Source organism: Embleya sp. NPDC059237 (assembly GCF_042754105.1).
Taxonomy (GTDB): Bacteria; Actinomycetota; Actinomycetes; order Streptomycetales; family Streptomycetaceae; genus Embleya.
Genome location: NZ_JBHZAE010000001.1, coordinates 520,536 through 749,304 on the forward strand (window position 1 = coordinate 520,536; position 228,769 = coordinate 749,304).

General features: G+C 70.7%; 215 protein-coding genes and 1 pseudogene (2 of these 216 only partly in view). 128 read left to right on the forward strand and 88 right to left on the reverse strand.

What is annotated here, in order from left to right:
• Positions 1-152: the 3' end of a hypothetical protein gene (locus tag ACFXKZ_RS02280; protein ID WP_379995444.1), read on the forward strand. Its footprint begins 553 nt before the window's first position; only the last 152 of its 705 coding nucleotides appear in the window; the start codon falls outside the window, past its left edge; it ends in the stop codon at positions 150-152.
• A gap of 276 nt (positions 153-428) precedes the next feature.
• Here the strand turns inward: ACFXKZ_RS02280 and ACFXKZ_RS02285 are convergent, their stop codons facing one another.
• Positions 429-848, reverse strand: a complete 420-nt coding sequence (locus ACFXKZ_RS02285) for a hypothetical protein (protein WP_379995446.1) — start codon at positions 846-848, stop codon at positions 429-431.
• Positions 849-1,034: 186 nt separating this feature from the next.
• The gene (locus ACFXKZ_RS02290; protein ID WP_379995448.1) at positions 1,035-1,490 is read right to left on the reverse strand and encodes a hypothetical protein; all 456 of its coding nucleotides are present in this window, start codon (positions 1,488-1,490) and stop codon (positions 1,035-1,037) included.
• A 288-nt stretch (positions 1,491-1,778) separates the two neighbouring features.
• Here ACFXKZ_RS02290 and ACFXKZ_RS02295 point away from each other — a divergent pair, with 288 nt between their 5' ends.
• From ACFXKZ_RS02295 to ACFXKZ_RS02305, 3 genes are all read left to right on the forward strand, one after another.
• Positions 1,779-2,429 carry a hypothetical protein gene (locus ACFXKZ_RS02295; protein WP_379995450.1) on the forward strand — a complete coding sequence of 217 codons (651 nt, stop codon included), beginning with the start codon at positions 1,779-1,781 and terminating at the stop codon, positions 2,427-2,429.
• Between the two features lie 130 nt (positions 2,430-2,559).
• Positions 2,560-2,979: a head decoration protein gene (locus tag ACFXKZ_RS02300; protein WP_379995452.1), complete on the forward strand. Its 420-nt coding sequence runs from the start codon at positions 2,560-2,562 to the stop codon at positions 2,977-2,979.
• A gap of 13 nt (positions 2,980-2,992) precedes the next feature.
• On the forward strand, positions 2,993-4,045 hold the full coding sequence (locus ACFXKZ_RS02305; protein WP_379995454.1) for a major capsid protein: 1,053 nt from the start codon (positions 2,993-2,995) through the stop codon (positions 4,043-4,045).
• Between the two features lie 26 nt (positions 4,046-4,071).
• Here ACFXKZ_RS02305 and ACFXKZ_RS02310 read toward each other — a convergent pair whose 3' ends face one another.
• Positions 4,072-4,206 (reverse strand): hypothetical protein, encoded by a 135-nt coding sequence (locus tag ACFXKZ_RS02310; RefSeq protein ID WP_379995456.1) that lies wholly within the window; start codon positions 4,204-4,206, stop codon positions 4,072-4,074.
• Between the two features lie 213 nt (positions 4,207-4,419).
• Here ACFXKZ_RS02310 and ACFXKZ_RS02315 point away from each other — a divergent pair, with 213 nt between their 5' ends.
• Together ACFXKZ_RS02315 and ACFXKZ_RS02320 are read left to right on the forward strand one after the other, a co-directional pair.
• On the forward strand, positions 4,420-4,740 hold the full coding sequence (locus ACFXKZ_RS02315; protein WP_379995458.1) for a hypothetical protein: 321 nt from the start codon (positions 4,420-4,422) through the stop codon (positions 4,738-4,740).
• Positions 4,737-6,281 carry a hypothetical protein gene (locus ACFXKZ_RS02320; protein WP_379995460.1) on the forward strand — a complete coding sequence of 515 codons (1,545 nt, stop codon included), beginning with the start codon at positions 4,737-4,739 and terminating at the stop codon, positions 6,279-6,281. Before ACFXKZ_RS02315 ends, ACFXKZ_RS02320 begins: the two co-directional genes overlap by 4 nt.
• Positions 6,282-6,620: 339 nt before the next feature.
• On the opposite strand, the gene ACFXKZ_RS02325 is transcribed toward ACFXKZ_RS02320, so the two are convergent.
• From ACFXKZ_RS02325 to ACFXKZ_RS02355, 7 genes are all read right to left on the reverse strand, one after another.
• The gene (locus tag ACFXKZ_RS02325) at positions 6,621-7,424 is read right to left on the reverse strand and encodes an SAM-dependent methyltransferase (protein WP_379995462.1); all 804 of its coding nucleotides are present in this window, start codon (positions 7,422-7,424) and stop codon (positions 6,621-6,623) included.
• Positions 7,421-8,359, reverse strand: coding sequence for an endonuclease/exonuclease/phosphatase family protein (locus ACFXKZ_RS02330; RefSeq protein ID WP_379995464.1), 939 nt, complete (start codon positions 8,357-8,359; stop codon positions 7,421-7,423). The genes ACFXKZ_RS02325 and ACFXKZ_RS02330 overlap by 4 nt, the downstream gene beginning before the upstream one ends.
• A 113-nt stretch (positions 8,360-8,472) precedes the next feature.
• On the reverse strand, positions 8,473-9,363 hold the full coding sequence (locus ACFXKZ_RS02335) for a formyltransferase family protein (protein ID WP_379995466.1): 891 nt from the start codon (positions 9,361-9,363) through the stop codon (positions 8,473-8,475).
• Between the two features lie 223 nt (positions 9,364-9,586).
• A complete protein-coding gene (locus tag ACFXKZ_RS02340; protein ID WP_379995468.1) occupies positions 9,587-10,270 on the reverse strand; it encodes a hypothetical protein in 684 nt (227 codons plus the stop codon).
• Positions 10,267-11,226: a hypothetical protein gene (locus ACFXKZ_RS02345; protein ID WP_379995470.1), complete on the reverse strand. Its 960-nt coding sequence runs from the start codon at positions 11,224-11,226 to the stop codon at positions 10,267-10,269. Before ACFXKZ_RS02345 ends, ACFXKZ_RS02340 begins: the two co-directional genes overlap by 4 nt.
• A gap of 55 nt (positions 11,227-11,281) precedes the next feature.
• Positions 11,282-12,115, reverse strand: coding sequence for an SAM-dependent methyltransferase (locus ACFXKZ_RS02350; RefSeq protein WP_379995472.1), 834 nt, complete (start codon positions 12,113-12,115; stop codon positions 11,282-11,284).
• Between the two features lie 817 nt (positions 12,116-12,932).
• Positions 12,933-13,205, reverse strand: coding sequence for a hypothetical protein (locus tag ACFXKZ_RS02355; protein WP_379995474.1), 273 nt, complete (start codon positions 13,203-13,205; stop codon positions 12,933-12,935).
• Positions 13,206-13,587: 382 nt separating this feature from the next.
• On the opposite strand from ACFXKZ_RS02355, the gene ACFXKZ_RS02360 reads away from it, so the two are divergent.
• From ACFXKZ_RS02360 to ACFXKZ_RS02375, 4 genes are all read left to right on the forward strand, one after another.
• A complete protein-coding gene (locus tag ACFXKZ_RS02360; RefSeq protein ID WP_379995476.1) occupies positions 13,588-13,764 on the forward strand; it encodes a hypothetical protein in 177 nt (58 codons plus the stop codon).
• Between the two features lie 331 nt (positions 13,765-14,095).
• Entirely contained in the window at positions 14,096-14,962 is an 867-nt protein-coding gene (locus ACFXKZ_RS02365) for a helix-turn-helix domain-containing protein (RefSeq protein WP_379995478.1), read from the forward strand.
• Positions 14,959-15,186: a DUF397 domain-containing protein gene (locus ACFXKZ_RS02370; RefSeq protein WP_379995480.1), complete on the forward strand. Its 228-nt coding sequence runs from the start codon at positions 14,959-14,961 to the stop codon at positions 15,184-15,186. Before ACFXKZ_RS02365 ends, ACFXKZ_RS02370 begins: the two co-directional genes overlap by 4 nt.
• Positions 15,183-15,404 carry a DUF397 domain-containing protein gene (locus ACFXKZ_RS02375; RefSeq protein ID WP_379995482.1) on the forward strand — a complete coding sequence of 74 codons (222 nt, stop codon included), beginning with the start codon at positions 15,183-15,185 and terminating at the stop codon, positions 15,402-15,404. Before ACFXKZ_RS02370 ends, ACFXKZ_RS02375 begins: the two co-directional genes overlap by 4 nt.
• A gap of 295 nt (positions 15,405-15,699) precedes the next feature.
• Here the strand turns inward: ACFXKZ_RS02375 and ACFXKZ_RS02380 are convergent, their stop codons facing one another.
• Positions 15,700-16,275 carry a hypothetical protein gene (locus tag ACFXKZ_RS02380; RefSeq protein WP_379995484.1) on the reverse strand — a complete coding sequence of 192 codons (576 nt, stop codon included), beginning with the start codon at positions 16,273-16,275 and terminating at the stop codon, positions 15,700-15,702.
• A gap of 1,046 nt (positions 16,276-17,321) precedes the next feature.
• Between ACFXKZ_RS02380 and ACFXKZ_RS02385 the strand changes: the two genes are divergently transcribed.
• Together ACFXKZ_RS02385 and fxsT are read left to right on the forward strand one after the other, a co-directional pair.
• A complete protein-coding gene (locus ACFXKZ_RS02385) occupies positions 17,322-17,693 on the forward strand; it encodes a hypothetical protein (protein WP_379995486.1) in 372 nt (123 codons plus the stop codon).
• Between the two features lie 110 nt (positions 17,694-17,803).
• The gene (gene fxsT, locus ACFXKZ_RS02390; RefSeq protein ID WP_379995488.1) at positions 17,804-19,936 is read left to right on the forward strand and encodes an FxSxx-COOH system tetratricopeptide repeat protein; all 2,133 of its coding nucleotides are present in this window, start codon (positions 17,804-17,806) and stop codon (positions 19,934-19,936) included.
• A gap of 364 nt (positions 19,937-20,300) precedes the next feature.
• On the opposite strand, the gene ACFXKZ_RS02395 is transcribed toward fxsT, so the two are convergent.
• Positions 20,301-20,507 carry a hypothetical protein gene (locus tag ACFXKZ_RS02395; protein WP_379995490.1) on the reverse strand — a complete coding sequence of 69 codons (207 nt, stop codon included), beginning with the start codon at positions 20,505-20,507 and terminating at the stop codon, positions 20,301-20,303.
• Positions 20,508-20,631: 124 nt separating this feature from the next.
• On the opposite strand from ACFXKZ_RS02395, the gene ACFXKZ_RS02400 reads away from it, so the two are divergent.
• On the forward strand, positions 20,632-23,652 hold the full coding sequence (locus ACFXKZ_RS02400; protein ID WP_379995492.1) for a hypothetical protein: 3,021 nt from the start codon (positions 20,632-20,634) through the stop codon (positions 23,650-23,652).
• A gap of 170 nt (positions 23,653-23,822) precedes the next feature.
• Here ACFXKZ_RS02400 and ACFXKZ_RS02405 read toward each other — a convergent pair whose 3' ends face one another.
• Entirely contained in the window at positions 23,823-24,062 is a 240-nt protein-coding gene (locus ACFXKZ_RS02405; RefSeq protein WP_379995494.1) for a hypothetical protein, read from the reverse strand.
• A gap of 112 nt (positions 24,063-24,174) precedes the next feature.
• Positions 24,175-24,525 (reverse strand): hypothetical protein, encoded by a 351-nt coding sequence (locus ACFXKZ_RS02410; protein ID WP_379995496.1) that lies wholly within the window; start codon positions 24,523-24,525, stop codon positions 24,175-24,177.
• A gap of 1,321 nt (positions 24,526-25,846) precedes the next feature.
• On the opposite strand from ACFXKZ_RS02410, the gene ACFXKZ_RS02415 reads away from it, so the two are divergent.
• The 13 genes from ACFXKZ_RS02415 (at position 25,847) to ACFXKZ_RS02475 (ending at position 39,149) form a co-directional block, all read left to right on the forward strand.
• Positions 25,847-26,233, forward strand: a complete 387-nt coding sequence (locus ACFXKZ_RS02415) for a hypothetical protein (RefSeq protein WP_379995498.1) — start codon at positions 25,847-25,849, stop codon at positions 26,231-26,233.
• Complete coding sequence (locus tag ACFXKZ_RS02420) at positions 26,223-26,639, forward strand: DUF6093 family protein (protein ID WP_379995500.1); 417 nt, start codon at positions 26,223-26,225, stop codon at positions 26,637-26,639. The genes ACFXKZ_RS02415 and ACFXKZ_RS02420 overlap by 11 nt, the downstream gene beginning before the upstream one ends.
• Complete coding sequence (locus ACFXKZ_RS02425; protein ID WP_379995502.1) at positions 26,609-27,070, forward strand: hypothetical protein; 462 nt, start codon at positions 26,609-26,611, stop codon at positions 27,068-27,070. The genes ACFXKZ_RS02420 and ACFXKZ_RS02425 overlap by 31 nt, the downstream gene beginning before the upstream one ends.
• Positions 27,067-27,330, forward strand: coding sequence for a hypothetical protein (locus tag ACFXKZ_RS02430; protein ID WP_379995504.1), 264 nt, complete (start codon positions 27,067-27,069; stop codon positions 27,328-27,330). Before ACFXKZ_RS02425 ends, ACFXKZ_RS02430 begins: the two co-directional genes overlap by 4 nt.
• Positions 27,327-27,764, forward strand: a complete 438-nt coding sequence (locus ACFXKZ_RS02435) for a hypothetical protein (RefSeq protein ID WP_379995506.1) — start codon at positions 27,327-27,329, stop codon at positions 27,762-27,764. Before ACFXKZ_RS02430 ends, ACFXKZ_RS02435 begins: the two co-directional genes overlap by 4 nt.
• Positions 27,765-28,040: 276 nt before the next feature.
• Positions 28,041-28,535, forward strand: coding sequence for a hypothetical protein (locus tag ACFXKZ_RS02440; RefSeq protein ID WP_379995508.1), 495 nt, complete (start codon positions 28,041-28,043; stop codon positions 28,533-28,535).
• 51 nt (positions 28,536-28,586) lie between these two features.
• On the forward strand, positions 28,587-29,207 hold the full coding sequence (locus ACFXKZ_RS02445; RefSeq protein ID WP_379995510.1) for a hypothetical protein: 621 nt from the start codon (positions 28,587-28,589) through the stop codon (positions 29,205-29,207).
• Between the two features lie 68 nt (positions 29,208-29,275).
• The gene (locus ACFXKZ_RS02450; protein WP_379995512.1) at positions 29,276-29,527 is read left to right on the forward strand and encodes a hypothetical protein; all 252 of its coding nucleotides are present in this window, start codon (positions 29,276-29,278) and stop codon (positions 29,525-29,527) included.
• Between the two features lie 14 nt (positions 29,528-29,541).
• Positions 29,542-34,110 carry a phage tail tape measure protein gene (locus tag ACFXKZ_RS02455; protein WP_379995514.1) on the forward strand — a complete coding sequence of 1,523 codons (4,569 nt, stop codon included), beginning with the start codon at positions 29,542-29,544 and terminating at the stop codon, positions 34,108-34,110.
• Between the two features lie 4 nt (positions 34,111-34,114).
• Positions 34,115-35,011, forward strand: coding sequence for a hypothetical protein (locus tag ACFXKZ_RS02460; protein ID WP_379995516.1), 897 nt, complete (start codon positions 34,115-34,117; stop codon positions 35,009-35,011).
• 42 nt (positions 35,012-35,053) lie between these two features.
• Positions 35,054-36,037, forward strand: a complete 984-nt coding sequence (locus ACFXKZ_RS02465; protein WP_379995518.1) for a hypothetical protein — start codon at positions 35,054-35,056, stop codon at positions 36,035-36,037.
• On the forward strand, positions 36,034-37,122 hold the full coding sequence (locus ACFXKZ_RS02470) for a hypothetical protein (protein ID WP_379995520.1): 1,089 nt from the start codon (positions 36,034-36,036) through the stop codon (positions 37,120-37,122). The genes ACFXKZ_RS02465 and ACFXKZ_RS02470 overlap by 4 nt, the downstream gene beginning before the upstream one ends.
• A gap of 2 nt (positions 37,123-37,124) precedes the next feature.
• Positions 37,125-39,149: a hypothetical protein gene (locus tag ACFXKZ_RS02475; protein WP_379995522.1), complete on the forward strand. Its 2,025-nt coding sequence runs from the start codon at positions 37,125-37,127 to the stop codon at positions 39,147-39,149.
• 8 nt (positions 39,150-39,157) lie between these two features.
• Here ACFXKZ_RS02475 and ACFXKZ_RS02480 read toward each other — a convergent pair whose 3' ends face one another.
• On the reverse strand, positions 39,158-39,616 hold the full coding sequence (locus ACFXKZ_RS02480; protein WP_379995524.1) for a hypothetical protein: 459 nt from the start codon (positions 39,614-39,616) through the stop codon (positions 39,158-39,160).
• A 261-nt stretch (positions 39,617-39,877) separates the two neighbouring features.
• Between ACFXKZ_RS02480 and ACFXKZ_RS02485 the strand changes: the two genes are divergently transcribed.
• Positions 39,878-40,555, forward strand: a complete 678-nt coding sequence (locus tag ACFXKZ_RS02485) for a hypothetical protein (protein ID WP_379995526.1) — start codon at positions 39,878-39,880, stop codon at positions 40,553-40,555.
• A 199-nt stretch (positions 40,556-40,754) separates the two neighbouring features.
• Here the strand turns inward: ACFXKZ_RS02485 and ACFXKZ_RS02490 are convergent, their stop codons facing one another.
• Genes ACFXKZ_RS02490 through ACFXKZ_RS02505 form a run of 4 tightly spaced genes read right to left on the reverse strand, consistent with a single transcriptional unit; the run spans position 40,755 to position 42,160 of the window.
• A complete protein-coding gene (locus ACFXKZ_RS02490; protein ID WP_379995528.1) occupies positions 40,755-41,090 on the reverse strand; it encodes a YnfA family protein in 336 nt (111 codons plus the stop codon).
• Positions 41,087-41,401, reverse strand: a complete 315-nt coding sequence (locus ACFXKZ_RS02495; protein WP_379995531.1) for a hypothetical protein — start codon at positions 41,399-41,401, stop codon at positions 41,087-41,089. The genes ACFXKZ_RS02490 and ACFXKZ_RS02495 overlap by 4 nt, the downstream gene beginning before the upstream one ends.
• A complete protein-coding gene (locus ACFXKZ_RS02500) occupies positions 41,382-41,846 on the reverse strand; it encodes a MerR family transcriptional regulator (RefSeq protein WP_379995533.1) in 465 nt (154 codons plus the stop codon). The genes ACFXKZ_RS02495 and ACFXKZ_RS02500 overlap by 20 nt, the downstream gene beginning before the upstream one ends.
• Complete coding sequence (locus ACFXKZ_RS02505) at positions 41,843-42,160, reverse strand: hypothetical protein (protein WP_379995535.1); 318 nt, start codon at positions 42,158-42,160, stop codon at positions 41,843-41,845. Before ACFXKZ_RS02505 ends, ACFXKZ_RS02500 begins: the two co-directional genes overlap by 4 nt.
• 220 nt (positions 42,161-42,380) lie before the next feature.
• Between ACFXKZ_RS02505 and ACFXKZ_RS02510 the strand changes: the two genes are divergently transcribed.
• Positions 42,381-42,737, forward strand: a complete 357-nt coding sequence (locus ACFXKZ_RS02510; RefSeq protein ID WP_379995538.1) for a hypothetical protein — start codon at positions 42,381-42,383, stop codon at positions 42,735-42,737.
• Between the two features lie 1,266 nt (positions 42,738-44,003).
• Here the strand turns inward: ACFXKZ_RS02510 and ACFXKZ_RS02515 are convergent.
• From ACFXKZ_RS02515 to queC, 15 genes are all read right to left on the reverse strand, one after another.
• Positions 44,004-44,819: a DUF3825 domain-containing protein gene (locus tag ACFXKZ_RS02515; RefSeq protein WP_379995540.1), complete on the reverse strand. Its 816-nt coding sequence runs from the start codon at positions 44,817-44,819 to the stop codon at positions 44,004-44,006.
• 104 nt (positions 44,820-44,923) lie between these two features.
• Positions 44,924-45,964, reverse strand: coding sequence for a Gfo/Idh/MocA family protein (locus tag ACFXKZ_RS02520; protein WP_379995542.1), 1,041 nt, complete (start codon positions 45,962-45,964; stop codon positions 44,924-44,926).
• Positions 45,961-47,082 carry an aminotransferase class V-fold PLP-dependent enzyme gene (locus tag ACFXKZ_RS02525; protein WP_379995545.1) on the reverse strand — a complete coding sequence of 374 codons (1,122 nt, stop codon included), beginning with the start codon at positions 47,080-47,082 and terminating at the stop codon, positions 45,961-45,963. The genes ACFXKZ_RS02520 and ACFXKZ_RS02525 overlap by 4 nt, the downstream gene beginning before the upstream one ends.
• Positions 47,083-47,138: 56 nt before the next feature.
• Entirely contained in the window at positions 47,139-47,750 is a 612-nt protein-coding gene (locus ACFXKZ_RS02530) for a PIG-L deacetylase family protein (RefSeq protein WP_379995547.1), read from the reverse strand.
• Positions 47,744-48,610, reverse strand: coding sequence for a 5'-3' exonuclease H3TH domain-containing protein (locus tag ACFXKZ_RS02535; RefSeq protein WP_379995550.1), 867 nt, complete (start codon positions 48,608-48,610; stop codon positions 47,744-47,746). Before ACFXKZ_RS02535 ends, ACFXKZ_RS02530 begins: the two co-directional genes overlap by 7 nt.
• Complete coding sequence (locus ACFXKZ_RS02540) at positions 48,610-49,728, reverse strand: glycosyltransferase family 4 protein (protein ID WP_379995551.1); 1,119 nt, start codon at positions 49,726-49,728, stop codon at positions 48,610-48,612. Before ACFXKZ_RS02540 ends, ACFXKZ_RS02535 begins: the two co-directional genes overlap by 1 nt.
• Positions 49,725-50,276: a phosphoribosyltransferase gene (locus ACFXKZ_RS02545; protein WP_379995553.1), complete on the reverse strand. Its 552-nt coding sequence runs from the start codon at positions 50,274-50,276 to the stop codon at positions 49,725-49,727. Before ACFXKZ_RS02545 ends, ACFXKZ_RS02540 begins: the two co-directional genes overlap by 4 nt.
• Positions 50,273-51,214: a radical SAM protein gene (locus ACFXKZ_RS02550; protein ID WP_379995555.1), complete on the reverse strand. Its 942-nt coding sequence runs from the start codon at positions 51,212-51,214 to the stop codon at positions 50,273-50,275. Before ACFXKZ_RS02550 ends, ACFXKZ_RS02545 begins: the two co-directional genes overlap by 4 nt.
• Complete coding sequence (locus tag ACFXKZ_RS02555; RefSeq protein ID WP_379995558.1) at positions 51,211-52,236, reverse strand: glycosyltransferase family 2 protein; 1,026 nt, start codon at positions 52,234-52,236, stop codon at positions 51,211-51,213. Before ACFXKZ_RS02555 ends, ACFXKZ_RS02550 begins: the two co-directional genes overlap by 4 nt.
• Positions 52,233-52,697, reverse strand: a complete 465-nt coding sequence (locus tag ACFXKZ_RS02560) for a DUF6884 domain-containing protein (protein WP_379995560.1) — start codon at positions 52,695-52,697, stop codon at positions 52,233-52,235. Before ACFXKZ_RS02560 ends, ACFXKZ_RS02555 begins: the two co-directional genes overlap by 4 nt.
• A complete protein-coding gene (locus ACFXKZ_RS02565; protein WP_379995562.1) occupies positions 52,694-53,266 on the reverse strand; it encodes a formylglycine-generating enzyme family protein in 573 nt (190 codons plus the stop codon). Before ACFXKZ_RS02565 ends, ACFXKZ_RS02560 begins: the two co-directional genes overlap by 4 nt.
• Before the next feature lie 16 nt (positions 53,267-53,282).
• Positions 53,283-53,981 (reverse strand): reverse transcriptase domain-containing protein, encoded by a 699-nt coding sequence (locus tag ACFXKZ_RS02570; RefSeq protein WP_379995564.1) that lies wholly within the window; start codon positions 53,979-53,981, stop codon positions 53,283-53,285.
• A gap of 241 nt (positions 53,982-54,222) precedes the next feature.
• Positions 54,223-54,960 carry a 7-carboxy-7-deazaguanine synthase QueE gene (locus ACFXKZ_RS02575; protein WP_379995567.1) on the reverse strand — a complete coding sequence of 246 codons (738 nt, stop codon included), beginning with the start codon at positions 54,958-54,960 and terminating at the stop codon, positions 54,223-54,225.
• On the reverse strand, positions 54,957-55,340 hold the full coding sequence (locus ACFXKZ_RS02580) for a 6-pyruvoyl tetrahydropterin synthase family protein (protein ID WP_379995569.1): 384 nt from the start codon (positions 55,338-55,340) through the stop codon (positions 54,957-54,959). The genes ACFXKZ_RS02575 and ACFXKZ_RS02580 overlap by 4 nt, the downstream gene beginning before the upstream one ends.
• Positions 55,337-56,059 (reverse strand): 7-cyano-7-deazaguanine synthase QueC, encoded by a 723-nt coding sequence (gene queC / locus ACFXKZ_RS02585; RefSeq protein WP_379995571.1) that lies wholly within the window; start codon positions 56,057-56,059, stop codon positions 55,337-55,339. Before queC ends, ACFXKZ_RS02580 begins: the two co-directional genes overlap by 4 nt.
• Before the next feature lie 318 nt (positions 56,060-56,377).
• On the opposite strand from queC, the gene ACFXKZ_RS02590 reads away from it, so the two are divergent.
• From ACFXKZ_RS02590 to ACFXKZ_RS02800, 43 genes are all read left to right on the forward strand, one after another.
• On the forward strand, positions 56,378-57,862 hold the full coding sequence (locus ACFXKZ_RS02590; RefSeq protein ID WP_379995573.1) for a helix-turn-helix domain-containing protein: 1,485 nt from the start codon (positions 56,378-56,380) through the stop codon (positions 57,860-57,862).
• A gap of 45 nt (positions 57,863-57,907) precedes the next feature.
• Positions 57,908-59,095: an XRE family transcriptional regulator gene (locus ACFXKZ_RS02595; RefSeq protein ID WP_379995576.1), complete on the forward strand. Its 1,188-nt coding sequence runs from the start codon at positions 57,908-57,910 to the stop codon at positions 59,093-59,095.
• 315 nt (positions 59,096-59,410) lie between these two features.
• Positions 59,411-59,800, forward strand: a complete 390-nt coding sequence (locus ACFXKZ_RS02600; protein ID WP_379995578.1) for a hypothetical protein — start codon at positions 59,411-59,413, stop codon at positions 59,798-59,800.
• A 49-nt stretch (positions 59,801-59,849) separates the two neighbouring features.
• Positions 59,850-60,680, forward strand: a complete 831-nt coding sequence (locus ACFXKZ_RS02605) for a peptidoglycan recognition family protein (RefSeq protein ID WP_379995580.1) — start codon at positions 59,850-59,852, stop codon at positions 60,678-60,680.
• Positions 60,677-61,039 carry a thermonuclease family protein gene (locus ACFXKZ_RS02610; RefSeq protein WP_379995582.1) on the forward strand — a complete coding sequence of 121 codons (363 nt, stop codon included), beginning with the start codon at positions 60,677-60,679 and terminating at the stop codon, positions 61,037-61,039. The genes ACFXKZ_RS02605 and ACFXKZ_RS02610 overlap by 4 nt, the downstream gene beginning before the upstream one ends.
• Positions 61,039-61,593 carry a hypothetical protein gene (locus tag ACFXKZ_RS02615; protein WP_379995584.1) on the forward strand — a complete coding sequence of 185 codons (555 nt, stop codon included), beginning with the start codon at positions 61,039-61,041 and terminating at the stop codon, positions 61,591-61,593. Before ACFXKZ_RS02610 ends, ACFXKZ_RS02615 begins: the two co-directional genes overlap by 1 nt.
• A gap of 151 nt (positions 61,594-61,744) precedes the next feature.
• Complete coding sequence (locus tag ACFXKZ_RS02620) at positions 61,745-62,287, forward strand: hypothetical protein (protein ID WP_379995586.1); 543 nt, start codon at positions 61,745-61,747, stop codon at positions 62,285-62,287.
• 275 nt (positions 62,288-62,562) lie between these two features.
• Complete coding sequence (locus ACFXKZ_RS02625) at positions 62,563-62,895, forward strand: hypothetical protein (RefSeq protein ID WP_379995588.1); 333 nt, start codon at positions 62,563-62,565, stop codon at positions 62,893-62,895.
• 39 nt (positions 62,896-62,934) lie between these two features.
• A complete protein-coding gene (locus ACFXKZ_RS02630) occupies positions 62,935-64,008 on the forward strand; it encodes a hypothetical protein (protein WP_379995590.1) in 1,074 nt (357 codons plus the stop codon).
• A 97-nt stretch (positions 64,009-64,105) separates the two neighbouring features.
• Positions 64,106-65,200, forward strand: coding sequence for a hypothetical protein (locus ACFXKZ_RS02635; RefSeq protein ID WP_379995592.1), 1,095 nt, complete (start codon positions 64,106-64,108; stop codon positions 65,198-65,200).
• Positions 65,201-65,280: 80 nt separating this feature from the next.
• Positions 65,281-66,354 (forward strand): hypothetical protein, encoded by a 1,074-nt coding sequence (locus ACFXKZ_RS02640; RefSeq protein ID WP_379995594.1) that lies wholly within the window; start codon positions 65,281-65,283, stop codon positions 66,352-66,354.
• A gap of 93 nt (positions 66,355-66,447) precedes the next feature.
• On the forward strand, positions 66,448-66,858 hold the full coding sequence (locus ACFXKZ_RS02645) for a hypothetical protein (protein ID WP_379995596.1): 411 nt from the start codon (positions 66,448-66,450) through the stop codon (positions 66,856-66,858).
• 167 nt (positions 66,859-67,025) lie between these two features.
• Positions 67,026-67,739 carry a PP2C family protein-serine/threonine phosphatase gene (locus ACFXKZ_RS02650; RefSeq protein WP_379995598.1) on the forward strand — a complete coding sequence of 238 codons (714 nt, stop codon included), beginning with the start codon at positions 67,026-67,028 and terminating at the stop codon, positions 67,737-67,739.
• A complete protein-coding gene (locus ACFXKZ_RS02655; RefSeq protein WP_379995600.1) occupies positions 67,736-68,173 on the forward strand; it encodes a hypothetical protein in 438 nt (145 codons plus the stop codon). Before ACFXKZ_RS02650 ends, ACFXKZ_RS02655 begins: the two co-directional genes overlap by 4 nt.
• Positions 68,174-68,237: 64 nt before the next feature.
• Entirely contained in the window at positions 68,238-68,462 is a 225-nt protein-coding gene (locus ACFXKZ_RS02660) for a hypothetical protein (protein ID WP_379995603.1), read from the forward strand.
• Between the two features lie 10 nt (positions 68,463-68,472).
• A complete protein-coding gene (locus tag ACFXKZ_RS02665; RefSeq protein ID WP_379995606.1) occupies positions 68,473-69,258 on the forward strand; it encodes a hypothetical protein in 786 nt (261 codons plus the stop codon).
• Positions 69,259-69,269: 11 nt separating this feature from the next.
• On the forward strand, positions 69,270-69,764 hold the full coding sequence (locus ACFXKZ_RS02670; protein WP_379995608.1) for a hypothetical protein: 495 nt from the start codon (positions 69,270-69,272) through the stop codon (positions 69,762-69,764).
• Between the two features lie 107 nt (positions 69,765-69,871).
• Complete coding sequence (locus tag ACFXKZ_RS02675; RefSeq protein WP_379995610.1) at positions 69,872-70,237, forward strand: hypothetical protein; 366 nt, start codon at positions 69,872-69,874, stop codon at positions 70,235-70,237.
• Positions 70,238-70,263: 26 nt separating this feature from the next.
• Positions 70,264-70,857, forward strand: coding sequence for a hypothetical protein (locus ACFXKZ_RS02680; protein WP_379995612.1), 594 nt, complete (start codon positions 70,264-70,266; stop codon positions 70,855-70,857).
• A gap of 88 nt (positions 70,858-70,945) precedes the next feature.
• On the forward strand, positions 70,946-71,254 hold the full coding sequence (locus ACFXKZ_RS02685) for a hypothetical protein (protein WP_379995614.1): 309 nt from the start codon (positions 70,946-70,948) through the stop codon (positions 71,252-71,254).
• Between the two features lie 110 nt (positions 71,255-71,364).
• Positions 71,365-71,733, forward strand: coding sequence for a hypothetical protein (locus ACFXKZ_RS02690; RefSeq protein WP_379995616.1), 369 nt, complete (start codon positions 71,365-71,367; stop codon positions 71,731-71,733).
• A 197-nt stretch (positions 71,734-71,930) separates the two neighbouring features.
• Positions 71,931-72,170, forward strand: coding sequence for a hypothetical protein (locus ACFXKZ_RS02695; protein ID WP_379995618.1), 240 nt, complete (start codon positions 71,931-71,933; stop codon positions 72,168-72,170).
• Positions 72,171-72,496: 326 nt separating this feature from the next.
• Positions 72,497-72,976, forward strand: a complete 480-nt coding sequence (locus ACFXKZ_RS02700) for a hypothetical protein (protein WP_379995620.1) — start codon at positions 72,497-72,499, stop codon at positions 72,974-72,976.
• Positions 72,977-73,084: 108 nt separating this feature from the next.
• Positions 73,085-73,396, forward strand: a complete 312-nt coding sequence (locus ACFXKZ_RS02705) for a hypothetical protein (RefSeq protein ID WP_379995622.1) — start codon at positions 73,085-73,087, stop codon at positions 73,394-73,396.
• Between the two features lie 101 nt (positions 73,397-73,497).
• Entirely contained in the window at positions 73,498-73,758 is a 261-nt protein-coding gene (locus ACFXKZ_RS02710) for a hypothetical protein (RefSeq protein ID WP_379995623.1), read from the forward strand.
• Between the two features lie 18 nt (positions 73,759-73,776).
• Positions 73,777-74,454: a hypothetical protein gene (locus ACFXKZ_RS02715; protein ID WP_379995625.1), complete on the forward strand. Its 678-nt coding sequence runs from the start codon at positions 73,777-73,779 to the stop codon at positions 74,452-74,454.
• Between the two features lie 16 nt (positions 74,455-74,470).
• Positions 74,471-75,139: a hypothetical protein gene (locus tag ACFXKZ_RS02720; RefSeq protein WP_379995627.1), complete on the forward strand. Its 669-nt coding sequence runs from the start codon at positions 74,471-74,473 to the stop codon at positions 75,137-75,139.
• Between the two features lie 13 nt (positions 75,140-75,152).
• Complete coding sequence (locus ACFXKZ_RS02725) at positions 75,153-75,776, forward strand: hypothetical protein (protein WP_379995629.1); 624 nt, start codon at positions 75,153-75,155, stop codon at positions 75,774-75,776.
• An 80-nt stretch (positions 75,777-75,856) separates the two neighbouring features.
• The gene (locus tag ACFXKZ_RS02730) at positions 75,857-76,216 is read left to right on the forward strand and encodes a hypothetical protein (RefSeq protein ID WP_379995631.1); all 360 of its coding nucleotides are present in this window, start codon (positions 75,857-75,859) and stop codon (positions 76,214-76,216) included.
• Positions 76,217-76,283: 67 nt separating this feature from the next.
• Positions 76,284-77,669 carry a DNA cytosine methyltransferase gene (locus tag ACFXKZ_RS02735; RefSeq protein WP_379995632.1) on the forward strand — a complete coding sequence of 462 codons (1,386 nt, stop codon included), beginning with the start codon at positions 76,284-76,286 and terminating at the stop codon, positions 77,667-77,669.
• Positions 77,670-78,002: 333 nt separating this feature from the next.
• Positions 78,003-78,758 carry an N-6 DNA methylase gene (locus tag ACFXKZ_RS02740; RefSeq protein ID WP_379995634.1) on the forward strand — a complete coding sequence of 252 codons (756 nt, stop codon included), beginning with the start codon at positions 78,003-78,005 and terminating at the stop codon, positions 78,756-78,758.
• Between the two features lie 47 nt (positions 78,759-78,805).
• A complete protein-coding gene (locus tag ACFXKZ_RS02745) occupies positions 78,806-79,399 on the forward strand; it encodes a YgjP-like metallopeptidase domain-containing protein (RefSeq protein ID WP_379995636.1) in 594 nt (197 codons plus the stop codon).
• Between the two features lie 17 nt (positions 79,400-79,416).
• Positions 79,417-80,178 carry a DUF6349 family protein gene (locus tag ACFXKZ_RS02750; RefSeq protein ID WP_379995638.1) on the forward strand — a complete coding sequence of 254 codons (762 nt, stop codon included), beginning with the start codon at positions 79,417-79,419 and terminating at the stop codon, positions 80,176-80,178.
• A gap of 43 nt (positions 80,179-80,221) precedes the next feature.
• The gene (locus ACFXKZ_RS02755; protein WP_379995640.1) at positions 80,222-80,806 is read left to right on the forward strand and encodes a hypothetical protein; all 585 of its coding nucleotides are present in this window, start codon (positions 80,222-80,224) and stop codon (positions 80,804-80,806) included.
• Positions 80,807-80,900: 94 nt separating this feature from the next.
• Positions 80,901-81,290, forward strand: coding sequence for a hypothetical protein (locus ACFXKZ_RS02760; protein ID WP_379995642.1), 390 nt, complete (start codon positions 80,901-80,903; stop codon positions 81,288-81,290).
• A gap of 263 nt (positions 81,291-81,553) precedes the next feature.
• Complete coding sequence (locus tag ACFXKZ_RS02765) at positions 81,554-82,018, forward strand: hypothetical protein (protein ID WP_379995644.1); 465 nt, start codon at positions 81,554-81,556, stop codon at positions 82,016-82,018.
• 52 nt (positions 82,019-82,070) lie between these two features.
• Positions 82,071-83,039 carry a hypothetical protein gene (locus tag ACFXKZ_RS02770; RefSeq protein ID WP_379995646.1) on the forward strand — a complete coding sequence of 323 codons (969 nt, stop codon included), beginning with the start codon at positions 82,071-82,073 and terminating at the stop codon, positions 83,037-83,039.
• On the forward strand, positions 83,036-83,530 hold the full coding sequence (locus tag ACFXKZ_RS02775) for an XF1762 family protein (protein WP_379995648.1): 495 nt from the start codon (positions 83,036-83,038) through the stop codon (positions 83,528-83,530). Before ACFXKZ_RS02770 ends, ACFXKZ_RS02775 begins: the two co-directional genes overlap by 4 nt.
• Before the next feature lie 125 nt (positions 83,531-83,655).
• A complete protein-coding gene (locus tag ACFXKZ_RS02780; RefSeq protein WP_379995650.1) occupies positions 83,656-84,648 on the forward strand; it encodes a phosphoadenosine phosphosulfate reductase family protein in 993 nt (330 codons plus the stop codon).
• 239 nt (positions 84,649-84,887) lie between these two features.
• Positions 84,888-86,948, forward strand: a complete 2,061-nt coding sequence (locus ACFXKZ_RS02785; RefSeq protein WP_379995652.1) for an NACHT domain-containing protein — start codon at positions 84,888-84,890, stop codon at positions 86,946-86,948.
• A gap of 218 nt (positions 86,949-87,166) precedes the next feature.
• Complete coding sequence (locus ACFXKZ_RS02790; RefSeq protein ID WP_379995654.1) at positions 87,167-88,378, forward strand: hypothetical protein; 1,212 nt, start codon at positions 87,167-87,169, stop codon at positions 88,376-88,378.
• Positions 88,379-88,747: 369 nt separating this feature from the next.
• A complete protein-coding gene (locus ACFXKZ_RS02795; protein WP_379995656.1) occupies positions 88,748-93,106 on the forward strand; it encodes a hypothetical protein in 4,359 nt (1,452 codons plus the stop codon).
• Positions 93,107-93,120: 14 nt separating this feature from the next.
• The gene (locus ACFXKZ_RS02800; RefSeq protein ID WP_379995658.1) at positions 93,121-93,975 is read left to right on the forward strand and encodes a hypothetical protein; all 855 of its coding nucleotides are present in this window, start codon (positions 93,121-93,123) and stop codon (positions 93,973-93,975) included.
• Between the two features lie 179 nt (positions 93,976-94,154).
• Here the strand turns inward: ACFXKZ_RS02800 and ACFXKZ_RS02805 are convergent, their stop codons facing one another.
• Entirely contained in the window at positions 94,155-94,583 is a 429-nt protein-coding gene (locus tag ACFXKZ_RS02805; RefSeq protein ID WP_379997336.1) for a hypothetical protein, read from the reverse strand.
• A gap of 379 nt (positions 94,584-94,962) precedes the next feature.
• Positions 94,963-95,265 (reverse strand): annotated as a pseudogene (locus ACFXKZ_RS02810) (esterase/lipase family protein); the annotation flags it as partial.
• Between the two features lie 1,517 nt (positions 95,266-96,782).
• Here ACFXKZ_RS02810 and ACFXKZ_RS02815 point away from each other — a divergent pair.
• Complete coding sequence (locus tag ACFXKZ_RS02815) at positions 96,783-98,249, forward strand: PP2C family protein-serine/threonine phosphatase (RefSeq protein WP_379995660.1); 1,467 nt, start codon at positions 96,783-96,785, stop codon at positions 98,247-98,249.
• Between the two features lie 90 nt (positions 98,250-98,339).
• Complete coding sequence (locus tag ACFXKZ_RS02820; protein ID WP_379995662.1) at positions 98,340-99,005, forward strand: nitroreductase family protein; 666 nt, start codon at positions 98,340-98,342, stop codon at positions 99,003-99,005.
• On the opposite strand, the gene ACFXKZ_RS02825 is transcribed toward ACFXKZ_RS02820, so the two are convergent.
• The gene (locus tag ACFXKZ_RS02825; protein WP_379995664.1) at positions 98,992-100,350 is read right to left on the reverse strand and encodes a diaminopimelate decarboxylase; all 1,359 of its coding nucleotides are present in this window, start codon (positions 100,348-100,350) and stop codon (positions 98,992-98,994) included. The genes ACFXKZ_RS02820 and ACFXKZ_RS02825 overlap by 14 nt on opposite strands.
• A gap of 616 nt (positions 100,351-100,966) precedes the next feature.
• On the opposite strand from ACFXKZ_RS02825, the gene ACFXKZ_RS02830 reads away from it, so the two are divergent.
• Genes ACFXKZ_RS02830 through ACFXKZ_RS02845 form a run of 4 tightly spaced genes read left to right on the forward strand, consistent with a single transcriptional unit; the run spans position 100,967 to position 106,470 of the window.
• Positions 100,967-102,589 (forward strand): NAD(P)-binding domain-containing protein, encoded by a 1,623-nt coding sequence (locus ACFXKZ_RS02830; RefSeq protein ID WP_379995666.1) that lies wholly within the window; start codon positions 100,967-100,969, stop codon positions 102,587-102,589.
• A 5-nt stretch (positions 102,590-102,594) separates the two neighbouring features.
• The gene (locus tag ACFXKZ_RS02835) at positions 102,595-103,737 is read left to right on the forward strand and encodes an alpha-hydroxy acid oxidase (protein WP_379995668.1); all 1,143 of its coding nucleotides are present in this window, start codon (positions 102,595-102,597) and stop codon (positions 103,735-103,737) included.
• Entirely contained in the window at positions 103,734-105,182 is a 1,449-nt protein-coding gene (locus ACFXKZ_RS02840; protein WP_379995670.1) for a cytochrome P450, read from the forward strand. The genes ACFXKZ_RS02835 and ACFXKZ_RS02840 overlap by 4 nt, the downstream gene beginning before the upstream one ends.
• A gap of 13 nt (positions 105,183-105,195) precedes the next feature.
• A complete protein-coding gene (locus ACFXKZ_RS02845) occupies positions 105,196-106,470 on the forward strand; it encodes a cation:proton antiporter (protein WP_379995673.1) in 1,275 nt (424 codons plus the stop codon).
• 204 nt (positions 106,471-106,674) lie between these two features.
• Here the strand turns inward: ACFXKZ_RS02845 and ACFXKZ_RS02850 are convergent, their stop codons facing one another.
• Positions 106,675-107,319, reverse strand: coding sequence for a helix-turn-helix domain-containing protein (locus ACFXKZ_RS02850; protein ID WP_379995675.1), 645 nt, complete (start codon positions 107,317-107,319; stop codon positions 106,675-106,677).
• A gap of 470 nt (positions 107,320-107,789) precedes the next feature.
• Entirely contained in the window at positions 107,790-108,473 is a 684-nt protein-coding gene (locus ACFXKZ_RS02855) for an FMN-dependent NADH-azoreductase (RefSeq protein WP_379995677.1), read from the reverse strand.
• A gap of 254 nt (positions 108,474-108,727) precedes the next feature.
• Between ACFXKZ_RS02855 and ACFXKZ_RS02860 the strand changes: the two genes are divergently transcribed.
• Positions 108,728-109,615: a sigma-70 family RNA polymerase sigma factor gene (locus ACFXKZ_RS02860; protein ID WP_379995679.1), complete on the forward strand. Its 888-nt coding sequence runs from the start codon at positions 108,728-108,730 to the stop codon at positions 109,613-109,615.
• Positions 109,616-109,636: 21 nt separating this feature from the next.
• On the opposite strand, the gene ACFXKZ_RS02865 is transcribed toward ACFXKZ_RS02860, so the two are convergent.
• Positions 109,637-111,454, reverse strand: a complete 1,818-nt coding sequence (locus ACFXKZ_RS02865) for an FtsX-like permease family protein (protein ID WP_379995681.1) — start codon at positions 111,452-111,454, stop codon at positions 109,637-109,639.
• A gap of 607 nt (positions 111,455-112,061) precedes the next feature.
• Between ACFXKZ_RS02865 and ACFXKZ_RS02870 the strand changes: the two genes are divergently transcribed.
• The 3 genes from ACFXKZ_RS02870 to ACFXKZ_RS02880 all read left to right on the forward strand — a co-directional run bounded on the left by ACFXKZ_RS02870 (position 112,062) and on the right by ACFXKZ_RS02880 (position 118,322).
• A complete protein-coding gene (locus tag ACFXKZ_RS02870; protein WP_379995683.1) occupies positions 112,062-115,964 on the forward strand; it encodes a Pls/PosA family non-ribosomal peptide synthetase in 3,903 nt (1,300 codons plus the stop codon).
• Positions 115,964-117,469 carry a M1 family metallopeptidase gene (locus ACFXKZ_RS02875; RefSeq protein ID WP_379995685.1) on the forward strand — a complete coding sequence of 502 codons (1,506 nt, stop codon included), beginning with the start codon at positions 115,964-115,966 and terminating at the stop codon, positions 117,467-117,469. The genes ACFXKZ_RS02870 and ACFXKZ_RS02875 overlap by 1 nt, the downstream gene beginning before the upstream one ends.
• A gap of 79 nt (positions 117,470-117,548) precedes the next feature.
• A complete protein-coding gene (locus tag ACFXKZ_RS02880; RefSeq protein WP_379995687.1) occupies positions 117,549-118,322 on the forward strand; it encodes an SDR family NAD(P)-dependent oxidoreductase in 774 nt (257 codons plus the stop codon).
• 23 nt (positions 118,323-118,345) lie between these two features.
• Here the strand turns inward: ACFXKZ_RS02880 and ACFXKZ_RS02885 are convergent, their stop codons facing one another.
• On the reverse strand, positions 118,346-118,540 hold the full coding sequence (locus ACFXKZ_RS02885; protein ID WP_379995689.1) for a hypothetical protein: 195 nt from the start codon (positions 118,538-118,540) through the stop codon (positions 118,346-118,348).
• 490 nt (positions 118,541-119,030) lie between these two features.
• Here ACFXKZ_RS02885 and ACFXKZ_RS02890 point away from each other — a divergent pair, with 490 nt between their 5' ends.
• Both ACFXKZ_RS02890 and ACFXKZ_RS02895 read left to right on the forward strand, forming a co-directional pair.
• Complete coding sequence (locus tag ACFXKZ_RS02890) at positions 119,031-119,846, forward strand: helix-turn-helix domain-containing protein (protein ID WP_379995691.1); 816 nt, start codon at positions 119,031-119,033, stop codon at positions 119,844-119,846.
• Positions 119,846-120,040 (forward strand): DUF397 domain-containing protein, encoded by a 195-nt coding sequence (locus tag ACFXKZ_RS02895; RefSeq protein WP_379995693.1) that lies wholly within the window; start codon positions 119,846-119,848, stop codon positions 120,038-120,040. The genes ACFXKZ_RS02890 and ACFXKZ_RS02895 overlap by 1 nt, the downstream gene beginning before the upstream one ends.
• Positions 120,041-120,115: 75 nt before the next feature.
• Here ACFXKZ_RS02895 and ACFXKZ_RS02900 read toward each other — a convergent pair whose 3' ends face one another.
• On the reverse strand, positions 120,116-120,445 hold the full coding sequence (locus ACFXKZ_RS02900; RefSeq protein WP_379995696.1) for a putative quinol monooxygenase: 330 nt from the start codon (positions 120,443-120,445) through the stop codon (positions 120,116-120,118).
• 58 nt (positions 120,446-120,503) lie between these two features.
• On the opposite strand from ACFXKZ_RS02900, the gene ACFXKZ_RS02905 reads away from it, so the two are divergent.
• Positions 120,504-120,863, forward strand: a complete 360-nt coding sequence (locus ACFXKZ_RS02905; protein ID WP_379995698.1) for a MerR family transcriptional regulator — start codon at positions 120,504-120,506, stop codon at positions 120,861-120,863.
• 12 nt (positions 120,864-120,875) lie between these two features.
• Here ACFXKZ_RS02905 and soxR read toward each other — a convergent pair whose 3' ends face one another.
• Positions 120,876-121,340 carry a redox-sensitive transcriptional activator SoxR gene (soxR, locus tag ACFXKZ_RS02910; RefSeq protein WP_379995700.1) on the reverse strand — a complete coding sequence of 155 codons (465 nt, stop codon included), beginning with the start codon at positions 121,338-121,340 and terminating at the stop codon, positions 120,876-120,878.
• Positions 121,341-121,431: 91 nt separating this feature from the next.
• Here soxR and fdxA point away from each other — a divergent pair, with 91 nt between their 5' ends.
• A complete protein-coding gene (gene fdxA, locus ACFXKZ_RS02915; RefSeq protein ID WP_379995702.1) occupies positions 121,432-121,758 on the forward strand; it encodes a ferredoxin in 327 nt (108 codons plus the stop codon).
• A 293-nt stretch (positions 121,759-122,051) separates the two neighbouring features.
• Here fdxA and ACFXKZ_RS02920 read toward each other — a convergent pair whose 3' ends face one another.
• The 5 genes from ACFXKZ_RS02920 to ACFXKZ_RS02940 form a co-directional block, all read right to left on the reverse strand.
• Positions 122,052-122,759: a tectonin domain-containing protein gene (locus ACFXKZ_RS02920; protein ID WP_379995704.1), complete on the reverse strand. Its 708-nt coding sequence runs from the start codon at positions 122,757-122,759 to the stop codon at positions 122,052-122,054.
• A gap of 379 nt (positions 122,760-123,138) precedes the next feature.
• Complete coding sequence (locus tag ACFXKZ_RS02925) at positions 123,139-123,882, reverse strand: SDR family NAD(P)-dependent oxidoreductase (protein ID WP_379995706.1); 744 nt, start codon at positions 123,880-123,882, stop codon at positions 123,139-123,141.
• A gap of 68 nt (positions 123,883-123,950) precedes the next feature.
• Positions 123,951-124,949, reverse strand: a complete 999-nt coding sequence (locus tag ACFXKZ_RS02930) for a TolB family protein (RefSeq protein ID WP_379995708.1) — start codon at positions 124,947-124,949, stop codon at positions 123,951-123,953.
• Complete coding sequence (locus ACFXKZ_RS02935; RefSeq protein WP_379995711.1) at positions 124,946-126,265, reverse strand: MFS transporter; 1,320 nt, start codon at positions 126,263-126,265, stop codon at positions 124,946-124,948. Before ACFXKZ_RS02935 ends, ACFXKZ_RS02930 begins: the two co-directional genes overlap by 4 nt.
• Positions 126,266-126,402: 137 nt before the next feature.
• The gene (locus ACFXKZ_RS02940; protein ID WP_379995713.1) at positions 126,403-127,560 is read right to left on the reverse strand and encodes an alkaline phosphatase family protein; all 1,158 of its coding nucleotides are present in this window, start codon (positions 127,558-127,560) and stop codon (positions 126,403-126,405) included.
• Positions 127,561-127,951: 391 nt separating this feature from the next.
• Between ACFXKZ_RS02940 and ACFXKZ_RS02945 the strand changes: the two genes are divergently transcribed.
• Positions 127,952-129,163: a putative Ig domain-containing protein gene (locus tag ACFXKZ_RS02945; protein WP_379995715.1), complete on the forward strand. Its 1,212-nt coding sequence runs from the start codon at positions 127,952-127,954 to the stop codon at positions 129,161-129,163.
• A 326-nt stretch (positions 129,164-129,489) separates the two neighbouring features.
• Entirely contained in the window at positions 129,490-130,374 is an 885-nt protein-coding gene (locus ACFXKZ_RS02950) for a LysR substrate-binding domain-containing protein (RefSeq protein ID WP_379995717.1), read from the forward strand.
• 18 nt (positions 130,375-130,392) lie between these two features.
• On the opposite strand, the gene ACFXKZ_RS02955 is transcribed toward ACFXKZ_RS02950, so the two are convergent.
• The 7 genes from ACFXKZ_RS02955 to ACFXKZ_RS02985 are packed head-to-tail and all read right to left on the reverse strand — an operon-like array spanning position 130,393 to position 146,979.
• A complete protein-coding gene (locus ACFXKZ_RS02955; protein WP_379995720.1) occupies positions 130,393-131,292 on the reverse strand; it encodes a hypothetical protein in 900 nt (299 codons plus the stop codon).
• Positions 131,289-133,184, reverse strand: a complete 1,896-nt coding sequence (locus ACFXKZ_RS02960) for a class I SAM-dependent methyltransferase (protein ID WP_379995722.1) — start codon at positions 133,182-133,184, stop codon at positions 131,289-131,291. Before ACFXKZ_RS02960 ends, ACFXKZ_RS02955 begins: the two co-directional genes overlap by 4 nt.
• A complete protein-coding gene (locus ACFXKZ_RS02965) occupies positions 133,178-134,341 on the reverse strand; it encodes a glycosyltransferase (RefSeq protein ID WP_379995724.1) in 1,164 nt (387 codons plus the stop codon). The genes ACFXKZ_RS02960 and ACFXKZ_RS02965 overlap by 7 nt, the downstream gene beginning before the upstream one ends.
• Positions 134,338-135,183, reverse strand: coding sequence for an alpha/beta fold hydrolase (locus ACFXKZ_RS02970; protein WP_379995726.1), 846 nt, complete (start codon positions 135,181-135,183; stop codon positions 134,338-134,340). The genes ACFXKZ_RS02965 and ACFXKZ_RS02970 overlap by 4 nt, the downstream gene beginning before the upstream one ends.
• Positions 135,180-135,494, reverse strand: a complete 315-nt coding sequence (locus ACFXKZ_RS02975; protein ID WP_379995728.1) for an acyl carrier protein — start codon at positions 135,492-135,494, stop codon at positions 135,180-135,182. Before ACFXKZ_RS02975 ends, ACFXKZ_RS02970 begins: the two co-directional genes overlap by 4 nt.
• Positions 135,491-140,017: a beta-ketoacyl synthase N-terminal-like domain-containing protein gene (locus ACFXKZ_RS02980; protein ID WP_379995730.1), complete on the reverse strand. Its 4,527-nt coding sequence runs from the start codon at positions 140,015-140,017 to the stop codon at positions 135,491-135,493. Before ACFXKZ_RS02980 ends, ACFXKZ_RS02975 begins: the two co-directional genes overlap by 4 nt.
• Entirely contained in the window at positions 140,014-146,979 is a 6,966-nt protein-coding gene (locus ACFXKZ_RS02985; protein ID WP_379995732.1) for an SDR family NAD(P)-dependent oxidoreductase, read from the reverse strand. Before ACFXKZ_RS02985 ends, ACFXKZ_RS02980 begins: the two co-directional genes overlap by 4 nt.
• A gap of 530 nt (positions 146,980-147,509) precedes the next feature.
• Between ACFXKZ_RS02985 and ACFXKZ_RS02990 the strand changes: the two genes are divergently transcribed.
• The gene (locus ACFXKZ_RS02990) at positions 147,510-148,475 is read left to right on the forward strand and encodes a LysR family transcriptional regulator (protein ID WP_379995734.1); all 966 of its coding nucleotides are present in this window, start codon (positions 147,510-147,512) and stop codon (positions 148,473-148,475) included.
• Between the two features lie 107 nt (positions 148,476-148,582).
• Here ACFXKZ_RS02990 and ACFXKZ_RS02995 read toward each other — a convergent pair whose 3' ends face one another.
• Positions 148,583-150,412: a glycoside hydrolase family 35 protein gene (locus tag ACFXKZ_RS02995; protein ID WP_379997268.1), complete on the reverse strand. Its 1,830-nt coding sequence runs from the start codon at positions 150,410-150,412 to the stop codon at positions 148,583-148,585.
• Between the two features lie 290 nt (positions 150,413-150,702).
• Between ACFXKZ_RS02995 and ACFXKZ_RS03000 the strand changes: the two genes are divergently transcribed.
• The 4 genes from ACFXKZ_RS03000 to ACFXKZ_RS03015 all read left to right on the forward strand — a co-directional run bounded on the left by ACFXKZ_RS03000 (position 150,703) and on the right by ACFXKZ_RS03015 (position 154,897).
• On the forward strand, positions 150,703-152,067 hold the full coding sequence (locus ACFXKZ_RS03000) for an ABC transporter substrate-binding protein (protein WP_379995736.1): 1,365 nt from the start codon (positions 150,703-150,705) through the stop codon (positions 152,065-152,067).
• Between the two features lie 187 nt (positions 152,068-152,254).
• On the forward strand, positions 152,255-153,121 hold the full coding sequence (locus ACFXKZ_RS03005; RefSeq protein ID WP_379997270.1) for a carbohydrate ABC transporter permease: 867 nt from the start codon (positions 152,255-152,257) through the stop codon (positions 153,119-153,121).
• Positions 153,118-154,032: a carbohydrate ABC transporter permease gene (locus ACFXKZ_RS03010; protein WP_379995738.1), complete on the forward strand. Its 915-nt coding sequence runs from the start codon at positions 153,118-153,120 to the stop codon at positions 154,030-154,032. The genes ACFXKZ_RS03005 and ACFXKZ_RS03010 overlap by 4 nt, the downstream gene beginning before the upstream one ends.
• 46 nt (positions 154,033-154,078) lie before the next feature.
• Positions 154,079-154,897: an AraC family transcriptional regulator gene (locus tag ACFXKZ_RS03015; RefSeq protein WP_379995740.1), complete on the forward strand. Its 819-nt coding sequence runs from the start codon at positions 154,079-154,081 to the stop codon at positions 154,895-154,897.
• Positions 154,898-154,918: 21 nt separating this feature from the next.
• On the opposite strand, the gene ACFXKZ_RS03020 is transcribed toward ACFXKZ_RS03015, so the two are convergent.
• Complete coding sequence (locus ACFXKZ_RS03020; RefSeq protein WP_379995742.1) at positions 154,919-156,148, reverse strand: hypothetical protein; 1,230 nt, start codon at positions 156,146-156,148, stop codon at positions 154,919-154,921.
• A 239-nt stretch (positions 156,149-156,387) separates the two neighbouring features.
• On the opposite strand from ACFXKZ_RS03020, the gene ACFXKZ_RS03025 reads away from it, so the two are divergent.
• Positions 156,388-156,888, forward strand: coding sequence for a hypothetical protein (locus ACFXKZ_RS03025; protein WP_379995744.1), 501 nt, complete (start codon positions 156,388-156,390; stop codon positions 156,886-156,888).
• A 119-nt stretch (positions 156,889-157,007) separates the two neighbouring features.
• Here ACFXKZ_RS03025 and ACFXKZ_RS03030 read toward each other — a convergent pair whose 3' ends face one another.
• Positions 157,008-159,113: a protein kinase gene (locus ACFXKZ_RS03030; protein WP_379997272.1), complete on the reverse strand. Its 2,106-nt coding sequence runs from the start codon at positions 159,111-159,113 to the stop codon at positions 157,008-157,010.
• A gap of 204 nt (positions 159,114-159,317) precedes the next feature.
• Between ACFXKZ_RS03030 and ACFXKZ_RS03035 the strand changes: the two genes are divergently transcribed.
• The gene (locus tag ACFXKZ_RS03035; RefSeq protein WP_379995746.1) at positions 159,318-160,058 is read left to right on the forward strand and encodes a rhomboid-like protein; all 741 of its coding nucleotides are present in this window, start codon (positions 159,318-159,320) and stop codon (positions 160,056-160,058) included.
• Between the two features lie 34 nt (positions 160,059-160,092).
• Here ACFXKZ_RS03035 and ACFXKZ_RS03040 read toward each other — a convergent pair whose 3' ends face one another.
• Positions 160,093-160,572 carry a hypothetical protein gene (locus tag ACFXKZ_RS03040; RefSeq protein ID WP_379995748.1) on the reverse strand — a complete coding sequence of 160 codons (480 nt, stop codon included), beginning with the start codon at positions 160,570-160,572 and terminating at the stop codon, positions 160,093-160,095.
• 320 nt (positions 160,573-160,892) lie between these two features.
• Here ACFXKZ_RS03040 and ACFXKZ_RS03045 point away from each other — a divergent pair, with 320 nt between their 5' ends.
• The 3 genes from ACFXKZ_RS03045 (at position 160,893) to ACFXKZ_RS03055 (ending at position 164,504) form a co-directional block, all read left to right on the forward strand.
• A complete protein-coding gene (locus ACFXKZ_RS03045) occupies positions 160,893-161,096 on the forward strand; it encodes a cold-shock protein (protein WP_020554660.1) in 204 nt (67 codons plus the stop codon).
• A gap of 385 nt (positions 161,097-161,481) precedes the next feature.
• A complete protein-coding gene (locus ACFXKZ_RS03050) occupies positions 161,482-163,050 on the forward strand; it encodes a DEAD/DEAH box helicase (protein ID WP_379995750.1) in 1,569 nt (522 codons plus the stop codon).
• Positions 163,051-163,265: 215 nt separating this feature from the next.
• Positions 163,266-164,504 (forward strand): Ig-like domain-containing protein, encoded by a 1,239-nt coding sequence (locus ACFXKZ_RS03055; protein ID WP_379995752.1) that lies wholly within the window; start codon positions 163,266-163,268, stop codon positions 164,502-164,504.
• A gap of 124 nt (positions 164,505-164,628) precedes the next feature.
• Here ACFXKZ_RS03055 and ACFXKZ_RS03060 read toward each other — a convergent pair whose 3' ends face one another.
• Together ACFXKZ_RS03060 and ACFXKZ_RS03065 are read right to left on the reverse strand one after the other, a co-directional pair.
• On the reverse strand, positions 164,629-165,426 hold the full coding sequence (locus ACFXKZ_RS03060; protein ID WP_379995754.1) for a hypothetical protein: 798 nt from the start codon (positions 165,424-165,426) through the stop codon (positions 164,629-164,631).
• Entirely contained in the window at positions 165,423-165,965 is a 543-nt protein-coding gene (locus ACFXKZ_RS03065; protein ID WP_379995756.1) for an RNA polymerase sigma factor, read from the reverse strand. The genes ACFXKZ_RS03060 and ACFXKZ_RS03065 overlap by 4 nt, the downstream gene beginning before the upstream one ends.
• Positions 165,966-166,197: 232 nt before the next feature.
• On the opposite strand from ACFXKZ_RS03065, the gene ACFXKZ_RS03070 reads away from it, so the two are divergent.
• From ACFXKZ_RS03070 to ACFXKZ_RS03085, 4 genes are all read left to right on the forward strand, one after another.
• A complete protein-coding gene (locus tag ACFXKZ_RS03070) occupies positions 166,198-167,700 on the forward strand; it encodes a serine/threonine-protein kinase (protein WP_379995758.1) in 1,503 nt (500 codons plus the stop codon).
• A gap of 156 nt (positions 167,701-167,856) precedes the next feature.
• Entirely contained in the window at positions 167,857-168,312 is a 456-nt protein-coding gene (locus ACFXKZ_RS03075) for a tellurite resistance TerB family protein (protein ID WP_379995760.1), read from the forward strand.
• Between the two features lie 197 nt (positions 168,313-168,509).
• On the forward strand, positions 168,510-169,100 hold the full coding sequence (locus tag ACFXKZ_RS03080) for a hypothetical protein (RefSeq protein ID WP_379995762.1): 591 nt from the start codon (positions 168,510-168,512) through the stop codon (positions 169,098-169,100).
• Positions 169,097-170,290 carry a PrsW family intramembrane metalloprotease gene (locus tag ACFXKZ_RS03085; protein WP_379995765.1) on the forward strand — a complete coding sequence of 398 codons (1,194 nt, stop codon included), beginning with the start codon at positions 169,097-169,099 and terminating at the stop codon, positions 170,288-170,290. Before ACFXKZ_RS03080 ends, ACFXKZ_RS03085 begins: the two co-directional genes overlap by 4 nt.
• Positions 170,291-170,537: 247 nt before the next feature.
• Here ACFXKZ_RS03085 and trxA read toward each other — a convergent pair whose 3' ends face one another.
• Positions 170,538-170,906: a thioredoxin gene (trxA, locus tag ACFXKZ_RS03090; RefSeq protein ID WP_268812471.1), complete on the reverse strand. Its 369-nt coding sequence runs from the start codon at positions 170,904-170,906 to the stop codon at positions 170,538-170,540.
• 288 nt (positions 170,907-171,194) lie between these two features.
• Here trxA and ACFXKZ_RS03095 point away from each other — a divergent pair, with 288 nt between their 5' ends.
• Complete coding sequence (locus ACFXKZ_RS03095) at positions 171,195-171,455, forward strand: hypothetical protein (RefSeq protein WP_078975104.1); 261 nt, start codon at positions 171,195-171,197, stop codon at positions 171,453-171,455.
• Between the two features lie 94 nt (positions 171,456-171,549).
• Here the strand turns inward: ACFXKZ_RS03095 and ACFXKZ_RS03100 are convergent, their stop codons facing one another.
• From ACFXKZ_RS03100 to ACFXKZ_RS03110, 3 genes are all read right to left on the reverse strand, one after another.
• On the reverse strand, positions 171,550-172,389 hold the full coding sequence (locus ACFXKZ_RS03100) for a DMT family transporter (protein WP_379995767.1): 840 nt from the start codon (positions 172,387-172,389) through the stop codon (positions 171,550-171,552).
• A gap of 69 nt (positions 172,390-172,458) precedes the next feature.
• The gene (locus tag ACFXKZ_RS03105) at positions 172,459-173,271 is read right to left on the reverse strand and encodes a serine hydrolase domain-containing protein (protein ID WP_379995769.1); all 813 of its coding nucleotides are present in this window, start codon (positions 173,269-173,271) and stop codon (positions 172,459-172,461) included.
• A 115-nt stretch (positions 173,272-173,386) separates the two neighbouring features.
• On the reverse strand, positions 173,387-173,692 hold the full coding sequence (locus tag ACFXKZ_RS03110) for a GNAT family N-acetyltransferase (RefSeq protein ID WP_379995771.1): 306 nt from the start codon (positions 173,690-173,692) through the stop codon (positions 173,387-173,389).
• A 222-nt stretch (positions 173,693-173,914) separates the two neighbouring features.
• On the opposite strand from ACFXKZ_RS03110, the gene ACFXKZ_RS03115 reads away from it, so the two are divergent.
• The 3 genes from ACFXKZ_RS03115 to ACFXKZ_RS03125 all read left to right on the forward strand — a co-directional run bounded on the left by ACFXKZ_RS03115 (position 173,915) and on the right by ACFXKZ_RS03125 (position 176,009).
• Positions 173,915-174,736, forward strand: a complete 822-nt coding sequence (locus ACFXKZ_RS03115) for an SDR family NAD(P)-dependent oxidoreductase (protein ID WP_379995773.1) — start codon at positions 173,915-173,917, stop codon at positions 174,734-174,736.
• Positions 174,737-175,010: 274 nt separating this feature from the next.
• Positions 175,011-175,649, forward strand: coding sequence for a restriction endonuclease (locus tag ACFXKZ_RS03120; protein WP_379995775.1), 639 nt, complete (start codon positions 175,011-175,013; stop codon positions 175,647-175,649).
• Between the two features lie 117 nt (positions 175,650-175,766).
• Complete coding sequence (locus tag ACFXKZ_RS03125; RefSeq protein ID WP_379997274.1) at positions 175,767-176,009, forward strand: type II toxin-antitoxin system VapB family antitoxin; 243 nt, start codon at positions 175,767-175,769, stop codon at positions 176,007-176,009.
• A gap of 155 nt (positions 176,010-176,164) precedes the next feature.
• Here ACFXKZ_RS03125 and ACFXKZ_RS03130 read toward each other — a convergent pair whose 3' ends face one another.
• The gene (locus ACFXKZ_RS03130; RefSeq protein WP_379995777.1) at positions 176,165-176,380 is read right to left on the reverse strand and encodes a zinc ribbon domain-containing protein; all 216 of its coding nucleotides are present in this window, start codon (positions 176,378-176,380) and stop codon (positions 176,165-176,167) included.
• 36 nt (positions 176,381-176,416) lie between these two features.
• On the opposite strand from ACFXKZ_RS03130, the gene ACFXKZ_RS03135 reads away from it, so the two are divergent.
• Both ACFXKZ_RS03135 and ACFXKZ_RS03140 read left to right on the forward strand, forming a co-directional pair.
• Entirely contained in the window at positions 176,417-176,596 is a 180-nt protein-coding gene (locus ACFXKZ_RS03135; protein WP_379995779.1) for an ArsR/SmtB family transcription factor, read from the forward strand.
• 21 nt (positions 176,597-176,617) lie between these two features.
• Complete coding sequence (locus ACFXKZ_RS03140) at positions 176,618-177,016, forward strand: hypothetical protein (protein WP_379995781.1); 399 nt, start codon at positions 176,618-176,620, stop codon at positions 177,014-177,016.
• A 15-nt stretch (positions 177,017-177,031) separates the two neighbouring features.
• Here ACFXKZ_RS03140 and ACFXKZ_RS03145 read toward each other — a convergent pair whose 3' ends face one another.
• Positions 177,032-177,352 carry an antibiotic biosynthesis monooxygenase family protein gene (locus ACFXKZ_RS03145; protein WP_379995783.1) on the reverse strand — a complete coding sequence of 107 codons (321 nt, stop codon included), beginning with the start codon at positions 177,350-177,352 and terminating at the stop codon, positions 177,032-177,034.
• Between the two features lie 122 nt (positions 177,353-177,474).
• Between ACFXKZ_RS03145 and ACFXKZ_RS03150 the strand changes: the two genes are divergently transcribed.
• Positions 177,475-177,783, forward strand: a complete 309-nt coding sequence (locus tag ACFXKZ_RS03150; protein ID WP_379995785.1) for a hypothetical protein — start codon at positions 177,475-177,477, stop codon at positions 177,781-177,783.
• A gap of 641 nt (positions 177,784-178,424) precedes the next feature.
• Here the strand turns inward: ACFXKZ_RS03150 and ACFXKZ_RS03155 are convergent.
• Positions 178,425-180,707 (reverse strand): collagenase, encoded by a 2,283-nt coding sequence (locus ACFXKZ_RS03155; RefSeq protein ID WP_379995787.1) that lies wholly within the window; start codon positions 180,705-180,707, stop codon positions 178,425-178,427.
• 391 nt (positions 180,708-181,098) lie between these two features.
• On the opposite strand from ACFXKZ_RS03155, the gene adh reads away from it, so the two are divergent.
• Positions 181,099-182,616 (forward strand): aldehyde dehydrogenase, encoded by a 1,518-nt coding sequence (gene adh, locus ACFXKZ_RS03160; RefSeq protein ID WP_379995789.1) that lies wholly within the window; start codon positions 181,099-181,101, stop codon positions 182,614-182,616.
• Between the two features lie 53 nt (positions 182,617-182,669).
• Positions 182,670-183,074: a DUF779 domain-containing protein gene (locus ACFXKZ_RS03165; RefSeq protein ID WP_379995791.1), complete on the forward strand. Its 405-nt coding sequence runs from the start codon at positions 182,670-182,672 to the stop codon at positions 183,072-183,074.
• A 927-nt stretch (positions 183,075-184,001) separates the two neighbouring features.
• Here ACFXKZ_RS03165 and ACFXKZ_RS03170 read toward each other — a convergent pair.
• A complete protein-coding gene (locus tag ACFXKZ_RS03170; protein WP_379995793.1) occupies positions 184,002-185,207 on the reverse strand; it encodes a prenyltransferase/squalene oxidase repeat-containing protein in 1,206 nt (401 codons plus the stop codon).
• A 165-nt stretch (positions 185,208-185,372) separates the two neighbouring features.
• Positions 185,373-186,515, reverse strand: a complete 1,143-nt coding sequence (locus ACFXKZ_RS03175; protein ID WP_379995795.1) for an MBL fold metallo-hydrolase — start codon at positions 186,513-186,515, stop codon at positions 185,373-185,375.
• A gap of 318 nt (positions 186,516-186,833) precedes the next feature.
• Here ACFXKZ_RS03175 and ACFXKZ_RS03180 point away from each other — a divergent pair, with 318 nt between their 5' ends.
• Together ACFXKZ_RS03180 and ACFXKZ_RS03185 are read left to right on the forward strand one after the other, a co-directional pair.
• A complete protein-coding gene (locus ACFXKZ_RS03180) occupies positions 186,834-188,297 on the forward strand; it encodes an aldehyde dehydrogenase (RefSeq protein WP_379995797.1) in 1,464 nt (487 codons plus the stop codon).
• 60 nt (positions 188,298-188,357) lie between these two features.
• The gene (locus ACFXKZ_RS03185; protein WP_379995799.1) at positions 188,358-188,588 is read left to right on the forward strand and encodes a ferredoxin; all 231 of its coding nucleotides are present in this window, start codon (positions 188,358-188,360) and stop codon (positions 188,586-188,588) included.
• Between the two features lie 54 nt (positions 188,589-188,642).
• Here ACFXKZ_RS03185 and ACFXKZ_RS03190 read toward each other — a convergent pair whose 3' ends face one another.
• Complete coding sequence (locus ACFXKZ_RS03190) at positions 188,643-189,248, reverse strand: TetR family transcriptional regulator (RefSeq protein ID WP_379995801.1); 606 nt, start codon at positions 189,246-189,248, stop codon at positions 188,643-188,645.
• 173 nt (positions 189,249-189,421) lie between these two features.
• Between ACFXKZ_RS03190 and ACFXKZ_RS03195 the strand changes: the two genes are divergently transcribed.
• The 4 genes from ACFXKZ_RS03195 to ACFXKZ_RS03210 all read left to right on the forward strand — a co-directional run bounded on the left by ACFXKZ_RS03195 (position 189,422) and on the right by ACFXKZ_RS03210 (position 195,041).
• Positions 189,422-190,855: a glycosyltransferase family 4 protein gene (locus tag ACFXKZ_RS03195; protein ID WP_379995804.1), complete on the forward strand. Its 1,434-nt coding sequence runs from the start codon at positions 189,422-189,424 to the stop codon at positions 190,853-190,855.
• Positions 190,856-190,920: 65 nt separating this feature from the next.
• The gene (locus ACFXKZ_RS03200) at positions 190,921-191,703 is read left to right on the forward strand and encodes a class I SAM-dependent methyltransferase (RefSeq protein WP_379995806.1); all 783 of its coding nucleotides are present in this window, start codon (positions 190,921-190,923) and stop codon (positions 191,701-191,703) included.
• On the forward strand, positions 191,700-192,824 hold the full coding sequence (locus ACFXKZ_RS03205; RefSeq protein WP_379995808.1) for a prenyltransferase: 1,125 nt from the start codon (positions 191,700-191,702) through the stop codon (positions 192,822-192,824). The genes ACFXKZ_RS03200 and ACFXKZ_RS03205 overlap by 4 nt, the downstream gene beginning before the upstream one ends.
• Before the next feature lie 384 nt (positions 192,825-193,208).
• Complete coding sequence (locus tag ACFXKZ_RS03210) at positions 193,209-195,041, forward strand: serine/threonine protein kinase (RefSeq protein ID WP_379995810.1); 1,833 nt, start codon at positions 193,209-193,211, stop codon at positions 195,039-195,041.
• Positions 195,042-195,075: 34 nt separating this feature from the next.
• On the opposite strand, the gene ACFXKZ_RS03215 is transcribed toward ACFXKZ_RS03210, so the two are convergent.
• The 7 genes from ACFXKZ_RS03215 to ACFXKZ_RS03245 all read right to left on the reverse strand — a co-directional run bounded on the left by ACFXKZ_RS03215 (position 195,076) and on the right by ACFXKZ_RS03245 (position 203,268).
• Positions 195,076-196,089 carry an LLM class F420-dependent oxidoreductase gene (locus ACFXKZ_RS03215; RefSeq protein WP_379995813.1) on the reverse strand — a complete coding sequence of 338 codons (1,014 nt, stop codon included), beginning with the start codon at positions 196,087-196,089 and terminating at the stop codon, positions 195,076-195,078.
• Positions 196,090-196,327: 238 nt separating this feature from the next.
• Positions 196,328-197,209, reverse strand: coding sequence for a hypothetical protein (locus tag ACFXKZ_RS03220; protein ID WP_379995815.1), 882 nt, complete (start codon positions 197,207-197,209; stop codon positions 196,328-196,330).
• Between the two features lie 180 nt (positions 197,210-197,389).
• Positions 197,390-198,442 (reverse strand): hypothetical protein, encoded by a 1,053-nt coding sequence (locus tag ACFXKZ_RS03225; RefSeq protein WP_379995817.1) that lies wholly within the window; start codon positions 198,440-198,442, stop codon positions 197,390-197,392.
• Between the two features lie 126 nt (positions 198,443-198,568).
• Positions 198,569-199,663, reverse strand: a complete 1,095-nt coding sequence (locus tag ACFXKZ_RS03230; protein WP_379995819.1) for a hypothetical protein — start codon at positions 199,661-199,663, stop codon at positions 198,569-198,571.
• 242 nt (positions 199,664-199,905) lie between these two features.
• Positions 199,906-200,898, reverse strand: coding sequence for an N-acetylmuramoyl-L-alanine amidase (locus ACFXKZ_RS03235; protein WP_379997276.1), 993 nt, complete (start codon positions 200,896-200,898; stop codon positions 199,906-199,908).
• A gap of 103 nt (positions 200,899-201,001) precedes the next feature.
• A complete protein-coding gene (locus ACFXKZ_RS03240) occupies positions 201,002-202,321 on the reverse strand; it encodes a hypothetical protein (protein ID WP_379995821.1) in 1,320 nt (439 codons plus the stop codon).
• A gap of 308 nt (positions 202,322-202,629) precedes the next feature.
• Complete coding sequence (locus tag ACFXKZ_RS03245; RefSeq protein ID WP_379995823.1) at positions 202,630-203,268, reverse strand: class I SAM-dependent methyltransferase; 639 nt, start codon at positions 203,266-203,268, stop codon at positions 202,630-202,632.
• 195 nt (positions 203,269-203,463) lie between these two features.
• Here ACFXKZ_RS03245 and ACFXKZ_RS03250 point away from each other — a divergent pair, with 195 nt between their 5' ends.
• Both ACFXKZ_RS03250 and ACFXKZ_RS03255 read left to right on the forward strand, forming a co-directional pair.
• The gene (locus ACFXKZ_RS03250) at positions 203,464-205,668 is read left to right on the forward strand and encodes an acyl-CoA dehydrogenase (RefSeq protein WP_379995825.1); all 2,205 of its coding nucleotides are present in this window, start codon (positions 203,464-203,466) and stop codon (positions 205,666-205,668) included.
• A gap of 127 nt (positions 205,669-205,795) precedes the next feature.
• A complete protein-coding gene (locus ACFXKZ_RS03255) occupies positions 205,796-206,998 on the forward strand; it encodes a lipid-transfer protein (RefSeq protein WP_078975061.1) in 1,203 nt (400 codons plus the stop codon).
• A gap of 73 nt (positions 206,999-207,071) precedes the next feature.
• Here the strand turns inward: ACFXKZ_RS03255 and ACFXKZ_RS03260 are convergent, their stop codons facing one another.
• On the reverse strand, positions 207,072-208,427 hold the full coding sequence (locus tag ACFXKZ_RS03260) for an NYN domain-containing protein (protein WP_379995827.1): 1,356 nt from the start codon (positions 208,425-208,427) through the stop codon (positions 207,072-207,074).
• Positions 208,428-208,722: 295 nt separating this feature from the next.
• On the opposite strand from ACFXKZ_RS03260, the gene ACFXKZ_RS03265 reads away from it, so the two are divergent.
• The gene (locus ACFXKZ_RS03265) at positions 208,723-210,414 is read left to right on the forward strand and encodes a long-chain-fatty-acid--CoA ligase (protein ID WP_379995829.1); all 1,692 of its coding nucleotides are present in this window, start codon (positions 208,723-208,725) and stop codon (positions 210,412-210,414) included.
• Positions 210,415-212,370: 1,956 nt separating this feature from the next.
• Complete coding sequence (locus ACFXKZ_RS03270) at positions 212,371-213,027, forward strand: LysE family translocator (RefSeq protein ID WP_379995831.1); 657 nt, start codon at positions 212,371-212,373, stop codon at positions 213,025-213,027.
• 79 nt (positions 213,028-213,106) lie between these two features.
• On the opposite strand, the gene merB is transcribed toward ACFXKZ_RS03270, so the two are convergent.
• The 4 genes from merB to ACFXKZ_RS03290 form a co-directional block, all read right to left on the reverse strand.
• Positions 213,107-213,757, reverse strand: coding sequence for an organomercurial lyase (gene merB, locus ACFXKZ_RS03275; RefSeq protein WP_379995833.1), 651 nt, complete (start codon positions 213,755-213,757; stop codon positions 213,107-213,109).
• Positions 213,754-214,734 (reverse strand): EamA family transporter RarD, encoded by a 981-nt coding sequence (rarD, locus tag ACFXKZ_RS03280; protein ID WP_379995835.1) that lies wholly within the window; start codon positions 214,732-214,734, stop codon positions 213,754-213,756. Before rarD ends, merB begins: the two co-directional genes overlap by 4 nt.
• A 93-nt stretch (positions 214,735-214,827) precedes the next feature.
• Positions 214,828-215,793: an SDR family NAD(P)-dependent oxidoreductase gene (locus tag ACFXKZ_RS03285; protein WP_379995837.1), complete on the reverse strand. Its 966-nt coding sequence runs from the start codon at positions 215,791-215,793 to the stop codon at positions 214,828-214,830.
• A 5-nt stretch (positions 215,794-215,798) separates the two neighbouring features.
• Positions 215,799-216,035: a hypothetical protein gene (locus tag ACFXKZ_RS03290; RefSeq protein ID WP_379995839.1), complete on the reverse strand. Its 237-nt coding sequence runs from the start codon at positions 216,033-216,035 to the stop codon at positions 215,799-215,801.
• Positions 216,036-216,161: 126 nt separating this feature from the next.
• Between ACFXKZ_RS03290 and ACFXKZ_RS03295 the strand changes: the two genes are divergently transcribed.
• The 3 genes from ACFXKZ_RS03295 to ACFXKZ_RS03305 all read left to right on the forward strand — a co-directional run bounded on the left by ACFXKZ_RS03295 (position 216,162) and on the right by ACFXKZ_RS03305 (position 218,049).
• Positions 216,162-216,806, forward strand: a complete 645-nt coding sequence (locus ACFXKZ_RS03295) for a TetR/AcrR family transcriptional regulator (protein WP_379995841.1) — start codon at positions 216,162-216,164, stop codon at positions 216,804-216,806.
• Positions 216,807-217,141: 335 nt separating this feature from the next.
• Positions 217,142-217,945, forward strand: a complete 804-nt coding sequence (locus ACFXKZ_RS03300; protein WP_379995843.1) for a DUF5753 domain-containing protein — start codon at positions 217,142-217,144, stop codon at positions 217,943-217,945.
• Positions 217,924-218,049 (forward strand): DUF397 domain-containing protein, encoded by a 126-nt coding sequence (locus ACFXKZ_RS03305; RefSeq protein ID WP_379997278.1) that lies wholly within the window; start codon positions 217,924-217,926, stop codon positions 218,047-218,049. The genes ACFXKZ_RS03300 and ACFXKZ_RS03305 overlap by 22 nt, the downstream gene beginning before the upstream one ends.
• Here ACFXKZ_RS03305 and ACFXKZ_RS03310 read toward each other — a convergent pair.
• Positions 218,039-218,584 (reverse strand): hypothetical protein, encoded by a 546-nt coding sequence (locus ACFXKZ_RS03310; protein ID WP_379995846.1) that lies wholly within the window; start codon positions 218,582-218,584, stop codon positions 218,039-218,041. The two genes, ACFXKZ_RS03305 and ACFXKZ_RS03310, sit on opposite strands and share 11 nt — an antisense overlap.
• A 1,197-nt stretch (positions 218,585-219,781) precedes the next feature.
• On the opposite strand from ACFXKZ_RS03310, the gene ACFXKZ_RS03315 reads away from it, so the two are divergent.
• On the forward strand, positions 219,782-221,347 hold the full coding sequence (locus ACFXKZ_RS03315; RefSeq protein WP_379995848.1) for an ABC transporter substrate-binding protein: 1,566 nt from the start codon (positions 219,782-219,784) through the stop codon (positions 221,345-221,347).
• 134 nt (positions 221,348-221,481) lie between these two features.
• Here ACFXKZ_RS03315 and ACFXKZ_RS03320 read toward each other — a convergent pair whose 3' ends face one another.
• Positions 221,482-222,168: a PaaI family thioesterase gene (locus ACFXKZ_RS03320; RefSeq protein ID WP_379995850.1), complete on the reverse strand. Its 687-nt coding sequence runs from the start codon at positions 222,166-222,168 to the stop codon at positions 221,482-221,484.
• Between the two features lie 167 nt (positions 222,169-222,335).
• On the opposite strand from ACFXKZ_RS03320, the gene ACFXKZ_RS03325 reads away from it, so the two are divergent.
• The gene (locus ACFXKZ_RS03325; RefSeq protein WP_379995852.1) at positions 222,336-223,196 is read left to right on the forward strand and encodes a MaoC/PaaZ C-terminal domain-containing protein; all 861 of its coding nucleotides are present in this window, start codon (positions 222,336-222,338) and stop codon (positions 223,194-223,196) included.
• Between the two features lie 73 nt (positions 223,197-223,269).
• Here ACFXKZ_RS03325 and ACFXKZ_RS03330 read toward each other — a convergent pair whose 3' ends face one another.
• The gene (locus ACFXKZ_RS03330; protein WP_379995854.1) at positions 223,270-223,890 is read right to left on the reverse strand and encodes a hypothetical protein; all 621 of its coding nucleotides are present in this window, start codon (positions 223,888-223,890) and stop codon (positions 223,270-223,272) included.
• A gap of 97 nt (positions 223,891-223,987) precedes the next feature.
• Positions 223,988-224,530: a sigma-70 family RNA polymerase sigma factor gene (locus ACFXKZ_RS03335; protein ID WP_379995856.1), complete on the reverse strand. Its 543-nt coding sequence runs from the start codon at positions 224,528-224,530 to the stop codon at positions 223,988-223,990.
• Between the two features lie 200 nt (positions 224,531-224,730).
• Here ACFXKZ_RS03335 and ACFXKZ_RS03340 point away from each other — a divergent pair, with 200 nt between their 5' ends.
• The 3 genes from ACFXKZ_RS03340 to ACFXKZ_RS03350 all read left to right on the forward strand — a co-directional run bounded on the left by ACFXKZ_RS03340 (position 224,731) and on the right by ACFXKZ_RS03350 (position 228,207).
• Positions 224,731-225,807, forward strand: a complete 1,077-nt coding sequence (locus ACFXKZ_RS03340; RefSeq protein WP_379995859.1) for a Zn-dependent alcohol dehydrogenase — start codon at positions 224,731-224,733, stop codon at positions 225,805-225,807.
• Between the two features lie 196 nt (positions 225,808-226,003).
• Entirely contained in the window at positions 226,004-226,933 is a 930-nt protein-coding gene (locus ACFXKZ_RS03345) for a 3-oxoacyl-ACP reductase (protein WP_078975047.1), read from the forward strand.
• 119 nt (positions 226,934-227,052) lie between these two features.
• Positions 227,053-228,207, forward strand: a complete 1,155-nt coding sequence (locus ACFXKZ_RS03350) for a hypothetical protein (RefSeq protein WP_379995861.1) — start codon at positions 227,053-227,055, stop codon at positions 228,205-228,207.
• A gap of 7 nt (positions 228,208-228,214) precedes the next feature.
• Here the strand turns inward: ACFXKZ_RS03350 and ACFXKZ_RS03355 are convergent, their stop codons facing one another.
• Positions 228,215-228,769: the 3' portion of an ATP-binding cassette domain-containing protein gene (locus ACFXKZ_RS03355; protein ID WP_379995863.1), read on the reverse strand. 1,560 nt of this gene lie beyond the right edge of the window; only the last 555 of its 2,115 coding nucleotides appear in the window; its start codon lies off the right edge, out of view — the gene reads right to left on this strand; its stop codon occupies positions 228,215-228,217.

The window sequence follows — 228,769 nt, forward strand, 5'->3', positions numbered from 1 at the left end:
GTCGCGTGCGGCGTGGAGTGTACGCAGTGGACGCCTCGCGCAGAGAGACCGAAGAGATCATCGCCGCGCTCGTGAGTTATGCCGAGGAAATGGCGAACGAAGAATCCGGTCAGAAACGGGACCGGCGGACGGCGAATGCCGACACACAATAGGAGAACGGATGGATCTACGTTCATCGTCGAATGGACCGCAGCCTGAGGACCCCGGGGCCAACCAAGACCCTCAGAGCCGCAGTCTTTCCAACAGCAAGGAGACTAACACCGCGCCACGGCGGCGTTTCAGTCGCACTCGCCGCATGGTCGGCGCAGTCGGGACCACATCCTGGGTCCTCTATCGTTCGTGGATCATCATCCGCGACGTTCTGCTGTAGCGGTTCTGGCTCGGCCCGGTACCCCGGGCCGAGCCAGACATCGTTCGAGCGCGGTCGATTACGCGGGCGTCGGGACTCGTCGTGTGCAACCGCAGCGTTCTGTCGCCCTGATGGTCGAGGTGACTTCGTCGAGCACGGCCGACCAGGTTCCGAGTTCATCACTCTCGCCCGAAGAGAGGCGACGCAGGAGTTCTCGGGCCGCTTCTTGAATTTCCGGTTCGCATCCCAGCAGCCACCCACTCTCCCAGGAGGTGAGCATGTGGTCGCGCAGATGCTCGGCCAGCGCGAGGCGTTCCTGGGCGGTGCAGACGGGCATGCCATAGGCCCACACGGCGATGAGCTGACTCGGTTGGTGTTCGTCCCGACTCTGGTCTTCGGTGTACGCCACCTCCGCATCGGCGATGGCCCAACGCTCGGCTGGAACTCCGGACCGCAGCACAGGCCAGGAGGTCGAACTTGCTTCGGACGTACTGTTCATGATGATCCTCACACTGCGTCGGCCCTCGTCCGCGGCGAGACAGAGGGCGGGTCAGCGAATGGGCTGAACCTCACGGCTCTCCTCCAGCACTGCTGCCTTCGCGACTTCGAGGGCGGTCACCGGGCGTGCACGCGCTGTGTCGGGGCAATCTAGCGTGCCGAACGTGCGCACCGGAGCGACTCACCGTCACTCCCTCCCGCCTGCCCAACGAAGGTCCTCGTAAAGACGCCTGTAGGTACGCTGGAACTCCCCGAGGGCGACAAGCAGGCGCTCGTCATCGCCCGGTGAAAGCACCGCATCTCGGCGCATGCGTGTAAACAGACGGTCCGCCGCGTCGGCAATGTCCACCAGGCAGCCGGGCGACCAGTAGGCGTCCGCGCACTCCGACAAGCGATCGCGAACATACGCGACCGCGGCCAGCATGGCGTCGATGGTCTCGGGCAGGCCCAGGTGTTCCACCCACGCCTCGTAGAGTTCGCGTTCCGAGCCGCCACCGGTGTACACGTACTCCTCGTACGGCTCCTCCTCGAAGTCCATGGCGAGTTGCCTGTCACCCGACTCCACTTTGCGGCGCGCAACGTTGTACGGCTCCCCGTACCAGGACATGCGCTCTCGAATGGCCTTGCGGCGGGAGGTGGTCACCGTGATTCGCTCTCCTGCGTCGACCCACACTTCGACGCGCGATACGCGGCGGTCTGGACATCGCGGCGAATCGACGTGGACTCTGGACCGTGCCGGGGAGAGTCGCAGACTCGTGGGCGTGGTTGTGGCGGTGTGGGCGCCGTGACAACCCGGTGCGGGTATCGCGAAATACCGCCGCGACCGTACCCGCACGGGCATCACCGTGTCGAACGCCGTCACCCTTTCGGCGCACCTGGTTAGACTCCTACTCGCAGGCGCGGGGAACGCCGGCCATGGGAGAGGACCCCAGTGAACCGCCCCCGCGCTCTTCCCGATCCGCACGTGCCGATCGGCTTCGTCAACGGCCGCCCCGTGTATCCGATCGCAGGCGCGTCCCAGGACGGCGACGACGAGCTGATGGTCAGCTTCAGCCAGTCCGAGCTGACCGAGCGCCTGGCTCGCGAGAAGCAACAGGGCGGGCGCGCCGCCGTGAAGAAGCTCGCGGTGACTCTCGGGTTTCCCGACGCTGCCGGCCTGCAGGCGTTCGTCGCTGCCCAGCGGGGCGGTGTACCCGGCCAGTCCGCCGGTGCGCCGGCTGTCGACGCGGGCCTGGCGGCGCGCGAACAGGCCCTCGCGGCCCGGGAGGCCGCCGCCGACGCCCGTGAACGCGCCGCGCTCCGGCGGTCCGTCCTCGCCGGCCTCGGCGCCACGGGTGAAGACCTCGCCGACGCCGCCGCTCTGCTCGACCGCGACCTCGACGGGGAGGCGGACGAGCAGGCCATCGCCGAAGCCGCACAGGCCCTGAAGGCCCGCAGGCCCGGGTTGTTCGGCGCGATCACACCGCCCGCCCCCGGCGGTGCTCCTGCGGGCGCCATCCCCTCCGCGCCTCACACTCCGCGTCCGCGCGACGGGGCCGGCGGCATGGAGATGGCACGCCGCCGCGGATACGCCGGCACCTGACGGACCCTCGGCTCACCCACCGGCGGGACCATGCCGGACGCGAGGACCACGCCCGCACTCCAACACCCGTGGACGGCAGTCGACTTCGCGATCTGCTCGACCGGAACAACCTCCACGGGAGTACATCCGCATGACGATTCAGCCCGTCGCGACATCGCGACAGGTGAGCACGTCTCGGGCTTGGCTCGGCGGCGCACACGGCACCGACAGCACCGAGACGATCACCCTCGACATCACGACGCTGACATCCGGCGTCCACTACCTGCCGTCCCCGGACACCTCGCAGCCCTATCTGTGCGTGCTGTCCGGAGTGCCCGTAGGCAGGATCACCGCCTCGCGCCTGTACGGGGCGTACGACCCGGCCGCAACCGACGGCCGCCAGCAGCTCCGCGGTTTCATCTACGCCGATGCGATCTTCGGCCCGGACGTCAAGAAGATCCCCGCTGCGCTGCTGTGGCACGGAACCGTCGTTGCCACCGCAGTCCCGGGGGGCATTGACGTCAGCAAGATCATCCCCTCGGTGACCGGTCCCCAGATCCGATTCGTCTAGGCGGAGTACACCCATGACCATTCAGGATCTCCTGAAGGGCGTTTCCGTCGCCGACCTGACGACGTTCGCCCGCAACATCCCCACCAAGGCCGACTACATCCTCACCAAGTCGATCTTCCCGACCTACATGCTGAACGACGTGAAGTGGCGCATCCGGGACGAGGGGCGGTACGTCAACACCGCCAAGTACCGGGCCTTCTCCGCCAGCGTGCCCCAGGCGTCCCGCGAAGCGTGGCAACTGACCCGCGAAGGCATGCTCCCGCCGCTGGGCCAGCGCCTGGACGTCGACGAGCAACAGCAGATCCTCCTCCTCGACGCGACCAACGGTGCCAACCCGGACCGGCTCGTGGAACTTCTGTACGACGACACCGAGCGGCACGTCGAATCCATTCGCAGCCGCCTCGAACTGGCCGCTGGCGACGTCATCCTGGACGGCAAGCTCAGCCTCTCCAACGAAAACGGCCTCACCATCGAGATCGACTTCGGTGTACCCGCCGGGAACCTCCCGGTCGCTCCGAAACTGTGGTCGGACCCGACGAGCGACCCCATCCGAGACGAACTCGGCTGGATCCAGTACCTCGAGGATCGCGGCGCGCCCACACCGGAACTCGTGCTCACCAGCCGCAAAGCCGTCAGCTACCTCGCGACGAACCAGGCGTACCGGTCGGTGTACTTCGGTACCGCCTCCACCGCCACGCCGCCCGCCGCGACGCTCAATCCCGACCAGGTCAACGTCGTCCGTGGGAACTACGGGCTCCCGCCCATCACCCTGTACAAGGCACAGGTGCGTGTGGACGGGGTCGCCACCAAGGTTCTGCCGGAGGATCGGTGGATCATGGTTCCGCCGGACCGGTCCCGCTGGGGCCAGACCATGTTCGGGCGCACGGCCGAATCCTTGGTGCTCGGCCGGGGCACGAACCCCGGGATCTTCGCCCAAGACGCACCGGGCATCGTCATCACCCGCGGCGTCGACGACGACCCGGTACGGATCTGGACCAAGGGTGCCGCTGTCGCCGCGCCCGTGCTCCACGCGGCCGACGCCCACATCTGCGCGAAGGTCCTGTGAACCCGGCCTCGCCCGAAGAGACGTCTTCACCCGTCATCCCCGGGCAGCTGACCCTCGCATTCGCCGTACACATCGATCACCCCACCACCCACGCACACCTGGTTCTGCAACCCGGTGACGTACCGCCACCGGAAGTCGCGGACCTCATCACCAACCCACACGCGTGGGCTCCCGAGTCACAGCCCGCGTTCGGCGAAGATCCTTCTCCGACACCGGAGCAGGAACCCGACCCGGCGCCTCACGTGGACCCACAGGCGCCCGAGCCGGCCTCGACGACAACTCGCAAGAGGCGCACGCAGTGACCCCGTGACGGGCGCGGCGGCCGTGGAACGTCCTCACCGCGGCTGCCGCGTCCCTGCCTGCGAAGGAACCCAATGGATCAGCACCAGTTGGCGTGGCTCCTGGCCCGGCTAGGGACAGCAACGGCCATTTCCGACCTCGAAGGGCGTCACGCCCGCCTGCAGGACACCAGGGCCGTGGCACTTGAGGTACTGAACGAACGCCGAGCCGCCTTGATCACCGATCCGTTGCGGGTCACCGTGCAGGGGATCACGCTCGACACCACGGAGAACCTGAGAGCCCTCGAACGACTCCTGGCGGACGTCACCACGGAACGGTCCCCCGACGGTCCGGACACCGCCGCACCCCACATCCTCACCATCACCCCACTGCGGCCGGCAAACCGCCGACGGTGACACCCGATCAAACCGCCACCCGCCTGGCCACAACTCTCCACACCCTGTGGACGCGCCTTGCCCGTGCTCAGGACGACCTGCTCGCGACGCTTGCCGCCGGACCCTCCGCAGGACGCCTGACTGCCCAACTGGCCAGGTTCGATGCCTCCGTGACCGCGTTCACCGCTGCCGCACAAGACGCCGTGAACGGTTTCGCGCGCACAGAGGTGGCGTCCTGCATGCATCGCGGCGCGGAAGACGCAACCCGGGCGTTGGGCGTACCGGCAGCAGCAGCACGACCGGCAGCAGTGGCGAACGCCCAATCCGCGGCGCGAGCCGCGTTCGAGTCCCGAATTCGCGAAGCGAGCCGGCGTGCCGCAAGTTTCCGACGGGACGTCTCGCACCAACGCACGGCCCGCCAGAACGACCCCGCCCTGACACCAAGCCAGGACCGGGCCGCCCGAGCCGCCGCCCTTCGTGAACGACACCCTCTTGGCGACATCGTCTACCGCAACGCGACCCGGCACCCCGTAGACGACTGGGCACACAGCACCGCCACAACCCACACCGTCACCGCCTACAACCGGGGCTACCTCGGTGCCGCCCACGAAGCGGGAGTCTCCTACGTCGAAGTCCGAGACGGCGTCGACTGCGGATGGCTCCGCCACCAGGACGGCGACAAGGCCAACGGCACCATCCGCACCATCACGGAAGCCCTCGAAACACCCATCTCGCACCCGCGGTGCGGACGCGTATTCCACGCGCGACCCGACATCGTCGACGCAACACAGGCGAAGTCCTGGAGACCCGACGGGACGCCCTTCTCCGGATACAGCGACAGATACACGGCGTGGGGCGATCGCGGCCACGCCATCTCCACGGCATCGATGCTGCCGACCATCGCTCAGGCAGCAACCATGCATCGCACGGGAGCCGACGAACGAACCATCGCTCGGCTACTCACAGCCGCAGTGAACCCGGAGGGGCTGGCACTGCGCGCCACCATCGATACCGCTGACGTGGTCAACGACGAAAGCATCATCCTCGGCGGCGGGTTCTTCACCACCAGCGGACACTACGCAGGGTCCTGGAACTTCGACCTGAATCCGGTCGCCCGCACCGCGTACCTCGACTTCCTCCGCATCGAATCCGCCCACAGAGCCCAGGGATTCGTGTCCGCGTGGACCGAACACTTCGAGAACTGGCTGATCGCCCAGGAATACCGAGCGATCAGCCTCCTGGCCAACATCGACATCGGCGGCTACGCATGGGCGCGAAACGGCTACTACTGGACCGACGAGGAAGCAGCCACCGACCTGCTGGACGAACTCCACGACGTCCGTGACGCAGCCCCGGCTGCCGTGCGCGGCGAACTGGACCGGCTGCTGGCGCGCGCATCCCGGTACCCCTTCGGAAGCGCCGAATACCCTTCCCCCTGGGACGTGTCCGAACTCGGAGCCTCCCGACCCTGGATCGACGAGGAAGACCGGACCCAATGGTTCGGGAAACACTTCCTTCTCGGTCGGAACTGGTACGGCACCAAATGGCTGGAGGCCCCGTGAGCCGGCGTGAACCACAACGCCCCGCCCCGGACGTCGTACAACGTCACAGCGCGATCGCCGACGCACACCGCGCCTGGATGCGAGACCACGCAGACGATCCCAACTCACCCCACAGGCCCCAAAGCCGTCCCACAACCTCCGACTACGGAGTCCACGCCCTGGACCTCGAAGCCGGTGAGTCCACGGATAACGATCTGCGCCGACGCATCACTCCGACATAGCTCGCTTATTACGAGAGCAGCCGGCACACGGCCCACATGTCGGGCGACAAGCGAGCCGTGTGCCGGAGAAGTGCCACGACGCGTGGGAGGCCACAGGTCTGCGGGACACCCGCGCTCGTCAGGGCACCCGGGCGACACCCCCATGCATGTGGACTTCCCAGCCACCCTGGTAGTAGGAGCAGTAGGGGCCGATGTCGTCGGCTCTCCACGCCGCGATGTCGCCGAGCCCGGGCGGGACCACGTTCAGTCCCGTGAACAACGCGGCGGCTTCGTCGGGGGTGGCGACGCGCCCCCAGGCTCCTCGGGTGCCGGCGTGCATGGCGTCCGTGATGGTGTGGCGAACTTCGGGATCGTCGCTGACGAGGACGCTCACGACCACGTACGAGTCGGACGGCAACCGACGGACCACGTCGCGCATGAGATCGGCGGGGCGCCAGATGTTGTTCAGGACCGTGGTTGCCAGTACGGCGATCGGGCCCTCGGCGAGGAGGTCGGCGACGGCGGGGACGCCCACCAGGGCGTCGACGGCGGTGATGTCCGCGTCGACGACGGTGGTGTGCTCGTTCTGGTCCAGGAGCATCCTGGCCTGCCCCAGGACGAGCGGGTCATGGTCGACGTAGACCACCCCGGTCATGGGAGCGATGCCGTGGGCCACGGTGTGGATGTAGGGCTCGGTGGGGATGCCGCAGCCGAGGTCGAGGATGCGGCGGATGCCGTGGTCGCGGACGAGGTCTCGGGTGGCCCGGCGGGCGAACATCCGAGCGTTGCGGATGGTGGCGCCGATGCTGGGCGCGGCACGGAGAATCGCCGAGCCGGTGACCTCGTCGGACGCGTAGTAGTCGCTGCCGCCGGCCAGCCAGTCGAACACCCGGGCGTCGGTGGCGGTTTCGACACCGTGTGGGATCGGGTCGTCCGGGGTCACAGCGCCGCGCTCCGGATCGCGTTCGAGGTGTGGTCGTGGTCGAGGTGCGGTGCTGCGGCGCGGCGCAGGATGTCGGCGAGGGTGCTGCGGTGGAACTTTGCGCGGACGGCGTGGTGGTCGGACAGGCCGGTCATGTCGATGACGTCGACGTCGCGGAGCGCGGGCAGGAGCATCGTCGATACCCAGAATCCGTCCACGGCGGTGGCGCCGCCCTGTTCCGGCTTGGGGATGACGGTGGGTGCCAGGGCGGACATGCGTCCGTGGGTGCGGGCGATGTGGCGGGCGGCGTCCTCGGCGCCGGCGGCGAGCATTTCGCGGTCGGTGTGGGTGTCTGGGATGCGGGTGCCGTCGGGGCCGCGGCGGGAGCGGTGGGCCTGGTGGACCCGGTCGGTGAAGGATTCGATGTCCGGCAGGAGCGGTCCGCCGGGGATGGGCACGGTGTAGGAGTTGCGGTCGCCGCCGAGGATCGCCGGGAGCTTGACCGTCGCACCGCCCTCGGTCGTGTACCCCTTGTCGAGGAAGCGGGTCAGGTGCTCCCCCTCGGCCGCGCGGTCGGTGGGCGACGAATAGGTGAGATGGTGCGAGACCGCGACGATCGGCACCGTTTCCCCGCCGGTGTCGCGAAGGCGCAGGCTGTGTGCGGTGGGCTCCAGTTGCCACCCGGAGTCGCTCCACTCGCGGGTGGCCTCGAAGATCGACGGGTCCGCGTACAGGGCGGTGGAGCTGCCTCGGCCGACCCAGCCGCGCATCCCGAGCACGTCCACGGCGCGCTTGGCGAGTTCGCCGTCGTTGTCGAGGGCGTCCCACATTTCCTGCCTGCAGAGCACGGCGGGCCGGAGCCAGGCGAGGAATTCGTGCGCCTTCTGCCACCGTTCGCGGTCGCCTCCGCCGTTGTTCTCGAAGTTGCAGGTGATGAAGTCGACGGTGGTCGTCACGTTGTTGTGGACCCTTTCGTGGTCGGTATCGGAATGAGCCCGCGCCGGACGGCCGCGGTCGTCGCGGTCGCTGCGGGAGCCCGGGACAGCCCCCGGCCCGGATGCGGGCCGGATCAGCGGTAGATGCGCGGGTGCGCGCGGGTGGGCACGGGTGTCGCGCCGGCGACCCACAGGCGTGCGCCGTCGCCGCAGTCGACCCCTCGGTGGCATGTGGGTGTCGCGGTGAGGCTGGTGCGGGTGATGGTGTGCCAGGCGTTGTCGATGCGTACGTGCGGGGTCCAGCCGAGGTAGCGCAGGGCGCGGGTGAGGTGGTGGAGCGTGAGGGCCGACTGTCCGAGGTCGAGGTAGCGGTCGACTTCGTTCATGAATCCGGCCCAGGTCGCGTGGGCCGGGTCCTGGGGCACGCCCGGTTCGCCGCGCGCGACGGCGTTCAGGGCCTGTGGCAGGACGCCTCGAAGGAGGGTGTGCAGGAGGCGGGTGCGAAGCGCGTCGGGGTCGAAGTCGTCGTCGGGCGCGGAGATACTTCCCTGGGCGAGGACGGGGCCGTCGTCATAGGTGTCGCCGTTGATGCGGTGCACGCTCAGGCCGATCGTCGGGTCGCCCGTCCGCAGGGCCCACGCCACGGGCAGGGGTCCCTGCCAGCGGGGCAGCAGCGAGGGGTGGCAGTGGATGGTGCCGCCGGGGATCGCGTCGAGGACGAACCGCGGCAGGGTCGTGGAGTATTCGCAGACGATGAGCATGTCCACGCGGGCGCCGTGCAGGGCCTCGGGGAGTTCGTTCGCGGGTCGGGCGACGACGTCGATCTCGGGGGGTGTGACGCCGCGGATGCGGGCCAGTCGGGCGGCGGGGTCGGGTTCGCGGGTGCGGTGGCGCCAGATCATCGGGGGGACGACGACCAGTACAGGGGTGAAGCCGCTGCCGGCGCATGCCTGGCGCATCATGTCCAGGATGTCGAGGCGTGCGCTCGCCAACGCCACGCGTACGCAGGGGCGTTCGGTGATCACGACGTCCTCGCGGTGGTACCGGAGGCGGAGTCGGCGCGACAGCTGGCGCCCGGCGCCGTTCGCGGCCGTGGAGAGGCGGCCGGGCGATCGGGGTCCTCGGTGTGCGGTGTCAGGGCCAAGGCGGGCTCCAGGGTGGGTGGTGTCGGGGTGATGCGGGCAGACCATGGGCGCGCCCGTGGGTGTGGTGCGCCGGGGCGGCGGTGGCGTTGCCGGTGACGTGCGGTCACCGGTGCACTTCCGCCGTGGTGGTGAGCGGGTGGCCCTCGGGGGACGGTCGGTAGGTGAGTACGGCCCCGAAGCGCAGGTCGGGGCCGGGGTTTTCGTCCATCGCGACGCGGAGTCGGGGGTGTACGGCGAAGCCGTCGCCGTCGCACGCGCCGCACCCGGCCGCCTGGCGCCGCAGAGCCTCGCGCAGGCGAGCCAACGGCAGCAGGGGCGGCGGGTCGAGGTGGCTCAGAAACGCCACCCGCAGCGTTTGCGCGGGCAGCGGGATCCACAGGTGCACCAGGTCGTCGTCGCGGGCGCTGGTTGTCCGGTGGTGGTCCTCATCGGGGCGGGGCAGGCGGGCGAGGCGCGGCGACGGGCTGCGCGGCGGCGCGCACAGCAGTGTGGCGCCGGCCGGTCGCGCCCGGCCGACGCCGAGGAAGACGGCGGCCGTGTCGACGAGCGCCTGGTCCGTCAGGACCTGTGCGAACACCTGGGAGCGTCGCTCGACGGCGTCCATCCGCTCCATGGTCAGAGCCGTTGTTCCGGGGTGGGTCAGCAGTTCGCGTCGGGTCGGCGGCTGGTCGTACAGGCGCGTGGCCTCGGCGGTGAGGTCGTCGACGACGGTGCGGTTCGGCAGGTGCCCGAGGTGGGCGTATCCGTCGCGGAGGTAGAGGGTGCGGGTGTCCGGCGCGGTACTCACTGTGCCGCTCCCGTCGGGGAGGTCGGTGCGAGTGCCGTTCGGGTGGTCGTGTCCGCCTGGCGGTGGGCGGCCCGGGCGGCGGCCCGGTGGAGGTCCGCGAGTTGTGCGTGCAGTTCGGCCGCGGTGGGCCGGTCCAGCGGGGTCCTGCTCAGTGCGGGGGTGAGGATGTCGTCGAGTGCCGTCCACGCAAGATCGCGCGGTACTCGCGACAGGGGCGCTCCGTTCGCGATCGCCCGCCGATGCTGCTCGGGTGTGGGGGGTCGGCCGCCGTAGCCGCGACGCACGGCCACGGCGGGCTCACCCGTCCAGCACAGGCGCAGCGAGGCCGCCAGTGAGTAGACGTCGGCGGCGCGGGTGGGGGCGGGTTGGCGGCGGGTGATCGTGGCGGCGGCTTCGGGGGCGGTGCAGTCGACGTGGCCCGGTGTGTAGGGGTGGGCGGTCAGGAGGTCGTGGGCGATGGTGCCGCGGGGGCCGTGTGCGCGGGCGTAGTCGAGGAGGCGGGCGCCGGTCGGGGTGTGGACGCAGTGGGCGGGGTGGAGGTCGCCGTGGACCCAGCCTTCGGCGTGGAGGTCGGCGACGGCGCGGGCCAGTTCGACCGCCCGTTCCAGGGCGCGCAGGCGCATGATGGCGCGTTCGGGGCCGCGGGTGCGTAGGGGCGCCCAGTGCTGTTCGGTCGTGGCTCCCTGATACCAGGGCAGCGCCAGCCACGTACCGGCGTCGTGTCGGCCGTAGTGGGGGCGTTGGGGTACCAGGCCGACGGCGTGCAGGGCGCTCAAGGCGGCGGCTTCGCGATCGACGGCCCGGCCGATGCCGATCTTGACGGCCAGGATGGCCTGCCCGCCCGCGATCCGCCACAACGGGGCGCGCGACGAATCGACCACCGGCGTGGTGGTGGGCGTGGGACCGACGACGGGTCGCAGGGCGTGGATGACGTCGGCGGGTAACACGGCGCTCATATCGGCTCCGTTCGGAATGGCGGATGGATGGTTGTGCGGGGGCCGGCTGCGGTGTTCAGGTGCCGGTGCGTTGCAGGGGTGCGGGGGCGGCGAGTTCGGTGACGAGTCCGAGGCAGGTCACGGCCGCCTCGAGCGGGGGGTGCGCCGGTTTCGCGCGCCATCGGGCTGCCGGTACCAGGCCCGGCGCGAGCGGGATTCCCGGGACCACCGCGAGGATTTCGTCGCGGGTGCGCAGGCGCAGGGGGATGCCGTGGGATCGGTACACCCGGGCGAGGGTCGTCGCGGGCGAGCGGGGGCCGGTCTCGCCGGACAGGTGGGTGGTGACGAGGCGGCTGCCGGCGGGCAGGTTCGCGGTGAGGCGGTGGAGGACGCCGCGCGGGCCGTACCTGTGCGGAAGGTGTTGGACGAGGCCGCCGGCGACGACAGCGACCGGCTTGGTGAGGTCGAACATCGCGCGGACCCGCGGGTGTTTCCAGATGGCCTCGGGATCCAGGGGCAGTGCGCGTACGCAGGCGATACGGCCGGTCCCGTCGTCGGTGAGGGCGCTCTGGAGGGCGTGGACGACGGGGTCGTCCTCGACGTAGACGATGCGGCAGTGCGCGTCGAGGGCGTGGGCGACCTGGTGGACGGTGTGGCCGTCGATCGGGACGCCCTGCGCGAGGTCGACGAACTGGCGAATCCCAGCACGGGCAAGATGGTCGACCACCCGCCGGGTGAACAGGGTCGCCTCCGCCACCGTCCTCCACAGCTGCGGGTACACGGTGAGCGCGGCGTCGGCCAGAGCGCGGTCGGCGGCGACATTGCTGTGGCCGCCCGCGAGGCAGTTGTTCACCCGGCCCACGTGCGGCTTGTCCAGGTCGAGTTCGATGGGAGGGGAGAACACCAGCATGACTACCGTTTCGAAGTCGGGGAGGGGATCCGGTTCGTGCAGGACCCGGCGCGGGGCGGCTTGCTTTCGAACCAGCCGCGGCCGACCGGGGCCGGGCGGTAAGGACGCACCAGGGGCGCGCGCCGCACACCGGAACCGAAATCGCGCCAGGGCCGAACGCTTCGTTCGCTGCCTTGTTGCCAGAGTTGGTGGAGAGTTCCCGACAGGCCGGGTCGGCGGGTGGCCGGTACGGCGTGCAGGTGTCGGGGCCAGCCGAGGTACATGGCGTGTAGGGCATCGATGACCTGTCCTGCGGTGACGGTCCGCTCGCGTGTGCCGAGGTTGACGACGAACCGCAGCCGAAAGGCGTCGTGCGGGCGAATGCTCGCGCCCTTCTGCGGCGTCACCCGGCCACCGGCGCGGTCAGGCGACGTGCGGCCGGCTCCGCTCCCACCAATACAAGATGCCGCGGGATGGGCCCCGTGCGCGCGAGCACATCCCGCATGCGGGAACGGCGATGATTCATCGGGATTCTCCGAAAGGGGTGTGGTGGTTGTGGGCGGCACGGGTGGTGGGCGTCGCTCCGTCGAGGCGCCCGCCACCCGTCGTCGGAGTGCCGGATAGCCGCGTGGGCACTCCGGGCTCCGCCCCGTGGTCCCGGGACGGTGCCGGACATACGGGTCGGGCGACAAAAGGAGTTGGGGTCGGACGCTGGCGGTCAGGTGGCCCGCGTCCGACCGGCCGCCCGGGGGGGTGTGGGGCGGCCCGACCCGGTGCAGGGACGAGAGGGATGTCAACCTGCGCCGGGACGAAGGGGAGAGCAGCGTCCGAGGGTGGCTCAGCTACTCAGAAAGCGGATGTCGCTGGGATCCGGCCGGGCGAACTGTGAGTGGTCCTGGCCCAGTTCGGAACTGATCAGCGCGTCCAGCGGCCTCGTTCCACCGACGCCGGCGAGATCCGACGTCGCGTTGAACAGAACGGGGACCGCGTCGTACACGTGGGTGCGTTCGCAGTACGCCAGAGCCTCGACGGCGGCCTGGATATCGAGCTCCACGCGATCGCGGAACAGCCAGCGGTTGTCGGAGCGCCACAGCCAGCGCACGACAACCACGGACCCTGCCGCGTGTCGGGGGTAGGCGGTGAACGTCCGTCGCGGACTGGGGTCCGCGTCGAAAAACCGGAATCGGTACACGGGAGTCTTTCGAAGTGGGGGACGGACGCACAGCCGGTGAGACGCCGGGCGGTACGGAGCACGACGCCGCCAGCGACTCGTTGCCGGTGCAGTCGCCGGAGGTCCCGGCCCCGCGCGACGCCATGGGCGTTACGGCATCCCAGGACGGGCGTTCACGGGACGCGCGTTCGCGTGTCGCGAGCGTTTTGGAGTCCGACGAACACGGGAGGGCGAACGCGGCCGCGACCCACTTCCCGCCACCGGGCTTCGGCCCGTAGCTCAGCTGGTGCGCCAAGACCTTTGCCATCTCCAGACCACGCCCGTGCTCGGCATCGGCGTCGGCGGCCCTGCTGAAGGGCAACACTACGAACTTGTCGTCTACGACCGCGAATACCAGGCATTCGCCCTCGACCCACCAGAACAGGACGATGGATCCGGCGGTGTGAACGAGCGCGTTGGTGACCAACTCGACCACCACGGACAGAGGATCGTCGGCTAACGCGTCCACGGCAGCGCACACAGCACGTGTGTGCGCCCGGGCGCTTCCTGCGGAGAGCGGACTTCTCGGTAGATCCAGTCGGTGAGCGGGCAGCTGCATGCGGGTCTCCCTGCGCATCGCACGGCAACGCGAACTGCTGCGCCTCGTGATCATGGCGGCGCAGTCGGTGACTGGAAATCACTGTGAAGCTCCAGGTGTCTCCACGTCAAGCCTATGACTGGCATCATGCCAACTTCATTCCAACGAGGAGGCGAGGCAGGTAGCCTGCCGGTGCGTCCGCAATGCTGTGCGCATACACCACCGTCGTGAGGTCACATCGGATGGAGATGCCATGGCCGTCGAGATGAGCCCGCAGGTCGCCCGCCGCGAACTGGGCAAAGAACTTCGGCATCAGCGCGAGAGAGCGGGTCTCACCGCCGACGAGGTCGCCGTGGAAGTCGACAGCAGCCAGTCGCAGGTCACGCGCGTCGAGAGCGGCGACCGCACCTGCTCCAAGGAGATGTTCACGAGGCTCCTGGAGCTCTACGACGTCGAGAGCGCACTCCGAGATCGCCTGACCGAACTGCTGGCGATCGGCCGTCGCCGGCAGGTGCCCTGGTACCGAAAGCGATACGGCGACCTGTTGTCCAAGAACTACGACCGAGTACTCGGCTTCGAAGAAGACGCCACCCACCGTCTCGACTACCAAGCCGTCCTGCTGCCTGCCCACCTACAGACGCGCGACTACGCGTTTGCGGTCACCGGGTCCGGCTGGGCCGCGCTCGGACCGGACCAAATCGACGGCCTCGTCGAAATTCGCATGGCCCGCCAACTACGACTCACCGGCGAGAATCCGCTCAGCCTCGACTGCGTGATCACCCAAGCCGCCCTGAGCTTCCACGTCGGAGGCCGGGATGTGATGAAACGCCAACTCGGCCATCTACTCGAAGTCACCGAACTCCCCAACGTCAGCCTTCGCATCATCCCCTGGCAGGGCGGGGAGAACGGAACGCAAAACGGCTCGTTCAACATCTTCAAGTTCGCCGAAGGCGTGGATGACGTTGCGTTCGCCGAATCCGTGGCCGGTAGCGTCCTCCTGGACCAGCCGATGGATCTGCGCCGCGTCAACCGGCTCTACACGAATCTGGCCGCCAAGGCTCTCTCGCCCGACGAGAGCCGCAACCTGATTACGAATGTCGAGAGGGAACTGACCCCATGAACCCGAACACCCTGTACAGCGCCCCGCTGGACGGCGCCACCTGGTACAAGAGCAGCTACACCGCCAGCAACGACCAGTGTGTGGAGATTGCCGAACTTTCCACACTGCCCGCAGTGGCGATCCGCGACTCCAAGAACACAAACCTGCCCGCGAGCCGCGTCTCGGCGACGGGCTGGGCAGCGTTCGTGACAGCCCTCAAGGCCGGCACCTTGGTCACGGCATGAGCGCGAAGTCGGACCTCTACGCGCAGGATCTGACCGGAGCCGTGTGGCTTGCAGCCCCAGGATCGCCCGTGGACGACCGGATCGAGATAGCCGAACTGGGCGACGGTGCCGTGGCTCTGCGGAATCCGGCTGATCCCGTGGGGGCCATCCAGCGGTACACCGCCGAGGAATGGCAGGCATTCCTGAATGGCGTCCACGACGGCGAATTCGATCGATAGAAACAACGGAGGGCCCCAAGCGAAGTGGGGCCCTCCGAGTCCTTGATATCACTCACAACCCGAACAATCAGCGCCTCCGCAGGATCCACAGTGCCGTTGCCCACGGGAGTTACAAGCCCCTGTATGTCCGCACGGTGGTGCAGAGGGCCCCAAGATGGGGGTTGGGGCCCTCCTCATACTCCGGTCGCAAACCTTGTTCGAGGTCCGGCGGTCCGCCTGAGCAGGCTGATCGCGGCGACGTCTGCCCGACGTCCCGAGCCCTTGGTCCATCCGCCCCGCGTCTTGTCAAGAAGCCTCAGCCCATGGGGCCGTCCCTGCGCAGACGAATGGCCGAGTTGCGCATGAAGTCGGCGTTGGCGCGGTGGTCTTCGGCCAGGACGGGTTCGGCCTCCGCGAGTTCTTCGTGCACGTCCGCTAGGACTTCCAGGGCCTCGACCACGGCGACGTTGGTCGGATGGTCGACCCCACTGTCTCCCTCCGCGAACTCGATGGCGGTCAACGCCGCCCACGCGTTCCTCTCGGTTTCCCGAGCTTCGCGTGCACGCGGACGAAGGAGATCTCCGGGGCGGCGGCTGGCGTTCTCGTAGGCGTCGGAGCCAGGAAAACGGGTCACGTCCAGTTCACCCGAGACCGCCGTCGGCCCACCGCCCGTCGCGGAGAACCACTCGTCCAAGGCAGCGGCGAGTTCACGCCCGCACCCGTCCACCCGCCGCCCTTCGGACGACCACGCCAACACGGCCCGGGAACCGTCGTGCCGGGGGCTGTGTCGGGGTGAGCCGACCTTCTCCAGGCGCTCCCAGCCGACGCCGCGTTCGCGCTCGGCCACGAGTGCGGCGGCCACGACGTCCGCCAGGACACCGTTCAAAGCCAAGGCCGCACCGTAGAGTTCCCCGGGCCGCGTATCCGGGTCGATCGTCACCAGAGCACGCGCGGCTTCGCTCAGGGCTCTCGCCTGTGCGGCGAAGGCGAGACGGGATTCGTCCCGCGGTGAGAGAGGTGCGTCGGTCTGCGGAGCCTCAACCGGGGCCTTGGTGTCTGCCATCAAGCCAGGCTAGGACCGGACCCAAGGCGGTGTCCGGAGAACTGTTGCACCCGCATCGGGCGGGTGGTTGAACCACGGACCTACCGTGACAGCGACCAAGTGCGTGTCGTCTCGCGCGCCCTGAAACGCGAACTCCATCTGCTCGCGCGGGGGTGGTGCTTCCACCTTCACCGTCCGATACACCGAGGTCCGCCACGCAGCGATCGGGCTACCGCAGTACCTCGTTGACCTGACGACGGGCATGTGGCTGGGCAGCGTCCAGGCGTTGCCGGTCGCGGAGGGAGAGTCCCAGAGGCACGACCCCGAGTTCTTCCTGACGGTCACCGTGAGCTTCACGAGAGAGGCGGGGCGAGTCCCCATACTGCGGGGTACTGTTCGCAGATCCACAGATGCGATCCGCAGCCGCGAATAGCGCACCCTTCGAATACGGGCACTGCACCAGTTATCACCAGCAAGGACAGGTTCGCCTGCGGCAAGCCGGCTCACTGTGCCTGCGAGGACGGCGCCCGCGCCACGGACCAGGCACGCGCCGCCCGGCGCCAGGCGGAGAAGGCCGAACGCGCCGCGACGGTCGACGTCGGACCGAGACGGATGTCCGTGGCCCAGGAAAACCGGTGGCTCCGCGAACAGCAGGACAAGATGCGCGCGGCCCGGGACCGACGCTCGGGCCGTTGAACCGGTGGCGTCGGATCGTCCCGCCGCCGACCGCGCCCGGCTCGCGCGCTGATCGCCGATGCCGGTCGGCCGTGTCGTCGCACGACGGTCGCCCGGTCGATGTCCGTGTCGAACCGCCGGAGACCCGGTCCGACTGTTCCCTGCCCGTGTCGCCGCCTGTTCCCGAGACTTGATCATGCCTGTGGCCCGACGATGGGTGCGTGACGGGTTGGCGGAAGGCGTGTCTGGTGGTTGTGGCGGTCGTCGGTGTGGTGGCGGCGGTCGGGTTGGTCGTGATGCCGGTGGTTGCCGATCTCGACACGGCGGCCGCGGTGGGCAGTGTGGAGGGGGCGGTGGTGGGTATCGCGTCGACGTGGGTGTCGGTGGCGGCGTTGCTGCGTTCCGGGTCGACGACGGTGTTTGCGGATGGCGGGTCGAACGCGGCGGGTGGGGACATGCGCAATCCCTCGGCCCGTGACACCGGTTCCGGTTCGGGCCCGCCCGCGGTTGCGGGGTCGGGTGTGTTCGCCTCGGGTGGGTCGAACGCCGCAGGCGGGGACATGACCGATCCGACCGCGCACCGCGGCCCGTGACACGGTGGCGCCGCCGCGGGCGGGCCGCCGACACCGACGTCCCCACTGCGGCGCCGGGTGTCTCGGCGACGGCGGGATCGAACGCGGCGGGACGTGATCTGTTCAACCCGGTGGCGGTTCACGCGGAGTTCGCGCTTCCGCCGCAGGCGTACGCGCCGATCCCCGACGACGCCGTCTGTGCGGGGGTGTCGAACATGCGCCGTACCGTGGCGTTCGTGGGCCGCGACAGTGAACTTCGCGCGTTGGAGGCGGCGTTCACCCGGGCCGGTGAGGTCGTGGTGCACGCGGTGCACGGGTTGGGTGGGGTCGGCAAGTCCGCGCTCGCCGCCCGCTGGGCCGCACACCGGGGCGAGCGGGTGCGGTGGTGGATCACCGCGGAGGATCCGTCGAAGGTCGACGCGGGACTGGGCGCGCTCGTGCGTGCCCTGCAGCCTGGGCTGGGCGCCCTGCCCGCAGAGTTGCAGACCCAACGCGCCCTCGCGTGGCTGGCCGGGCACGACGACTGGCTGCTCGTGCTGGACAACGTCGAGGACCCCGCCCACATCGACGCGCTGCTCGACCGGGTCGCGGGACGGGGCCGGGTCCTGGTCACCACCCGTCGCGCGACCGGCTGGCACCGTCACGCCGGCACCATCCGACTGGGCGTCCTGGAACCGGCCGACGCCCTCGCCCTGTTCACCCGCGTCCTCACCCACCAGGTGCCGCGCGAGGGCGATGGGGCCGACGCGGTGTGTGCGGAACTCGGGCACTTGGCGCTTGCGGTGGAGCAGGCCGCCGCGTACTGCGCGGAGACCGGCACCCACCCCCGCGCCTACCTCGACATGCTCCACCGATGGCCCGCCGCGATGTTCGCCGCCACCACCGCGGGCGGCGACTCCCAGCGCACCGTCGCCCGGATCTGGCACCTGACCCTCGACCACCTGGCCGACACCCCCCTCGCCGGGGAACTGCTGCGGATCCTGGCCTGGTACGCCCCCGACCACATCCCCCGCGACCTCCTCGCCCCCCTCGCCGCACCGCCCGAACTCGCCGCCGCGATCGGCCGGCTCGTCGCCTACAGCATGATCACCGACAACCACGACGGCACCCTGACCGTCCACCGCCTCGTCCAAACCCACGCCCGCACCCCCGACGCCACCGACCCCCACCGTCGACCCGCCGACATCGCCCACGCCCGCGACCGCGCCACCCAACTCCTCGCCACCACCTGGCCCACCGACGTCAAACACCCCGCGAACCTGCCCACCTGCCGAACCCTCCTCCCGCACACCGACGCCCTCACCAGCCGACACACCCCCGACCACGACACCGCCCACACCGCCCGCGCCCTCGACCGCGCGGCCAGCTACCGAAAAGGGCAGGGCGCACTCGCCCCCGCCATCCTCGGCCTCCAACGCGCCCTCAACGCCCGCGAGCAGCTGCTGGGCACCGACCACCACGACACGCTGATCTCCCGCAACAACCTCGCGCGCGCGTACGAGTCGACGGGGGATCTCGGGCGAGCGATCCCCTTGTACGAAGACACGCTCGCCGACTCCGAGCGCGTGCTGGGCACCGACCACCACGACACGCTGATCTCCCGCGGCAACCTCGCGCGCGCATACGAGTCGACGGGGGATCTCGGGCGAGCGATCCCCTTGTACGAAGACACGCTCGCCGACTCCGAGCGCGTGCTGGGCACCGACCACCCCATGACGCTGATTGCCCGCCACAACATCGCGCATGCGTACGCGTCGGCGGGGGATCGGGGGCGGGCGATCCCCCTGCACGAACGCACCCTCGCCGATTCCGAGCGGGTGCTGGGCACCGACCACCCCGACACCCTCGCCTCCCGCGGCGGCCTCGCTGGCGCGTATCGGTCGGCGGGGGATCTGGGGCGGGCGATCCCGCTGCACGAACGCAACCTCGCCGATTCCGAGCGGGTGCTGGGCACCGACCACCCCGACACCCTGACCTCCCGCCACAACCTCGCCGGCGCGTATCGGTCGGCGGGGGATCTGGGGCGGGCGATCCCCTTGTACGAACGCACCCTCGGGGAACGGGAGCGGGTGCTGGGCACCGACCACCCCGACACCCTGACCTCCCGCCACAACCTCGCCGGCGCGTATCGGTCGGCGGGGGATCTGGGGCGGGCAATCCCCTTGTACGAACGCACCCTCGCCGACGCCGAGCGGGTCCTCAGCCCCGGGCATCCGTTGATCGCAGTGGTGCGCGTGGGCCTGGAACGGGCGCTGTCCACGTAGCAGGGCAATGGCGACCATCCGCCCGGGTGGTTACAGACAGCCCAGCCGAGAGCGACGTCCCGAGTGGTGGGAGGCGATGGTGACGGCGTGCCCTACAACTCCACGTCCGCCGGGTCCAAGTCGGCTCGGACAGCGGTAACCGTCATGTATTCCAAGCCTGTCGTATTCTCCCGATGTTGCGCCGTCGCAAGCGTGTGTGGCCCCCCGCGAGGCCGAGCTTTGCGCATTCCGTAGGCGGTGTAGGCGGTGCTCTTCGCGGGTCGAACACGTGATCCGAGGTTCGAGTGGCCCTGGGCCGCGGGCACGGCCGAGTCCACGACGGGCCGTCGTGGACTCGGGGCCGCCGACGCGGGAGGGCGGGTGATCATCGGTTGGCGGCCGCGAGGGCCGCCAAGGCGGCGGTTACGGTCGCGGCGAGGTTGACGGCCGCGGCGAACGTGTGGGCGGCCCGTGTGAGCGCCTGGGGGTATGTGGCTCCGGCCAGGCGAGCGAGTTTGGCCGCTGCCGCGGCGGCGAGCAGGCCGACGACGGCCACCAGTGCGGCGCCGGTGAGGACGAGGGCGAGGACCATGACGGACTCCCGTGGATCGGGCCGGGGTTGACGTCCCCCACCATGGGCGAATCCGCGTACGCCGGTGTCCGCGTCGGACGATGATGGTCACCGTCGGACACCATCCAGCAATCCCGGGAGACGCGTGGACGAGGACGCCGCCGCCACGGCCGCGGCAGCGGAGCTGCGGCGCCGACTGGAGGATGCGCTGGCGCAGTCACGCAAGACCAAGACACAGCTCGCGGGCATCACGGGTCTGGCCCGCACCACGGTGAGCGAAGCGTTCCGGCCCGGTAAGCTCCCGTCGGCGGAGACCACCGCCGCGCTTGCCCGGGCACTGGGCCTGGACGTGCCGGCGATGCTGGACCTCCGGCGGCGCGCCACCGCCCCCGCCCCGCGCGACGTGGAAGAGGACGACCGGCCGATCGGGCCTTGGCATCCGGACGAACCGACCGCCCCGCGCGACGCGGAAGAGGACGACTGGCCGATCGGGCCATGGCAACTCCACGAACCGGCCGTCCCGCGCGATAGGGGGGTGGGCCGGCCGATCGAGGCATGGCACCCCCACGACCTGGAGGTCCATCCCGCCGGCACGCCGAGGATGACGGGCAGGTCCGGCCGTGACGACGCGGCGCTGCCCGGGTACGTCGAGCGTGCTCACGACCGGGCGCTGGCCGAAACCGTGCGCGCCGTCGCCGCCGGACGCAGTGCGCTGGTGGTGCTGGTCGGGTCGTCGTCGACGGGCAAGACCCGGGCGTGCTGGGAGGCGGTGCAGCCGCTGGCGGACCGGGGATGGTGGTTGTGGCATCCGTCGGATCCGACCCGGGCCGAGGCGGCGCTCGCGGATCTCGCCCGGGTGGGACCGCGGACGGTGGTGTGGTTGAACGAGGCCCAGCACTACCTGGGCGACCCACGGGCCGGCGAGCGGGTCGCGGCAGCGGTGCACACCCTGCTGACGGACGCGGATCGCGGGCCGGTACTGGTGCTGGGCACGCTGTGGCCGGAATACGCCCGCGAGTACACCCGACTCCCCCGCCCCGGCGAGACGGACCCGTACAGCCGGGTCCGCGAACTGTTGAGCGGGCGCACCCTCGCCGTCCCCGATGCCTTCGACGACGCCGCCCTGCGCACGGCGACCGCCTTGGCCGAAGCGGGCGATCGCCACCTCGCCGACACCCTCGCCCGCACCCGCGACGACGGCCGCGTCGCCCAGGACCTGGCCGGCGCCCCGGAACTCCTGCGCCGCCACACCGAGGGCACCGAACCCGAACGGGCCCTGCTGCATGCGGCGATGGACGCCCGCCGGCTCGGGCTGGGCCCACACCTGCCCTGGGCGTTCCTCGTCGACGCCGCCACCGACTACCTCGACGATCACACCTGGGACGCCCTCCCCGAGGACTGGGCGGAGACCGCGCTCGACGAACTCGCCCACCCCGGCCTCGGCACCCACGCCCCACTGCGCCGCGCCGGCCGCCCCCGACGGCGCGCATCGCCCCCTCCGGGCTCGCCGGCGCCACCGCCGGCGAGCGGCGGACCGGTGTACCGCCTCGCCGACTACCTGGAACAACACGGCCGCCACGAACGCCTACGGGTGTGCCCGCCCGCCTCCTTCTGGGAGACCGCGGCCCTCACCGCCACCCCCGAGGAACTGCGTTCCCTCGCCCGGGCGGCGACCGAACGCGGACGTCATCGACACGCCGCACTCCTCACCCGACGAATCGCCGACACCGGAGACACCCACGCGTTGTTCGTCCTCGCCGAGATGCGGGAGGAGGCCGGGGATCCGGATGGCGCCGAACGCCTGTACCGGGAGGCCGCCGACACCGGAAGCACCCACGCGTTGTTCGTCCTCGCCCGGATGCGGGAGGAGGCCGGGGATCCGGATGGCGCCGAACGCCTGTACCGGGAGGCCGCCGACACCGGAAGCACTCACGCGTTGTTGTGCCTCGCCGAGATGCGGGGGAAGGCCGGGGACTCGGACGGCGCCGAACACCTGTACCGACAGGCCCTCGACGCCGGAGAGACCCATGCGTTGTTGGGTCTCGCCGAGATGCGGGGGAAGGCCGGGGACTCGGACGGCGCCGAACACCTGTACCGACAGGCCGCCGACACCGGAGAGGCCTACATGCTGTTGTGCCTCGCCAGGGTACGGAAGGAAGCCGGTGACCTGGACCGCGCCGAACACCTGTACCGGCGGGCCGCCGACGCCGGAGACACCCAGGCGCTGTTGTGCCTCGCCGGGATGCGGCAGGAGGCCGGGGACCGGTACGGCGCGGAGGTCCTGTCCCGGCAGGCCGACTCCGCGCTGGACACCACCGCGATGATGCGCATTCTCGAGATGTGGGAGGCGGCGGGGGATCGGGACAACGCCGAACGCTTCGCCCGGGAGGTCGCCCTCGCCGGAAACACCTCCCTCCTGTTACACCTCGCCGGGAAGTTGGAGTGGAGCGAGAACCCGCACGACGCCGAACGCCTGTACCAACAGGCCATCGACGCCGGAGACACCGGTGCACTGACTCGCCTCGGCGTCCTGCGGGAGGAAGCCGGGGACCCGGACGGCGCCGAACGCCTGTACCGACAGGCCATCGACGCCGGGGACACCAGCGGACTGAATCACCTCGGCTCCATGCGGAACAAGGCCGGGGACCCGGACGGCGCCGAACGCCTGTACCGACAGGCCATCGACGCCGGAGACCCCCACGCACTGGAGGGGCTTGTCTGGATGCTGAACGAGGCGGCCCGGGACGCCCTCGAACGCACGTGCCCGGAAAACACCGACACCGGAAACACCGACACGTGGCCCTTTCGGCCCTGGGCGTGGAACGAGCAAGGGAACCCGGACTACGTCGAAAGCCTGTGCCGGGAAGCCGCCGACGCCGGGGACATCAGCGGGCTCCGGCTGCTCGCCGGGCTACGGCACGCAGCCGGAGACGAGGACGCCGCCGAACGCCTGTACCGGGAAGCCGCCGACGCCGGAGACACCGTCGCGCTGCTGCGCCTTGCCCGGATGCGGGAGGAGGCCGGAGATCTGGACGGCGTCGAACGCCTGTACCGGGAGGCCGCCGACGCCGGAGACCCCCGAGGGGTGAAGGCGTTGGCCCGGCTCTCGGCGCAACGCTCGCGGTACGGGTGGGAACCCGATGGCAGCATTTCCCCGCCTTGGTAGGCCGCGAGGGGGTGAAAGGGCGGTCCTGGGGCTGGTCACCCCCGACGGGCCCCCGGCCACACTCGGGCAGCCCACGCGGACAGCTGGTCACCGCGTTCCGGACGTTCTTCCGGAGTTGATGCCCCCACCGTCATGCGCTTTTCGTGTCCGGCTTCCACCCGCCGGCTGCGTCAGACGTCGAGCACGGGCCAGTTGCCTTCGGCGATGATGGCGCTCGCGGGAACCAGGACGTTCCTGCCGCTCGTGTCGGTCTTGATGCACTGGCCGTTCTTGAAGAACCAGAAGCCGGAACCGGAGAACACCGCGGCGTCGATGTCGCGTCCGAACGCCGCGAACGCTGGCCACGCCTCCGTCGCCGTGATGTCCACCGGGCCCAACTCGCGGTTCTTGCCGCCGGGATCCGTCTTCACGGCCTGGTTTCCCTTGAAGAACCAGAACCCGCTCGCACCCCCGTCACCTGACTCCACCGCCGCGCCCCCCGGACTCGAACCCGGTGCCGGCCGTGACTTCCGCCGGCGTGCGTCAGGCTCGGCCGGCCAGGTAGGTGTTCCAGTCGCGGCCGGCGCGTCGGGCCCAGTTCAGGGCGCTGGTGAGGCTGATGCCCGTCAGTGAGCCGAGGACGGACGGTGGGAGGTCGGCGGCGAGGGTGATCAGGGCGGAGTTGCGCGCGGGAATGACCGGGAGTCCGTGGCGTCGCAGCTTGTGCGTGAGGTGGTGGGCGGTGACGGGCCGGCTGGCGAGCTGGCCGGGAAAGAGCCAGCGGGTGCCCGGGCGGTCGGTGCCGCGGGCGACGGCGGATGTCGTGAGGGCGTGTTCGGCCTGGCGGACGAGGAGGCGAAAGAGCGCGGGGGGGAAGTGTGGCGGGGTGTTCACCGAGTCGGATCGTGGGGTGTGTGCCGCCGGTGAGGTGGCCGGTGGTCAGTTCGGTGATGCGCTCCCCGCTGATGCCGTAGAGGAGTGTCAGACAGCCGGCGGCGCGAACGTCCAAGGGAAGGCTGTCGTCTTCGAGACATCGGCTCAGCAACCGTCCCCGTTGTTCGGGGGTAAACCAGTTCCGGGGTTCCGGGGCGCGCCTGGGGTGGGGGATGTCGAGGTTCGCGGTGAGACCGCGGTCGTGGGTCCACTTGAGGAAGCCGCGGGCGGAGCGCCGGGACGGACCGCCGGTGTCCAGCCACTCGTCGACGTGTCGCTGGGTGACGCCGTCGAGGGGGAGGTTGTTGTCGGCGGCCCAGGTGAGGAAGCCGATCACGGCCAGCAGATGGTTCCGTTTGCGGGCCAGGCTCTGGGCCGTGAACCGGGTTCGGCGGGCGCGTCGGCGGGCGTCTCGGACGACGACCCAAGTGCCGTAGGCGCGCGGGACGTTGCGGTGTTCGGCCCGCGCGTCGGCCGCCTTGCGTTCCAGCCAGGGCGCGAGGCGTTCGAGGGCTTCGTGGCGTTCGGGAAGGACGCCGAAATGGACGAGACTGGCGCGCAGCACGACGACGGCGGGGCGGTTGGCTTCCGCGTCCAAGACCTCGTGGGTCACCTCGGTGCCCTGGGCGACCAGGCGGCGCAGGAGTGCGGCCCCGCCGCGGGGTTTGTCGAGCCACACCAGGGCGGACCGGGCACGGGGTACGTTCGCCAACGCGTCGATCAGGGACGCAAGTCGGGCGGGTGTCGCTCCGTCCGGGTCGGTGAATTCGGTGGTCAGTCGGCGACGCAGCACGCAGCGGGCGCATTGTTCGTGACGGTCGGTCTTCTCTCCGCTTCCGCATGCGGGACAGAGATAGGCGTTGTACGCGCCGCAGCACCGCCCGCACAGGCCGTCGCCCTGTTCGGTGCGACCGATCAGGGGGCGGATCCGCCCGCATCGGGTGCACGGGGCGGGATGGCTGCGGATGTAGTGGTAGCAGGTGTGGCAGACGTCGCCGAGCGGCCAGCGCGCGTTGACCGGGCGAGGGTCAATCACTCGCATGAGACACCGACAAACCCTGGCCCTAACGGCCCCGTCCCACTTCACCTCGTAGCCCCACGCGGCCTTGTCCGTCGGCAGCGGGCCGGGCGTGGCAAGTATCGGGGCGATCCGGGGCAGCGTCACCATGCGGTGAGGGTCGTCCCGGTGGTGGCCGGGCATACCCTGCGGCCGCGCAGGTCGCCCGAACGGAGCCATCCGTGTCCGATAACGCTTTCAGCGCCTGCTCGTACGCTGGTGATCATGACTGACGCAGCGACCTCGGGGGCTGCACTTCACCGCCTCACGATCACCTCGGATGGCGCACGGCACGAACTCCACCTGGACGGCCAGGACCTGACGGACAGCCTGCGCGGAATCGAAGTCGTCCTCGAAGCAGGGACACCGCCTGTGGTCGTCCTGCATCCGGCGCCGGCTCGCGCCATGCCGGCCGTGCTCGATGTTCTCGCGCGCGTGCACGTCGGCGAAGATGACCCCGGCCCGGCCGCCGCGAGGTTCATCGCGCGCATCGACCCGGGAGAGTTGGAGCGGGCGGCACTCAACCGCATGGATCTGGGCTCCGGGCCCCACAGCCTGACGGAGGCCATGATGCGACAGCTCACCGAATGGGCGACCGGCCATGCCCGTTGACCTGGACCGTGTGGCCGCGGCCGTCGACCACGCGGTACTCCTCGACCGCGTACGGATCGAACGCGCCTCGATCGAGGCCGCGTATACCCTCGACCCGCAAACGGGCCGGTTGATCTCGACGCCACCCACACTCGTCCACGACGGTCCCGGACTGGTGTCCCGGCACAGTGGCGCGCCACCGACCACTCTCCTCGAGGGAGCGATTCGACTCCCCGACTCGCAGGACTGGTACCAACTGCTCCTGTCCAAGAGCGCACCCGCCGTTCGGGAGGCCGACGAACTCACCGTCCTGATCTCCCGCGACGTCCAGTTGCTCAACCTCCGCTTCCGGATCGCGGGCAGCGACGTGGGGACGATGCTGGTGGTGCGCACCGTATGGATGACGCGGATGAGGACGACTACCTGATGGCACTTCAACCACGCGGCATGTCGGGCCCAAACGGCGGTGCGGGAATCTCGACGAACGCTGCGCTGGTAGCCGCCCAGCTTGCGGCCTACCAGGCGCGTGTTGCCGCCAGAACGGCGGTCAGTGTTCAGCATCAGGCCGTACTGCTGGAGGCGGCGATCCGCGCCCATGCCTCCGGGCGTCCCGGCCCGCGGGCGATCACCGGTCGCTACAGGGCATCGTGGACCGGGCGGGTCATCCACAGCCCGGCGGGTTCAACCGCGACAGTCGGTACCGACGCTCCGCAAGCGCGGCGTCTGGAGTACGGCTTCGTCGGGAGAGACAGCCTCGGACGTCACTACCAGCAGCCTCCCTTTCCCCACGTAGCTCCGGCCTTCGAAATGGTTCGTGCGACGTTCCTCGCCTCGCTCTCCCAGGCGGTCCGCCCATGAGCCCCAGCCCACGCCAAACAGCGATGCGGGACGCCTTGTCCGCCGTCGTCCGAGATCACGACGACGGGATGCTCGTGCGGTTCATGGTCGTAGCCGAAGCCGTGACGTTTACCGGGGACCGCCAATTCCTCGCGGTGAGCTCCGACGGCTGTTCGCACTGGGACGCGCTCGGCCTACTGGACTACGGACGGCTGTGCATCCAGAACGAAGCCGTGTCGGGCCGAGACGCCCCAGGCAACGACGAGGAGGACTCGCAGTGATCGATCGAGCCCCCGTCACCGAAGCCGTCCGGCGTCTGATCGAGTCGTCCACCAAGCGGCCCTGCGGCCTCGCCGAACTCCCTTACGTCGACGGACCGTCGGGCCTTGCACCGGCCGAACCCCCCTACACCGTCCTGTATCCGGTCGGCGGATCGATCACCGGACCTCCGTTCGGCGACAGCACCGCGGACGCCTCCTACGTCTACCAGCTCACCATCATGGCCGAACGTGCCGATCAGGCGGAATGGCTGACCGACCGAGGGCGCCGCGCGCTGCTGGAGCGGCGACCGAACGGCGCATGGCTGAACGAAATCGACCTGCCCGGCGCGGCCGTGATGGCCCGCCAACTCGTGGAGGACACCGGTCTCCACGCCGAGGGGACTACAGTGACATCCGTACTTCGAGTGCGGTTGGATCTCACCCCCACCGCATGAACGACGCCTACCGCGAGGCTTGAGACGCGGACGCTGGACCCACCCGGGCCCGGCCGACCTCCCGAAACCGGGGACGTGGCCGTGAACAACTCCCCCCGGAAGGGCGCCCCGCACTCCGCCGCCCATCCGAGCCCGGAGTAGCAGGCCACCACCCTCGCGAGTTCATAGCTTGATCGCCCACCGTGGGGCGCACCTCGCGGACATCGGACCCGCCCGGGTACCGGTCGACCCCCAGAACCAGGGGCGTGGCCGTTGCCCGCCCCGGGAGGGTCCGCAATGGCAGCCCCACAGCAGCAACGCTTCATGCGCCGCGGCGTCAGCCGTTTCTACTTCCTGAAGACGATCGGCGCGGCAACCGGCATCCCCACGCGAACCGAACTGAACGGCGCCGGCGCGACCGATCTTTCCCCGTGGATCGCCAGCATCGAAGGCTGGGCCAGCGAATCCGAGGACATCGAGACTCCGGACATGGGCAGCTCCTACACGAGCAAAATCCCCGGGCCCGAATCCAGCGCGGACTCCTCGTTCACGTTCTACGAGGACCTGGCCGGCGACGTCGTGGAGCAGCTTCTCGCAAAGGACGTCACCGGCTACGTGGTCATCCTCCGCAAGGGCGACCGCCCAGCAAGCAAGTCCATGGACATCTTCAGCGTTCGCGTCGCCTCGCGCCCGGCGGAATACAGCAGCGGAAACGACCCGGCCCGATTCACCTGCAAGTTCAGCATCACCGCCCCGCCACTCCTCGACCAAGCCGTCCCACCGGCCACGTAACGGGTGTCCCCGCACCCGCAGACCTGACCGATCCGACGGACGAGGACATCCGTGGCAACAAAGAACCCCACACCCAAGAAGCAACCACCGACGCGTGCCGTCGGTCTCGACGCCCACTGGGCGGCGAAGCGCGCTCGGCTCCTGCAGCGAAGCCTGCCGGAGCAGCGCCTCGTGTTCTGCGACGACGACACCGCGAAGCGGGAACTCGTCCGAGCGGAGACCGACTTGGCGGCGGCGCGCGTCCGCGCGGAGGACGCTTACGACCGCAGGCACGGTCCCGTCACGGGGCAGGATCGAGCCGAGTTCGTGGCATCCGCCGTCGAAAGCGAGCAGCGCGCCACCGACACGGCGCGCGCCGCGGTCGAGGCCGCATCGATCAGCCTGCACTTTCGCGCGCTGAGCGCCCGCCGTTTCCAGGAACTCATGGAGGCGCATCCGCCATCCGAGAGCGAGGCGGAGACGGGCGCGCAGTTCGACCTCAACTCCTTCCCCCCGGCGCTGGTCTCGGCCTGCCACTTCGACCGCGACGACTTCGGCAACGAGGTGCCGGGGATGTCCGTCGAAGAGGCGGCGGAGTTCCTTGCGGCCTGGCCGACCGCCGAGGCGAACGCGCTGTTCAGCGTCCCGTTCGCCCTGAACCAGACGATCAGAGGCGACCTGGGAAAAGGCTGATCGCTGAACCGCGCCTCCGCGCCGAACTCGCCTTGTGTGACAGGTGGGGCATCCCTCACAGCCAGTGGTTGGGGGCCGGAGACGGCCGGTGGACGGCCTCCGACCGGGCCAAGGCGCTGGCCTGGGCCGCGTACGCGCGATCGATCTGCGAGGGCTGCGGCACCCGCGCAGCCGAGTGGGACGAGGACCGCTTCGCCTACATCACGACGACATTCCGATGCCCGGGCTGCGAACTCATCGACCAAGAACGCGCCCAAGTCCCCGAATCGGAGCGCGGCATGAAAGTCGGCCTCATTCCCCGCAGCAACCACGACCACTAGGAAGGACGTAGTCCGTGGCGGGCTTTTCGCTACAGGTGATCCTGAGTGCCGCCACGGCCGCATTCAACGCGGGATTCCAGGCCGCCTCCCGGCAGGTCCAAAACTTCGGCCAGTCCGTCAACCAGGCGGGACGCAACCTTCGCCAACTTGTCGGCCACTCCGAGCAGGTTCAGCGCACGGTTTCGACCGCGATGATGGCGACCGGCGGAGCCATCGCCCTCGGCTTGGGCCTGGGCATCAGGTCGGCGATCAAGCTCCAAAGCGCCATGGCGAACGTCCTGACGATCAGCCGCCAGATCAACGCCAGGAACGTCGAGAGCTACACCAGCGCGATCGTGGACATGTCCACGCGCTTGCCGCAGTCGAGCGAACAACTGGCGAAGGGCCTCTACCAGGTCGTTTCCACCGGGTTCGACGGCCAGCAGGCAATGCACCTCCTGGACGTCGCCGCCACGGGCGCGAGCGCCGGCCTCACCGACACCGAGACGGCCGCCACTGCCCTGCTCGGCGTCATGAAGGCGTACGGCAGCCCGGTTTCGGCAGCCAACGATCTCATGGACACGATGTTCCAGACCGTGAACTACGGTGTCGTGAGCTTTCAGCAGCTGGCTCAGGAACTCGGCGACGTCGTTCCGATGGCCGCTGCCGCAGGGATCGCCTTCGACGATGTCTCGGCCGCGTTCGCGACGATCACGCTTGCCGGCGTCCCCGCTCCGGAGGCCGCCACCGCCTTGAATCAGTTGATCAGCCGGTTCATGAAGCCCACGCAGGAAATGTCCCAGGTTTTCAACGACATGGGGTACGAGAGCGCCGCGGCGGCCGTCAGAACCGATGGCCTGTATGTGGTGATGCAAAAGCTCGGCGCCGTCACCGGCGGGGTCGCCGAGAACATCGTCCCTCTCCTCGTCGACGTTCGCGCTGTCCGTGCCGCCCTCGCGCTCGGCGCGGCCGAGGGCAAGAACTACTCGGACGTCTACCAGGGCATCGCGTTGTCCACTGCCCGCGCCCAAGCCACCCAGCGCGCCTATGAGATCCAACTCAACACGGTGTCGGGCCAGTGGACGATGGCCGGAAACACCGCCTCCGCTTTCGCCCTCAGAATCACGCAGGCCGCCCTTCCCGCCCTGCAAGCCGTCGGAAGCACGGTCGGGTCGGTGGCCCAGACCTTCTACTCGTTGCCCTCGTCGTTGCAGACCGGAATCGGGGTGTTCCTGGCCGTCTCGGCTGCGGCCTTGCTGCTCGGGTCCGGACTGATGAAGGCCCGGGCGTCCTGGGTGGCGTTCCAGGCGGCGCTCACCGCCAGTCGAAACGGCGGCAGCATGCTGCCGACCGTCATCAAGGGCACAAGCCTCGCGGTCGCTGGCCTGGGCCTTGCCTTGGTCGCAGCGATCGGTATCTACAGCGCGTTCACTGCCTCGAAGCGCAAGGCCAAAGAAGCGACAGACGAACTTGTCGACGCCCTCAAGCGGGAACGCGAAGGAGCCCCGGGTGCCTCGGTGGAGACCCTGGCGAGTCAAATCCTCAAGGGCGGAGACGCCAAGCGCCTGGAGGAAGCCGGGATCAGTGTCCACGAAGCCGTCGCGGCTATCACCGAAGGCGGCGCCAAGCTCCAAGCGATGCGCGACACCCTCGACTACCAGAAGTCGGCCTCCTTCAAGGTCATCGGACTTGGGGCCTACACGTACAACAAGGACTTCGAGAAGGCCAAGGAAGTCCTCGACATGCGGTCCGAGGCGTGGGAAAAGGCCAGCGCCCAAGACCGCAAGGGTGTCGAAGAAATGGCCAAGATCAATGCGCAGGCCCAGCGGTTCAGCCTCAAGTTCATCGCCGGCTGGGACCTGTCGATGCTCGTGCCGCGCAACAAGGACGGGCAGGCCCAGTACTCGGATCAGATGAAGGCGATGGCGGAATCCCTCCAGTCCATCGTCGACCCGGCGAAGGCATGGTCGAACGCGCAGGAGAAGGTATCGGACGCCAACAAGAAGGCGGGCAGGTCCGCCGACGCGTCCAAGGCGTCCCTCGTCGACTATGTGGCCGAGCTGAACAAGCAACTCGAAGCGCAGCGATCCTTCCAAGGGAACCTGACGCAGCTCGCCATGGTCGGGCGCGTCGACCTGGCGCAACACTTCTCGAAGTTGGGTGTCGAAGGCGCGCCTCTTCTGGACGAAGTCGTCAAGCAGATCCAGGCGGGAAAGCCCAAGGTCGCCGACCAGCTCGAAGCGATCCTGCGCGAGTCCGGCCAAAGGGCCACACCCGCCTTCGCCGCCGGCCTAGAGCAATTGCCCCTCATTGCCGCCCAGTACGGGCAGAAGATCGCGGCCTCGTGGGCCGACGCAATCCAGACCAACGACCCGGGCAAGGTCAGTCGGGTCCTCTCCGACATGGCGGTGTCGTCGATGAGCACGGCCGGGAAGAACATCGCCGTCTCCGCCCGCGGTCAGATGACCGAAGCCATGAACCTGGTGGCACGCGTGGCCAAGGAACGCGGGCCCGAGATCGGCTTGGCGTTCACCCAGGCCATGCAGCGCGGCGATTTCGCCTTTGCCCAGAACCTCATCAAGCCGATGTTCCCCGACCCCAAGTTTCCGGCACCGAACATGGAGCCTCTGACGCAGGCAGTCAGTGGGGCAACCAGGACGGCGGGCGCCGAGTGGACCGGGATGCTGGACCTCCTCGTCCAAGTAGCGTCCACACGAGGGCCGGAGGCGGCCCAGGCCCTGACCGGAGCACTCCTCAACGGCGACATGGACGCCGTGACGGCGAAGCTCAACGAGATCGGGGTCTCGGTGCAGACGATCCCGGGCAGCAAAGACATCCGCATCATGGTCCCCACCGGCGATGCCGTCGCCGAGCTTGAACGCCTGCAAATCCTGATCGGCGGCATCCCGCCGGGGGCCTCGATCACCATCAGTGCCCCCACTCAGTTCGCCCAGCAGGAGTTGGCGGCCCTGGGCTTCGCCGTTTCACAGGTTCCCGGGAGCAAGCAGGTCACGATTACTGCGCCCACCGGGACGGCCGCAGCGAACGCCGCGTCGATCCAGGCCGCAATCAACGAGATCAAAGGCAAGACGATCTCGATCGGTGTCAACGCTCCGGCCTCGGTTTCGATCCCGGTGTACTTCCCGCGCGTGGGAAGTCCCACGGACCACAACGCTGACGGCGTCAACGACCTCTTCCAGGACGGCAACCAGCGCAAGGGAATCAAGCAGGCAGAGGGCGGAGTGCTGGAGTTCTTCGCCCGAGGCGGTGTACGGCCGCGTGAGAATCACGTGGCCCAGATTGCCAAGGGCGGCACCGCCCGTGTGTGGGCGGAGGCTGAGCCAGAAGGGGAGGGATACGTGCCTTTGGCCCCGGGGAAACGGAAGCGGTCGAAGGCCATCATGGAATGGATCGCCGCGCACTTCGGCGGCGAGATCGCCTGGTACGCGCGCGGGGGAATCCGAGGCGCATCCGGCGGACTGAGCGGCTTCCGATACAAGACCTCGAGCGGCGGCGGTTCGTCGTTCAGCCCCTCACAGATCGCGTCGAAATCCCGGAAGAAGTCCGGGAAAGATGGTGCCGACGTCTTCGACGCCTCGTCGTTCGAGAAGAACCTCGCAGACTCTGTGAAGAAAGCAGCGCAGTGGCGCAGCGACATCACGGCCATCGCCGACCGCGCAGGAAGCGATGTAGTCGCGGCGTTGGAGGCGATGGGTGAGGACGGCGTGGCCATGGCCCGCCGCATGGCCACGGGCAGCGGCGCGTACTTCGAGCGGATGGCCGCGCAACTCAAGGCTCTGGCTCAGGACGCGAAGGCGTCGTTGACGGACTACACCCGCCAACTCAACGCCGCCGTTGCAGACCAGGCCGGATTCGAGAGCAACCTGGCTCGGCTTGCTGCTGCCGGACACTCGGCGCTCGCAGCGCAACTCGCTGAGCAAAACGACGAATCGGCGTACGAACTCGCCGCTCAGGCTGTCAGCAATAGTGCCCTGGCGCGCCAAGCCGATTTGGCGGCGCAGGCCGGCAAGCGCCTCCTCGGGTCCCAACTCACCGATCTCCTCACGATCATCGGCGCTATTCGCGCCGGTGGGGGAGGGATCCACGCCGTGGCCGAATCCAGCGGCCTCGACGAGGACCTGATCATCGACGTGTCCACCATCGGCGAAGCCACTATCCGGTCGACGCTGGGTGGCACCGCCGACAAGTTCCTCGACGACCTGGCGCGGGCCAAGAAGGGCCTTTCCTACGCGAACGGCGGGTTCCTGACCCCCGGCATCTACTCGACCTCCGGAGGCGTCGTGCGTTTCGCCGAACCGGTCACCAACAAAGAGGCGTTGATTCCCTACCACGCCGCGGCACGCGGCAACGCCACCCGCGTGCTCCGCAGCGTCGCGGACGACTTCGGTTACGAACTCGGCACCCGCAGAGCTGTCGACGCGTCATCTGCGGCGTCCGCCCGGCCGATCGTGATCATCCGGCAAGAAGGCCCGGCGATCGGGTCCTTGACGGTCCCGGTGACGCGATCCGACGCGACTCCGACCGCCATCTACCGCGAGATCGACTACCAGATCCGCAGAGCGCGACGAGGTGCAGGGCGGTGATCCGATGACCAAGCTCGAACTCAAGGAATTCCAAGCGGACCTGGGCGGTGTGCTCATCGGGACCGACACGCACGTCCTCATCAAGTCCATTGATGGGCTTGGGCGGCCCGAAGTCCGCGACGACGACGCGAAACGGGCCGAAGCCGACGGCATCATGCTCGGCGCCGACTACTACGAAGCGCGGGAACTCCGGATCGCCGCCGGTATCAGGACGCCCGGTGATCCGGCGCACGCCCTGGACATCCTGGCGGCTCTCCAGGAACAGGCCGACGACTCCGCGATCCGCACCGTCGGCGGTTCCCTCCAGGAACTCCGCATGCGATGGCCGGGCCGACCCGTCAAGATCCTCCGCGGGCGACTTCGCCTCCTGGACCCGGACATGGGGTCGCTCGTCCACGGCTGGATCCCCCTCGACATTCGATTCATCGCCGGTGATCCGTTCTGGCATGCAGACACGGACCAGCAAGTTGTGGCACGGCTCACGCGTACGTGGGAGGGCGGCTTCAGAGCGCCGATCGTCACACCGGTGCGTGTGGGCTTGCGCGGTAACGACGCGGGGCCACCGTCATGGGTCTCGAACGCGGGCACACGGCCCGCGTACCCGATCGTGACGCTCACCGGACCCCTGGTGTCGCCGCGGGTATGGATCGTGGAGACCGGCGCGGCGCTGCGCATCGACGGCTACATCCCGAGCGGCGTCGTCGTGGAGATCGACACACGGCCACTCCGACGCACCGTGACCCGGGCCGGCGCAGCGGCATCGACCCTCCTCGCCTCCGACAGTCCCATGGACCTGTTCTGCTTTCCGCCGGGACAAAGCGAAGTCCGCTGGGAGGCCGCCGAATACCATGCGGACGCGCGCCTGACCCTGACGTGGCGCGCCTCGTGGAAGGCTTTGTAGAACAGCACTCATTCACCGGCGCGGGGAGAACGCGAGAACCCGGTGGCACTGATCAACCCGCCCCTCCTGGTGGCCGGCGGCACACACGAAGCACGTGCCTTCCGCATGATGCTCCGCGACATGGCGCGCGGAGCCGAAGGCGTCACCGAAGGCGACGACCTGCGAGTGCGAGCCCTCTCGGCGCCTGGCCCGGCCGTCCTCGTCGGCGACGGATCAGCCGTAATCCTCGGCCGAGCCGGGAGGAACCAAGGCGCCTACACCGCCTACAACCTGGGCGACGCCACCGTGCAGATCGCACCGACCGGCGCAACCCCCCGCACCGACCTTCTGGTGCTGAGGATCACCGACCCCGAGTACGAAGGCGTCCTCAACCCGGTCACCGACGCCATCGCGAACTGGTACGTCATCTCCAACCTCAACACCCGGTGGCCGGGCATCCGCCGCCCGCCGGGAGTCGGCGCCCGCCTCATCGGGAACCTCCCCCAACCCGGCATGACGTACATCCCGCTCGCCGAAATCCACGTCCCGGCGAACACCGTGAACATCACCTCCAGCATGATCACCGACTTGCGGAACGTCGCGAACCCGCGCCAAAGCCGCCAAGTCGAGGTGGCATCCCCCGGCGGCGACGTCGACGCGCCCTGGCTGAATCCCGGCACCTGGTACGACTGGCCGCCGTGCACCGCCTGGCGCGTGTGGGTCCCCGAATGGGCGGTCTACTGCCGCGCGCAGGTCAGCATCCACGGCCTGCAGATCAACGGCGGATGGTTCTGGGGTGCCTTCGGCTTCGCACTCGGCAGCGTCGCAGGGCAAAGCACAAACCTGGACACCAGCGCCCTCGTCGCGGGCAACCGCAGCGAGGCGGCAGCCGCCGACAGCCTGTACATCCCGCCGGAGATGCGGGGCACCTGGCAGCAGTTCACCGGCCGCATCACACGCTGGTCGGACGGCGGTGGCGGGATTCCGCAAACGGACACGGCAACCACCGCAGTGCTCGATCTGGACTTCATCGAGGACATCTGGTGAGTGGTGCCACTCGCTACATCGCCGTACGTGCGCTCACCGGCGAGGTAACCAGTTGGGATCTCCCGCTGACCAACGTGGAGTGGGGACCGGAGCTCTCCGGCGCCGGATCCCTGCGCGCCACGCTGGAACCCAAACTGGTCTCCACACACGCCGACCTCCTCGAGGAGGGCAACACCTATCTGTACGTGGAGCAGGCCGGGCTCCTGAGATGGGGCGGCATTGTGTGGTCCGCCGAACCCGAGGGCGGCTCCTACCCGATCGAAGCAGCGACATGGAGCTCTTACCTCAAGCGTCGCCACGACGTCCACGGCGAATTGAACGCCCGCGGCCCCTACGTATACGCCGACCCGTGCGGGATCATCCGCGACACATGGGCCTACGCCCAAGAGGCACCGGACGGCGACATCGGTGTCCGCGTGGACGACACGACCAGCTCGGCGAAGGTCGGAACCCCGGCATCACCTCTGTCCATTGCCTGGTGGGAGATCCCGGAACTCGCGAACGTGATCGACCAAGCCCTCAAAGGCGTCGTCGGCGGTCCGGAATGGATGGACGACGTCGAGTGGGGACCTGACGGCAAACCACTCCACCGCGTACGCCTGGGATGGCCGCGCCTGGGCAGCCGCCGCACCGATCTGTCGTTCGCCAGCGGAGTCAACATCGTCGGCACACCGCGCATCGCCATGAACGCGGACGAGTACGCGCAGGTGATCATCGCCACCGGCGCTGGTGAAGGGCGCTCGCGCAGGCGCGCGATCTCCGCGGTCCGCGACGGGCGACTGAGGCTCGAACATCACCTGGACATCCCCGGCGAGAAGGGCACTGATCGCCTCTCCGCGCGCGCAGAGGACGAACGAGCAATCCGCCAGATTCGAGGCGACGTCGACGAGATCACCGTCATCGACCATCCCGCAGCCCCACTCGGTTCCTGGCGCGTCGGGGACGACGTGCAGGTGACCGTGAACGGCCCGTGGGCTTCGTGGTCGGGCTGGTGCCGGATCGTCGGCTGGACCATCAGCGACGACCACCCCCAACAGGCCCGGCTCGACCTGCGCCGCGCCGATTCCTACACCTACGGAGGCTGACCATGGCCCGCCCCTCGATCGGGCAGCAACTCGCCGCCCTTCAAGAACAGTTCTCCGCCCTCAGGCGGTCGTCGCACCTCGGAGCTTCCAGCATCGAGGGAGGCGCCGTACAGGTATACGACAGCGAGGGCCGCCTGCGCATGATCGTGGGCGAGCAAGCAGACGGCACGACGGACGCCGCAGTGGTGTCCGGACCGCCCCCGCCCACGCCGTCCGCTCCACTGGTCACGCCTGCACTCGCTGGCCTCCGGGCCCGCTGGAACGGCAGCTTCACCGACGCCCAGGTTCCCCCGATGGACTGGTCCCGAGTGGAGGTCCACGTCGGCACCAGCGCCGATTTCACCTGCGACCAGAGCACCCTGCGGGACACCATCGAAACCGCACAAGGAGGCGAAGTGCTGCTCCCCTTCTTGCAGTACACGCCCTACTGGGTGCGGCTTCGCGCCCGCAGCAAAGCCGGTACGGCCGGGAACGCGTCCGCGAGCACGTCAGGCACCCCGCTTCAAGCGGACGCCGCCGACATCAAGACAGGCGCGATCGACGCCAACCACATCAGGGCGGGTGCCATCGTCGCCGACCAGGTCGCAGCCGGCGTCCTGACCGGCTCGGTGGTGCGCACGGCAGCGGCCGGCGCACGGGTGGAGATGACTCCGCACGACCCCGTCCAGAATGCCCCCGCGACGGTCTACTGGCCCGACCCTGGCGACGGACTGCTTCCAGGCCGCATCGTCACACGAGTGGACACGCCCCCGCTGGGACCGGATCCGAGCACACCCCAAGCCCCCACGACTGGGTGGCTCGCCATGTACGCGCCCCGGCACCCCAGCGTCACGGGAGCCGCGAAAGTACAACTACGGACCGGCATTTCCGGCGGCACAGGCTCCGTGCGCGGCGTCGCGAACCTCACGACCGAGGACGGCAGCGGTTTCACGACCATCGGCGCCACCGACGTCAGCAACGCCGGAACCGACATGTACGCGATCGACCGCAAGATCGTCACCGACCCCGGCAATCACAACGAGTACCGGGCCAGCCTCAACACGTTCAGTTTCTGGGTCTTCCAGAACCGATACAAGAACGGAGTCCTGGGCGCGCCCAAGCGCCTCGCCGAGTTCGAATTCAGGCCGGGCCAGAACAGCCAGGTGACCGGCCTCGGCATCGACGCGGCCGACGGCTCTCGCATCGACGGGCGCATCGACTGGTCAAGCGAACGCATCGCCATCAGCTCCGCCCTCGTCCCCAAGGACGCCGCCGTGCCGTCCCGCACGGACGCGGCAGCCTGGTTCGACCTGCGTGCCGGTATGACCAGCGCCCTCACGGCGCGCGGCACTGCCGCAGCCGACGGGTCCCGCATCGACACCAGGATGGGCCTGTCGGAAACCCGGTTCGCCGTATGGGGCATGAGCTACAAGCCGGACGGCACCTACGACCGCGACACGGCCGTGCCGCTGTGGGTCGACATGCGGCCGGGCCGGCACCACTACCTGACGTCCAAAGGCGTGCCGGAGGCGAACGGCACCAACCGGCAGACGTCGTTCTACGTGCGCGACGACTACGTCATCATCACCGGAAGCAACCGCGACGCGGCCGGGCTGCTGGGCGTCGACCAGGTGATGTACATCGACACCCGCCCGGCGGTCGACCAGGGCGGCACGCGCAAGCATTACGTCAACGGCTACTGGTACCGATCAGACTGGAAGGGCCTGACCCCGGCCGCGGGCTGGAGCCACGGCACCGGAGTGGACGGCGCGGCGGTCGCCCGCCTGACACCGGACAACAGCATCAAGTTCGCCGGGATCCTGAAACCGGCGACCACGCCCAGTGGAACGGCGGCGATCCTCATCGGGACGCTGCCCGCCGGAGTGGCGACCGCCCGCAACCAGCGGGTCCTGGCGTGCACCAACGACAAGGGCGGAACAGGCACGGTGCTGATCCAGCCCACCGGAGAAGTCCTTCTCCTCGGGTGGACCGGGGGCAACGTGTCGTACGTGTCCCTGGCAGGCACCTCCGTGCCCATTGACGCCTGACGAGGCCATCACAGGCGAGGCTCCCACCGGGTACCGCCCAGGGCTTCCTCGACCAGCCCCACCGCCCGCTCGGTCGCCGCCGCCCGCGTGCCCTCGTGCTCGTACATCCGCAGGACGGCCGCAAGCACCGACGGCGGGGCCAAGGCGGAGAGGTCGGCCCGCGCGGTGCCGTACCCGTGCCGGGCAGCGGCGACGGCCGCGGACACATGCTGGTGCGTCATGCGCGCCAGCACCACCGGGAACCGGTGCAACACGGCATGACTGCGATATCCGGGCGGGCACAGATCGAACAGCCAAGTGACGGCGGTGTCCTCCCAGCCCGGGGCACCCGGTGGACGTACCTGACGCGGCCAGCCAACCGGGACGACGCCGTCCCGGCCCCGGCTGCGCCGCGTCGGGACGCCCGCCACGCGGGGCAGCACCTGGGCGAATCGGCCCGGCAGCTCCCATTCCGGGGTTTCGTCCATTCCGTACACATGTTCGAGTATCCGTCGTAGTCGCGCTGCTCGCGATCTGGGGCCGCATTGTCCCGTGCCATCGAACCTTGAGCGTGTGCCGTCGAAGGTTGACGGAACGGCAGTTCGTGCCACTGAAGATTGATCATGAAGGTCAGGAATCCGAAGGACGGTCTGGCCCACCGGCTGCCCTCCCCCAGAAGCCGAATCCGCCGGGTGGATTACGAACAGGACGCGCCTTGGAGCGGGAGAATGGATGGCGAGAGGTGCGCGATGAACAAGAGTGAGGAAGAAGAGCCGGGTGTTCGGTTCGTCTCCAGTGAAGACGAGAGCAGCAGCACCGACTCCCACCTCGTCACCAAGATGAACTCCGCAGGAGACGTCACAGGCCTTCGGATGGGGCGCAGTGCCGATGGCCGAGACGCCAGCGCCGACCATGAAGGTGGCCGGATCATCGCTCATACAGCTGGCCCAAATCCAGCCAAGGATGCTCGCGAGCTGCGAACAGGCCAGAGCCTGGTTAACCACTTCAACGCCCAGGGTGCTCGCTGGAATCCAGCAAGGTTGGCCCCTGGAGGCAAGGACGAACAAGGAGTGGACTGCACCTCCGAGAGTGAGACCGGCGTGGGGAAGTTGCTGATCCAGGTCACAACGGCCGACCGCACGGAGACCTGGCGACAGCTCGACCAGACCCAGATCGCCACCCACCCAGACTGGTCCGTGGAGGATGCCGCAGCTGCACTCAAGACCGCGATCGAGAGCAAAGGCAATCATCCAAAGCAGGGCATCTATCTGGCGTTGGACGCCACCGACAGTATCGGCTCGGCTCTTCCGGCGGTGTCCGAGGCCTTCCGCGCCGCGTACGGCTCATGGGTGGGCTCGCTGGGCTACGAAGGCGTCTACCTCGTAGGCCCCGAGGGTCTCGTCACACGCCTGGACGGGTCAGGCTGAAGGACCACACCACGAGCCATTGGCACAGACTGGCCGTCCGTCAACTTTCGGTGGCACATGATCAAGGCTCGATGGCACAGGACACGCATTGTCCGTGTCAGCGAACCCTGATCGTGTCATTGAAGATGACATCGATGGTTTCGCGTCACCGATGTTTGCCGAACGCGATGCCGGAAGGCTGAATGCGCAGGTCAGAGTGTCAGGCGTTCCGGGGCGCGTACATGATGACGGCGACGCCGGCGAGGCAGGTCAGGGCGCCGGTGACGTCGTAGCGGTCGGGGCGGTAGCCGTCCAGGGCCATGCCCCAGGCGAGGGATCCGGCGACGAAGACACCGCCGTAGGCGGCGAGGATGCGGCCAAAGTCGGCGTTTTCCTGCAGCGTCGCGACGAAGCCGTACGCGCCAAGGGCGATGACACCGGCGCCGATCCAGCCCCAGCCGCGGTGTTCGCGGGTGCCTTGCCAGACCAGCCACGCCCCGCCGATCTCCAGGACGGCGGCGGCCAGGAACAGGGCGATGGAGCGGATGATCGTCACGGGCGCGGGCGTACCGAGACCTCGACGGCGGGCTTGTCCGAGGCGGGATCGATGCAGTCGCACGCCGATCCGGTGCAGCCCCGCGCGTGTTCGACGGCCTTGCGACGGCGCCACCACGACCGGCCGATCAGCCCGACGGCCGCGACGGCTAGGACGACGGCGACGGTGGGCAGCCCCGCGGCAACCAACGCCGGCAACGCGCAGCACGCCACGCATGCGGCTCCGGCCAGCCAGGCGAGTCGCCCGGCGGCGCGGTGCCCGGACCGCTCGTCGGGGGCTTCGCCGGTGGGGTCAGCAGCAGGGTCCGGCATGGCGGTCCTCCAAGGCGAGGTCGGCGAACGGGAGCGGGCAGCACGGGCTGGTCGCGCACACCGCGAGGTCGTCGCAGCCGGCGTCCACGGCGTCGACCAGCGCGGCGCGGATGGTGTGCAGGTCGGCGATCCGCGCGTCGATCTCGACGAGCTTGGTGGCGGCGAGGTCTTGCAGCCCGGCCTTGACGCGGCGGCCGGCGCCATGGTGGTGGGTGCCGGCTTCCAGCAGCTCGGCGACCTCGTCCAGGGTGAACCCGAGCCGTTGCGCGGCTTTGATCACCCGCAGCAGGGCGACCGACTCGGGTGGGTAGACGCGGTGGCCGCCGAGGGTGCGGTCGGGTTCGGCGAGCAGGCCGCGGCGCTCGTAGTAGCGCAGCGTCTGCTGGTTGACCCCTGCGGCATCTGCGAGTTCACCCGACCGAAGCCCGCCCGACGTGCCGGTCATGTCCGTGCCCCGGCCGCGCGGTCGACGAGCGCGTCCAGGACCGGGACGTGCATCTCGGGAACGGCGACGTCCATCAGCAGGCGGCCGGTCTCGTCGTGTTCGAAGGCGAACGTGAAGAACGAGCAGCAGCTCGTCTCACGAGCGGCCAGTTCCCGCGCGGCCGGTTCGGCGGCGGTGCCCAGGACCAGCCGGGCCCGCACAGGCGTGGGCCGCTCCACGCGCACCAGGGCCTCGGCGAACAGCGCGTCGAACTCGGCGACGCGTAGAGACTGCCCCTCCTTGGGCAACGTGCAGGACTCCGGCACCCAGGCCATGGCTGGCCCTTTCCCGTCGAAGTACGCCCCGAGTGGGGCTGTCGCTTGACGGTAAACCTGTATGCGGGTACCGAATGCAAGCCCACCACCCCGCCGAATTTTGCTTCGCCGCTCAACCTTCGGTGGCACGCGCTCAGCCCTAGGTGACACAGGACATGGACGGAGAAGGTACTCGCGAAATCCGCCGCTTCCTCTCCCCGGAGCCTCCTACAGTGACCTCATGAACATTCGCTGGGGTGGCGCGGTCTGGGAACTGATGCTGGTGAAGCGCGCGGTCGGGACAGCCTTGTCGAACTCGGCGAGCGGCGGATACAGCACGCTCCTGCGTGACGGCGCCCGGAACTTGGTCGGCCACGCGGACCTGCTCAAGGGGAATCGAGCCGTCGCCGGGCTTGTCGCGCTCTCTGCGGTAGGGGGAGGTGCCCTTACTTTCGTCACCATGAAGGCGACGCCGCACCTCAAGACGAAGTTCCACCCCGCGGCCCAGGACAGGGCAGAGGAGGGGGCAGAAGCCACCTCCGATACCCCTGTTGAGGAGTCGGAAGCTCTCAAGGAGCCGCGGCTATGCGCTGTCTGACCATCGGGCGTATCCACTCCGACGAACTGGTAGGGCGCCGGTAGCCATCAACCTTCGGTGACACACGCTCAAGGTTCGATGACACGGGACAAGGAGATGGCACACTCGACGGCGAACTTGCGCTGCAGCCCCGTGCCGTCGATGCGTGACCTGCTCACATGGCAGGTCGGGCCGCGGATTCGCCCGGCTCAGTGATTGTTTAGCGAGGGTTCTGTGCCGGGCGAATCCGTCGCCGATCTAAGACTCTTGCCGAAGTACGCTCGTGACTGCGTCCTTGACTACCTCGAAGGCACTTTTACCAGCGCCGAAAACGAAACCGCGGCTGAACGCCTTGCGGTGGGAGTCATCGGCCTGCCTGGACGAGACGATATTCGTGACCTCCGTCGGACACGGCGTCCTTACCTGGTCAGAAACCTCGACAGGGTGGCCCGAGTGAGCGGGCGTGGAGGGTACTTGCTGATTCTGTGGCACCGTCCTCTGGAACATTGCTTTGCTCAGGAGGAGCTTGATCCTGCTCACGTCGCGACTCCAGCGTCTGCGGGAGAACTCACCTCGTGCGCGCGACTAGATCTCGAGGTGCAGTGATCTCCCTGCGGCCATGGGCCACATTGCGCGCCACTGCCGCAAGGAAGAGGACGTCGGCAAGCCGTGCCGTCGAGTATGCACCGACGGGTGTGGGGGAGCACTCAGCAACCAGTTGCCCGAAGGGACTCTCGCGTGGTCGCGGGCTCTGACGAACCAGCCAGACGGATCCTGTGGTTGTCTTGCGCGAAGGCGCGGCCAGAGCGATTTGAAGAGCCGGGCTATTGAATCTTGAGGTTGTCCTGCGCGTAGGCGCCCCCAGAACGACGCGAAGGCAGCCTCGCATACCTCTTCCGCGTCCTTGATACGCGGGAACAGGGATGTCTTGACAGCCCTCGCCCACGCAGCCTGCAAGTAGGCAACGTCCGCTGATTCCACGCCAAAAGGCTACCGCCGTCTCCGCGAGGATTGCTGCGGTTCGCGAAACAAGTGAATGAACACGCCCGCTCCGGGGCTGCCCTGTGACGCATCACCGTCTGACGGAGGCGCCAGCCACCTACAGTCGCCTGAAGCACTCCCAGGGGGCTCACACACGCTTTCGCGCCGACGAGGTGCAGGACGACTTCGTCGCTCACGGCGCACAGATTGAATCCGGTCTGGCCGATCCGCAACGTCCAAGAGCCGCACGCTGCTTCCGTGCCCGCTACACCTCTGCGCCACTCAGCATGCGACAGGCGGGCATGGTCAGCATTTGAGAACCCACCGCGCGGATATGGGTCCCAGTGCCCTGACGCGGTAGTACAGGTTGCGCGGTTGCAGGACGGTCGAGCCGAGTAGGTGATCGCCGTGGATGCGGTCGATGTTGCGTTCGACGACGAGGACGAGGTCGATGTGCTGCCTGCTCAGGCTAAGCGGGAGAAGCCATTGCATGGTCCCCCGCGATTCGGACCATACGGGTGCCGCGTCCTGCGGTTTCGCGGTCACGCGGTTCTGCGTCGCGCGCAACGCGGCTTCCAAGGCGGTACGTGCGCTCGTCAGGGTGCTGTTGTAGGCAGGAGGGAATCGGTTCAAGCGGTTTTGGATGTGACCCCACGAGAGGCGTATGGCCAGATTCGGGAGGGTGCGGGCCTCTTCGGTCAGCCCATATTCGGCACGCCGGGGTGTCTCGGTGATCCGTTCCCGAAGGTTCGTGTCGAGAGTCTGCCAGTACTTGAAAACGTGGGGTCGACGCCGGTGTACCTCGTTGGCGGCGAATACGCCCAGGATGTCCAGCCCTGTCCGTCGGTGCGCCAGGCCGGTATTGAGAACCACGAGGCTGCTGTCGTCACTCTCGACTAAGGCGTCCTGCTGGCATAAACGACGGTAGGTGGCTCCGAAGTAGGAGACCAGGCGCGGCAGGGGCACCTGGTTCTCGAACGCCTGCGGGTCGTCCCAGGGTTCGGGTTCGGCCAGGTTCGCGAGACTCGCGAACGCATTCTGGTCGCCTTCCTCGCAAGGGATGTATGCGAGGTCGCTCCACGAAAGACGTGGGGTGCCGTGCGGGGGGAGTGGGGCAGACATCTGGCTCCTGGACAGGGGGCATCGCACCGCCGCTCGACACGGAGGTGGGCGCCCGCTTATCGGGGTATTCGGCGCTACTGAGCCGAGGTTCGGATGGTGGACGTCTACCGCGAACTGCCGGGTACGCGGCCCGGGGACGCGAACGTGTGGATCGACTCGATGATGTGGGCAACGTGCGCCGCTCGTGCCGCGTCGCAGAAGGGTGTCGTTCCGTGACTGAGGGCGTGGGCCAGATCCGCGACACCCATCCCCCGGCCGCTGTGCGCCCGTACGGGGGGCTCTGCCGGAAGGGTCGTCCATGCCGGTTCTTGTGGACCACGTAACAGGACGGCGCCGTCGTGGAAGTTCGGATCGGGCAGGACAAGCACGCCGTCCGAGCCGTGGATCTCGAGATGCGGGGCGCGGGTGGGGCCGGTGTCGAAGCTCGCGGTGAAGGTGATCGGGATGTCTCCGATTCCCAGTAATGCGGTGACGTGGGTGGCCGCGCGGGCGGTGAACGCCGCACCAGTGGAGTCGACGCGGGGGTTACGCAGTTGCGTCGTGGCCCCGTGTACGCGGGTGACATGGCCGAGGAGGTGGGTGAGCGTGGCCAGGTAGTAGGGGCCCATGTCTCCCAGCGGTCCGATTCCGTCCGTGTGGAACGCTTGCGGGTTGGGGTGCCAGCGTTCGGGGCCGCGGTTGTGGAGTGCGGCCGAGGCGGACAGAGGTTCTCCGATGGCGCCCTTTTCGAGGGCGCGGAGCGCGGTTTGTGCGGCGCTGCCCATGGGGGTGTCCGGGGCTGCGCCCAGGAGGATGCCGGCTTCTGCCGCCTGGATGATGAGGGCTTCGGCGTCGCCGGGCCGCATCGCGAGAGGCTTTTCCGTCCAGATGGCGGGTAAGCCTGCGGTGATCGCGTCTCGGATCAGCGTGGCGTGAGTGTCGGGGGGCGTCAGGACCGCGATCAGGTCGACGTGTGCGGGGTCGAGGATGTTCTCGGGAGGTACCGGGCTGATGTTGTGGCGGAGCCCGAAGTCCCGGGCCCGGGCGGGGTCGAGGTCGGTGCATGCGGTGACATGGACGTCGGGGTCGGGTGCGAGCGTTCGCGCGTACTCGTGGGCGACCACTCCACAGCCGATGATCCCGACGCGCACCGGATAGGTCGTCATCGACGTTCCCCGAGGGCGTTGCGGACGGTGGCCGCGAGGTGTTCGGCGAACGCGGCGTGCTGGTGGTCGGGGAGCCATGGGATCTGTACGTCGAGGTAGCGAGTGAGGTTGTGCTCGCCGTGCTCGGCCTGCACGGGCCAGGCCGCTGCCGTGTGGAGGTCTCCCGGGCCGGGCCACCACGAACGGAATTTGGCGCGGTGGAGGCTGGCGGAGAGGTGGCGGGCGATGCCCGGTGCGGGCGTCCACATGCCCACATGGGCGCCGTTGCCGATGCCGTTGGTGTCGGGCACGAGGGTGATGCCGTCGATGTCCAACGCGGCGACGGCGTGCTTATGGAGCGTCCGCAGAGATTTCACGAGTTCGGGGAGAGCATCGAGCTGGGGAACTGCCAGACCGGCGATGGCTTCTCCCATGCGGGACTTGGAGCGCCACGCGGGTGTCGGGGTCCCGTGGCGGGTGTCGCCGGAGAGGGCTCGCATCAGGGAGACGAGTTCGGTGTCGTCGGCCGCGGCGAAGCCGCCTTCGCCGGTGGCAACGAGCTTGAAGGAGTGGGTGGAGAACGCGGTGGCCGTGCCCCAGGACCCTGCGGGGCGTCCGGCGGCGTCGACGCCCCACCCTTGGGCGCAGTCCTCCACGAGGTGGATGCCGAGCTCGGTGAGGTGCTGGCTGATGCGGGCGATGTCCGGTGCGGGACGGCCGCGAAGGTGACAGATGATCACTGCCTTCGTGGCGTCGGTGATGAGCGGTTCCACCTGGTCCCAGCACGGTGTGAGGCTGGTGTCGACCGGGGCGACGACGACGTCCGCACCGAGGATCGCGGCGGCGCCTCCGACGGTGACCCACCCGGCCTCGGGCACGATGACCTGATCGCCGGGGCGGATGCCGAGGCCGTGCAGGATCAGGCGCAGGGCGGAGGATCCGGAGTCGACGGCGATGGCCGCGGCGCGGTTGACGAGGCCGGCGACCTTGTGTTCGGCCAGCGGGGTGAGGGCGCCATCGTAGGTGGCGAGAGCCCCGCTCCGTATGGCCGGGCTCACCAGCGAGACCTGTCGGGCGGCGGTGAGGTCGCTGTATTGGTACACGGCTTCGGCGCGGTCGGGTGTGGTCGATGATGGCACGAGGGGTGATCCCTTCGGGACCCCGGCCCGGCGGGCGGGCGTCGGGGGTGGTGGTGTCACAGGCAGGGGGAGGCGGGCACGCGTCCGAGGATGGGGATCGCGGTGTACGCCTCGGCGTGGGCGGCGCCGATGCGTGCGCCCCACAGGCGGGCGAGGGTGTCGGCCATGGGGCCGAAGTGGGTCTCGATGGGCTGGGACGCGTGCGCTCGCAGGGCGTGCACTTTCGTCGGGTACGTCGCGGTGACGTCGACGATGGTGTCGGCGCGGACCGGGCCGTCCAGGGTCAGGGAGTTGTAGGTGTCGCACGTGTACAGGCGCTGCGGATGGCCGGTGGCGATCACGACATCGGGCAGCGCCTCGACGACGGTTCGGGCGACGGCCGCGTGCTGGGGATGCACGTCGCGGGTCGGATGGGTGACGACGACCTCCGGCCTGAAGGCGGTGATCAGGTCGTGGACGGTGCCCGCGTCGACGCCGGGTATCAGGCGTAGGTCCACACCGAGTTCGGCGGCGCCGGCCGCCGCTTCCCGGTTGCGTACGCGGTCGTGCGCGGCGACCGCGACGAGTACGTCCGCGTGCCTTGCGTGCAGGGCGAGGGTTCCGCCGCACCACAGTTCCGCGTCGTCCGGGTGGGCCATGACCGCGAGGACCCGTCCGGGCGTCACCACAGGCCCAGCTTGGCGATGACGTCCGCTGCCTTGGGGAGTTCGGGACTGGGCACGCCGGTGGGGTGCGCGGTGACGGGGACGTCGGTGCGCATGCGGATCATGTCGCGCCAGCGCAGCACGTCGGGCCAGGCATCGTGGACCGCCTGCCCCTTCACGCCTGTGAGGCGCCCGCTCGTGGGCAGTTCGTCCAGGGTGAGGCCGCCCGAGAGGTACTTCGCGGCGGTGCCGGGGCCGATGCCGCGCACGCCCGGGATGTTGTCGGACGGGTCGCCGGTCAGGCTGCGGTAGTCGGCCCATTGGGCGGGCGTGACCTTGAAGCGGCCGGTGACCTCTTCCGGGCCGATGACGCGCTTCCCGGCGTTGCGGGAGCGGGCGATGACGCGGACGTGGTCGGCGTCCAGGAGTTGGTAGTAGTCCTGGTCGCCGGACATGATCCGCACCGGCCGGTCCGGGTGGGCTCGGGCGAGGGTGGCGATGGAGTCGTCCGCCTCGGCGTTCTCGACCTCCGTCCAGGCAAACCCGAACGCGTCGAGACCGTCCTTGACGGGCTGAAGGAACTGCAGCGGTTTGAGGGCTTCGGGTGTGGTGGGCCGGTTCGCCTTGTAGTCGGCGTCCTCGGTCTTGCGGTCGGCCGAGCCCTGTTCGCCGTCGAAGACGACGATGATCTCCGGGGCGGTCGTGTCGAGGTCGTCGCGGACGACGCACCGCAGCAGCGCGAAGAAGGCGAAAGCGCCGGTGAGCTCGCGCGTCTTGTCGCGGGAGCGGATCTCGGCGGGGAACCCCATCGTTCCCGACCACAGCAGGTGGTGGCCGTCGACCAGGAGCAATGGACATACGCGCGCGGGTACGACAGAACCCATCACGACACCGCCTTGAGGAAGGTCTCAGCGACTCGGATGGGCCGATAGTCCGACGCGGCGTAGTACACGGCCCAGGTGACTGCGGCGTAGGTTACCGGGTCGTCGAGGAGTTCGTGGACGGCCGTCACCAGTCCGGGTGAGCCCAGCGCCGGTTCCACGAGAAGTCGTTCGGCGTCGGGCACGCCCGCCAGGAGATCGGGGAGGTTTCCGATGCGGTGGGACACGAACGGGGTGCCGACGCTCATCGCCTCGGCCGCCACGAGGCCGAAGGTTTCGCGGCTGGACGGCACGATGATCGCCGATGCTTCTGCCAGCCATGCGGGTACCTCGTCCCAGGGCAGGGAGGGCAGCAGGGACACGCTCGGGCAGCGCGCGGCGAGTTCGCGGCAGTCACGGAGCAGGGCGGCCTGGCCGCCGGGGGTGGCTTCGAAGGCGGCGGACGCCAGGACGATCTCCACCGGGCGGCGTACGTCCCGCAGGGCTGGCAGCAGGCGGTGCACGCCTTTTTCCCGGCCCAGACGCGACAGGACCCGGATGGGTGCCCGGCGCCGCTGCTCCGGGTCGCCGCAGGGTGGGCGGGGCTCGTGGGTGAGGGCGTTGGGGACCGTGTGCCAGGTGTGGGTGGGGTGTCCGGCCGCGGCGGCTTCGTCCACGACGGTTCGCGAGGGCGTGATGACGACGTCGGCCTTGGTCAGGGCCGTCGCGGCTTCGAGCGGGTCGGGCTGGACGTGGACCATCAGGACACGTCTGACGCCGGTGGGGGATGCGAGTGTGCCCAGGCCCCACAGGGCGTCGACGAACACGATGGTGTCCGCGGCGTGGCGGGCCGCGATGTCGGCGAGGCGCCTCTCGACGTGGGCTCGGTGGGCGGACACCGCTGAACGCAGGGTTCGGTCATCGCACGGGAACGTCGTGCCGATGTCGATGTGTTCGATGTGGACGCCGGGTGGCGAGGCGCTGTTCGGGGGGATGGCGGTGGCGATGACCGGGTGGTGTCCCGCTTGGGCGAGGCCGATGGCCAGCCCGGCGGTGGCTCGCTCCATGCCGGCGGGTGCGTCGGGTTGCCACGAAACGAGGACGAGCAGGATCGAACGTCTCGTGGCGCGATCGGGGGTCATGGGGTCTTCACCGCTTCGGGCATCGGCAGGCTGCGGGTGGGCGTTGTCGGGTCGGGTTGCTGTTCCCAGGGGAAGACGACCCAGTCGTCCACGTCCCAGGCCCACAGGTCGGGGGCGTTCGGCGGGGCGCCGGTGTTCCGGCACAGCGCGACGGTTTCGACGCACTCGGGAGGGGCGAGCCGCTTGGCGAGGAGGTCGCGTACGGCGGTGAACGTGGCTCCGCTGCCGCAGATGTCGTCGGCGACGAGGACCCGGCCGGTGACGGAGCGGGGGAAGTCGGCGGGCAACGCGCAGCGCACGAGCCCGGTCGCGGGGCTCCAGGGCCGGTCGGTCGCGTTGTGCGTGGCCTCGACGTACCCGAGTGCGGCGCCCGTGGCCTGGGCGAGGTCTCGTGCGGGGCGGGTGCCCCCGTTCGCGATGCCGATGATCATGTGTACGGGACCCCGCTGGAGAAGGTGGTCGGCAAGGATAGTGATCGCCGCGTCGTAGGCGTCCTTGGACATCACGAGCGGCCCGATGCGCGTGAACACGCGCTGCGGGGTGTTCATCGGGTCCGACTGTCGGTCGAGGTGAGGTCTGCGGGTGTGCGCAGGGCGACGCCGGGGGTGATCGACATGGCGCGGTGGTCGTTGCGCCAGACCGTGCCGTCGGCGCGTACGACGGCGAACCCGGCGGATTCCCCGCGCGTGCGCAGACGCACCTGTACGCCCTGCGGGGGCCGGACCTGGCCGATGACGGCGCGGGCGTGGTCGTCGGAGAGCAGGTGGGCGTCCGCGTTCGCGGCTCCCTCGCCGAACGGGAGGTACTGCAGGAAGCTGATGCCTCCCGCGCCGAGTTGCCCCGCGAGGTCCGCGAACGCCTGGGCGTGCGGGGCGGTGGTGCGCATGAGGACGGTTTGGATCTGGACGAACAGACCTGCCGCGGTGGCCGCCCGGATGCCCTCGACGGCACGCTTGAAGCTGCCCGCGCCGCGCCGGGCATCGTGGTCGACGGCGGTGGCGCCGTCCAGGCTCACGCGGATTGCATCCAGGCAGTTCGCCAACTCGCGTGCGCGGCGGGCGAGATGCCAGCCGTTCGTCGTGCAGCTGACGGCTCGTCCACCGGCGGCGAGGAGCCGGGCGAGGTCGGACAGGTCCGGGAGGAGGAGAGGTTCGCCCCCGGAGATGTCCACCGACAGCACGGTGGACGCGGCCAAGACGTCTGCCACCCGGGCGCGTTCCGTGGGCGGCACCTCGCTCACGCTTTTGTCGTCGATGCAGTACGAGCACGTGAGGTTGCACCGCACGATCGGCGACCAGCACACGTGCACCGGTGCACCGCCCGACGTGTGCGCGGGCGCCAGTACGGGCCAGGCGCTGACGTCGGTGTCGTCCAGGCGTCGGCGTCCGGGCGGAAGCACCGTCGGGCAGGCGCGGGTGATGTTCGACGCCGGGTCGTGGACGACGTACCGGTCATCGAGGTTCGCGACGGCGAAGGTGCGGATCATCGCGACGTCACCTCCGCGCCGCCCAGGAGTTCGTCGGCCGCGGCTCGGAAATGCTCGGCTCGACCTGTGGGAGGCGGACCGTCGAGGAGTTTCCGGTACAGGGCGTGGGTGTGCGGCCAGGACTCCAGCTTTCGCTTCCACTGTGTGGCCGCGTCGGCGGGGTCGAGGTGGTGGCCGACGGTCTGGCGCAGCGGCACGACCGTGAGCCCGGAGGCGATGAGGGCGGCGCCGAGGTGGGTGTCCTCCATGCCCCATCCCAGGGCGCCGAACGCAGGTTCGAAGCCGCCGACATGCTCGACGGCGGCTCGGGGGACGCCGAGGAGGGCGGTGACCACCATGCGCGGGAGGTCCCAGTCGTAGTGGAAGCAGCCCAGGCCGAGGTCCTGGAAGTCCCGGGTGTCGGTCAGAGGGTGGCTTTCGAAGCTGTGCGGCATGACCAAGCCGGAGTGGATCAGCGGCACTCCGCCCGGTGGGCGCCAGGTCACGCGGTGGTCCGCCGCGAGGTCCGGCGCGGTCGCCGGGGGTGTGTCGTGGGGGGCAGGGGCGTTGTGGCGGAACCCGACGAGGACGGTGTCGGGGCGGCTGCGGGCGGCGAAGTCGGCGAGGACGTGCGAGGGCAGGACCATGTCGGCGTCGAGGTAGACGAGGTGGTCGGCGTGGGCGAGGCGGGTGCCGGCGTTGCGGGCCGCACCGGACCCCACCGGGCGAGGAAGCCGTACGAGGATGTCGACGACGGGGTGGTGGGCGGCGATGTCCGGGCTTGCGTCGGTGGATGCGTCGTCGACGACGATCACCTCGACGCGGCCGTGTGTGTGCTGGGCGGCGAGGGCGTCCAGGGTGTGAGGCAGGGCGTAGGCGGTGTCGCGGACGGGGACGACGACGGACACGAAGGTGCCCTCGGCGAGGCGGGCGGGCGTCGGGGCGTGCCACGGGTGTGCGGTGCGTGCGGTGAAGGCCGCGCGGATGTGGGCGTGTGCGTTGGGGACGGCTTTGAGGGCGGTCTCAAGGGTGGGGCCGGTCACGGCCACCTCCAACTGTCGAGGACGGCTGCGGCCTGGGCCCAGCCGTGCGGGTCGGGGATCCAACGCACACGAATGCCGGACGGCACCGCGCACAGCAGCGGCAGGTATGCCGCGTCGGCGACGACGAGGACCGTCGCGGGCCCGGAGGGCTCCCACTCCCGACGCACTTGTTCGCCGACGACGCGTTCGAGTTCGGTTCGGCGGCGCGCCGTCATGTGCCGGTCGTAGGGCAGGAGCGGTGTGTCGGCGTGCACGAGTCCGTGTTCGGCGGACAGGAACCGGATGCGCGCCCGGTACGGGGGAAGGGCGCCGAGACGCGCCCGCAGCTGGGGGGCGATGCCACCGGCGTACAGCTCCAGGGCGGGCACGTGTGATTCGCTGGGGTGTTTCCTGCGCGAGCAGCCCGCAACGACGAGGGCGTGTTCCGGTGCGATCGGTCGCGGCGCGGTGCCGGGGCTCATGGGGTACGCACCACGCGAAGTCCGATGCCTGGTGAGGCGAGTTCGGCGGGCGCGGCGTTGAGGAAGGTGCACCGGGCGTATAGGCATGGCGAGGCGCAGGACCCTCCCCGAATGATGTAACCGCCGCCCATCACCGGGGAGGCGGTCCACTCCCATGTGTTGCCTGCCATGTCGAGGAGCCCGTCGGGGGTGGCGCCGAGGGCGTGCGCCTGGACGGGCGTCGCCGTGCCGGGCCCGTCTTCTCGAAGGTTCGCGTGCGCGGGTGTCGGGACTTGGTCGCCCCAGGGGTAGCGGCGCCGGGCTGCTCCGGCTGCGGCCCATTCCCACTCGACGGAGCGCGGCAGGCGCCCACCGATGTGCGCGGCGACGTCGGCGGCCTGGGCGTGCGTGAGGCCGGTCATCGGCCGGTCGTCGGCGTCGATGTCGAGCTGGGCGGGCGTGACGGGCGTACGGGTCCACCAGAGCGTGCGCACCGTGATGGGGCGGGCGGTGTCTCCGAAGGCGCAGATGCCGCCGTCGATGCGGATCCATTCCGGGGCGGGACGGCCGCCTGCGGCTGTCGTGTTCACGAGGGTCCTTCCCGGGTCACCCGGCGATGAGAAAGAGGTCTTCGGCGCGCGCGTCGGGGCGAACGCGGCTCTTGGCCGTGTTGGGGCGCAGGCCACACCGGTGCAGGGCCTGGGCAACGGTGTCGAACGCGGCCTCGGCGGTGTCGCGGTCGGGGGCGAACGCGCAATAGTTGTCGGCGAATCGCACCACTCGCATCGATGGGAGCGCGTGGTCCACGCGGGACAGGCGCAGGTTGAGCAGGAGTGGGGACAGGCCCGAGCCGGGCGTCAGCGGCTCCGGCAGCGCATCGAGGAGTGTGCGGCAGCGGTTGAGGAACGTGCCGTCGTGGATGTGGGCGGCGAGCCAACGTACGACCTCGTCGGTGGTGGAGCCCTGCGACGCGCGCTCGACGTCGATGTCCGCGACCCACCGCATGCCCAGGTCCAAGTGTCGGGCGGCCTGGCGCAGGGCGGTGATCCGGTTGCGGCGAGGCCGGAACCCGGACACCCACTCGGCGAACGCGCGCTGCTCCAGGACCGGTTCGACGGCGGCGCGCACGGCTCTGTGGACCACGCGGTCGGTGACGGTCGGGATGACCGCGGCCATTTGTTTCCCGGTGTAGGTGGAGATTTCCACGTGGCGTACGGGGCCGGGCTCCCACGTGCCCGCGCGCAGGCTGTCGGCGAGGTTCGCCAAGCGGCTCGTCATGCCGTCGCGGAATGCGGCCCAGGTCATGTCGTCCGCCCCGGGTGAGGAGGATCGTCGCATGCACTGGCGGGCAGCGTGCCGAAGGTGGTGGGACGAAGTCAGGTACGGCATCAACGAATGGGCTCCCGCAGGGGCCTTGTCCGGCGCTACGCTGGGCACAGCCCGGGTGGCAGGAACGCTCCCGTCGCCCATGTACGACTCGGCCGCTACCCCACACGCGCGGCCGGCGGTGACGGGAAAGACGTCCCCACTCGGGTCTCGCCGGTTCTCAACGGCCACGCTGGTCACCCCACAACTGCACGTGCAGCCGATCCGTCAGATTCCAGCGCCGTTCGAGGACCGGGTCGGCCAACTGTCGCAGCAGGTCACGCACCTGATCGGCGTCGGTACCGCACGGCATGATCCATACCGGCGCCAAGTCGTGGGCTTCGACGAGTTCCGCGACGCCGTCCAGCTCCGTCACCGACGCGACCACGAACTTGAAGCACGCCCGCCCGGAGCGCACGAGCGACGTCAAAGCGCCTGCGTCGATGGGTCGTCCGCTCGGCCCGGCGAACCCGCGAAGCTTGGGCGAGACGTTGAACGAGGCCACCACAGCCATCAAATCGCGGAGGGGCGCCACGGTCCCGTTCGTCTCGACCTCGACCCTGCGCCCGGCCTCCACCATCGCCGTGGCAAACGGGATCAACGCCTGCTGCTGCAGCAGGGGTTCCCCGCCCGTGACGACGACGAGTTCGGTGTCCAGACCCAGGGCCCAGTCGGCGAGTTCGGTCGGCGATTCGCGGTGGGCCTCGGCACGCGGGTCGAATCGGCGCCAATCCCACGTGTAGGGGGTGTCACACGGCGGACAGCGCAGGTTGCAGCGGGACAGCCGTACGAACGCCGCGCGTTGGCCGCACGAGGGGCCCTCACCCTGGAAGGTGGGTCCGAATCGCTCCGCGACGAGGAGGTGGCCGGCATCCGCGATCGCGGCCTGCGCCAGGAGCAGGCGCGCGGCCGTACTCACGCCCAGTCCACGGTGCACTCGGCCCAGCAGGTCGCCGTCTCCTGGACCCGGACGGCCGCCGTCAGTGCCGCGACGTCCGGGGGAAGGTTCTCGAGAGCCCAGTTCAGCAGGTGCGTCGCGATGTTCTCGCAGGTGGGCGGCTCCATCATGACGTCATTGAGGACGCGGTGGTCGAAGGTGTCCGCGAGGTAGGTCCCGAACGGGCTCAGGTCCGCGAAGTCCGCGACGAATCCGACCTCGTTCACGCGCGGCGAGCTCAGGGTGAGAGTGGCGGTGTAGGAGTGGCCGTGCAGGCGCGCGCACTGGTGCCCGGCGGGAAGCCCGGGAAGGTGGTGGGCCGCTTCGAAGCGGAACGCTTTGCCGATGGTCAACCGCGTCACGACGAGACCGCCCCCGGTGTGGCGGTCGCGGAGTGGGCGTATCGGGTGGGGTCGGGAACGCCAGCTTCCGTGAACGCCTGGCGGCGTTCGATGCACGTGGAACAGGTGCCGCAGTGTTCGCTGCCCCCGCGGTAGCAGGACCACGTCAACTCGAAGGGGACACCGAGTTGCGCGGCAGACAGGACCACGTCGGCCTTCGTGAGGTGGAGGAACGGGGCTTCGAGGCGGAAGCCCGGGGCCGTGAACCCTTCGTTTCCAGCGAGGATCGCGGCCTCGATGGCGTCGAAGAAGGCCGGGCGGCAGTCGGGGTAGACGGTGTGGTCGCCGCTGTGGGCTCCGAACGCGACGAGGTCGGCGTCGGTGCTGACCGCGAGTCCGGCCGCGATCGCGAGCAGGATCGCGTTGCGATTGGGCACGACGGTGGAGCGCATGTTCGCCTGCGTGTAGCGGCCGTCGGGCACCGGCACGGTCGGGTCGGTCAGCGCCGACCCGGTGAGCAGGGCGCCCACCCCGGTCAGGTCCACGATCTCGTGGCGGGCCAAGAGCAGCCCGGCGATCTTCGCCGCATAGTCGAGTTCGGTCCTGTGGCGCTGGCCGTAGTCGACGGACAACAGCGTGAGGGAGTGGCCGCGCTCGGCCAAGAGGTAGGCGACGGTGGTGCTGTCCAAGCCGCCGGAGGCCACGACGACGGCATGCCGCCGGGTGTCGATGCGGTTCATGTGCAGTCCTCTCGGTGCACAGTCGACCCTGCGGGGCCGTGGGAACGTTCGGGTGGTTCCGACCTTCACCGCGTGCGGGAGGGGGAAGTCGGGTTCGTCCCACTGTGGCGAGCGCGGGGTGCGGGGACCATGTCGAATCACGTGTGCGGTGTATGCGCATGGCGTATACAGATCCCCTACATGCAGTAAGGGGGCCGCATGTCCGGGAGCAAGGCGAGATGCCGTTCGTGCGGGACGCGATTGCCGGGCGGGACCACGGGACCCGTGTGCTCGTCGTGCGCGGCGGATCAGGCCCGGCGCGCGAGCGAGCCGCCACCGGTGGCGGACGGCTTCTGGGACACGGCGGAGTTCCGGGACGCGTTCGCGACCCGCCACATGGGCCAGGTAGTCCGCGTGTATCGGGCGCACGCTCACCATCGCCGGGTGTACGGGCCGAGAGGCGTGCCGCAGAGCGTCGTCGCGGAGTGGATGGGACTGACCCAGGCGCAGGTCAGCCGCATCGAAACCGGACCGCCGATCAGGAACCTGGACACTCTGTCGCATTGGGCCAGGACGTTGCGGATCCCCGACGACCTCCTGTGGTTCACGGCCGGCCCGGAGGCCGAGCCTCGAACCGAGCCGGCGCCGCGGCGGGCCGTGGACCCGACGGTCGCCGCCGCCCAGGACCAGTGGCGGACGACCCGCAGATACTTGAACACCCATCGCGCGGACCTGGCCATCGCGGCGGTCGCCCTGTATCACCCGGCTGAGCGCGTCGAGGGGACGCCCCTCCTGGCTCACCCCTCGTGGATGCCGGCCGCTCCGGTGCCCCTGGATCGGATCACCCTCGTGTGGGACCCGGACGTCCCACCGCCGGTCCTGAACGGGGCGTCGGAGCAGGCCCGCCACGTCCTGCCGCCCTATGCGCCCGGACGGTACTTTCGCCAGTACAGCAGCGCGATCCGCCACCTCGACAGACCCAGACTGTTCGAGAACCGCCCCAGCTACCGCCTCACCGCAGTGGACTGGGAGCAGTCCACACTCTCGTTCGCCGCCACGACGTACTTCGACAAGATGGACGTCAGCGAAGGCATCGGCCACGAGTTCGCGCTCGCCGCACAACGCGGTGGGAGCGACCCCACCTGGGCCCGGCTCCCCTTACGCAGCGCCGTCGACGATCCGTACGATCTGACACTTCGTGCCGTCGCGCCGGCCGTCACCACCCTCCTGCTGCGGCGGGCACCGGACGGCTCGGCCACCTTCATCCTCCATTGGCGCGACCCACGAGGCGTGGCGACGGCCGGCGGGCAGTACGACGTCATCCCCGCAGGCGAGTTCCAACCGGGAAGCGTGCACATGACGATGCCGAACCCGGACGCCGACCTGGACCTGTGGCGCAACATCGTGCGGGAGCTGGACGAAGAGCTGCTGGGAGCACCGGAAAGCGACGGCAGCGGCAGTTACGGCGTGGCCCCCCGGGACTGGCCGCTCCTGCGATCCCTCGACAAGGCCCGCACGCGAGGCGCCGCCCGGGCGTTCTGCTTCGGCATCGGCTGTGACGCCCTGACACTGGCCACGACATTCCCCACCGTGGTGGTTCTCGACAGCGACGTCTTCGACCATCTCTTCGGCGACGCCGTCGAGGTGAACGACGAGGGCAGCATTGTCGCGCGGTGGCCGCCCGGAGCCGACGATGCCTCCCCCGGGATCGCGTTCACCGAGGAGAACGTGCGCCGCCTCCTCGATCACGAACCCATGGCGCCCCCGGGCGCGGCGTGCTTGGCTTTGAGCTGGCGCCACCGCGATCTCCTCCTGGGCAGATGAGAGCGCGTGACACCGAGAGTTCGTCCGTCGAGTGAAGGGCTCCCCGTGGACTCCGATCCGTCCCCGCTCGTTCCCAACGACACACCGCAGGCATCCCGGGACGCCTGGCAGGCCGTACGCGGGCACCTCAACGAGCATCGCTTCGCCCTTACGGACGAAGTCCTCGACGTGGCGGACGAACAGGTCCGCGCCTTGCGACTCCTGACCCGGCCCGGCTGGATCGCGGACGAGCCCGTACCGCTGGAGGAGGTGCGCTTGCTCTGCGACCCGACGCCGTCCGGCCGTCCCGAGCTGGATGGCACCGAGAGCGAGTTGGACGCCGTACGGCCGCGGCGCGACGACGGGACGACGATCCTGCGCTACTCCGAGGCCATGGCCGAGTTGGCACCGCCGCGGCTGTTCGAGAACCGCTCCTGCTACCGCCTGCTGGACGTCGACACCTCCCCCGGAGCGCCGCCCACGCTCACCTTCGGGTCGAACAGCAGCTACTTCGCGGGCGTGATCGACGTGTGCGAGGCCGCAGCACACGAGTTCGCCGCAGCCTCCATGTCGGCACCCTCCCGCAGGGGCACGCCGTTTCGGGATGCATTGGGCGACCCGACCGATCTGACGCGCCGGCCCGTAGTTACCGCGATCAGTACGTTGACGATTCGTCTCGACCATCGGACGGGCGAAGCCCAATTCCTGGTGCACTGGCGAGACCCCGCAAAAGTCGCCAGCGGAGGAGGTCTCCACCAGGTCATGCCCGTGGGTGTGTTCCAGCCCTCTCACGACGCCACCTGGAACGAGGAGAACGACTTCGACTTGTGGAAGGCCATCGCGCGCGAACTCGCCGAGGAACTCCTTGGCAGGACCGAGGACTACGGCAGCGACAGGGCCCCCATCGACTACCCGACGTGGCCTTTCTACGTCGACCTCACCCAGGCCCGCGACGCAGGCCGTGTCAAAGCGTTCTGGCTGGGCCTCGGGATGGACCCTCTCACCTTCGTGACCGACATGCTGACCGCGGTTGTGATCGACGCCGACCTCTTTGACGAGCTCTTTCCGCAGGTGTCCCCACACAACAGCGAGGGACACGTGGTGCGGGTCGAGGACGGTACCGGCGCCAGCCTGGGCACGCCGCTTACTGGGTACCACGTAGAGCGGCTGCTGCACTGCGAGCGGATGCAACCGGCCGGGGCCGCTCTGCTGAGCTTGGCGTGGGCCCACCGCGACCGGCTGCTGGGCCGCTGAGGGGCATTGCTCGCGCCGTTGTGCGGGTCACAGATCCGTCCAGTCAGGCAGTTGCGCCTGCGGTCCCCGTCGATGTGTGCCAGCAGGATCGTCCATGCCTGCCGGGGGTGGGCCCCTTCGGGTAAACAACTGGGGCACGGGCGCGGTAACGGGGGAGCTTCGCAGGTCAGGGGCACCCTAACTGCCAAAACCGATCCCGAAGATCCGATTTGTTCTCCCGTGCTCTTTCGGCGCCGGGAGCTTTCGGCGCGTAGTCCTACGCTGGTACCGGACACAGAGGACGGCTGCGGGGCCTCTCGGCACCCGGAGGTGGGAGTGTCCCCGCAGACCTCGGCAGTTCCCGACGCGGTGTTGTCGGACGTGGCACACCTCGAGCGCGCCTTGGAGCAGATGCGCACGGACCTCCTGGCTCGTATGGAGGACCTGCGGGGCGATCTGCGTCGGATGGTGAGCGAAGACCTTTGGCGGGCCGAGCAGCGCCTCGACCAACTGCGGATGGACCATCTCGCGGAGGGCCTTCGGCGCGTCGAGGCGGCGATGGCCGTCGACCGGGAAGCGGCCGAGCGGTACGCGCGGGAAGCCGACGTCCTGCGCAAGGAGGATCGGGCCCGCACTGAGGCAACCCGGCGGCTCGTGTGGTCGACCCTCGTCGCTCCCTTGCTGGTGGCCGTGCTCGTCTGGCTGGCCACGACCCTCTCCAAGTAGCAGCGCCTCGCTGACGAGGCGTCATCAACCATGCCCAGGAGGCACTTTCATGCAGCTTGTCAATCGCGTCCAGTGGGGTGCCCGGCCCTATCTGCGGCCGAACGGCGCCACGCCGTACGCGCACGCCCGGGCCGGAGTGAAGATCCACTACCTGGGGACGCGCTACGAGTTCGGCCCGCACGAAGGGTGCGCGGCGTACGTCCGCAAGCTGCAGGCGTCCCACATGGACGGCAACGGGTGGAGCGACATCGGCTATTCCTTCGTGGTCTGCGAGCACGGGGCGGTCCACGAGGGGCGTGGTCTGTCGAGGCGGAACTCCGCGAACGGGACGACTTCGTTGAACGAAAACCACTACGCGATCTGCGCGTTGGTGGGGTCGGAAGGATCCACGGAGCCGACGGAGGCGCAGTTGCACGGCCTGCGGGACGCGATCGAGTACTGCCGGGCCCAGGGTCCGGCGGGCAGCGAGATCGCCGGTCACAGGGACGGGTACTCGACCGACTGCCCCGGGGGTCCGCTGTATGCGTGGGTACGGCGGGGCGCGCCGCGTCCGGGTTCTCCGGCCCCGGGTGGCGGTACGCCGACGGGTGGGCGGTCGGTGTCGCTGTCCCAGGTGCTGAAGGCCGCGGGGGAGGACCCGCCGGGTCCGGACGGACACACGACGTTCCGTGACGCGGTACGCCTGGTCGAAGACGCCTTGGCCACCGAGGGCTTGCTGGATCCCCGCTACGTCGACGGTAGCTACGGGACGAAGACGATCGCCGCGTACGGCCGCTGGCAGGAGGAGTGCGGGTTCACGGGACCGGATGCGGACGGCCGCCCCGGGGTGACGTCCCTGTCGCGGCTGGGCGCCAAGTACGGCTTCACGGTGACTCCTTGACGGAGACACGCGGCAGGTTGTGGCCGGCGCGGCTGGCCGCGGTCGTCGGCGGTGACACGTTTGACGTCGTCCTCGACCTGGGGCTGGGAATCGCAGAGCGCCGGCGGATGCGCGTGGCTGGCGTGAACGCGCCCGAGGCAGGCACCGTCGCGGGCAAGTTGGCGCGGGCCGCGGCGATCGTGTGGTTGAGCGACGGCGCGCCGTTGGTCGTCGAGGAGATCGGCGTAGATCGGGTCGGCCGGCTGCTGGGTCATGTGCGGAACGCGGTGGCTCAGAGCTGGGGCGAGGTGCTTATTGCGCGCGGTCTTGCCGTCCCGCACGGGGACGGCGGAAGCGCCAGGACAGGAGGAGTTACGTGATGAGTGACCGGTCGAGACGGTATCTGCGGGATGTCGGGGAGCGAGTGGTCGCCACGTTCGTGGTGACGTTCGCTGCGGTGGGGGGAGCGCCGCTGGTGGCGGGTTCGGATCCGGAGACCGCGTGGGGTGCGGTGGCGGACCTGGGGCTGGTTCAGCGGGCGACGATCGCGGGGGTCGTCGCCGTGCTGACGCTGCTCAAGGGCGTGGTGGGCACGCTGGCGGGTGATCGGTTGACGGCGGCCTGGGTGGCGTCGAAGGGGCCGTGGCGGTACGCGGTGGATCTTGCGGAGAGGGCGGCCGCGACGTTCGTTGCGGTGTTCCTGTCGGTGTGGGGCACGCCTTTGGTGGCGGGTGCCGACCCGGGGACGGCGTGGGGTGCGGTCGCGGACCTGAGTCTGGTGCAGAAGGGCGTGATCGCGGGGGCCGTGGCTGTGTTGACGTTGCTCAAGGGAGTCATCGCGACGTGGGTGGGTGATCGGGCATCGGCGGCGCTGCTGCCGGGGCGGGCGATCGCGACGTCGGGGCCGGATACGGGCCCGAGCCTGCGGGAATAGGCGTATGTGCGCGGGAATGTCGGGCCCCCATCTGCTGGAGCAGGTGGGGGCCCGACGGCTTCACGGAGATGAAGGGCACCAGCGTATCGGCTCCTTCACGCCCGAACCCCGCTGATAGCATCAGGTGTCAATTGGTGCTTCTGGAGAGGTGGTGGCGATGAAAGCGTGGCTTGCGGGCCTGGACGAGTTTGCGAAGCTCTACGGCGTTGTGCGGTCGGGCGCGGCGAACTGGCGTCGACGGGGCCTGTTGACGGACGAGCAGGCGATCATCGTTTCCGGCAGCCCGGTGTGGCCGTTGGGTTTCGCGGTGGAGTTCGGTGAGACGACGCCCTACCGGAAGCGGCTGGTCGGCGAGGCTCTTGAGCAGGTCAAGGCCGCGCAGGGCCAGGGTCGGTTGGTGACCGCGGCGGCCGACGTCGACCCGTTGTGCGGGAACGCCGAGATCACGGCTTTGTTCGGTTGGGCTCGTAACTACGTGAACGTTGTGCGGAATCGGGACGATACGTTCCCGGCGCCCGACTACGAGGTTTCCGGTGCACCGATCTGGCTCGTCGGGTCGATTGAGAACTGGGCCCGGTCGAAGGACCGGGTCATGGACGCCGCCGTGCTGAAGGCGTTGAAGGACAAGACGTACGACGGTCCCGGAAGCAAGGTGCTCGTTCGTGGGGCGGCGGCGAACGCGCCGGCGGAGTAGAAAAATCGGTCTATCCCCACCTCTGAAATGATGCTAGAATCTAATCATTCCTCGTGAGGTTCCGGCCTCGACGCACGGTCATTGTGGGCGCTCGGCGCGTCGCGAGGATGGGCCGATCGCACTCGATTCGGCAGCTTCTGCTGCCTCGGGTGCGGTCGGCCCTGTTTTGCCCCCAATGGGTTCGAGGTGCGGACGTCGCGATGTCGTCAGCCTGTTGATCTTGCGTCGCCTCACCCACAGCATAGGTACACGCACGTCAATAGATTGGGGTTCATGTGCAGCAGCAGTTGGACCTGTTCGACCCCCAACCCACCACCGACCACCGGCGCATCACGATCCAGGACCGGTTCGACTCCTTCCACGCGGCCAACCCCTGGGTCCTCGACGCCCTGGAGAAGCTGACCCGTGACTTCATCGCCAAGGGCCACCGCAGCATCGGCATCGGGATGCTCTTCGAAGTCCTGAGATCCCACTACCCGACGACCGTCAGGACCGACGAACCCTGGCGCCTCAACAACAACTTCCGCAGTCGCTACGCGCGGGTGATCGTCCAACGCAACCCCGAGTGGCGTCCGTACTTCCACGTCCGCACCCTGCGCGCGGAGTGACCCGAACCGTCCCGCCCGGCCTTCCTGGAGATGAAGACCATGACCAAGCCGCAGAAGACCGCCCCACCGCCGGCGCCCGAACCGCGCACTCGCCCGCGTGCGAGCACCACGGCCTACCCGCTGATCCTCCTCGACGGCGACGATCCGGCCTGGCAACTGCGCACCGCCGCCGAGTTCACCACCAGCCCCCGCGTCGGCCCCTGCTACTGGCTCGACCTCGGTGACGCGTCCGGCGACGCCTTCGCCGAAGGCTCGGGATACCGGATCGTCGACCACGACGGCACGTGGACCGACGTCCTCGCCCAGATCGAAGCCGTCGCGGACGCCGCCGACCATGCGGCCGAACACGGACTGCCGCCCGTGGGCCTGGTCCTCAACTCGGCCAGCACGCTGTGGCGGATGCTCGTCTCCTGGGTGCACGACCGGGCACGCCGCTCCGATCTCGGCCAACGACGCCTGCGCAAGGACCCGGATGCCCGCATCGAGGTCGACGCCTCCCTGTGGGACGAGGCGACCGAACGCCACGCCCACGCGATGTGGTTGATGCGAACCATGCCGGCCACCGTCGTCCTGCTCGCCCGCAGCCGACACGAGGTGGCCACCGACGACGACGGCCGCGTCGCCCCCGACACCCGGCGCGACATCGACGGGCAGAAACTCGTCGCGTGGGAGGCGACCGTACGCGTGCGCCGGAACCTGGGCGATCCCCACCCGGTCATCGTGTCCTCCCGCTCGCCACGCCTGCCCATCCCCGACACCGAACCCCTGCCGAGCGCCGGATTCACCGTCGACGCCCTGGTGTTCGACGTCCTCGGATGCGCGACGAAGGCGGCACCGCCGGTACGTGTCCCACGCCCTGCTGGAGATCGGGCGCAGGTGTGGCTTCGCGAAGTCGCCGCAGCCGGCGACGTCGACGCCCTGCAGAAGGTGTGGGACTCCGCCCACGCCGACCCCACCCTCCCCGTCGACCAGTGGCGTGTCGTCCGATCCGTGATCGAACGCAAGGCCGGCGCCCTCGACGAAGACGAACGCGACGCGGGCGGGGAAGACCTCGACATCGTGCGCCTGAGGGCCGCCCACGCCCGCCACAAGGCCGGCGCGAACCCCTCCTGACGTCGCGGGCGCGAGATCCGACCGCCACGCCCGCCCGCCTGAGAGGGCCCACCACGTGATACCTGCTACCGGCACCAGTATTTGGAGCGCCGCCCACATGGCAGACGCCCTACGCCCACGCAGCCTGCAAACGGAGATCGGCCCGTCCGACTGCGTCTGCGAGCGCCGCGCCGGCTACGTCCTGCACCGGACCCCCAAGACCGACCAGGTCGACAAGCGAAAGGCCCTGCTCGGCACGATCATCCACAAAGGCGTCCTGGAACCGGCGCGCACCCACTTCCGGTGGATCGTCGAACGCGAGGTCACCGACGGCCCGATGCGCGGCCACCCCGACATCGTCCAGCTCGACACCACCACCGCCCGCGGACTGCCCTGGGTCATGCGCCCCAGGATCCCCGCCGAGGTCTGCACCCTGGAGGAGGTCAAGTCCAAGCCCGACTACGTGTGGGAACGCGTCCTGGCGTACGGCGCGACCCGATACGAGATCCGCCAGGCCACCCTGTACGCCGGGATGCTCCGGGAGAACGGCTTCGCCGACATCCGCGGACAGAAGACGATCGCCTCCCTCGGACCGATCGCCATCGAACGGATCCGATTCCGGTTCATCCACCGCGGCACGGGCGAGGAGCGCGTCCAGGAGTTCGCGCACGACGGGCGGCTCCTCGCCGAGGCACGGTGGTGGGTCCAGCGGGTACGCGAGTCCGAACGCCCCGAGGACCTGCGGCGGGACTTCCCCGGTCCCGGGCTCTCCCCGATGTGCGACCAGTGCCCCTTCCGGACCGCCTGCTGGGGCGGGGCCCCACCGGGGCGCGCACCCCAGAGCGTGCTCGTCAGCACCGATGCCGAACGCATCGAAGCGATCGCCGAGTACATGAGGGCCAGCGCCGACGCCGCCGCGGCGACCGCCCGCCGCGACTTCGCCCGCGCCAAGGTCGACGGGATGGAGGCCGGGAGGTACGGCGACCTCGACCTGTCCTGGCGCGGCGGCAACCCACAACAGGGCGTCGACGTCGAGGCCCTGGTCGACTGGTACGAACTCGCGGATCTCGTAGTGCCGTTGGTTCCCGACGTCGCCGAGATGAAGGCCGTGCTGAAGGCCGCAGGCATCCCCATACCCCGACGCCCCACCGGAGCCCGCACCGCCCGTCAGATCCACGTGGCGGCCGTCCCCGAACCCCAAGCCCTCGAATGATCGGCGCGCCGCCGTACCCCCGTCCAGGGACGTGCGGCGGCATCCCGACGACCCGGCCCGACTCCTCCTGGGAACCCACCATGGCAATCCTGCGCCGCCGACTGACCCGCGACTTCACCGTGTTGCCCACGCAGGCCGTCGAACACGCCGGTCTGTCCTTCCGGGCGCGGGGCGTCCTGGCGTTCCTCCTGGCCAAGCCGGACGGATGGCGGGTCAGCGCCGAGGCCATCGCCAAGGCTTCCCCCACGGAGGGACGCACGGCCATCAACACCGCCCTGCAGGAGTTGAGGGCGGCGGGCTACTACCGGGTCCACACCACACGTCGCAAGGACGGCACCCTGCGCGAGATCACCGACCTCTACGACCAGCCGCAGCCCCGCGTCGCGGCGGAGTACGCGAAACGTTCCGAGGCCCGCAGGGCGGCGGCGCGGCAGCGCGCCGAGGACGCCCGAACGGCCCCGCAGACCCCCTCGACCGGAAGCGGCAAACCCGTCGCCGGTGAAGACGTCACCGGCGACGGGTTTCCGGCGGCCGGTGGACCGGACACCGGTCCACCGGTTCCCTTTACAAGTACCCAGAGCAAGTACCCAGAGAAGAACCCCCCGCGCGGCGGCCGTAGGCCCCCTGCGGTGGGTGGGGACGGACCGCGAGGCGGCGGAACGTCCGCGCCGGCTCCACAGGCCCGGGTGGCCGAGGTGCAGGCCGTGCTGCGTGCGTTCCCGGACGCCCTGCGGAAAGCCCTGCCGTCGCCCCTGCCGCGGGGGATCCCCTCGGTACTCGGCCGCGAACTCGAATCGAGGACCGCGGCGCAGCTCGTCGAGCGGGTGCGGCGTCGGTCGGAGTGGATGGTGGCCGCCATCGACGACGGCATCAGGGCCCCGGTGGGGCTGGCCCTGTTCCTCATCGAGCACGGCGAGTGCCCCGACCCGCGCTGCGAGGACGGGGAGAGCGTCGACGACCGACGCCGCTGCGCCCGGTGCGAGGAGCGACGGCCGTCCTCTCCCGAACGGTCGTCGGGTGTCGAGGGGATGACGCCGACGCCGTCCGTTCCGCGCCGGGGGCGTCGGACGGTGGCGCAGATGCCCGTGTGCGGGGACTGTCGCAGACCGATGCACGGGCCGGGTCCGCTGTGCGTGGATTGCCGCCAAGCATAGGTACGCGCAGAAAAAATCTCCTTGCCCAAGCAGGGAAATGACGCTAGAATCTAATCATCTCGCCGAGGTGAACGACCAGAGCGGAGCGGCCCAATGACGACCTTCATCCCCTACGACCTCACCGACATCCGCCCCATCCGATCCGAACGCTCCGACGTGTTCCTGTGCTCCCTGGCCCCCGTCGAATTCCTCGGCGCCCTGCGGGACGCGTCGCCCTTCGACGCGTTCCTCAACCGCACCGGAACCGGCACCGACGCGGACATCACCTCCTACGTGCACTTCAGTGCCCGAGGCGTCCGCTTCGTCCTCGACCGACAGGCGGGTGCCGAAACCTGGTCGCTGGTCCGTCTTTCCGAAACCTGGCCCCACGGACTGGAGTTCGTGATCTGCCGGCCTCTCGGGCCCCGCGAGAACCGCATCTTCGAGGACCACCTTGCCCGCTGGCTCGCACCCGAGGCGCGAGCCTTCCCCGCCAATCCCTACGACCGAAAGGGCCCCGCATGAACAGCCCGGCCCCGCTGCCCGGCCGCGAGCGGCACGCCAAGAAGCCCCGCCCCCGCGCGCGCCGTCTCCCCAGGGACGCCTTATCGACCCACGGCGCACCCGAAGGTTCCTCCGTCGACACGACAGCCCGCCGCCGCGCAAGCGGCGGCGGCCCCGGAAGGAAAACCATGACCACCGTCGTTCCCGCCACAGCCTTTCCCGCCGCGCCGTTCGGCGTCGCGCAGCACCAGGGCACCAGAACCGTGCAATGCGACGCCTACGCGATCGCGGGGGACGGCTCCCGATGGGCCGCCGTCGTCGTCGACGGCATCGGCGACGAAAACGACATCGCACGACTCATGCGTTTCATCGCCGACCACATCGCGACCCGAATCCTGGAGGAGTCGCCCGCGGCCGCCATCCGGGCCACCCGCATCGCGTGTGACGCCGAACTGAACAGGGAGGACGGGGTCGTCGTCGCCTTCCTGGCGACCGGAGACACTCTGAGCACGGCCTGGGCTGGCGACAGCGCCCTGTACTGGCTCGACGAGCACGGCACGCTCGAAACGGCCACCCGGGAGCACACCGTGGCGCAGCAGGCCCGGGACCGGGGAAGGGTGCCCGGCCCGGGTGACGAGCACGTCGTCCTGCGCACCGTGGGCTGGGGCGACATCGAGGAGACCGAGCTTCCGATCGACCGGGTGCACCGCGTGCTGCTGTGCAGCGACGGCGTGCACAAGGTGCTGGACGAGGGCGACATCGCCTGGATCCTGCGGCAGGGCGATCCAGCGACCGCGGCTGCCGCACTCGTCAGCGCCGCCGTGTCCTGCGCCGCCGAGAACGGACGGCCGGCGGACAACGCCACCGCGATCGTCTGGGACCCGGTCCGGAGCGGCGAGTGACGATGCTCGAATGGGCGCCTCGGGCTCCGTGCGCCGGTCGGTGGGAGGAGTTCGCACCCGTCGAGGGGGCTTGGGGGAACGGGGAGGCGCTGCTTGCCCAGTGCACGCCGCTGTTGAGCGTGTGTGACGAATGCGCCTTCGTCGTGTTGTGTGCCGAGGCGGTGCGCCCCGCCGGCAACTGGTTCGACGGGGTGTGCGCCGGGGCGATCTGGATCAACGGCAAGGCCGTCGAGAGTCGGCAGCTCGCGTTGATCGACTTTCCCACGACCAAGGCGCGGTCCTGCGGCACGCTCGACGGGCGTGCAGGCCACCAGGAGCGCGGAGAGGTGCCGTGTCCCTCCTGTCTGCAGGTGCAGCGTGAGCGGAAGGCCGTGCTGAAGGCTCGGCGCGAGGAGTCCGCCCGCAAGGAGGTCATCATCGAAATCGATGATTGATTCTAGCGTCAAATGACGCTAGAATCAATCATCAGGGAAGTGGACGACGAAGGAGCCCGACCCGATGACCCCCTACACGCACACCCTCCGACGACTGGCCGAACTCCTGCCCGATCACGACCGGCGCGTACTCGCGGCCACGGCGGCCCTCGTCCTCGGCGCCCGGCGGGCCCGCGCGCACCGAATCCCGCTCGCCGACCACCTGGCGCGCATGGACGCCCGAGTTGCCGAACTCCACGCCACCGCGGGCGCGCTGCGCCTCGCCAGGGCCTGTGCCCCGACCACGTAGGGAGCGACCCATGAGACACCCCGCACTCTCCACTCCGGCGGTCGACCTGATGCTGACCGCCGACTACCTCGTCGGATGGGGATGGCAACCCTCCCTCCGATCGATCGCCACCGCGCTGGAGCGCATCTGCGACTCCGGCTTCGACGTCACGACAGCACTCGGCATCCTCGATGCCTCACTCGGTCGCCCCATCCGCGAGTGGGAGACGCAGACGGGCCGAACCGAAGGCGATGTCGAACTCACCCTGCTCAAGGCCGCGTTCTCCGCAATCGAGCTGTGTTCGGATGCCGCCGACTGCGCCACCCCGGACGTCGACCTCACCCTCGTCACCAGCCGCACGCGGAACCTTCGGGTTTGGGGATACGACGCCCAGATCCTCCGATACCTGATTGCCCGAGCCGCCGAGGATCATCTGATCCACCTCGCCCGTCGGGACCGACGACGGTGCGCACGATCGCGCGCATCCGCCCGTGACCTCCTGTACCGGGCGCATCCCCGGACCGGAGGAAGCGCCAAGGCCCGTATCGACGAGGCGGTGGCCCTGTACCGCGAGGACCCCACGCCGGCGGAAGAGGAAGCCCTCGCCCTCGCCCTCGAAGGCGACGGCGTCGCCCTCGAGGACTTTTACCGCGCCATGGCCCACGCGCGCCGCGCGCAGGCCCTCGACGCCATCGTGCACCGGGAGCTCCGAACCGGCGTACACGCATGTCTCGGCGATTCGCCGTCGAACGACATCGCCGTCGACGCCCTGCGGCGGATCACCGGCCGATCCCACCTCTGGACGACCTCGAACTGACGGAGGAATCGATGGACCTCTACACCGCGCAGGACATCGCGCGTGCACTGGACCGACTCATCGAGTGCGAGCCGGAGGCGGCCTCCGTACGTCGAGGACAGGGCTTCCGACCCCCGCACATGGAGAGAGGACGGCCGTCCTCTCTGGCGGCCCGCATCCTCTTCGCCCTCGGGGCCACCCCGCTCGAACTTCTGGAGGTGGACGGCAACGGCGCCCGTCGTGGCAAGTGGGCGCCTCCCGGTCTCGCCCGATCCCGGACCCCCCTCCGCCGCCGCTACACCGCGGCCGCGTGGCGGTGCCTCGACGCGATCCAGGTCGGGCAGGACAACGGTCGCTCCTGGTTCGAGGTGCGGTCGATCGTGAGAGCCGGTGGTTCATGGGCTCACGAACTCCCCGGTCCCGAGGCGATCGACACCGACCCCGGAGCCGACGACCAGATGTCGCCGCCGTGGACGACCCAGGTGAGGAGTCGACGCGAGCGAGTGGGACGCCGCAGCGAACGATGATGGACTCTAGCGTCAATAGGCGTTGGATCGGATGCGGCGAGATCGAAGCCCGGCCCGCCTTCGAGCGGGTCGGCCCCGCATCCCCGACGACGAACGGAAGGATCCACGTGCCACCGAACGCCAACGATGCCGCCGTCATCGGCGCCGTCTACGCCGACCTGATCGTGGCTTTGCGCGACGCCGGACTGCATGCGGACCCGATCAGCGACCAGGCAGGCGACGGCATCGCAATATCCGAATACGCCCTCCGCATCACGACTCCGGACGGTCGCATGCCTCTCGACCGCGAGTCGGTGTCGACGTGGCTTCTCTGCGCGCGAACCGACCCGACCACCGCGTTCGACGGGCCCGATACCGCGGCGCTGCTCGCCGCCGTCGGACGTATGACGGGCGACGAGCCCGGCCGAAAACCCCTCGTCGTCAGCCGTGGCTACCGCCGTGTGGCCGCCCGGCGGACCCCGACTCGCCCATGACCCACGCCCACCATCCCGGAGGTCTCGTGCACAACGGAATCTGCGGCACGCCCCACCAAGTGGCCGACCGCACACTCCACCACCTGCTCGACCTGCTCGACGCCGCCACCACGTCGCAACCGCGGGAGGTCGACATCGGACCGCATCGGGTCCACCTGGACCCGTGGCAGGACCGCGAAATCCTGGACATGCGCATCCGGTCACCCCACGGCGGACGCCTGCTCCTGCGCGCAAGCATGATCGGCCCCGGAGTCTGCACCGTCCTGGCCGTCGAAGTCGCCCGCGCCGTCGGCTTCCTCGGTTCGATGCACTCGGGCCCGCCCGTCGTGCCGGCTGACGCTGTGCACGCCGCCGGGCGGATACTGCGGAACGAAAACCCTGGCAGAAAGGACATCACCGTCTCCGGCACGCGGAGTCCGGTCGAAGTGGCCTTCGGTCCGGTCCGCGTGTGCCCGGCGGGCCCGACCGTCCGACTGCACCTTCCGCGCGTGATGCACGGACCGGCCCTCGAACTCGGCTTCGGACCCGCTGTGTTCGGCCGCGGCGGAGTGGACCGTGCCGTCGCCCACCTCGTGGAATGCCTGGCCACCAACTCCTGCGCCGCAGTCGATGACGCGTGAGGAAGCGTCGGCTGATGCCCGGTCGCAGCGCCACGCTCCCTGGTGCGCGCGGGCGACCCGGCCGCACCGCCAGGGTACGTGCGCGCCCGTGACGTACTTCGTTGTCGTCGCTACGGGCCGGGACCTGGAGGATGCCTGGGGAACCGCGCTCGAAGAGGCGCGCCGCGGACACCCGGACGACGAACATCCGGCAGGGACAATGGCGGACAAGCACGAGTACGTCCTGATCGACGAACCCGCCCGCCCGCTGGACGAGGCGATCGACCGCGCTGTGGCGCTTCTCGACGCGGACGACGACAGGATCGTCACGGTGTGGCATCCGGCCGGAGCGGTCCCGGTCTCCGAGTCGATCACGGGGCGTCGAGCCTGGGTTCTCGTGGGGTGGACTCACGCCTGAGACCAGGAAAATTCGGCGTCCCCCACGAAGAAAATGATGGCTTCTAGCGTCAATTGACGCTAGACTAGAATCACGAAGAAGGCGGCAAATCAAACAAAAGGGGACCCCAAATGGCCGGCACCGTCACGAGCACCACGAGCATCACGACCACTCTCGGCGCACGCATGGTGCTCGAAGACACCGGCAAGTTTCCCTCCCAGCTCCTCCACCACCACGAACCGGGAAGCGCGGAGCACGCGTTCGCCGCCCTCGTCGCTGCTGCCGCCGGTCGCCTCGACCAGGCAGACCGTTGCCTGCTCGACGGCCTCGACGCCGCAGTCGGGCTGCTGCTCGACACATGGCACGCCGTCGCGCACGGGGTGGCCGTTCCCGACCGCTCGTTCAGCGTCAGCGTCGACTCCCAGGCGGCGCTTCGCGAAGCCGCCCGCACGGAGCTCTGCACCGCGCTCCTCGCCTACAACCGCTGGATCAAGGGCTAGCCGCCCAGCCCCGTGGTCCCTGCCGCGCACATGCGGCGGGGACCACGAACCTCCCGCAAACAACGGAAGGCTCCGTCATGCTCCTCCTCGTCCAAAACCGCACGACCTGCGCATGCGGCGCAACCCTGCCGGCCAAGCGCATCCCGCACCTCCCTCCGGACAAATGCGTGGGGTGCGCCGGCCTCGACGGCCTCATCATGAGCGTCATCGACGGCACGGCCGCGCTCTCCCACGCAGACGCGATCGACTTCCCCGACACCCGAGCACTGCGCAAGCTTCCCTACGACGATCTCGGATCGCTCCTGATCGACGTGCGCACGGACGTCCTCTCACGACGCGGGTTGAGTGAACTCTCCGACCACACCCACGAACTCGAAAACCGACTCGTACTGCTGCGCGCCATAGTCGGCGCGCTGTCGATCTCCGGTCGACTGTAGGAGCCTGCCGACGGTCGGAGCCGGCCGCGGGTGACCCCGCCTCGCCCCCCCGGCGGGGTCACTCGCAGTCGGCTTCGGCCGCCGACCACGGCGCGCTCCCCTGCAGGACGTCACGCGAGCCGAACCACGACGCGCCCCGGCGACGATCCCTCGACCGCGGCGCGTCTCCCGGAGCACGGCTCGGCGTTGCCCGGCCCGGTCCGGGCGGGCCGACTCCCAGCGGTCCCGCCGTCACCCCCCGGCGGCGGGACCGCCGGAAGCCGGCCCGCTCACGAGAACCACGAGTCCGTGAGCGGTGTCCGGTCGTCGTCAAGCGAAGGAGTGCCGTGCCCACCGAGTTCACCGACGAGATCGACGAGTCCATCGCGGTGCGGGCGCAACGCGCCCGCATTGCCCGCGACGAGAAGATCGCACACCAGCACAACGACTATCGAACGGACATCCTGGCCCGCCGCGCGGTCGCCACCCTGCTCGCCATCGACATCCGACGCGTCACCATCGATCAGGCGCGGGAGTACGCCACGCTCCTGGTCGTACAGGACCGTGACCGCGACCTCGTCGACGAGCTTCGCTTCTGGGTCCTGCGGCCGGACGTCGTCCACGTGGCCGTCGAGTGCCGCGGGTGCCCGAAGGAAGTGCCCGGTCCGCGGGTCAAGAGGCTCGCGGACCTGGGCGATGCGCTGAGTACCCCCGCAACGGGGGAGCCCGTGCGCGACGAGAGCCCGTTGCGCGCCGCGAAGCCTTTTCACATTCCGACGTGTCCGCGATTCCGGGCCATTCATGCGGAGTACCGCACGAATCTATGATTGATTCTAGCGTCAATAGACGCTAGAATTAAAGCATCGAGGTGGTGGGAAATCAACGAAGAAGCCCTCATGCCTCCCCGAACAGCCCGAAACAGAAAGGCGAGAACCGTGGGCGCACAGGACTTCTACGAAGTAGCCGCCGGCACCGACCTGGACACCGCGTTCGACGACGCCGTCGAACAGGCCCGTCACGCGTACGGCCACGGCGGGTACACGGGAACTCTTGCCGAGAAGAGGGAGTACGTCCCCATCGACGAGGAGCCTCGCACCGAGGGCCAAGCCCTGCGGCGCGCCAAGGAGCTCATCGACACCAACGACCGCCGCATCTCCGACAAATGGGGACCCGCCGGCGCCCTGCCCATGACGCGAACCCCGTCGGGCGCCGCCCGGTGGCTCCTCTTCGGCTGGGCCCCCGACTGAGCCGCATCCGCCGCGCGATCGCGGCCCGGACCACCCCTCGGTGCTCCGGGGGCGGCGACGAAAGGACCCATATGCACGCTTCCGCCGAACACCTTCTCCGCTTGGCAACAGCGGTGCGCGACACCTGGGACGGAAGGTACCGCCTCGAGGTGATCACCTGGCCCACCCGGCCGGACCGCGAACCGGACACGACCCTCGTCGCCGTCCATGAACCGCAATCGGGCCGGACCCGCATCCTGCGCTACGACACCGAACACGGCGTGCGCAGGGCCTGCGACGGCTACCGATCCGGACTGCCCTGCTGGGGGCCCGCCCGCCACGACGACATCCAGAACCCGGGCAGGTGCCACACCTGCACATGAGGACAGACCGGAGGCCACGTGCAGATCGTCACCCCCAACGGCCGGCGCCTCACCATCACCTACATCAACGACTGGACCAGTGGCGCCACGACCTACCACGTCGACCGTATGGGCGCCTTCGTCCTCACCTGGTACCAGTACGCCGCACCCGACGACCACAACACCCTCGTCGTCCACTACGGCACCGGCCCACACCAGGACTGGAGGTTCTACGCCCCCCGGGACCAAGCCCCCAACCTGTTCGGCACCACGCTCGTCGCATACTCCGTCATCAACCCCGACAAGATGACCGACGGCTCGCACTGGCTCCACGCCCAGCGCAGCATTGCCGAAGCCCGCGCCGAGGAGATATCCGACGCGTCACGGCGACACCTCGCGGACATCCTCCGCGGCCTGGTCGACCACTGGCGGAACCAGCCGTGGCACCTCGATCTCCACCGCGCCCACCGCCACCAACGCGCGCCCACCCATCTTCGCGATCACAACACCAAGATTCGCGAACTCACCGCCGAAGCCGACCGCATCGCCCACCAGCTCGCCGAACAGCGCGCCGCCGCACGCATCCAAGCCGACCTCATCGCGGCCGGCCCCGTCACACCCCCTGCGGATACCGCGCCGGCACTGATCGTCCGAAACCACCACCACACCCAAGACCACGCCATCGGGCAGTACGCCCTCGATCTCGACCCAACCTGAGGAAGGTCACACCACCATGTACGCAACAGCCAGAAGCGCACCGGCCGGCCCCTACGCCACCGTTCACATCGACCCCCGCAACGCACCGCGCCAGGCATGGTGGGCCGTCGAAACCGACTACCGGACCGGCGACGTCGCGATGGTCGTCACCGAATACCCGCGCGGAACGAAACTGAGCGCGGACCTGGCCGACGACACCGCCCGCAAGGCCCTCGCCGAGGGCCCCGAAAAGGCACTCCGCGATGCCCGCGCGTCGGCCGTCGAGTTCGGTCTCGCCACTCCCGTCAGCCTCGTCGTCGTGCTCGTCAACGGCATACACGTGCGGCTCGCGTGGGTCGGGGACTGCCGTGCCCACCTCCTGGGCAACGACGCCCAGCTCATCTCCCTCACCGAGGATCACACCGCCGCCGGCGATTCGACCTGCCGCGCCTACACCTCGCATCTGGCCCTCGACGGCGGACGCATCGACACCCTCGACATCGAAACCCTCCCGGGTTGCCGGATCCTCCTCTCCAGCCCCGGCCTGACCGACGTCGACTCCGACGTCGCGGCCCATCTCCTCTGCGACGACGACTACGAGTCGGCGCTGGTGCGCCTGGCCCATGCCAGCCAGGTCGAAGGTTCCCGCCCGGCCGCCGGTCTCCTCCTGGAGCTGGCGACGACATCCACGTCCCGCAGCCAGTGAGGAGCATCCACTCATGACGTACATGTCCCCGGGGCGCTCCTTCCGCCTCCCGTCCCACGCCACGGCCGAAGTTTTCTCACCCACGGTCGGAGCCCCACAAAGTGCCCACGCCATCACCCGCGTCGAGTTCTCGTTGTCCGTCGCGGCCGTCGCCGAGGGCCCACGTCCCGGGACACTCGTGGACCTCGTGACCACAGGTGCCCGGGCCTCCGATCCACCCGAAGCCGACCTGGTGTTCGCTCTCGGGCAGCTCGGTCCGGAGGAGGCGGCGCAATCGTCCATCGTGTCCGCCCGTCTCAGTCCGGGGGGAGCCGTCCGTGTCGCGTGGGCGGGAGCGTGCCACGCGTACGCGCTCGGCAACGACGGCGAACCGCGAGACCACGCGACGGTCGATGCGACCACGAAGGCGCCGCTCCAACTCGCCGGACCGCCGGAGGTCCACGCGCGAACCCTGCGCTTGACGACCGGGACCCGGCTCCTCCTGTGCAACGGCAACGCCGTCCACGCAGCCACGGCCGAACTCCTCGCGAACGTCCTGACGTGCGACAGCCCCGTTGACGCCACCGCGCGGCTGGTCCACAACAGTCAAACCTGGGTCCGAACGGCGGCCACCGCCGTCATCGTCGAACTGCCCTGACACCCGACACGCACATCGCCTCGCCCGATCCACGCGGGCCGCGGCGCGATGCCGCACGCCTCCAACGCACGGAGTACGCCATGACCTCACCGCCCTTGGGCTTCGACGACCTTCGCGCCCACATCGAAAAGCTCACCGACGAACGCGAACTCACCATCCTGGAATCGGTGATCAGCCTCCGCCGGCACGCCTTGGAGCAGGAAGCCCAGAACACCCTCGGCGTCGGTTCGCAGGTCGCGTTCGGTACCCGGGTGTCGCCCAGGTATCTCACCGGCATGCGCGGCACGATCAGGGCCATCAACGCCAACGGCCGCCTGACCGTCGAACTCGACCCGCCGTCGGTGGCCGCTCTCCGCGCCATGGGCCGGCGTTTCGGCCCCCGACCCGGCCAGGAGAGCTACGCCATCGACGCGCTGCGCTCCAACCTCCGGCCCCTGTAGCCCGCCCCCCCGACGGCGCCCGAGGCCACCCGCTCCGGGCGCCGTCCGCCGACCCGGAAAGCACCCCATGATCACCGTCACCGACCTCTTCGCCGGAGCCGGAGGAAGCTCCCAAGGCATCCGCCACGTTCCGGGCGTACGAGTCGCCGTCGCAGCCAACCACTGGGACCTCGCGGTGGCCGTCCACCGCAGCAACTTCCCCGACGCCCTCCACCGTTGCGAGGACATCGCGAAAGCGGACTTCAAGGCGTATCCGCGCACCGATCTCCTGTGGGCCTCGCCCGAGTGCACGCGCTGGAGCAACGCTTCCGGAGCACGCGCGGAATCGGCACAACTCGACCTCTTCGGCGAGAAGTTGCCGGACGAGGCCGCGGAGCGCAGCCGCGCCACCATGTGGGACGTTCCGCGATACCTCGAAGCAATGATCTACCGAGGCCGCCCCGTGTGGGGAGGCGTCACCGAGAACGTGGTCCAAGTGGCCCGGGGTCTGCTGTTCGGAGCATGGCTCCAAGCCCTGACCGACCTCGGCTACGACTACGAGATCATCTACCTCAACAGCATGTTCGCCCGCTCCGCCCGCTCCCTGCACGCACCCCAATCCCGCGACCGCATATACATCGCCTACTGGCGACGTGGAAGCCTCACCCTCCGGGACGGCGGCCGACGGCCCGTCTCACGACCGCTGTGGGAAAAGTGGCTGCGCCCGGATGCGATCTGCCCCGACCACGGGCGCGTCCACGCCGTCCAAACGTGGAAGAAGAACCCCCAGCGCCCGTGGGGCCGGTACCTCCAGCAGTACGTGTACACCTGCCCTCGGCCCGGATGCAGCCGCCCCCTCGCACCATGGGCACTGGCCGCGGCGGAAGCCATCGACTGGAACAACTTGGGCACACCCATCGGCGACCGCCCACAACCGCTCACCGCCCGCACCCTCGCCCGCATCCACGCCGGACTCGCCGGCACCGGTTCCCACCACCACCCGGCGGCGACCCTCGACGGGTCCGACACCGACGACGCGCGCGTCGCCGAGGGCCCCGAACACGCCATCCTCGTCCCCTCCGGCGGCAGCTGGCAGGACACCGCCCGGCCCGTCGCGCTGCCCATGCGCACTCGCACCGCCAGCGAGAGCGAAGCCCTGCTGATCCCCTACTACCGCACCGGGAAAGCCCATTCGGTGCGCAACCCCACGGGCACCGTCACCACCGTCGACCGCAACGGACTGCTGATCCCCCCGCCCGGACGCCCGATCGACATCGACGCATGCCTCTACCGCATGCTCACCGCCGACGAGATTCGTCGCGCCATGGGCTTCGACGCCACCTACACCCTGCAAGGCATTCACCGGGCGCGAGTGCGAATGCTCGGCAACGCCGTCACGCCGTGCACCGCCGAAATCCTCGTGAGCTGTCTCGTGGAAGCACTCACCGGCGAGACCTACGACCTCGCCGCCTGAACCCCCGATACCACGCACCCCGGGTGGGGCGGCCCCGCATGTCCGAGCCGCCCCGCGCCCGCGGCAACACGGGAGATCCCGATGCCCACCGACCCGCACCAACCCGGCCTGTTCGCAGTCCCCGGACCCTCCTCGACAATCACCACCGACCGACATCGGAGAATCCCACCGCAACAGCCCGGACAGCCGCCGAAACCGCAACTACCAGACGCCGCCGCACAATCAGGCGACGACCATCGGGAAGCCGCTCGCATCGCGGAACGCATCTCCCACGCCTGGCACAGCCACCACGGCGGACACGACCTCGCTGTACCTCTCGGCATCACCGCCGCCTTGACGTTCGCGGAACCGGGCGAACTAGACGCGGACGAACTCGCCGCCGCGATCGCCGCCCAGAACGCCGACGAACTCCGCGACTATCAGAAGCACATGTGGGCCTGGCTGTGGATGGCCCACCCGCACCTTGCACACTGGGCCCGGCCTCTCCACGCATGGCTCGACGAACCCGCCGAACCCACACGCGACGGCGCGATGCGCGCCACCGCCGACGCCGCGCTGCGCCACGGCCTGATCAAACTCACCGGAGACCGCGACCGGCGACAGCGCAGCGACATCCTCGGCGCGCTCCTGGAAATACTGCGGTCGCCGTCCGGCCGTGACGGGCTCGGCGCGTTCCACACCCCGCTGCCCCTGGCCGACGCCATAGTCCACGGCATGCTCAGCGAACTACCCCCTCCCGGAACGCCGTTCCGCGAGCCGGCGGTCGGCAGCGGAATCATGTTCTGCGCAGCGGCGTCGCGAATCCGCGCCCTCGGAGGCGACCCGGCGAACTACCGGTGGCGCGGCACCGAACTGGACCCCGTTGCCGCCGCCACGTGCGCCGTGAACGCCGCACTGTGGGGTCTGGGTGGCGACGTCCTGATCATGCACGGCGACGAGGTCGCCGAACCGGACATCGAGCAACGCTTCCACCGCGAACGCGACGCGATCCGGGCCCACCACCAGACCACGATCGGCAAAGTGACCATCTCCCGCGTCCTCGCCGGAGTTCGGCAACTCGTCGACCTGGCCAACACCGGGCCGGCGTGACCGCCCGCCGACGTGCAGCGAACCACCACCACGGAAAGGCGTCTCCGATGTCTCCGCACACCACCACCGAAGCCGAACACCTCGCCGACGTCGCGGCGCGGCTGGACCGCCTCGACCTGGGCGAGCCCTTTCGCTGGGAGGTCACCGTCAACCACCGACGCAGAACCCGCGTCGGCATCAAAATAGAACCTGGCGCCGGCAACACCGTACACGTCGACCTTCCGCCCGGAATCTCCCCGGACGACGCAGCGGAACTCGTCCGACGCGAACGCACGTGGATCACCCGCACCGTCACCCACATGCGGACGCAGACCCCCATCTCCCCGCCGATCCGTCGAGGCATCTCCGGCGAGACGTTCGACTGGCTCGGCAGACCTCACCCGCTGCGCCCCACGAACATCGGCAGCTCGTTCCCCGCGACGTTCCGAGGCGGTTCGTTCCTCGTCCCCCCGGATCCGCCGAAGCCCGCCTCGGCGATCATCGCCGCGTACCGACGCGACGGACTGACGTGGACGATCAAGCGCGCCAAGCCGTGGACCCGTCTCCTGGGACTCCAGCACAGCCCGCCGTCCTACGCAGTCGCGGACCTGGGGAAGTGCTGCTGGGGAATCTACGAGAACACCCACCGCATATCACCCTGAACTGGACCCTCTTCCAGGTGCCTGAGGACCTGGTCGAGTACGTCCTCGTGCACGAACTCGTCCACGCCACCCAGCCCCCCGGGCCCGATCACGGGCGTGCCTGGCAGACGCGCATGGACGTGGCCTTGCCGTCGTGGCGCCACCGCAAGGCCCGCCTGGCGGAGGCGTCGAAGACGATCTGGCGAGGGACGTTGGCCGACGTCCCCACCTCCGACGCCGGGGCTCGCGGTGCACTGGCCCGACACCGCCACTATCTCGCGCACCGCAACGAGCCCGCCTCGCGATACCTGTGGAGCCTGGCCACGGGACAGGAGCACCTGGCCCGGGAGACCCCGCCGCCGGGACACCGTCCCGCGGTCCTGGAGATGCCGTGGGACGAGCACACCCCCGGGTATCCGAGTCCCGGGCCGGGGAAGTGGCGCATGCTGCGACGCGGTGCGTGCACGGGGTGCGCGTTCGAAGGGCCGGATCGCACCTCGTACAACGATGCCGTCGAGGATGCGCTCGATCACACGCATGCGGGCTGGCGCGACCTCCCGATCGTGGAGTGGCCGCGATCGTCGTCGGCGGCCCGCGCGTGGCGCAGTCACCTCGACGCCACGCATCCCCCCGGCTGGTTCGATCGCCAGGGGCCCGTACGGACGTGGTGCGATCCGATCGAGTCGAGGCACCGGTTCGGTCGAGCACCGGGCGGCGGGTACATGGTGGCGGTCCGGCGGGAGGAGGAGCCAGCGCCGCAGGCCCTGCAACTGTCTCTCCAGGAGGATGGCCGACGCTGAAACGATGATTGATTCTAGCGTCAAAAGACGCTAGAATCGAATCATGCAAAGCGGTGTGAAACTCAACGAAGACCACCCGATCTCCTTCCTCGACGCCCTCGAACAGGCACACCGACGGGAAACGACCTCCGCGATCCGCGCCGGCCACGACACCGACCGCGGACCCGCGCCCATTCGCATCGCTCCCTCTCTCGGCGCCCTCCCCCTGAGGATCTACATCCACGCCCCCGGAAGCGACCGCGCCACCAACCAACTCATCGCCGTCCTCGCCCTCAGCGGACGCTTCACCGACGCCGGCACGGCGGTCCTGGCCCTCGAAGCCCTCGTCACGAACTGCACACCCAGCAGCAACCCCGACGACTACCGAACCGGGGCGAACTTCACCGCCGAAGCCCTCCAAAGCGACTACCTCGCCCAGGTGTCCGCCGGGGCAACCCGCGAGCCCCAACCGGGGACACCCCTCCACGTCTACTTCGAGCCCGACACCGTCACCGTCATCCCCTGCACCCCCAGCCACCCCGACGACAAACTCATCTGCGTCTTCCTCGGCCCCTGGACCCTTCAGGACGCCCGACCGGTCGTCGACCGATTCGTGAAGATCGGCCGCGCGCTGCCCGCACACGCCTGACACAGCCGGGCTCCGCCGACACCCCGACCACAAGCACCCCACGTCTCCTCGCCGAGGCGCGATACCCCGCGCCTCGGCCCCACAAAGGACCCCGATGACGACGTACCCGGCACCCGTCAACGACGCCCTACGCGGCCACACCTTCTACCCGCCAGCCCACGAACTCGCCACCATCCCGCAGTACGAAGACCTCCACCCCGACGAAGTCACCATCCACCTGCACTACTTCGCCCCGAACAGCGACGTCTACGTCGCCGCGTTCGATCCCACCACCGGGCTCGCCTACGGCTGGGGAATGATCGGCCACCGCGACCCCTCCCACGGCGACTGGGGCGACTTCAGCCTGCCCGAGATCGAGCAGTTCCGCGCCACACGCGGCATCGGCTGGTTCGAGAGGGATCTCCACTTCACCCCCGGCCCCGCCAAGACCGTTCTGCCGCGTCGGGAACCCGAACCCCCCACGACCGCCGCCGACGAGACCTGACCCCCGACTCACGAGAACCCATGGCCGAACCAGGCCGAGGTGACCCGCCGACGTCGCGGCGACATCGCGACGTCGAAGCATCCCCCCACCCCCGCTCATGCTTCACCCACCCCGAGAGGAAATCCATGCACCCCGTGAAATGGCGCGTCGACGCAACCCCCTGGCCGGAGGTCACACGCACTCTGAGAGCCACGATCCACGGCAGGGACACATTCCTCGTTCCCGTCCCGTCCCCCACCGGCGTGACGAAGGAACACTGCCTCGTGTACCTCGTACCCACCTTCGACGCGGCGTTCGAGGTGTCGATGTGGGTCCAGCCGCCCCGCGAAACCCCCGACTTCGAGGTGGACTTCGTGTGCGGCATCAACCTTCAAAAGCACTTCGCCAAGGCAGCTACAGTCACACGCGTCCTTCGGGAAGTCGTCAACCGCATCTCCACCCGAACCCGCCACGAGAACGGCGACCCGGTAGTCGACCCTCTCGACATCACCGAGATCGGCCGCATCGCGGCCATGCACACGACCCTGCCCGAGACCTCGCCCACCGGCCACCTCGCCTACATCTCCCCGGACAACGGAGGCGTCCGAGTCGTCGAACTCCGCGCCGACGACTCCGACGAACCCCGTGACGCCGGAGTCTTCTACTTCTACGGCCCGTGGAGCAGCACCGCCGTCGGCCACATCTTCAAGGCACTCAAATCCACCGAACACCCCGTCCCCACGCCCTGATCCCGACCCGACGAGCCACGCCTGCGGCCTTCAGCACCTCGGAGACCCCCACGTGCCCACCGCCCCGACCAAGGCCGCGGGCCTGGCCGACGGATCCTCATCCGCAACACCCTGGCCCCGCCGCAGCGAACACCCCGACCCCGCCCGCCGGATGACCTTCTACCTGGGGATACCGCCCTCGGCAATGCCCCGGGTGGACGTACCCACCTGCGTGTCCGTGTCCGCCCTCCTCCGCTGCGGAGACCGCCTCCCGCGGGCCAAAGCGCCCTACCTCCTCGACTCGGGCGCCTACACCATGCTCCGCGACCACGGCGGATGGACCATGTTCGTGGAGGAATACGCCGCAACCGTCTACCGGCTCATCGACGGACTCGGCCATCCACCCACCGCAGTCGCCATACCCGACTGGATGTGCGAACCCTGGATCATCCACGGCGGCCTGCACCGCGGCCACCACTACGTAGGCACGGACCTCGACGTACCCATCCACCAAGCCCTCACCACCGGCGCCTACGTACACCTGAACAACGAACACACCGGCGTCCCGTGGATGCCGATCCTCCAAGGTCACCGCCTGCACGACTACCTCGACCACATCCACCAATACGCCCGCGCAGGCGTCGACCTCACCCGAGCGCCCCTCGTCGGCCTGGGCTCCGTATGCGCACGCCAGGGCACCGCAGAGATCGCCGCAATCGTCGCCGCCGTCCGCGCGGCCGGCATCGACCGCCTCCACGGCTTCGGCGTCAAAACCACCGGCCTCCACCTGTACGGACCACACCTGCGCAGCGTCGACAGCTACGCCTGGTCGAAAGGCGCCCGCCTGCGCCTACCCGACTGCACCCACCCCGGACCATGCAACAACTGCATCCGCTACGCCCTCGCCTGGCGCGAGCACGTCCTGGACGCACTGCGTCACCCGCACCAGACCAGCCTGCCGCTGGACTTCCGCAACCCGACGAACCCGAACGTCGCGGACACCAAACACACCACAGACACACCGAGGGACAGAAAAGCATGAACGACCCGCCCACACCGGCGGAAACAGCGCCACCCCACCAGCCAAAGGGACTGCACCTGGTGCCGGTGCGATTCCGCCAGGCCACCGAATTCGTCACCACCTGGCATCGCCATCACGGCCCACCACCAGGGATGATCTTCGCCATCGGCGCCGGTGACAACAACGGAATCCTGCGCGCCGTGGCCATCGTCGGACGCCCCGTCGCCAGGCACCTGGACAACGGCACCACCCTCGAACTCACCCGGACAGCCAGCGACGGCACCCCCAACGCGACGTCGATGCTGCACGCGGCGGCCTGGCGCGCGGCCAAAGCCATGGGCTACACACGCCTGATCACCTACACCCAAACCGGCGAGAGCGGCGCCAGCCTGCGCGGCGCAGCCTGGCGCGTCGTGGCACAACGCCCCGCGCACCGCGGATGGAACCGCCCCTCACGCCCTCGCACAGTCCCCGAAGTCCAGTGCCAACGGACGTTGTGGGAGGCCCCGTGAGCACACGTCTTCGACACGGCTGGACCGGGCACACCCGAAGACACGCCGACCCCGGGCCAGGCCAGGAAGACCTACTCGAACACGACGGTTTCCCACCCGTCGGCACACACGAACAGCCCCGCCCGATGTCCAAGGCGCAACGGGAAGCAGCAACGCGCGCCCGCCGCGACCGCGTTCGCGCTGAGGCCGCTCACACCATCACCGAGGGCGACGTTCCCGACGTCACCAAGTACGCGCTGATCATCGCTTTCCTGTCGGGCGGCAAGGACGGACAGACCGCCCTTCGGGTAGTCGCCGACCGGGCACGCGCCAGCGGACGTCTCGATCGCCTGCACGTCGTCCACGCCGACCTCGGCGAGGCCGAATGGGAAGGGAGCGTCGACCTCGCCCGCGCACAGGCCGCAGCGGCCGCAGTCCCCGGAGAACGCTTCCACGTCGTAGCTCGCACCATCACGACGGCGGACGGCAGTCGTGTACGGGAAGGACTGCTGACGCTGGTCCGGCGTCGCGGCGCCTGGCCCGACGCCACCAACCGTTACTGCACATCGGCAATGAAGCGCGACGCGTCAGCCCCCTTGGTCACCAAACTCGTCAACTGGTACGACCCCGGACGCACCTATCCGGGCCCGGTCCCGGTATTGATCATCATGGGTATGCGCGCCGAAGAGGGACCGGAACGGGCGGCCAAACCGTCCTACCGGCGCGACCCGCGCCTGACCAACAAACGCCGCAGGCACGTCGATCTTTGGCTACCTGTCCACACCTGGCGACTGGCCGACATCTGGTCGGACATCCACACCTCGAACGTTCCATACAGTCCGGTCTACGACTCCACCCCCGGCGCACGCGACGGCCTGGGACTACGCCGACACAGCTCCCGCCTGTGCCCCCTCATGACCAAGTCCGACCTCGTGGCCTCGGCACGGCGCGATCCCGAAACGGCAGCCCAGTACGCGGCAGTCGAAGCGGAGATCGGTCACGACTTCAAACACGGTCTCCCGATGGCACACATCGTCGAGTTGGCTCAGAACCCGGACGCGAACGAGGAGGAAACCGAAAGAGGCGCCCTCTTCGAAGCGCCGTCGCTCACCACCCACGCCTTGGCAGCCCGCCGATAGCCCAACCACGATCAGGTACGAGCGGGGGTCAACTCGTGGGAGGCAAACCCTATGATCGACACCGCCGGACGGCGCCCCGAAGTCGTCGCTATCGCCGCACACTTCGAGCCCAGCCCTGAGCCCCGCCCGCGCTCCACACCATCAGCCGCAGGTTACTCCGAGTGGTCGGTGGCGCTCTCGGGAGCCCGAGGTATCGATTTCCGGTGTTTCCATGGTCGTGCCGCGAGATCATGCACGACATGGGGGAGACGAACGGCCGCTGGACGAACGTGGGATGGTGCCTGCTGTGCGCTGCCGCAGTGGTGTTGGTGTGGTGGGTGACAGCGGGGGAAGCCAAGGTCGGAGACAAGGCATCATTGGCTGGCGTCGTGGGCTTCCCGATCGCGGTTTTGTCCGCTGTCCTGGGCGCCGCCTCGCTGGTGTACGGGAGGCGCGCGACTCTGCTCGCGGAAGGCGAACCTCTGCGCCTGTTGCGCGAGTTGGCCGATGCGGTGGAACAGACGGAGCGCAGGCAGTGGAAGGACCTCCTCGCCGGTGACGACGCCTCGGTCGACGTGCGATTCGTCTTCCATCCCGCTGGCCCGAGAGACGCCACCGGGGCCGGTCCGGACGGCACATTGATCGAGGTCGCCTCCTACTACAAGGCCTTGACTCCCCGAAGGCTTGTGATCACCGGGGCCCCGGGAGCGGGCAAGACGGTCCTCGCGGTGCGGCTGCTCCTTGCGATTCTGGGGGAGCGCACACCGGACCGGCCCGTACCGGTCCGACTTCCACTCGCATCCTGGGACACTCGAATCCCGCTTGAGACCTGGGTGACCGGACACCTCACAGCCACGTATCGCGTACGGCCCGAAGCCGCGCGTCGCCTGGTCGCCGCCCGACACGTACTGCCCGTCTTGGACGGACTCGACGAGATGGACAGCGATGCCACCACCCTCGGCGCGCGGGCCCGGGCCGCGATCGAAGCCCTGAACGACTATCAGCAACGCGAGACCAAGGCGCCGATCATTCTGACCTGCCGCGCCGACCGGTACGCCGCCCTGAGCACCTTCGGAGACCGCGTGCTGGACGCCGCCCGCGTTGAAATCCGCCCCGTCACCGTCGCCCAGGCGCGGGACTTCCTCACCCGCCGAGTCCGAGACATCGGCCGCTGGCGAACCGTCCTGACCCATCTCGAAACCTCACCGAGCAGCGCGCTGTCCCGAGCCATGTCGACCCCTTGGCGGCTGACCCTGGCCGTGACCGCATACGAAGAGCGGGACCACCATGCGTACCTACGGGAGCCGCGCAACCTGCTCGCGCCGACCTTGAACACCTCGGAAGCGGTACGCGATCATCTCCTGGCCCTGTTCATTCCCGCTGCCACGCGCGGAGTTGACGGCCGCCGGGCGCGATCGACTCCTGAACAGACGCACACGCGCTTGGCGGTCCTCGCGGCGTACCTCGACGAGAACACCACCAGTGCACGAGTAGTCGAGGGACGCACTCTTTCGGGTACCGAGTTGGTCCTGCACGAACTGTGGCCCCTCGCCGGTGGAAGCCGCGTCCCCAGATACGCCAACCGGTTGATTAAAGGCGTAGGCCTCGTGGCCACGGCGACCGGAGGACTTGCCGTATCCGCGGTTTCTTCGATCACGAACGCCGCCGTCCTGTGTGGGCTGCTCATCGTGCTTCTCGTCGGCGTCCCGGACATCGCTTGGCCTGTACCGGAGCAGCCGGTGGTGCTCAGACGCCGCCATTCGGGTTCTTGGACCGACGATGTACGAACGGGGACACTCTGGGCGATTGCCTTTGGATTGGGCAGCGCGACGTTCTCCGGCCTGATGGCCACCCCAACGCTCGGTATGCCGGTTGGACCAGCCGTCGGTGTGATCATCGGTCTGGGATTCGCCATCGTGGTCGGGCTCGGCCGCGGCCTTGCAGCGTCCGGAACCACGGGCGCCACCCACCCGCATCAGGTGATCGCAAGAGACGCCAAGGTTCGGATCAGTCGCGCGCTTGCGTTCGCTCCTTCGTTCGGGCTCGTGGTCTTCCTCAGCTTCGCGCCCGGATTTGGCCGCGAGGCGGCGAGCGTCCAAGCAGTTACCGTCGTGATCGTGCTGGGGATGACGAGCCTGGGTCCGATGCTTGCCCTCCGATACGGGGTCCTCTTGTGGTGCGCGCGTGGACGCTTGCCAAGGCGACTGGGCGCATTCCTGGACGAGGCGACGGACATCGGCCTTCTGCGGGTCACAGGTATCGCGTATCAATTCCGACACCGTGAACTCCAGGACTGGCTTGCCCGCAATCCGACCCCATGAGGAATGACTCGGCTGCCAGCGTTGAGCCGTACGCAGATTTCCCCCGACGAGAACGGCAGTGACGTCATCGAAGGAGGAGCGACAATCCAACCATACGGTGGGATTTTGACACGACCGACGACAGCCCCACCGCCAGGCGGGAAAACCCCGTGCTCCCGGCCTTCCGATGGTGCAACGCTGGGCGAGGAACTCCGGGTGGTCATGAAGAGCGAGGCACAATGACCGACAAGCCAGGCGAGGGCGCCGACGAGTGCAGGCACTGGGCGCCGCTCAGTTGGCAGTCGTGGCAGCGCCGAGAGGCAGGCGTGTCACGCGCCGCACGCTACGAGTATCCGCTCTACACCGATGCCTATGTGACTGAATACAGCGTCTCGATCGGGCCGTTCGAGTTCATCAACACACTTGCGCACGACGTGAGAGACCCTCGCATGGCACCCGGAATCGTTCTTCGCCTCGACGTCCATCCCGACTCCGACACAGCGCCCTACTCCGTGGGGACCGACCTCGGCCAGCTCGAAACCCAGGCTGAGGAATGGCTCGGGCTCGCCGAGCACGACGAGGTCGCCGTACTGGCCTCGCTCGCCCTGGGCATCCGCCTTCGATCGACGGGGGCGACCCGACAGTTCCTGCCCGATGGTGATCCGCTCGGCCAACCGATCGAGTACGACCATCGGCCGCCGCCGTGGACGATCACCTCGAACTCAACCTCATTGGTGCTTCCTGGTTACGCCGAGCGCGAGGTGTGCCTGACCGAGCTCAAGGACTGGTTTGACCGCTACAGACGTCTGCCCGCAGGCGACGCGCTGACCCTGGTACGGGCCGCCCGCAACTACCGAGATGCACTATGGATCGCAGACGACGACCCCGAAACCGCCTGGCTCTGGCTGGTGTCCGCACTGGAAGCCGCCGCTGTGCGCGAGCAAATTACCGGCATCGACAAAATCGAACTCCTCGGCATGTGGAAACGCAAAGTGAAGCGGCTCATCGAGGAGACAGGTGACGAAGTCCTCCTACGCCGCGTCGCCAAGGAACTGGCAAGCCTGGGCAACACAACCGCTCGTTACCTCAAGCTCGTGGAGGTCTACGCTCCCGGTCCTCCGCTGAAGCGCCCTTCGGAACACCTGCGCGTTGACTGGTCGCCGGAAGGCCTGGCCCAGGCAGCCGAGCTGATCTATAACTACCGTTCTCGCCGGTTGCACGAAGGCACTCCTTTTCCCTGGCCGATGTACGGAGCCCCATTTCACAGCATGGCGATCAACGAGTCGGTCGCGCCGGAGCGCCCTGGTGGAATCGCATCCCACTCAGGCCGCAACAGGTGGACCGCCGAGGATCTGCCAATGCATCTGCACATCTACACTTACCTCACCCGCGGCACCCTGCTGAACTGGTGGAAAGTCCGCGCCGAAAGGGCAGAAGACCAGCCAGCGTGAGCCCAGCCTGCGATGCGCCCCGCTTCGCCTTCGCCGACCCTGCCCTTCGCCCAGGGGCGGTTACTCCAAAACACTTCCGCCGAGGCCCGGTAGCCCGTGCGCCAACTCCCGACGCGTAAGCCCCACCTCTCGCCCCACTTCACGACGAACCGATCCAAGTCGGTCTAATCCGCGACCTTCGGTATGCCTCAGGATGACCCACCCTCGAGGTGAGTCCGGCAAGGCCTGAAGCCCGGGAAAACCGCGTTCCTGCCATCCGGATCGGACATCCACGCCGGGTTGAGCGCGAAGTGCTCGTGAAGGAGGCCAACCACGTAATGACGGTTGATCGAGCAGCATAGGGTGATCTCCCGGCGAAAGGGTGAGGGCGTGCTCGAACGGTCCGACACGCGGCAGGCGTTGGTAGTCGGAGTGGAGGGCAAATCGCAGGCTCTCACCGACGAGGCGCCCGATGCGTTGCCGCGTCTCGACTACGCATCCGAGTATGCACAGCGAGTCCGAGACCTTCTGCGCGATGTCTACAACTACTCCGGCCCGCCGGAGGATCTCGCCTCGACGCCCACCGCACGGGCGCTGGAGACCGCCGTGTTCGCGGTACTGCGAGACGGGCCGGGCTTCGCCATTGTGCATGTCCTCGCCCACGGAGAAGTAGGGGGCTCGAGCGGATTCCTTTACGTAGTGGGTGAAGACGGTGTCCGTACCGAAAGAAGCATCGAACACTGGCTGGCCCATGTGGAGGACGCATCCGCAGATGCCGCCCCCACAGTGCTCTTCCTTCTGGACCTTTGCTACGCCGGAGGTCCCGCCCGGGTGCCGTGGCAACAACTCTTGCAAACCCAGCGGCGGCGGGCGTGGGTCATCGGCGCCTGTCAACCATTCGAACCCTCCTACAACGGCTGGCTTAGTCAGTCCGTGATCGAAGTCCTGGAGGGCTTCCACGACGGGACGTTGGCCCTGGACTCGGCTTTCGAGTACATCCCGTTCGAGAGGTTCTGCCGTGAGGTTGCCACCTCGGTGGCCGCGCGGGCTGCGGACGCTGGCGTACCCCAGGAGATCACGGCGCCCCTGGCGCCAGTCGGCTCGGATCTGTCCGACCTGAAATTCTTCTGCAATCCGCGCTTTCGGAACGACCGTCGATCTCTGCGCCATGAAGTGGACGTCAGCCTGGTCTCACTGCTCGACGAGTCTCCCAACGCCCGACTGGTTCTCGACGAAATCGCCGACGAGCGGCACTTCGTCGGGCGCGGCAGTGGTGCCGACTTCACAGGGGACCAACCATCCAGGACAGTCGGGCATTTTCGCGGGCGTCAAACCGAGGCCGAGCGGCTGTCGCGCTGGACCGCGGGTGAGGGACCGAACCTCCTGGTCGTGACCGGAAAGCCCGGGGCTGGCAAGTCCGCCCTGCTCGGTGTCCTCGTGTGCGCTGCCCACCCCGCACTTCGCTCCCGGACCCAAACGATCTGGGCGACTCTCGGAACTAGCGTGCCGCCGGTGTCGAGAGACCTCGCCGTCGTGCACGCGCGCCAGAGATCCCTGCCCGAGATCGCTGCGGCTCTCGGGCGCCAATGGGACCTTGTACCTCCCGAACCCGCACAGCCGTGGACCGGCCGAACTTTGGCACAGCAAGTCGCGCTGCGGGCGTCGGCGCCGACACTCATCCTCGACGCTCTCGATGAAGCCGACGCTCCCTCCGAACTGATCGAATCACTCGTGGCACCTCTGTTGTCGTCACATCGCCCAGATGGCTCTCCGATTTGCCGAGTGATGGTCGGCAGCCGCAAGGAAGCGGCGCTGTCAGCACTGCTCGCCCTGGCAGCGGATCACGGCGAGATCGTCGACTTGGACGCCGTCCCGCGGGCGACGTTGATCGTCGACTTGACGGCCTACATCCAGAGCCTGCTGGACGCGGAACCAGCATTCAGCAGCCACGAGAACTGGTCACACTCGCGGTTGCTGGCCACGAGCGTGGCTTCAGCACTCGTTTACGGCCCCGCGAGCGAGGAGACGCCTCTTCCCCAGGAATGGGGCGAGTTCCTGGTAGCGCGACTCTACATACGGCACGTCATCAATTCGCGGCAGGTACCCGCCGGCACGCAGGCCGTCCACGACATCGCCGCACAGGTCCCACGCACCCTGAGTGCGGTCCTGGACCTGGAGTTGACCAACAGTCGAAATCCCTGGTTCCTGCCAACGCTTACGGCTCTCGCCCACGGCCACGGCGAGGGCATGCCCGAACGAATCACTCAGATCGCGGCTCGCGCCTTCCGTATCTTCCCCGAGAACAACGTGGACACCCCCTCGATTCAGGAAATCCGGGACGTGTTCCAAGAAGCCCGGTTCTTCCTCAGGCGAAACGTCGACACGGACGGCAGCCCGCTGTACCGACTGTTCCACCAAGGCTTGGCGGACGCGCTGAAGGCACGGTCCGCTGTTCCGCGCGTACCGGATCCCAGATCCGGTCAGCAGCTTCTGTGGAGCACACTCCTCGACTCGGTCGCACGGGATGCACACGGCCGTCGGGAATGGGCGACAACGGAACCGTATCTTTTGCGCCACGCCGCGCGGCATGCGCGAGACGCCTTGGCGCTCGACGACGTGCTTGGCGACGCGGAGTACCTAGTGCACGCCGATCCAGAGAAACTTGCGAGCACCCTCCGCTACGGGGGGCAGATGCCCATAGGAGCCGCCGTCTATCGCGCCAGTTACGGTGCACACCATGCCGGTTCTACCGTTCAGCGTCGCCAGGTTCTCGCCGTGGACGCCGCACGATACGACGCCTTGACCCTGTCCGCTGCCCTTAGCGGACCCACGCTCTGGTCGATCGTCTGGGCAGCAGGCCGTCCGCTGTCCAGGGGTCTGGACGCCACGCTGACCGGCCACGATGGCGTGACCTCCCTGGCTATCGTCGAAACTCGGGGGAAAACGCATGTCCTCAGCGCCTCGGAGAACGGAACAGTTCGATTGTGGCTCCTCGAAACAGGGGAGACCGCCCTCGACCTCGAGCTGCACCCGGGCGCCGTTACCTGCGTGGCCACATACACCCTCGACAATCGACCGCACGCAATTACAGGATGTGCCGACGGCCAATTGCGGCTCTGGGATCTCACCAACGGCAACCTCGTCCGTCGATGGCAGGCTCACCCGGACAGCATTCGCTCGCTCACGGCAACCCTCGACGGTACGGTCATCGTCAGCGGAGCCCGCGGCGTGCTCCGCACGTGGGACTCGACAAGCGGTGGACTCATCTCGACGCTCCAAGTAGGGAAGGGCCCCGTGCTCTCTCTTGGAATCCTAGATGTCGAGGGTCGACCACACGTTTCTGGAAGCATCGACGGAATTCCCCAGATCTGGGACCTCAACAGCAAAACCTCTGCCTTCCGGTACCCGCCGGAACCAGACGCTCGTCGATCATCCTCGCCACCGATTCACGTCGTCACGCCGTTCTCCCGAGACCAGGGGCCACGTCTCCTGCTCGCCGACGTGCTCGGCAACGTGAGCCTATGGGATCCCGTACGCGACAAGGCGATGCGCATCGACTCGGCAGGTTACGACGTTACGAAGATCGTCCTGCCCTCGAACGCCGGAAACGCGCACGCCATAGGCGTCGGAACGAACGGCGTGGCACAAGTCTGGGACTTGGAGACGCTGGCGATCTCCGAAGTGCTTGCGGGCCACACCACCCCCATCACCGCCGTCGCCTTGCGAACCGGTGGGACCCACTACCAGGCAGTCACAAGCGGATCGCGAGGCACCATCCGGGTCTGGAGGCTCATCAGTGGGATCCGGCCCGTGAGAACACCGCCACAGCGACGCCTGGGCGGACACGCCCGCCAGGTCCAATCCGTCGTCGCGGGCAAGGGGGCCTGTGCCGGGTTCGGTGTATCCACGGGAGTCGACGGGGATCTCCACGTCTGGGATCTCGCATCCGGCGAGTCCCGAAGAGTGCCGCTCGACGCATGGGTGCATTCCGCGACATGGATGCAATGGAGGGGAAAGCCAGCGATCCTGGCCGCATGTGGTGACAAAGGAGCAGTCATCGCGGACCCGGCCACCGGCACAACGCTGAGATCTATCGTGCTGCCCCACGCGGTCTACGCGATCGCAGACGCATCCACGGACGCCGAATGGCGGGCGGCATTCGGCGGGAATGCAGGCTGCATCAGCCTGTGGGGCCAGGAAACGAACGAGGCGCTCCGTGCTTCGGCCGCGCCCTTGAGCGCCATCACATCACTCAGTGCCAAGATCTACCCTGGCGGTCTCATCGTTGCGGCAGTAGACGACTCAGGACAAGTTCATGTGACGTCACCTCGGAAGAAGCAACTGCCCCGACGCGTCGTCACCTTCGAAGGACGCATAAATCGCGTACTCCTGACGTCCCTCGCAGAGCAGCCCTGTCTTCTCACATGCGGAGAGGACCCGATCGTTCACGTGAACACCCTTGACGGCGTGCCAGTGCACGAACTCATCGGCCACGAAGGAGAAGTGACCGCCATCGTGGAGACAAGCGTGAGAGGCCGCCCGTACATACTGACGGGCGGCACTGACCGCACCATGCGTCTGTGGGACTTCAGTTCCGGACAGCAGGTCGACCACTACACCTTCCCCGACAGCGTTCTCGGGCTCGATGTTACGCACACAGGCGCAGTGCTTATCGCCATGGGCCCGGAAGTACTCCTCATGCGACCCGACCCTCTAGACATCAATGTAAACCCAGAGCCGAGCCCGTGATCCTAGGAGTCCACATGACACGAATCGTCGCGGTGCACGGGGTAGGAAACTACGCACCCGGTCACCAACCCGAGGCCGTGTCCACCGCCCGCGCAGGCACCTGGGCCCGCCACCTGGCGTCGGGACTGAACCTGCCCGCCGAAGAAGTCGACCTCAAATTCGCTTACTACGCCCATCACTTGCGACAAGCTCAACCCACCATGCAAGGACCGGGCGACGAACTGGGACGCCTCGCCATCATTGATCCCGAAGCAGCTGAATTGGTAGAGAAATGGCTGGAAACACTCGGACTTCCCCAGGTCACCACCCAGGGAAGACTGGCCATCCCACTGCGTCATGCTGTCGAGTTCGTCGCCAAACGATTCAGCTTGGATGGTCGACTCACGCAAATCTTCGTGGCCAGGTTCTTTCGCGAGCTTGCCACCTACCTCCGAGACCCGCAGTCCCAAGAACGCCACGCCGCCCGCGAAGAGGTGGCCGCCAGCATCAAAACGCATCAACCAGGTGTTGTGATCGCACACTCACTCGGCACAGTGGTTGCGTACGAGGCGTTGCATGCCCACCCCGAGCTACAAGTGGATCTACTGGTAACCATGGGCTCACCGCTCGCACTTCCACATGCGGTCTTCCAGCGCCTGGAGCCCAGACCAGAGAACGATACTGGCTGCCTCCCCCCAGGAGTTAAACGATGGGTGAATATAGCCGACCGCGGCGACCCGGTAGCCATTCCGCGTCCCCTGAAGAAGTACTTCCCCGGCATCGACGTCGACCTTGAAGAGAGCATCGGCCTATTCGACTTCCATCGTGCTTCGAACTACCTCCAATCGTCAGCAGTCGCGGCAGCAATGGCTCCCCACGTAAAGCAGTAATACTTGGCGGAGGTCGCCGCGCTGGGAGACGCGACGACCGCGTACGTCATCTGGTGGCTGCAACAACTCAGGTCGCAGACCAGGCCCGCGACCCCGTCCGGGACGACGTATCGGGCGAGCGCGGCGTCATCTCCGGTCAGGCTCCAGGTGGGCCATGCGCTCACGGTTCACCACCGCGATCAGGTCGTCGACGGTGAGGTCGCCAGCGCCTGGGACGGCCTCGGCGTCCACGACGATCTCGTACACCCCGGCGGTTGCCCGGCCAGTTCGCTCACGTACGCGCCTGAGGTCGAGTCCGCCGTCAGTGGCGCCTCGCTCCCCGGCCTATCCGGCGGGGCATCGGCGGACCGCAGGGTCGCCCACACCTCCACGCCGGTCGGTGCGTCCTCGCCGCGAATGGCGATCTGTACCGGCAGCATCGCGCGTTCGGCGTGGACGTCCTTGATGTCCAGCCCCAGCGTCGTCTTGTGGCGGTCGCCCCGGACGGCGCCCAACGGGCGCCTTTCCTCGTAGGGCACGAGTGTCGGTGCGACCCACGCGGCGGCGGACATGGGTCCGTGTTTCTCGGCGACCCGCATCACGATCGTGTTGAGGCGGCCATCTCCCACGGCACCGCGGAGCATGCGGGGACGGCGCCGTCGCCGACTCGTCCTTGCGGCCGGTCAGGTGCAGCCACGTCGGCTGCTCGCCCGTCATGCGCAGAGTCTTGCCGTCCCCAGTGGGTGACCCCGTCGGTGGCATGACTCCAACCCACTCGTGGCAAGCCCTGCAGGCACAGGGGGCTTTGAGTCGTCTCGTCACACACGGCCGGGTACTGGGGGAGGAGTTCCGCGATCGACGGTCACCGGGCGAGAGCCCCCTTCGGGCCGCCGACGCCGGACCGGAGCGGGACGCCGTTGACCACCCAACCCAGTGCCTTGGGCGCGCCGTGATGCGGAGTGCCGAGAGTGACCAGGGAGCGACAGACCCGTCAGCCCTCCAGCGGGCCGAGCAGTAGCGAGCCACCAACCCGCCCATCGAGTGGGCCACCACCACGACGCGCCCCGCTTGTTCCTTGTCGCTGCAATCCTTGAGACGTTGGTGGACGTCGGCGGCCAGGCGTTGCGCGGCCTCGACGACGCTCAACCGGAGCCCATCCTTGATCAGCCGCTCGTAGCCGTGGACGGGTGTCCAGCCGAGCAACAGGAACGACGCCGCGACGTCCCCCAACCCCGCATCCCACACCCGCCGCCCCGGCCCCTTCCCCGACGGCGGCCTTTCCGGAACGCTCCCAGCAATTCCCGGAAGCACCTACACCAACTGCCGACGACCCATCTACCCCCTCGCTCCCATGCGACGAACTGACCCAATTCGGCCCGATCGCGACCTTCGATGGGGATACGGTAGGGCCGAGTGACCCTGCGTGCATGCGAAACCAGCGCACCGAAATACCCTCGGGATAATCCACTTCCGAAGCGACGAACCCGCCGGGCCCGAGAGCCGTAGAATCACAATCAGACGAGCGATTGCGGCCCTCGGTCCCCGGTGGAGCACCGGGGACCGAGGGCCGTTTGCACGCCCTGGGAAATGCGGTGCCCGCTTGTTCGTGCTGGCCGTGCCACCTGGACATGTGCGCCGCAGGTGTGGGGATCACATGGCGGGACGGCTTCAACTGGGGCCGTATTGGGGCCGGAAGACACCGGCAACACCCGGTAAGACGAGGCAAGATCGGGAAACGTAGCCGCCCCGATGTCGCGCTGACCAGGGAAGATCCCGTAAGACCAGGCAACATCGGGGCGGATACGTGAAGTGGGCTTTCCTCTTACAAAGCAGGGGTCGACAGTTCGAGTCTGTCTGTGCCCACCCTGATTGACCTGCATGTTTACCTAGTTCGGGCATCCATCTCGCCAGATGGATGCCCGTTTTGGCTTTGTGGGCTATGCCGCTGCGAATGTGGTCATGAGGATCAGGGTTGCGCTGCTGCGGTGTGCGCGGCGTAGTGATGGGGGGATGCGTACTCGGGTCGTGGTGGCTGTTGGTCGGGCTCGGGCCGGCCAGGGGTGGTGGGGGGGCTTCGAGGGCGGTCCAGATGGTTTTGCCGGTTCGGTGTGTGCGGATGCCCCAGCGGGTGGTGATTGTGTCGAGGATGTGTAGGCCGAGGCCGCCCTCGTGTTGGGGCCCGTGTCGCGGCGGATCGGGGGCGGGGGTTGGTGTCGGTGACCGATAGGCGCACTCCGTGCATCGTGCGGCGTATGGCCAGGCCGATGGGGCCGTCGGTGTGCAAACGCGCGTTGGTCAGTAGCTCCGATACGACCAGGACGGCCGTTGCGATGTGGTCCTCGTCCCAGCCCCAGCCGGCGAGCGCCGCCCGCACCTCGTCCCGGGCGCCCGCCCGGCCGCGCCGGTCTGCCGTGGTACCCGCCACCGGAAGAGGGAACGGCGAAGTCGAGTCATGACCTGATCTTCCTCCGGGGCAAGGGGCAAGGGGCAAGGGGCATCGGCTGACGGCGGACGGCACTTCGGCTCGGCGCCGGCGCGACGACCGCTCGTATGGGCCGAGCCCGCACGCCTGCCCCCCGATCGGCGACTCAAGCCTCGGCCGGCCGCGAGGATCGGCGCGAGTTCGGCCCGGCGGATCGGGGGCAGGGATAGGTGGCTCCCCAAGGCGTGGACGACCTCGCCCGCCACCGGAACCTGCACCACCGGTCGACGACGAGGGACGAACCGCGACCGCCCCCGTGCGGGCCACGTCCGCCGCCTCGGGGATGGGCGTACGGGCTCCCGCCGTCCTGGTGGGTGACTTCACGGGGGCAGACGAGACGAGGCACATGTCCGAACGAACAGCCGTACCCCAAGCCCGGCCGACGAACGGGTCGTCGGCGGTGGAGGCGGACCGGATCGCGGCGGTGCGTCGCTACGACACCCTCGACACTTTGCCCGACGGCGCCTACGACCGGGTGGCGGCCCTCGCGGCACGGTTGTTCGACGTCCCCGTCGCGACCGTGACGATAGTCGACACCGATCGCATCCGATTCAAGGCCGTACACGGCCTGCCCGGCGTCACCGAGATCGGCCGTGACCCGGGCCTGTGCGACTCGGCGGTGCTGAGCGACGAGACCCTGATCATCCCGGACACGCTGGTCGATCCCGTTGCGTGCTCGAACCCGATGGTGGCCGGACCCATGGGGGTGCGGTTCTACGCCGGTGCGCCGATCGTTACCGCCGACGGCCACCGGCTCGGCACCGTCAACATCCTCGACACCCGCCCGCGCCGAGTCGAGGCCGCGGACGCGGCCACCCTCGCGGACCTGGCCGCGATAGTGCGCGACCAACTGGAGTTGCGGCTGTCCGCGCTGAACGCCGTCCGGGCCGAGCAGGAACGGAACCGGATCGAGCAGGACCGGCGCCGCGCGGAGGAGCAGGCGCGGCGCCGCGCGGAGCGGGACCGGGCCGCCATCGCCGCGTTCGCCTCCACGCTGCAACGGACCCTGATACCGCCGCTGTTGCCGGCCGTACCCGGCCTGGAACTGGCCTGCCACTACCAGACGGCCTCGCCGCAGGAGGTGGGCGGCGACTTCTACGACGTCTTCCCGCTCGGCGCCCGGCGGTGGGCGTTCTTCCTCGGCGACGTGTGCGGCAAGGGCGCCGAGGCCGCCACGGTCACCTCGTTGACCCGCTACACCCTGCGCGCCGCCGCCCTGATCGACGCCGACCCCACCGCCGCGCTCAGCGCGCTCAACACCGCCCTGCTGCTCGACGCCTCGGTGGGCACCCGATTCTGCACCGCGATCTTCGGCATGCTCGACCCGCACACCGACGGCGGATTCACCGTCACATTGGCCACCGGCGGCCATCCCCCCGCCTACCACCTCAGCCCCGACCCGGACGCGGGCGTGCGGGTGGAGACCGTACGGGCCGAGGGCGGCATGCTCGTCGGCGCCTTCGCCGACGCCACGTTCGCCTCCCGCACCCTGCATCTGGCCCACGGCCAGGGCCTGCTCCTGTACACCGACGGACTCACCGAGGCCCGTACCGCCGAAGGCGCCAGACTCGACCAGGAGGGCCTGACCGCCTTCCTGGCCCTGCGTCCCGGCCCCCTCACCGCCGGGTCCCTCGTCGATGACACCGTCGCCCTCCTGGGCACGCTGCCCGACTCCGACCGCGACGACGTCGCCCTGCTCGCCCTGTCCGTCCCGGCGCGCGACACCGCGACGGCCCCGGGCATCACCGCGACGGCCCACAGCACGACCCCCACCGCCGCCACCCTCATCGGGCCGCAGCGCCGACACCGATGAACCGCCGGGATGGTGCCGGTCACCTCTTTGTTTCCCGAGTCGTCACAGGTGTAGGTGGGCGTGGTCAGGGGGCGTGGGAGGTGGTTGTGCTTGGACGTGTACGAGGCCGTGGCGACTCGGCGTGCGGTGCGCGGTTTCACCGGTGACGCGGTTCCGCGGGAGGTGCTGGAACGAGTGCTGTCGGCCGCGTCCCGGGCGCCTTCCGGGGCCAATCTTCAGCCCTGGAACACCTACGTGCTCGCCGGTTCCGCATTGGATCGGCTCAAGAAGCGCACCGCCGAGCGGGTGGCCGCGGGCGATCCCGGAGACGCGCGGGAGTACGAGATGTACCCGCCCGAACTGGGCGCGCCCTACCGCGAGCGGCGGTCCGCGGCTGCCGAGCAGCGCTATGGCGCGCTCGGCATTTCGCGTCGGGACACGCGGGCGCGCGCACAGGCCGTGACCGCGAACTGGGACTGCTTCGGGGCACCCGCCGCGCTCTTGTGCTTCATCGACCGCGAGATGGGATCCGCCCAGTGGGCCGATCTCGGCATGTATCTCCAGACGGTCATGCTGCTGCTGCGCGCGGAGGGCCTGCACAGTTGCCCGCAGATGGCATGGTCGGTGTATCGGGCGACCGTCGCGGAGGTCGTGTCACCCCCGGAGGGGCTGATTCTGTACTGCGGCATGTCGATCGGCTTCGAGGACCCGACCACGCGTCCCTTCCGCACGGACCGGGCCCCGATCACCGAGACGACGACCTTCATGACGGACTGATCCCCTTTATCGCGGTGGTCAGGGATTCGATGTGGGTTGTGCCGCTGTCGGTGAGGACCTCGGTGAGGGTCTGGGCCGGGCGGATCGGGGCGAAGGTGGTTTCGCCGGTCGAGGTGGTGCGGTAGCCGTGGATGGCCGGGCGGGGGAGCGAGTTGTAGGAGAAGTGGGTGGACAGGGAGTAGGCGCCCGTGTCGTGGAGGGCGAGGATGTCGCCCGGTTCGAGTACGGGCAGGTCGCGAGCGATCGCCGAGAGGTCGCCGGCGAAGCACAGCGGGCCCGCGATGTCGTGGGGTTCGGTCGGGCCGGACTTCGGCCGGCCCTTCGCGTCGAACGCGTCGATGCGGATCGGCCACGCCTGGGGCATCGACATGGCGCGGGTGAGGATCTGGCCGCCCGCGTGGGTGACGGCGATGCGTCGGCCGCCGGTGGTCTTGGTGTATTCGACGATCGACGCGACGGTGCCGTTCTTGGCGAAGATCGAGCGGCCGAACTCGGTGATCAGGTCATAGCGGCCGTCGAACAGGGTCGGTACGGCCCGGCGCAACTCGGCGACGTAGTCGGCGAAGGTCGGCGTGTCGGTGTCGTCGGCGAAGTTCACCGGCAGGCCGCCGCCGATGTCCAGGCCGGTGACCCGGCGCTGCCCGACCTCGGCGTTCACCCGCTCGGCCAGCGCGTGGGCCGCCGCCACGCCCTCGGCCATCAGCGGCAACGGGCAGCCCAGCGAGCCGACATGGGTATGGATCCGGGTCAGCCACGGGTGGCGGACGAACGCCTGGACGACCGCCTCGGTCGCGCCCTCGTCGCGCAGCGCCACGCCGAACTTCGACGTCGCCGTGGCCGTACTCGTGGAGTCCACCGAACCGCGGCCCACCTGAGGATTGACCCGGATCCCGAGCGGCGCCGGCGCGGGCCCACCGGCGAGCAGGGCGTCGACGCGGGCCAGTTCCTGGAGGTTGTCCACGTTGAGCGCGACGCCGTGGGCGAGGGCGAACTCCAGCTCCGCGACGGTCTTGATCGGGCTGTCGTACACGATGCGCTCGGGCGGGAAGCCGGCCGCCAGCGCCAGCCGCAGCTCGCCGGGTGAGGCGACCTCGCAGTCCATCCCCGCGTCCGCCATCAGCCGCATCACCGGCGCGAGGGCGCACGCCTTGGCCGCGAAGGCGTGCCGGACCGGGGCCGGGGCGAAGGCCGCGTGCAACTCGGCGACCGTGCCGAGCAGCCCGTCCACGTCCAGCAGCCCGACCAGCGGTTCGGCCGCGCCCAGCAGCCCTTGCCGCACGGCCGCCGCCACCGCCGCGTCCCGAGCCGTGCGCCGCCGCCGAGCCGCATCGGAAGTCGTCTCCACCGGATCTCCTCGTCGCTGGTCGCTCGTCACTCGCCGCGCGCCCACGCCCACCTCGCGGGCACCTCCGTCGCGCGGGAGGGCATTGCCGGCGCCGCCCTGCCGGACGCCCGCAAGCCCAGCATCCCCACCCCGGTCGCGCCGAACATCGTCGAGTGCGACGAACCGTCGGCTCGACGTTGTGGCGGGCGACGACCGCGCCTTGCGTCTTCGCCGCGGTCGTTTCGGCGGCGCGGCTCCGCCGGTGGTCCGGACCGGCCCGCCCCGCGCGACGAACCCGAGCCGGACCGATCCGGTGCGCTGTTCGCGTCATCATTCGGTTGCGTCGTGTGGTTGCCCGGCGTGATCCTCGTTACTACCGTGTTTGTTGAGTCTTCAAGGGATTAGACGTCACGCCGCGATTCTCGGCCGCGGCCGGACCGTTCAGCGCCGCCCTGCCCCGTCGGCCCCCGACCACGCCCGCCCGGTCGGCACCCGCGCCCGCGCAGCCCCTGTACCCCGCCGCGCCCGCACGCCCCCGTGCACTTCCCGCGACACCGTCCCCATCCGTCTCCGTCCGTCCCCATCCGTCCCCACCGGTCTCCGGGCCCGTCCTCGCCCGGAGCGCAAGGAGAGTTCGATGACCTCCGTATCGAGCACGCCCACCGTCTCCGCCACGCAACCCGACCTCCTCGACTACCTGGTGATCGGCGCCGGCCCCGCCGGGCTCCAGATCGCGCAGTTACTCCAGGCCGCCGGGCACGGCTACCGGGTCCTGGAGAGTGGCCGCACCCCGGGCACTTTCTTCCGGACCTTCCCGCGGCACCGCAAACTGATCTCCATCAACAAGGTGTACAATGGCACCGACGATCCCGAGCTGAACATGCGGATGGACTGGAACTCGCTCCTGTCCCCTGATCCCGAGCTGTTGTTCACCCGGTACAGCAAGCGCTACTTCCCGCACGCCGACGACCTCGTGCGCTATCTGGCCGACTTCGCCGCCGCATTCGACCTGGACATCGTCTACGACACCCGGGTCGGGCGGATCGGGCGCCGTGCCGACGGCGGATTCACCGTGACCGACCAGCGGGGGACGCGACACCACGCCCGGCGGCTGATCGTGGCCACCGGACTGACCCGGCCCAACACCCCCGATATCCCGGGCATCGAGACCGCCGACGACTACTCGACGGTGTCCGTGAACCCGGAGGACTTCGTCGATCAGCGGGTCCTGATTCTCGGCAAGGGCAACTCCGCGCTGGAGACTGCGGACAACCTCCTGGAGACCGCGGCGGTGATCCACGTGGCCGGGCCGCACTCCATTCGGCTCGCCTGGAACACCCACTTCGTCGGACACCTGCGCGCGATCAACGCCAACTTCCTCGACACCTACCAACTCAAGCTGCGCAACGCGGTGTTGGACGGCCGCGTGTTGTCCGTGGACAAGGGCGGCGACGCGGGGCGCTACCGGGTGCGGTTCGCGTTCTCGCGCGCCGACGAGGTGGTCAAGGAACTCCACTACGACCGGGTCCTGGTCTGTACGGGCTTCCGCTTCGACGCCTCGATCTTCGCTCCGGACTGCCGCCCCGAACTCGCCATCGACGACCGGTTCGCCGCGCTGTCCCCGGCCTACGAGTCGGTGAACGTGCCCGGACTGTACTTCGCCGGCACCCTGATGCAGCAGCGCGACTTCAAGAAGTCCACCGGAGGCTTCATCCACGGCTTCCGCTACGCCGTCCGCGCGCTGAGCCACATCCTCGACGAGCGATACCACCAACGACCCTGGCCGCAGCGCACGTTGGCGGCCACGCCCGTCGCGCTCGCGGATGCCGTGATGGCCCGGGTCAATCGCAGCTCGGCGCTGTGGCAGCAGTTCGGCGTGATCGGGGACCTGATCGTGGTCGACCACGACGGAAACGCGCACTACCGCGAGGAGGTGCCGGTCGACTACGCGCACGAGAGCCGATCGCCCGACGGCGGCGACTACTTCACCATCACCCTCGAGTACGGGCCCGACCACGACAAGGTCGACCCGTTCGACATCACCGTGCGCCGCACCGCGCAGAACTCGGTGGACGGTTCCATCGACGCCGCCTATCTGCACCCGGTGATCCGGCACTTCCGGGACGGTGAGTTGTCGGCCACGCACAACATGACGGAGAACCTGGAGAACGAGTGGGACCACCCGCAGGTCCACCACGCCCCACTCGTGGCCTTCCTCGCCCGCGAACTGGACCGGCGGCCGAGCCCGGCCGGGCGGTGAGCGAGGTGCGGTTCACCGTGTACGACTTCGAGGAGGCCGCGCGCGCCCGACTGGATCCCGTATACGCCGACTTCATCGCAGGTGGAGCGCGCGACGAGATCACCGTACGGGCCAACGAGGCGGCGTTCGCCCGGCTGCGACTGCTGCCCCGGGTGTTGCGCGGCAGCGCCGAACGTGACCTGGACGTAGGCCTGTTCGGCGGTCACGCACGTCTGCCGATCCTGCTCTCGCCGACGGCCTTCCACAAGCTGGTCGATCCGGAGGGAGAGGCGGCCACCGCCCGGGCCGCGGCCGCCGCCGGGGCGATCATGATCGTCTCCATGGCGTCCACGGTGGCGGTGGGCGAGGTCGCCGACGCGGCCCGCGCCGCCGCCGAGCCCGGCCAGGCGCCGCCGCTGTGGTTCCAGCTCTACCTCCAACCCGACCCGGGGATCACCGAGGCGCTGGTGCGCCGGGCCGAGGAGGCCGGCTGTACCGCCCTCGTGGTCACCGTGGACTCCCCGGTGCTCGGCGCGGGCGAGCGCAACCGGCGCAACGCGTTCCACGACCTGCCGCCGGGGATGCGCTGCGAGAACCTGGTGGATCTGCGGGACGGCGAGCGCGGGCACGTACGGCAGATCGCGATGTCCCCGGACCTCTCCTGGGAACACGTGGATCGATTGAGGCGGTTCACCGATCTGCCGGTCCTGCTCAAGGGTGTGCTGCATCCCGAGGACGCCCGGCTCGCGGTTCGCCACGGTGTCGACGGACTGCTGCTGTCCAACCACGGTGGTCGCCAACTCGACACCGTGCCACCGACGTTGGAGCTGCTGCCCGAGCTGGTCGCCGCGGTGGCGGGGCGCATCCCGATCGTGCTGGACGGCGGGATCCGCAGGGGCACCGACGTGGTCAAGGCGCTGGCGCTCGGCGCGGTCGCCGTGGGCATCGGCCGACCGGTGATGTGGGCGCTGGCCGAGGGCGGCGAGAAGGGCGTACGACGGCTGCTGCACCTGCTGCGGGACGAACTCGACGACGCGCTGGCCCTGTGCGGCGCCTCCGGACTCGCCGATCTGACGCCCGACCTGGTCCGGGTGCCGGGGTGGGGATCCGCGCCCGGTCCCACCGTGACGCCGGGGGCGGACACCCGATTCGGCGGGGTGGTCGCATGAGCGCCGTCGGCTGGTCGATCGTCGGCGCGGTCGTGCTCCCGATGGTGGTGCTGCCCTACTGGCTGCCGGGGATCGTGGTCGCGCTGCGCGTTCGCATCTTCGCCCGGGCAGGCGGTGCGGACGGTGTGCGCGCGCCCGGACCCGAGGTGCCCGCCGAGGAGTTCAAGCGGGTGTACGGGCACCCGGCGGCGGACGGCCGCAGTCGCGGCGCCGCCCTGTCCGACCTGTTCTGGTACTGGCTGGCCCCGGGTCCGGAGGTGCACCAGGAACACCTGGAGCCCGGGCCCCGCTACGACGACGTGGCCAGGACCACCCGACGGATCCTGGCGGGCATCTCCCGGGAGCAGTGGACCGAACTGGTCGGCCGCTGCACGCGCAATGTCCTCGATGAGCTGACCGGCGGCGAACCGGCGCCCGGTGAACCGCGCGAACACCCGTACGCAGCAGGGACCTTGCGCGTGCGTCTGCGTGACCTGATGATGCCCGTCTGGGCCGAGGTCTACTACGAGGTGGTCTTCCGCGAGCCCTGCCCGCGCCACGTCCGAAACCTGATCACCGATCATGCGAACGACGTGGTCGACTCGATCAAGTGCCTGGGCCTTCGGCACATGGACCGGCGGGCCCGGCTCACCGACCACCTGCGGGCCCGGCTCGCCGACGACCCGCCGCCCGGGCCGCTGCCGGAGTCGCTGGACCGGCGGGAGCAGGCGTACTACCTCCAGGGCACGTTCTTCAACACCGCCGTGGTGCAGATGTCGGAGGCGTCGGCCCACCTGCTGCTGGCCCTGGCCACACACCGCGACGTGCAGGCCCGCCTCCAGGCGCCCGGCTCGGATCCGGATCAGCTGGATCGGATCATCGACGAAACGCTGCTGCACTTCCCGCTCTTCGGCGTGGCGCACCGGATTACCTCGGGAGAGATTCCCCGGGAGGGACGCGAGCCCATCCCGGCCGGCTCGGTACTGCTGTTCAACTACCCCGAGTATCAGGGTTCCCAGGGCCTTGCCTTCGACCCCGATCGGTGGTTGCGCCCGGACACCCGGCCCGCCGAATACATCCCGTTCGGCGTCACCGCCAATCGCCCGTGCCCGGCCCGCGGCTTCGCCCTGCTCACGCTGCGGGTCGCGGCCGAGGAGACGTTGCGCCGCTTTCGGCTCGACTCCTCGGCGCAGCACACCCGTTCCCTGCCCAACCGAGGACCCTGCCTGCTCATCCCGCGCACCGATCCGGTCGCCGCGACCCCGCGCCGGCCCCGGGTCCGGCTCGCGGTGATGCGCCTCACGGACCGATGGGCCGCCGTCCCACGCAGCCTCACCCAGCTCGTGCTCGGCGCCTACATGGTTCATGACGCCCGCCGACGGGGGTTGTGCCGCGCCTACTTCGGTGCCGCGTCCGCCGGTCCCGCCTCCGCCGGTCCCGCGCCCTCCGTTCCCGCCGGCCGATGAGAGGGGCGAGGCGATGACTCCGTCGGAACTCGCGCCCGTGTTCTTCCTGGCCGTCGTGGTGATCCTGCTGACGTGTCGGCTGGTCGTCCTCGTGGTGGGCCGCTTCGGACAGCCGCCCGTGGTCGGCGAGATGATCGCCGGAGTGCTGCTCGGCCCCTCCCTGTTCGGGCTGGTCGCCCCCGGCACCTCCGCCGAGGTGTTCCCGCCGGAGCTGAAACCGGTGTTGTACGTGGCCGGCCAAATCGGCCTGGTGGCCCTGATGTTCGCCGCCGGTTACGAATTCCGGGCGCACGCCGGGCGCGGACTGGCCGGCACCGCGGTGGCGGTCTCCGCCGCCGGGGTGGTGATCCCGCTGATCCTGGGCATGGGGCTGACCCTGGCGGCGTACGGGCACGTGGGCATCTTCGTCGACGGGGTGTCGGTCTGGGTCACGGCGGCTTTCGTCGGTGTCGCCCTGGCGATCACCGCGTTTCCGATGCTGGCCCGGATCATCACCGAACGCGGCCTGTCCGGGACCCGGTTCGGCTCCCTCGCGCTTGCCTCCGGCGCCACCGACGACGCCCTCGCCTGGATCATGCTGGCGGGGGTGCTGGGCGGGGCGTCCGGCGAGGTGCGACCGGTCGTCAAGACGATCGGCGGCTCCCTGCTGTTCGTCGTGGTGCTGCTCCTGCTGGGGCGCCTGCTGCTCCGGTGGATCGTGGAGCGTCCGGGTCTCGGCGACGACACCCGACTCCTGCTCGTCGTCGTGGTGTTGTTCTGCGCCGCGTGGTTCACCGACAAGATCGACCTCTACGCGGTGTTCGGCGCGTTCTGTGTCGGGATGGCCATGCCGCGCGGAGAGAACTCGGAGCGGCTGGTGCGGTCCACCCAGTCCGTGACCCAGGTGGTGTTCGTGCCGATGTTCTTCACCTACTCCGGACTGAACACCCGATTCGACGTGTTCGCCGACCCGTCGGTGATGGTGTTCGGGGCGACGGCGGTGATCGTCGCGGTGGCCGGCAAGTTCGGTGGCTGCTGGGCCGCCGCACGGCTGCGCGGGGAGCCCCGGCCGGTGGCCGTGCGGGTCGGCGTACTGATGAACGCCCGGGGGCTGATGCAGCTGATCGCGCTCAACATCGGGCTTGCGGCGGGCATCGTGGGCGACGAATTGTTCGCGGCGCTGGTCCTGGTCGCCCTGATCACCACGATCATGACGGTTCCGCTGTTGAGCCTGTTCGATCGGCGCGAGGCGGGCGCGCGGGCGCACGCGGGGGCGAGTCGGGAGGAGGAGGCGGTGGCGTCGGGTTGAGCGGCCGGTGTGCGCGGCTCGGGTGAAGGGCAACGCCGCGCGATGGTAGGGGGTTCGAGGCGGGGGCGCGGCCCGGCGGGGGTGCCGGGCCGTGCCCTGTACGGGTGGTGTCTGTGTCGTTGTGTGGGGACGGCCTCGCCGGGGCGGAGGGCGGGGACCCTTGTGGTGCGTGTGCGCGGTGTGCGTGAGTGGTGATTGCAGGGCTCAGCGTTTTGCGATGCTTCGGGTGCCGGATCCGGCGTCGGTACGGCGGCCGAGGAGATGTGCGACGGCCGCGCCCAGGCCGGCGAGGCCGCCGGTGGCTTTGGGTCTGCGGGCGAATCCGGTGAGGCGGCTCTTCCGGTCGAGCGGGGCCGGGGGTTCGGCTCGTTTGCTCTGGTTGACGCGCGTAACCCCCCGGTCGGGCTTGCCGGTCGGCTCGGTGCCTGGGGGACCGGGTGCTGCGGCGGGGGGCGCCGGGGAGCGGGCCGAGGTGTCGAGTGTGGGTGTCGGTGTGCCGAGGGTCTCCGTGCTGCCCAGGACGGTGCTTTCCCGGATCGCGGTCAACCGCGCCGCGCGTTCGGCCAACGCCCGTGCGTGTAGTTCGAGCAGGAGTCCCCGCGGAAGCTCGAACAGGCGCTCGTAGGCGAGCAGGAGCGGTTCGCCGGGCATGCGTCGGGCCTTCTCGAAGTCGGCGAACGCACTGTGCGAGCTGTATCCGAGAGATCGGGCGAGGGCTCGGAGGGAGAGTCCGCGCTCCAGGCGCAGGCGGTACAGGGTCAATCCCAACTCCCGGTGGCACGAGCCGATCGGCCGGGGCGCCGGGAGTTCGGCGCCCGTCGGCTCCTCGGGTCGCGGCGCGGCCGTCATCTCGCGGTTCCTTCGCAACGGGGTAAGTGCGACATCTGGTGGTTCCTCCTTGGGGTGAAGGTGGTGCCTCCGGTGCGCTTGACGCCCTGTCCTGTCCCGTCGAGCCGTGGTGGTGGTCGAACGGGGCCGGCGGAGATCGAAGGGGGTGGATCTCCGTACACGACGTGCCGAACCTCGACGTGGGAAAACGTGGTGCTCGGGAAGGGGTTCGGGTCGCCACTGAGCATAGCCGGCACCGATCGCAGGCATTTCGGCTCGCACATAACGGCGAATCCGGCCGCGATGGCTGATTGTTGCCGGTGCCCGACGGGCCGGATGGCCGATGCGGGCGCGTATCGGGGCTGTACTCGATCTGTACCCAATATGTTCGCGGACGCGAAAATCGCGGCCGGAGAGGCCGCATGACGGTCCGTCGGGTGCGCCGAGGAGGCGGAGGCGGGTGCCGTCGCGCCCCCTCGGCGACGGGTCGGTCAGGCCGTGATCGGCTCGGGTGCAGGGGAGGTGGGGGCGGCGTGCAGCCGGTCGGCGATGGCGCGGGCGTGGCGGATCGTGTCGGCTCGGGCGTCGACGAGGCACTGGTGGGCGAGCGGACGCAGGTCCGCGAGGGCGGGATTGACGTCGGCGGCGGTGAGTTCGGCCGTCGCGGCGGCCACGTCCAGGCCCCAGACGTCGCCGAGGATGCGGTGCAGGTACGGCGTGGCGTGGTCCCAGCCGGCGCGGGGGGTGCCGGGAGCGTAGCCGCCACCCCGGGCCTGGACGAGCAGGGCCGGGCGGCCGGGCACGATCGGGCGGCTGACGTCGGCGGCGCGGTGGTCGGTGATGATCAGGTCGATCCAGGTCTTGACCTGCTGGGGGACGCCGAAGTTGTACATCGGCACGGCGAGGAGGAAGGCGTCGGCGGACAGGAACTCGTCGGCCAGTTCCGTGCCGAGCGCGGTCGCCGCGCGTTGTTCCCGGGTACGGGCGTGCTCCGGCGTCGTCCGGCTCGCCTCGGCGATCGGCCAGACCGGGGGCAGGGGATGACGACCCAGGTCGCGCCGGACGAACTCGGCGTCCGGGAACGCGCGGGCCCACTCGGCCTCGGCGAGGTCGGCGAGGGATCGGCTGATCGAGCCTTCGACGCGGATGGCGGCGTCGAGACGGAAGAACTTCACGGGGGGCTCCTGGGGCGTCGGGGTGGGGCGTCGGGCCGGTGTCGGGGCGTGCGGGAGCGCGCCGGGGCGGCCCGGCGTAGGGGGGCGGGATCTCGGGTTTTCGGGCTCGGGCCATGCCTGCCGCGCGCGGCACGGGTGCCGCGAGAGGCCGATGGGTCGGCGGTAAAGTCGGCTGTCGTCTCCTCCATCGATCGGCATCGTGCTCGGTAGCGGCTCTTCTCCCCTCTGACTGATGCCTGATCGGAAAGGTGACCATGAACGGAACCGAGGCCCTGGCCGAGCGCTTCGAGGCACATCGTGAGCACCTGCGCACGGTCGCCTATCGCATGCTCGGCTCGCTGGACGACGCCGACGACGCCGTGCAGGCGGCCTGGTTGCGGGTCGACCGGGCGGGGATCGACGGCGTCGAGAACCTGGGCGGGTGGTTGACCACGGTCACCGCGCGGGTGTGTCTCGACATGTTGCGGATCCGTCGGACCCGAGGCGAGGAACCGCTGACGGCGGCGCCGGAGGCGGTCCTGGAGCGGCCGGGCGGGCCCGAACCCGAACACGAGGCAGTGCTGGCCGAGTCCGTGGGCCTGGCCATGCTGGTCGTACTCGGCCGGCTGACCCCCGCCGAGCGGGTTGCCTTCGTCCTGCACGACATGTTCGCCGTGCCGTTCGCCGAGATCGCGCCGGTGGTGGGACGTACGCCGGTGGCGAGCAAGAAGCTGGCCAGCCGGGCGCGCGAGCGGGTACGGGGGCGGGCCGCGCTCGACGAGGTCGACCTGGCCCGCCACTACACCGTGGTGGACGCGTTCCTGGCCGCCTCGCGCGGCGGCGATCTGGACACACTGGTCGAGCTGCTCGCGCCGGACGTGGTGCGCCGCGTCGACCGCTTCGCGGTGCCGACCGGGGTGGCCGGCGAGGTTCGGGGTGCGCGGGAGGTGGCCGAGGAGACCCGGATGTTCGCCCACCGGGCCCGGCTGGGCGCGGTCGCCCTCGTCGACGGGCGGCCCGGCATCGTGATCGCGCCGGGTGGGCGACTGTTCGCGGTACTGCGGCTGAGCTTCGCGGATGGGCGGATCACCGACATCGAGGTGATCGCGGAGCCGGCGCGGTTGGCCGGGGTGTCGCTGGGCGCGGGGCGGCCGGGCGACTGAGCCGACCGCCCGGGTCCGGTGTCAGCGGGTGCGGGGCGGGGCGATGGCGCGGTGGGCGGTCAGGGCGGCGGCGGGGACGGCCACCGTCGCGGATGCCGCCGCCGTCAGGGCGATCGCGGTCCACGGCATCGCGATCGGGCCCACGCCGACCAGCAGTGCGAGCGCCGTCCACAGGGGTAGCAGGGTCAGGGCGGTGGTCGCCAGGCCCAGGAGGACGCCCAGTGCCACGGTCAGCCCCGCCTCGGTGGCCGCCGTGCGTCGCACCTGGGCGGGCGTCGCGCCGGCCGACCGCAAGGCCCGCCAGGCGGGGGCCTGGTCGGCGGCCGACATCGCCGCCGTGTTCGCGATGGCCGCGCACCCGTAGAGCACGGCGATACCCAGCACGAACACCACGGCGAGCCGTTTGCGGTCCTCGCCCGGCCCGCCGACCTGCGCCGCGGCCCACTCGCGGCCGGTGCGCACCCGCGCGTCGTGCCGGGCCGCCGCGGCGCGGACCGCCCGTTCGGCCCCCTCCCGGTCGGTCCCCGGGCGCACCCGAACGAACGTGTCCGGCCGCGCTTCCGCCGGCGCGTACGACCGGCTCAGCAGCACCGGCGCGCCGCTCGCTCCCGGGGCGACCGTGGCGACGATCCGCAACAGGCGTTCGCTTCCGTCGGCCGAGCGCACCGGAATCCGCGCCCCGACGGCGTGCTGCTCCCAGTCGTCCGGGACGACGACCCCGTCCTCGTCCAGATCGGCGATCGCACCGGACGCGACCCGCAGGCGCAGCGCGTCGCCCAGGGTCCGCGGGTCGACCGCGTACGCCTCCACGGCGATCCACTTCGACGCGGCGGGGGTCATCTTCACCGTCATCGGCACCGGCGTGGTGGCGGCCACCCCGGGTATCGCGCGCAGCTCGTCGGCCGGCACACGGGCGTCGACGACGAAGTCCGCGGCGATTCGAGCCCGGTTCTCCCGGACCTTCGCCGCCTGCACGGTATCCGCCCCCGCCATCAGCGTGGCCGCGAGCGCGACCGTCATCAGCACCGGCGCGACCGTGGCGGCCGTACGCCTCGGTGCCGCCGCCGCGCCCGCGCGGGCGAGTTCGAAGACGAGCGGGGCACGGCGCGCGGTCATCCGCCGCAGGGCGTGCAGCAGCCCCCGAATCGCCGGCGGTGCCAAAAGCGCGACTCCGGGGATCATCAGCATCGGGGCGACCGAGCGGTGCTTGCGGTGGATCGCCTCCTCCGGCATGAGCAGCGCGGTCGTCAGCAGGTAGCCGAACACCGAGACCAGCAGGATCGCGCCGACGATCAGCCGCCCTCGCGCCGCCTCGGGCTCGTCGAGTTCCGCCTGCCGCAGTGCCTCGACGGGACGTACGCGCGCCGCCTGCCGGGCCGCGGCGACCGCGCCGCACAGGGCCACGGCCACGCCGGTGGCGAAGGCGGCGTACAGGGGCCACATCGCCCGGCTCGCCGGCAGCCCGGCGGGCGCCAGGTCGTGCCGCCCGAGCCAGGCCAGGAGCTCGGGCGCCGCCCAGCGCCCCAGCAGGCACCCGAGAACGCCCGCGGGCACGGACAACAGCGCCGCTTCGCGCAGCACCATCCGCCGCACCCGGCGCGGGGTCGCGCCCACGGTGCGCAACAGCGCGAACTCGCGCCGACGCCGGGCGACCGAGAACGCGAACGTCGAGGTCACCACGAACACGGTGGCGAACGTCGCGGTGCCGACCGCGGTACCGGCCAGAGCGTTCGTGGTGACCAGGGCGTCGTGGTCGTCGCCCGTGCCGTGGGCCGTGGCCGACGACGCGAGCACGAGCAGCATCGCGGTGACACCGGCGACGCCGAGCGCGAGTGTCACGAAGCTTCCGGCGAGATCGGCGAGCCTGCCGCGGACGGCGGAGAGTACGGCGGGGCGCCTGTGGGCGCGGGCAAGGATCGAAGGCACCCCACAAGTCAATCCACGTCGACCCCCGGTGCCCATGGTGCCGACGCCCGGCGGCTCCTGGGGACAACCCCCGGCCGGCTCCCGGGACGATGCCCCGCTCCGCCGGGTGCGGCCGTCGTCAGGTGCGCGGCGATCCGGGCCTCCAGGACCGCCGAGCCGGGGTCAGTCGTTCGGGGGAGCTTCGGTCGCCGGGTGGGTGGGGCGGGGATACGGTGTTGCGTGGGTCACATGTGGTTGCGGTCGAGGGTAATCCGGGTTGTGAGCTGACTCGGTGTCAGGAGCCTTGGCAGATAAGGAGTTTGGGATCTGACGCTCCGTCAACTTATAACTGACGATACGTCAGTTCCCTTTGTTTCAGCGGTAGTTGATTGCGTCAGGAGTCGTGGCTCCGGGTCGAACGGGGTTAGTGTCGGTCGGGTTGCCACGCTCGAGAAGCGACCCGGTCGGCCAGGGGCCGGGCCCGCGACACCTCCCCGGGAGCCGATCGCAGGCCTTGACGGGGACCAGGGATGAGGACCTCATGGCCATAGCGCTACCGCTGCGCGCCACCGACGATCCGTTCGGTACCGCGCCCACGTCGACCCCCGCCGTCTACTCCGGACGGCCCGCGTCGACCCCCCGCACGCTCGTGGACATCCTGGACGCCACCGTCCGTGCCCACCCCAACGAACCCGCCCTCGACGACGGCCGCCGTACGCTCACGTATCGTGCCCTGGCCGCCGAGGTGGAGGGCCTGCGCCGACGGCTCGCCGAGGCCGGGATCGGGGTCGGCGACCGGGTCGGCGTCCGGGTGCCCTCCGGCAGCAACGACCTGTACGTCTGCATCCTCGCCGTGCTCGCCGCCGGCGCCGCCTACGTCCCGGTCGACGCCGAGGACCCCGACGAGCGCGCCGACCTGGTGTTCGGCGAGGCCGGCGTGGCCGCCGTACTGGGCGCCGAACGCGACCTCCGCGTCACTCACGTGGGTGACCCGCGCGACGTGAGTGACCCGCGCCCGCCCGCCCGCCCCACCCCCGCCGACGACGCCTGGATCATCTTCACCTCCGGCTCCACCGGCAAGCCCAAGGGCGTCGCGGTCACCCACCGCAACGCCGCCGCCTTCGTCGACGCCGAGGCCGGCCTCTTCCTCCGGGACGAGCCGATCGGCCCCGGCGACCGGGTCATGGCGGGCCTGTCGGTCGCCTTCGACGCCTCCTGCGAGGAGATGTGGCTGGCCTGGCGCTACGGCGCCTGCCTGGTCACCGTGCCCCGCTCGCGCGTGCGCTCCGGCGCGGATCTCGGACCCTGGCTGGCCGAGCAGGAGATCACCGTGGTCTCCACCGTGCCCACCCTCGCCGCGCTGTGGCCGACCGAGGCGCTGCTCGATGTACGCCTGCTGATCTTCGGCGGCGAGGCCTGCCCGCCGGAGCTGGTCGAGCGGGTGGTCGCCGAGGGCCGCGAGGTGTGGAACACGTACGGCCCGACCGAGGCCACCGTGGTCGCCTGCGGCGCGCCGCTCACCGGCGAGGGCCCGGTCCGCATCGGTCTGCCGCTCGACGGCTGGGAGCTGGCCGTGGTCGACGCCGAGGGCCGCCCCGTCGCGATGGGCGAGACCGGCGAGCTGGTGATCGGCGGCGTCGGCCTGGCCCGCTACCTCGACCCGGCCAAGGACGCGGAGAAGTACGCCCCGCTGGAATCGATGGGCTGGGCGCGCGCCTACCGCAGCGGCGACGTGGTCCGCGCCGACGCCGAGGGCTTGGTCTTCGTCGGCCGCGGCGACGAGCAGATCAAGCTCGGCGGCCGACGCATCGAACTGGGCGAGATCGACGCCGCCCTTCAGGCGTTGCCCGGCGTGGTCGGCGCCGCCGCGGCCGTTCGCACCGTCAAGGGCGGCAACCAGCTCTTGGTCGGCTACCTGGTCACCGGCGACGGCTGGGACCGCGAGGACGCGGTGGCCCGGCTGCGCGCCGAACTGCCCGCCGCCCTTGTACCCCGCCTCGCCCCGGTCGCCGACCTGCCCACCCGCACCTCCGGCAAGGTGGACCGCGACGCGCTGCCCTGGCCGCTCGCCGACACCGAGGACAGCGGCCCCGCCGAACAGCTGTACGGCACCGAAGCCTGGCTCGCCGAGCAGTGGACCGACGTGCTCGGCATCGCCCCCGACACCGCGCAGGACGACTTCTTCGCGATCGGCGGGAACAGCCTGGCCGCCGCCCGGCTCACCACGCTGCTGCGCGAGCGATATCCGGCGGCCGCCGTCGCGGACATCTACCAGCAGCCCACGCTGCGCAAACTCGCCCGCCGGCTGGAGCGCTCCGCCCAGGACGCGGGCGCGAGCCGCAAGGTGGCGCCCACGCCGACCCGGGCCCGGGTGGCCCAGCTGCTCCTGCTCGTCCCGCTGTACACGCTGATCGGCCTGCGCTGGACGGTCGGGCTGCTCGCGCTCGGCAACGTCGCCGCCTGGTTCGGCCACTACCCGTGGGCGCCCACCGCGTCCTGGTGGTGGGTCGCGGCCGGCTGGGCCGTGCTGTTCAGCCCGCCCGGCCGGGTGGCCATCTCCGCAGGCGGCGCCCGACTGCTGCTGCGCGGGCTGCGCCCGGGAACGTATCCACGCGGCGGCGGGGTGCACCTGCGCCTGTGGGCGGCCGAACAACTGGCCGACGCGAGCGGGGCGACCTCGCTGTCCGGGGCCTGGCTGCTGCGCTACGCCCGCGCGCTCGGCGCCAAGGTCGGCCGCGACGTCGACCTGCACACGCTGCCGCCGGTCACCGGCCTGCTCAAGCTCGGCCGGGGCTGCGCGGTGGAGGCCGAAGTGGACCTGTCCGGCCACTGGCTGGACGGCGACCGCCTGGAGATCGGCGCGATCAAGGTCGGCGCCGGCGCGATCGTGGGCACCCGCAGCACGCTCTTCCCGGGCGCGCGGATCGGCCGCTCGGCAGAGGTCGCGGCGGGCTCCGCGGTCACCGGCAACGTGCCGCCGAGCCGGCGCTGGGGCGGGGTGCCGGCGATACGGCTGGGCAAGGTGGACCGGGGCCGGTTCGGCGACCGGCCGCCGCGTCGGGCCTCCTGGTCGGTGCTGTACGGGGTGGCCGGGCTGCTGCCGACGCTGCTCCCGGTCCTGGCCGCGCTGCCCGCGCTGGCCGTGCTCGGCGCGTTCGTGCACCCCGGCGACGGGCTCGGCACGGCGCTCGGCGGCGCGCTGCTCGCACTGGTTCCGGCGGTCGCCGCGTTCGCCGCGGTGTACGCGCTGTCGATCGTGCTCCTGGTGCGGCTGCTCAGCGTGGGCCTGCGTCCCGGCTACCACCCGCTGCACGGCCGGATCGGCTGGCAGGCGTGGACCGTCACCCAGTTGATGGACCTGGCCCGGGAGAAGTTGTTCCCGATCTACGCGAGCCTGTTCACGCCGGTGTGGTTGCGGGCGCTGGGGATGAAGGTGGGCAAGGGCGTCGAGGCGTCCACCGTGCTGGCGCTGCCGAGCCTGACCACCGTCGGCGACGGGGCGTTCCTGGCCGACGACACGCTCATCGCCTCCTACGAACTCGGCGGCGGGTGGATCCGGATCGGCGCGGCGACGATCGGCGAGCGCGCCTTCCTGGGTAACTCCGGGATGACCGCCCCCGGCCGCTCGGTGCCCGCGCGCGGCCTGGTCGGCGTGTTGTCGGCGACGCCGAAGAAGACCAAGAAGGGCGGCTCGTACCTGGGCATGCCGCCGATGCGCCTGCCGCGCTCGGCCGACGTCGCCGACCAGGGCCTGACCTACGACCCGCCGGCCCGGCTGCGTTGGGCGCGCGGCCTGGTCGAGCTGTGCCGGGCGATCCCGGTGTTGTGCTCGGCGGCGCTGGCGCTGCTCAGCCTCGCCGCGCTGGCCTGGCTGGGCACGTACTCGCTCGTCCTGGCCGCGCTGCTCTCCGGCCTGGTCCTGCTCGCCTGCGGGGTGGCGGCGTGTGTGGTGTCGATCGCGGCCAAGTGGCTCCTGGTCGGGCGTTTCCGCCCGGTCGAGCACCCGCTGTGGAGCGGCTTCGTGTGGCGCAACGAGCTGGCCGACACCTTCGTCGAGGTGCTGGCCGTGCCGTGGCTGGTCGGCCGGGTCTCCGGGACGTCCGTGCTCAACCTGTGGCTGCGCGGCCTGGGTGCGCACATCGGGCGCGGCGTGTGGTGCGAGAGCTACTGGCTGCCCGAGGCCGACCTGGTCACCCTGGAGGACGCGGTGAGCGTGGGACGCGGCTGCGTACTCCAGACGCATCTCTTCCACGACCGGATCATGCGCATGGATACTGTGATCCTTCGCGAGGGCGCCACGCTCGGCCCGCGCGGGATCGTACTGCCCGGCAGCACGATCGGGGCACGCAGCACGCTGGGCCCCGCCTCGCTGGTGATGCGGGGCGAGACCGTTCCGGAGGACACCGGCTGGCTGGGCAACCCGATCGAGGCCTGGCGACGGTAATGCGTTTCGAGACGGCGTCGCAGGGCGCGGCTCGTCCCGCGACGGTGGGCGCGACGGGGACGGAGCACGAATCGGTGAGCGACCAGGGGCCGCGCACGGGTGCCGGCGAGGCGTACTTCGCCACACACGGCGACCCGCGCTATCGCGTCCACCGCTACGAGTTGACCCTGGACTACCGCCCGGGTCCCAACCGCCTGGCCGGCAGCGCCCGGATCGGCGCGGTGGCCGGGGATCGTCCGCTCGGCGACATCGTGCTCGACCTGGCCGAGTTCCGCATCGGTCGGGTGCTCGTGGACGGCCACCAGGCGCGCTACACGCACCGCGCGGGCAAGCTGCGGGTGCGGCCGGGTACGGCGATCCGGGCCCGGGCGGCGTTCACCGTCGAGGTGCACTATGTCGGCAATCCCAAGCCGGTACGCAGCCCGTGGGGCGGGGTCGGCTGGGAGGAGTTGACCGACGGCTCGCTCGTGGCCGGTCAGCCGATCGGCGCGCCGTCCTGGTACCCGTGCAACGACCGGGTCGACGACAAGGCGGCCTACCAGATCTCGGTCACCGCGCCGTCGATGTACGCCGTGGTGGTCGGCGGCCGGTTGCTCACCCGCAGCAGCCGGGGCGGCAACTCCACCTGGGTCTACGAGCAGCCCGCGCCCACCGCGAGCTACCTGGTCACCGTCTCGATCGGGCGCTACGAGACCGTTCCGCTGCCGGGGACGGGCGTACCGCAGGTCGCGCACGTGCCGGCGCGGCTGGTGTCCCGGTTCCGGTCGGACTTCGGCCGGCAGCCGCAGATGATGACGCTGTTCGAGGAGCTGTTCGGGCCGTACCCGTTCGGCGAGTACACCGTGGTGGTCACCGACGACGACCTGGACATCCCGATAGAGGCGCAGGGGATGGCCACCTTCGGGGCCAATCATGTGGACGGGGCGCGCGGGGCCGAACGGCTGGTCGCGCACGAGTTGGCGCACCAGTGGTTCGGCAACAGCGTCGGTCTGGCCGACTGGCGGCACATTTGGCTGAACGAGGGCTTCGCGCGCTACGCGGAGTGGTTGTGGTCCGAGCGCTCGGGCGGACGCAGCGCCGCCGTGCAGGCCGCGATCGAGCACACCGACCTGAGCGGGCGACCGCAGGACCTGCTGCTCGGGTCGCCGCGCCCGAAGCTGATCTTCGACGACCGCATCTACGGGCGGGGTGCGCTGACCGTGCACGCGGTGCGGTGTGCGCTGGGCGATGTGGCGTTCTTCGCGATGTTGCGGGACTGGGCCACGACACACCGGCACGGGCTGGTGACCACCGACGACTTCACCGCGCACGCGGCGCGGTACGCCTCCCGGCCGCTGGACGCGTTGTTCGAGGCGTGGTTGGACCGCGAGGCGCTGCCGCCGTTGCCGGTGGGGCAGGCCGGTTCCGCGCCGCCTGTCGCGCCGGCCGCGCCCGCCGCGCCGCCGCAGCGGCGGGGGCGGTTGGGGTGGCCCTGGACGTCGGGGCAGGGCGGATCCTCCGGCTGAACCGGAGGGCGGCGATGTGGGGGCGGGGCGATCCGGCATACGGTGCGGGGAGGCCGGCGTCGACGAGAGGAATGCCGTGATGAGCCAGGACGAGACCGCGAACCCTGCTTCCGCGCCCCGAGGTTGTGCGGTGGTGACCGGCGCCAGCAGCGGGATCGGCGCCGCGACCGCCGTGCACCTGGCGAGTCTGGGCTACGACGTGGTGCTGGGCGCGCGGCGCAAGGACCGGTTGGAGGAGGTGGTCGCGCGCTGCGCCGGAAGGGGCCGGGCGCTGCCGCTGGATGTCGCCGATCCGGACTCGGTCGCCGCGTTCGCCGCCGAGGTGGAGCGTTGTGACGTGCTGGTCAACAACGCGGGCTTCGCGCGCGGGACGGAGTCGGTGGCGGAGGCCGACGAGGCGGCGTGGACGGCGATGTACGAGACGAATGTGCTCGGGACGTTGCGGGTGACGAAGGCGTTCCTGCCGCTGCTGATCGCCTCCGGCGACGGTCAGGTGATCACGATCGGGTCGGTGGCGGGGCGGGAGCCGTACGAGGGCGGCGCCGGGTACAACGCGGCCAAGCACGCGGTGACGGCGATGACGCGGGTGTTGCGCCTTGAACTGCGCGGGCAGCCGGTGCGGGTGTGCCAGATCGATCCGGGCATGGTCGAGACCGAGTTCACGCTGAACCGGCTCGGCGGGGACGCCGAGGGCGCGTCGGCGGTGTACGCGGGGATGACGCCGCTGGTGGCCCAGGACATCGCGGAATGCGTGGGGTGGGTGGCGACCCGGCCGCCGCACGTGAACATCGACGCGATGACGGTGCTGGCCCGGGACCAAACGTCGGCGCGCGTGGTGCACCGGCGGGCCTGAACACGCCCGGCGTGCCTCCGGGCTCACGCCATCACCCCCGCCGCGCGCGCGGCCACGGCCCAGTCATGGGCGGGCCGCGCGCGGGCGTCGGCCTGCGCCGGTCCTTCGGCGTAGCGTCGGCGCCGCTCGGCGAGTTCGCCCGGCGTCATCAGGTACGGCGGAACGACTGTCGCCGAGTCCTGCGCCGGTGGTTCGTCACCGGCAGGTCCCGGCGGCACGAACTCCCGCCACCCGCCTCGCCGGTCCGCCGGCTTCGGCGCGGAGGGCCCGCCCGCTCCCGGGGCTCGCTCGGCCTGGCCCCCGGGCCGGTCGCGGGACGCGGGGGCCAAGAGTTGCAGCACCCAAGAACGCGCGCGGGCAAGAGAATTCCTCACGTGGTCGACGCCCTTCCCGGAGGTGGGGACAAGGTCGCGCGCGGCGGCGTGCCGGAACCCGGGTAGCGGCAATCCGGCGAGCACGTGCACGGTGGGTTGGCGTCGGCGGGGTTGTCGCCGAAGGGCCAGGGCTCCGAACTCCCGTATCGCGTAGGTGGTTTGACCATCCGCATACCGTTTTGGTCGACGCGATACAGCGTCAAAGTCATGCCATTGCGCATTGTTTCCGCCTTGCGTGATGTGTGAAGTGATCCCCAGATTGACCCTCCGATGACTACGTTTGGTAGTGATTCCGTCGCACAGGCGGAGCTGAGCACATCGGGAGGCAGGCACTGTGTCGCACGACCAACCAACGACATCGAACGCGCAAACGGTGTACGGCCGTCACCTGCGCCAACGGCGGAACGCCGCGAACCTGAGCGCCGACGACCTCGGCGTGATCGGGCACTGCTCAGGTTCGCTTGTGTACCAAATCGAGCGTGGCGAACGACGCCCCGCGTGGTCCTTCACCCGCGCGGTCGACGCTCGCTTCGGCGGGGATGGACTGCTGTGCGATCTGCACGACTTGATCGACAACGAGAACCCGATCCACCCGAAGTGGTTCGGCGATCTGCTGCGAGCCGAGCCCCGCGCGACTCGCATCCGCCTCTTCGAGCCCCAGGCACTGCCCGGATTGCTGCAGACCGAGTCCTACGCCCGTGCGTTGATCAGCGGCATGCGTCCCGTGAACGCGTCGGTCGATGAACTGGTCGCCGGGCGAATGGCGCGTCAAAGGCTGCTTTCCCGAGAGGTTCCGCCGCAGTTGTGGGCCTTGATAGACGAAGCCGTCCTGCTGCGCCTCCTGGCGATGACCCCCGACGTCGTCAAGGGTCAACTGTCGCACCTTGTGGCGTTGACTGAGCGTCCGCACGTCGTCTTGCAGGTGCTGCCCATGCGGGTGGCCATCCATGCTGCGATGAACGGCGGCTTTCGCATGATGACGCTGCCGGAAGGGGAGGTGGCATACGTTGAGTCCGTCAGCAATGGTCAGTTGATCTCGGAAGCCAATGCGGTCTCGGAAGTCGAGCGTCGCTACGACCTTGCCAAGACCGATGCCTTGACACCGGGGGAGACGGCGAGCCATTTGCGCGAACTACTGGAGAAGGCCTGATGAGCGCTACTTTTGACCCTTCCGCCGCATCATGGTTCAAGTCGACTCAAAGCGGAAACAGCGGCGATTGTGTGGAAGTTGCCCCAGGCTTCGCGGTCGTGCCGGTCCGTGATTCGAAGGACCCGAGCGTGGGCTACCTCGTTGTCGCCCCAAGCTCCTGGTCGGCGTTGGTGTCGACGCTGCGTACGGACTGACGCGCGGTCGGGACGACAACCTGCAGGCGCTCGACCGGGTTTCCGGTCGAGCGCCTTGCATGTGCGGCGTGTGGCTCAGGCGGGGATCGGGTCCGGCTCGGCGTACGGGCTGAGCATGGTGTCGAAGTAGACCTCCGGGGCCTCCTCCAGGTAGGTCGACAGGTTGTCCAGGAAGGCGCGCAGCGGCGGCAACGCGTTGTGTCGGTCCAGGTCTTCCCGGGAGCGCCAGACCTCGTAGAGGAAGAAGCGGCCGTCCTCGTGCTCGTGGAGGTGGTACTGCAGGTTGCCGGGCTCGTGCCGGGTGGGTTCCACCAAAGAGGAGAGGATGCGCCGGACTTCGTCCGCGTACTCCGGCCGGGGGCGCAGGAATCCGTAAAGGGCCAGGGGGCGGGCTGTGTTCGTCATGGCCCCACGCTAAGATCTCACATCGATGTGAGATTCAAGGGGATGTGAGGAGCAGCACATGAAGATCGGTGAGCTCGCCGCCCTTACCGGCACCCCGGTCCGACTGCTGCGCTACTACGAGGAGCAGGGGCTCCTGGAGCCCGACCGCCTCGACAGCGGCCACCGCCGCTACGGCGACGGCGCGCCCGCCATAGTCCGACGCATCCGCGCGCTACTGGATGCCGGCCTGCCGACCCGCGTCATCCGCGACCTGCAGCCGTGCATTCGCCAAGACGGCACGATCGCCGAATGCACGCTGGAGACCCTTCAGCAACACCTCGAAGGTCTGGACAACCGGATCTCCGCACTCTCGGAAACCCGCACCTCCCTGGCCGGCCTCATCTCCGCCGCCCAGGCCCACGAACGGGTCCTCGTCTAGAGCGGCGGCCTCTCACACGCGTCGGGGCCCGACACCCTCCTCGCCGAGCGTGTCGCCCGGGTTCAGCAGGGCGCACGCCTTCATCGACAGGCATCCGCAGCCGATGCACCCGGTCAGCTCGGCCTCAAGCCGCTCGATGGTCTGCCGACGCTCCTCCAGCCGTCGCTTCCAACCGCGCGAGGCGCGCTGCCACTCCTGATGACTGGGCGGACGGTCGAGCGGCACATCGGCAAACGCCTCCCGCAGGTCCTGCAACGGGATGCCGATCCGCTTCGCCACCGAGATCAACGCGACCCGGCGCAGCATGTGGCGCGGGTAGCGGCGCTGGTTGCGGTCGTCGCGTTCGGACGCGATCAGGCCGAGTTCCTCGTAGAACCGCAGAGCGGAGACGGCCGCTCCGGTCCGGGCGCTCACCTCACCGATGGTCAGCCAGTCGTCCGGGCGGGGTCCCACCTTGCCGGAACGGTAGCTCGTCATGGGCGGCCTCCTGTTGACCTCAACATTACTTGAGGTCATACGTTCGGCCGCGTCGCAACGGTACGAACGACCTGGAAGGGACCGCAGTTCGATGACGTATGTGATCGCTTTGCCCTGTGTGGACGTCACCGACAAAGCATGTATCGAGGAGTGCCCCATCGACTGCATCCATGAGGGCGAGCGCATGCTCTACATCCAGCCGTACGAGTGCATCGACTGCGGCGCGTGCGAGCCGGTATGCCCCGTCGAAGCGATCTACTCCGAGGACGACATGCCGCAGGAGTGGCAGCACTTCACCGACGTGAACGCCGAGTTCTTCGCCACCCTCGGCGATCCCGGCGGCAGCGCAAAGCTCGGCCCGACAGGCCGAGACCACCCGCTCGTGACCGCACTGCCACCCCAGGGCGACGCGGCTTGACCCTGTCGGTCGCTCAGGCCGTGTCCAACGATGCGTGAGTATCCACCGGGCCCTGGCCGGACATCACAAAGCCCGGGCGTACCCCGATGCCGTCGAGGCGGCCCACGTCGACTTCGCGGCCCTGCGTCAACGTTGGACGACCGCGTCCACCCGCTCGTGGCGGACCGCTACCGGTCGGTCCAATCCTCCTCAAGGGCCCGTTTGGCGTCACCCCCGGTCTTCGCCTGTGTTGCCCCCGTGGTCCCGCCGTGCCGGGGCCGATGTCGCCGCCCCCGCCACGGCGGAGGTGTCGTCTAACCGAGTTGGTCCCCGGTGTAGCGGTAGATCACGTTGCCGGAGTTGACGCCCCACACGTTGCCGTCGATGCCGGCGCCGATGTCGCTCAGGGTTCCGGGGATCTTCACCCACGGGTTGGCGTCGTGGTTGGTGAAGCGGTAGACGCTGCCGGCGGAGTCCAGGCCCCAGACGTTGCTGCGGGATCCGGCGGAGATCCGGACCAGGCTTCCGGTGATCTTGACCCAGTGGTTCGTCGAGGCGTCCTGGTCGCCGATGTAGCGGAAGATCTCGTTGCCCTTGTTGACCCCCCACACCGTGCCGTCGGCGGCGACGCCGATGTCGCTGAGGACCCCGGGGATCTTCACCCACGGGTTCTTGTCGTCGTTGGTGTACCGGTAGACGCTCCCGGCGGAGTCCAGGCCCCACACGATGGTTCGTGATCCGGCGGAGATGCGCACCAGGCTGCCGGGGATCTTGACCCAGTGGTTCGCCGAGTCCCGGTCGCCGATGTAGCGGAAGATCTCGTTCCCGGCGTTGACCCCCCACACGGTGCCGTCGGCGGCGGCGCCGATGTCGCTGAGGACGCCGGGGATCTTCACCCACGGGTTGTTGTCGTCGTTGGTGAAGCGGTAGACGCTGCCGGCGGAGTCCAGGCCCCACACGATCGTTCGCGACCCCACCGAGATCGCCGTGAGGCTTCCGGTGATCGTCTTCCAGTCGGCCATGTCGATTCCTCCCCTTGACGATGGACGTTCACCGGATACCTACGGACCTCACGCCCCGACCAAACGGTCTGATCACCGAATGGCCGAAACGATCACCCCAGGATTCACGCCACTACCTCGATCACTCCAGGTACACGACCGGACACACGGAGCCGTCCGCGTGGGTCATGGCTGAAAGACCCATCCCGCGAACGAGCGACTGGACACGACCGACCGCGTGTGCCGCCCGTCGCGTGAAACCCCAGAGCACCCACGCACGCCCCGGACCCGGACGGCTCGAAGCCCCCGACGCTTACGCGACATCGGCCCCGGCAGACGCAGCCGCGGCCAACTCCCTTCACGGCATCCGAGCGCGACCGCGACCGACACGTCCCGACGGTCAGCCGAGGCCGCCGTTGGTGTGGAGGGTTTGGGCGGTTAGCCAGCGGGCTTCGGGGCCGGCCAGGAAGGCGATGACGTCGGCGATGTCGGTGGGGAGGCCGAGGCGGCGTAGGGGGGTTTGGGCGGGGACGGCGGCCAGGGCCTCCGGGGAGTTGGCCGCGTTGAGGAGGTCGGTGTCGGTGGCGCCCGGGGCGACCGTGTTGACGGTGATGCCTCGTGGGCCGAGTTCGTGGGCGGCGACCTTGGTGAGTTGTTCCAACGCGCCCTTGCTTGCCGCGTAGGCCGCGATGCCGGGGGCAGGGCGCAGGGTGTTGAGGGTGGAGATGTTGATGATCCGGCCGCCGTCTCGCATGTGGCGGGCCGCGTAGCGGATGGTCAGGAAGGGGGCCTTGGTGTTGACGGACAGGACATGGTCGAAGTCCTGTTCGGTCAGCTCGGCGATCGGGGTCGAGGTGGTGCCCGTCGCGGCGTTGTTGACCAGGATGTCCAGGCCGCCCAGGTGCTCGTCGGCCGTGGCCATGAAGGACTCGGCCGCGCCCGGCTCGCCCAGGTCGACCCGTACCGCCCGGGCCCGGCCGCCCGCCGCTTCGACCGCCGCGACCACCGCCTCGGCTGCGGCCTCGTCGCGGACATAGCCGAACACCACCTCCGCGCCGTCCCGGGCCAGCCGCTCCACCACCGCCCGCCCGATCCCGCGCGAGCCTCCCGTGACCACGGCCGACTTGCCCTTCAGCGCCGACATGACATACCTCCGATTGGTTGGACCGCCGGTTTCGGTCGGAGCTTGCGCCGCCGGCGGGTCTCGGAAACTCAGTCGCGCAGGACGGCCGGAGACAGGGCGTGTGGGATCAGCAGGCTCGGGCGGCCCGTTCCGTCGGCGCGCGCGGTCCAGACGTCGCCGCGCAGGTCGCCCGGAAGGCTGTACACGACCCGGGCGTCGTCGAGCCATTCCGCCTGGTCGTCGAGGGTGCGGGTCTCGGCGAGCGGGGTTTCCACGTTGGTGGCCAGGTTCAGTACGAACAGGTGCCACGGGCGGTCGGCGTCCGCGCCCGGGACCCGCTTCTTGTACGCGACGCGCGTGCCGTCGGGGGACAACGACGGGCACTCGGCGTTCTCGCGCACCGTGCGCAGCGTACGGGCGGCCACGTCGCCCCGCGCCAGCCAGGTATGGCCCCCGGTGGCCACCGTCGCGTAGAAGGTGTTGTCGTCGGCCGCGAAGGTCACGCCCCACACGTTGATGTCGGGGGAGCGGACCGTCTCGTCGCCGCGGCGCAGCGTGTACGACTCCAGGTTGTCGTCGAATCGGCCGCCGCGCGTGTCCAGGATCGAGGTCCGGGTGGAGAAGTTCAGGCCGGCGTACGACTCGCCGTTGACGAACGACGTCCACGCGACCAGTCGGCCGCTCGGCGAGACCCGGGCGCGCGAGGGCGTCCCGGCCAGCGCGCGCCGGCTCGTCTCGCGCAGGTTCGTGTCCAGGAGCACCGCGTCGTAGGTGCCGAGCGCCAACCGGGCCGGTTGCAGGCACACCCCCGTGCCGTGCGCGGCGTGGAAGACCAGGCACCCACGCGCGGCCACGGCCCGCTGCTCACCGGGGTGCGCCGCGTCGACCGCCGCGAGGTGGTCCCGGCCGGCGTCGGCGGCGGTGCTGCGGAACACGATCCGGCCCGGACGGTCCAGGCTCAGCGCCGTGTAGTCGCCGTCCCGGCCCGCGCGTGCGTCGCCCGCCGCCCGCAGGGTGTACAGCACGGCGAGGCCGACGAGGAGGGCGGTGACCACGGTGAGCACGGTCAGGCGCGCGGTACGGGTCATCGGGAAGCCCCCTTCGAGTCGGCCGAAGCCCCGGCGCCCGGGGCGAGTGTGCCGGCGGCCAGTAGCGCGACGGCGGCGACCAGCGCGAGGGCCAGCCCGGCGGCGGCGAGCAGCACGGCGGTGTGCGGGCCGTACAGGGTCCACGCCGCGCCGAACCCGGCCGCGCCGAGCGCCCGTCCACCCGCCTGCCCGGTCTGCACCAACGCCAGCGCCCCGCCGCGCAGTTCCGCCGGTGCGGCCGGTGCGGCAAGCGCCATCAGGACACCGTCGGTGCCCGCGTAGAACGCCCCGAGCAGGGTCGGGATCGCCACGATCGACACCCGGTCGGGCAGCGGCGCGAGCAGCACGAGGTAGCCGCAGAGCAGCGCGACATGTCCCGCCAGGAAGACCCCGCCGCGCCCGTACCGATCCCCGGCGGTGCCGGCCGGGACCGCGCACAGCAGGAAGACCAGCGCGGTGCCCAGCGGCAACAGCGGGAACAGGTGCGGCGACAGGTCGGTGTGCCGTTGCAGCAGCAGGTACACCATCGCGTCCCCGACGGTCGCCGCGCCGAGCAGCAGCGCGGCCGTACACACCCGGGCGAAGCCCGGCACCCGCAACACCGCCGCCGCGTCCCGCAGTCGCACCGGCGCGCGTCGCACCCCGACCTTCCCGGTACCGGCCGCCGGGTCGCGGACGAACAGGAGCAGTACGAGCAGCCCGAACGCGGCGAAGCAGAAGCTCAGTACGAACACCGCGTCGTACGCGTCGGCCGTCACCCACAACACCGCGAGCGCGACCGGCGGCCCGAACAGCGCCCCCGCCGTATCCATCGCCCGATGCACCCCGAACGCCCGCCCCTGCGCGGCCGGCGGCGCGGCCATCGAGATCAGCGCGTCGCGCGGCGCGGTTCGCAGTCCCTTGCCGGCCCGATCCGCCGCGAGCACCCCGCCGATCGCCGCGACCCCGCCGGCGGCCGGCAGCAGCAGTTTGCATCCCGCCGAGATCCCGTAGCCGACCGCGGCGACCGTGCGATGTCGGCGGAAGCGGTCCGCGACATGCCCGCCGAGCAGCCGCGATGCCGCGGTGGCGCCGTTGTACAGGCCGTCCAGCATGCCGAACGCCATGGGTGAGAGGCCGAGTCCGAGCACGAGATAGAGCGGGAGCACCGCGGTGACCATCTCCGCCGAGACGTCGGTCACCAGCGAGACCACGCCGAGGACGAGCACCACGGGCGCGACCCGCCGTACGCCACGCCCGGCCGGCGGCGGCGCCTGCGCCCTCGGATCACGCGCACCGGACGCGAGGTCGGCGGAACGACTGGACGACAGATACATCCGGGACCTCCGAGCGGCCGGACACGGGCAGGAAGGAAGGAAGTGGCGGGCGTCGAGGGCTGGTTCGAGCCCTCGACACCCACCCGCTCGACGCGTCGAGCGATCGGAATCGGCTCAACGCCGGAACTCGCCCACCATCAGAACCAGTTCACGGTCCAGCGGAACGCGGCGTCGGCTTTCGCCCCGGCGGCATCGGTGGCGGTCACCTCGGCGGCGAACGTCCCCACACCCCACGCCCGACCCGAGATCACGCACGTCGACGCGTTCAGGAACAGCCCCGCCGGCAGATTCCGCCCGACGCACGAATACGGCGCCGTCCCACCCGAGACCCGAAGCGCCAGATTCACCTGCTGATTGAACTTCGACGTCTGCGCCCCCGGATCGGCAATCGTCACGGTCGACGGACCCGGACCATCGTCGCCCCATACCTCGGTGATCGGGGCCGCGGTCGCCGCCTGGCCGGAGCGCCGGGTGCCGTACATGTCCTCGAAGGTGCGCAGCAGGCTGTAGTGGTCCTTGCGGCCCGCATATCGACCCGGCTTGACGTGCGCGCCGTACAGGATGGTCGCGATCCGGTTCTCGCTGCGGAAGTTGTCCTCGTCCCACGTGACCACCAGCAGGCTGTTGTGCGTCTTGGCCCATTCCGCGTAGCCGCTCAGCTTGTTTCGGGTCCAGGTGTCCCCGGTGGAGATCCCGCACGCCGGGTTGAACAGGCGGTCGTGCATGTCGTTGCACAGGTTGGGCACCACGTAGGAGACCGTGGGCAGGGCGGTGTAATCCGTCGGGAACGCGGTCATCGGATACGTGGTGGCCGCGGGTACGTTGGCGAAGGACAACCACGGGTTGTGCTTGCGCGCATACGAACCACTCGTACATGCCCCGGGATCGGCCGCCGACCAGTCCTCGTTGTAACTGCCCCACGTGGCACCGACGTCGATCAGCTGCCGGCCGAGGTTGTCCGCGCTGTACGGCGAGCCCGGCGGCGGGCACTCGTCGCCGGTGACACCCTGGGTGGAACCGGAGAACATCGCCAGGTAGTTGGGCTGACTGGGGTGCGTCTCGCCGTGGAAATCGGTCAGGGAGGCTCCGCCGGCGGCCAGTTGGTTGAGATACGGCGCCTGCGAACTGCCGATGATCTCCTCCTGGTTGGCGTTCTCGTGCACGACGACCACCACGTGGTCGTAGCGCGGGATCGCGGCGGCGACCGTGCGAGCGGCCGGCACCCGCTCGGACGGACCGGCCGAGGCCGGGGCGGTGACGCCGGCGATCGCACCGAGTACGACCCCGACGGACAATGCGAGAAGGGTGGTGGATCGGGGTTTGCCCCGGGCCGTCGACCGGGACCCGGATCGGAAGTGAGCCATGACCTGGCGCCTCCTTGGCGTGGACGAAGCGGAACCGCAGCGTGGCTTCGGTACCCGGACGAAACAACGCCCGCCGCGCACAGGGGAGTCGGGCCCTGCCCGCCCCACGGGAGCTGGATTCCGCTCGGCACAGGGGGCCTGAACTGGCCGGGAGACACGCCGGTTCGGCCGATCGACGCGGCGGTCTCCGGCCGTATGCCGACCCGGCGCGCATGCATCGATGCCCAAGCGGTGCACCACCGGAGCAGCCATGTCGTTCCGTCATGAATGCATGCCGGACCGGTATTGGACGCGGGTGAGAGCGGCCTCATCTCCTGGAAACATGAACAGATCACATTCCGCGGCCCCACCGGAAACCCGCCCCCCGATCGACACGCCCGCACCGCCCGGTCGCGGCCGGGCCGCCGGACCCCTGCGCATCGCCCGCACCGCCGCCGTCGCCGCGCTCGCCACGGGCCTGGCCACGGCGGTCGGCATCACCCCCGCGCACGCCGCCGACCCACCCCACGTCCAGTGCACCCTCGCCGACGCGCGCATCGGCGAATCCAGCGGCCTGGCGCCCAGTTCCCGACACCCGGGCATCGCCTACACGCTCAACGACAGCGGAAACGCGCCCGACGTGTTCGCGATCGACACGAACACCTGCCGCACCGTCGCGGTGTTGCACGTATCGGGCGCGACCAACACCGACTGGGAGGCGATCTCGGTCGGCACCGACGACGCGGGCAACCCCGCGATCTTCGCGGCCGACATCGGCAACAACTTCGGCACCCGGACCCAGGTGACGCTGTACCGCATCGCCGAGCCCGCGACGCTCGCCGATGACACCGTGCCGGCCACGAGCTTCCCGCTGCGTTTCGCCGACGGCGCGCACGACGCCGAAACCGCGCTGATCGACCCGCGCGACAACCGCCTCTACGTGGCGAGCAAACTCTTCGGCGCGCCCGGTTCGCTCTACCAGGCGCCGCCGCTCCTGCGCAGCGACCAGGTCAACGAACTCACCCGGGTCGGACCGGCCCCGGACATCGCGACCGACGGCGCGTTCGCGCCCGACGGACGCTCGTTCGCGATCCGCAACTACTCCGACGTCACCGTGTATTCGGCGCCCGGGCAGCAACTCGCCAGGTTTGCCGCGCCGGGCACGACCCAGGGCGAATCGTTGATGTACGCCCCCGACGGCAAGTCGCTCTACGTCGGCTCCGAAGGCGCGAACAGCCCGCTCTGGGTGGTCCCGTTGCCTCCCGAGGCGATCCCGGGCGGTCCGGGTCCGTCGACCGTGACGATTGCCGATCCGGGGGCGCAGACGTCGAAGTTCAATCAGCAGGTGAATCTGGCGCTTCGGGTCTCGGGTGGGACGGCGCCGTATTCGTGCGTCGGGCGGAATCTGCCGGCGGGGCTGTTCCTGAACGCGTCGACGTGTGTGATCTCGGGTCGGGCGTGGGGTGTGGGGACGTTCGCCGCCGAGGTGACCGCCACCGATGCCGCCGGGGCGAAAGCCGACGCCGCGTTTCGCTGGACCGTGAACTGGTTCTGATCCACAGTCGTAGTGAACGGATTGCAACGAACCGATTACCCAATCCGTCCACGGCGCACCGGTCGAACCGTGCCGGTCGCAGCGCAACGCGGCACCGCCGGGCGGGCCGGCGCGGTGTTCGGGGCAGCCGCCCCGGGTACCGCGCCGGCCCGCGCGGTCGCTCCGTCATCGATGTCGCGCCCCGTTTCAGTCGCCCCCCGGCACCACGTCTCACCCTGGAGGAACACCATGGTCGACAGGCACCGTGCGGCACACCGGACGCTATTGCGCACCCGGGCACACGAGCGGGTCGAAATCCTGCTCCCGGGCGGAGGCATCGATACCCCGTGACCCTCCAACAGTTGCGCTACCTCATCGCCGTCGCCGAGCACGGCAGTCTGACCGGCGCCGCGCAGGAGTTGTTCGTCGTGCAGCCCGCGCTCTCCCGGTCGTTGCAGAGCCTCGAACGCGAGCTGAACGTCGTCCTGTTCGCCCGGGTGGGCCGGGGTCTCGTGCCCACGGCGGCCGGGGTCCAGGTGATCAACCTCGCGCGCAAGGTGCTGCGCGGCGTGCAGGCGATCAAGGACATCGTGCACGTCGAGGAGCCGACGCACAGCGGTACGGTGCACCTCGCCGCGACCGCCACGCTCGCGATCGAGTGCACGAGCTGCCTGCTGCCCGGACTGGCCAAGCAGTACCCGGAGTTGCACATCGTGGTGGATCGACAGGACAGCCGGGAGGCGCTGTTCGCGTCGCTGCGTTCGGGCGCGACCGACATCGCGATGGTGGACCTGCCCGCGCCCGGCGGCTTCGAGGTGTTGCCGCTGCGCTCGTACGAGGTGGTGCTGGTCTCGCCGAAGCACACCCGGCTGCCGGATCCGGTCTCCTGGACGGACCTGGAGGAGTTGCCGATGATCCTGCCGTCCCGGCGCAGCGCGCGACGGGCCGACTTCGAGATGTTGTTCGCCACCGCCGGGGTGCGGCCGACGGTGGCGATGGAGACCGACGACCGGGGGGCCTGGATCCCGTGCGTGGTGGCCGGGCACGGCTCGGTGCTGTGGTACGCCGACCTGGCCCAGCCGTTCGCGTCGAGTGTGGCCGTGCGGTCGATGAGCCCGAGGCTGATCCGGACGGTCGGCATGGTGCGCGGGCGCGGTCCGATCAGCCGCGAGGTGCGCACACTGCTCGACTACTCCCGGCGCCAGGGGGTCCAGGAGATCGAGTACGTGTGAACCCCCGCCCGGGTCGGCCTACGCGGCTCGGGCGCAGGGGGATCCGAGCGCGGCGCTGAGGACGCGCGGGGCCGGTTCGCCGGCGCGGGTGTAGGTGTGCACCAGCGCCCGGCGGACGGCCGCGAGCGCGGCGCCGGGCACCACCGCGATCGTGGGCCCGTCCGCGCCCGGCAGCGGGCGGGCCTCGATCGCGCCGGCGGCCCGCGCGTTGCGGGCGGGCTCGGCGATCGACCCGGCGATCTGCCGCGTGGTCGGCCCGCTCGCAGCGGCACCCGCCCGCCGCGGCACCGCCAGGACGAAGCGCAGGCCGAGCCCATCGGGGTCGAACGGCACGTGGTTCGGCGCGCCGCTGTCCTCCCCGAACACCATCACGTGGCCGAGCCTGGCGAACAACGCCACCGCGCCCAACGGCGGATCGCTGAGCCGGATGCGGGACCGACGGGCGTCGCCCGGCTCCGGGTCGTGGAACGCCGCCTCGATCAGCGCCGCCGTACAGGCCAGCGGGACGGCTGCGGACAGCCCGGTGCACTCCGGCAGGTCGGTGTGTACCAGCAGATCGAGCCCGCCCGCGCCGGTGGTGCCCGCGAGCACCGGGCGGGCCCACTCCGGGACCGGGCCGATGTCGCCCCTCGGGTCCACCTCCACTCCCTCGTCCGGCCGGTCGATCGAGCCGAGCCGCAACCTCCCGTCGGCGCGCGGCGCGGCGGCGACCACCACCCGCCAGGACAGCGCCACGGCGGAGCCCGCCCCGGCCCGCGAGCCGGTCCGGCGCAGCACGTATGGCGCGGACCAGACCCCGGCCGGCGGTCGGCCGAACGCCTGCGTGAAGGCGAACGGCACCAGGCGCAACACGGGCGCCGCACCGCGAGTGGTGGGCAGCGCCGCCGCCGTCGGCGGGCCGCTGTGCGGGCCGGTCATCCCGGATCCTTTCGGGCGAGGAGACGGTAGGCGTTGCTCATGCCGTGTTCGCCCGCTGCGCGGGCGAGCAGCGCGCCGACGGCGTCGAGGAGTACGGCCACGACGAAGCACGGCACGGACAGCGTGACCAGCGCGGCGCGGCGGGCCCGGCGCAGCGGGGTCGGGCCGCCGGGGACCCACGGCATCGCCGGGTTGGGCCCGAGCGCGGTGAGGGCCTGGGAGACCGCACCGGTGAAGTCGTTGCCCTGGTGTGCCCGGCCGTGTTCGCGCGCGAGCACGGTGAACCCCCGTGCGTGGAGGGCGGCTTCGAGGTTGCGCCAGGGCATCAGGTGCTGGTGCTGGGGCTGGAACAGCGGCAACCACAGGCCGCGCAACAACTGCCCGTACCGGCACTGCGGGTCGGGCAGTTCGATCAGCAATCGGCCGCCCGGCACCAGGACCTTGGCGGCGGCGTCGAGTTCGGCCAGCGGATCGCGGGTGTGCTCCAGGTAGTGGTGCATGCCGACCGCGTCGTAGCCGCCTGCCAAGTCGTCGGCCAGATCAGGGAATTGGCCCCGATACCCGGTCCGGATCCAGCCGCGCCGCGCGGCCTCGGCGACCCCGTCGCCCATGTCGAGGCCGTCGAAGACGGTGTTGGGGAGCACAGTGCGGCCGACCACACACATGTGCCCGTGGCCGGTGCCCACGTCCAGCCAGGCGCGCGGTCCGGAATCCTCCGGCGTGTGTCGGCGCAGCAGTTCGGCACGGGCGCGGTAGGTCCGGGACATGGTGCCGAACAGTGCCTCGGCGCCCGCGCCGCCGAGGCCGTCGTAGAAGTCGCGGTAGTAGTAGTCGAGCCCGGCGAGGGACAGGCGCGGGTTCTGGAAGACGTGCGTGCAGTCCCGGCACCGTTCGAGGGTGAAGCGGCCCGGTTTGCCCTGGAGGTGGTCGCGCACCCTGCGGTGCACGGCGAGGCGGTCCGAGCCGCACCACGGACAGGTGTCGCGCCGGTCCTCGAAGAAGGCACCGAGGCCGTCGGCGACGCTGCGTTCGTACGCCGGGCGCAGCGCCGCCGGATCCGGCGCCGGCCGCTTGGCCGCAGCGGTCGGGCGGGGCCCGGTGACCGCGAGGAGCCAGCGCGGCACGGCCAGGAACGGACGCAGTGCCCCGGCCCGGCCCAGGTCGCGCGGTCGCACCGGCGAGCGGCCGGCGACCACGGCGAAGGGCTGCGACCACATGGCCAGGAAGACCACCGCACCCCAGAACGGGCTGGTCACACACGCACCGGCGTACGCGGCGGCCTCACCCAGGTTGCCGATCAGGGTCGGCCACACCGGCACCCCGTTCGCTCGCAGCCGACGTTTGCGCAGCCTGGGGTCGGGCCGCATCGCGACCAGTCCGGGCGCGACCGCGTGCCCGGTGCCGAGCGCGGCGAACGGCTTGAGCCGCACCGTGAGTTCGACCAGGGCGGGGCCGTCGGGGTCGACCAGGTCGTCGGCCGGCACGGCGGCCCGGCGCAGCACGTCCTCGTGCACGAGCAGCGCGTGGCCCGCGCCCCGGCCGCGGGCGAGCGGGTCGCGGTGGATTCGGTCCGGGTCCAACCGGGCGAGCAGGGTGAGCAGTTCGTCGCTGGGCAGGTCGCCGGGAACCAGATCGAGCAGGAGCAGGTCGTGCCGCTCGGCGTGGGCGACCGCCGCGCGGATGGTGGCCTCGTCCGGGTGGACACCGGTCGCGGATACGCAGATCCAGGGGCCGGTCTGCCGGTCCTCCGTCGATACGGTGGCAAGTATGGGCAACCCGGGCAGTATCGGCAATGCGCGCAGCCGCCGGCGCAGCGTGCGCGTGCCACCCGCCAGGCCGAGCCCGATCAGCAGGGCGAGCCACGGAAACGGTCCGTCCAGGGGATTCAGCACAGCTTCTCCAGACGTTCGGCGGCGGCGTCGGCGCCGCCGGCCGCGGCGAACGAGGCACGGATCCGGGCGGCGCCCGCACGCAGTTCGGGGCGGTCCAGCGCGTCGGTGACGGCCGCGCGCAACTCGGGTACGTGCGCGCGCCCGAAGCGCACCCGGACTCCGGCGCCGGCCGCCACCACCTGGCGCGCCACGATCGGCTGGTCGTCTCGGATCGGGGCGAGCACCAGCGGCAGGCCGAACGCCAGCGCCTCGCATACGGTGTTGTGGCCGCCGTGCGTGACCACCGCGTCCAGGTACGGGAGCAGGGCCAGTTGCGGGACGAACTCGCGGACCAGGACATGCTCGGCGGGCGCCCCGGCCAGCCGCTCCGGTGCGGCCAGGATCAGCTGGAGCCGATCGGCGAGCGGCCGGGTGGCGGCCACCACGGCCGGATAGAACCGGTCGCCGGCATCGCGATTGAGCGTGCCGAGCGAGACCAGGACATGCCGGCGATCCGGATCGAGCCGGTCCCACGGGAAGTCCACCATCGCCGGCCGGCGGCCGAACGCGGGGCCCACGTAGCAGTGGTGCGCCGGGACCGGATCGGTCAGGCCGACCAGTTCCGGCGTGGAGAAGACCAGAACCAGCCGGGGCGAGAAGCGCGGATCGCAGTCGCCGGGTACCCCGGCCGCCACCGCCGCCTCGGCGATCCGGGTCCGCACCCAGTCGTCGATCTTCGGAAAGCCCACCAGCGGCCGGGTGAACTCGGCCGAAGTGGTCGCCGAAGTGGCCCATGGGACCCCGGCTTTCACAGCGGCGAAGGCGCCGGCGAAGGTCTGCTGGTCGGCCACGACCACATCCGGCCGGTAGCCGGCCACGGCCGCCGCGACGCCGGGCAGCATGGAGTGTGCGAGCGGGACCAGGGTTTCCTCGACCAGGAAGCGCAACGCGCCCACCCCACGCAGCCGTTGCCACCTCGCGTGCAGTCGGGCGTACCCGCCGGGGGCGCCGGGGGAGTCGGCAGTGGCGAACAACCGGGCGCCCAGCGGCAGCAGGTCCAGGATCTCCGGCGGCCCGCACCACACCGCCTCGTGCCCGCGCTCGGCGAGTGCGGCGGCGACCGCGACGGTGGGATTGACGTGGCCGGCGAACGGCGGCACCACGAACATGAATCTCATCGGCCGGCCCCGGGCCGCACCGACACCGGCTCGTGCCGGGGCAACCAGTCGAGCAGCGCGGCCAGTACGGGCGCGGTGGCCTCACGCAGCACGGTGTGCGCGACGCCGGGCAGCACGGTGAGCGTGCAGTGCGGGAGCAGTTCGGCCAACCGGCGTGCGGGTGGCGCCAGTTCGGACAACCCGCCGTACAGCGCAAGCACCGGGCAGGCCACCTCTGCGAGTTCGGCCTCGGTCGGGGCGCGCAGGAGGGTGACGTCCTCGATCAGGGTCGTGCCGTTCAGGAGCGCGTCGGCGCCGGCTCGCAGTCGGGCCGCCTTGCGTGCGGACCCCACGGGCAACCGTTCCGGGCCGGGATGCGCCGCCAGGCCGAGCGCGGCCAGGTTGAGTGTGTTGGCCATCTCCTCGACCCAGCCACCGGCGTACGGTTCGGCGCCGGCCGGGACGTCCAGGCACTGACCCTCGATCAGCACCAGGCTCGCCACCAAGTCGGGCCTGGACCGGGCGACATGCAGCGCGATCAGGCCGCCGAAGCTGTTGCCGACCAGGTGTACCGGGGTCGGTACGTCGCACGCGTCGAGCAGCGCGGCCAGATCGGCGACCGCGCTGTCCGGGTCGTATCCGCTGCGGGGCCGCTCGGTGCGGCCGTGTCCGCGCTGGTCGTAGAGCACGACCTCGGCGCCCGCGCGGGCGACCGGCGCGGCGAGCGTGTAGTAGAAGCTGGAGAGGTTGTCCAACACCAGACCGTGCAGGAAGACCACCGGCGTGCGCAGTGCGGGCCGGTCGGCGGGTGGGGACAACCGCTGGACGTGGAAGCGCAGGCCGTTCGCGTGCACCTCGCTCATCGACCGGCACCACGGACGGTCTCGGCGCGGGTACAGGCCGCGATGTGCTCGACCAGGCGGCCGACCGTCATCGCCATGATGTCCTCGATCTCCAGGTCGGCGAGGAAGGCGATGAAGTCGACCCGGTCGCCGTAGCGCTCCTGGAGCCGGCCGGCCAGCGCGACGAACTCGATGCTCTCCAGGGCCAGATCGTCGTCGAAGCCGCTGTCCGGGGTGATCTCGGCGGCGATCAGCAATTCCTCGCCGACGATCTCGGCGAGCATCCCGGCCACCTCGGCCAGGATCCGGTCGGCGTGCGGGTCCGCGCTCATCGGGTGCTCCCATGTGAGGTGGTGGGGATTCCTGGTTGCCGGGCGCTCGTCCACGCGACCACGTAGTGGTCGATCCGGGTGCCGTCCGAGTCGGTGATGTCCCGGGTGTGGACAAGGAGTTCGGCGCCGTCGGCTGCCGCGGGGCGGACGGACAACCCGGTCTCGTGCGCGCCGATGGGCCGGGCCGCGGTCACCACGTGCGGTGGGTGATCGGTGCCGGCCGCCCGGTCGGCCGCCTCCCTGGCACAGCGAAAGCGCAGCGCCCACAGCCCGCGCGGTTCGCTGTCGGATCCCACGAGCGAGGCCGGCACGTCGTGTGTGTCGGGTGCCGGGGGTGGGCCTTCCGGATCGAGGCGGCCGACGGCGATGCCCAGCGGTGCCGGGCCCGCGACGGCCACCCCCAGGCGGTGGTCGTGCGCGATGGCGACGTGCAGCGGGGTCGGGGCGGGGGCGTCGGGCTCGGCGACCACGTGCGCGAGCGGGCGGCCGGGGTCGGCGGTGTCGATCCGGACCTGGGCCGGGTACAGCGGGCCGTGCCCGTGCGCCCACAGGTGGTGCCGGGCCGCGTCCTTGGCCGCGACCCGCCGGAGCAGCCACCCTTGGCGGTCCCGGGGTGCCTGGGCGGCGAACTCGGCCCGCTCGGCGGTGTCCAGATAGCGGCGGGTCACCAGGTCCTGCGCGGCGGGGTCGGGCCACCGGGTGCGCAGCAGACACCAACCCTCCGGCTGCGGCTCGGCGATGCCGGTGGTGTGCGGGGTGAACTTCATCGGCCACACCCGCTCGTCGGCGGCGAACCGGCGATAGACCCAGTCGCGCACCCGGATCCGTACCGCGCCCGTGCCCGGGTCGACCAACTCGACGTCGCCGCGCACCGTGGTGGGCCCGATCTCCCGGATCCGGGCGGTGGCCAACAGCCGGGCGCCCGGCTCGGGTTCCGGCCCGTACCCGTCGATTGCCGCGACCGACATCGGGAACACCAGGCGGTCCGTGGTCAGCCGCAACTGCATCCAGTGGCCAAGCAGTTGCCCGGCCGCGTCGAGGAGCGCCCCGGGTGCGGGCAGCGCGCGCAGGATGCCCCGGATGCCGTCGTCGGCGACGGTCAACACCTGCTCGACCCCGGCGAATCCGGGTCCGTGGAACATCCAACGGTCCCCGTACAGATCCGGCGCGCGCACCGGCGCCGGGCCCTCGCCGGTCAGCGGTGTGCGGTCGGGGCCCGGCCCGGGGCGGACGGCGGTCTCGTCGGTGAGCAGCACCTCGGCGGACATGTACCGGCCGAACGCGATCCGGATCCGGTCCGGGTCCACGGTGGTGCGGACCCGTTCGGTGTCGGTAGGCGGAGCCACCGGCAACCAGCGCAGGGAACGTACGTCCCGATACCCGACGACCACCCGACCCGGCCCGGCCGCGCTCAGCGCCTCGTCGCCGGCCAGCCGGATCAGCGTGGTCATCGGCACCACCGGGAACCGGTCCGCCGGGTCCGGCCACCACTCGGGCTGCTCGTAGACGCAGTGGTCGCGGACGTAGGGGTGGTCGACGAGCGAGAAACGGTACGCCCGGCGCGAGTCGGTGTCGCCGTCGCTGTCGCTGCCGGGCGGCGGCGCGGGCAACCCGGGCGCCTCGGCTTCGCCGGCCGTTCTCGCTGCCATGGCCGCCGCCACCGTGCGCTCGGCCTCGGCGAGCGTCGCGTGGAACGCCGCCAGCACCGGATGCGTGGAGATGGCGGGCGGGCGAGACGTACCGGTCAACCGCAGCGACCCGGCGGCCGGCCCCAACGCGACCACGGGGGAACCGAGATCGAGCCGGACGATCGGTCCGGCGGGCGGTCGTGCGGCGACGCGGTCGATGCCGGGCCCGGACTCCGGCTCGGTCGCGGGCAGGCCCGTTCGTACCGGCCCCCGCGGATCGATCGCCGCGCCCTCCACCCACAGCGCCGCCACCGCTCGGCAAAAGCCCGCCAGGCCCGGGCGCAGCGTGGAGTGGGCGGCCACGGCCAGCGCGTCGCAGCCGCGCAGGGTGTCGTGTACGAAGCCGACCAGGCTGCCCGCGCCGGGCTGGACGAACACCCGTACACCGCCCGCGTACAGCTCCTCGATCAACTCCCGGAACCGCACCGGTTCGAGAAGGTGACGTACGGTCAGCTCGCGAACCGCGGCGGCATCCGCCGGATACGGCGCGATGGAGGTCGCCGACCACACCGGCAGGCGCGGGGTACACAGCGGCAGTTGCTCGAACGCGTCGGCCACCTGCCCGAGGTAGGGCGCCCACATCGGGGTGTGGAAGCCGGACCGGAACGGCAGTTCGCCGCCCATCACGCCCTCCCGACGCAGCCGACCCAACACCTCGGTAACGGCCGCGGCCGGACCACAAATCACGCTCTGGTTCGAGCAGTTGTCGTGCGAGACCACCACCGGCTCGGTGCCCACGTGCCGTTCGGCCACCGCGACGCCGCAGCCCACCGCCGCGTAAACCAGGTCCGGGACGTCCAGCGAGTCGGGGCGCAGCGACGCGAGGAAGCCGTCCACCGCCGTGCGCGGGTACATCCCGGCGACCACCATCGCGGTCCACTCGCCCATGCTGTGCCCGGCCAGCAGATCCGGTACCAGACCCGCCCGTTCCAGCTCGGCGGCCAGGAACCGGCCTGCGGTCAGCGCGTCCACCGCCCGGCCGACCAGGTCCTCGGCGCCGGTGGTCTCGGGCCGGGGCCGGCCGTATGCATCGGCCAGGTCGTCCAGGCGCGGCGATATCTCCGGCTCCAGACCGGGAAACAGGAACGCGACCCGCCCCGGATCGGCCGCGTGCGGCCCGAGCAGCGGACGCGGGGTGAACCAGATCTCGGCCCGGCCGCGCCACGGCACCCCGCGCTCCACGGCACGCGCGGCCAGCGCGAGCCGCTTCGGCGTGGGATCGGCGACCGCGAGCCGACAGGGGCCGGCGAAGCCGGTCGAACCGGTCGACCCGCTCGGGTCCGCCCGATCGGCGAGCAGCCGGAGCAACTCGGGCACCGAATCGGCGGCCAGCGTGAGCACATCGGGCAACTCGCCCGCGCCCACCGACCGCCCGCCCCGGGTCGGCAGTGCCACCGCCCGCCCCGCCGGCGGCTGTTCCAGCACCGCGTGCGCATTCACCCCGCCGAAGCCGAACGCGTCGACCGCCGCCAGCCGTCCGCCCGCCGGGTTGACCGGCCACGCCTCGGCCCGACCCTGCGGGCGCATCCGGGTGCCGGCGAAGCCCGGATGCGGGTCGTCCACATGCAGGGTCGGCGGCAACGTGCGGTGATGCAGGGCGAGTGCCGCCTTGAGCAGACCGGCCATCCCCGACGCCTGCATCGTGTGTCCGATGTTGGACTTGATCGTGCCGAGCGCGACATCCGCCGGCCCGTTTCTTACGCGCGGCCCGAACACCTTGCCCAGTGTGACGAGTTCCGCCTCGTCCCCGACGGGGGTCCCGGTCCCGTGCGCCTCGACCAGACCGAGCAGGCCCGGTTCCGTCGGATCCAACCCGGCGGCCCGCCACGCCTGTTCCAGCGCCCGGACCTGCCCTTCCACCAGCGGACTCAGCAGACTCGCGGCCCGGCCGTCACTCGACACGCCGACGCCGCGCACCACCGCGTACACCCGGTCGCCGTCGCGTTCGGCGTCGGCGAAACGCTTGAGCAACACCGCGCCGGTGCCCTCGGCGATCAGCGTGCCGTCCGCCGCCCGGTCGAACGGCCTGATGTGCTCGCTCGCGCTGAGCGCCCGCAACTGGGTGAACACACTCCACAGCGTGGCGATGTGGCAGTGGTGCGCGGCGCCCGCGATCACCGCGTCGCAACGCCCGGACCGCAACTCGGCGGCGGCCTGGTCCAGGGCGAGCAGCGAGGTCGCGCAGGCCGCGTCCAGCGTGTAGGCGGGCCCGCCCAGGTCGAGCCGGTTGGCGATCCGGGACGCCGTGAAACTCGGCACCAGGCCGATCGAGGCCTCGGGTTGCTCGGGGCCGAGCGACGCCTGGAACGCCTCTCGGATCGCGGCCACTCGGTCCCGATCCAGCTCCGGTGCCAACTCGCCAAGGAGGGCGGCAAGTTGATGCGCCGTGCGCACCCGCTGATCGAGCCGAGCGGTGGCCACGCCCATATAGCCGCCACGACCGAAGACCACGCCGACCCGGGACCGGTCCGGCAGTCGACCCTCGCCACCCGCGTCGGCGATCGCCTCGGCGGCGGCCCGCAGCGCGAGCAACTGGTCCGGTTCGGCGCCGGCGACCACGGCGGGCATGATGCCGAAGCGCACCGGATCGAAGGTGGCCAGGTCGTCCACGAAACCGCCGCGCCGGCAGTAGAACCGGTCGCCGCGAGCGGGCTCGCCGGCCGTGCCCGGCGCGTAGTGCAGCGCCGGATCCCACCGATGCGGCGGCACGTCGGTGATCGCGTCCACCCCCGACTCGATCAGCCGCCACAGCGCGTCGGGCCCGGCCGCGCCCGGGAAGATCGCACCGATCCCGACGATCGCCGCATCGTCCGGACGCGGGCCGCGCACGCTCATCCGGCCACCGACCCGTCGGCCGGCAGGCAGACGTACACGGCCTGCGGGTCCGTACCGGCGGCCAGTTCGTCCAGCAGCGCCCGCACACCGTGTTCCGGATCGATCAACGGCACGCCGCGCCGGGCGTATTCGCGGGCCAACTCCGCCGTCACCATGCCGCCGCCGGTCGCCGCCCACGGACCCCAGTCGATGGTCACCACCCGCCGGGCCACCGGCGCGAGGGTGTCGTCGGACCCGGCCGACCAGTGCCACGCGAGGGTGGCCAGGGCGTCGTTGGCCGCCGCGTAGTCGGTCTGGCCCCGATTGCCGTACACCCCGGCCACGCTGCCGAACATGGCCAGGAACGCCGGCGGCGCCAGGGTCGGGCGCAGTGTGCGCAGCGCCGCGACCAGGGCCCGGGCCCCGGCCACCTTCGTGGCGAACACCCGCCGGCACGACTCCGCGCTCTTGTCCGCGAGGAGCCGATCGGCCAGTACACCGGCGCCGTGCACGATGCCGTCCAGCCGGCCGTGCCGCTCGGCGATGCCGGTCAGGATCCGGCGGACCGCGTCGGCGTCGGTGACGTCGGCCGCGTGCAGCCGTACCGAGGCGGCGTGCTCGGCCGCCTCGGCCAGCGTCGCCCGCACCTCGCGGCGGTGCAGGATCCGGGTCGACTCGGCCTCGATCAGGACCGGTTCGCGCATCCCGCCCGCGATCAACGCGGCCCGCAGCGCGGGCGCGTCCGGCGCGGCGGCGAGCGCTGCCGGCTCCGGCTCGTCGTCGAGGCCGGTGCGGCCCAGGAGTTCGATGTGGCACCCGGTGGCCCGGGCCAGGCCGATCGCCGCCCGGGCGGTGATGCCCCGCGCGCCGCCGGTCAGCAGCACCACCGAGGCCGGGCCGATGCGCTCGCGCAGCAGGGCGTCCCGGTCGGCGGGCGGCAGGTCCGGGAGCGGCGCCGGCCGCGGGTGCAGGGTCACCCGGTGTTCGCCGGCCAGGCCGCGCAGGACCGGTGCGCCGGGCTCGGGCCGATCGGGGGTGCGGCCCAGTTCGACCAGGAGCCGATGGGCGAGCCGGGCGGGTTCGGTCTTGGCATCCAGGTCCAGCACCCGGACCACCCGATCGGGATACTCCAGCGCGGCGGCCCGGGCGAACCCGGCCAACCCCGCCCCCGGCACCGGATCCGGCCCGGCGGCCTCCGGACCCCGGCCGAACCGACCGCCGCCGGCGGTGACCAGGAACACCTGCCGTACGCCGGCCACGAGCGCGTCCCGCAACAGCGCGAAGGCGTCGGGGAACACGGGGTCGGGACCGTCGGCGAGCGCGCCGAGGTGTACGAGCGTGTCCACCTCCGCCCAGCCCGGATCCGCACCCGCCTCGACCCGATCCCGAGCCCGCGACTCCACCACGACCCCGTGCGCGGCCAGTACATCGGCCAACGCCCAGGCGATGCCGCCCCCGTCCTCGACCAGCACCACGCGCCGGCCACGCAACTGCTCGCCGGCGAGCGGGCCTTCCGGGGCGCCAGGCGCCACCGCGGGCGGCTCCTCGACCGGCACACACTCCACGACATGCCGGGTGGGCCGGCCGGTGAGGGGAGCGGCAGGCTCGTCCACCGTCGGCTCGATCGGCACCGCCCGTTCGTTCCCGGCGGACCCCGCCTCCAGCACCCCGGCCACGATCGCGTCGATCGTCTTGACCCTGGCCAGCCGCTCGATCACCTCCGCGTCGACCGGCTCGGCGTCGACCACGCCCACGCCCGTGCCGCCGGCAAGGCGCAACCGCAGCGCCAGTTCGCCGATGATCTCGGTGCGTTTGATCGAGTCGACGGACAGGTCCGCCTCCAGGTCCAGGGCCGGATCGAGCATGTCCTTCGGGTAGCCGGTCCGGGTGCCCACGATGTCGAGGACCACGTCCAACACCTGCGCGCGGGTGAGCGGCCCGACCGGTGCGGCCGGTGTGGCCGGTTCCACCCGGACCGGAGCCGGCCCCACCCGCACGGGAGTCGGCTCCGGTGCGAGCACGATCGGCGGCGACTCGGGAAGCCCGCCCGGTACGCCCAGGTAGCCGAGCAGCACCTCACGCTGTGCGGCGACAGCGGCCCGCGCGCCGGCCAGGTATTCGAGCACCACCGCGTCCCGCGCCGAGCGCTCCGGCACACCCGACTCGACCACCGGCCCGGTCGGCAGCGGGGCCACCGGGGTCGCCGGGCGCAGCCCACCCGCCACCGGCCGGCCGTCGGCGGTCCGCACCAGATGGCCGTCCACCGTCCAGGCCGGTCGCGGGCCGGGCTCGACGTCCTGCGGCCGCACCCGCCCGGCCAGCCCGCCCGCGACCCGCACGGGCACGCCGGCGACGGCGAGTTCGGCGAGCGCGGTGAGCAGTCGGCGCAGCCCGTCCTCACCGGGGACGTCGCACGCCACCGCGGTGTGCGGCCGGTCGCCGAGGATGGCGCCGACCATGCCGGTCAGCGCCCGACCCGGTCCGGCCTCGACGAAGATCCGCACCCCCGCCGCGTACATCGCCTCGATCTGCTCGGCGAACCGCACCGGCTCGGCCACCTGACGGGCCATCAGCGCACGGATCTCGTCGGGCGCGTCCGGGTAGCGCGCCGCGGTGCCGTTGGACCACACCGGGATTCTGGGCGCACGAACGTCCAGGTCCGCGACGGCGACCGCGAGGGTGTCGGCCGCCGCCGCGACCACAGGACTGTGGAACGCGCACGCCACCGGCAGCCGCCGGGCCGACAGGCCCGCCTCGGCCAGCGCGGTGATCGCCGAGGTCAGGGCCGCCTCCGGGCCGGACACCACGGTCTGGGTCGGCGTATTGCGGTTCGCGAGCACCACGCCGTCGAGTCCGGCCAGCACCTCGGCCACCCGGTCCGCGCCGGCCGTGACCGCCGCCATCGCGCCGGGTTCCGCGCCGGCGGCGGCCAGCACCGCCGCCGCGCGCACCTCGCCGAGCCGGCCCAGGTCTGCGGTGGCCAGTACGCCCGCCGACCACAACGCTGCCACCTCGCCGTAGCTGTGCCCCGCGACCTGGTCCGGCCACACCCCGAACCGGTCGAGCAGCCGGGTCAGCGCGACCGCGGTCACCCCGAGCGCGGGCTGCGCCCGGCGGGTATCGGTGAGCCGCGCCGCCTGCGCGGCCCGCTCCTCCGCATCGAACGCCGCCGCCGGAAACATGGCCCGCACACACTCGGGATCGATGTCCCGCAGCCCGTCGCACAGTTCGGAAAACCGGGCAAACAGATCGGCGAGCATCCCCGGCCGCTGACTCCCCTGCCCGGGATACAAAAACGCCACCTGCCCACTTGCCTCGGCGCCCGCTTCGGTGGCGAGCCCGGTCTCCACCCCGACCTCCGCGTCCTTGCGGTGGAAGATCTCGCCTGCGGCATCGACCGCCCCCGCCCGGGCCAGAGTCAGCTTCACCCGCAGATCCGCGTGATCAGCCGCAACGAAAGCGATCTGCACCGGGATCTCGGCGTCCGACCCGGGCTCGACAACTTCGTCCGCGATCGCCGCCAACCCCCGCAACGGCAGATCCTGGCCCGCATCCAGCCGCGCCGCCAGCCGATCGAGCGCCGCGTGCGCCGCCGCCCGGTCCGCGCCGCGAAAGCAGAACAGCTCGACCGGCCACGCGGCATCCGCACCGCCCGGCCCGCCCACCCCGGACGGCTCCGAACCCGCCAGCACGGCGTGGAAGTTGGTGCCCCCGAAGCCGAACGCGCTCACCCCGGCGATGCGCTCGCCCACCGGCGCCGTCCACGGGCGGGCCCGGTTGTCGAACACGAACGGCCCCGCGTCCGGCGGTCGGCGCAGATGCAGCGTCGGCGGATGCACCCCGAAGTGCACCGCGAGCGCCGCCTTGGCCAGCCCGGCCAGCCCCGCCGCACACTTCGTGTGGCCGATCTGCGACTTCACCGAGCCCACCGCGCAGGCGCCGGGAGCGGCGCCATGCGCGGTGAACACCTCGGTGAGGGTGTCCAGTTCGGCCCGGTCGCCGACCACCGTCCCGGTGCCGTGCGCCTCGACCAGGCCGACCCGCGCCGGCGACACGCCCGCCGCCCGGTAGGCGCGTTCCAGCGCCCGTCGCTGACCCTCGGGGCGCGGCGCGGTCAACCCGAGCGAACGCCCGTCGCTGGACCCGCCGACACCCTTGACCACCGCGTAGATCCGGTCGCCGTCCCGTTCGGCGTCCGCAAGCCGCTTGAGCAGCACGCACACCGCGCCCTCGCCCAGCGCGATCCCGTCCGCGTCCGCGTCGAAGGTCGCGCACCGCCCGGTCGGCGACAACGCCCGCACCGAGGAGAACATCAGGTAGTCGTTGATCCCGTTGTGGGTGTCCACCCCACCGCACAGGACCAGATCGCTGGACCCGGTGTTCAGTTCCTTGCAGGCCAGGTCGAGCGCGGCCAACGAGGCCGCGCACGCGGCGTCCACGGTGAAGTTGACCCCGCCCAGATCGAGCCGGTTGGCGATCCGGCCGGCGATCACGTTGGCCAGCACACCGGGAAAGGAGTCCTCGGTGGGGGAGGGCAGTTGCCGGTCCAGATCGGCCGGCAGCGCGCCGAAGTACCCCGGGAACAACGCCCGGAAGCCGTACGCGCCCGCCAGGTCGGTGCCCGCCTCGGCGCCGAAGATCACCGAGGTCCGTTCCCGGGCGAAGGCCCGCCCGGGGCCGTATCCGGCGTCGGCCAGCGCCCCCGACGCCACGTGCAGCGCCAGCAATTGGGCCGGTTCGATCGCGGCGAGCGAGGCGGGCGGGATGCCGTAGCCGGTCGCGTCGAAGCCGATCGCGGGTACGAACCCGCCCCACTTGGACGGCGTCCGCCCGGCCGGCACCGCCCCCGGCGCCGCACCGCGGACCGAACCGCGCGCGGTCGCGCCCGGTTCGGTGCTCGGCGCGAAGTACCGCGCGGTGTCCCAGCGTTCGCGCGGCACCTCGGTCACCGCGTCCACGCCGGCCAGGATGTTGCGCCAGTAGCTCGCCAGGTCCGGCGCGCCGGGAAGCACACAGGCCATGCCCACGATCGCCACGTCCTGCGGCCGGGGTGGGGCCGGTCGGTCCGCCCCGCCCATCTCGCGCAGCCGGCGGGCCAGCCACGCGGTCGACCCGGTGGTGACCTCGCGATGCAGTGCGGCCACGTCGGTCGGCGCGGACCGCAATACCGCGGCTTGGCCCAGCATGAACATGCCCTCCCGGCGCTGCGCGTCCGGGTCCACCGCGACCAGCCTGTCCGCCTCCCGGCGCAGCCCCTTGCCGGCGATCCGCAACCGGCCCAGGTTCAGCTGCTCCAACTCGGCCCACACCTCGCGGGCCGGGACCCCGCGCGACTCCAGATCGCGCCGGCGGGCCTCGAACGCGGCCACGAACGGCGTGTGGGCACAGCGCGTGGCATGCCCGGGCGCGGTCTGGACCAGCGCGGTCGCCGCACACTCGACCGCCGCAGCCTGGAACCCTGGCACGATCGCCCCGCCCGCCACCGCCTCGCGGGTGAACAGGTACGCGGTGCCCATCAGCACGCCGACCGAGGCCCCGCGCTCGACCAGCGGCGCCGTCGCCGCGGCCACCATCGCCGCCGAGCGCGCGTCGTGGATCCCGCCCGCGAACAGCAGGTCCAACCCGGCCGCGCCGCCGTGCCGTTCGGCGAACGCGAGCAGCGTGTCCACCTGCGCCTCCCACAGCGGGAAGCTGGCGCGCGGCCCGACGTGCCCGCCGCATTCGGTGCCCTCGAAGACGAATCGCCGGGCCCCCTCGCGCAGGAACTGGCCCAGCAGCCCGGGGGAGGGCGCGTGCAGGTAGGTGCGGATCCCGGCGGCCTCCAACGGCGCGGCCCGATCCGGCCGACCACCCGCGATCAGCGCATACGGCGGATGGGCGGCGAGCACCGCGGCCACCTGCTCCTCGCGCAACTCCGGCGGCGCGAAGCCCAGCAGGCCCGCGCCCCACGGCAGATCACCGAGCAGCGCGCCGGTCTCCGCGAGCAGCGCGCGCACCTCGGGGCCGCGCAGCAGGGACAGCGCCAGAAAGGGCAACCCGCCCGCCCGGGCCACCTCGTGGGCGAAGGCGGCCCGGTCGCTCACCCGCGTCATCGGCCCCTGTACCGGCCGCAGCCGCGCACCGTGCCGGGCGGCCGAGACCACGTGGTCCACGATCGCCTCGCGCACCGCGCACACCACCCGACCAGCGGTGCCGTACCGATCCGCGAGCCGAGCGGCCGACCCGCCGTCCTGCCCGACCGGCAACAACTCGCGATGCAGTCCGCCCGCGCCCAGCGCGAGGCCGAGATCGCCGGCCACCGCCGCGACGAGGCGGTCGATCGGCAGATCCGGCCGGCGATACACCCGATGCCCCCGGATCACGACCGTCTCGCTGCCGTCCATCGCCCGGACCGCCGCCGCCACATCGGCCGGCAGCGTGCTCTCCGCGACCAGGGCCAGCTGGGTGTCCAGCAGCACCCCGGCGGCGCCGCCCGCGACCGCCGCGGCGGCGGTGTGCGGCCCGATCCCACCGGCCGCCCAGACCGGCACCGTCACCCGTGCGTCCGCTAGCAACTGCTGCAGCAGCACGAACGTGGTCAACTCACCGCATCGGCCGCCGCTTTCCGCGCCTCGCGCGATCACCCCCGCCGCGCCGGCGGCCACCGCCGCGTGCGCCTGCTCGGCGCATGTGACCTCGACCAGGACCCGCCGTCCGGGACCGGCGTCGGCGATCGACCACGGCGCGTCGGGCGCGAGCATCACCGTGTCCACCTGCTCGGGCAGCTCCCGCGGCCCGAGCGGACAACCCACCGGCACCCGCACGCCGAAGCCCGCGAGCACGCCCGCCCGGGACAACCCGGCCAGCGCCGGCCCGCGTTCCCGGCCGAGGTCGAGCACCGCGAGCGCGCCGGCCCGATGTGCGGCGATCACGAGTGGGGCGTCGGGGCGCCCCAGGGGGCTCACCGCGAGAACCTGATCGCGACGCGGGGACGTCGACGTCATGGGCAAGTGCCTCCATCCGGGAAACCTGCGAGGAACCGGTCGGTGCGGGCGGCAGGGGCGCGAACGTACGGTCAGGCATGGCGAATTGCCCCGGCGACGCCCGAGTCGGGTCGTCCGTGGCGGTGGGCGAACGTGCGTGTCGTGGTGGAAAGCCCGTGCAACCGCGAAAAGCGGTACGGAATCGAAAAATCGGCCACAGTCGAACCACCGCGCCGTATCGTCGGTTTCGGACATCCAGGAGTCAACGACGAACCGGCCGTCGCCCCTCCACTCGCGAACACCCCCACGAACGCCCGTCGAACCCCGCCGCACCCGGGCGACACCGGGGCGATACCCGGCCGACACGCGGCGCCCCGGCCCACCGGATCGACCGCGATCCGGGTTCCGGAACGGCGACGACTCTTGCCCGCACGGCATGCACCCATGCCCTACCGATCCGGTAGCGGCACCCCGACGGCTCGGCGACGTATGCGAATTGCCCGTTTCGAACCCCTGCCGGTGCGGGCGGCGTGACCGTTATGGTGCGGCGCGTGACCCTCCAGCAGCTGCGCTACCTCGTCGCCGTCGCGAACTTCGGCACCATGACCGCGGCCGCGGAAGCCCTCTACGTCGCCCAGTCGGCGCTGTCGCGCGCCCTGAAGGCGCTCGAACACGAGCTGGGCGCCGAGCTGTTCGTGCGCGAGGGGCGCACGGTGGGCCTGACCGCCGAGGGCTCCAGAGTGGTCCGGCTCGCCCGCACGGTGCTCGATACGGTCGCCGCGATCGAGGACATCGGCCGACCGGTCGGCACGGCGTCCGAGCCGACCCTGACCGTGGCCACCACGTCCACCCTCGCGATCGGCCATGTCGCCCGCCTGGTCGCGGCGTTCGCCGCCGAGCACCCCGAGGCGCCGATCGAGGTGACCCGGCACGACGGGCGCGAGGCGGTGCTCGCGGCGGTCCGCGCGGGTACCGCCGCGATCGGGGTGGCCGACACACCCGGAGCCGGCGATCTGCGCACCTACCGGCTCGCCGAGACCGAGGTGGTGCTGGTGTCGCCGCCGGACACCCGACTGCCCGACCCGGTGCCGTGGAGCGCGCTGCACGGCCTGCCGATGGTGCTGCCCGAGCGCGGCAGCGAGCGGCGCTCGCAGTTCGAGGCGATGTTCGCCGAGATGGGCGTGCGTCCGCTCGCCCGCTGCGAGCACAACGACCGGGTCAACTGGGTCGCGGGCGTACTCAACGGCGAGGGCTCGCTGCTGTGGTACCGGGACGTGGCCGCGGACGTCTTCGGCGACGCGGCCTCGATCCGCTCGCTCGACCCGCCGCTGTGGCGCGGCATCATGCTCGTCTGTCGCGAGGACTCCCGGGAGCGCTCGGCCCGGCTGTTCGTCGACCTGGCCCGCCGCGGCGGGGTCGGCGAACCGGACGCGGACCCAGGGCGTGTCTTCAGACCCCCGCCGAGCTCCGCGACGCCCGGCACCGCACCTCGCCGCCCCGGAAAAACAGGCGAATAGAACCACTGTGCACCTGCTTCTCCGGCACGCCGATGCACGGCACCGAACGCCGCGGAGCCCGACGGGGGTCTGAAGACACGCCCTGGTCGCCCCCGGGGACCGTCCGGCTACAGGACCGGCGCCGCCGCGGGCTCGCCCAGGTCGGGAGTGTCCGTGAACGTCACGTGCGCCCCGCCGGGACCGTGCAGCTCCAGCACGGTCACCGTGTTCTCTCCCTCCCGCAACACCGGCGCCGGGACATAGAGCGTGCGCTGCGGCCCCGCCGACCAGTAGCGGCCGAGCAGGAATCCGTTGATCCACACCAGGCCCTTGGTCCAGCCGTCGAGCCGGACGAAAGTGTCGCCGACCGTCGCCACGTCGAACGTGCCGCTACGCACCACCGGCACACCCGCCGGGATCGGCCCCGAGGTGTCCGGCAGTATCGGCCCCTCGGGCGCGTCCAGCGGCAGCGGATACATCTGCCAGCCGAACAGGCGCTGGCGCTCCCATCGCACGCCCTCGGTGATGCCCTTGCGGTCGTGCAGGCCCGGCCCGTAGTTGACTCGACCGCAGTTCTCCACCAGCAGGTCGAGCCGCGCGCCGCCGGCGGGTACGGACAACTCGCACGAGGCGGTGCCGCCCTCGCTGCGATCGAGCACCGCGACCGGCACCCCGTCGAGGAACACCTGGGCCCGGTCGGCCAGTCCGTCCACGAACAGCGGCGCACTCTCGCGCGGGCCGCTGACCCAGGTGCGGTACAGCGTGAACCCGTACGCCTGGTCCAACTCCTCCATGGTCAGCGTGTTCGGCGAGTACACCGGCGCGGACAGGTCCTCGACGTGCGCGAGCAGCGGCGCGGCCGACGGCAGCGCCACCTCGCCGAGCTTCACGCGCGCCGGCGGCGCCGGCGGCGGCTCGTCGGGCAGCGGCGCGTAGCGGCCGATCACCTCGCGGAACGCCCAATACTTCTCGGTGAGCTCGCCCGCCTCGCCGATCGGCGCGTCGTAGTCGTAGCTGGTGATCGTCGGCTGATAGGCGCCGTCGACATCGTTGGCGCCGTTCATCAGCCCGAAGTTGGTGCCTCCGTGCGCCATGTACAGGTTCACCGACCCGCCGGCCGCGAGCATGTCGTCCAGCACGCCCGCCGCGTCCGCCGCGTCCCGCACGTGGTGCGGGTCGCGCCAGTGGTCGAACCAGCCGTTCCAGAACTCCATGCACACCGGCGGCCCGTCCGGCGACCAGCGGCGCAGCGTCGCGAACGCCTCCTTGGCGCGCGAGCCGAAGTTCGCCGTCGGCAACACCCCGGCCACCGTGCCGCCCTGGAGCATCGGCTCGGTGGGCCCGTCGGAGGTGAACAGGAGGCCGCTCGCGCCGCGCCGGCGCATCCCGTCGACCAGGTGCCGCAGATAGGCCACATCGTTGCCGTAGCTGCCGTACTCGTTCTCCACCTGGAGGGCGATCACCGGCCCGCCGTGCTCCGCGAGCAGCGGTTCGACCAGCGGCATCACCGCGTCCAGCCAGCGGTCCACCGCGGCCAGATACGGCGGGTGGGAGCAGCGCAGCCGCATCCCCGGGTCCTTGAGCAGCCAGGCGGGCAGGCCGCCGAACTCCCACTCGGCGCAGATGTACGGGCCGGGCCGCACGATCGCCTTCAGCCCCTGGCGCTCGGCCGCGCGCAGGAACGCGACCAGGTCCTTGCCGCCGGTGAAGTCGAAGTTCCCCGGGGTCGGCTCGTGCAGGTTCCAGGCGACGTACGTCTCGACCGTGTTCAGGCCCAGGCTGCGCAGCCGGGCCAGCCGGTCGTCCCACTGCGCGGGGTGGACGCGGAAGTAGTGCAGGGCACCGGCGAGCAAACGAAACGGCCTGCCGTCGAGGGTGAAGCCGTCTCGACTCGGGACGAGGCTGGGGGTGGTCAAGACGCTCCTCGGTGCAGATGCGGTGCGGTGGGTCCGGATCATCGTGCACGAGGCACGCGGCGCGGACATGCACTCTTCTCGACGGCGTCGTGGACTTTTCCGGACCCGTCTACCCATGCCTCCGGTGCTCCGACCTGGATGGATACTCTCTGGTTCACTCACCTTGCCATTCGGTGACCACACACTTGGACTTTTCTTGTGGATCACCTCGACAAAAGCACGATCCGCGCGGCAACCCGTTGACGCCTTCTCGGGCAGGGCACATGATCGGCGGCCAGACAGCCTCCACCGGCTCTCCCCACCACTCCATTCCCCGAAGGGACGGCCACCCCATGTGGGCCAGCACCCGCCCGCGCAGAGGCCGCCAGACGGCCCGCCGCGCAGCCGTCGCGGTCACCCTCGCGGCACTCACCGCGCTCACCGCCTGCGGTTCGGACTCCGGCGACAAGAAGGACGGCGCCGACCAGGCGGCCCAGGGCGACAAGGCGTCCGGCGGCACCGCACAGCTCGACTTCTGGGGCTGGAACCCGGCCTATGAAAAGGCCGTGAGCGCGTTCAACGCGTCCCACCCCGACATCAAGGTCAGCTACAACAAGGTCGAGCCCGGCTCCAAGGGCGGCTACGCCAAGATGCTCGCCGCGGTGAAGGCGAACAACGCGCCGTGCCTGGCCCAGATGGGCTACGAGACGCTGCCCAGCTTCCTGGTCGAGGGCGCGCTCCAGGACGTGGACAAGGAGGCCGCGGCGATCAAGGCCAAGTACTCCGCCGGCGCCTGGTCGCAGATGGGCGTCGCGGGCAAGACCTACGGCATCCCGGTGGACACCGGCCCGGTCGCGATGTTCTACCGCACCGACGTGTTCGCCAAGCACAACCTGACCCCGCCCAAGACCTGGGACGAGTTCGCCCGGCAGGCCGACACGGTGCACACGGCCGACCCGTCGGTGGCCTACTCGGCGTTCGGCGGCAACGACCCGTGGTGGTACGCGGGCATGGCCTGGCAGAACGGCGGCAGCTGGTTCAAGCCCGAGGGCGAGACCTGGAAGGTCTCGATGACCGAACCGGGCACGCAAAAGGTCACCCAGTACTGGCAGCAGCTGCTCGACAAGAAGGCCGTCTCCTCGGACCCGACCTTCACCCCCGACTGGTACAAGCGGTTCGGCGACGGCAGCGTCGCCAGTTACGTCGGTCCGGTCTGGTTCACCGCGCTCCTGGAGGAGAACGCCAAGGACGCGGCGGGCAAGTGGGCCGTCGCGCCGATGCCGCAGTGGGACGCCGGCGGCAAGACCACCGGCAACATCGGCGGCTCCGGCACCGCCGTGCTCAAGGGCTGCAAGAACACCAAGGCCGCGGTCGCCTTCGCCGACTGGATGAGCAGCGACCCCGCGAGCCTGACCACGCTGGTCAAGGACGCGGGCATCTACCCGGCCGCGACCGCCGGGGCGACGCTGGACGCGATGCAGCAGCCGTCCGCCTACTTCGGCAACGCGAAGATCTACGACATCTTCAAGGACTCCGCCGCGCAGGCCCCGACCGGCTGGCAGTGGGGTCCCACGATGACCCAGGTCTCCGCCGACCTGACCGACCGGGTCGGCAAGGCCGGCGCCGGCAACGGCAGGCTCGCCGACGCGCTCACCGGCGTACAGGGCACCACGATCAAGGCCATCCAGGACAAGGGCCTGAAGGCCGCCGCGGGCTGACCCGGCGACACCACCCCGACGCCGGGGGCCGTCCGCACCGTGCCCCGCCGCCGCGCGTCACCTCGCGCGGCGGCGGGCCGCCGCCGGCCCCACCCGCCCGCATCCACACCCACCCGTCCCATCCACCGGGAGCCCGCCCTTGAGCGCACCGATCCCGCGGCGCAAGCGCCGGCGGTCCGCGCCCCTGATGTTCCTCGCCCCGTTCGGCGTGCTGTTCGCCGCGATGTACGCCGTCCCCGTCGGCTACGCGATCGTGGAGAGCCTGCACAAGATGCGGCGCTCCGGCCTGGGGCTGACCCCGCCCAAGCGGGTGTACGCGGGGTTCGAGAACTACACCAAGGCGCTGCACGACGACGCGCTGTGGCACGGCGTGGGCCGGGTGCTGCTGTTCGGCGTGATCCAGGTGCCGGTGATGCTCGGCCTCGCCCTGGTGCTCGCACTGCTCCTCGACGCCAAGTCGGCCCGCCTGAAGGGCTTCTTCCGCACCGCCTACTTCCTGCCCTACGCCATCCCCGGCGTGGTCGCCACCATCCTGTGGGCGTTCCTGTACATGCCGCGCTCCAGCCCCGTGGTGAGCATGCTGGACGCGGTCGGCCTGCCGTCCGACTTCCTCGGCGAGGACGCGGTCCTGTGGTCGATCGCCAACGTGGTCACCTGGACCTGGACCGGCTACAACATGCTGGTCATCTACTCCGCGCTCCAGGCCATCCCGCAGGAGCTGTACGAGGCCGCCGAGTTGGACGGGTGCGGCCCGTGGCGCACCGCGTGGCGGATCAAGGTGCCGCTGGTCGCCCCGGCGATCGCGCTGACCACCGTGTTCTCCGTGATCGGCACGCTCCAGCTCTACACCGAACCGCGCGTGTTGCGCCCGCTGACCTCGTCGCTGGACGCCGACTACACGCCGATCATGTCCGCCTACCACAAGGCCGTCGAGAACAACGACTACGGCCAGGGCGCCGCGGTCTCGGTGCTGCTCGCGCTGGGCACGTGCGTACTGTCCTTCGCCGTGCTCAAGATCTCCGCCCGGCTCACGAACGGCAGGTCCTCGCTGTGACGACACTGACCGACAAGCCCGCGAGCCCGGTCCGCGCACCCGTCGCGCACCCCGCGCCCAAGCCGGCCAAGGGCCGCACCGCGCCGATGCGTTCGCAGGTGCTGACCACCTCGTTCCTGTTCCTGGTGGCGACCTACTTTCTGATGCCGGTGTGGTGGCTGCTGGTCTCCTCGACCAAGTCCTCCAGCGACCTGTTTCGCGGCAACGGCTTCTGGTTCGCCGACTGGAACCTGGGCGCCAATCTGCGGCAACTGTTCAGCGAGGACGGCGGCATCTTCCTGCGCTGGGTGTTCAACTCGGTGCTGTACGCGGTCGGCGGTGGCATCGTGGCCACCTTCCTGGCCGCGATGGCCGGCTACGCGTTGGCCAAGTACCGCTTCCGCGGCCGAGGCACGATCTTCTCGGTGATCCTGGGCGCGGTGCTGATCCCCACCCCGATGCTGGCGCTGCCGATCTACCTGATGTTGTCCAAGGTGCATCTGGTCGACACGATCTGGGCGGTGCTGCTGCCCGCCGCGGTCAGCCCGTTCGGCGTCTTCCTGGCCAAGACCTACGCCGAGGCGTCGGTGCCGGACGAGCTGATCGAGGCCGCCCGGCTCGACGGCGCGAGCGAGTTCCGGATCTTCTACACCATCGGGCTGCGGATCATGTCGCCCGCGCTGGTGACCATCTTCCTGTTCCAACTGGTCGCCGTCTGGAACAACTTCTTCCTGCCGCTGATCACGCTCAACAACCAGCACCTGTGGCCGGTCACGCTGGGCCTGAACGCGTGGAACAGCGACCTCACCCAGCCGCACGCCAACCTCGTCGTGGTCGGTGCGCTGGTGTCGGTGATCCCGCTGGTCGCCGCGTTCTGGTCGCTCCAGCGGTTCTGGCGCACCGACCTGGTCGCGGGCGGGGTCAAGGCGTGAGGAACCGCTTCGCGACGGGCGCCGGCCGCCGTACGATCGGCGCACCATGATCTTCGCGCGCTACCTCACGCCCGCCAAAGAGCACCAGCGGCTCGGCCTGGTGTGCCTGGGCGTCGGCTGGCAGCAGGTCACCGCGATGCAGTTCGAGGGTCGGGTGCTCGGCTGCTACCAACTCACCCTGATCACCGGGGGATCGGGCTGGTTCCGCTCGGGCAACCGGCACGCGCCGCGGATCCCCGTCCAGGCGCCCGCGGCGTTCCTGCTCTTCCCCGGTGAGTACCACTCCTACAGCCCGGACCCGACGGGCTGGCGCGAGCACTGGGTGCTGTTCGAGGGGCCGACCGCGGCGGCGTACGAGGACCTGGGGTTCCTGGACCGGGCCGAGCCGGTGATGTCGCTCGGCGGGGTACGGCCGCTGCGCCAGGGCTTCGACCGGCTGCTGACCGCGGTGGAGCCGGGCGCGCCGAACCGCGAGGTGGTCACCTCGGCGATCGTGCACCAGTTGATCATCGACCTGAAGACGATCCGGGTCGACGAGGACGGCTCGCGGGTGGTCCGCTACTTCGACGAGCACGCCACCGAGCCGCTGACCGTCGGCGAGCACGCCCGGCGGCTGGGCCTGGACGAGGCGGGCCTGCGCAGCGAGATGCAGCGGGCGACCGGCACCACGCCGAAGGAGTACATCGTGCGGACCCGGCTGTCCCGGGCCAAACGCCTGCTGCTCGCCACCGACCAGTCCATCCACGAGGTGGCCCGCAACGTCGGCTACGACGACCCGGCCTACTTCGCCCGACTGTTCTCCCGGCGTGTGCACCAGTCCCCGTCCGAGTTCCGACGCACCGGGCAGACGTCGGGTCAGCCCTGAGCCGCATCGGCCCGCGGTGACTCACCGCGCGGTCTCGACCTCCCGGCGTGTCCCGGCTGCCGCGACCGCTTCCAGCACCGCCACCACCGCGACGACCACCACCACGATCAGCAGCACCGACCACACCGTCGGCTCGTTCCACACGCACAGCCAGATCCCGCCGAGCAGGCCGGTCACCGCGTACACCGGCCCCCGATGCGCGGCCACGAACACGCCCACCGACCCGGTGCCGAAACCGTGCCGGGCCAACGCCGCGCCCGCCCGATCCGGCGCGACCACGAAGGCCCGCCGGATCGTGCCCGCCGGCCGGGCCGGTCCGGCCACAAACGCCGCGATCGCGAGCGCCACGGCGGCCACGCCCAGCGTGCGGGTGGTCCGGCGCAGGAAGCTCACCAGCGCGTCGTAGACCGCCGCCGCCGCGTCCCGGGAGACCTCCGGCGGCAGGTCGTCCAGGTAGGTCCGACGGGCCACCGCGAGCATGATGCCCAGCGCGAGCAGGGTCAGCGCGGTGCCCACGCCCGCCCACAGCAGCGCGGGCCGGCGGCGCGGCGCGAGGCACACGCCCAGGACGAACAGCACCACGACCACGATCGGCAGCCAGGTGCCCGCGGTGTCCAGGAAGCGAAACGCGTCCTGCCCGGTGCGCAACCCCTCGCGGTGCACCAGCACGTAGCGGCGGTCGATGTCGGGGATGTTCGAGGCGACCGCGAAACCCCGACCCACCAGGCCCTGCCGCACCTGATCGATCATCGGCCCCAGGTCGAGCACCACCTCGCCGTTCGTGGTGCTCACGGTGCCGCTGTCCTTGCCTTCCAGCGCGTCCAGCGCGGATGCGTGCGCGATCCGGAGCGCGTCCCGCCAGATCACGGTGAACGCGTCGCTCGCCACGAACGCCTGCGCGGCCTGGTCGGCCACGCCCGCCAGCAGACTCTGCAGCGAGCCGGACACCGGCCCGGAGCCGTTGTTCGGCCCCAGACCGAGCGCCTCGCGCAGCGAATCGGTCAGTCCGCCCACGTCGACCGCCTGCACGGCCGCCGTGGCCAGTCGGGCGGAGACCGCGTCCTGTACCGCGGTGTTCCCGGACAGCGGGGCCAGCGCGGCGACGAAGCGGTCGGTGTCGGCCACCTCGTCCCGCGCCCAGGCGGCGGTCACCGCCACCGGGGTGAGCAGACAGGCGAGGACCACCAGGAGGCAGGCCAGGGTGAAGCGCACCGGATGCCCGGTCCGGACCTGCTCGGCTGACCTCGACATCGCCGGCGTCCTCTCCTCGTTCACGGCCCGCGTTCGTCCCGTGCGGGTTCCATGAAATCCGGAGATCTACTCGGATTGGACAAAAGGTGCAAATTATGTCTTGGCGTGTCAAAGTGCGAGAGGGTCGACTCGTCGGGTCGCCGTCTGCGCGACGGCGGGCAAGCGGGCGGCGCCGCATGGAAATCGAGTGAAAATCAGGCACATCCGCCCGGCCGTCCGGCCGGGGTTGGGAGTAGGCCATGAACAGCACAACCCGCAGGACGAGCGCCTGGTCCGGCTGGGTGGCATTCGCCGCCTGCACGTTGCTCGTCCTGGGTGTCCTCAACCTCTTCCAGGGGTTCACGGCCCTGTTCTCCGACGGGTACTTCGTCACCCGCTCCGGTGATCTGCTGGTCTGGAACTACAACACCTGGGGCGTCATCCTGCTGATCTTCGGCGGGCTGCAACTGCTCATCGGTGGTGGGCTGCTCACCGGCAAGACCTGGGCCAGGGTGGCCGGCTCGCTGCTGGTGATGCTGAACATCATCGCCGAGATCGGCTTCCTGGCCGCGCACCCCGTCTGGTCCACCATCGTGGTGGCGCTCGACCTGGTGGTCCTGTTCGCGCTGACCGTGCGCTGGGACGCGGCGCAGGGATATCGCGACGAGAGCATCGCCGAGTGGCAGGCCCGGGACGAGGAGGCATACCGGACCGGGACCGGCGCGCACCGCCGCTCCGACCGCGACGAGACCATGCCGTAACGGCGCGTCACACCCGTCTCGTCACCCGTTCGCCACGTACGACGGCCCCCGGCGGGGCGTCGTGCGTGGCGTTCGTGCGTGGTGCTCGGCGCGGTGCTTGTGCGGTCGGGGCGGGGGGTCTACGAGCGAAGCCACATCGCTTCCCGGCCGCGGCCCAGGGTGTCGAGGAAGCGGGCCAGTTGGCCGGCCGCCGCCGGGTGGCCCTCGGCCAGGGCGCGGCGGTACATCTCCTCCGCCTCGCGGACGCGGCCCCGGCGCTCGTACAGGCCGGCGTAGCCGATCGAGGCGTCGCGGTGGCCCTCGGTGAGGGCGCGCCGGTACAGCTTGTCGGCCTCCTTCATCCGGCCCTTCGCGGCCAGCAGGCCGGCGAGGTTGACCGTCGCGTCGGGGTGGCCCTGCGCGTAGGTGTGCCGGAACCACTGCTCGGCTTCGTCGAGCCGACCGGTGTTGGCGAGAAGCAGGCCCAGATTGTGTCCGGCGTCGTCGTGGCCCCGTGCGGCGGCGTGCCGGAACAGGTGTTCGGCCTCCGGCGCGCGCCCGAGGCGGAGCAGCAGCCGGCCGAGGTTGTTCGCCGCGTCCGGATGGCCCTGGACGAGGGCGCGGCGGTACAGCTCTTCGGCCTCGGCGTGCCGATCGTGCGTGGCGAGCAGGTCGGCGAGGTCGTTGGCGGCCTCCGGGTGGTTGCGGGCCAGTGCCTCCCGGTACAGCGCCTCGGCCTCGGCATCCCGGCCGGTGTCGGCCAGGTGGTAGGCGAGCTGCACGGCGGCGTCCGGGTCGCCGGCCGCGACCGCCCGCCGCAACCCGGCCTCGTCGTCGTCGGCGGGCGCGGAAGGGGCGGGGACGGCGAAGCCCGAGGCGGCGGGCGATCCCGGCGGGAAGCTCGGCGGCGCCGGGAGCGGCGGCGGCGGGGTGGGCCGGCGCGAGGGGTCGACCGGAGCGGCCGGGGCGACGACGCGAGCACCACCCGCCTCGGCGGGGACGGGCGGCGCATCGGCCGTGGTGGGCGCCACGTCGGCCGGATCCGACCCGGGGTCGGCCGGCGCCGATGGGGCCTCGGCCTCGGTCGGCGGTGCCTCGGACGACGTGGCCGGTGTCTTGGTCAGGGTCAGCGGTGCCTCGGTCGGCGACGCCGGCGCCTCCGGCGAGGCGGGCGGCACCTCGGCGGCCGTGGGCGGCACCTCGGCGGAGGTCGCCGGCACTTCCGCCGGGGCGGCCGGCGCCTCGGCCGTGGTGGGCGGCACGTCGGTCGGATTCGGCAGGGGGCCGATCGGGGTCGGCGCCACCTCGGTCGGGACGGGTGGTGCCTCGGCCTCGGTCGGCGGCACCTCGGCGGGGGCGGGCGGCGCCTCGGCTTCGGTCGGCGGGGCCTCGGTCGGGACGGGTGGTGCCTCGGTGGAGGCTCGCGAGTCGGTTCGTGACGGCGTCGGGTCGGTCAGGCGGTGGGCCACCTCGGCGGCGGTCGGCGGGCGCTGTGCCGGGTCCTTGGCGAGCAGGTCCAGGACCAGGCGACTCACGTGCGGCGGGACGTCGGGGCGGCGCCGGTCCACCGCCTCCGGGGTGCGTCGGAGCTGGGCGTACACCGTGGCCGCGATGTCCCCGGTGCCGAACGGCGGTGTCCCGGTGAGCAGTTCGTACAGCACGCAGCCGAGTGCGTAGAGGTCCGCGGCCGGTTCGGCGGGGCGACCGCGCAGCCGTTCGGGCGCGGTGTAGGCGAGCGTGCCGATCAGGGCGGTGCCGGACGCGGCGACCGCCCCGAGCCGGTCGGCCAGGCCGACGTCGAGGACGCGGATATCGCCGTCGGCGGTCAGGAACAGGTCGGCCGGCTTGAGGTCGCCGTGCACCACGCCGGCCCGGTGCGCGTGGTCGAGCGCGGCGCAGATCCGCGCCGTCCAGTGCAACACCTCGGACACGGCGGGCAGTTCGGGCAGCGCCTCGCGCAGCACCGTACGCAGGTCGCGGCCGGTGAGCAGTTCGGTGACCAGGAACGGCGTGCCGTCGTCGGTCAGGCCGACGTCGGACACCGCGACCAGGTCGGGGTGTTCGAGCGGCGCGGCGGCCCGCGTGCGCTCCACGAACCGGGTCGCGACCGCCTCGTCCGGCGGCCCGTGCAGCAGCTTGACCGCGACCTCGCGGTCCTCGACCGAGTCCCGCGCGGCCCATACCCGCCCGAGCCCCCCACGACCACGCTGTTCCACCAACTCGTACCGGTCCGCCACCCGACCCATCGCAGTCACGCCATCTCCCTCGTCCCGGTACCGTCGAGGGCGATCCTGCCGCACCCGGCGGGGGGCGTGTCGAGTCGCCGTCACCCGCTCGAACCCCGCGCGCCGGCCGCCCCGATCCCGGGGTCGGGACACGGCGGCCCCGGCCGGTGATGCAGCATGGTGGTTCGCGCCGCGTCCTCGCGCCGGCCCAAGGAGAAACGCACCGTGACCCGGAACCTCGCGAACCGGCTGCGCGACGTCGCCCGATACCCGCGACGCAGCCCCGCGACCTTCGTCGTGCTGATCCTGCTCGCGATCAACGGGATCGTGGTCGGCGGCCTGATGTCCGAGCCGGCCGCGGACCGGCTCCTGGCGGACATCAGCACCAACCTCGACAACCTGGACCACCATCCGTTTCGCGCGATGGCGGGCAGCCTGCTGGTGGCGGACGTGCACGGCACCCTGTTCGGCAACGTGACCACGATCGGGTTCGGCATCGGGGTGTGCATGGCGGTGCTGGAGCGCCGGATCGGCACGGTGCGCGCGGTCGGCGTCACGCTCCTGGGCCACGTGGGCGCGACGCTGCTCACCACGGTCGTGCTGATCGCGGCGATCCACGCGGGCACATATCCCGAGGACACCCGGTACACGCTCGACTACGGGGTGAGCTACGCCTCGATGGCGGCCATAGCGGCGGTCACCCCGCTGCTGGCCAAGCCGCTGCGGCCACTGTGGGCGCTCGGCTGCCTGCTGTACCCGTTCTCGTCCGTGCAGTGGTACGGCGACCTGCCGGACTTCACCACGATCGGGCACGTCTCGGCCGCGCTGATCGGCCTCGGTGCCGGATTCCTGTTCACGGGCCGATGGCGGCCGGGCTCGGGCCGGCCACTGTCGAGGACCGCGCTCGTGCCGACGGCCCCGGACCCGCTCCCGGAGGTCGCCGGGAACGGGCGGGCCGAGCCGTAGGACGAGGCGCGGCCTCGTCTCGGACGCAGTGCGGTCAGCGCTCGATCGGCGGCACGCGCCACTCGATCTGTACGCGGTCCTCCAGCGGCAACTCCTCCGGGCCGAGCGCGACATGGTCGATCACGTAGCGGAAGAGCAGGACGACGGCGTCGGATTCCATCTCCGGCAGGGTCTGCCGGGTGGCCCCGAGGACGTCGAGCAGGAGTACCGGGTCGGACTCCAACTCCTCGATCTCCTCGGCCAGTTCGGCGTCGATCTCGTCCGCCGCGACGAGCGCCGCGATGGAGTGGGCGAGGAAGGCCGGCTCGGATTCGAGGCGCAGCAGCACCTGCTCGGTGACGAACGCGTCGAGCAGGTCGGCGTCGATGTCGATGCCGCCGCCGGCGCAGCCACAACCGTCGCCGCAGCCGCCGGGCGCGCTGATGTCCTCGAGGGTGAGGGGAGTGCCGGTGGGGGAGAGGGAGATCGGCTGGACCGAGTCGTCGGACGCGGGGATGCCGGAGGAGGAGGACACGCGAACCCTTCGGGGCTGGGAGACTGGCGGGGAGCGTCCATGGTCGCACCCGGCGCCGACCGGCGGACCGGTGCGCGTGGCGGTGGGCGGGAGCCGACCGGGCGGTTCGGACAAGATCGAGACGATCCCGCCGGCCCGGTGGTCCGACGTGCTAACGTTAATTGCTGCTGTGGTTCCCATGGAATTTTCTGTGCGCCTGCTGGTTGTAGCCAACAGGTGCACTTTTGTTTTTCCGGTGTCCAACTCCGGGCGGGGTAATCAGCAACGATTCGGGTCTCGCAGGGTGCGGGATCCCGGTACTGCCCCGAAGGGGAAGATACGTGGCTACTGGCACCGTGAAGTGGTTCAACGGCGAAAAGGGCTTCGGCTTCATCGAGCAGGACGGTGGCGGCCCCGACGTCTTCGCCCACTACTCGAACATCAACGCTCAGGGTTTCCGTGAGCTGCAGGAAGGCCAGAAGGTCTCCTTCGACGTCACGCAGGGCCAGAAGGGCCCGCAGGCGGAGAACATCAACATCGTCTGATTTCGCTCATGGGCGTGGCCTCGGTCACGCAGCGAGGGCCCGCGCCGCACGGTGCGGGCCCTTCCCGTGGCAGCCGGCCGTCCCGGTCGGCGACTCCCGGAATCGATCCGGGGGAGCCACGGCGCACCACCCAGGCGGATGCCCGGCATCCGCCGTTCAGGACCCTGCCCGACGCGACCTCGTCGCGCGGCCTCGCACGGTCCGGCACATCGGCCGCCGCTCTTCGGCAGGCGCCCGACCGTTGCGCAACATCTCGACGCGAGTGACCCGAGTCACCACGTCGGTTCTTCAGTTCAGGTACTCCGGCTCGTTCTTGCGACTCCTTGTGCGGCTTCCCGCCGCGCGGAGACGTCCTCGATACGCGCCGCATCGAGGAAGGTTCTCCATGAATCGCACCCCCCGTTCCAGCTCCAACGATCGTTACGGCCGCAGCGGCGGCGGCTCCGGCTCCGGCCGGGGCGGCTACGGCGGCGGTGGCGGTCGAGGCCGCGGCGGCGCCCCGTCGGGCAACCGGCGCAAGCCGATGACCGCGGCGCCCGTCGCCGAGTTCGCGCTGCCGGTCAGCACCACCCCGTCGCTGCCCGCGGTCGCCGCGTTCGCCGAGCTGGACATGCCCAAGCAGCTGCTCGCCGCGCTCACCCGCAACGGCGTCACCGAGCCGTTCCCGATCCAGGCGGCCACCCTGCCCAACGCGCTGGTCGGCCGGGACGTGCTCGGCCGCGGCCGGACCGGCTCGGGCAAGACGCTCGCGTTCGGTCTCGCGATGCTGGCCCGGATCGCCGGTCGCCGCGCCGAGAGCAAGCAGCCGCTCGCGCTGGTCCTGGTGCCCACCCGCGAGCTGGCCCAGCAGGTCACCGACGCGCTGATGCCGTACGCCACCTCGGTGCAGCTGCGGATGACCACGGTCGTCGGCGGCATGTCGCTGGGTCGCCAGGCCAGTTCGCTCCGCAACGGCGCCGAGGTCGTGGTGGCCACCCCGGGCCGGCTCAAGGACCTGATCGACCGCGGCGACGCGCGTCTGGACGCGGTCGGCATCACGGTGCTCGACGAGGCCGACCAGATGGCCGACATGGGCTTCATGCCGCAGGTCACCGCGCTGCTCGACCAGGTGCAGCCGGACGGGCAGCGGATGTTGTTCTCGGCCACCCTCGACCGCAACGTCGACCGGCTGGTCAAGCGTTTCCTCTCCGACCCGGTCGTGCACTCGGTCGACCCGTCGCAGGGCGCGGTCACCACGATGGAGCACCACGTGCTGCACGTGAGCGAGGCCGACAAGCACACCGCCGCGACGCACATCGCCGCCCGCGAGGGCCGGGTGATCATGTTCATGGACACCAAGCACGCGGTGGACCGGCTCACCCGGCAGATGTTGCAGAGCGGCGTGCGCGCCGCGGCGCTGCACGGCGGCAAGTCGCAGCCGCAGCGCACCCGCACCCTGGAGCAGTTCAAGAGCGGGCACGTCACCGCGCTGATCGCGACCAACGTCGCGGCGCGCGGGATCCACGTGGACGGCCTGGACCTGGTGGTCAACATCGACCCGCCGACCGACCACAAGGACTACCTGCACCGCGGTGGCCGTACCGCGCGCGCCGGCGAGTCGGGCAGCGTCGTGACGCTGGTCACGCCGAACCAGCGCCGCGAGATGGCCCGGCTGATGATGATCGCCGGCATCGAGGCCGAGACCATCCAGGTGCGCTCGGGCGACGAGGAACTCACCCGCGTCACCGGCGCGCAGGTGCCCTCCGGCGTCCCGGTCGTAATCTCCTCGCCGGCCTCCGAGTCGCCGCGCCGCGGTGGCGCCGGCGGCGGTCGTGGTCGCGGCCGTCGGCCCGGCCAGGGCGGCGGCAGCGGCACCGGACGGCGTCCGTCGGCCGCCGCGTCCGGCGCGACCTCGGGCCGCTCCGGCGGCTCGAACGGCGCCCCGGCCCAGCGCCGGCGCACCGCCGTCGCGTAGTCCGCGTCGCGCGGCGTTCGACCGCCGCGCGACCGGTGCATCAACTCCGAAGCCGCGTCCGGGATTTGTCCCGGGCGCGGCTTTCGTGCCGTGCCGGGGCGAGCGGTTGCGTCCGGATCATGTCGAAACCGTCACACCGCGTGGGGGAACGGGGAATTGATCCGCATTGTTAGTGTTGAACGATCCCCGGTCGTCCACCCCTCGTGAGGTCGCACGTGCGTAAGCCCCTGATATCCGGCTCCCGCAAGGGAATTCGTGTTCTCGCGCTGCCGCTCGTCGCGGCCGCGGTGGTGCTCACGGGATGCGGCTCGGGAGGGGCCGACAAGGCGGCGAAGTCGGACGCGGCACAGGCGAAGCCGGGTGACGCGGACAATGAGGCGAAGGACACACCCGCGCGGGTGACGGTGGATCCGGCCGACGGCACCCAGGGGGTCCTGCCGGGCAAGCCGGTCACCGTGACGGCCGACTCCGGGACGCTGACCTCGGTGCGGGTCGTGGACGCGCAGAACCGGGCGATCGAGGGCACGATCGGGGCCGACGGCCGCACCTGGACCTCCACCACGCGCACCGTGCCGGGCGCGGCCTACACGGTGACCGCGACCACGAAGGGCAAGAAGGGCGCGGAGAACTCGGCCACCACGAAGTTCGGCACGCTCAAGGCCGACACGGTCAACAAGGTCACCCTGCGGCCGGCCAACGGCGGCACCTTCGGCGTCGGACAGCCGGTGTCGGTGATGTTCGACTACGCGGTCAAGGACAAGGCCGAGGTCGAGCGCAACCTCAAGGTCACCACGACGCCGAACGTCGAGGGCTCGTGGGGCTGGACCAAGGACATCTCCGGCAAGGACCGGGTCGACTGGCGTCCGCGCGAGTTCTGGCCCAGCGGTACGAAGGTCACCCTGAACGCGAACCTGGGCGGTGTGGCCAGCGGCCCCGGCACCTACTTCGCGCGCGACTACGAGAGCACCTTCACCGTCGGCACCAACCGGGTCGTCGAGGTGGACGTCCCGAAGAAGCGGCTGACCATCATGGAGGACGGCGTCGCGGTCAAGACGATCAAGGTGTCGGCCGGTTCCAGCGAGTTCCCCACGCGTGGCGGCACGCACGTGATCCTGAACAAGAACGCCAAGGAGACGCTCGACTCCACCACGGTCGGCCTGGGTGACAGCTACAACCTCCCGGACGTGCCGTGGGTGGTGCACTTCACCTCCTCCGGCACCTTCTTCCACTCGGCCGCGTGGAACACCGCCAACATCGGCGTCGCCAACACCAGCCACGGCTGCGTCGGGATGACCGTCCCGGACGCCGAGTGGTTCTTCAACCGGGTCGACGTCGGCGACCCGGTCGTGGTCAAGGGCTCGACCAACACCGAGACCACCGAGCCCGGCAACGGCTTCGGCAACTGGCAGATGAGCTACGACCAGTGGAAGGCCAAGAGCGCGCTCGCGGGCTGACCCGCACGCTCGCGGGTCGGCCCCCTTCGCACCGGCGGGCCGACCCGCTCTCGCGGGCCGGCCGTCGGCCCCGGATCGGCTCGACCGACCCCGGGGCGCTCGACCGGCTCTCCGGGCTCTTTCGCTACTTCGGCGGGACGGAGTCGGTCAGGATCGCCTTGTCCATCAGGGCCGGACCGACCTCGGCGGTCAGCGGGTAGGCGGGGTCGGTCGCGGTCATCTCGGTGGCGATCCAGCCCAGCACGTGACCGCGCCGGGTGAGCACCACCGAACCCTGTCGGCCGTCGCCCGACCAGGACCACACCTCGGTGTCGGGCCCGCCGCCCGGCACCCGGGTCAGGCACCCGGCCGCGACGGTCTGCCACGAGGCGTAGATCCGCCGGGCCTCGGCGTCGATCGCCTGCTGCGTCAGCCCTGTGGCATAGGTGCTGGTGACGAAGGTCTTCACATGGCTGCCGGCCGCGGTACCGCGTTGGTCCAGTACGCCTCCCCCGGATGCCTCCAGAGGCGTCGCCGCGCACGGCCCGAACAGCTCGACCGGAAATGAGGGGTACGGCGGCGCATGCACCCCGTCGCCCTCCACGGTCCAGTCCACGCCCCGCACGGTGGGCAGGTAGGACCGGTCGCGCAGGCCGATGCGTTCGATCCCGTCGGGTGGCGGCGTCGGGGTGAGGTGATTCCCGGGGCTGCTCGCAGCCGGTTCGCTGCGTACCGCGGTGTCGTCGTGTGGCCGGATCGCCCAGAACGCGCCCGCGACCACACACGCGGTCAGCGCGCCCGCCCCCGCGACGCGGATCCGGGTCCGGCGACGCGCACCCCGGGCCCGGACCCGCTCCGGGGCGGCCGGGCCGGCCGCGGCTTCGCCTCGTTCGGCCAGCTCGCGCAATCGATCGATCAGAACGTCATCGTGCGGATCATTCATGCCCTTGCCGTCTCTTTCCTCGTCGATTCCGCGGGAGTCGTCTCGCCCAGATGGCGGTGCAGGTCTTCGCGCGCGCGGCTCAGCCGGGTGCGCAACGCGGCCTCACTGATCCCGAGTTCGGCCGCCGCCTCGGCGCCGGTGAGATCGCACAGATGAAACAGCACGATCGCCTCGCGCCGACCGGTGGACAGTTTGCGCAGCGCCGCGACCAGCGCCACGTGGTCCGAGGAGACGGCCGGCGCGGGCGTCGGTCCGCCGTGTCGGAAGTGCGCCCGCATCCGATTGCGCGCCCGTCGCCAATTCCCCACCGCGATCCGACGGGCGACCACGCGGACCCATCCGGTGGGATCCCCGGCGGCGGTGAGTGTGGCCCAGCGTCCCCAGGCCCGCGAGTACGCCTCCTGTACGGCGTCCTCGCTGTCCGCGAGATTGCCGGTCAGCGCGTAGATCACACCGATCATGCGCTGCGAGGTGGCCAGGTAGAACGCGTCGAACTCGGCTTGTCGCGTGGCCTTCGCCGCGTCGTTCGTGGTCGACATGCCCCGGGGTACCTCCGTTCTCGTCGCGTCGCGTGCTTCGTCCGTTCGGTACATGCACGCCCGGCCGGGGCCGGCTGTTACAGGCGCGACCGGGATTTCTCGCGAGGGGGCGGCGTGCTCGGGACAACGGTGAAATTCGGGTGATCGTATTGTTCGGGGGGTGATGAAGTCGGGCGATCGCCCGGCCCGACGGGGGTGTGGTGTGCGGGGGTTGGCGCAGGACGATCCGGTCGTGATCGGGGGGTACCGCCTGCTGCGGCACCTCGGGTCGGGCGGGATGGGTCGGGTGTACCTGGGGCGGACCGGGCGGGGGAGCCTGGTCGCGGTGAAGGTGGTGCGGCCGGAGTTGGCCGATGACCCGGAGTTCCGGGTGCGGTTCAGGCGCGAGGTGGACGCGGGCCGCCGGGTGGCCGGGCCGTGGACTGCGACCGTGCTGGACGCGGACGCCGAGGCGGCGCGGCCGTGGCTGGTCACCCGGTTCATCGCCGGGCCGTCGCTGCATGAGGCGATTCGGTCGGCCGGGCCGCTGCCCGAGGAGGCGGTGCGGGCACTGGGCGCGGGGCTGGCCGCGGCGCTGGTGAGCGTGCACGACGCCGGGCTCGTGCACCGCGACCTCAAGCCGTCCAACGTACTACTCACCCTCGACGGCCCCCGCGTGATCGACTTCGGCATCGCCCGGGCCGCGGACGCCACCGCGCTGACCACGACGGGCGTATCCGTCGGCTCGCCCGCGTTCATGTCGCCGGAGCAGGCCAACGGCCTCGACGTCGGGCCCGCGGGGGACGTGTTCTCGCTCGGCTCGGTGCTGGTGCACGCGGCCACCGGGGTCGGACCGTTCGGCGAGGGCAACGATCAGGCGCACATGTACCGGGTGATCGGGCACGAGCCGAACCTGTCCCGGGTGCCGTACTCGATGCACCTGGTGATCGAGGCGTGCCTGCAGAAGGATCCCGCCGTGCGGCCGACGGCGGATCAGATCGTGACCGCGCTCGCGCCGGAGGGCGATCCGCGGCGGTTGTTCGTGCCCGGGTGGTTGCCGGGGCCGGTGGTCGAGTCGACCGCCCGGCGGGCCGTGGAGCTGCTGGAGATCGAGACCGAACCGGCGGCGGACGATGCTGCGCCGACCCGGGTGGTCGGCGCCGAACCGACCCGGGTGGCCGGCGCGGAGGAGACCCGGCTCGAGCCGGAGCCGACGGAGGTCGCCGCCGGGGCGGGGCGTGCGGGGAAGCGGCGCGGGATGTGGTGGAAGTACCCGCTGATCCTCCTGCTCGGCGCGGCGCTGACGGTGGGCGGGTTGTACGCGACGGTGGGGTTCGGGAAGAAGAAGGACCGGGACAAGCCGGCCGCGAAATCCGGGCCGACCGGGCCCGCCGCGCCGGGGCCGGCGGAACTGCCGATCGAGTTCGCGCACAAGTGGGAGGGCCTGCTCCCGGCGAGCCTGGATCCGAGCCTGCCGGTGAAGGTCGCGGTCGTGCTGAGCCGGGGCCGGGTGGGTGACCTGGTGGGCCGGATCACCTACGAGGGCACGTTCGGGCGGGTGTTGTGCGAGGCGCCGGCGAGCCTGAAGGAGTACAGCAGGAACCGGATCGTGCTGGGCGGCGGTGTTCGCCCGGACACCTCCGGCTTCTGCGTCCGCAACGACATGCTCCTGTCGATCGTCGCCGACGGCACCATCGAGTTCGACCAGACCGACCTGCACAACCGCAAGTTCGTCGCGACGCTGCGCGGGGTGTGAGCGGGCCGGGTCGTCGACCGGTGTGGCGCCGCCCCGTTTGGCGGCCTGCCCCAGCAGAATGGATTCTGCGGGTGCCCGGACAACGGGTATCTTCTACGAGTCTGTAGATTGAAGGCTCGAAATCTACGCGTATGTACGCGAGGCAGGGGGATCCCCATGGCGCTGTGGGACAAGTTCAAGCAGTCCGCCCAGACGATGCAGGGGCAGCTGGAAGCGAAGAAGAACGAGCTGAAGAGCGGCGGATTCCGGGACGCGAGCATGGCGATCTGTGCCCTGGTCGCCGCGGCCGACGGCTCCATCGACCCGGCCGAGCGGCAGCGGGTGAGCGCACTGATCACGAGCAACGACGTGCTGCGCAACTTCGCCGCGAGCGACCTGGAACAGCGCTTCGAGACCTATCTGGCCAAGCTCACCGCCGACTTCGAGCTGGGCAAGGTGTCCGTGCTCCAGGACATCGCCAAGGTGAAGAAGAAGCCGACGGAGGCGCGTGCGGTGATCCAGATCGGCATCGTGATCGGCGGCGCCGACGGCCACTTCGACAAGACCGAGCAGGCGGTCGTGCGCGACGCGTGCTTCGCCCTCGACCTGGCCCCCGTCGAGTTCGGCCTCTGACCCGAAGCTTGGGCCCTGTTCGGCGGATCTCGGCGGGTCCGCGCTGCCCGGCACCGCACCTCGCCGCACCGGACGACGCGGCCCGATCCACCAAGATCCGCCGGACAGGGCCTGGGCCAACCCTTTCGAGCGATCGATTCCGCCCGACGGCCGATGTTCGTCGGGCGGAATCGTGCCGTTCGGCGGACGTTGGAGACATGACCGACGCCCGCATCCTCCCCGGGCCGCGGCGGGCTCGCTGGTGGGGCCCGCTCGCGGTCGCCGCCGTGTTGGTGCTGCTCACCGGCGGGTGGCCGCTGATCGACTCGTGGATCTCGGGCGACAAGCGGGTCCGGGCGGGCACGGTGTTCCGGGTCGGACCGGACGACGACCACCGCGCGTGGTTCCGGGTCGGCGCCGGCTGGATCCTCGACCGGGCGGCCACCGCCCCCTCGCGATTGTTCGTGTTGCGGCACGGCGACGTGGACCTGTCGGTCGCGTACATCTCGCTGCCCCGGACCGAGAACGCCGACGCGCTGTGGACGGGGCTGCGCGACACGCTCCGGGTCGGCGATCGGCATGCCCGACTCGGCGTGCCGGGACCGCTGGTCGCCCACGCCGGGGCCCGGGGCATGGTCGGCACCGTGGCCCGGGACGGCGACACCGGGCAGGCGGTGATCTATCCCGGCCCCGAGGACGCCTTCGCCATCCGGCTGATCGCGCTCGCGCCGGCGGCGACCGCCGATCCGCAGTGGGCACAGGTGGCGGACGTGTTGCGCTCGTTGACGTTCACCGAGGAGGCCGCGTGAGGGGTGGCGTGGTCCGGCCGGCCGGCGAGCCCTCGGCTCCGGTCGCCGTGGGGGTGGCACTCCTGGGGTGCCTGTTCGGACTCGGCGTCCTCGTGCACGAATGCCGGGACATGGTACGGGTCTTCCCGGCCGCGGCGGCCCTCGCGGGCTTTCTGCTCCTGCTGACCCTCGGCGTCGGTTACCTGCTGCCCCGCCGGATCCGACCGGTCGTCGAGCCGCCGCACGCCGGCTCGATCGTGTGCGTCGTGTGGGGGATGACCGCCGCGGCCGGGTGCGCGATCCTGGCCAACACCGGATTGGGCGACATCTGGGCGAAGACCCGGGGCGTCGACTTCGCGGACACGTGGGGGGCCGCGGTGACCGCGCCGTTCAACGAGGAGACGCTCAAGCTGTGCGGCCTGCTGATACTCGCGCTGATCGGGTCCGGGGTGATCCGCGCGCCGATCGACGGCTGGGTATACGGGGCGCTGGTCGGCCTCGGCTTCCAGGTGGTGGAGAACCTCCTGTACGCGCTGAACACCATCCTGCTCGACGGCGCGACCGACCCGGGCGCCTCGGTGAACGCGTCCTTCGCGGTGCGGGTGGGGATCACCGGGTGGGGTTCGCACTGGGCGATGAGCGCAGTCGCGGGTACCGGGGTCGGCTACCTGGTCGCGCGCGACGGTCGGCCGCTCGCCCGGAGGGTGTCGGTCGCGCTCGGCTGCTGGGTGTTGGCGATGGCGATGCACGGGTTCTTCAACGCGCCGCTGCCGCCCGGGTGGCGAGGGGTGCTTGCCCGGGTCGGGGTCGACTTCGTGGTCGCGATGCTGGTGTACCGGTCGGCGCGGCGGCACTATCTGGCCAGGTTTCGCGAGGTGGCCGCCGAGGAGGCCGCGACCGGGGCGATCCGACCCGTGGAGGCCGAGTTGTTGCCGCGGCGGTACAGCCGTCGGCAGGTGCGGGGCGGCCCGCGGCCGCGGCCGGTCCGGGTGCTGATCGGCGAGATCGAGGAGGCCCAACTGGCCCTTGTGGCGGGGCGGATCCCGCGCGCGGACCCGAGCGAGCCGGTCCGCTCCGAGCGGTTGCGGGAGGAGATCGCGACGCTGCGGGCGCACCTGCGGGCGCGGCCGGTCGCGGGGCCCGGGTGGCCGACGGCGTCGCCGGGTGGGTCTTCGGCCCCGGGTGGGGCGACCGCGCCGGGTGGGGCGTGAACGCGCGGAAGCCCGTCGGGTGTGATCCGACGGGCTTCCGTGTCGCCTGCTCCAGGTAACCGGAGTTACCGAACCGAGAGGGGCCCATCCACTTCTCGTGGATCCTGATTGCGCGGTGCGCGGCCCTACTTCGACCGCTTCTCCGCGTCTATCCGTGCGGGCCCCTCTCGTTCCTTCAAGTAGACCTCTGCCGCGCCGAAGGTGCAAACGGCATGGATCGGAATGAATGGCCCGATCCAGCGGGCGGTCAGCCCGCGGCGATCTTGCGCTTGACCTCGTCCATGTCCAACCCCTGCGCCTGCTTGATCAGATCGACCAGCGCGGCCTCGGGCAGGGCGCCCGGCTGCGAGAAGACCACGACGCCGTCGCGGACGAGCATTACGGTCGGGATCGACTGGATCGAGAACGCCTGCGCGAGATCGGTCTCCGCCTCGGTGTCCACCTTCGCGAAGACGACGTCGGGCGTGGCCTCCGAAACCTTCTCGAAGGTCGGCGCGAACGATCGGCAGGGCCCGCACCAGGCCGCCCAGAAGTCCAGGACGGTCAGGCCGTCGCCGGATACGACCTCTTCGAAGTTCTCCTTGGTCAGTGCGACCGTGGCCATGCGTCCTCCCAAACGTTCGTGCCCCGTGCTGCGTGTACGTGCCTGTCAACAGGCGCGGGGTCGCGGGCATTCCTGGGCTCGTCCCGGGGACCCGACCACTCTCGGGCGCGCGGCATCCACCGGGCGTGTTCCGCCGGTACCTACCCCGGTCGACCGGGGGCACACGCCGGGGCCGGCGGGCCGGACGATTCCGGGTCTTCGTGCTGCATACGCCCCGTGACCCCAGCAGTCACACCGGCACCATAGGCTTGTTCGAACCGGCGCAGACCGCCGGTTCACGTGCAGCCGAGGAGTCCCGCCATGCGCTACACCCGCCGCAGCGTCGTCAATCTCGCCCCGGCCGAACCCGGGTGGGACGTCGAGGTGACCAGGTCCGGTGAAGAGCCCGTCCTGTGCCCCGTCATCGGCTGGGCCATCGTCGTGCAAGACACCAGCGCCGAGGGGCTTACCGAGACCGCGATCGAGCCCGCGTTCGTCTACGACGGCGCGGTGTACACCCCCGCCGAACTGGCGCACTCGATCGGTGAGCTGGACTACCAGATCATCGAACCGGAGGAGTGAGCGGACCGGTCGGGGCGTCCCGGTGGGTGACGTTCGGATCATGTGCTCTCGGAAAGTCGGCTCCCGTCGCGACGGCGACGGGAGCCGACCGCGTTTACCCGGGTCGATCGGGCTCCCCCTCGGCGAAGCGGGACAGGGCGATCGCGCCCGCGACGGCGCATACGAAACCGGTCAGCGCGAGCGGGCCGTAGGGGCCGGGGCGGCTGTGGTCGCCGAGGAAGACGATGCCGACGCCCGCCGGGAGTACGGTCTCGCCGACCACGAGCGCGGCGGCGACCGAGGTGACCGCGCCGCCCTGCAACGCGATCGTGTACAGCAGGAAGGTCAGCGCGGCGCCGATGACCAGCGCGTAGACGGTCGGGGAGGCGAGCAGGTCGGGGAAGGACAGGTCGGTCAGCACCCTGGTGGCCAGCGCGATCAGGCCGAAGCCGAGTCCGGAGAGCAGGCCGAGCAGGCGTGAGCGCCACGGTTCGGCGAGCCGGGCGGCGGCCCATCCGGCCAGGCCGAGCGCCGCGACGCAGGCGAGCAGCGACCAGTGGAAGGCGGCGTGGGTGTGGGCCGGGCCCTCGTGCCCCGCGGAGACGCCGAGCAGCGCCAGGCCCGCGCAGACGGCGGCGACCGCGCCCCACTCCGGGCCGCGCAGCCGGGCGCCCAGGACCGGTACGGCCAGCACCGCGGTGACCGCGAGGTTGGCCGACTGGGCGGCCTCGACGGCGAAGATCGGCAACTCGCGCAGCGCGACGAACTGGCAGGCGTACCCGGCCAGATCGAGGCCGGTGCCGAGCACGAACGGCCACTGGCGCAGGGCCCGGGTCAACACCCGGGGATCGAGTCCGGACGCGCCGGCGGTCCGCCGCGCGCCCAGGGCCTGCAGTACGGTTCCGACGCCGTAGCAGAGGGCGGCGGCGAGCGCCGCGAGCACGGAGAACACCACGGGTCGACGGTATGCGCCGCGCCGGCCGGTGCGGCGCAGGACGAGCCGGGTGAAGGGGTGCGCTTCGGCTCAGCGCAGCTCGGCGACCACCGCGTCGTTCAGGATCGGCCAGACCTCGGCGGCCCAGGGGCCGAACTCGCGGTCGGTCAGGCAGACGCAGGCCGCGTCCAGCTCCGGGTCCACCCACAGGAAGGTGCCGCACGCGCCGAAGTGGCCGTATGTGGCGGGCGAGTTGGTGGTTCCGGTCCAGTGTGGCGACTTGGTGCCGCGGATCTCGAAGCCGAGGCCCCAGTCGTTGGGCCGCCGGGTGCCGTAGCCCGGCAGTACGCCGTCCAGGCCGGGGAAGGCCACGGTGGTGGCCGCGTGTACGGTCTCCGGCGCGAGCAGGCGCGGGGCGAGCAGTTCGGCCGCGAACCGGGTCAGGTCGCGCACGGTGGACACGCCGCCAGCGGCCGGGGAGTCGCCGATCGTGGTCTCGGTCATGCCCAGGGGCGCGAAGACCGCCTGCCGCACGTACTCCCCGAACGGGATGTCGCACGCCTTCTCGATGGTGGCGCCGAGCAGGTTGAAGCCGGTGTTCGAGTAGATGCGCTTGCGGCCGGGGCCGGCGAGCACCCGGTCCTCGTCGAAGGCCAGGCCCGACGTGTGCGCCTGGAGGTGGCGGATCGTGGATCCGGGCGGCCCGGCCGGGTCGTCCGGCTCGATCGCCCCCTCCTCGATCGCGGCGAGCGCGGCGTACGCGGTGAGCAACTTGGTCACCGAGGCGAGCCGGAACGGCTCGTCCACCGGGCCGTGCTCGCTCTTGACCACTCCATCGCGGGTGACCACGGCCGCGGCGGCCTTCCCGACGGGCCAGGTGTCGATCATGCGCAGGCTGTTCACGGGAGTCGAGCCTACGGCGAGGCCCTGCGTACGCCCAACCGAGGGAGGGGGTCGCGCGACGGGGTGGGCGGTTCGGGTGGGTACGGGACCGGGACCGGGCCGTCGGGGCGTGGCGTCAGTCGGTGACCTTGCTCGGCGGGGCGTCGTAGACGAGGTCGAAGTAGTCCGGGTGCTTGCCGATCCACGCCTTGACGAACGGGCACAGCGGCAGCACCTTGTGCTCGCCGGTGCGGACCAGGTCGAGCGCGCCGCGGACGAGGGTGCCGCCCACGCCCTTGCCCTCGAAGCTCGGGTCCACCTCGGTGTGGGTGAACACGATCAGGGTGTCGGTGGTCATGTACTCGGCGAAGCCCGCCAGGGCGCCGTCGACCCGGGCCTCGAAGCGGTGCTGCGCGGGGACGTCCTCGACCTTGATGTCCATGTGATCCCTTCGTCGTGGTGCGTGCCGACGGGGTCGGGCGCACCGGTTGCGTTCGTTGCCCCCATCCTGCCTGGTCTCGATCCGCCGGGCTCGATGGGTGGGGCCGGAGTCGGGGGTGTGGCGAAGATCGTCCGGGTCGGGTTCGGCGTTGACCTCGTGGCCGACCTGGGGGAACATGCGCAGATCTGACGCATCGTCATATCCGCCGAGGAGGCACCACCCATGCTCGACCCCGAACCCCTCGCCGGCCAGGTCGCGATCGTCACCGGAGGCGGCGCGGGCATCGGCGGCGGGGTTTCCCGGCTGCTGGCCCGCGCGGGCGCGCTCGTGGTGCTCAACGACATCGACGCGGACTGGGCCGAGCAGGCGCGTATCGACATCGAGGCGGCCGGCGGGCGGGTGGAGGTGGTCCTGGGCGACATCCGGGAGCCGGCGACGGTGCAGCGGCTGCGCGACGCGGCGCTCGCGGCGGGCGGCGCGGACGTCCTGGTGAACAACGTGGGCGACTACCGGCCCTCGACCACCTTCCTGCGCAGTACGGAGGAGGAGTGGCGGGCGCTGCACGCGATCAACTTCGAACACGTGCTGCGGGTCACGCACGCGGTGTTGCCGTCGATGGTCGAGCGGGGCCGGGGGAGCATCGTGAACGTGTCGACGGTCGAGGCGCTGCGCGGCATCCCGGGGTGTCCGGTCTACTCCGCGTACAACGCCGCGATCATCGCGTTCACCAAGTCGCTCGCGGTCGACGTGGCGCGCAAGGGGGTTCGGGTCAACGCGATCGCCCCGGACATGGCGAACACGCCGCAGACGACATACGAGGCCAAATTGCGCGATCGCGACCCGGCGTTGATCGGTTCGTGGGTCCCGTTGGCGCGATTCGGCGAACCCGATGACTACGCGAAGGTTGTGCTCTTCCTGGCCAGTGCCGCATCGTCGTATGTGACGGGTCATCTGATCCCGGTGGACGGCGGTACCACGGCGGCCAGTGGGTGGTACGGCAGGGCCGACGGTCGTGGTTGGACCAACCTGCCGGACGGCGCGTGAGGGCACCTTCGTAGGGTGTCCCGTTGTCGTGCGGTCGCGGTCCGGTCGGATGGTTCGGGTGTGGTCCGGGTGTGGTCCGCGTCTCGTCCGGTTGTGGCGGGAGTCGGGAACCGGGTGACGGGTCCCGATCGTCGGGATGGCGACAGGACGACGACGGTGCGGCCGAAGGTCGGTCGGGCCGCTCGGATCAGGGCAGTTCGGCTCGAAACGAGTTCGGGACAACGTGAACGACACGGGTACGACCGGCCGATGCGTCACCGGGGGGACGACGGACATGGCACGTACGACGGTGAGGGCCTACCTCAATCTGGCCATCCTGGTCGCCGGGCTCGAACTCCTCGCCATCGGTGTCTGGTTCGTCCTCGAAGGTGTTCGGGTGAACCAGTCCGACAGCATGATGGTGGTGTACATCTGCGCCGCGGCGGGGCTGGCCTCGGTGATCTGGCTGGCGGGATACCGGCCCAGGGCCGACGAGCCGATCGAGTATCGCGACGACCGCGCGCTGCGCGACGCGCAGGCGCGCCTGGACCGGATGGACCCGGCCCGGCTCGCGGAGCACGTGGCCGAACTGTGCGAGCGCGACGGCCTGGCCGAGGTGGAGACGGTGCGGGTGGTCGAGGACGCGTACGCGGTGGACGTCCACGCCAGGCGCGGCGACGGGACACCGGCGGTGCTGCGCTGTCGCAGCGCGGACGGCCCGGGCCCGGTGGCGGGCGGCGTGGTCCAGGACTTCGTCTCCGCCCTCGACGCCGCCGCGGAACGCCCCGGCCCGCTCCTGCTGGCCACCACGGCCGGCTGCTTCTCCGCCAAGGCCGAAGCCCTGGCCGCCGGCGCCGGCATCACCCTCCTCGACCGCTCGGCCCTGGCCCACTGGGAATGCGACAAGGAAACCCCGAAGCCTTTGGCCGCGTAGCCGTTCGAGCCTCGCGCCGAAGTGGGCCCTGTCCGGCTCGGCCGGGCTGAAACGACATCGATTCCTTCGCGTGGACGTATCGTTTCGAGTCCTGGGTGCCGCTGAAGGGAACGCCGCCTGGCCGGAATCGTCATCGACCTCGACGACGAAATGGTTGCCGAGGCCATGCGCACATACGGCACCAAATCGAAAGCCGAGGCCGTGCGCCTCGCCGTGGAGGACGCCGTCAAGCGCCACCTGCGTCAGGAGTTTTTCGACGCCATGGACGCCGGCGAACTCGACTTCGGCGAGGTCGTGGCGAGCACCGGGCCGCGCAACCCGGACGGTTCTCTCAAGCGCCCGGGTGGCCGGACCGCCTGAGGCCGGACCGCCGGCCGATCCTCCACTACGACGAGACTTCGACGTGATCGCCGACCGCACCGGTCGATCCGCGCAGTCGGTCGTCCCACCGGGAGCGCCGACCGTTGAGTATCAGGACCCGTCGGTCGTGGGTTCCGGGCGTCGATCGGATCGGGTCAGGCGCAGCAGCCGCCGCCACAGCAGCCCCCGCCTCCGCCGCCTCCGGTGGGGCGGGGGGCGGAGGCGGCGCCGGTTACCGCGACCGTGGAGAGCAGCTTCGTGGTGTCGGCGTGGCCGGCCGGGCACGTGGCCGGGTCGTTGGAGGCGGCCATCGGGCGGTTGACCTCGAAGGTCACGTCGCAGGCGCGGCAGCGGTAGTCGTAGCGTGGCATGGGGCAAGGTTAGTACCGGGTCAGGCGATGTTCGCCGTGCTCCCAGCGTTTCCCGATCGGACCGGCATCGCACGCTCCACCGCAACCTCACACCCGAACCTGCTCGTCGACGGCGGACTCCTCGTCGAGGAGCGGCACGGACGCCACCGCTACCTGCGGGTGGCCGACCGTTGGGTGATCGAACTGATCGAGAGCCTGGCCGCGTTGGCTCCGTAACAGCCGGCCCGACCACGATCGTTGTCCGCTTCGAGCCGCCGGCAGGCCCTCGCGCGTGCCCGGCCGTGCTACGACCACCTGGCCGGATCCGTCGCCTTGGCCGTCACCGGCGCGATGATCGGGCGAGGGCTGTTGGCATGGGAGCCCGAGCCGGGGCTGACCGACGCCGGCGCCGCCCGGCTCGCCGAACTCGGGATCACCGTCCCGCCGCCCGGCTCGCGCCGACCGGCGGTGCGGGCGTGCCTGGACCGGACCGAGCGCCGCCCCCACCTGGGCGGAGCCGTGGGCGCCGCGCTGTGCGCCCACGCACTCGCCGTCGGCTGGGTCACCCGCATCGGCACGACCCGCGCGCTTGCCGTGACCCCGGCAGGCCGCCAAGCGCTCGACGACCACTTGGACGTGCAGGCGGTCACCCCCTGACCAACCCCGGACGGGTCAGCCCTTCGGCCCGGTGCTCTGGATCACCTCGAAGGACCACAGAGCCGAATCGGTCGAAGCCGGCTTGGGCCGCTCGGCGCCGTCGCCACCACCATGCGCGGCCCGCATGGTCCCGGCCATCCACGCCTGAAAGTCCTCCTCGCTGCGCCAGCGGGTGTACACGAGGTACTTGTCGGTCCCCTCGACCGGCCGCAACAACTCGAACCACTCGAACCCGTCCTGCGAGTCCACCATCCCGGCACGCGACGCAAACCGCTGCTCCAGGGTCTCCCGCATCTCGGCGGGCACAGTCAACGCATTGATCTTCACCACAGACATACCCCCAGTCTGCCCGACCCCCAGGCCCGGCCCGACGCCCTCCCGGTCCGGCCTCACCGAGGATCCACCGGTCCCGGACCCGATCGATCGGGCGGCTCGCTCTGCGGGTGATCCGACGGCCTGTGGTCGATCAAGCGGCCGACGGTGACAAGGCCAAGGAGGAAGCCGACAAGCGCATGGAGCGGTGGATCGGTGCCGGGGCCGACGGGATCTCGGCGGGTGGCACATTCGCCGCTGCTGCGAAGCTCGTCCGGAATCCGGAACTTGCCCCGGTCATCGCCCTCGCCACGGTCGGTCTGAACGGGATCGTCGGGGAGTTCTTTCAGGCGAACCCGGCAGATGCGAGCGATCGCGCCAGGGAAGAGGTGCACGATGTGTTTGTCCGAGGGAGCTCAGGATGTTCGGATCACCGAGGAGAGCCTCGGCCGTGATCGGTTCATGACTCCCGGGTGGGCCGGCAATCGTGAGCGCATCGCCTCGACGATGGTGTGCTTGACCAACTCCGTTCGGCGTCGGGCTGCGGGTCGCCGGAGTTGCCTGCGCCGGTCGGGCGCGCTGAGGTCGCACCGCGCCCCCTGTCGGCGGGTGCGACGTTGTGTGGGGTGCCGCTCGTCGGGGTGGATCTCGGTGCGCATCCGACCTGGGTGGAGACCTGGTCGGGGCGGGATCCGCTGTGGGAGGACTGTGTCGTTTCGGATCGGGACGGGCGGGACGACATGCCCGTGCTCCGGTTGGAGGTGCGCCGTGGTGCGTTCGCCGATCTGGAGGATCGACTGGGGCGGGGGTCACAGGCTCCGGGGAAGATTGTTGCCACTTCTGCGGGCAAAGGGTCGGGCGTGGGTTACGCGGCGACGTGTACGACGAGGACGGTCGACTACGTGCCGACCGTTCGTGGCGGGGTCGAACTACCGCCTTCGGAAAACTTGTTGCGGGCGGTGTTGGCCGGCAACGCGGCGCGTGACGGTTGTGCGCCCGTGGGTTGAGGGTCGCCGGCGGCGGGAGGCTCCGACCGCGGGACGGCCCCCGGCGCGGGGTGGGCAGCGCTCGGGGGCCGTCGTTCGGGGGTGGGTGGTCAGGGGCGGAGGGGGCCTTCGCAGGTGTAGGTGGAGGTGGCTGCTTGGGCGTTGGGCCAGGGGGTCGGTTCGGTGAAGTGGCAGTTCATGTCGGCCAGGTTGTTCAGGGCGGCTGCCGCCCGGGTCAGGATGAAGTAGTCGATCGTGGCGGCCATGGCGGTGTGCATCTCGCCGGGGGCGGTGGAGGCGATGTTGGCGGTGATTGCGCCCTTGCAGGTGAAGCGGGGGTGGGCGTCGTGGAAGGCGTCGCACGAGGTCGGGTTGTTGGATGTGGACCGGTGGAAGACCTGGCGGATGTATTCCGGGCCCGTTGCGGCGAGTTGGGCCGTGGGGGTGTACTTCGCCACCGGGACGGTCAAGGTGTCGACGCCGGCTGTCTGTTGGTCCAGGTAGGTGTCGAACTCGGCCTGGTAGGTCGGGGCGCTCATGCGGTCGAGGAAGGCGTCGAAGCCCGCCACGTCGTTGGTGCGCAAGTGGGTGTACATCTCGGTGAGTTGATCCGGGTGGTCGCGTCCGAGCATGGAGAAGAACGAGCCGGCGTAGGCGTAGTAGCGGAAGAAGTAGCCGGCGTCGTCGTACTTGAAGTGCAGCGTGTCGCGGACCGACGGGCGGCTGCCGTATTGCTGCACGTCGGAGATGATCTTCGTGACCAGTGACTTGCGCAGCTTCACGCCCTGGTTACGGGTCGAACCCGCCATGTATTCGGCCATTCCCTCGTCGAACGCGGTGGTTCGGTTGTCCGCGTACCACGGGCCCTGGCCGAACGAACCCGGCACCGCGTAGCGGCCGTTGAGGTAGTGCGTGTATTCGTGCCGGAACAGCTCCTCCAACTGGAGCTTGGAGTCCCTCGGCACGACCCGCTGGTAGGTGTAGAAGGTGGCGCCGTCCTCGATGTACAGGCCGCCGTTGTTGGTGGCGTAGCCGTACAGGAACGGCTGGTAGGTGTGGTAGTCGGCCATGCTCGCGTAGAGCCGGACGGTCAGCTTGTGGTTCGGGTCGCCGGCCAGCGGTTGGTCGGTGCCGAGGGTGCGGAAGAACTGCTCCTTGACCTGCTTGGAGGCGTAGTAGAGCTGCTCGACCGTGGTCCGGTCGAGTGAGGTGTGCACCTCGATGTCGCCCATGTCGTAGGTGTACGTGTTCGGGAAGACCTGCGCCTCGATGTCGGCCCGACACACCCCCGCCGCGTGGCAACCGCCGTACGTCTCCAGCCAGTGCGCGACCTCGCTCCACGGCACCGAGAAGCGGCCGTACCAGCCCTCGGTGTCGGCGAGCAGGGTGCCCAGGCCCGTCACGGTCTCCGCCGTGAGGCTCGGGATACGGCCGAGCCGGCCGTACTCGAACACGGCGTTGCGCAGCAGCCCGGCACTGGTCGGCACGTTCAGGTGTCGGTAGCCGACGAACGCCTTCAGCCCGGCGCGGTAGCCCGGGTCGGCCGCGACGGCGGCCTGGTAGCCCGCGTCGCCGTTGGCGATGCCGTGGTACGCGAAGTTCTGCGCGGCCAGCGCCGCTTCCCTGCGGGTGGGGCTCTGCCACGCGTCGGTGCTGCCGTCCATGTCGCGTAGGACCCGGGCGGCCAGCGGCAGTTGGTGTTCGCGGACGCCGTCGACGTCGATGCTGATCAGGATCTCGCGCAGCAGCGCGCCCGAGGTGGGCGTGACGTCGAACGCGTGCGTCGCGGTGCGGAAGGCGTCGGCCGCCGAGCTGATCGCGGCCACCGTCGCGGGGCCGCGCAGGTCGATCGCGGGGTTGTCCCAGTCGAGGTAGAGCGCGGCGTGCGTGAAGTACCACAGTTCGTACAGGTGCGAGGCGTTGCCGCCGTCGTAGGCCGGGGCGAGCGCGGTGATCCGGGCCAGTACCGCCTGGAGGTGAGCCGGCGTCAACACCCGGCCCAGCTCCGGGGTGTAGGTCCACAGGAAGCCGCGCAGACAGTCGGGCCCGACGTCGGCGCGGGTCAGGAAGTCGGCCAGCGCCTGCGGGGACAACGCGGCGAACTCGGCGAGCGTACAGCCGGGCACCGGCGCGGCATCGGTCCGAAGCCGCGGTCCGAGCGGGAGGTCGGTCGCCGGACCCCGGCCGGTGGGCGTGCCGTTGCCGCCGTCGAGCGGACCCGGGCCCCGGTCGGGGCCGAGGGCGAGCGGCGAACCGACCCGGTCGACCTCGTCGCCCGGGTCGGCCGCCGCCTGCGTGTTCACGTGCCCGACCCGGGAGTTCGTGTTCGGGGAGGTGCCGGCCGAGGCCGTCGGCGTGATTGCGATCGGCAACACACCGACGACCAGCGCCAAGAGGGGAACGCTTGTGGCAAACCACGTTCTACGGCGTGCGTGAGTGCTCATGTACGGCCCTTCGGGCGCAGGTGGGCCACGATCGGCGGCCCACATCGAGAACACGACGTCGAGTACAATGGCACATGTCACAGGTGACATCTAGATATAGCATCCGGTGATTGTGGCCAACTTGCCTTCTGGTGGCGCGAGTTGCCGGTGGGCTCCACGAAGTCCCGTGCATGCCGCTGCCCGGCACCGATGACAACGCGGCTTTTCTTCCCGGATCCGGTGACCATCGGCGGCCGAGCGACTACCGTCGGCCGCAGGCGGCCCGGCCCGCTTTCCGAGACCGGTGGGGTCGCCGACGGTCCGTCATGCCCACTGCACGGCAAGGGAAGCGGAGGCTCGCGTGGTCTACAGTCAGCCCGGCCAACCGGACAGCATCGTCACGTTCGAACCGCGATACGACAACTACATCGGCGGCAAATGGGTGCCGCCCGTGCAGGGTCGGTACATGGACGACATCACCCCCGTGACCGGTCAGCCGTTCTGCGAGGTGGCCCGCTCCACCGCCGAGGACGTCGAACTGGCCCTGGACGCCGCACATGCCGCGGCCGACGCCTGGGGTCGGACCAGCGTCACCGAACGCTCGCTGCTCCTGCTCAAGATCGCCGACCGCATCGAGCAGAACCTCGAACGCCTCGCGGTCACCGAGACGTGGGAGAACGGCAAGCCGGTCCGCGAGACGCTGGCCGCGGATCTCCCGCTGGCCGTCGACCACTTCCGTTACTTCGCAGGTGTGATCCGGGCCCAGGAGGGGTCCATCTCGCAGATCGACGAGGACACCGTCGCGTACCACTTCCACGAACCGCTCGGCGTGGTCGCGCAGATCATTCCGTGGAACTTTCCCATTTTGATGGCCACGTGGAAGCTCGCCCCCGCGCTGGCGGCGGGCAACTGCGTCGTGCTCAAGCCGGCCGAGCAGACGCCGGTGAGCATCCTGGTCCTGATCGAGCTGATCGCCGACCTGCTGCCGCCCGGCGTGGTCAACGTGATCAACGGCTTCGGCTTCGAGGCGGGAAAGCCGCTGGCGAGCAGCAGCCGGGTGGCCAAGGTCGCGTTCACCGGCGAGACCACCACCGGGCGACTGATCCTGCAGTACGCCTCGCAGAACATCATCCCCGTGACGGTCGAACTCGGCGGCAAGAGTCCGAACATCTTCTTCGCCGACGTGGCGGACGAGGACGACGACTTCTTCGACAAGGCCGTCGAGGGCTTCGTGATGTTCGCGCTGAACCAGGGCGAGGTCTGTACGTGTCCGTCCCGGGCGCTGATCCACGAGTCGATCTACGACCGGTTCATGGAACGGGCGTTGGCGCGCACCCGGGCGATCGTCCAGGGCAATCCGCTCGATCCGGCGACGATGGTCGGTGCGCAGGCTTCCAACGATCAGTTGGAGAAGATCCTGTCGTATCTGGATATCGGTCGGCAGGAGGGCGCCGAGGTTTTGATCGGTGGTGCGCGCACGACGGTCGAGGGCTTCGAGGACGGGTACTACGTCGAGCCGACGATCTTCAAGGGCACCAACGACATGCGGATCTTCCAGGAGGAGATCTTCGGTCCGGTGGTGTCGGTGACCACGTTCCGGGACGACGCCGAGGCGTTGCGGATCGCCAACGACACGCTGTACGGCCTGGGCGCGGGGGTGTGGACGCGGGATGCGACGCGGGCCTATCGGTTCGGGCGGGAGATCAAGGCCGGGCGGGTGTGGACCAACTGCTATCACGCCTATCCGGCGCATGCGGCATTTGGTGGGTACAAGGCCTCGGGGCTGGGGCGGGAGACGCATCGGATGATGCTGGGGCACTACCAGAACACCAAGAATCTGCTGGTGAGTTACTCGGCGAAGAAGCTCGGGTTCTTCTGAGTCGCGACGGCGGTCGTGGCGGTCGTGGCGGTCGCGGCGGAGGAGGTGCGCTGATGTCGGACGCGGAGGGCGGGGCGGTCGAGCGGGTTGCGATCACGCGGGGCGCGGCCGAGTTGGTGGGGGAACTGGCGGCGGAGCATGGGCCGTTGTTGTTTCACCAGTCCGGTGGGTGTTGTGACGGGTCTTCGCCGATGTGTTACCCGCGGGGGGAGTTCCTGGTCGGTGATGCGGACGTGTTGCTCGGATGGGTCGCCGGTCAGCCGTTCTACATGTCGGCGGCGCAGTTTGAATATTGGCGGCACACCCATCTGACCGTGGACGTGGTTCGCGGGCGCGGCGGCGGGTTCTCGGTCGAGGCGCCCACGGGGTGGCGGTTCCTGATTCGGTCTCGGGTCTTCAGTGACGAGGAGGCGCGGGCCGCGGAAGCGGAGGTGGTGTTGCCGGGCCTTCGGCATTGAGGGGTGTTGTCGCCGAGGCGGCCTCGAACGCGCGGGTCGGGTGGGCTGGGTTGCCTGGCCTTCGGCCGAGGCGGCCTCAAGTGCGCGGGCTGGGTGGGCTGGGTTGCCTGGCCTTCGGCCGAGGCGGCCTCAAGTGCCGGTTGGGCTGTTTGGCCTCAAGCGCCGGCCGGGCTGGATTGCCCGTCCCCGGCGTGGGCTCATGCGCAGGTTGGGCTGGGTTGCCTGGCCTTCGGCCGAGGCGGCCTCAAGCTCCGGCCGGGCTACTTGGCCTCAAACGCCGGCCGGGCTGAGTGGCTTGGTCGGGTTGCTTGGGCCCGACCGCTTGAGTGCCCCTGGCCGGGCGGCTTGGCTCCCGGTTGGGTCGAAGTGGCCCTGGCCGGGCGGAGGGGCCACTCGGTTGGGTTGAGTGGCCTGGTCGGGCTGGTTGGGCCCGGCTGGGTTGAGTGGCCCCGGCCGGGCTGAGGGGTGCCCGATTCGGCTGAGTGGCCCGGTTGGGTGCTTGGGGTTCCAGCTGGGTTGAGTGGCGCCCGGTTGGGTTGAGTGGCCGGGTCGGGCCGTTTGGGTCCCAGCTGGCTTGAGTGGTTCTGGCCGGATTGCTTGCGTTCCAGTTGGGTTGAGTGGCGCGGTTGGGTGCTTGGGGTCCCGGCCGGGCTGAGTGGTCCTGGCTGGGCGGAGGGGCGTCGGTTGGGTTGAGTGGCCGGGTCGGGCTGCTTGGTTCTTTACTGGCTTGAGTGGTCCTGGCCGGGCTGCTGGGTTCCAGCTGGGTTGAGTGGTCCTGGCTGGGTGGAGGGGTGCCCGGTTGGGGCCCGCTGGGCTGGGTGGCTCGGGTGGGTTGCTTGGGTCCTGGGTGGCGCTTCGGTCGGGGTGGGTGGTGGCCCGGCCGGAGGGAGTCGGTGTTGGCGTGCTGGTGGGTGGGGTGGGGCTTGGTCAGGGTTCTCGGCGGGTTCGGCGCATGCCGATGATTAGTGTGGCGGCCAGGAGGACTGCGATTACTGCGGCGAGGGTGTCGCGGAGGGTGTGGTCTTCCGGGCCGTCGATCAGGTTGCTCTGGTTGGCCATGTCGGCGGTGGGGGTGGGGGCCGGGCCGGTGTCTCGGAGGAGGCTTGGCAGGTCCAGGCCGCCGAACGTGGTTACCGTGCGGCCCGTGGAGACGGCCGCCAGGATCAGGGAGGCCAGGCGGACCGGGTCGTTGCCGGCCATCGTCTTGGCGCCCGCCGCGAGCCAGTCGGCCGCCGCGCCCGCCTCTGCGGGGTGGCCCGTCGCGGCCAGGGCCTGAACGGCCGTCGTGGTGGCCGCGAAGTCGGTGGGGCCGCCGAGGTGGTTGCCGCCGGCCTTGAGCTTGGCGGCCAGCCACGCGGCGCCGGCCTGCGCGGCGGCCTGCCGGTTCGGTGCGGCCCCGGGGCAGGTCAGCGGCGTGATCGCGAACGACGGGGCGGCCACGGCCGGCTGGGTGCCGTAGCCCAGGGCCAGCACGGCGCGCGCGGTCACCAGCGGGTCGACCGGGGCACCCGGCGCACCGGCGAACGCCCCCCGGTCCGCGGCAGGCGCGTCGCACCGCAGCTGGGCCGCCCCGAGCGCGTCCGTCGGGGTGCGCCCCTGCGGCGTACGGAACAGTTCCGGCGACGTGCCGGCCGTGACGATCGCGCTGGTCGCGGCGGCCGTCGCGGTCACGTCACCGACCGCGTTCGGCCCGGGCACACTCGCGAACGAGCCGTCGGCGAGCTGCTTCGACCGCAGCCAGTCCACCCCTCGCGCCACCCGAGTGTCGTACGTCCGCAGCGCCCGCAACGCCTCGATCGCGGTCGCGGTCGCCACGGTGTCCTCCCGCGCGCCATCGCACGGCGCGCCCGGATCGGCCCGATACGCGGTGAACCCGCCGTCGGCGCACTGCTGCCCGAGCAGCCACTCGACCGCGGTCGGCGCCGGCTGCGTGTCGGTCGAGGCCAGCGCCATGATCGCCAACGACTGCCGGTACACGCCGTCCGTGCTCGGATCGGTCTTCCCGTACAGCGCGGTCGGCACCGGCGTCGGCGTGTCGGCCGACGCCACGCCCCCCGTCCAAGCCGAGCACAACAGCGCCGTCGTGAGCACGGAGGCCGCCGCGGCGCGCCTGCGGCGTCGGGGGGAGGGCATGCATGGCCTTTCGTGAACGCCGATCGGAGCGAAGCGGATCCGATCGGATCGGATCGCGGTTCGGACCGCGGCACCGACCGCGGACCGGACCCGCCGACAGGCCCTTCGACAGGCCCGCCGCAAGTCCCGGCCAACCCTACCCGGGCGCCCCCTCGACCCCGGGAGTCACAGGGCCGTATACCGCACCGGGTCGCCCTGCGCCTCTGCCGCGGCGCGGCCCCGCTTGACCAGGTGGCGCAGGTGCGCGGCGGCCTCACTGAGCGCCAACTGCCGGTTCTGCGCGCCCAATCGCGCCCACGGGCGGTTCCAGTCCATGCCCTCGGCGATCTGCCACAGGGTCAGCGAGCGCTCGCGCAGCCGCGCGTGCAGCGCCGCGAGCCGTACCTCGTGCAACCGGGCCACCTCGGCCGCCCGGCCCGCTGCGTCGGTGAAGACGTGCTCGTGGGCGGGCAGTACGCCGGTGATCGGCAGCCGCGCGACACGTGTCAGCGAGGCGAGGAAGTCGCCGAGCGGATCGGCCTCCTCGGCGTCGTCGTAGAGCCCGATGTGCGGGGTGATCGACGGCAGCAGGTGATCGCCCGAGAGCAGCCGCCCGTCGCCGTCCTCCAGGTGCAGGCAGACATGGCCGGGAGTGTGGCCGGGCGTCCACACGGTACGCACCGCCCGACCCGGCGCGGGCGCGAGTTCGCCGTGTACCAACTCCCGGTCGGGCACCGCGTAGCGCAGGCGCGGCCGGGCGCCGTCGTTCGCGCTCCGGGTCCGCAGCGCGGTCAGCGCGTCGATGGCCTCCTGCGGCGCGCCCGCGAGGGTCAGCACCTCCAGGTGGTGTCGCAACCAGGCCGCGCGCGGGGCGGCGTTGATCTGCTCGACCTGTTGTGCGTCGGCCGCGTGCAGCGCGATCCACGCGCCGGAGACCTCACGCACCTTTTCCGACAACCCGTGGTGGTCCGGGTGGGCGTGGGTGACCAGGACGCCGTGCACGTCCTCGATCGAGGTGCCGACCTCGACCAGGCCGTCGACGAGGGCGCGGTAGGAGACCGGGTCGTCCCAGCCCGCGTCGACCAGGACCGGCCCGGCGTCGGTTTCGAGCACGTAGACGAGCGTGCAGCCGAGCGGATTGTTCGGGATCGGAACCGGAACGGTCCACACACCGTTGCCCAGATCGGCGACGGTGGGCGCATCGGCCCGGGCAGCCGACTCGACGGTGGGCACATCGGCGCCGGCGGCGGGCGACAAGGCTCCCACCGCCGACCCGTCGGCATCGGCATCCGGCACGGGAGGAATGGGGCGATCGGACGCGGTGGTCATGGGCGGCCTCCTTCTCGACGGTTCTCGAAGCGGCGCCCAACGGCCGCCGGATGCATATCCGGCTCCGATGATCACCATAGAACACGTTCTCTCATACACCACCGGGCCAGTGATTTGAGGGGTCGTCAGATCGAGATCCGGCACGTACGATCCTTACCTGTCAGCCAGTGAGACTCCAGTCTCATTCGAGCCGTGAATCCGTTGTTCCCTCATCGGCGAACTGGTATCTGTTCTAGTCGGAGTTCTGCTCAACGTCCGCAAGCCCCACCCGCAAGCCCCTGTACCGCGCGCAGCGTGTGCGCACCGAGGAGGACCGTGATGACGGATATCGTGGAGCACAGCCAACTGGTCATCGGCGGACAGCTGGTCGACCCGCTGGGCACGGACACGATCGAGGTCGTCTCGCCGCACACCGAAGAGGTCATCGCGCGCGTTCCCCACGCGTCGACCGCCGACGTGGACGCCGCGGTCGCCGCCGCGCGCAAGGCGTTCGAAGAGGGCCCGTGGCCGCGGATGTCCCTGGACGAGCGCATCACCATCCTGGAGAAGATCCGCGACGGCTTCATGACGCGGTCGCAGGAACTCGCCGAGGTGGTCGCCTCGCAGAACGGCTCGCCGGTCGGCTGGGGCCTGTTCGCACAGGCCATCGGCGCCGGGATGATCTACGACACGGTCGCCAAGATCGCCCGCGAGTACCGGTGGGAGGAGAAGCGCACCGGTCTGCTCAACCCGCTGCTCGTGCGCCGCGAGCCGGTCGGCGTGGTGGCCGCCGTGGTGCCGTGGAACGTCCCGCAGTTCGTCACCGCCGCCAAGCTCGCGCCGGCCATCGCGTCCGGCTGTACGGTCGTGCTCAAGCCGTCGCCCGAGACGCCGCTCGACTCGTACATCCTGGCCGAGATCTGCCGGGACGCGGGGCTGCCCGACGGCGTGCTGAGCATCGTCGCCGCGGACCGCGAGGTCAGCGAGTATCTGGTCGGCCACCCCGGCATCGACAAGGTCGCGTTCACCGGCTCGGTCGGCGCGGGCAAGCGGATCATGGAGGTCGCCGCGCGCAACCTCACCCGGGTCACCCTGGAACTGGGCGGCAAGTCGGCGGCGATCATCCTGCCCGACGCCGACCTGGAGCACACCGCGACCACGCTGCTGCCGAACTCGTACATGAACAACGGCCAGGCGTGCGTGGCGCAGACCCGGATCCTGGCCCCGCGTGCCCGCTACGACGAGATCGCCGAGCGCTTCGCCGCGTGGGTCGGCGAACTCAAGGTCGGCGACCCGATGGCGGCCGACACCCAGGTCGGCCCGCTGGTGGCCAAGCGCCAGCAGCAGCGCTCGTTCGACTACATCCGCATCGGCCAGGAGGAGGGCGCCAAGATCCTCGCCGGCGGCGGTCGTCCCGAGGCGCAGGAGAAGGGCTGGTACGTCGAGCCCACCCTGTTCGGCGACGTGGACAACTCGATGCGGATCGCCCAGGAGGAGATCTTCGGCCCGGTCGTGGCGCTGATCGCCTACGACGACGAGGAGCAGGCGATCGCCCTCGCGAACGATTCGGACTTCGGCCTGTCGGGCAGCGTCTGGACGACGGACATCGAGAAGGGGATCGACGTGGCCCGGCGGATCCGGACCGGTACGTACTCGGTGAACACGTTCGGCCTGGACTTCTTCGGCCCGTTCGGCGGCTACAAGAACTCGGGCATCGGCCGCGAGTTCGGCATCGAGGGGCTCGACGCGTACACCGAGGCCAAGTCCATCGCGCTGCCCGCGGGTTACGACGCGCAGATCTGACCGTCGCGGCCGCGGGCCGCGCGCGGGCGGACGCAGGAGCCGAGTGAAAGAGGAGTACTGATGGGTGATCGCTGGCGGGTCGAGGTCGACCGGAGCGTATGCATCGGGTCGGGCATGTGCATCGGCAGCGCGCCGAACGACTTCAAGCTGGACGCGGGTCGGCAGTCGCACCCGACGGCGGGGGAGACGGACGCCTCGGACGCGATCCTGGAGGCGGCCGAGAGCTGCCCGGTCGAGGCCATCTCGATCGTGGACGCGGCCTCCGGCGCGACCGTGTTCCCACCGGACTAGCGCGAGTGCTCCGGTCGGGCCGATGGCGGGCCCGGCCGGAGCACTCGCGGGGTCTCAGTCCTCCGGGATCAGTCGGCAGACGGTTTCGATGTCGGTGCGGACCTGGGCAATCGAGGCGCGGCCGTTGAGCCAGGCGATCAGGGACGAGTGCCACGTGTGGGTGATCACCCGGATCACCGCCAACTCCTCCGTGGTCGGCTCGCTCGGCGGCTCGTCGCCGCTGATCGCCTCCAGGATCATCGAGGTGGTCTCCCGACTGACCGTGTCCACCTCGGCGCCGACCGATCGGTCGGCGAACTGGAGCGCCCGCATCATCGCCTCGGTCAGGTGCGGCTCGCGCTGCATCCCCTTGAACGCCCGGAGCAGGGTGTCCACCACCCGCTCACGCGCGCCGACGCTCTTCGGCGGGCGGCGGCGCAGCTGGCTGTGCAGCTGATCCAGCTGGTCGTACATGGTGGCCACCAGCAGATGCACCTTGGACGGGAAGTAGCGGTACAGCGTGCCGAGCGCCACCTCGGACAGCTCCGCGACCTCGCGCATCTGTACCGATTCGTAACCGCCTCGGGCGGCCAGTTGGGTGGTCGCGCGCAGGATGCGGCGGCGGCGTGCCTCCTGGCGCTCGGTCAGCGGCGCCCGGTCGGCCTTCGTATACGTCGTCATGTCAGCCTCTCGATGCGCGGCGGTCCGCCGGGCGGTGTGTTACGGGTCACGCGGTGCACGTCGCAGTGGGTACCCGGCGGTATCTTGGCTGCTCTCCGACGGGCACATACTGAAACCTGTTCTAGATTACGCGACTACTATGCTCCGACGAGGGCAGCGATAGGGGGCCATTCGTGACACGGGAGACCGCATCCGCTGTGAACGCCCAGGTGGGCCCGGCGCGGACCTCCCCGGAGCGACCCCTGCGAATCGCCCTGCTGGCGTATCGGGGCGACCCGTACTGCGGCGGACAGGGAGTTTACGTCCGCCACCTTTCCCGCGAACTCACCAGGCTCGGACACGAGGTCGAGGTGATCTCCGGCCCGCCGTACGCGGTCGTGGACGAGGGCGTGAAGCTGACCACGCTGCCCAGCCTGGATTTGTATCGCGAACCGGATCCGTTCCGGATGCCCAAGCTGCGCGAGTATCGCGATTGGATCGACGTGCTCGAGGTCGGCGGCATGTTGACCGCGGGCTTTCCCGAGCCGCTGACCTTCTCGCTGCGCGCGTGGCGCCACCTTGCGGCCCGGCGCGGCGAGTTCGACGTGGTGCACGACAACCAGACGCTGGGCTACGGGCAACTCGCGCTACCGCGGCTCGGGTTCCCGCTGGTCACCACGATCCACCACCCGATCACGGTGGACCGCGCGCTGGAGATCGGCGAGGCCACGACGCTGCGGCGCAAGGCCACGCTGCACCGCTGGTACGGGTTCACCACCATGCAGAAGCGGGTCTCCGCGCGGCTGACCGAGGTGGTCACCGTCTCCGGCTCGTCCAAGGCCGAGATCGTCGACCACCTGGGCGTCTCGCCCAGTCGGGTCACCGTGGTGCCGGTGGGCGCCGACACCGACCGGTTCGCGCCGGATCCGGCGGTGGCCAAGGTGCCCGGACGGATCGTGACCACGGCGAGCGCGGATGTGCCGCTCAAGGGCCTGATCCACCTGGTCGAGGCGCTGGCCAAGCTGCGCGCCGAGCACGACCGGGTCGAACTCGTGGTGGTCGGCCGACCCAAGGGCGACGGTCCCGTGTTGCGCGCGATCGAGCGGCTCGGGCTGGGCTCGGCCATCCGCTTCGTGTCCGAACTCACCGACGACGAGCTGGTCGACCTGATCCGCAGCGCCGAGATCGCCTGCGTGCCGTCGCTCTACGAGGGCTTCTCGCTGCCCGCCGCCGAGGCGATGGCGTGCGGGACGGCGCTGGTGGCGAGTACGGGCGGGGCGATCCCGGAGGTCGCGGGGCCGGACGGGGTGACCTGCCTGGCGGTGCCGCCGGGCGACCCGGAGGCACTGCGCGCGGCCCTGGGCCGACTGCTCGACGACCCCGAACTGCGGGCCCGGCTGGCCGAGGCGGGCCGCGCCCGGGTGCTCGAACGGTTCACGTGGCGCAATACGGCGGTGCGTACCGTGGAGCGGTATCGGGCCGCGCTCGCGGCCGGTCCGATCGCGCCGAGCACGGCCGGTGCGGGGCGACGCGGGTTGACCGAGAGAGCGAGCGACGTGCTGCACGGCCGGTCGCCGTTCGGGCGGGTGTCGTCCGCGAAGCCCGCCGTCGGATCCCGAAACAGCTGACCACAGCCCATCCTCGCCGGGCGCCCCCGCAACCGGTTCGCGCACTACGAGACGGAGTCGCCGACTTGCTCACCGTGGATTTCTCCCGCTTTCCGCTGGCCCCCGGGGATCGGGTCCTGGACATGGGTTGTGGCGGTGGCCGGCACGCCTTCGAGGCATACCGGCGCGGCGCCGACGTGGTCGCGCTGGATCGGAACGCGAAGGACATCGCCGAGGTCGACGCGATGTTCGCCTCGATGCGGGCGGCCGGCGAGGTCCCGGCCGGGGCGCGCGCCGAGGCGATGGTCGGTGACGCGCTCGCGCTGCCCTTCCCGGACGCGAGCTTCGACCGGGTGATCATCTCCGAGGTGCTGGAGCACATCCCGGACGACAAGGGTGTGCTGGGCGAGCTGTTCCGGGTGCTCAAGCCGGGTGGGCTGGCCGCGATGACGGTGCCGCGCTACGGGCCGGAGAAGATCTGCTGGGCGCTGTCCGACGCGTATCACGAGGTCGAGGGCGGGCACATCCGCATCTATAAGGGCGACGAGTTCGCGGCCCGGATCCGCGAGTCGGGACTGCGGCCGTACGGAACGCACCACACGCACGCGCTGCACTCGCCGTACTGGTGGATCAAGTGCGCGGTCGGCGTGGACAACGACAAGGCGCTTCCGGTCCGCGCGTGGCACAAGCTCCTGGTGTGGGACATCATGAAGCGCCCGCTGGCCACGCGGCTCGCGGAGAAGGCGCTGGACCCGCTGATCGGGAAGAGCCTGGTGGTCTACGCGACCAAGCCGCGGCCGACGGGCGAGACGGACACCGAAGCGGGGGCCGCCGGTCCCGACGGGACGCTCGACGGGGCGGGCGCATGAGCCTCGCCCGCCCCGGATCCGAGCCGGCGCTCGAACTGCTGGCCCTGGAAGGCGTGCTGACCGTCGATCAGGTTGCCGCGACGATCGACGGCATCGCCGCGGTACAGCGGCCCGACGGGTCGATCCCGTGGTTCGTCGGCGGACACCTCGACCCGTGGGACCACACCGAGGCCGCGATGGCGCTCGACGTGGCCGGCCGGCACGACGAGGCCGAGCGTGCCTATCGCTGGCTGGCGAGCCGCCAGGAGCCGGACGGCTCGTGGTACGCGGCGTACGTGGACGGCGAGGTGACCGACCGCAACAAGGAGGCCAACTTCACCGCCTACCTCGCGGTCGGCCTGTGGCACCACCATCTGCTCACCGGGGACGAGGAGTTCCTGGTCCGGATGTGGCCGAAGCTGCGTGCGGCGATGGGCTTCATCCTCGAACTCCAGGCCCCCGGCGGCGAGATCCGCTGGAAGCGGGACGAACACGGCGTGCCGGTGCCGGACGCGCTGCTCACCGGGTCGGCGAGCATGTACCAGGCGCTGCGCTGCGCGCTGGCCATCGCGGAACACCTCGGCGAGCCGCAGCCCGACTGGGAGTTGGCGGCCGGTCGACTGGGCCACGCGGTGCTCTCGCACCCGGAGCGGTTCCTGGACAAGAGCCGCTACTCGATGGACTGGTACTACCCGATCCTGGGCACCGCGCTGCGCGGGCCGGCCGCGGACGAGCGGATCAAGGACGGGTGGGACACCTTCGTGGTGCCGGACCTGGGCGTGCGATGCGTCTCCGACCGGCCGTGGGTGACCGGCGCGGAGAGTTGCGAACTGGCCATCGCGCTGTGGGCGTTGGGCGAGAGCGACCGGGCGGTGGAGATCGTCTCGTGGATCCAGCGACTGCGCCACGAGGACGGCCTGTACTGGACCGGCTACGTCTTCGAGGACGACGCGATCTGGCCGGTGGAGCGCACGGCGTGGACGGCGGGCGCGATGATCCTGGCCACGGCGGCACTCGGCGGCGAACCGGCGACGACGGCGGTCTTCGGCGGCGCCCCCACGGCCTTCGAGGGCGACGGCCTACCGGTGGGGTTGGACCCGGCGCAGGTGCGGTGCGGGTCGGATGTCTGCGTGAGGGGCTGAGGGGCGGGCGGGTCGAGGGGCCGGGGGCGCGGGCGGGCGGGCAAGGCGCCGTCCCCGCGACTCCGGCGCTCCGCTTTGTTCACTCGCCGACTCCGGCGTCCCGCCCGGCTCGCCTTGCGGCTCCGGTGCTCCGCTTTGCGCGCTCCGCGACTTTGGCCCGTTGCCCCGCTCACCCTGCGGCTTCGGCGCCCCGCCCTGTTCCCCGACCCTGGCGTCCCGCCCCGCTCACCTCGCGACTTTGGTGCCCCGCCCCGCTCGGTCCGCCCCCGCCTGGTGTGATTCGGGGCCTGCCGTTTGTCCGCCGTGTGGTCGTGGTCTTGGGGGTGGGGGTGCGGCAATAGGGTTTGAGCAGGGGGGCTGGGTTGTTCGGGTGACGAGGTGGGTATGGCGGCTGGGTTGGAGCCTGGGGATCGAATAGGGCCCTACACGGTGGTGGGGCTGCTGGGGGTCGGTAGTCCCGGCTGGGTGTATCTGGCGCGGACCGGAGCCGGGCGGCCGATGGCCGTGCGGATGTTGTACGGCGAGCAGCAGGGGATCAAGCGCGCGCAGAAGGTGCGCGGGCCCGGTGTGATCGAGGTGATCGGCAGCGGCGGGGCGGCCCACAATCCGTGGGTGGCCTCGGTGTACGTGCCGGCGCCGTCGCTCGCCGACCTGGTGATCTCGTGTGGGCCGCTGACGCCCGACGCGGTGCGTTGGCTCGCGGCCGGGATCGCCGAGGGGCTGGTGACGATCCATCAGGCGTCGCTGGTCCACGGTGACCTGCGGCCCGCGCAGATCGTGGTGGCCGCCGACGGGCCGAGGGTGACCGGATTCGGGATCACGGGCGCGGGCCCGGACGCCCCGCTCGCCGCGCCCGGCTACCTCGCGCCCGAACAGGCGCGCGGTGAGGAGCCGGTGCCGGCCTCCGACATCTACGCGCTCGGCGCGTTGCTGTGTTTCGCGGCGACCGGACATCCTCCGCACTCCGGTGTGGGGGAGGCGGCGATTCGGCGGAGCGTGGCGACCGGTGAGCCCGATCTGGCCGATGTACCGGCCGAGGTCGCCGACCTGATCCGGTCCTGCCTGGTGCGTGATCCGGAGGCCCGGCCCACGGCGCGGGAGTTGCTGGAGGGGGTCGCCGGGGCGGTGACGGCTCGGGAGGGGGCCTACGGGGCCGCCTCGTGGCTCCCGGGCGCCGCCCTGGAGTTGATCGACGCGTACCACCGCCGCGGTCGCCTGGTCGGCGACCCGCCGACCGTGCCCCTCGCGGACCGCCTCGGGCCGGCCGAGCCGGTCGACAAGGACGAGCCGGACGAGCCGGTCGAGCCCGTCGACTCGGCCGCGGCCGACGCCGGGTCGAACCCGGACCCGGCGGAACCGCGACGTTCGGACGAGGCCGGATCGGACCCGAAAGCCGCCGCGTCGACCCCGGCGAAGCCGGCCGAACCCACGCCCACGCCCGCACCCGCCCGCGACGGCACCGGCGCCCCCGAGACGACCGAGACGATGCAACTCGCCAAGATCGTCCAGGCGATGGTGCCGCGGATCGACGACAGCGACGATCGGCAGGACCCCTACGACCTGCCCGAGCCGGCCGAGGTGCACGAGGGTGGCGGGGCCAGTTGGGTACTGGTGGCCGCGCTCGTGGTGATCGCGCTGGTGGGCGGGCTGCTGGCCGGAGTCGCCTACGAGCGGGGGCGCGAGGATCGGGAGCGCGGGGCGATGGGCCCCGCCGGGGTGCCGACCGCCGGCGCCTCCGGCGATCCGATCGCGGCCTTCGTGGCCTCGGTACAGGTCGGTGCCTGCGTGGACTTCGCCGGCGACGGATCGCCGACCTGGCGGCCCGCCGGACCGCGCACGCTGCCCTGTGAGGATCCGGCGGCTCGGCAGCGGGTGCTGGCCCGCACCGCGGCCGCCGGCGGCACGGCGGACTGCATGAGCACCGACGGGCGCAGCCGGTGGCCGATCGTGCCCGGGCAGCCCGCGCTGTGCCTGGAGCGGATCTTCCGACCCGGCGAGTGTGTGCCGGCGGAGGTGCGCGACGGGCGACAGTGGGCCTTCCTGGCCGCGCTCGTACCGTGCCAGGGCGCCTTCCAACGCGACGGCCAGGGCCGGCTGCGCATCGACGAGATCCATCCGATGCCCTCGTCCACCGGCCCCACCTGCCCCGTCCGGTCCCCGGTCTACTATCCGCTGCCCTCCCGGGGACAGGAACTGTGCATGTCGACGGTGACCTAGACCGGGGACGCCGACCGGCCCGCGCGGCCTCGGGTCAGGACACGAGGTCGGCCAGCAGGCGCAGGGCCGCCGGGTTGCGCGTGGTGACGATCATGTCGGTGACGTGCGGGTCGGCGGCCCACGCGGCGAAACGCTCGCGGATCCGGGCCGCCGGGCCGACGAGCGCGATTTCGTCGACGAAGGCGCTCGGTACCGCGGCGATCGCCTCGTCGCGCCTGCCGGCCGCGAACAACTCCTGGATCCGGTCCGCCTCCTCGGCATAGCCGAACCGGCGCATCAGGTCCGCGTGGAAGTTCTTGTTCTTCGCGCCCATCCCGCCGACGTAGAAGCCCATCGCCGCCTTGATCGGGAACATCGCCTGCTCGACGTCGTCGCCGAGCGCCACCTGCACCATCGGCGCGATCCGAAAGCCCGCCGGCTTGTCCCGCAGCGCGTCCGCGTACACCTCGGGACGGGTCGGCGCCCAGTGCAGCGGCAGCCAGCCGTCCGCGATCTGCGTGGTCAGATGCACGTTCTTCGGCCCCTCGGCGCCGAGGAAGATGGGCAGGTCCGCGCGCAGCGGGTGGGTGATCGACTTGAGCGGCTTGCCGAGCCCGCTGCCGTCCTCGCCCGCGTACGGGTGCTGCGCGTAGCGGCCCTCGGCCACCACCGGCCCCTCGCGACGCAGCACCTGGCGGATCACGTCCACGTACTCGCGGGTGAAGGTCAGCGGGCTCTTGGGGAACGGCCGCCCGTACCAGCCCTCGACCACCTGCGGGCCGGAGAGCCCGAGGCCGAGGATCATCCGCCCGCCGGACAGGTGGTCCAGGGTCAACGCGTGCATTGCGGTCGCGGTGGGGGTGCGGGCGGTCATCTGGGTGACGGCGGTACCCAGGCCGATCCGCGAGGTGTTGGCCGCGATCCAGGTCAGCGGGGTGAACACGTCCGAGCCCCACGACTCGGCGGTCCAGACCGAGTCGAAGCCGAGGCGTTCGGCCTCGCGCGCCGTCTCGACGAAGTCGGCGGACGGGCCTCGGCCCCAATACCCGAACGTCAGACCCAGCCTCATGGCGGTACCTCCATGTTTGCCCACGGTTGCCCGAAGTCGTACGGAACCGCGCGACGCGGCGCGGTGAATCGCCTCCGCAGACTAGAACACGTTTTACTTTTCGGGGAGGCCGCCTCCGCCGGGGGCCGGGCCGGTCCGCCCGCGGGCAGGCGAAAGGGCGCCGTCCGAAGTGGACGACGCCCCTGCCTGTGTCTGTTCGCGGGGTCTCGGTATTACCGGTTCCTCGGGAGCACCGGTGTCACGAGCGCTGGATGCCCATCGTGTTCTGGAGCACGCCGCGCACGTTGTCGACCTCGACGAGCAGGCCGTTCGGGTGCTCGGCCACCGCCAGGTACCAGACGCCCGTGTTCAGCACGCCCTTCTCCTGGTTGGTGTGCTCGTCCAGCATCGGACGCGAGTCCGGCACCGAGAACCAGAAGGGCTGGAACGGCGCACCGCCCGGGGCGGGCTGCTGCCCACCGCCGGGGCCCTGCGGGCCCGGGGCGCCGAAGCCGCCCTGCGGTCCCTGGGGACCCTGCGGCGCCGGGCCGCCGAAGCCGCCCTGCTGCGGGGCGCCGCCATACGGCTGCTGACCCTGGGGGCCCTGCGGACCGCCGTAGGGCGCGCCGCCGAACTGCTGCTGACCCTGCGGGGCGCCGTACTGGCCGGGCTGACCCGCACCCGGACGCGGACCGCCCGCGCCGAGCAGCGGCACCTGGAGGGCCGGCACCACGCTGGTGGCGATCAGGGCGCCGCTGAGCACGAGGACGGACAGGACGACGAGAATTCCGCCGGCCTTCATCTCCAGGCCATCGGAGGCGCGGGCGATCGACCACAGGGCGTTGATCGGCGAGACCACCGCGAGCGGCAGGGCCCACTGGCGAGCGGTCAGCCCGAGGATCTGCTTGTCCTGCAGTTGCGGCAGCAGACCGCCGAGGATGAACAGCACGCCGGCGATGATCGGGGTCAACACGCACGCGAAGACGACCGGAGCCACGTCGCCCGACCAGGCGCTCGCCGAGCCGTCGACGCCGCGAAACTCGCTCTTCAAACCGATGTAGTCGAAGAACGAGAAAATGAAGATGAGCACGGCGGCGACCCCGATGACCGCGTCGCCACGCGAGAGCTTTCTGACGTCCACTGAATACTCCTCCCGAGGGGGATGGGCGCCGACAGCGTACGGGGGCGACCCAAGTCGTGCCACCGACATCGCCCCCGCGCGTCCTCGGTGCATTGGTCCGGGGACACTGTGCCAGACGGGGGAACGATCTGTGCCCCGACCCCATACGACACACCGTATGGGGGCATTTTCCACGGATGTCTATTCGCCGCGCTGAATACCCGTCAGGTCGGTCAACACACCCTGAACGCCGTCGAGATCGATGACGATGCCGTCGTCGCGCACGCCCACCGCGAGGTACCAGACCCCGGGAAGCAGCGTGGCCGGCGCGTCGCCGGAGACGTCGAGCGGCCGCAGCGTGCGGGGTTCGGGCACAGCCAGCCAGTACTGTTCGAACGTGCCCGGATCGCCGGAATCCGTCGCCGAGTCCCGGGCGTCCCCGCCCGTGGCGGCGGGCACCCGGTCGGCGCCGATCGCCGGATTCGCCGCCGAGTCGTCCGACTTGAGCAGCAGCACCGGAGGTTGCACCGCGGGCGGCTGCATCGCCGGGGGCTGCATCGGCGGGGTCTGCGGCGGGGGAGTGTTGCCCGAGGGGCCGTACACGGGCGGCGCGACCGGAGGCGGCACCGGGAAGCCGCCGGTTCCGGGCGGGCCGGGCGGATAGCCGCCGGGCGCGCCGGGGAAGCCGCCGCCGGGGTAGCCGGGCCAGCCGGCCTCGCGCGGGCGCACCAGCGGCACGTTCAGCCCGCCGATCCGGTCCACGGTGAGCAGCAACAGGGCCTGCAACACGGCGAACCCGGCCAGCCCCCACGCGCCGTAGCCGTGCGCGGCGTCCACGGTCGCCTGCGAGTCGCCGCCGGCACGGGCGATCCGCTGCGCGGTGCGGGCCAGCTTGTCGTAGCCGCCGTCCGCGCCCAGCACGGCCCACACCGCGCTCCACGCCGACGCCACGCCGAGCACGACGCCCCACTGCCGCAGGGCGACCCCGGCGAACTGGATCTCGGTCGGCGGCGAGCCGGGACGGAAGGTGTACCGGCCGATCAGCAGCAACACCAGCGAGATCGAGGACAGCAGCACGACGGCGGGCGCGAGCGGTGTGAAGTCGCCGATCCACGCCGAGTAGTGGGTGGTGCCCTCGGTGAGGTCTCTGCCCTTGGCGGTCACCGTGTACCAGGGGAGAAACGAGAAGACCAGAACTCCGATCGCCGCCACCGCGACGATCAGATCACCTCGGGTGACGCCTTTGCGTGGCATCGTGCTCCTCCCTGACGGGGCTTTCGTACTGCGTGGACATGCGCGTGTCGCGACGGACCGCGGCCGTCGCGCCGCGGCCCGGTGCCGGTACGGTCGCCCGCACCGGCACCGGGGCCTGACATACCGTCATTCTCCGCGTTGGATTCCGGAGACGTCGCTCAGGACCCCGCGAACGCCGTCGGCCTCGACCAGGACGCCGCCCGGGTGGGGGGCGACGGCGAGGTACCACTGCCCGGTCCGCAGGGTGGCCACCGGCTCCTTGGACAGGCCCTCGGTGGGGGCCAGCGGGCGGGCCTCGGGCACGGCGAACCAGAACTGGGCGAACTCCGGCGGCTGCGCGCCGGTCTCGGCGGCGGCCGGCTGTGCGCCGGTGCCGGACTCGACGGCGCCCGGAGCGGCGGGTGCGCCCGGCGCGGTGGTGCCGGGCGCGGCCTCGGGAACGGCGGCGGTCGACCCGGAGGGGGTCGGCGGCGGCATGTGCGCGGGGACGCCGGCCATCGGCGCGGCGGCGGTGCCCACCCCCGTCGCCGGGTAGCCGGGCGGCGCGGGATAGCCACCGGTGGCGTTCGGCAGCGGGTAGCCCGTGTTCGGGTCGATCGCCATCGGCAGGCCGGTGTTCGGGTCCAGCGGGACCGGGTAGCCGCCGGTGGCGTTCGGCGGGTAGCCCCACGGTTGTTGCGGGACCGGGCTGAACAGCGGTGACGCCAGGCTGGGGATGCGGTCGCCGATGATCAGGAACAACGCCGCGACCAGTCCGGCCACCATCATCAGCCAGGCGAAGACGGTGGGTCCGGAATCGACCGTAAAGCGGGACGGGGCCGAGCCCTCGACGAGGTCGCCGATCATACCGCCCGCCCCGAACGGGGCGAAGAAACCGCTGATCGCGCCGGAGACGACGAACGCGATCGCCCACTGGCGCGGGGCCAGACCCAGGGCCGGCTTGTCCGGCTGCGCGGTGAAACGGCCGATGACCATGAGCAGCACGGCCAGCAGCGGCACCAGGACGACGGCCGGCATCAGCGGGTAGAAGTCGACCGTCCAGGCGTTCCAACTCTTGGACTCGCTGCGACCGCCGCCGAGCAGGTCTCCGTCGTCGCTGATGTTGCTGCTGCCGTGGGAGGTGGCGCTGACTTCGTAGTATTTGAAGAACGAGAAGATGAAGATCAGGACGATCGCGAGAATGACGATCGCATCGCCCCTCGTGATCCCTTTCCGGTTCAACGTTGCTCCTTTGGCGATACGGAGGGGGACGTGACGCCGGCGGCGCGGGGTGCGCCGGGCGACGTGCGGTGTGTGGGCGGCTCGCGCCGGGCCCGATCGTGCGGCTCGCGGTGGTCCGTGGCCCGACCGGGAACCGTCCGGCGGTGCCCGGCACGCGTGGACGTCGCGAACCGGGGAGCGTCACCGTCGCGCACGCGCGTCGGGACGATCGCAACGACCCTAGGGGACAGGGGACTCGTGGCTCACGTCCCCTTCAACAGATAGGCCGTGATCCCGGTCGCGATCCCGGACGCGGCGCGCTCACGCCAGTTCGGGTCGGTGAACTGCGCGGCGTCCGACGCATTGCGCATGTTGCCGCATTCGATGAACACCTTGGGTCGGGTGGACAGGTTGAGTCCGCCGAGATCGGTACGGGTGACCAGCCCGTCGTCGGTGCCCAGGTAGGTGGCCGGGGAGGTGCCGGTGGCCGCCCGAAACGCCTTGGCGAGCAGGCCGCCGAGATCGCGCGAGGGCGCCAGGATCGGCGTGGTGTCCACGTTCTTGTCCTTGACCGCGGCGGGCAGGATGACGTGGAAGCCGCGCCCGCCGGCCGGGCCGCCGTCGGCGTGGATGGACACCACCGCGTCCGCCTTGGCCGTGTTGCCCCGCGCCGCGCGCTCGTCGACGCACGGCCCCCACGCCTCGGTCTCCCACGTGTACACCACCGTGGCGCCCTGGGCCTCCAGCAAGCGCTTCGCGCGGTGTGCCACGTCGAGGGTGAACTCGGCCTCGGTGTAACCCTGGTTGGTCTCGGTGCCGGTGGTGTCGCACTCCTTGGTCAGCCCGCCCGCGTACACCTGCTTGTTGATCTCGCGGGCATGGCCGCCGTTGCCCGGATTGTGGCCGGGGTCGAGCACCACCACCCGCCCCGACAGCGGGAGTCCGCCGCCGGCGCGGGGTGGGGGCGGGACGGCCGCGGTCGCGGGGGGCTGCGCCGGGGCCGCGGGCGGTGGTTCGCCGGTCGAGGTGGTCGCGTTCGGGGCGGGCGCGCCGTCGGCCGGCGCGGCGTGGGGCGTACTCGGCGGGTCGCCGGCCGCGGTCGCCGACCGCGTGTGGGCGGCCTCGGTGCGCGCCGCGTCGTGCCCGCTCGGCCAGGCCACCGCGATGGTGCCGGCGCCGGCGGCGGCCAGCGCCAGGGCGGCCACGGTCAGGGTGATCCGCCGCCGGCGGCGCAGGCGCTCGTGTGCCGCCTCGATCCGGGCCTCCTGCGCGGGCGCGTGGCCGAACGGGTCGGCGGCGGCCGGGGGATGGCGGTAGCGGGGAGCGGGGTCGTCGGGACGGCCGCGATCGTCGCGGCGGTCAGAGGTCAAGTTCACTCCTGGACGTGAGGCCGTAGCGCGAGGCGACGGCGTTCCAGGTCGTCACGAACGACTTCTTCGCGGTGGACGCCTCGGAACTGATCGTGGCGCCCTCGTCGTAGAGCGCCCGGGTGCCCGGACAGCCCGAGTCGGCCGCGGACTGTGCCCACGCGGCGAACGATCGGTCGGCGCGCGCGGAGGCGGTCCACGCGGTGCGCAACGTCGGTGCGGCGGACTGGAGTTCGGGGGCCGCGTCGAAGCGCATCGCGTCCAACTGGGTGACCAGCTGGTCACGTTGCGCGGCGGCGTCGAGCAGCGCGGAGCGGGACGCGGCCAGCGACGAGCAGGAGCCGATGTTGTTCACCGCGTCGATCACCGACTGCCGGGACGAACCGCTGCGGGAGAGCAGGGTGTCCAACGCGGCGGCCTGCGCGCGGCCGTCCGGCGAGGGGCTCGCGGGCGGCGGGGTGGTGATCGTGGTCTGTTGGGCCGGCGGCGGGGTCGACGGGGCACCGGGCTGAGCGCCCGCCGCGTCGCCGGAGGGGGAGGTCGAGCCGGCGGTGGATTCCACGCTCGGTGAGCCGTGGGCGGCCGGCTTCTTGTCGTCCTCCGCCCACGGCTTCAGGGCGACCAGGGTGCCGACGGCGGCGATCAGGACGACCGCGGCCACGATGAACAGGAGGGTGCGCTCGAACGAGGGGCCGGGCGGGGTGGGCGAGAGCGGGCCGGGGGCCGGCGGGGTGGCGCCGCGGTACCAGTCCGGGGCGACGGGGACGTCGCGGGCCGGCGGCACACCGTGGTCGGGCCGGTCGCCCGGGATGCCGTGGACGGGGGTGTGCCCGGGGCCCTGGCGGTACCAGTCCGCGGTCGGCGCCGACGGGTTCGGGGACATCGGCGGAGGCGGCACGGGCACCGGTGGCGGGGTGACGGCGGGCGGCTGGGGGGACACCCGGGGCGGGGTGGACACCGGGGGCGGGGTGGAAACCGGCCACCCCGGGGGTGGCGGGCCGGCGGGCATGCCGCGGGCCGCCGCCGGGTTGTCGACGGTGTCCTGCTCGTCGGGCGACGCGGGTGGTGCGGGTGGTACGGGCGGCGGCATGTCGGGCCGCGCCGGCGGCGTGGCGGCCGGCAGGTGGGCGGTGGGCTCGTGATGCGGACGCGGCGGCGCGCCCGGGTTCACGGCGGTCGGCCCGGCGGTGATCCGGCGGCGCACCCAGCCGCCCACGCCGCCGTTGGCCGTCCGATCCCAGACCGTCTCGAACCGCTCGCCGTCCGCCGCGGGTTCGCCGGGCCCGTCGTCGTGCTGATGCTGATCGGACATGACCATCCCCCCGCGTCCTTCCGGATGGGCATTGTCCCAGCAAACGGGACCCGCGCGGGACCGGATCGGATTGCTTTCGGGAATCGAATCAGGCTCGAATCGATCTTGACGCCGAACGACGGGGTGTCGACCGCACGGATCGCGGTCCGCATCGCCGTCGCTTCGCCGCCGGGCCGACCGGGGACCGGCGGCGGGCGGGCAGGGGTACGGCTCGCCGGACCGCCTTCGGGTGCCCCAGGTCGTTTCGACGGGAGCGCCCCCGCTTCGCCCGCGGCTCGTTTCCCGCGACCGCCCATGAGCCGCTCCGGTCAGATCCCGGCCGCCACGCGGCGCAGCACCCGCAGTGAGCCCCGGCCCGGGAGTTCCTCGAACGCGCCGGAGGCGAGTGCGCGTCGGTAGACCCGGTACGGTGCCTGGCCGCCGTCGGTCGGGTCCGGGAACACGTCGTGGATCAGCAGCAGTCCGCCGACCGCGACGTGCGGCGCCCAGCCCTCGTAGTCGCCCTGCGCGTGCTCGTCGGTGTGCCCGCCGTCGATGAACACCAGGCCCACCGGGGTGTTCCACAGCGGGGCGATCGTCCGGCTGTGTCCGACCAGGGCCACCACATACGGTTCGAGCCCGCTGCGATACAGCGTGCGGCGGAACGTCGGCAGCGTGTCCATCACGCCCAGTTCGGCGTCGACCAGATTCGGGTCGTGGTACTCCCACCCGGGCTGCTGCTCCTCGGAGCCGCGGTGGTGGTCGAGCGTGACCACCACCGTGCCCGCGTCGCGCGCGACCGCGGCGAGCAGGATCGTCGACCGCCCGCAGTACGTGCCCAGTTCGACCAGCGGGCCGACCCGGGCCGCCAGGACCGCCGCGGCGTACAGCGCGTCGCCCTCGTCGGCCGGCATGAATCCGGTGGCCGCCTCGAACGCGGCCCGCACGGCGGGGTCGATGGTGCTCATGTCGGGATCTCCTGGGTCGGACCACGCGGGCCGGGTCGGTGCACCGCCGGGCCGCCGTCGGCCGGCCGGACCCCATGCTGCCGCAGCCGCCCCCGCGCCACCGTGTCGGGGGCCACATCGGGGTCCCCAACAATTGAAACGGGTTCTACTATCGCAAGTACTGGACCCAGTCACGGAAGTCATGGAAGGCGCGATATGGCCATCGGCATCACGGAGGAGCACCGCTCCCTGGCGGAATCGGTACGCGGATGGGTGCAACGTGTTGCACCCATCCAGGAGGTGCGCCGGGTGCTGGAGGCGGACGGCGAGGAGCGCCCCGGACACTGGCCGGCCCTCGCCGAGCAGGGCCTGCTCGGGATGCATGTCGCCGAGGAGTTCGGCGGCGCCGGCTACGGCCTGGTCGAGACCGCGGTGGCCCTCGAACAGGCCGGCCTCGGCATGCTCCCCGGCCCGTTCCTGCCCACCGTCCTGGCCTCGGCGCTGCTGCAGGCCGACGGCGGCGACGCGGCGAAGGAGCTGCTGCCCGGCCTGGTCGACGGCACGCTGATCGGCGCGGTCGCGACCGGGCCCGGCACCGTGACGGCCGCCGAGGAGGCGGGTGGGCTGCGGGTGAGCGGGGTGGCCACGCCGATCCTGGGCGGTGCGCTCGCCGACGTGCTGGTGCTGGCGGCCCGCCGAGCCGACGGCGCGGTGGTGTACGTCGCGGTGGACGCGCCGGACGTCGACATCCGGGCGCTCAAGAGCGTGGACCCGACCCGGCGCAGCGCCGAGGTGACGGTGGACACCGTGGTCCCGGCCACGCGGGTGCTGGCCGCGGTGAACGAGGCCCTGGCCCGCGACCTGGCGGCCGTACTGATGTCCGCCGAGGCCTGCGGCGTGGCCGCGTGGGCGCTCGACACGGCGACCGAGTACGCCAAGGTGCGCGAGCAGTTCGGCCGCCCCATCGGGCAGTTCCAGGCGATCAAGCACCTGTGCGCGGACATGCTGGTTCGGGTCGAACAGTCGCGCGCGGTCACGTGGGACGCGGCGCGCGCGTTCGACGCGGGCTCGGACGCGCCGACCCGGTCGCTGACCGCCGCGATCGCCGCCACGTATGCGATCGAGGCGGCCTTCACCACGACCAAGGACTGCGTACAGATCCTCGGCGGCATCGGCTTCACCTGGGAGCACGACGCGCACATCTACCTGCGCCGGGGGCTGACCCTGCGCCAGTACGCGGGGCCCGCCGCGCAGTGGCGGCTGCGGGTGACCGAGCTGGCGAGCGCCGGTGCGCGCCGGGACCTGGTCCTGGACCTGCCCGAGGAGGCGGAGCGGCTGCGCGACACCGCGCGGGCGATCCTGGCCGAGGTGGCCGGCGAGTCCGGGGCCGAACAGCGCGCGCGGCTCGCCCCGTTGGGCTACGCGGCGCCGTACCTGCCCAAGCCGTACGGCATCGGGGCCGGCCCGGTCGAGCAGTTGGTGATCCAGCAGGAGATGAAGGCGCTCGGCGTGCGGCTGCCGGACATCACCATGGGCAACTGGGTGATCCCGTCGCTGATCGCCTACGGGACGCAGGCCCAGCAGGAGCGGTTCGCGCCGCCGACGTTGCGCGGCGAGATCCAGTGGTGCCAGCTGTTCTCCGAGCCCGGCGCGGGCTCCGACCTGGCCGCGATCTCCACGCGCGCGACCCGGACCGAGGGCGGCTGGCTGATCAACGGCCAGAAGGTGTGGACCTCGCGGGCCCGCGAGTCGCAGTGGGGCATCCTGCTCGCGCGCACCTCGCCGGACAAGCCCAAGCACGAGGGCCTGACGTACTTCATCGTGGACATGGCCTCGGCGGGCCTGGACATCCGTCCACTCAAGGAGATCAGCGGCCTGGCGATGTTCAACGAGATCTTCCTCGAAGACCTCTTCGTACCGGACGAGATGGTCGTCGGCGAGGTCGACGGCGGCTGGCAGGTGGCCCGCAACACGCTCGGCAACGAGCGGGTGCACATGGGCGCGGGCAGCTCGTTCGGCGCGGGCATCGCGAATCTGGTCGCGGCGGTGAACGGCCCGGCGGGCGAGTTCGTGGACGGCGGCTTCCGGGAGCGCCTGGGCGCGCTGGTGGCCGAGGCGTCCTCGTTGGCGCTGATCGAGCTGCGCACCACGCTGGCCCGGCTGTCCGGCCTGGAGCCGGGCGCGGGCGCGTCGGTACGCAAGCTCGTCGGCACCCCGCACCAGCAGCGCGAGTCCGAGCTGAGCCTCGAACTGCTCGGCCCGCTGGGCGCGGTGGACGAGGGGGACGGCCAGAAGGCGGCGTTCGGATTTTTGATGAGCCGCTGCCTGACCATCGCGGGTGGCACCACGCAGGTCCAGCTCAACGTGGTCGGCGAGCGCATCCTCGGGCTGCCCAGGGATCCGCAGCCGAGCGAGAAATAGTTCCTGCCGTTCGCCGGGCCGTTCCGGGTTCCGGCTTCGTTTCCGGTCTCGTTTCCGGTTGCGCTCCTCTTCTCTTCCCTTCTCTTCCCCTTCCCGATCCTGATCCGTTCCCGTAGGAGTTGGCGACATGGCACAAAAGGCGTTCATCGTCGGCGTCGGCATGACCAAATTCGAGAAGCCGGAGAGCCGCGACTGGCAGTACTGGGACATGGTCAAGGAGGCCGGCGGCAAGGCGCTTGCGGACGCGGGCGTCGGCTACGACAAGGTGGAGCAGGCCCCGGTCGGCTACTGCTTCCAGGCGTCCACCGCCGGTCAGCGCGCGGTGTACGAGCTGGGCCTGAGCGGCATCCCGGTCTACAACGTGAACAACAACTGCGCGACCGGCTCCAGCGCGCTGATGATGGCCCGTCAGTTCGTCGCCGGCGGGCTGAACGACTGTGTGCTCGCGATCGGCTTCGAGAAGATGAAGCGCGGTTCGCTCGGCGGGGGCGGCGAGGGCGACTTCTCCACGTCGCCGGTGGCCCGGCACTACAAGATCATGGGTGACGCGCACGGGTTCTCGATGACCGCGCCGCCGACCGCGCAGATCTTCGGCAACGCGGCGCGCGAGCACATGGCACGCTACGGCACCACCGCCGAGCAGATCGCGCACGTGGGGGTCAAGAACCACCGGCACTCGGTGAACAACCCGTACGCGCAGTTCCAGGTCGAGTACTCGCTCGACGAGGTGCTGGCCGCCAAGGAGATCCACTCGCCGCTCACCCGGCTGCAGTGTTCGCCCACCTCCGACGGCGCCGCCGCGGCGGTCGTGGTCAGCGAGCGCTTCGTGCGCGAACACGGCCTGGAGGAGCAGGCGATCGAGATCCTGGCCCAGTCGATGACCACCGACACCGAGGAGAGCTTCGCCTCGAACAGCTGCATCGACGTGGTCGGCAAGCCGATGTCGGCGGCGGCCGGGCGGCAGGTCTTCGAGCAGTCCGGCCTGGGGATCGAGGATGTCGACGTAATCGAGCTGCACGACTGCTTCTCGATCAACGAGATCCTCACCTACGAGGCGCTGGGCATGTGCGGTGAGGGCGAGGGCGGCAAGCTGGTCGCCGAGGGCGCCACCACGTACGGCGGGCGCTGGGTGGTCAACCCCTCGGGCGGGCTGATCTCCAAGGGCCACCCGCTGGGCGCCACCGGGCTGGCCCAAGCCGCCGAGATCAGCTGGCAGCTGCGCGGTCTGGCGGACGCGCGCCAGGTCGCCGACGCCAAGGTCGGGCTCACCCACAACATCGGGCTCGGCGGCGCCGCGGTGGTCGGGTTGTACCGGCGCGGACAGTTCTGACGCGGGCGGCCCCGGTGCGGGCCGCCTTTTCGGTCCGGCGGGTGCGCCCTCGGGGTCGCACCCGCCGGACCGGCTACGCGCTGTCGGTGCCCGGGATGGTGGAGAGGTCGGCGGTGGCCGGGTTGCCGGCCGCGTGGTCGGCCCCCGCGTGATGCGCGGGCGCGTGGTTCGCGGTCGTGTGGTTCGTGGTCGGGGTGCCGAGCAGCCATTCGGCCAGGAGGGCGCGCTCGGTGTCGTTGAGGTAGAGGCGGGCGTTGGCGCACAGCGTCTCGACGTTGCGCAGGAAGGCGACGGCGAGGTCGTCGGCGGAGGCGACCGGGTGTGCGGTGGAGGACCAGTAGCCGGAGTAGACCAGGCCCGTGGTGACGAACGCGATCGCCTTGCGGGCGATGGTCTGCATCCGCTCGGCACAGCGGTCGCGGACCGCGCCCGAGGTCTGGTTGCCTTGGAAGCCGTTCTCGCTGACCTCGGCGTGCAACTCGGCGAAGAGCACGTGGTATTCCTCCGGGGACAGCCGCGGCGCGCCGGTGACCGTGGCCACCCGGTCGATCAGGTCGCGGACCGGCTCGCGCAGGTGGTCCATCCGACCCTGGCCGTTGGGACGAGCCGAGGGCGGCTGATGTCGGGTGCGGTCGTAGATGTACCCGGGTGGGACCCGACTGATCGACAACTTCTCGTCGGTGCCCTGCTCCAGCATCAGTTCGAGCAGCGAGGAGAAGGTGGCCGCGCCGCCCCAGCGGGTGCGGGTGACCTGCTCGCGACCGACCTGTTGCAGCACCGAGTGGGCGAGGGTGGCGAGCACGATCGGCTCCTCGGAGCCGTCGAGTTGCTCGCGTACGTGCGCCATCACCTGCTCGCGCACCCCCTCGTCGGCCGGCGCCACGTCGATCTCGTCGCGCAGCGCCCGCTCGATGAACTCCTGGTCGCTGATCACCACGTCGCCCGCGGCGACATACGCCTGGGCGGCCGGACCGCTGGCGATCACCATCGTGCGCCGGTCGTGGCTGCGCAGCCGCAGCAGGACCGGAGTGAAGTCCGCGTCGGCGCTCATGATGATCACCTCGTCGAACCTGGTCGAGTGCTGGAGCGTGTCGAGTACGTCCATCACCATGTGGATGTCGGCACTGTTCTTGCCCCGGCCCGTCAGCGGCGGGCAGTCGATCACGCGAAAGGCCGACCGCGTGAAGAACGCCCGGTAACGGTCGTGCATCACCGGGTTGAGATAGCAGTTGCGGACGAGCAACGATCGGCGCAGGCCGCGCTCGGTCGCCTCGTTCTCCAACCACTCCAACCACTGGGACGGTTTGCGGGCGAAAATCTCCGCGGACGCGCGGTCCGTCTCCCGCAGTCCGCTGTAAATATTGTCAAAGTCAAGGAAAAGTGCGCTGCGAATTCTGCCTGGTATGCCCGAATCCATACTCATGTCCATGCCTGCCTCCCCCGATGCGTACGGCTTCAATCTGTCCGACGCGTCACGTGCGGGCAAGCGAGGCCACATTCGGTGCGGTTCCGGTCCGGTATCGATCTTGGCCGTCTTCCGATCCGCGCGCACGCGGGTTAGGTTGCGCCAAGCAGAAGCTTGATCGTGCCATGTAGGTGCGTCGGTCGGTTTGTCCACCCGTGTATCCATCCACCCATTCATCCGTCCGCCTATCTGTCCGTCCGTCTGTCCGTCCGTCCGTCTGTCCGTTCGTTTTGTCTGTCTGTCCGTCAGGAGTCCTGTCGTGTCTGGACGTTGGAGCACCACACTGGACGCACTGCTACGCGAGCGGGCCGGGGATCACAGCGCCGGTCTGCGCGACGAGGACCGGGCGTGGACCTGGGCCGAGGTGGTCGCGGAATCAGCGAGTCGAGCCGCCCTGCTGCGGGCGCTGCGGGTCGAGGGTCGACCGTGGCACATCGGGGTGATGCTGGAGAACGTGCCCGAGTTTCCGCTGCTGCTCGGCGCCGCGGCGCTGTCCGGCGCGGTGATCGTGGGGCTCAACCCGACTCGGGTCGGGACCGAGTTGGCGCGCGACATCGACCACACCGACTGCTCGCTCGTCCTGACCGACGCGGCGCATCTGGAGCAGCTGCGCACCGCCGCGCCGGACTTCCCGGCGGACCGGCTGCTGTGCGTGGACGATCCGGCCTGGGCGCGGGCGCTGGAGCCGTACGCGGGGGTCGAGCCGCCGGTCGAGCGGCCGGGGGTCGAGGACACGTTCATGTTGATCCTGACGTCCGGGACGACCGGGCACCCCAAGGCGGTGATCTGCTCGCAGGGCAAGATTGCCGGGCAGGGGGCGAGCGTGGTGGCCATGGAGCGGTTGGACGGGACGGACGTGGCCTACTGCGCGATGCCGCTGTTCCACTCCAACGCGGTGGTCACGTGCTGGGCGCCGGCGCTGGCGGCCGGGGCGGAACTGGTGCTGCGGCGGCGGTTCTCCGCGTCGGGATTCCTGCCGGACGTGCGGCGGTTCGGGGTCACCTACGCCAACTACGTGGGCAAGCCGCTGTCGTACATCCTGGCCACGCCCGAGCGCCCCGACGACGCGGACAACCCGCTGACGCGCGTGTTCGGCAACGAGGGCGGGCCGCAGGACGTCGAGCGCTTCGCCCGACGCTTCGGCTGCACGGTGCGGGACGGGTTCGGCTCGACCGAGGGCGGGTTGTCGTTCAGCCCGGTCCCGGACATGCCGCCGGGCGCGCTGGGCCGGCCGAACGGCGACATCCGGATCCTGAACCCGGACACGCGCGAGCAATGCCCGCCGGCCACCTTCGACGCGGCGGGCCGGATGACCAACACCGAGGCGGCGGTCGGCGAACTGGTCAACGTGGGCGGCGCGGGCACCTTCGAGGGCTACTACAACAACGCGGCGGCGACCGCGCAGCGCATGCGCGACGGCTGGTACTGGAGCGGCGACCTCGCCTACCGCACCGAGGACGGCCTGGTCTTCTTCGCCGGCCGCACGGGGGAGTGGCTGCGCGTCGGCGGGGAGAACTTCGGCGCGGCACCGGTCGCCCGAATCCTGTCCCGGCACCCGGACGTGGCGGTGGCGACGGTGTACGGCGTCCCCGACGAGGCGGCGGGCGACCAGGCGATGGCGGCCCTGGTCCTGCGCGAGGGCGCCACCTTCGACCCGGCCGCCTTCGCGGGCTGGCTGGCGGCCCAGCCGGACCTGTCCCGCGCCTGGCACCCGCGCTACATCCGGATCGCCGACGCACTCCCACAAACCAGCACGAACAAGATCCTCACCAGAGTCCTGACCCGCCAAGCCTGGCACACGGCCCCCGACCCCATCTGGTGGCGCGACCCCAGAGGGGACCCAGCCACCCCATACCGCCCCTTCACCGAATCCGACCGCAAAACCCTGGAATCAGCCTTCACCGCCCGAGGCCGCACCCACATCCTGTCCCTGATATCCAGAGAGGCCTGACACCCCCGCCCTCCACCCAACCCGAGGCCCACAGACGTCCGGCGCATGGCCGAGGCGGGTAGCGCAGTGGTCCGCCCCCGGCGCGCGGGACTCCAACCGCCCGAAGCTCCCGTCGAGATGGCCGTGTCGCTCACCGAAAACCGGCCGGCAGCGGAAAGCAGGAGGGTGCTCGGGCCGGTTCTCCGGGGGCCTTCCCGAGTGGGTCGGGCCCTTCCGGCGGGCGTCGCGCTGTTGGTTGCGGACGGCTGGTGTGGGGCTTGTCCGAGCCGCTGATGGGCCGCCGCCGGCGTTCGGGGCTCCGAGACTCCGGCTTTCGGTGAGACGAACGTGTCGCTTGGCGAAACCTGGCCGGCAGCGGCGGGCAGGGAGGGTGGTCGAGTTGGGCTCCCGAGGGGCTTTCCCGGGTGGGTCGGGCGTTCCCGGCGGGCGTCGCGCTTCGGGTTGCGGGTGGCTGGTGCGGGGCTTGTCCGGGTCGGTGATGGGCCGCCGCCGGCGTTCGGGGCTCCAAGACTCGATATTCCCGGCGAGGCGGGCGTGTTGCTCGGCGAAAACCGGCCGGCAGCGGCGGGCAGGGAGGGTGGTCGAGTTGGGCTCCCGAGGGGCTTTCCCGAGTGGGTCGGGCGTTCCCGGCGGGCGTTGCGCTGTTGGTTGCGGGTGGCCGGTGCGGGGCCGGTCCGAGTCGGTGATGGGCCGCCGCCGGCGTGCGGGGCTCCAAGACTCCGGGCTTCCGGCGAGGCGGGTGTGTTGCTCGGCGAAAACCGGCCGCCAGCGGCGGGAGGGAGGGGACTCGGGTCGAATCCGCCGGGGAGGCTTCTCAAGCGGATCAGGACATTTCGGTGGCGTTGGGGAGGAGTTGGGGTTCGAAACCGGATCTCGGCGGGGTGGTTGTGGGCTTCGAGCTTCGGTGACCTGCGGTTTTGCGGGATCGGCGCGGAAAGTTGAGCGCCGAGTGCCGGTTTCGTGTGCTCCAGCCCCCTCAACGCCGGCGTGAAGACCAAAACCGGATCCCGATGCACCCCAAACAGCCCCCGCCTGCACCGACCTGCGGTTTTCTCTCACTCCGAGGCAACCGCACCCCACACGATCCGAGTTCGTGAACCTTCGTCACCCACATACCCACCGCATCCCGAAGCGCCCCGACCCATTCAGGAAGGTCACCCGCCAGACTCGACCCGACCGCCCACCCTCCCCGCCGCTGCCGGCCGGGTTTTGCCAGGCAATGCACCCGGCTCGTCAGGACCCCGGAGTCTCGGAGCCCCGAACGCCGGCGGCGGCCCACCACCGACTCGGACCAGCCCCGCACCAGCCACCCGCAACCAACAGCGCAACGGCCGTTGAGAACACCTGACTCACCCGGGAAGGCCCCTCGGGGAGCCCGACTCGACCACCCTCCCTCCCCGCCGCTGCCGGCCGGTTTTCGCCGAGCGATGCGCCCGCCTCGCCGGAAGCCCGGAGTCTTGGAGCCCCGCACGCCGGCGGCGGCCCACCACCGACTCCGGCCAGCCCCGGACCAGCCCACGCAACCAACAGCGCAAAGCGCGCCGAGAACGCTCGACCCCCTTGGGAAGGCGCCTCAGAGGACCCGACCTGACCACCCTCCCCGCCCCTGCTGCAGGCCGGTTTTCGCCGAGCAAGATGCCCCTCTCGTTGGGAGCCGCCGTCTCGGAGCCCCGCACGGCCGGCGGCGGCTCACCACCGACTCTGATCAGCCTCGCACCGGCCACCCGCAACCCGAGGCGCGACGCCCGCTGGGAACGCCCGGCCCGCTTGGGGAGGTTCCTCGGCGGACTCGACCCGACCGTCCGCCTGCCCGCCTTCGGCTCAGATCAGCCCCGCACCGGCGCCCCGCGACCGGAAGTGCAACGCGAGCCAGGACCAGCCTGGCCCACTCGGGAAGCCTCGTCGGCGAACCCGATCCGACTATGCGTCAGCTTCCGGCGCCGGCAGCATGACTTCATGGATGCTCTCTCGCACCTTGCTTCGTTTGCCCTGGTTGCGGGGCTGTTGACGGTTGTGCCGGGGCCGGATACCGCGATTGTGTTGCGGGCGGCGCTGGTTCGGGGGAATCGGCACGGGTTCGCGACCGCGCTTGGCATAGGGTCCGGGACGTTGGTTTGGGGTGCGGCTGCGGCGGCCGGTGTTTCTGCGGTGCTGACCACATCTCAGGTTGCGTACACGAGTCTGCGCGTTGTCGGTGCCTGCTACCTGCTTTGGCTTGCTTACGGATTGCTGCGGGCTGCGTGGGCGAATCGCTATACCGAGGTCGACGTCGACGTCGAGGCCACCTCGGCGGTCGGTGCCAAGGCCGCCCCCGGGTTGTGGTCGGCGTGGGGGCGCGGCGTGCTCACGTCGTTGACCAATCCGAAGGTCGGCGTTTTCTATATGGCGATGATCCCGCAGTTCATTCCCTCCGGTGCCCCGCATCTGGCCTTCGGGATACTGCTCGCCCTCGTCCACGACATCGAGGGCATGGTGTGGTTCGCGGCGATCATCCTCGGCGCGAACAGCCTGCGCGCGAGGCTGCGCCGGCCGCGTTTTCGGCGTGCGCTCGATGCGTCGACCGGTACGGTCATCGCCGGCTTCGGCGTCACGCTCGCGGTGGCCGACAACTGACCATCGGCCGTACCCCGGCTGCTCGCCGGCCCTCGGGTTTTCGGCCTCGGCCGCGAGGGTGGTCCGGTGTGCGTAGGTGTCACAGGCCCCAGAACCGGCCCTGGAGGCCCACCGAGGTGAAGTATGTGGCTGCCGACGCCGGGTCTCGGCGTTCGTAGCCTCGGTGCATGCGGCCCTCGTACCAGTGTTCGGCCAGGCGCCACAGCTTGGTGAGGTCGAGGACGTAGCCCCGGGTCTGGCCGGTGCGGGCGAGCCAGTGATCCACGCAGCCCTCGTCGCAGAACAGCCGCTGGTTGCCACACGCGTGCACCACGTCGTCCCACAACATCGTGATCGGGACCAGGAAGTGCGCCACCTCGTCGCCCTTCGGCGGCTCGTCGATGCCCACGTTCCAGGCCAGTGCCCCCTCGCACCCCGGACATCGGGTCGCGACCAGCACCTCCTCGCCCACCAGGTGCGGCACGGCGAAGGAATCCCATGCGCAGCCGCCCCACCACAGCGTGTGCCGCCCCATCACCGAGAAGCCCAACGGCACCGCGCTGAACGGATGCGCCATCACGATCGCGTCGTCGCGCAGCACGATGTGCCGCTGCTCGTGCAGGGCCCGCAACCCCGCACGCACGGTCGGCTCCGACACGCCCAGCGTCGCCGCCAATTCCGCGTCGGAGGGCGCCCGCCCGGTGTCGGCGAAGCCCCGATAGACGGCCAGCCGCAACTGTTCGACGCTCACGAGGCCGCCTCCCGCTCCGGTGCGGCCGAGACCGGCAGATCCCGGGGCTCGACGGCGGCCGGGGCCTCGGCCGCCCGCGCGGTGGGCAGAACGGCGACCCGCTCGCGCCTGGACTGGCGGATCGCATCGAACGTGAGCACCACGAGTGCGATCCACACCAGACCGAACCCCGCCCACCGGGCCGCCGGCATGGGCTCGTGGTTGACCGCCACGCCGATCCCGAACTGGATGATCGGAGCCAGGTATTGCAGCATGCCGATCGAACTGAGCGGCACCGAGTTGGCCGCCACCGCGAAGCACAGCAGCGGGATCACGGTGATCACGCCCGCGCCCATCAGCATCAGCGCCTGCGGTGCCCCCTCGTGCCCGTACGTGCCCTCGCCGGTCCAGGCCAACCAGGTCAGGTAGCCGAGCGCGGGCAGGAACATCACCGCCGTCTCGACCGCGAGCGAGTGGGTCGCGGGGAGGTTCATCCGCTTCTTGACGTAGCCGTAGGTGGCGAACGACGCGGCCAACGTGAGCGCGATCCACGGGACCCGGCCGTAGGCCACGATCAGGACCACCACCGCGGCGACCCCCAGCGCCACCGCGGCCCACTGAATCCTGCGCAGGCGCTCGCCGAGGACCACGACACCGATGCCGATCAGTACCAGCGGCGTGATGAAGTAGCCCAGCGAGGTCTCCACGACCTGGTCGTGGTTGACGCCGTAGATGTACGTGCCCCAGTTGATCGAGATCATCACGGCAGCCACGGTCACGGTGATCAGCTTGCCCGGGGTGCGGGCCAACTCGCGGATCCACGACCACTGCCGGAGCACCGCGAGCAGGACCAGCATGCACAGCAGCGACCAGGCCATCCGGTGGGCCAGGATCTCGACCGGGCCCGCAGGCTTCAGATGTGGCCAGAAGAGGGGGAACAGGCCCCACATGACGTAGGCCGCCATGCCCAACAGCAAACCGCGACGTTCTGCACCCATGGTGCCGACCGTACTGGCCGAGTGGCCTGCCGTCAGGAGCCAATTCCGAAGAGGTGGACCAGCAGCCGCCGCGCAGGCGGCCGATCCGAGACATCAGTCGCCCTCCCGACTCAGCTCCTCCCACCGGGCCACCTCCTCCCGGCGGGCCCGGTCGAGCTCGGCGATCATGTCGTAGGCCGCGCCGCCCAGGATGATCCGACGCGGCGGCTCGGGCATATCGACGATGCGCAGCAACAGGGCGGCCGCCTTCGCCGGGTCGGCATCCTTCGACTCCCCCCACATTTCTGCCAGTTCGGCGCGCAGCGGCGCGTACACCTCGTTCTCGGTCGTCATGGTCAGGCCCTGGGTGAACAACGTGGTTTCGTAGCCACCGGGTTGGACCAGGGTTACCTTCACCCCGAAGCCCGCCGCCTCCATGGCCAGCGCACCGGACATGTTGTCGAGGGCGCCCTTGCTCGCGCTGTAGAGACCGGTGGCGGCGAAGCCCACGGCCGAGCCCATCGAGCTGATCTGCACGATGTGGCCCGAGCCCTGGTCGCGGAGATGGGGGAGTATGGCCTGGCTGACCCACAGGGCGCCGAAGAAGTTGACGTCGAAGTGGGCCCGGACCTGGGCCTCCGTCACCTCCTCGACCATGCCGATCAGGCCGGCCCCCGCGTTGTTGACGACGATGTCGATTCGCCCGAAGGCGGCCACGGCTCGCGCCACGCCGCGGAACACCGCGTCGCGGTCGGTGACGTCGAGGGTCAGAAGCCGCAAGCGATCCTCGTGCGCGGCGACCAGGTCGGCCAGCGGAGTGACATCCCGCGCGGCCCCGACGACCCGGTCACCGGCGACCAGCGCTGCCTCGGCGAAGGCACGGCCCAGGCCACGAGAGGCACCGGTGATGAACCAGACGCGGGGGTCTCGGGGGACGGCGGCGGTGGTTGCTTGGGTGGCTGTGGCTGTGGCTGTGGCGGCAGTAGGCGCGGTGGTGGTCATGTGCGTGCTCTCTTCCAGGTGGCTGGGGTCGGTGGGGTCGGCCTGGGCGGGCGGTGTGGATGTTGTGGTTGTCGTCATCGGGTTCACCTGGGTCGGTAGCCGGACGAGGTCGCCGCGCGACGACCGGACTGAGGGGGCTGGGGGACGCCGACGCGCCGAGCGCGCCGAAGCTGCGGCCGAGGCGGCACGATCGGCCGGGCGGCCTCGGTGGTGAGTCTTGGAGCCGGGGCACCCGTGGTCCGCATGTCGAGGACCGAGAACGCGTCGGTGACCTCGTGGGCGACGGGTGCGACGGAGAGGGAGAGCCGGGTGCGGAACATGGGTGACAACTCCTTGATTCGTGAGACGAGACGTTGCGTCTCGCTTCCTTTCGTTGAAGCATGCATCGTCGGTGCTGGAATGTCAAGACGAGACGTATCGTCTCGTTCATGCGATACAGTGGGTGCATGACCATCGACGACAGCAGTGACCGCAGCGCGGAGGGTGCGCGTGCCGAGGGTGGATCCGCCGGCAGGCCGAATCCGTCCCGACGCAGCGAACAGTCCCGTCGGGCGATCCTGACCGCCGCCCGCGAACTCGTCTCCGAACTGGGCTTCGCCAAGCTCTCCATCGAGGCGATCGCCGCGCGGGCGGGCGTCGGCAAGCAGACCATCTACCGCTGGTGGGGCTCGAAGGGGGAGGTCGTCTTCGAGGCATTCCTTGCCCTGAGCGACCCGGGGGAGGGCATCGTGCTGCCCGACTCGGGGGATCTCGAGACGGACCTCAAATACCTGATGCGCGAGACCGTCGCGGAGTTCGCCGACCCCGCCTTCGAAGGCCCGATCCGCGCCCTCAACGCCGAGATCATCAACGATCCCAAGCTGGCCAGGCTTTACCACGAAAAAATGGCCGCCCCCGTGGACGAGGCCAAGAAGGAGCGCCTACGCAGCGCCCAACGCGCCGGCCAACTCGCTCCCGACCTGGATCTCGACCTGGCTCTGGAACTCCTCTATGCCCCCCTGTACCAACGCTGGCTACTCCGCAGCGGCCCCCTGACCCCCGAATACGCCGACAGCCTGGTCGACTTGACCCTCAAGGGCCTTCGCCCCTGACTCGCCGAGGACGGTACGCGCATCGATGACCCCGATCGCCACTCTTCGCCAGGGCGAAGAATCGAGATTCGGCCAAATGCGCTGATCAAGGTTGTTACCGTGTTTTGGTGGCCATCTTGGGAGTGTCGTGAAGCGCTCGATCACGCCCGGCAACCCGGCATTCGTTGCCGCCCGGCACCTGCGAAAGTGGTATTCACAGGAGGCTTTTGCCGAAGCGTACGACCGCGTGGCGCGAGCGGAGGGCATCAAGATCTCCATCTCCGTGCGCCAGGTGCGCCGCTGGGAGTCGGCCAACCCGCCTTGGCCGCACCCCGACGCGCGGGGTGTTGACCGCGATGTTCGGACTGTCGCTGGAGGATCTGGGTTTCCGAGCGCCCTACGATCTGGCTGCCGTCGAGCGAGCTGCACTGGCTCCGCGTGATGCGAGTGGCATGGAGCGGGAAGACGATGCGGGTTGGCGCAACCTCCTGGATGACATCCCCGAGCGCCTGGGGCAGCTGATCCGGCTGGAGAAGGATGCGATCTCGCTGCGGTCCTACGAGACGTTGATGATCCCCGGATTGCTTCAGTCGCCTGCCTACGCGTTGTCGGCGGCTCAGATGCGCAACCCCACGATTCCCAGCTCGGCTGCGTACGAAAGGGTGCGGATCCGGATGCGGCGATCGGAACGGTTGATGCGTTCCGGCCGACCTGCCTCATTCATCGTCTCCGAGGCGGCTCTGCACCAGCCGATCGGCGGACTCGCGGTACTCGCCGACCAGATGGGGCATCTCCTGGCGCTGGCTTCGGAGGACCCTCAGGTGTCGATTCAGGTGCTTCCGCTCGGCGCGGCCTTCGTGGTGCCGTCGCCGTGCCTGCTTTTGGAGATGTCGCCCGGCCGGGTAGTCGCGTGGCTGGAACAACCGACCGGTTCTGTGCTGGTGGAATCCCCCGATGATGTGATGTCCTTCCGGGCAGTCTTCGAGCGCCTGTCCACGACGGCTCTGCCGACCGTGACTACGCTCGAACGCATCGACGAGCGGAGACGGGCACTATGCACGGCGGTCGAGGTGGCAGCGCACCAGGCTGGCGCACCTCTTCGTACACGGACACCGACAACTGCGTCGAGGTCGCGGTTCTGGGAGCCGTTGTCGGGGTGAGGGACAGCAAGGTCGTCGACTCCCCGGTGCTCGCCGTGCACCCGGCGGCGTGGGCCGGTCTTGTGGAGCGCGCCGGTGCGCGCGTCGTGACGGCTATCCGCTGACCTGCACGCACTGGTTCCCGGTCGTGGGCGCATGCATGGCGCCGAGCGCCGTGAGCGTCCAGTAGTGCTTGCCCTCGGCGTCCTGGGTGGAGGCCGGCGCGATCCTCATGACGTACGCCTTGATCTCCTCGGGCTTTTCCCGGCAACGGGTCAAGAGGAAGTTGAACGCCCCCCGGTAGGAATCGAGGTCCGGACGCTGGGGCGCGCCCGCGTCGGCGTCGCGCATTGCCGTCACCCAGGTGGTGACCGTGGCGTAGGGCGCACCCGGTGCCTGCGTGGTGGGCGCCGCCGAGCGGGTCTGCGGCAACGGCGGCGCGTCGGTCACGAGGACGCCGCCACCCGGCAGCGTCGGCGGGCGGGACTGCGCCGTGGGAGACGAGGTCGCGCCCGGCGCCCCACCGCCCGATGAGCCGGTGGACGACACCGCGGTACTCCGGGCGGCGGACGAGCCATCGGAGTCGCCCGAGCCGCATCCGGCCACGAGCAGGGCCATCGCCAGCACGGGCCACGCCGTACCACGCTTCGATATGTGCATCGGCACAACGTAGTGGCGCCGTGCCGGTCCCGTTCGGGTTCGGCCTTGTTCGTCGAATCGGTATTCGTCGTTGCGACTCGGCATTGTGCCTTGTGGGCGTTGCCGCTCCGGCGTCGCGCCCCCCCTGTGTCGGCGTTTGGTGCCGCACCCTCCCCGACTTCCGTCCGCGGTGCGGATCTCGGTTGACCTTCGAGCTCGCGGTCCGGCCGCCGACCTGCTTCATGGCGTCGGCGCGGCACGGGTCGCAAGGGGTGCCGATGTGGATCGCGTTGCCGCCGTCGCGTCAGGCGTCCGGGGCCGCCCCGACCGGTGTCCGGGCCGTCCCGCTGGGCGCCCCGGTCGTTCCGCCCATGCTCGGACCATCCCGCCCCGCGCCCGGGTCGCCCTGCCTGTGTGGCGAGCCATCGCGCCCCGCGCCCGGGTCGCCCTGCCTGTGTGGCGAGCCACAGCGCCCGCGCCCGGGTCGCCCTGCCTGTGTGGCGAGCCACAGCGCCCGCGCCCGGGTCGCCTCGCCCGTGTGGCGAGCCACCGCACCCGCGCCCGGGTCGCCCTGCCTGTGTGGCGAGCCACAGCGCCCGCGCCCGGGTCGCCTCGCCCGTGTGGCGAGCCACCGCACCCGCGCCCGGGCTGTCCTGCCTGTGTGGCGAGCATCCCGCCTGTGCCCCGGGGCGTCCGGCCCGTGCGGCGAGCCCCGCGCCCGCGCCCGTGTTCGTCGCGCGCCGCCGCTGTGCGGCGCGTTGTTTTCGAGGGCTCGGGGCCGGGGCGATGTGGGTGCCTGTCCTGGGTTGCCGGTGGTGATGGTTGGGTGGGCTTCGGCGATCGAGCGCCAGGAAGTCGAGTGCCGACTTTGGGGATTGGGCCGCGTCCGGGATCCGAGTGGGGTATTCGTCGAGGGCTGGGCAGGCCGACGGTCCGGAAGGCGTTCAATCGCGGGTCTTGTCCGGTCCGTGGCCTGGGTGGATTGTGCTCCGGGCCCAGGGTCCATGATTGCTGACGGAGCGTCACATCGGGTGGTGGAAATTGGGGATTGGGGGTGCGGTACCGTCACGGACGGTGCCGAATTGTTATTTGACGGCCCGTCAGATTTCTCCTTACCGTGGCCGTACATCCACGTCTGGATCAAGGAAAACGACGCCACCCCGCTCCCGGGACGGCGTGCCTTGTGCTTCCCGAACGCAGGAGCGTCCCGTGCGAACCGTGAACTCCACACCCTTCTCAACCCGCCTGCTGCGCCGATCCGGCGTGGTCGCGGGACTCGTCGGCCTGACGCTCGGCGCCACCGCCTGCGGCGGCGACGACGACGCCGGCAGCGGAGCCTCCGGCTCGATGACGGTGCTCATCACCCAGGAGGCCAAGGGCATCGACCCGGTCATGACCACGGTGTCCTCCCTGACCGGCGGCAACCAGGCCGCGGCCGTGTTCGACATGCTCTTCTGGATCAACCCCAAGACCGGCAAGGCCGAACCGCAGATCGCGGAGAGCGCGACCGCCGCCGAGGGCAACTCGGTGTGGACGATCAAGCTCAAGCCGAACGTGAAGTTCTCCGACGGCACCGCCTTGGACGCCGAGGCGGTCAAGTTCAACTGGGAGCGGCACGCCGATCCCGCGAACCGGTCGGTACAGTTCACCGCTGTCAAGGGGATGAAGTTCGAGGCGGTCGACGGGCTCACCGTCAAGGTCACGCTGCCCGCGCCGAACGCCCACTTCGACCTCGTCGTGGCGCACAACCTCGCGTTCATCGGATCGCCCACGGCGATCCGCTCCGACCCGAAGCTGTTCGCGCAAAAGCCGGTCGGCGCGGGCCCGTTCAAGCTCAAGACGTGGATGCGCGACTCGCAGCTCACGCTGGAGCGCAACAACTCGTACTGGGGCCAGGGCAAGCCCGCGCTCAAGGAATTGATCTTCAAGCCGGTGATGGACCAGAAGCAGCGGCTGGCCGCGCTGTCCTCGGGCCAGGCCCAGCTGATGACCACCGCGCACTTCCCGTCCACCGAACAGGCCCGCAAGGACGGCATGACGGTCACGCTCGACCCCAAGAGCGGTGGCTTCATGACCATGTTCGACACGTCCAAGCCGCCGTTCAACGACCCGCGCGCCCGCCGCGCGTTCGCGTTGATCATGAACCCGGACGACCGCAACCAGACGATCCAGGGCTCGCCGGGCCAGACCCTCAAGGGCCTGTTCCAGCCCGCGTCGCCGTTCGCGAACCCGGAGGCCGTGTACGCGACCAACAACCGGGTCGAGGCGCAGAAGCTGCTCGACGAACTGGCCGCCGAGGGCAAGTCGTTGAACTTCACGTACACCACCAACAGCAGCGCCAGCGCGCGACTGACCGCCGAGTATTGGCTCACCCAGATCGGCAACATGAAGAACATCACGATGAAGACCGAATTCCTCGAGGGAGCGGCCTACATCCAGAAGGTGATGATCAACAACGACTTCCAGGCCTCGGAGTTCGTGATCACCTTCGACGAACCGGAGCCGGTGCTCTACAACTTCACCCACTCGAAGGGTCCGGAGAACCGCACCAAGTGGAACAACCCCGCGGTGGACAAGGCGCTCGACGACGCCCGCAACAGTGACGACCCGGCGGTGCGCAAGGCCGCGTACCAGACGGTGCAGGCCGAGATCGTCAAGGATGTCCCGTTCTTCGCCTACGAGAAGTCCTTCGCCGCGGCGGTCCAGGGGAAGAGCGCCAAGATCGACGGCCTGTCGCTGTTCGAGGACGGCCTGATCCTGTTCGACCGGATCGCGCTCAAGTAGCCCCGCCCACGGCGACCGGGCGCGCGGGCAACCGGGCCGACGGCGGGATCAGGATCGGATGAGCGGGGCGTCGGGGGCGTACGAGGTGTACGCCCCCGACGCCGTCTCGCGTGATCGGCCCGCCCCGCCCCGCCTCAGGCCCGCGCCGCCCGGATGAACAACGCCTCCGCGTCCGCCACCAGTTCGCCCCCGGCGTACGAGCGCGCGGTGACCCACGCCTTGCGGCCCTCGACCCGGGTGACGCCCGCCTCGTAGTCGATCCGCGTGTACAGCGGCGTCGCCCGCCGCATCCGCACGGTCAGCGACACGGTCATCCCGAGTGCCCCCGCGCCGGACTGGGCGCAGCCCATCACCTCGTCGAACGCCGCCGCCACGATGCCGCCGTGCACCCGCCCGTTGGGGCCCTCGAACGCGGCGCCGAACGTCGCGTGCGCGCGCACCAGCGGACCGTCGCCGGTGATCGACATCGGCGGGGCGATCGGGTTCGCGGCGCCGATGAACGGGCTGCGCTCGTGCAGGGCCAGGTCGCGCGAGGTCGGTGTGCGCTCGCCCACACGGGTCAATGCGGCGATGCGATCCGCCAAATCTGATACATCGTCAGCTACGCTTTCGAGCATGGCCTCGGCGTCGTGCGGGTCGACCGTCTTCACCGCCTCGATCAGGCGGCGGGTTGCCTCGGCCAGGCGGTGTCGGGCCGCGCGGCCCGCGCTGTCGGGGTCCGGGCGCGGCGTCCAGGTCAGGCGCAATTCGCGCAGTACGTCGGCCGGTACGGGCGGCGGCTCGGCGGCGGCGTCCGCGGCTTCGGGGGCGGCGGCGGTCATGACGGCTCCCGGGGTGACGTGATCCCGGCCGCAGCCGGGCGAATGGCCGATCATTGCATGTAAAAAGAACGAGTTCTAGTTTTGGGCGGGTGGCGCGGTCCGGGTGGTCGGCGCCATCGCAGTCCGGAGTCACCGGTCATCATCACAGCCACACCAGAGGAGACACCATGCCGATCGACGCCGCGAAGGCCACCGGAGCAGAGCCCCGCACGGGTGAGATCGCCTGGTCGAACAAGGACGTGATCCTCTACCACCTGGGCCTGGGCGCGGGCACGCCCGCCACCGGCGCGGACGAGTTGCGCTACACGTACGAGAAGAACCTGCACGTGCTGCCCACGTTCGCGACCGTGGCCGGCACCAAGGTGGGCGGCAGCCTCTCCTCGCTGCCCGGCATCGACATCAACCTGCGCGCGGTGCTGCACGGCGGCCAGGAGATCGTGGTGCACAACCCGCTGCCGGCCAAGGCCAAGGGCGTCAAGGCGACCAGCCGGGTGGCCGACGTGTTCGACAAGGGCAAGGCCGCGGTGATCGTGCTCGAATCGTCGGCCGAACTCGAGGACGGCACCAAGCTGTACGACTCCCGCGCCGAGATCTTCGTCCGGGGCGAGGGCGGCTTCGGCGGCGAGCGCGGTCCGGCAACGAAGATCGACGTACCGGAGCGCCCGGCCGACCACACGATCGATGTGGCCACCAGCGCCGACCAGGCGCTCCTGTACCGCCTGTCCGGCGACTGGAACCCGCTGCACGCGGACCCGGACTTCGCCAAGGCGGCCGGCTTCGACACCCCGATCCTGCACGGCCTGTGCTCGTACGGGCTGACCCTGAAGGCCGTCGTGGACAACGTCCTGGGCGGCGACGTCTCGCGGGTCAAGCGCTACCGCACCAAGTTCGCCGGCATCTTCTTCCCCGGCGAGACGATGCGGGTGCGGGTCTGGGAGGAGGACGGCAAGCTGCTGATCAACACCTGCGCCGTCGAGCGCGACGAGGCGATCGTGCTGTCCGACACGGTGGTGGAGTACAGCGCCTGACGGCGCGCCACGGGCACGAGGCGGATCGCCTCCGCCTCGTGCCCGTGCCCGACCCGCTGTCGTCCGGGCGGGGTCAGCGCCCCCCGAGTCCGGTCTCGGCGATCAGCAGCGGACTGTCCGGTGCCGGCTGCCCGGGCTCGCCGTAGGCGGTGCTCACGACGGCGATCCGGTATGGCGCCGGGTCCGCGCGGATCGCGGACCAGGTCGTCGTGCCGCACAGCGTCGCCGGCAAGCCCTCGGTGATTTGCAGTGCTCGTCCCGGCATATTCGTGATCGGGCCGAAGGACTTCGTGGAGAACGCGCGCATCGGCGATTCGGGTGGCGACGGGACGAAGGGCCCACCCACAATGATTCCGTCGCGCAGGATCAGCGCGCGCCCGTCGACGTGGGCCGGCCCGAGATTCGGTGGCGACGCGCTTCGGATCTCGTACGCGACCTGCGGCGCCGTTCGCTGGGGCGGATTCTCCTCCACCGATACGATCCGCAGCGAAGTTCCCGGCAGCGCCGACACCGGCCGCACCGGTAGCGGCTTCCCGCATTCGAAGTTCAGTGGTCCGCGCACGATATCCGGCGGCGCCGAGGCCGCCGGGCGTTCGTTTCCGCTCGTCCCACCACCCACCGCCACCGTCGTCCCCACCACCGCGCAAACCGTCAGGGTCGCCGCTGTCGTGATCGCGGCGCGCCGCCGCCGCACTCTGCGTCGACCCGCTCGCGCCAGATCGTCCGGGCGCAATTCCAACGGGCCGGCGCCGGCGGCGAACTCGTGCAGGGCGTCGGTGATGCGTGCTTCCTCAGGCTCCATGACCCACCTTCTCCGCTGTCGTGTCAAGCTCGCGGAGCAGGTCCGCGAGTGTCCTCCTGGCGTCGTGCAGATGGCGCTTGACCGTGCCCTCGCCGCACCCCAACTCCTCGGCGATCTGGGTCACCGAGCGGTCCTCGTAGTAGCGAAGGACCACGCACGCGCGTTGCCGCGGGGACAGGCCGAGGAGCGCGTCGCGAACGGTGAGCCGCACCGCGGCGTTGGAACCCTCGTCCCCGGTGGGCTCCGTCGGCATCACGAACAGCGGTCGGACCCGCAACCAGCGGGTGCGCCGGCGTGTGCCGTCCATCACCAGGTTCAGGATCGCCTTGCGGACGTAGGACTCCAGATGCTCCACCGACCGGGCCCGTCGGGTGCCCAGTGCCCGCACCAGCGCCTCCTGGACGAGGTCCTCCGCGAGCGACGCGTCGCCGCACAGCAGGTACGCGTAGCCCTTGAGTACCGTCCCGCGTGCGGCCAACAGCCGGGCCAACGCCGTACCGTCGGCGTCGCCGTCCTTCGACGTGCCTGCCATCCGAGCCCCCTTTCGTTCCGCCCCCCGACCGCCATGTGATGTGACGTACAGGGGTGAGGTTTCGTTGGGGGAGCTGCATGCCTTTCGTCCCGCAGCGGGGGCGGATACCTTGACCGTGTCATTGGTCTTGAGTCAAAACAGGAACACGTTATAGTTCTTGACCGAGCCAAGTATTGGTGCAGGAAAGACGAGGAGCCCCCATGCGCGCAGCGGTTCTGCACGAGACCGGCCAGGACAAGCTCGACGTTCGCGACGACGTCGAGGCGGTGGGCATGGGCCCGGGGCGCGTGCGGGTCAAGCTGCACGCGACCGGTGTATGCCACTCGGACCTGTCCGCGATGACCGGGGTCCTGCCCCAGCCCGCGCCGTTCGTACCCGGCCACGAGGGCGCCGGCGAGGTGGTCGAGGTCGGCGACGGCGTGAGCAGCGTCGCGGTCGGCGACCGCGTCATCATCTGCTGGGCGCCGCCGTGTGGCGCCTGCAACTACTGCCGCGGCGGCCAGTCCAACCTGTGCCTGGCCGGGTTCATGAACGCCGGCAACCAGAACTTCACCTTCGGCGGCACCCCGTCGTACGGCTTCACCGGCACCGGCACCTTCGCCGAGGAGGTCGTCGTCGCCGCGCCGTGCGCGGTCAAGGTCGCCGACGACGTGCCCTACGAGATCGCGGCGCTGATCGGCTGCGGTGTCACCACCGGCGTCGGCGCGGTGTTCAACAGCGCGCGCATCCAGCCGGGCGCGTCCTGCGCGGTGATCGGCGCCGGCGGCGTGGGCATCGCGGTGATCCAGGGGCTTCGCGCGGCCGGCGCCGCCGACATCGTGGCGATCGACCCGGCCGAGTCCAAGCACGTGTGGGCGAAGAAGTTCGGCGCCACGCACGCGATCACCCCGGACCAGGCCGCGGACGCCAAGCGCGACCTGACCGCCGGCCAGGGCTTCGACTACGTCTTCGAGGTGGTCGGCAAGTCGTTCACCGCCCGCAGCGCGTATGAGCTCACCCGCCGCGGCGGCGACGTGATCATCGTCGGCGCGGGCGCGATGGACGACAACGTCTCGTTCAACATGTTCGAGCTGTTCTTCGACCAGAAGCGCATCATCGGCAGCATCTACGGCGGCGGCGACATCGTCTCCGAGTACGAGCGGATCACCAAGCTGTGGCGCGCCGGTCGGCTCGACCTGGAGGCGATGATCACCCACCGCCTCACCCTCGCCGACATCAACGACGCGTTCGACCTGATGAAGAGCGGCGAGTCGATCCGCACCATCGTCACCCTCTGACGAAGCGCACCGAAAGCACTCGGCAGCACCTCGCAGCACCCGGCAGCACCCCGCAGCACCCACAAGCCCACACCAAGCGGCGCCGTAATCCGCAACCCGCCCACCCGACACACCGGGTGGGCGGGTGGGCAGACCAATGCCCGAGCCAACCCACACGCGACCGCGGCAAAGCCACCGACCCCACGGGAGAATCCGCATGACCACGTCGCTGGATGGCAAGGTCGCCGTAGTCACCGGCGCCGGTCGTGGCCTCGGCCGCGCCGAAGCCCTCGAACTCGCGAAGCAGGGCGCGGCCGTCGTGATCAACGACTTCGCCCCCGAAGGCAGCCCCAACCCCGCCGACGACGTCGTCGCCGAGATCGTCGCGGCCGGCGGCAAGGCGGCCGCGCACCGCGGCGACGTCTCCGACTTCGACGCGGCCGGCAAGCTGATACAGCTCGCGATCGACACCTTCGGCTCGATCGACATCGTGGTCAACAACGCGGGCATCCTGCGCGACCGGATGATCTTCTCGATGACGGAGCAGGAGTGGGACTCGGTCCTGGCGGTGCACGCCAAGGGCCACTTCAACACCACCCACCACGCCTCGAAGTACTGGCGGGAGAAGTCCAAGGCGACCGGCGGCGCGGTGTACGCGCGGGTGATCAACACCGCGTCCGAGGCGTGGCTGGCCGGTTCGGCCGGGCAGCCGAACTACGCCGCCGCCAAGTCGGCGATCGTCGGGCTGACCATGTCCACCGCCAACGCGCTGGTCAAGTACGGCGTACGGGCCAACGTGATCTGCCCGCGGGCGCGGACGAGCATGACCACGCACGTGTTCGGGGAGAGCGCGGGCGCGCTGGCCGAGGGCGAGCTGGACCCGCTGGCGCCCGAGCACGTCGCGCCGCTGGTCGCGTACCTGGCCAGCCCGGCCGCCGAACAGGTCACCGGGCAGGCGTTCGTGGTGCACGGCGGCTTCGTCGCGGTGATCGAACGCCCCACTCTCCAGGCCAAGTTCGACTCCAAGCAGGCCACCTTCACGCCGGAGGAGCTGGACCAGGTGCTCTCCGCGCACTACGCCGACCGCAAGCTCGGCGCCGGCTACACCGCGGACGACCTGCTGTTCCTCAAGCGCGACCCGCGCTGACTCCGAAGCGCGGGGCCGGAGGTGGCGCGATCACCTCCGGCCCCGCCTTTCGCCCGCACCGTTGACACGTGTCGTGCCGCGAGGGTCGCCTCTCGGGCCGCACCGAGAAGGGGTTCCCCGTGCTGACCTCCGCCGACGACTTCCCGATCCACCAGACGCCCGAGCCGGTGGCCACACCTGCCACCTCGGACCGCAACGCCTACGACCGCTACTGGTTCAACGGCTACGACCGCGACGGCGGGTTCTACTTCGCCGCCTCGCACGGCCTGTACCCGAACCGGTTCGTCGCCGACGCGCACTTCACGATCGGGATCGACGGTGTCCAGCACAGCCTGCACGCGTCCCGGCGGGCGCCGCTGGACCGATTCGACCTCACCGTCGGACCGATCGGCATCGAGGTACGCACACCGCTGAAGGTGCTGCGCCTGTACGTCGAGCCGAACGAACACGGCCTCGGCTGTGATCTGACGTTCACCGCCCGCGCCGCGGCGATCGAGGAGGAGCGCACCACCACCCGCAACGGCCACCACGTGATCATGGACTCGACCAGGCTGACCCAGCTCGGCGTCTGGTCGGGCACCATCACGCTGCCCGGCGGCCGGGTCCTCGAGATCGACCCGGCGACCACCCTCGGCACCCGCGACCGCTCGTGGGGCGTACGCCCGGTCGGCGAGCGCGAGGAGGGCGCGCCCAAGCCGTTCAACCCGATGTTGTGGTTGTGGACGCCGATCCACTGGGCCGACGAGGTCAGCCTGTGGGCCTCGTTCGAGCGCGCGGACGGGCGGATGTACCACGTGGACGGCAAGCGGGTGGCGGCCACGCCGCTGGGCGCGGCCCCGGACCCGGCCGCCGTACCGCTGCCCGAGGACGAGCCCGCGTTCGCCAAGCTGACGCCGCATCGGCACGCGCTCACATGGGTTCCGGGCACGCGGCGGATCGAGGGTGGCGAGTTCCACATGACGGACGAGAACGGGGAGCCGTTCGCATACCGGATCGAGCCGATCGGCGCGCGCGGACTGCTCGCCGGGCTCGGCTATCTGCACCCGGAGTGGGGGCACGGCGTCTGGCAGGGCGAGCTGAAGGTCGGCTACGAGAGCTGGGAGCTGGACAAGGTGGACCCGCTCCGGTTCGACCGCCAGCACCAGCAGCAGGTGATTCGGGTGACCGAACTGACCGGCGCGGGCCGGGTCGGGGTCGGTGTGGTGGAGCAGTTGTTCTTCGGGCCGCATGTGCCGTACGGCTTCAAGGAGATCCTCGACGGGTACGCGGGCTGACCCTGGGTCAGGTCCGGCGCGGTGCGCCCTCCGCGATCCTGGTCGGCTTCTCGAACCAGCCGCCGGCGTCGGCGGGTCGGTGCTCCCACGCGCCGACCAGGTCGCGGTACAGCGGTGCGCGGGCGAGCAGTTCGTGGTGGGTGCCCGGGATCGGCCGGTTGCCGTCCATGAGCAGGACGCGGTCCGCGCGGCGGGCCGAGTCGATCCGGTGCGCGATCACCACCAGGGCGCCCGCGCGCGTCGCGAACGCGGCCTCGGCCAGCGCCTCGGCGGGCGGATCCAGGTGGCAGGTGGCCTCGTCGAGGATGACGAAGCGGGCGGGGGAGAGGTACGTCCGCGCCAGCGCGATCAGTTGGCGCTCGCCTGCCGACAATGTGCCAGGGTCGGCGAGGTGGGCCTCGTAGCCGCCGAGCCGGGCGACCAGTTCGGCGGCACCGACCAGACGCACCGCGCGGTCCAGGTCGGCCCGGGAGACGTCGGGGTCGAGGTAGCTCAGGTTCTCGTGGACGGAGCCGGCGAAGACGTACGCCTCCTGCGGGACCACCGCGATCGTATTCCGAAG

Bases quoted from the DNA above. Each gene is read 5' to 3' on its own strand.
- ACFXKZ_RS02285 (WP_379995446.1), bottom strand. From the start codon at position 848: ATGAACAGTACGTCCGAAGCAAGTTCGACCTCCTGGCCTGTGCTGCGG.
- ACFXKZ_RS02300 (WP_379995452.1), top strand. From the start codon at position 2,560: ATGACGATTCAGCCCGTCGCGACATCGCGACAGGTGAGCACGTCTCGG.
- ACFXKZ_RS02305 (WP_379995454.1), top strand. From the start codon at position 2,993: ATGACCATTCAGGATCTCCTGAAGGGCGTTTCCGTCGCCGACCTGACG.
- ACFXKZ_RS02315 (WP_379995458.1), top strand. From the start codon at position 4,420: ATGGATCAGCACCAGTTGGCGTGGCTCCTGGCCCGGCTAGGGACAGCA.
- ACFXKZ_RS02345 (WP_379995470.1), bottom strand. From the start codon at position 11,226: ATGAGCGCCGTGTTACCCGCCGACGTCATCCACGCCCTGCGACCCGTC.
- ACFXKZ_RS02350 (WP_379995472.1), bottom strand. From the start codon at position 12,115: ATGCTGGTGTTCTCCCCTCCCATCGAACTCGACCTGGACAAGCCGCAC.
- ACFXKZ_RS02365 (WP_379995478.1), top strand. From the start codon at position 14,096: ATGGCCGTCGAGATGAGCCCGCAGGTCGCCCGCCGCGAACTGGGCAAA.
- ACFXKZ_RS02370 (WP_379995480.1), top strand. From the start codon at position 14,959: ATGAACCCGAACACCCTGTACAGCGCCCCGCTGGACGGCGCCACCTGG.
- ACFXKZ_RS02375 (WP_379995482.1), top strand. From the start codon at position 15,183: ATGAGCGCGAAGTCGGACCTCTACGCGCAGGATCTGACCGGAGCCGTG.
- ACFXKZ_RS02395 (WP_379995490.1), bottom strand. From the start codon at position 20,507: ATGGTCCTCGCCCTCGTCCTCACCGGCGCCGCACTGGTGGCCGTCGTC.
- ACFXKZ_RS02415 (WP_379995498.1), top strand. From the start codon at position 25,847: ATGACTGACGCAGCGACCTCGGGGGCTGCACTTCACCGCCTCACGATC.
- ACFXKZ_RS02420 (WP_379995500.1), top strand. From the start codon at position 26,223: ATGCCCGTTGACCTGGACCGTGTGGCCGCGGCCGTCGACCACGCGGTA.
- ACFXKZ_RS02425 (WP_379995502.1), top strand. From the start codon at position 26,609: ATGGATGACGCGGATGAGGACGACTACCTGATGGCACTTCAACCACGC.
- ACFXKZ_RS02430 (WP_379995504.1), top strand. From the start codon at position 27,067: ATGAGCCCCAGCCCACGCCAAACAGCGATGCGGGACGCCTTGTCCGCC.
- ACFXKZ_RS02440 (WP_379995508.1), top strand. From the start codon at position 28,041: ATGGCAGCCCCACAGCAGCAACGCTTCATGCGCCGCGGCGTCAGCCGT.
- ACFXKZ_RS02460 (WP_379995516.1), top strand. From the start codon at position 34,115: ATGACCAAGCTCGAACTCAAGGAATTCCAAGCGGACCTGGGCGGTGTG.
- ACFXKZ_RS02475 (WP_379995522.1), top strand. From the start codon at position 37,125: ATGGCCCGCCCCTCGATCGGGCAGCAACTCGCCGCCCTTCAAGAACAG.
- ACFXKZ_RS02480 (WP_379995524.1), bottom strand. From the start codon at position 39,616: ATGGACGAAACCCCGGAATGGGAGCTGCCGGGCCGATTCGCCCAGGTG.
- ACFXKZ_RS02485 (WP_379995526.1), top strand. From the start codon at position 39,878: ATGAACAAGAGTGAGGAAGAAGAGCCGGGTGTTCGGTTCGTCTCCAGT.
- ACFXKZ_RS02495 (WP_379995531.1), bottom strand. From the start codon at position 41,401: ATGCCGGACCCTGCTGCTGACCCCACCGGCGAAGCCCCCGACGAGCGG.
- ACFXKZ_RS02500 (WP_379995533.1), bottom strand. From the start codon at position 41,846: ATGACCGGCACGTCGGGCGGGCTTCGGTCGGGTGAACTCGCAGATGCC.
- ACFXKZ_RS02505 (WP_379995535.1), bottom strand. From the start codon at position 42,160: ATGGCCTGGGTGCCGGAGTCCTGCACGTTGCCCAAGGAGGGGCAGTCT.
- ACFXKZ_RS02510 (WP_379995538.1), top strand. From the start codon at position 42,381: ATGAACATTCGCTGGGGTGGCGCGGTCTGGGAACTGATGCTGGTGAAG.
- ACFXKZ_RS02515 (WP_379995540.1), bottom strand. From the start codon at position 44,819: ATGTCTGCCCCACTCCCCCCGCACGGCACCCCACGTCTTTCGTGGAGC.
- ACFXKZ_RS02520 (WP_379995542.1), bottom strand. From the start codon at position 45,964: ATGACGACCTATCCGGTGCGCGTCGGGATCATCGGCTGTGGAGTGGTC.
- ACFXKZ_RS02535 (WP_379995550.1), bottom strand. From the start codon at position 48,610: ATGGGTTCTGTCGTACCCGCGCGCGTATGTCCATTGCTCCTGGTCGAC.
- ACFXKZ_RS02540 (WP_379995551.1), bottom strand. From the start codon at position 49,728: ATGACCCCCGATCGCGCCACGAGACGTTCGATCCTGCTCGTCCTCGTT.
- ACFXKZ_RS02545 (WP_379995553.1), bottom strand. From the start codon at position 50,276: ATGAACACCCCGCAGCGCGTGTTCACGCGCATCGGGCCGCTCGTGATG.
- ACFXKZ_RS02550 (WP_379995555.1), bottom strand. From the start codon at position 51,214: ATGATCCGCACCTTCGCCGTCGCGAACCTCGATGACCGGTACGTCGTC.
- ACFXKZ_RS02560 (WP_379995560.1), bottom strand. From the start codon at position 52,697: ATGAGCCCCGGCACCGCGCCGCGACCGATCGCACCGGAACACGCCCTC.
- ACFXKZ_RS02570 (WP_379995564.1), bottom strand. From the start codon at position 53,981: ATGACCTGGGCCGCATTCCGCGACGGCATGACGAGCCGCTTGGCGAAC.
- queC (WP_379995571.1), bottom strand. From the start codon at position 56,059: ATGAACCGCATCGACACCCGGCGGCATGCCGTCGTCGTGGCCTCCGGC.
- ACFXKZ_RS02605 (WP_379995580.1), top strand. From the start codon at position 59,850: ATGCAGCTTGTCAATCGCGTCCAGTGGGGTGCCCGGCCCTATCTGCGG.
- ACFXKZ_RS02615 (WP_379995584.1), top strand. From the start codon at position 61,039: ATGAGTGACCGGTCGAGACGGTATCTGCGGGATGTCGGGGAGCGAGTG.
- ACFXKZ_RS02630 (WP_379995590.1), top strand. From the start codon at position 62,935: ATGACCAAGCCGCAGAAGACCGCCCCACCGCCGGCGCCCGAACCGCGC.
- ACFXKZ_RS02635 (WP_379995592.1), top strand. From the start codon at position 64,106: ATGGCAGACGCCCTACGCCCACGCAGCCTGCAAACGGAGATCGGCCCG.
- ACFXKZ_RS02640 (WP_379995594.1), top strand. From the start codon at position 65,281: ATGGCAATCCTGCGCCGCCGACTGACCCGCGACTTCACCGTGTTGCCC.
- ACFXKZ_RS02645 (WP_379995596.1), top strand. From the start codon at position 66,448: ATGACGACCTTCATCCCCTACGACCTCACCGACATCCGCCCCATCCGA.
- ACFXKZ_RS02650 (WP_379995598.1), top strand. From the start codon at position 67,026: ATGACCACCGTCGTTCCCGCCACAGCCTTTCCCGCCGCGCCGTTCGGC.
- ACFXKZ_RS02660 (WP_379995603.1), top strand. From the start codon at position 68,238: ATGACCCCCTACACGCACACCCTCCGACGACTGGCCGAACTCCTGCCC.
- ACFXKZ_RS02665 (WP_379995606.1), top strand. From the start codon at position 68,473: ATGAGACACCCCGCACTCTCCACTCCGGCGGTCGACCTGATGCTGACC.
- ACFXKZ_RS02670 (WP_379995608.1), top strand. From the start codon at position 69,270: ATGGACCTCTACACCGCGCAGGACATCGCGCGTGCACTGGACCGACTC.
- ACFXKZ_RS02690 (WP_379995616.1), top strand. From the start codon at position 71,365: ATGGCCGGCACCGTCACGAGCACCACGAGCATCACGACCACTCTCGGC.
- ACFXKZ_RS02695 (WP_379995618.1), top strand. From the start codon at position 71,931: ATGAGCGTCATCGACGGCACGGCCGCGCTCTCCCACGCAGACGCGATC.
- ACFXKZ_RS02720 (WP_379995627.1), top strand. From the start codon at position 74,471: ATGTACGCAACAGCCAGAAGCGCACCGGCCGGCCCCTACGCCACCGTT.
- ACFXKZ_RS02725 (WP_379995629.1), top strand. From the start codon at position 75,153: ATGACGTACATGTCCCCGGGGCGCTCCTTCCGCCTCCCGTCCCACGCC.
- ACFXKZ_RS02730 (WP_379995631.1), top strand. From the start codon at position 75,857: ATGACCTCACCGCCCTTGGGCTTCGACGACCTTCGCGCCCACATCGAA.
- ACFXKZ_RS02735 (WP_379995632.1), top strand. From the start codon at position 76,284: ATGATCACCGTCACCGACCTCTTCGCCGGAGCCGGAGGAAGCTCCCAA.
- ACFXKZ_RS02745 (WP_379995636.1), top strand. From the start codon at position 78,806: ATGTCTCCGCACACCACCACCGAAGCCGAACACCTCGCCGACGTCGCG.
- ACFXKZ_RS02755 (WP_379995640.1), top strand. From the start codon at position 80,222: ATGCAAAGCGGTGTGAAACTCAACGAAGACCACCCGATCTCCTTCCTC.
- ACFXKZ_RS02760 (WP_379995642.1), top strand. From the start codon at position 80,901: ATGACGACGTACCCGGCACCCGTCAACGACGCCCTACGCGGCCACACC.
- ACFXKZ_RS02775 (WP_379995648.1), top strand. From the start codon at position 83,036: ATGAACGACCCGCCCACACCGGCGGAAACAGCGCCACCCCACCAGCCA.
- ACFXKZ_RS02780 (WP_379995650.1), top strand. From the start codon at position 83,656: ATGTCCAAGGCGCAACGGGAAGCAGCAACGCGCGCCCGCCGCGACCGC.
- ACFXKZ_RS02785 (WP_379995652.1), top strand. From the start codon at position 84,888: ATGGGGGAGACGAACGGCCGCTGGACGAACGTGGGATGGTGCCTGCTG.
- ACFXKZ_RS02790 (WP_379995654.1), top strand. From the start codon at position 87,167: ATGACCGACAAGCCAGGCGAGGGCGCCGACGAGTGCAGGCACTGGGCG.
- ACFXKZ_RS02800 (WP_379995658.1), top strand. From the start codon at position 93,121: ATGACACGAATCGTCGCGGTGCACGGGGTAGGAAACTACGCACCCGGT.
- ACFXKZ_RS02815 (WP_379995660.1), top strand. From the start codon at position 96,783: ATGTCCGAACGAACAGCCGTACCCCAAGCCCGGCCGACGAACGGGTCG.
- ACFXKZ_RS02830 (WP_379995666.1), top strand. From the start codon at position 100,967: ATGACCTCCGTATCGAGCACGCCCACCGTCTCCGCCACGCAACCCGAC.
- ACFXKZ_RS02840 (WP_379995670.1), top strand. From the start codon at position 103,734: ATGAGCGCCGTCGGCTGGTCGATCGTCGGCGCGGTCGTGCTCCCGATG.
- ACFXKZ_RS02845 (WP_379995673.1), top strand. From the start codon at position 105,196: ATGACTCCGTCGGAACTCGCGCCCGTGTTCTTCCTGGCCGTCGTGGTG.
- ACFXKZ_RS02850 (WP_379995675.1), bottom strand. From the start codon at position 107,319: ATGACGGCCGCGCCGCGACCCGAGGAGCCGACGGGCGCCGAACTCCCG.
- ACFXKZ_RS02860 (WP_379995679.1), top strand. From the start codon at position 108,728: ATGAACGGAACCGAGGCCCTGGCCGAGCGCTTCGAGGCACATCGTGAG.
- ACFXKZ_RS02870 (WP_379995683.1), top strand. From the start codon at position 112,062: ATGGCCATAGCGCTACCGCTGCGCGCCACCGACGATCCGTTCGGTACC.
- ACFXKZ_RS02875 (WP_379995685.1), top strand. From the start codon at position 115,964: ATGCGTTTCGAGACGGCGTCGCAGGGCGCGGCTCGTCCCGCGACGGTG.
- ACFXKZ_RS02880 (WP_379995687.1), top strand. From the start codon at position 117,549: ATGAGCCAGGACGAGACCGCGAACCCTGCTTCCGCGCCCCGAGGTTGT.
- ACFXKZ_RS02895 (WP_379995693.1), top strand. From the start codon at position 119,846: ATGAGCGCTACTTTTGACCCTTCCGCCGCATCATGGTTCAAGTCGACT.
- ACFXKZ_RS02900 (WP_379995696.1), bottom strand. From the start codon at position 120,445: ATGACGAACACAGCCCGCCCCCTGGCCCTTTACGGATTCCTGCGCCCC.
- ACFXKZ_RS02905 (WP_379995698.1), top strand. From the start codon at position 120,504: ATGAAGATCGGTGAGCTCGCCGCCCTTACCGGCACCCCGGTCCGACTG.
- soxR (WP_379995700.1), bottom strand. From the start codon at position 121,340: ATGACGAGCTACCGTTCCGGCAAGGTGGGACCCCGCCCGGACGACTGG.
- fdxA (WP_379995702.1), top strand. From the start codon at position 121,432: ATGACGTATGTGATCGCTTTGCCCTGTGTGGACGTCACCGACAAAGCA.
- ACFXKZ_RS02920 (WP_379995704.1), bottom strand. From the start codon at position 122,759: ATGGCCGACTGGAAGACGATCACCGGAAGCCTCACGGCGATCTCGGTG.
- ACFXKZ_RS02925 (WP_379995706.1), bottom strand. From the start codon at position 123,882: ATGTCGGCGCTGAAGGGCAAGTCGGCCGTGGTCACGGGAGGCTCGCGC.
- ACFXKZ_RS02930 (WP_379995708.1), bottom strand. From the start codon at position 124,949: ATGACCCGTACCGCGCGCCTGACCGTGCTCACCGTGGTCACCGCCCTC.
- ACFXKZ_RS02935 (WP_379995711.1), bottom strand. From the start codon at position 126,265: ATGTATCTGTCGTCCAGTCGTTCCGCCGACCTCGCGTCCGGTGCGCGT.
- ACFXKZ_RS02945 (WP_379995715.1), top strand. From the start codon at position 127,952: ATGAACAGATCACATTCCGCGGCCCCACCGGAAACCCGCCCCCCGATC.
- ACFXKZ_RS02955 (WP_379995720.1), bottom strand. From the start codon at position 131,292: ATGACCGGCCCGCACAGCGGCCCGCCGACGGCGGCGGCGCTGCCCACC.
- ACFXKZ_RS02965 (WP_379995724.1), bottom strand. From the start codon at position 134,341: ATGAGATTCATGTTCGTGGTGCCGCCGTTCGCCGGCCACGTCAATCCC.
- ACFXKZ_RS02970 (WP_379995726.1), bottom strand. From the start codon at position 135,183: ATGAGCGAGGTGCACGCGAACGGCCTGCGCTTCCACGTCCAGCGGTTG.
- ACFXKZ_RS02975 (WP_379995728.1), bottom strand. From the start codon at position 135,494: ATGAGCGCGGACCCGCACGCCGACCGGATCCTGGCCGAGGTGGCCGGG.
- ACFXKZ_RS02980 (WP_379995730.1), bottom strand. From the start codon at position 140,017: ATGAGCGTGCGCGGCCCGCGTCCGGACGATGCGGCGATCGTCGGGATC.
- ACFXKZ_RS02985 (WP_379995732.1), bottom strand. From the start codon at position 146,979: ATGACGTCGACGTCCCCGCGTCGCGATCAGGTTCTCGCGGTGAGCCCC.
- ACFXKZ_RS02995 (WP_379997268.1), bottom strand. From the start codon at position 150,412: ATGATCCGGACCCACCGCACCGCATCTGCACCGAGGAGCGTCTTGACC.
- ACFXKZ_RS03000 (WP_379995736.1), top strand. From the start codon at position 150,703: ATGTGGGCCAGCACCCGCCCGCGCAGAGGCCGCCAGACGGCCCGCCGC.
- ACFXKZ_RS03005 (WP_379997270.1), top strand. From the start codon at position 152,255: ATGTTCCTCGCCCCGTTCGGCGTGCTGTTCGCCGCGATGTACGCCGTC.
- ACFXKZ_RS03015 (WP_379995740.1), top strand. From the start codon at position 154,079: ATGATCTTCGCGCGCTACCTCACGCCCGCCAAAGAGCACCAGCGGCTC.
- ACFXKZ_RS03020 (WP_379995742.1), bottom strand. From the start codon at position 156,148: ATGTCGAGGTCAGCCGAGCAGGTCCGGACCGGGCATCCGGTGCGCTTC.
- ACFXKZ_RS03025 (WP_379995744.1), top strand. From the start codon at position 156,388: ATGAACAGCACAACCCGCAGGACGAGCGCCTGGTCCGGCTGGGTGGCA.
- ACFXKZ_RS03030 (WP_379997272.1), bottom strand. From the start codon at position 159,113: ATGGGTCGGGTGGCGGACCGGTACGAGTTGGTGGAACAGCGTGGTCGT.
- ACFXKZ_RS03050 (WP_379995750.1), top strand. From the start codon at position 161,482: ATGAATCGCACCCCCCGTTCCAGCTCCAACGATCGTTACGGCCGCAGC.
- ACFXKZ_RS03060 (WP_379995754.1), bottom strand. From the start codon at position 165,426: ATGAATGATCCGCACGATGACGTTCTGATCGATCGATTGCGCGAGCTG.
- ACFXKZ_RS03065 (WP_379995756.1), bottom strand. From the start codon at position 165,965: ATGTCGACCACGAACGACGCGGCGAAGGCCACGCGACAAGCCGAGTTC.
- ACFXKZ_RS03075 (WP_379995760.1), top strand. From the start codon at position 167,857: ATGGCGCTGTGGGACAAGTTCAAGCAGTCCGCCCAGACGATGCAGGGG.
- ACFXKZ_RS03080 (WP_379995762.1), top strand. From the start codon at position 168,510: ATGACCGACGCCCGCATCCTCCCCGGGCCGCGGCGGGCTCGCTGGTGG.
- ACFXKZ_RS03095 (WP_078975104.1), top strand. From the start codon at position 171,195: ATGCGCTACACCCGCCGCAGCGTCGTCAATCTCGCCCCGGCCGAACCC.
- ACFXKZ_RS03110 (WP_379995771.1), bottom strand. From the start codon at position 173,692: ATGGACATCAAGGTCGAGGACGTCCCCGCGCAGCACCGCTTCGAGGCC.
- ACFXKZ_RS03115 (WP_379995773.1), top strand. From the start codon at position 173,915: ATGCTCGACCCCGAACCCCTCGCCGGCCAGGTCGCGATCGTCACCGGA.
- ACFXKZ_RS03120 (WP_379995775.1), top strand. From the start codon at position 175,011: ATGGCACGTACGACGGTGAGGGCCTACCTCAATCTGGCCATCCTGGTC.
- ACFXKZ_RS03130 (WP_379995777.1), bottom strand. From the start codon at position 176,380: ATGCCACGCTACGACTACCGCTGCCGCGCCTGCGACGTGACCTTCGAG.
- ACFXKZ_RS03145 (WP_379995783.1), bottom strand. From the start codon at position 177,352: ATGTCTGTGGTGAAGATCAATGCGTTGACTGTGCCCGCCGAGATGCGG.
- ACFXKZ_RS03165 (WP_379995791.1), top strand. From the start codon at position 182,670: ATGTCGGACGCGGAGGGCGGGGCGGTCGAGCGGGTTGCGATCACGCGG.
- ACFXKZ_RS03170 (WP_379995793.1), bottom strand. From the start codon at position 185,207: ATGCCCTCCCCCCGACGCCGCAGGCGCGCCGCGGCGGCCTCCGTGCTC.
- ACFXKZ_RS03175 (WP_379995795.1), bottom strand. From the start codon at position 186,515: ATGACCACCGCGTCCGATCGCCCCATTCCTCCCGTGCCGGATGCCGAT.
- ACFXKZ_RS03180 (WP_379995797.1), top strand. From the start codon at position 186,834: ATGACGGATATCGTGGAGCACAGCCAACTGGTCATCGGCGGACAGCTG.
- ACFXKZ_RS03185 (WP_379995799.1), top strand. From the start codon at position 188,358: ATGGGTGATCGCTGGCGGGTCGAGGTCGACCGGAGCGTATGCATCGGG.
- ACFXKZ_RS03190 (WP_379995801.1), bottom strand. From the start codon at position 189,248: ATGACGACGTATACGAAGGCCGACCGGGCGCCGCTGACCGAGCGCCAG.
- ACFXKZ_RS03205 (WP_379995808.1), top strand. From the start codon at position 191,700: ATGAGCCTCGCCCGCCCCGGATCCGAGCCGGCGCTCGAACTGCTGGCC.
- ACFXKZ_RS03210 (WP_379995810.1), top strand. From the start codon at position 193,209: ATGGCGGCTGGGTTGGAGCCTGGGGATCGAATAGGGCCCTACACGGTG.
- ACFXKZ_RS03215 (WP_379995813.1), bottom strand. From the start codon at position 196,089: ATGAGGCTGGGTCTGACGTTCGGGTATTGGGGCCGAGGCCCGTCCGCC.
- ACFXKZ_RS03225 (WP_379995817.1), bottom strand. From the start codon at position 198,442: ATGCCACGCAAAGGCGTCACCCGAGGTGATCTGATCGTCGCGGTGGCG.
- ACFXKZ_RS03240 (WP_379995821.1), bottom strand. From the start codon at position 202,321: ATGTCCGATCAGCATCAGCACGACGACGGGCCCGGCGAACCCGCGGCG.
- ACFXKZ_RS03245 (WP_379995823.1), bottom strand. From the start codon at position 203,268: ATGAGCACCATCGACCCCGCCGTGCGGGCCGCGTTCGAGGCGGCCACC.
- ACFXKZ_RS03250 (WP_379995825.1), top strand. From the start codon at position 203,464: ATGGCCATCGGCATCACGGAGGAGCACCGCTCCCTGGCGGAATCGGTA.
- ACFXKZ_RS03255 (WP_078975061.1), top strand. From the start codon at position 205,796: ATGGCACAAAAGGCGTTCATCGTCGGCGTCGGCATGACCAAATTCGAG.
- ACFXKZ_RS03260 (WP_379995827.1), bottom strand. From the start codon at position 208,427: ATGGACATGAGTATGGATTCGGGCATACCAGGCAGAATTCGCAGCGCA.
- ACFXKZ_RS03270 (WP_379995831.1), top strand. From the start codon at position 212,371: ATGGATGCTCTCTCGCACCTTGCTTCGTTTGCCCTGGTTGCGGGGCTG.
- rarD (WP_379995835.1), bottom strand. From the start codon at position 214,734: ATGGGTGCAGAACGTCGCGGTTTGCTGTTGGGCATGGCGGCCTACGTC.
- ACFXKZ_RS03285 (WP_379995837.1), bottom strand. From the start codon at position 215,793: ATGACGACAACCACAACATCCACACCGCCCGCCCAGGCCGACCCCACC.
- ACFXKZ_RS03290 (WP_379995839.1), bottom strand. From the start codon at position 216,035: ATGTTCCGCACCCGGCTCTCCCTCTCCGTCGCACCCGTCGCCCACGAG.
- ACFXKZ_RS03295 (WP_379995841.1), top strand. From the start codon at position 216,162: ATGACCATCGACGACAGCAGTGACCGCAGCGCGGAGGGTGCGCGTGCC.
- ACFXKZ_RS03300 (WP_379995843.1), top strand. From the start codon at position 217,142: ATGTTCGGACTGTCGCTGGAGGATCTGGGTTTCCGAGCGCCCTACGAT.
- ACFXKZ_RS03310 (WP_379995846.1), bottom strand. From the start codon at position 218,584: ATGCACATATCGAAGCGTGGTACGGCGTGGCCCGTGCTGGCGATGGCC.
- ACFXKZ_RS03320 (WP_379995850.1), bottom strand. From the start codon at position 222,168: ATGACCGCCGCCGCCCCCGAAGCCGCGGACGCCGCCGCCGAGCCGCCG.
- ACFXKZ_RS03325 (WP_379995852.1), top strand. From the start codon at position 222,336: ATGCCGATCGACGCCGCGAAGGCCACCGGAGCAGAGCCCCGCACGGGT.
- ACFXKZ_RS03335 (WP_379995856.1), bottom strand. From the start codon at position 224,530: ATGGCAGGCACGTCGAAGGACGGCGACGCCGACGGTACGGCGTTGGCC.
- ACFXKZ_RS03340 (WP_379995859.1), top strand. From the start codon at position 224,731: ATGCGCGCAGCGGTTCTGCACGAGACCGGCCAGGACAAGCTCGACGTT.
- ACFXKZ_RS03345 (WP_078975047.1), top strand. From the start codon at position 226,004: ATGACCACGTCGCTGGATGGCAAGGTCGCCGTAGTCACCGGCGCCGGT.